General features: G+C 32.4%; 169 protein-coding genes, 5 tRNA genes, 1 rRNA gene, 7 riboswitches and 3 other annotated features. Of the genes, 165 read left to right on the top strand and 10 right to left on the bottom strand.

Features of this window, described 5'->3' with window-relative positions; genetic code table 11:
* From rrf to OREMA_RS0110975, 78 genes are all read left to right on the top strand, one after another.
* Positions 1–108, top strand: a 5S ribosomal RNA gene (gene rrf / locus OREMA_RS0111365); the annotation flags it as partial.
* 8 nt (positions 109–116) lie between these two features.
* Positions 117–192: transfer RNA gene (locus OREMA_RS0111360), tRNA-Asn, on the top strand.
* Between the two features lie 307 nt (positions 193–499).
* A complete protein-coding gene (locus tag OREMA_RS0111355) occupies positions 500–1,006 on the top strand; it encodes a UvrB/UvrC motif-containing protein (protein ID WP_018249390.1) in 507 nt (168 codons plus the stop codon).
* 11 nt (positions 1,007–1,017) lie between these two features.
* On the top strand, positions 1,018–2,073 hold the full coding sequence (locus OREMA_RS0111350; RefSeq protein ID WP_018249389.1) for a protein arginine kinase: 1,056 nt from the start codon (positions 1,018–1,020) through the stop codon (positions 2,071–2,073).
* Positions 2,063–4,501, top strand: coding sequence for an ATP-dependent Clp protease ATP-binding subunit (locus tag OREMA_RS0111345; RefSeq protein WP_018249388.1), 2,439 nt, complete (start codon positions 2,063–2,065; stop codon positions 4,499–4,501). Before OREMA_RS0111350 ends, OREMA_RS0111345 begins: the two co-directional genes overlap by 11 nt.
* 840 nt (positions 4,502–5,341) lie before the next feature.
* Positions 5,342–6,508, top strand: coding sequence for a group II intron reverse transcriptase/maturase (ltrA, locus tag OREMA_RS0111335; RefSeq protein ID WP_018249386.1), 1,167 nt, complete (start codon positions 5,342–5,344; stop codon positions 6,506–6,508).
* 248 nt (positions 6,509–6,756) lie between these two features.
* Positions 6,757–8,112 (top strand): DNA repair protein RadA, encoded by a 1,356-nt coding sequence (gene radA / locus OREMA_RS0111330; protein ID WP_018249385.1) that lies wholly within the window; start codon positions 6,757–6,759, stop codon positions 8,110–8,112.
* A 13-nt stretch (positions 8,113–8,125) separates the two neighbouring features.
* Positions 8,126–9,235, top strand: coding sequence for a DNA integrity scanning diadenylate cyclase DisA (gene disA, locus OREMA_RS0111325; protein WP_018249384.1), 1,110 nt, complete (start codon positions 8,126–8,128; stop codon positions 9,233–9,235).
* Positions 9,236–9,313: 78 nt separating this feature from the next.
* On the top strand, positions 9,314–9,811 hold the full coding sequence (locus OREMA_RS0111320) for a CarD family transcriptional regulator (protein ID WP_018249383.1): 498 nt from the start codon (positions 9,314–9,316) through the stop codon (positions 9,809–9,811).
* A gap of 78 nt (positions 9,812–9,889) precedes the next feature.
* On the top strand, positions 9,890–10,990 hold the full coding sequence (locus tag OREMA_RS0111315) for a PIN/TRAM domain-containing protein (protein WP_018249382.1): 1,101 nt from the start codon (positions 9,890–9,892) through the stop codon (positions 10,988–10,990).
* A gap of 17 nt (positions 10,991–11,007) precedes the next feature.
* Positions 11,008–11,694 (top strand): 2-C-methyl-D-erythritol 4-phosphate cytidylyltransferase, encoded by a 687-nt coding sequence (gene ispD / locus OREMA_RS0111310; protein WP_018249381.1) that lies wholly within the window; start codon positions 11,008–11,010, stop codon positions 11,692–11,694.
* A 2-nt stretch (positions 11,695–11,696) separates the two neighbouring features.
* The gene (ispF, locus tag OREMA_RS0111305) at positions 11,697–12,179 is read left to right on the top strand and encodes a 2-C-methyl-D-erythritol 2,4-cyclodiphosphate synthase (protein WP_018249380.1); all 483 of its coding nucleotides are present in this window, start codon (positions 11,697–11,699) and stop codon (positions 12,177–12,179) included.
* A gap of 3 nt (positions 12,180–12,182) precedes the next feature.
* Positions 12,183–12,953, top strand: coding sequence for a HutP family protein (locus OREMA_RS0111300; protein ID WP_018249379.1), 771 nt, complete (start codon positions 12,183–12,185; stop codon positions 12,951–12,953).
* Positions 12,954–13,076: 123 nt separating this feature from the next.
* Positions 13,077–14,534, top strand: a complete 1,458-nt coding sequence (gene gltX / locus OREMA_RS0111295) for a glutamate--tRNA ligase (RefSeq protein ID WP_018249378.1) — start codon at positions 13,077–13,079, stop codon at positions 14,532–14,534.
* A gap of 9 nt (positions 14,535–14,543) precedes the next feature.
* Positions 14,544–14,761 (top strand) — a binding site (T-box leader).
* 39 nt (positions 14,762–14,800) lie between these two features.
* On the top strand, positions 14,801–15,439 hold the full coding sequence (gene cysE / locus OREMA_RS0111290) for a serine O-acetyltransferase (RefSeq protein WP_018249377.1): 639 nt from the start codon (positions 14,801–14,803) through the stop codon (positions 15,437–15,439).
* A gap of 20 nt (positions 15,440–15,459) precedes the next feature.
* Positions 15,460–16,884: a cysteine--tRNA ligase gene (cysS, locus tag OREMA_RS0111285; protein ID WP_407667767.1), complete on the top strand. Its 1,425-nt coding sequence runs from the start codon at positions 15,460–15,462 to the stop codon at positions 16,882–16,884.
* 57 nt (positions 16,885–16,941) lie between these two features.
* Positions 16,942–17,337, top strand: coding sequence for a Mini-ribonuclease 3 (locus OREMA_RS0111280; RefSeq protein WP_018249375.1), 396 nt, complete (start codon positions 16,942–16,944; stop codon positions 17,335–17,337).
* A 13-nt stretch (positions 17,338–17,350) separates the two neighbouring features.
* Complete coding sequence (gene thyX / locus OREMA_RS0111275; protein ID WP_018249374.1) at positions 17,351–18,064, top strand: FAD-dependent thymidylate synthase; 714 nt, start codon at positions 17,351–17,353, stop codon at positions 18,062–18,064.
* A 2-nt stretch (positions 18,065–18,066) separates the two neighbouring features.
* The gene (gene rlmB, locus OREMA_RS0111270) at positions 18,067–18,804 is read left to right on the top strand and encodes a 23S rRNA (guanosine(2251)-2'-O)-methyltransferase RlmB (RefSeq protein WP_018249373.1); all 738 of its coding nucleotides are present in this window, start codon (positions 18,067–18,069) and stop codon (positions 18,802–18,804) included.
* A 4-nt stretch (positions 18,805–18,808) separates the two neighbouring features.
* Positions 18,809–19,624: a VanW family protein gene (locus OREMA_RS0111265; RefSeq protein WP_018249372.1), complete on the top strand. Its 816-nt coding sequence runs from the start codon at positions 18,809–18,811 to the stop codon at positions 19,622–19,624.
* A 103-nt stretch (positions 19,625–19,727) separates the two neighbouring features.
* A complete protein-coding gene (sigH, locus tag OREMA_RS0111260; protein ID WP_018249371.1) occupies positions 19,728–20,372 on the top strand; it encodes an RNA polymerase sporulation sigma factor SigH in 645 nt (214 codons plus the stop codon).
* Between the two features lie 143 nt (positions 20,373–20,515).
* Positions 20,516–20,600, top strand: a tRNA-Tyr gene (locus OREMA_RS0111255).
* 99 nt (positions 20,601–20,699) lie between these two features.
* A tRNA-Gly gene (locus tag OREMA_RS0111250) sits at positions 20,700–20,776 on the top strand.
* Positions 20,777–20,852, top strand: a tRNA-Thr gene (locus tag OREMA_RS0111245).
* 90 nt (positions 20,853–20,942) lie between these two features.
* Positions 20,943–22,124 carry an elongation factor Tu gene (gene tuf / locus OREMA_RS0111240; RefSeq protein WP_018249358.1) on the top strand — a complete coding sequence of 394 codons (1,182 nt, stop codon included), beginning with the start codon at positions 20,943–20,945 and terminating at the stop codon, positions 22,122–22,124.
* Positions 22,125–22,315: 191 nt separating this feature from the next.
* Positions 22,316–22,465, top strand: a complete 150-nt coding sequence (gene rpmG, locus OREMA_RS0111235) for a 50S ribosomal protein L33 (protein ID WP_018249370.1) — start codon at positions 22,316–22,318, stop codon at positions 22,463–22,465.
* Positions 22,466–22,484: 19 nt separating this feature from the next.
* Positions 22,485–22,561, top strand: a tRNA-Trp gene (locus OREMA_RS0111230).
* A 38-nt stretch (positions 22,562–22,599) separates the two neighbouring features.
* Complete coding sequence (secE, locus tag OREMA_RS0111225) at positions 22,600–22,803, top strand: preprotein translocase subunit SecE (RefSeq protein ID WP_018249369.1); 204 nt, start codon at positions 22,600–22,602, stop codon at positions 22,801–22,803.
* A gap of 40 nt (positions 22,804–22,843) precedes the next feature.
* Positions 22,844–23,374 carry a transcription termination/antitermination protein NusG gene (gene nusG / locus OREMA_RS0111220; RefSeq protein ID WP_018249368.1) on the top strand — a complete coding sequence of 177 codons (531 nt, stop codon included), beginning with the start codon at positions 22,844–22,846 and terminating at the stop codon, positions 23,372–23,374.
* Between the two features lie 13 nt (positions 23,375–23,387).
* Positions 23,388–23,813 (top strand): 50S ribosomal protein L11, encoded by a 426-nt coding sequence (gene rplK / locus OREMA_RS0111215; RefSeq protein ID WP_018249367.1) that lies wholly within the window; start codon positions 23,388–23,390, stop codon positions 23,811–23,813.
* A gap of 59 nt (positions 23,814–23,872) precedes the next feature.
* Positions 23,873–24,568, top strand: a complete 696-nt coding sequence (gene rplA, locus OREMA_RS0111210) for a 50S ribosomal protein L1 (protein WP_018249366.1) — start codon at positions 23,873–23,875, stop codon at positions 24,566–24,568.
* A gap of 56 nt (positions 24,569–24,624) precedes the next feature.
* Positions 24,625–24,792, top strand: a sequence feature (ribosomal protein L10 leader region).
* 17 nt (positions 24,793–24,809) lie between these two features.
* Positions 24,810–25,331 carry a 50S ribosomal protein L10 gene (gene rplJ / locus OREMA_RS0111205; protein WP_018249365.1) on the top strand — a complete coding sequence of 174 codons (522 nt, stop codon included), beginning with the start codon at positions 24,810–24,812 and terminating at the stop codon, positions 25,329–25,331.
* A gap of 33 nt (positions 25,332–25,364) precedes the next feature.
* Entirely contained in the window at positions 25,365–25,730 is a 366-nt protein-coding gene (gene rplL, locus OREMA_RS0111200) for a 50S ribosomal protein L7/L12 (protein WP_018249364.1), read from the top strand.
* A 294-nt stretch (positions 25,731–26,024) separates the two neighbouring features.
* A complete protein-coding gene (rpoB, locus tag OREMA_RS0111195; protein WP_018249363.1) occupies positions 26,025–29,273 on the top strand; it encodes a DNA-directed RNA polymerase subunit beta in 3,249 nt (1,082 codons plus the stop codon).
* 45 nt (positions 29,274–29,318) lie between these two features.
* Positions 29,319–32,753, top strand: a complete 3,435-nt coding sequence (rpoC, locus tag OREMA_RS0111190) for a DNA-directed RNA polymerase subunit beta' (protein WP_018249362.1) — start codon at positions 29,319–29,321, stop codon at positions 32,751–32,753.
* A gap of 197 nt (positions 32,754–32,950) precedes the next feature.
* The gene (rpsL, locus tag OREMA_RS0111185) at positions 32,951–33,325 is read left to right on the top strand and encodes a 30S ribosomal protein S12 (RefSeq protein WP_018249361.1); all 375 of its coding nucleotides are present in this window, start codon (positions 32,951–32,953) and stop codon (positions 33,323–33,325) included.
* Positions 33,326–33,364: 39 nt separating this feature from the next.
* Positions 33,365–33,832, top strand: a complete 468-nt coding sequence (gene rpsG, locus OREMA_RS0111180) for a 30S ribosomal protein S7 (RefSeq protein ID WP_018249360.1) — start codon at positions 33,365–33,367, stop codon at positions 33,830–33,832.
* Between the two features lie 26 nt (positions 33,833–33,858).
* Positions 33,859–35,931 carry an elongation factor G gene (gene fusA / locus OREMA_RS0111175; RefSeq protein ID WP_018249359.1) on the top strand — a complete coding sequence of 691 codons (2,073 nt, stop codon included), beginning with the start codon at positions 33,859–33,861 and terminating at the stop codon, positions 35,929–35,931.
* Positions 35,932–35,952: 21 nt separating this feature from the next.
* A complete protein-coding gene (gene tuf, locus OREMA_RS0111170; protein ID WP_018249358.1) occupies positions 35,953–37,134 on the top strand; it encodes an elongation factor Tu in 1,182 nt (393 codons plus the stop codon).
* Between the two features lie 88 nt (positions 37,135–37,222).
* A complete protein-coding gene (rpsJ, locus tag OREMA_RS0111165) occupies positions 37,223–37,540 on the top strand; it encodes a 30S ribosomal protein S10 (protein ID WP_018249357.1) in 318 nt (105 codons plus the stop codon).
* Between the two features lie 32 nt (positions 37,541–37,572).
* Complete coding sequence (gene rplC / locus OREMA_RS0111160) at positions 37,573–38,196, top strand: 50S ribosomal protein L3 (protein ID WP_018249356.1); 624 nt, start codon at positions 37,573–37,575, stop codon at positions 38,194–38,196.
* A 21-nt stretch (positions 38,197–38,217) separates the two neighbouring features.
* A complete protein-coding gene (gene rplD, locus OREMA_RS0111155; RefSeq protein WP_018249355.1) occupies positions 38,218–38,844 on the top strand; it encodes a 50S ribosomal protein L4 in 627 nt (208 codons plus the stop codon).
* On the top strand, positions 38,844–39,134 hold the full coding sequence (gene rplW, locus OREMA_RS0111150) for a 50S ribosomal protein L23 (protein ID WP_018249354.1): 291 nt from the start codon (positions 38,844–38,846) through the stop codon (positions 39,132–39,134). Before rplD ends, rplW begins: the two co-directional genes overlap by 1 nt.
* A gap of 25 nt (positions 39,135–39,159) precedes the next feature.
* Positions 39,160–39,999 (top strand): 50S ribosomal protein L2, encoded by an 840-nt coding sequence (rplB, locus tag OREMA_RS0111145; protein ID WP_018249353.1) that lies wholly within the window; start codon positions 39,160–39,162, stop codon positions 39,997–39,999.
* A gap of 23 nt (positions 40,000–40,022) precedes the next feature.
* Positions 40,023–40,307 (top strand): 30S ribosomal protein S19, encoded by a 285-nt coding sequence (gene rpsS / locus OREMA_RS0111140; RefSeq protein WP_018249352.1) that lies wholly within the window; start codon positions 40,023–40,025, stop codon positions 40,305–40,307.
* Between the two features lie 25 nt (positions 40,308–40,332).
* On the top strand, positions 40,333–40,674 hold the full coding sequence (gene rplV, locus OREMA_RS0111135; protein WP_018249351.1) for a 50S ribosomal protein L22: 342 nt from the start codon (positions 40,333–40,335) through the stop codon (positions 40,672–40,674).
* Between the two features lie 3 nt (positions 40,675–40,677).
* Entirely contained in the window at positions 40,678–41,325 is a 648-nt protein-coding gene (rpsC, locus tag OREMA_RS0111130; protein ID WP_018249350.1) for a 30S ribosomal protein S3, read from the top strand.
* Between the two features lie 21 nt (positions 41,326–41,346).
* Entirely contained in the window at positions 41,347–41,781 is a 435-nt protein-coding gene (rplP, locus tag OREMA_RS0111125) for a 50S ribosomal protein L16 (RefSeq protein ID WP_018249349.1), read from the top strand.
* Entirely contained in the window at positions 41,771–41,974 is a 204-nt protein-coding gene (gene rpmC, locus OREMA_RS0111120; protein ID WP_026188977.1) for a 50S ribosomal protein L29, read from the top strand. The genes rplP and rpmC overlap by 11 nt, the downstream gene beginning before the upstream one ends.
* Positions 41,975–41,993: 19 nt before the next feature.
* The gene (rpsQ, locus tag OREMA_RS0111115; protein WP_018249347.1) at positions 41,994–42,251 is read left to right on the top strand and encodes a 30S ribosomal protein S17; all 258 of its coding nucleotides are present in this window, start codon (positions 41,994–41,996) and stop codon (positions 42,249–42,251) included.
* Between the two features lie 27 nt (positions 42,252–42,278).
* Positions 42,279–42,647: a 50S ribosomal protein L14 gene (gene rplN / locus OREMA_RS0111110; RefSeq protein WP_018249346.1), complete on the top strand. Its 369-nt coding sequence runs from the start codon at positions 42,279–42,281 to the stop codon at positions 42,645–42,647.
* Between the two features lie 33 nt (positions 42,648–42,680).
* Positions 42,681–43,007, top strand: coding sequence for a 50S ribosomal protein L24 (gene rplX / locus OREMA_RS0111105; protein WP_018249345.1), 327 nt, complete (start codon positions 42,681–42,683; stop codon positions 43,005–43,007).
* A 23-nt stretch (positions 43,008–43,030) separates the two neighbouring features.
* Positions 43,031–43,573: a 50S ribosomal protein L5 gene (gene rplE / locus OREMA_RS0111100; protein WP_026188976.1), complete on the top strand. Its 543-nt coding sequence runs from the start codon at positions 43,031–43,033 to the stop codon at positions 43,571–43,573.
* A gap of 16 nt (positions 43,574–43,589) precedes the next feature.
* The gene (locus OREMA_RS0111095; protein WP_018249343.1) at positions 43,590–43,775 is read left to right on the top strand and encodes a type Z 30S ribosomal protein S14; all 186 of its coding nucleotides are present in this window, start codon (positions 43,590–43,592) and stop codon (positions 43,773–43,775) included.
* 38 nt (positions 43,776–43,813) lie between these two features.
* Positions 43,814–44,212: a 30S ribosomal protein S8 gene (gene rpsH, locus OREMA_RS0111090; protein WP_018249342.1), complete on the top strand. Its 399-nt coding sequence runs from the start codon at positions 43,814–43,816 to the stop codon at positions 44,210–44,212.
* Positions 44,213–44,240: 28 nt separating this feature from the next.
* Positions 44,241–44,771, top strand: a complete 531-nt coding sequence (gene rplF, locus OREMA_RS0111085; protein ID WP_018249341.1) for a 50S ribosomal protein L6 — start codon at positions 44,241–44,243, stop codon at positions 44,769–44,771.
* Positions 44,772–44,800: 29 nt separating this feature from the next.
* On the top strand, positions 44,801–45,166 hold the full coding sequence (gene rplR, locus OREMA_RS0111080; protein ID WP_018249340.1) for a 50S ribosomal protein L18: 366 nt from the start codon (positions 44,801–44,803) through the stop codon (positions 45,164–45,166).
* Between the two features lie 27 nt (positions 45,167–45,193).
* Positions 45,194–45,697: a 30S ribosomal protein S5 gene (gene rpsE / locus OREMA_RS0111075; RefSeq protein WP_018249339.1), complete on the top strand. Its 504-nt coding sequence runs from the start codon at positions 45,194–45,196 to the stop codon at positions 45,695–45,697.
* Positions 45,698–45,737: 40 nt separating this feature from the next.
* Positions 45,738–46,181 carry a 50S ribosomal protein L15 gene (gene rplO / locus OREMA_RS0111070; RefSeq protein WP_018249338.1) on the top strand — a complete coding sequence of 148 codons (444 nt, stop codon included), beginning with the start codon at positions 45,738–45,740 and terminating at the stop codon, positions 46,179–46,181.
* Between the two features lie 4 nt (positions 46,182–46,185).
* A complete protein-coding gene (secY, locus tag OREMA_RS0111065; RefSeq protein ID WP_018249337.1) occupies positions 46,186–47,445 on the top strand; it encodes a preprotein translocase subunit SecY in 1,260 nt (419 codons plus the stop codon).
* Between the two features lie 19 nt (positions 47,446–47,464).
* A complete protein-coding gene (locus tag OREMA_RS0111060) occupies positions 47,465–48,115 on the top strand; it encodes an adenylate kinase (protein WP_018249336.1) in 651 nt (216 codons plus the stop codon).
* 433 nt (positions 48,116–48,548) lie between these two features.
* Complete coding sequence (infA, locus tag OREMA_RS0111055) at positions 48,549–48,770, top strand: translation initiation factor IF-1 (protein ID WP_018249335.1); 222 nt, start codon at positions 48,549–48,551, stop codon at positions 48,768–48,770.
* Between the two features lie 27 nt (positions 48,771–48,797).
* Entirely contained in the window at positions 48,798–48,911 is a 114-nt protein-coding gene (gene rpmJ / locus OREMA_RS0111050) for a 50S ribosomal protein L36 (protein ID WP_013277182.1), read from the top strand.
* Between the two features lie 33 nt (positions 48,912–48,944).
* Positions 48,945–49,307: a 30S ribosomal protein S13 gene (rpsM, locus tag OREMA_RS0111045; RefSeq protein ID WP_018249334.1), complete on the top strand. Its 363-nt coding sequence runs from the start codon at positions 48,945–48,947 to the stop codon at positions 49,305–49,307.
* A 19-nt stretch (positions 49,308–49,326) separates the two neighbouring features.
* The gene (gene rpsK / locus OREMA_RS0111040; protein ID WP_018249333.1) at positions 49,327–49,713 is read left to right on the top strand and encodes a 30S ribosomal protein S11; all 387 of its coding nucleotides are present in this window, start codon (positions 49,327–49,329) and stop codon (positions 49,711–49,713) included.
* A gap of 78 nt (positions 49,714–49,791) precedes the next feature.
* Positions 49,792–50,421, top strand: a complete 630-nt coding sequence (rpsD, locus tag OREMA_RS0111035; RefSeq protein WP_018249332.1) for a 30S ribosomal protein S4 — start codon at positions 49,792–49,794, stop codon at positions 50,419–50,421.
* Positions 50,422–50,535: 114 nt separating this feature from the next.
* Positions 50,536–51,477 (top strand): DNA-directed RNA polymerase subunit alpha, encoded by a 942-nt coding sequence (locus OREMA_RS0111030; protein WP_018249331.1) that lies wholly within the window; start codon positions 50,536–50,538, stop codon positions 51,475–51,477.
* A 34-nt stretch (positions 51,478–51,511) separates the two neighbouring features.
* Positions 51,512–51,853: a 50S ribosomal protein L17 gene (gene rplQ / locus OREMA_RS0111025; protein ID WP_018249330.1), complete on the top strand. Its 342-nt coding sequence runs from the start codon at positions 51,512–51,514 to the stop codon at positions 51,851–51,853.
* A 136-nt stretch (positions 51,854–51,989) separates the two neighbouring features.
* Positions 51,990–52,850, top strand: coding sequence for an energy-coupling factor transporter ATPase (locus OREMA_RS0111020; protein WP_018249329.1), 861 nt, complete (start codon positions 51,990–51,992; stop codon positions 52,848–52,850).
* The gene (locus OREMA_RS0111015) at positions 52,835–53,701 is read left to right on the top strand and encodes an energy-coupling factor transporter ATPase (RefSeq protein ID WP_018249328.1); all 867 of its coding nucleotides are present in this window, start codon (positions 52,835–52,837) and stop codon (positions 53,699–53,701) included. The genes OREMA_RS0111020 and OREMA_RS0111015 overlap by 16 nt, the downstream gene beginning before the upstream one ends.
* Entirely contained in the window at positions 53,691–54,485 is a 795-nt protein-coding gene (locus OREMA_RS0111010; RefSeq protein ID WP_018249327.1) for an energy-coupling factor transporter transmembrane component T family protein, read from the top strand. The genes OREMA_RS0111015 and OREMA_RS0111010 overlap by 11 nt, the downstream gene beginning before the upstream one ends.
* Before the next feature lie 13 nt (positions 54,486–54,498).
* The gene (gene truA / locus OREMA_RS0111005; protein ID WP_018249326.1) at positions 54,499–55,233 is read left to right on the top strand and encodes a tRNA pseudouridine(38-40) synthase TruA; all 735 of its coding nucleotides are present in this window, start codon (positions 54,499–54,501) and stop codon (positions 55,231–55,233) included.
* A gap of 134 nt (positions 55,234–55,367) precedes the next feature.
* The gene (gene rplM, locus OREMA_RS0111000; protein WP_018249325.1) at positions 55,368–55,796 is read left to right on the top strand and encodes a 50S ribosomal protein L13; all 429 of its coding nucleotides are present in this window, start codon (positions 55,368–55,370) and stop codon (positions 55,794–55,796) included.
* 21 nt (positions 55,797–55,817) lie between these two features.
* Complete coding sequence (gene rpsI / locus OREMA_RS0110995) at positions 55,818–56,213, top strand: 30S ribosomal protein S9 (protein ID WP_018249324.1); 396 nt, start codon at positions 55,818–55,820, stop codon at positions 56,211–56,213.
* A gap of 103 nt (positions 56,214–56,316) precedes the next feature.
* Positions 56,317–57,381: an alanine/ornithine racemase family PLP-dependent enzyme gene (locus OREMA_RS0110990; RefSeq protein WP_018249323.1), complete on the top strand. Its 1,065-nt coding sequence runs from the start codon at positions 56,317–56,319 to the stop codon at positions 57,379–57,381.
* 2 nt (positions 57,382–57,383) lie between these two features.
* Positions 57,384–58,277, top strand: a complete 894-nt coding sequence (rocF, locus tag OREMA_RS0110985) for an arginase (protein ID WP_018249322.1) — start codon at positions 57,384–57,386, stop codon at positions 58,275–58,277.
* A 41-nt stretch (positions 58,278–58,318) separates the two neighbouring features.
* The gene (gene amrA / locus OREMA_RS0110980) at positions 58,319–59,728 is read left to right on the top strand and encodes an AmmeMemoRadiSam system protein A (RefSeq protein WP_018249321.1); all 1,410 of its coding nucleotides are present in this window, start codon (positions 58,319–58,321) and stop codon (positions 59,726–59,728) included.
* A 130-nt stretch (positions 59,729–59,858) separates the two neighbouring features.
* The gene (locus OREMA_RS0110975) at positions 59,859–60,056 is read left to right on the top strand and encodes a hypothetical protein (protein ID WP_018249320.1); all 198 of its coding nucleotides are present in this window, start codon (positions 59,859–59,861) and stop codon (positions 60,054–60,056) included.
* 110 nt (positions 60,057–60,166) lie between these two features.
* On the opposite strand, the gene OREMA_RS0110970 is transcribed toward OREMA_RS0110975, so the two are convergent.
* Positions 60,167–60,895: a CPBP family intramembrane glutamic endopeptidase gene (locus tag OREMA_RS0110970; RefSeq protein ID WP_018249319.1), complete on the bottom strand. Its 729-nt coding sequence runs from the start codon at positions 60,893–60,895 to the stop codon at positions 60,167–60,169.
* Positions 60,896–61,333: 438 nt separating this feature from the next.
* Here OREMA_RS0110970 and ilvD point away from each other — a divergent pair, with 438 nt between their 5' ends.
* The 32 genes from ilvD (at position 61,334) to OREMA_RS0110810 (ending at position 99,477) form a co-directional block, all read left to right on the top strand.
* The gene (ilvD, locus tag OREMA_RS0110965) at positions 61,334–62,992 is read left to right on the top strand and encodes a dihydroxy-acid dehydratase (protein ID WP_018249318.1); all 1,659 of its coding nucleotides are present in this window, start codon (positions 61,334–61,336) and stop codon (positions 62,990–62,992) included.
* Positions 62,993–63,241: 249 nt separating this feature from the next.
* Positions 63,242–64,612, top strand: a complete 1,371-nt coding sequence (locus OREMA_RS0110960; RefSeq protein ID WP_018249317.1) for an O-antigen ligase family protein — start codon at positions 63,242–63,244, stop codon at positions 64,610–64,612.
* A gap of 257 nt (positions 64,613–64,869) precedes the next feature.
* Positions 64,870–65,163 (top strand) — a binding site (T-box leader).
* A gap of 373 nt (positions 65,164–65,536) precedes the next feature.
* Complete coding sequence (gene ilvB, locus OREMA_RS0110955; protein ID WP_018249316.1) at positions 65,537–67,273, top strand: biosynthetic-type acetolactate synthase large subunit; 1,737 nt, start codon at positions 65,537–65,539, stop codon at positions 67,271–67,273.
* Complete coding sequence (gene ilvN, locus OREMA_RS0110950) at positions 67,270–67,749, top strand: acetolactate synthase small subunit (protein ID WP_018249315.1); 480 nt, start codon at positions 67,270–67,272, stop codon at positions 67,747–67,749. Before ilvB ends, ilvN begins: the two co-directional genes overlap by 4 nt.
* Before the next feature lie 128 nt (positions 67,750–67,877).
* Positions 67,878–68,876 (top strand): ketol-acid reductoisomerase, encoded by a 999-nt coding sequence (ilvC, locus tag OREMA_RS0110945; protein WP_083900116.1) that lies wholly within the window; start codon positions 67,878–67,880, stop codon positions 68,874–68,876.
* A gap of 99 nt (positions 68,877–68,975) precedes the next feature.
* Positions 68,976–70,481 carry a 2-isopropylmalate synthase gene (locus tag OREMA_RS0110940; protein ID WP_018249313.1) on the top strand — a complete coding sequence of 502 codons (1,506 nt, stop codon included), beginning with the start codon at positions 68,976–68,978 and terminating at the stop codon, positions 70,479–70,481.
* A 157-nt stretch (positions 70,482–70,638) separates the two neighbouring features.
* A complete protein-coding gene (gene leuC / locus OREMA_RS0110935) occupies positions 70,639–71,901 on the top strand; it encodes a 3-isopropylmalate dehydratase large subunit (RefSeq protein WP_018249312.1) in 1,263 nt (420 codons plus the stop codon).
* A gap of 105 nt (positions 71,902–72,006) precedes the next feature.
* Positions 72,007–72,498 carry a 3-isopropylmalate dehydratase small subunit gene (leuD, locus tag OREMA_RS0110930; protein ID WP_018249311.1) on the top strand — a complete coding sequence of 164 codons (492 nt, stop codon included), beginning with the start codon at positions 72,007–72,009 and terminating at the stop codon, positions 72,496–72,498.
* Positions 72,499–72,604: 106 nt separating this feature from the next.
* Positions 72,605–73,660, top strand: a complete 1,056-nt coding sequence (locus OREMA_RS0110925; protein WP_018249310.1) for a 3-isopropylmalate dehydrogenase — start codon at positions 72,605–72,607, stop codon at positions 73,658–73,660.
* A 12-nt stretch (positions 73,661–73,672) separates the two neighbouring features.
* Complete coding sequence (cimA, locus tag OREMA_RS0110920) at positions 73,673–75,235, top strand: citramalate synthase (RefSeq protein ID WP_018249309.1); 1,563 nt, start codon at positions 73,673–73,675, stop codon at positions 75,233–75,235.
* A gap of 770 nt (positions 75,236–76,005) precedes the next feature.
* Complete coding sequence (locus tag OREMA_RS0110915) at positions 76,006–77,259, top strand: YihY/virulence factor BrkB family protein (protein WP_018249308.1); 1,254 nt, start codon at positions 76,006–76,008, stop codon at positions 77,257–77,259.
* 36 nt (positions 77,260–77,295) lie between these two features.
* The gene (locus OREMA_RS0110910) at positions 77,296–78,054 is read left to right on the top strand and encodes a fumarylacetoacetate hydrolase family protein (RefSeq protein WP_018249307.1); all 759 of its coding nucleotides are present in this window, start codon (positions 77,296–77,298) and stop codon (positions 78,052–78,054) included.
* 87 nt (positions 78,055–78,141) lie between these two features.
* Positions 78,142–79,458 (top strand): sodium-dependent transporter, encoded by a 1,317-nt coding sequence (locus tag OREMA_RS0110905; protein WP_018249306.1) that lies wholly within the window; start codon positions 78,142–78,144, stop codon positions 79,456–79,458.
* Between the two features lie 266 nt (positions 79,459–79,724).
* Positions 79,725–80,477 carry a diadenylate cyclase CdaA gene (gene cdaA, locus OREMA_RS0110900; RefSeq protein WP_018249305.1) on the top strand — a complete coding sequence of 251 codons (753 nt, stop codon included), beginning with the start codon at positions 79,725–79,727 and terminating at the stop codon, positions 80,475–80,477.
* 102 nt (positions 80,478–80,579) lie between these two features.
* On the top strand, positions 80,580–81,917 hold the full coding sequence (glmM, locus tag OREMA_RS0110895; RefSeq protein WP_018249304.1) for a phosphoglucosamine mutase: 1,338 nt from the start codon (positions 80,580–80,582) through the stop codon (positions 81,915–81,917).
* 292 nt (positions 81,918–82,209) lie between these two features.
* The gene (glmS, locus tag OREMA_RS0110890) at positions 82,210–84,033 is read left to right on the top strand and encodes a glutamine--fructose-6-phosphate transaminase (isomerizing) (protein WP_018249303.1); all 1,824 of its coding nucleotides are present in this window, start codon (positions 82,210–82,212) and stop codon (positions 84,031–84,033) included.
* Positions 84,034–84,667: 634 nt separating this feature from the next.
* Complete coding sequence (gene acpS, locus OREMA_RS0110885; protein ID WP_018249302.1) at positions 84,668–85,033, top strand: holo-ACP synthase; 366 nt, start codon at positions 84,668–84,670, stop codon at positions 85,031–85,033.
* A gap of 113 nt (positions 85,034–85,146) precedes the next feature.
* Positions 85,147–86,709 (top strand): bifunctional ADP-dependent NAD(P)H-hydrate dehydratase/NAD(P)H-hydrate epimerase, encoded by a 1,563-nt coding sequence (locus OREMA_RS0110880; RefSeq protein WP_018249301.1) that lies wholly within the window; start codon positions 85,147–85,149, stop codon positions 86,707–86,709.
* Between the two features lie 112 nt (positions 86,710–86,821).
* Entirely contained in the window at positions 86,822–87,277 is a 456-nt protein-coding gene (locus tag OREMA_RS0110875; protein WP_018249300.1) for a CBS domain-containing protein, read from the top strand.
* 111 nt (positions 87,278–87,388) lie between these two features.
* Positions 87,389–89,629, top strand: a complete 2,241-nt coding sequence (locus OREMA_RS0110870) for an IGHMBP2 family helicase (protein WP_018249299.1) — start codon at positions 87,389–87,391, stop codon at positions 89,627–89,629.
* 135 nt (positions 89,630–89,764) lie between these two features.
* Positions 89,765–89,926, top strand: a complete 162-nt coding sequence (locus OREMA_RS19055) for a hypothetical protein (protein WP_018249298.1) — start codon at positions 89,765–89,767, stop codon at positions 89,924–89,926.
* 181 nt (positions 89,927–90,107) lie between these two features.
* Complete coding sequence (locus OREMA_RS0110860; RefSeq protein ID WP_018249297.1) at positions 90,108–90,383, top strand: CopG family ribbon-helix-helix protein; 276 nt, start codon at positions 90,108–90,110, stop codon at positions 90,381–90,383.
* A 1-nt stretch (position 90,384) separates the two neighbouring features.
* Positions 90,385–90,735 carry a type II toxin-antitoxin system PemK/MazF family toxin gene (locus OREMA_RS0110855; RefSeq protein WP_026188972.1) on the top strand — a complete coding sequence of 117 codons (351 nt, stop codon included), beginning with the start codon at positions 90,385–90,387 and terminating at the stop codon, positions 90,733–90,735.
* Positions 90,736–90,880: 145 nt separating this feature from the next.
* Positions 90,881–92,050: a M20 metallopeptidase family protein gene (locus OREMA_RS0110850; protein WP_018249295.1), complete on the top strand. Its 1,170-nt coding sequence runs from the start codon at positions 90,881–90,883 to the stop codon at positions 92,048–92,050.
* Between the two features lie 99 nt (positions 92,051–92,149).
* A complete protein-coding gene (locus tag OREMA_RS0110845) occupies positions 92,150–94,477 on the top strand; it encodes a DUF4292 domain-containing protein (RefSeq protein ID WP_018249294.1) in 2,328 nt (775 codons plus the stop codon).
* 298 nt (positions 94,478–94,775) lie between these two features.
* Entirely contained in the window at positions 94,776–95,246 is a 471-nt protein-coding gene (tsaE, locus tag OREMA_RS0110840) for a tRNA (adenosine(37)-N6)-threonylcarbamoyltransferase complex ATPase subunit type 1 TsaE (protein WP_018249293.1), read from the top strand.
* Positions 95,227–95,925, top strand: a complete 699-nt coding sequence (gene tsaB / locus OREMA_RS0110835) for a tRNA (adenosine(37)-N6)-threonylcarbamoyltransferase complex dimerization subunit type 1 TsaB (RefSeq protein WP_018249292.1) — start codon at positions 95,227–95,229, stop codon at positions 95,923–95,925. Before tsaE ends, tsaB begins: the two co-directional genes overlap by 20 nt.
* Before the next feature lie 4 nt (positions 95,926–95,929).
* Positions 95,930–96,388 carry a ribosomal protein S18-alanine N-acetyltransferase gene (rimI, locus tag OREMA_RS0110830; protein WP_157280063.1) on the top strand — a complete coding sequence of 153 codons (459 nt, stop codon included), beginning with the start codon at positions 95,930–95,932 and terminating at the stop codon, positions 96,386–96,388.
* 183 nt (positions 96,389–96,571) lie between these two features.
* On the top strand, positions 96,572–97,594 hold the full coding sequence (gene tsaD / locus OREMA_RS0110825) for a tRNA (adenosine(37)-N6)-threonylcarbamoyltransferase complex transferase subunit TsaD (protein WP_018249290.1): 1,023 nt from the start codon (positions 96,572–96,574) through the stop codon (positions 97,592–97,594).
* 102 nt (positions 97,595–97,696) lie between these two features.
* Positions 97,697–98,101 (top strand): PDZ domain-containing protein, encoded by a 405-nt coding sequence (locus OREMA_RS18410; protein WP_018249289.1) that lies wholly within the window; start codon positions 97,697–97,699, stop codon positions 98,099–98,101.
* A gap of 120 nt (positions 98,102–98,221) precedes the next feature.
* Positions 98,222–98,410, top strand: coding sequence for a hypothetical protein (locus tag OREMA_RS18405; RefSeq protein WP_018249288.1), 189 nt, complete (start codon positions 98,222–98,224; stop codon positions 98,408–98,410).
* A gap of 137 nt (positions 98,411–98,547) precedes the next feature.
* On the top strand, positions 98,548–99,477 hold the full coding sequence (locus OREMA_RS0110810; protein WP_018249287.1) for an L-lactate dehydrogenase: 930 nt from the start codon (positions 98,548–98,550) through the stop codon (positions 99,475–99,477).
* A 28-nt stretch (positions 99,478–99,505) separates the two neighbouring features.
* Here OREMA_RS0110810 and OREMA_RS0110805 read toward each other — a convergent pair whose 3' ends face one another.
* Positions 99,506–100,867 (bottom strand): PFL family protein, encoded by a 1,362-nt coding sequence (locus OREMA_RS0110805; protein WP_018249286.1) that lies wholly within the window; start codon positions 100,865–100,867, stop codon positions 99,506–99,508.
* Between the two features lie 16 nt (positions 100,868–100,883).
* Positions 100,884–101,174 carry an ACT domain-containing protein gene (locus OREMA_RS0110800; RefSeq protein ID WP_018249285.1) on the bottom strand — a complete coding sequence of 97 codons (291 nt, stop codon included), beginning with the start codon at positions 101,172–101,174 and terminating at the stop codon, positions 100,884–100,886.
* Between the two features lie 398 nt (positions 101,175–101,572).
* Here OREMA_RS0110800 and groES point away from each other — a divergent pair, with 398 nt between their 5' ends.
* From groES to OREMA_RS0110645, 31 genes are all read left to right on the top strand, one after another.
* Complete coding sequence (groES, locus tag OREMA_RS0110795) at positions 101,573–101,860, top strand: co-chaperone GroES (RefSeq protein ID WP_018249284.1); 288 nt, start codon at positions 101,573–101,575, stop codon at positions 101,858–101,860.
* A 92-nt stretch (positions 101,861–101,952) separates the two neighbouring features.
* Complete coding sequence (gene groL, locus OREMA_RS0110790; RefSeq protein ID WP_018249283.1) at positions 101,953–103,599, top strand: chaperonin GroEL; 1,647 nt, start codon at positions 101,953–101,955, stop codon at positions 103,597–103,599.
* 148 nt (positions 103,600–103,747) lie between these two features.
* Positions 103,748–103,849: riboswitch (purine riboswitch) on the top strand.
* Positions 103,850–103,982: 133 nt separating this feature from the next.
* The gene (gene guaA, locus OREMA_RS0110785) at positions 103,983–105,530 is read left to right on the top strand and encodes a glutamine-hydrolyzing GMP synthase (protein WP_018249282.1); all 1,548 of its coding nucleotides are present in this window, start codon (positions 103,983–103,985) and stop codon (positions 105,528–105,530) included.
* A gap of 203 nt (positions 105,531–105,733) precedes the next feature.
* Positions 105,734–106,222, top strand: coding sequence for a CBO0543 family protein (locus OREMA_RS17690; protein ID WP_018249281.1), 489 nt, complete (start codon positions 105,734–105,736; stop codon positions 106,220–106,222).
* Positions 106,219–106,761 carry a CBO0543 family protein gene (locus OREMA_RS0110775; protein ID WP_018249280.1) on the top strand — a complete coding sequence of 181 codons (543 nt, stop codon included), beginning with the start codon at positions 106,219–106,221 and terminating at the stop codon, positions 106,759–106,761. The genes OREMA_RS17690 and OREMA_RS0110775 overlap by 4 nt, the downstream gene beginning before the upstream one ends.
* 140 nt (positions 106,762–106,901) lie before the next feature.
* A riboswitch (purine riboswitch) is annotated at positions 106,902–107,003 on the top strand.
* Positions 107,004–107,110: 107 nt separating this feature from the next.
* Positions 107,111–108,427, top strand: a complete 1,317-nt coding sequence (locus tag OREMA_RS0110770; protein ID WP_018249279.1) for an NCS2 family permease — start codon at positions 107,111–107,113, stop codon at positions 108,425–108,427.
* A gap of 242 nt (positions 108,428–108,669) precedes the next feature.
* Positions 108,670–109,260: a cache domain-containing protein gene (locus OREMA_RS0110765; RefSeq protein WP_018249278.1), complete on the top strand. Its 591-nt coding sequence runs from the start codon at positions 108,670–108,672 to the stop codon at positions 109,258–109,260.
* A gap of 81 nt (positions 109,261–109,341) precedes the next feature.
* Positions 109,342–110,319, top strand: coding sequence for a methyl-accepting chemotaxis protein (locus OREMA_RS0110760; RefSeq protein ID WP_083900115.1), 978 nt, complete (start codon positions 109,342–109,344; stop codon positions 110,317–110,319).
* A gap of 86 nt (positions 110,320–110,405) precedes the next feature.
* Positions 110,406–110,506: riboswitch (purine riboswitch) on the top strand.
* 141 nt (positions 110,507–110,647) lie between these two features.
* Positions 110,648–111,964, top strand: coding sequence for an NCS2 family permease (locus OREMA_RS0110755; RefSeq protein ID WP_018249276.1), 1,317 nt, complete (start codon positions 110,648–110,650; stop codon positions 111,962–111,964).
* A gap of 114 nt (positions 111,965–112,078) precedes the next feature.
* Positions 112,079–112,777: a 6-phosphogluconolactonase gene (pgl, locus tag OREMA_RS18400; RefSeq protein ID WP_018249275.1), complete on the top strand. Its 699-nt coding sequence runs from the start codon at positions 112,079–112,081 to the stop codon at positions 112,775–112,777.
* A gap of 242 nt (positions 112,778–113,019) precedes the next feature.
* Positions 113,020–114,327: an NCS2 family permease gene (locus OREMA_RS0110745; protein WP_018249274.1), complete on the top strand. Its 1,308-nt coding sequence runs from the start codon at positions 113,020–113,022 to the stop codon at positions 114,325–114,327.
* A 252-nt stretch (positions 114,328–114,579) separates the two neighbouring features.
* Entirely contained in the window at positions 114,580–114,873 is a 294-nt protein-coding gene (locus tag OREMA_RS0110740) for a YerC/YecD family TrpR-related protein (RefSeq protein ID WP_018249273.1), read from the top strand.
* A 523-nt stretch (positions 114,874–115,396) separates the two neighbouring features.
* Entirely contained in the window at positions 115,397–116,632 is a 1,236-nt protein-coding gene (locus OREMA_RS0110735) for a TIGR00341 family protein (RefSeq protein ID WP_018249272.1), read from the top strand.
* Between the two features lie 83 nt (positions 116,633–116,715).
* Entirely contained in the window at positions 116,716–117,639 is a 924-nt protein-coding gene (gene cysK / locus OREMA_RS0110730; protein ID WP_018249271.1) for a cysteine synthase A, read from the top strand.
* A gap of 60 nt (positions 117,640–117,699) precedes the next feature.
* Positions 117,700–117,804: riboswitch (SAM riboswitch) on the top strand.
* A gap of 164 nt (positions 117,805–117,968) precedes the next feature.
* Positions 117,969–118,181, top strand: coding sequence for a sulfur carrier protein ThiS (thiS, locus tag OREMA_RS0110725; protein ID WP_018249270.1), 213 nt, complete (start codon positions 117,969–117,971; stop codon positions 118,179–118,181).
* Entirely contained in the window at positions 118,174–118,980 is an 807-nt protein-coding gene (locus OREMA_RS0110720) for a HesA/MoeB/ThiF family protein (protein WP_018249269.1), read from the top strand. The genes thiS and OREMA_RS0110720 overlap by 8 nt, the downstream gene beginning before the upstream one ends.
* On the top strand, positions 118,980–119,390 hold the full coding sequence (locus OREMA_RS0110715; protein ID WP_026188970.1) for a M67 family metallopeptidase: 411 nt from the start codon (positions 118,980–118,982) through the stop codon (positions 119,388–119,390). Before OREMA_RS0110720 ends, OREMA_RS0110715 begins: the two co-directional genes overlap by 1 nt.
* A 19-nt stretch (positions 119,391–119,409) precedes the next feature.
* Positions 119,410–121,740: a sulfurtransferase TusA family protein gene (locus OREMA_RS0110710; protein ID WP_018249267.1), complete on the top strand. Its 2,331-nt coding sequence runs from the start codon at positions 119,410–119,412 to the stop codon at positions 121,738–121,740.
* 242 nt (positions 121,741–121,982) lie between these two features.
* Positions 121,983–123,194, top strand: coding sequence for an O-acetylhomoserine aminocarboxypropyltransferase/cysteine synthase family protein (locus OREMA_RS0110705; RefSeq protein WP_018249266.1), 1,212 nt, complete (start codon positions 121,983–121,985; stop codon positions 123,192–123,194).
* A 162-nt stretch (positions 123,195–123,356) separates the two neighbouring features.
* Positions 123,357–123,950 carry an adenylyl-sulfate kinase gene (cysC, locus tag OREMA_RS0110700; RefSeq protein WP_018249265.1) on the top strand — a complete coding sequence of 198 codons (594 nt, stop codon included), beginning with the start codon at positions 123,357–123,359 and terminating at the stop codon, positions 123,948–123,950.
* Positions 123,943–124,179, top strand: a complete 237-nt coding sequence (locus tag OREMA_RS17680; RefSeq protein ID WP_018249264.1) for a DUF2061 domain-containing protein — start codon at positions 123,943–123,945, stop codon at positions 124,177–124,179. The genes cysC and OREMA_RS17680 overlap by 8 nt, the downstream gene beginning before the upstream one ends.
* Positions 124,180–124,316: 137 nt before the next feature.
* Positions 124,317–125,468 (top strand): sulfate adenylyltransferase, encoded by a 1,152-nt coding sequence (sat, locus tag OREMA_RS0110690; RefSeq protein ID WP_018249263.1) that lies wholly within the window; start codon positions 124,317–124,319, stop codon positions 125,466–125,468.
* Between the two features lie 399 nt (positions 125,469–125,867).
* Positions 125,868–127,562 (top strand): adenylyl-sulfate reductase subunit alpha, encoded by a 1,695-nt coding sequence (locus tag OREMA_RS0110685; RefSeq protein ID WP_018249262.1) that lies wholly within the window; start codon positions 125,868–125,870, stop codon positions 127,560–127,562.
* Entirely contained in the window at positions 127,546–127,881 is a 336-nt protein-coding gene (locus OREMA_RS0110680; RefSeq protein WP_018249261.1) for a 4Fe-4S dicluster domain-containing protein, read from the top strand. Before OREMA_RS0110685 ends, OREMA_RS0110680 begins: the two co-directional genes overlap by 17 nt.
* 643 nt (positions 127,882–128,524) lie before the next feature.
* Complete coding sequence (locus OREMA_RS0110675; protein ID WP_018249260.1) at positions 128,525–129,868, top strand: aminotransferase class III-fold pyridoxal phosphate-dependent enzyme; 1,344 nt, start codon at positions 128,525–128,527, stop codon at positions 129,866–129,868.
* 74 nt (positions 129,869–129,942) lie between these two features.
* Positions 129,943–131,259 (top strand): M20/M25/M40 family metallo-hydrolase, encoded by a 1,317-nt coding sequence (locus OREMA_RS0110670; RefSeq protein WP_018249259.1) that lies wholly within the window; start codon positions 129,943–129,945, stop codon positions 131,257–131,259.
* Between the two features lie 127 nt (positions 131,260–131,386).
* Positions 131,387–132,901 (top strand): NCS1 family nucleobase:cation symporter-1, encoded by a 1,515-nt coding sequence (locus tag OREMA_RS0110665; protein WP_018249258.1) that lies wholly within the window; start codon positions 131,387–131,389, stop codon positions 132,899–132,901.
* Between the two features lie 71 nt (positions 132,902–132,972).
* Positions 132,973–134,340 carry a dihydropyrimidinase gene (gene hydA, locus OREMA_RS0110660; RefSeq protein ID WP_018249257.1) on the top strand — a complete coding sequence of 456 codons (1,368 nt, stop codon included), beginning with the start codon at positions 132,973–132,975 and terminating at the stop codon, positions 134,338–134,340.
* 22 nt (positions 134,341–134,362) lie between these two features.
* A complete protein-coding gene (locus OREMA_RS0110655) occupies positions 134,363–134,698 on the top strand; it encodes a hypothetical protein (protein WP_018249256.1) in 336 nt (111 codons plus the stop codon).
* Positions 134,698–135,930, top strand: coding sequence for an NAD-dependent dihydropyrimidine dehydrogenase subunit PreA (gene preA, locus OREMA_RS0110650; protein ID WP_018249255.1), 1,233 nt, complete (start codon positions 134,698–134,700; stop codon positions 135,928–135,930). The genes OREMA_RS0110655 and preA overlap by 1 nt, the downstream gene beginning before the upstream one ends.
* 19 nt (positions 135,931–135,949) lie before the next feature.
* Entirely contained in the window at positions 135,950–137,104 is a 1,155-nt protein-coding gene (locus tag OREMA_RS0110645) for an iron-containing alcohol dehydrogenase (RefSeq protein WP_018249254.1), read from the top strand.
* A 237-nt stretch (positions 137,105–137,341) separates the two neighbouring features.
* Here OREMA_RS0110645 and OREMA_RS0110640 read toward each other — a convergent pair whose 3' ends face one another.
* A complete protein-coding gene (locus OREMA_RS0110640) occupies positions 137,342–138,040 on the bottom strand; it encodes a pirin family protein (RefSeq protein ID WP_018249253.1) in 699 nt (232 codons plus the stop codon).
* A 104-nt stretch (positions 138,041–138,144) separates the two neighbouring features.
* Complete coding sequence (locus tag OREMA_RS17675; RefSeq protein WP_018249252.1) at positions 138,145–139,401, bottom strand: ammonium transporter; 1,257 nt, start codon at positions 139,399–139,401, stop codon at positions 138,145–138,147.
* A 192-nt stretch (positions 139,402–139,593) separates the two neighbouring features.
* Between OREMA_RS17675 and OREMA_RS0110630 the strand changes: the two genes are divergently transcribed.
* The 10 genes from OREMA_RS0110630 (at position 139,594) to OREMA_RS0110585 (ending at position 148,665) form a co-directional block, all read left to right on the top strand.
* On the top strand, positions 139,594–139,932 hold the full coding sequence (locus OREMA_RS0110630) for a P-II family nitrogen regulator (protein ID WP_018249251.1): 339 nt from the start codon (positions 139,594–139,596) through the stop codon (positions 139,930–139,932).
* Positions 139,933–140,122: 190 nt separating this feature from the next.
* Positions 140,123–141,310, top strand: coding sequence for a M20 metallopeptidase family protein (locus OREMA_RS0110625; protein ID WP_018249250.1), 1,188 nt, complete (start codon positions 140,123–140,125; stop codon positions 141,308–141,310).
* Positions 141,311–141,378: 68 nt separating this feature from the next.
* Complete coding sequence (locus OREMA_RS0110620) at positions 141,379–141,618, top strand: TIGR03905 family TSCPD domain-containing protein (RefSeq protein ID WP_018249249.1); 240 nt, start codon at positions 141,379–141,381, stop codon at positions 141,616–141,618.
* Positions 141,619–141,687: 69 nt separating this feature from the next.
* Positions 141,688–141,777, top strand: a riboswitch (SAM riboswitch).
* A 211-nt stretch (positions 141,778–141,988) separates the two neighbouring features.
* Positions 141,989–142,076, top strand: a riboswitch (SAM riboswitch).
* Positions 142,077–142,156: 80 nt separating this feature from the next.
* On the top strand, positions 142,157–143,212 hold the full coding sequence (locus OREMA_RS0110615; protein WP_018249248.1) for a methionine ABC transporter ATP-binding protein: 1,056 nt from the start codon (positions 142,157–142,159) through the stop codon (positions 143,210–143,212).
* The gene (locus OREMA_RS0110610; RefSeq protein WP_018249247.1) at positions 143,184–143,855 is read left to right on the top strand and encodes a methionine ABC transporter permease; all 672 of its coding nucleotides are present in this window, start codon (positions 143,184–143,186) and stop codon (positions 143,853–143,855) included. Before OREMA_RS0110615 ends, OREMA_RS0110610 begins: the two co-directional genes overlap by 29 nt.
* A 121-nt stretch (positions 143,856–143,976) precedes the next feature.
* The gene (locus tag OREMA_RS0110605; RefSeq protein ID WP_018249246.1) at positions 143,977–144,789 is read left to right on the top strand and encodes a MetQ/NlpA family ABC transporter substrate-binding protein; all 813 of its coding nucleotides are present in this window, start codon (positions 143,977–143,979) and stop codon (positions 144,787–144,789) included.
* An 82-nt stretch (positions 144,790–144,871) separates the two neighbouring features.
* On the top strand, positions 144,872–145,678 hold the full coding sequence (locus tag OREMA_RS0110600) for a MetQ/NlpA family ABC transporter substrate-binding protein (RefSeq protein ID WP_018249245.1): 807 nt from the start codon (positions 144,872–144,874) through the stop codon (positions 145,676–145,678).
* Between the two features lie 238 nt (positions 145,679–145,916).
* A riboswitch (FMN riboswitch) is annotated at positions 145,917–146,029 on the top strand.
* Positions 146,030–146,210: 181 nt separating this feature from the next.
* Positions 146,211–146,765, top strand: a complete 555-nt coding sequence (locus tag OREMA_RS0110595; protein ID WP_018249244.1) for an ECF transporter S component — start codon at positions 146,211–146,213, stop codon at positions 146,763–146,765.
* 124 nt (positions 146,766–146,889) lie between these two features.
* Complete coding sequence (locus tag OREMA_RS0110590) at positions 146,890–147,879, top strand: hypothetical protein (RefSeq protein WP_018249243.1); 990 nt, start codon at positions 146,890–146,892, stop codon at positions 147,877–147,879.
* Positions 147,880–147,903: 24 nt separating this feature from the next.
* Positions 147,904–148,665: an MBL fold metallo-hydrolase gene (locus OREMA_RS0110585; protein WP_018249242.1), complete on the top strand. Its 762-nt coding sequence runs from the start codon at positions 147,904–147,906 to the stop codon at positions 148,663–148,665.
* A gap of 27 nt (positions 148,666–148,692) precedes the next feature.
* Here OREMA_RS0110585 and OREMA_RS18395 read toward each other — a convergent pair whose 3' ends face one another.
* Positions 148,693–149,037: a terminase small subunit gene (locus tag OREMA_RS18395; protein ID WP_018249241.1), complete on the bottom strand. Its 345-nt coding sequence runs from the start codon at positions 149,035–149,037 to the stop codon at positions 148,693–148,695.
* 385 nt (positions 149,038–149,422) lie between these two features.
* On the opposite strand from OREMA_RS18395, the gene OREMA_RS0110570 reads away from it, so the two are divergent.
* The 5 genes from OREMA_RS0110570 (at position 149,423) to OREMA_RS0110550 (ending at position 153,675) form a co-directional block, all read left to right on the top strand.
* Entirely contained in the window at positions 149,423–150,460 is a 1,038-nt protein-coding gene (locus tag OREMA_RS0110570; RefSeq protein ID WP_018249239.1) for a YeiH family protein, read from the top strand.
* Positions 150,461–150,535: 75 nt separating this feature from the next.
* Positions 150,536–150,763, top strand: coding sequence for a hypothetical protein (locus OREMA_RS0110565; protein WP_018249238.1), 228 nt, complete (start codon positions 150,536–150,538; stop codon positions 150,761–150,763).
* A 10-nt stretch (positions 150,764–150,773) separates the two neighbouring features.
* Positions 150,774–151,436, top strand: coding sequence for a PrsW family intramembrane metalloprotease (locus OREMA_RS0110560; RefSeq protein WP_018249237.1), 663 nt, complete (start codon positions 150,774–150,776; stop codon positions 151,434–151,436).
* Between the two features lie 129 nt (positions 151,437–151,565).
* Positions 151,566–152,951 (top strand): NAD(P)/FAD-dependent oxidoreductase, encoded by a 1,386-nt coding sequence (locus OREMA_RS0110555; RefSeq protein WP_018249236.1) that lies wholly within the window; start codon positions 151,566–151,568, stop codon positions 152,949–152,951.
* 466 nt (positions 152,952–153,417) lie between these two features.
* Positions 153,418–153,675, top strand: a complete 258-nt coding sequence (locus OREMA_RS0110550; protein WP_018249235.1) for an AbrB/MazE/SpoVT family DNA-binding domain-containing protein — start codon at positions 153,418–153,420, stop codon at positions 153,673–153,675.
* 209 nt (positions 153,676–153,884) lie between these two features.
* Here the strand turns inward: OREMA_RS0110550 and OREMA_RS0110545 are convergent, their stop codons facing one another.
* A complete protein-coding gene (locus tag OREMA_RS0110545) occupies positions 153,885–154,409 on the bottom strand; it encodes a TlpA family protein disulfide reductase (protein WP_018249234.1) in 525 nt (174 codons plus the stop codon).
* Between the two features lie 180 nt (positions 154,410–154,589).
* Between OREMA_RS0110545 and pcrA the strand changes: the two genes are divergently transcribed.
* Together pcrA and OREMA_RS0110535 are read left to right on the top strand one after the other, a co-directional pair.
* Positions 154,590–156,710: a DNA helicase PcrA gene (gene pcrA, locus OREMA_RS0110540; protein WP_018249233.1), complete on the top strand. Its 2,121-nt coding sequence runs from the start codon at positions 154,590–154,592 to the stop codon at positions 156,708–156,710.
* A gap of 110 nt (positions 156,711–156,820) precedes the next feature.
* On the top strand, positions 156,821–157,744 hold the full coding sequence (locus OREMA_RS0110535) for a manganese-dependent inorganic pyrophosphatase (RefSeq protein ID WP_018249232.1): 924 nt from the start codon (positions 156,821–156,823) through the stop codon (positions 157,742–157,744).
* Positions 157,745–157,786: 42 nt separating this feature from the next.
* On the opposite strand, the gene OREMA_RS0110530 is transcribed toward OREMA_RS0110535, so the two are convergent.
* Entirely contained in the window at positions 157,787–158,464 is a 678-nt protein-coding gene (locus OREMA_RS0110530) for a potassium channel family protein (protein WP_018249231.1), read from the bottom strand.
* A gap of 395 nt (positions 158,465–158,859) precedes the next feature.
* Between OREMA_RS0110530 and ligA the strand changes: the two genes are divergently transcribed.
* The 6 genes from ligA to gatB all read left to right on the top strand — a co-directional run bounded on the left by ligA (position 158,860) and on the right by gatB (position 165,679).
* A complete protein-coding gene (gene ligA, locus OREMA_RS0110525; RefSeq protein ID WP_018249230.1) occupies positions 158,860–160,842 on the top strand; it encodes an NAD-dependent DNA ligase LigA in 1,983 nt (660 codons plus the stop codon).
* Positions 160,843–160,934: 92 nt separating this feature from the next.
* Positions 160,935–161,372 (top strand): peptidylprolyl isomerase, encoded by a 438-nt coding sequence (locus tag OREMA_RS0110520; RefSeq protein WP_018249229.1) that lies wholly within the window; start codon positions 160,935–160,937, stop codon positions 161,370–161,372.
* Between the two features lie 252 nt (positions 161,373–161,624).
* Positions 161,625–162,017, top strand: coding sequence for a hypothetical protein (locus OREMA_RS0110515; RefSeq protein WP_018249228.1), 393 nt, complete (start codon positions 161,625–161,627; stop codon positions 162,015–162,017).
* Between the two features lie 263 nt (positions 162,018–162,280).
* The gene (gene gatC / locus OREMA_RS0110510; RefSeq protein ID WP_018249227.1) at positions 162,281–162,568 is read left to right on the top strand and encodes an Asp-tRNA(Asn)/Glu-tRNA(Gln) amidotransferase subunit GatC; all 288 of its coding nucleotides are present in this window, start codon (positions 162,281–162,283) and stop codon (positions 162,566–162,568) included.
* Positions 162,569–162,675: 107 nt separating this feature from the next.
* Positions 162,676–164,136 carry an Asp-tRNA(Asn)/Glu-tRNA(Gln) amidotransferase subunit GatA gene (gene gatA / locus OREMA_RS0110505; protein ID WP_018249226.1) on the top strand — a complete coding sequence of 487 codons (1,461 nt, stop codon included), beginning with the start codon at positions 162,676–162,678 and terminating at the stop codon, positions 164,134–164,136.
* A 91-nt stretch (positions 164,137–164,227) separates the two neighbouring features.
* The gene (gene gatB, locus OREMA_RS0110500) at positions 164,228–165,679 is read left to right on the top strand and encodes an Asp-tRNA(Asn)/Glu-tRNA(Gln) amidotransferase subunit GatB (RefSeq protein ID WP_018249225.1); all 1,452 of its coding nucleotides are present in this window, start codon (positions 164,228–164,230) and stop codon (positions 165,677–165,679) included.
* Between the two features lie 35 nt (positions 165,680–165,714).
* Here gatB and OREMA_RS0110495 read toward each other — a convergent pair whose 3' ends face one another.
* Entirely contained in the window at positions 165,715–166,953 is a 1,239-nt protein-coding gene (locus OREMA_RS0110495) for a citrate/2-methylcitrate synthase (RefSeq protein WP_018249224.1), read from the bottom strand.
* Between the two features lie 401 nt (positions 166,954–167,354).
* On the opposite strand from OREMA_RS0110495, the gene OREMA_RS0110490 reads away from it, so the two are divergent.
* Entirely contained in the window at positions 167,355–168,374 is a 1,020-nt protein-coding gene (locus OREMA_RS0110490) for an isocitrate dehydrogenase (NAD(+)) (RefSeq protein WP_018249223.1), read from the top strand.
* A 34-nt stretch (positions 168,375–168,408) separates the two neighbouring features.
* Here OREMA_RS0110490 and OREMA_RS18875 read toward each other — a convergent pair whose 3' ends face one another.
* Positions 168,409–168,552 (bottom strand): hypothetical protein, encoded by a 144-nt coding sequence (locus OREMA_RS18875; RefSeq protein WP_018249222.1) that lies wholly within the window; start codon positions 168,550–168,552, stop codon positions 168,409–168,411.
* Positions 168,553–168,580 lie beyond the last annotated feature (28 nt).

The raw sequence follows: 168,580 nt of genomic DNA, 5'->3' as shown, positions 1-168,580 counted from the left end.
AATTGCGGAGGGGTCACACCTGTTCCCATTTCGAACACAGCAGTTAAGTCCTCCAGCGCCGATGGTACTGCAGGGGCAGCCCTGTGGGAGCGTAGGTCGCTGCCGGAATTAAGCGTTCCCCGATAGCTCAGTTGGTAGAGCGAGTGGCTGTTAACCACTTTGTCGCAGGTTCGAGTCCTGCTCGGGGAGCCATTTTATTTTTTGAAACACTTTACTATTTAAATAGTAAAGTGTTTTTTTATTTGTATGTTTTTTAATTATTTTTAATAATAATCATCAATATCATACTTAAATCAAACAATTAGTGAGCTAATGTTGGATTGAGACATATAATTCGATGTATTTATTGATAATTCATATTAATAAGGTTTGCATTATTCTAGTAGTTTTATAGTATAATATGATTAAAGTATATTTTTATTATCTATAAATGTTTTAGTCAAATAGATTCTACGGTATAATTAAGAAATAAAAATTTGAAAAACTAAGAGGTGGTAATGTGCTTTGTGAGAATTGTCAAGAACTTGATGCTAAAGTACATGTAAGTAAGATTGTTAATGGAAAAAAAGAAGAAATATATCTTTGTGAAGAATGTGCTCAAATTAACAATAATTTAGATTTAGGGTTAGATTTTTCTTTTAATAATCTACTTACTGGTTTATTAAATAATCAATTTCATCCACATAAAATTAATTTTACTGATAAACAAATATCTTGTGATTTTTGCGGTTTAAGTTATGATAAATTTACTAAAAGGGGTAGATTAGGCTGTAACAAATGTTATAGCTCTTTTGAAGAAAAGATAGATAAAGTATTACAAAGAATCCATGGTACAAATGAACATACAGGAAAAATACCAAAACGTAGTGGGGAAAAGGTTAAAATTATAAGACAGATTGAAAAATTAAAGAAACAAATTGACCAAGCAGTAGAAAAAGAAGAATTTGAAAAAGCAGCTGAAATTAGAGATGAAATAAAAAGATTAAAGGGTAAAATTGGAGAATAAGGGGGGAAAGTATGTTAGAAGAGGACTTTATGAGTAGATGGATGAATAAAATAGGTCCTGAATCAGATGTAGTTATTAGTAGTAGAATTAGGTTAGCTAGAAATTTAGATAATATCTGTTTTACTAATCAAGCTAATAATAATGATTTAGAAGAAATACTAAATATTATTAATAATTTATTGTTAGAGAATAATAAATTTAATTTAAGGTTATTATTATTAGATGACTTTTCAAAAACTAGGAAAAAAATGTTAGTTGAAAGACATTTAATTAGTCCTGATTTAGCTAAAGATGGTCGCCATAAGGCTGTAGCTTTATCAGATGATGAAACTATTAGTTTAATGATTAATGAAGAAGATCATTTGAGGTTACAGGTGCTTTATCCAGGACTTCAATTACAAGAGTCTTGGGATTTATCTGATCAGATAGACGATTATTTAGAAAATTGTATAGATATAGCTTTTGATGAAAAGTATGGATATTTGACATCTTGTCCTACTAATGTAGGAACAGGTTTGAGAGCTTCTGTTATGATTCATCTTCCAGCCTTGACTATGATTAATCGGGTACAAAATATTATGACTGCTATTTCCCAATTGGGATTAGCTGTTAGAGGATTATATGGTGAAGGCACAGATACTGTAGGAAATTTATATCAAATTTCTAATCAAGTGACCTTAGGTAGGTTAGAAGAAGATATAATACAAAATTTATTGGAAGTAACTCATCAAATTATTGATAAAGAAAGAAATGCTAGAAGTATATTATTAAAAGAAAAGGAGTTATTTTTAAAAGATCAAATATATCGTGCTTATGGAACTTTAAAGTATGCATATAAAATTTCTATTCAAGAAGCAATGAAATTGATTTCAAATGTAAGGTTGGGTATTGATTTGGGTATAATAAAAAATGTAGATCCAATTATTTTAAATCAATTGATGGTAATTATTAGACCTTCTACTCTAGAGACTATTAAGGATAAAGATATGACTTTGGAAGAAAGAGATATATATAGAGCAGAATTAATAAGAGAAAGATTTAGTGAGGAGGGTAAAGATGATTTTTAGTAAATTTACAGAAAGAGCTAGAAAGGTAATAGCTCTTTCTCAAGAAGAAGCAAGAGGATTTAATCATAATTATGTAGGAACAGAACATTTATTATTAGGATTGATTAGAGAAGGAGAAGGAATAGCCGCAAAAGCTCTATTACAAAGTGGTTTTAGTTTAGAACAATTAAGAAAGAAAGTTCTACAGATAATTGGTAAAGGGAAAGAAAAGATAACCAGTGATAATTTAGCTTTTACCCCTAGAACTAAGAAAGTTTTAAATCTAGCTCTAGAAGAAGCAAGAAGATTAGGCCATAACTATGTGGGAACAGAACACTTGCTGTTAGGATTATTAAGAGAGGGAGAAGGGATTGCTGCAAGAGTTTTAAAAGAAGAAGGAGCAGAATTTAATAAGGTTAAATCTGAAGTTGTTAAACTATTGGGGGGAGCTAAAACAATTAATGATTCTAAATATAATCCTCAAAATAGAAATACTAGAAATTTAGATCAATTTAGTACTGACTTAACTTTATTAGCTCATGAAGATCAATTAGACCCTGTTATTGGAAGGGATAAGGAGATTGAAAGAGTAATTCAGGTCTTAAGTCGACGTAAAAAAAATAATCCATGTTTAATTGGAGAACCAGGTGTTGGTAAAACCGCTATTGTAGAAGGTTTAGCTCAAAGAATAGTAGATGGTGAAGTTCCAGAACCATTGATGAACAAAAGACTTATATCTTTAGATTTAAGTTCACTATTGGCGGGTTCTAAATATAGAGGAGAATTTGAAAAGAGATTAAAAGCTGTAATGAATGAAATAAAAGAGTCAGGAAATATAATTATTTTTATTGATGAGATACATACACTAGTAGGAGCTGGAGGAGCAGAAGGGGCAATTGATGCTGCAAATATATTGAAACCAGCTCTGGCTAGAGGAGAATTACAGACAGTAGGAGCTACTACCCTGAATGAATATAGAAAACATATAGAAAAAGATACTGCTTTAGAGAGAAGATTCCAATCTGTATTAGTAGAAGAACCAAGTCTAGAAGATACTAAAGAGATTTTAAAAGGTTTACGTGATGTTTATGAAGCGCACCATAGAGTTAAAATTACTGATGAAGCTATTAATGCAGCAGCAGAGTTGTCACATCGTTATATTACGGATCGTTTTCTGCCTGATAAAGCAATTGATCTGATTGATGAAGCAGGATCAAAAGCAAGATTACAGCAGAATACAGCGCCAAATGAGATTAAAGTTCTAAATAAGGAATTAGAGAAAATAGAACAAGAGAAAGAATCTGCTATTAAATCTCAAGATTTTGAAGAAGCAGCTAGGTTAAGAGATGAAGAAAAAGAAATAAAGGAGAAACTTGAGAGTATTAAAACCGAATGGAAGAATGAAAAAGGAATGAATAATACCAACATTATTAGAGAAAGTATAGCAACAATAGTTTCCGATTGGACTGGCATTCCAGTTACAAGATTGGCTCAAAAAGAATCCGAAAAATTACTTGAGTTAGAATCGGTGCTTCATGAAAGAGTTGTAGGTCAAGAAGAGGCAGTGCATGCAGTTGCTCAAGCAATTAGAAGAGCTAGAGCTGGATTGAAAGATCCTAAGCGTCCTATTGGTTCATTTGTTTTTTTAGGTCCAACAGGTGTTGGTAAAACAGAATTAGCTAAGACTTTAGCTGAAGTAATGTTTGATGATGAAGATGCTATGGTTAGAATTGATATGTCTGAGTACATGGAAAAACATGCTGTTTCTAGATTAGTAGGATCTCCTCCCGGTTATGTAGGTCATGAAGAAGGTGGTCAATTAACAGAAAAGGTAAGGCGTAGACCATATTCAGTTATATTATTTGATGAAATTGAAAAAGCTCATCCTGAAGTATTCAATATCTTATTACAAGTTTTAGAAGATGGTCAATTAACAGATTCCCAAGGACGAACTGTTGATTTTAGGAATACAGTTTTAATTATGACATCAAATGTAGGAGCTAATTTAATTCAAAACAAATCAGGAGGACTTGGGTTTAAATCACTTGAGACTAATATAGAAAATCAAGAATATGAAGAGATGAAGAAAAGAGTAAAGTCGAAACTAAAAGAAACTTTTAGACCAGAATTTTTAAACAGATTAGATGAAATTATTGTTTTCCATGCTCTTACTCAAGAAAATATTAAAGAAATTGTAGATTTAATGTTAGCTGAGTTAGAAGGACGATTGGAAAGTCGTAAGATTATTATAGAAGTTAGCGAAGATGCAAAAGAATTCATTGCAAAAGAAGGTTATGACAAGGAGTTTGGAGCTAGACCGTTACGAAGGACAATTAGGAGATTAATAGAAAATCAATTAGCTGAGAAATTTCTAGCTCAAGATTTTGATGATGGAGATAGAATTAAAATTGATTTAAGAGGTAGTGAATTAAACTTTACTAAACTTTAAAATAAGCAGTGGTGGTCTTCCACCCTGCTTTCTTTTGTGTTGTGTGCCTTGTAAATTATAGAGATAGTAAGTGAAAGTCTTACCTATGCTGTTTTAGTCGTATCGGTGTATGAAACCAACAATGACAGGGTGTTTATCGCGAGATGAAATCTGAAGAGTCTGAGGTGAATGACCAGCCCAAAATATTATATGAACCAGAGGAGTTTACACGGAGAGTTTGTTAAAACTCGTAGGGGCATCTAATAATGACGACTCGCCAATACAACGAGGAAGTCCAATGTTGGCTTAGGGGTTCAGGTGGCTCTGGATAAAAAGCGAGATAACGAGAGTGTCTATGCTGAATTATTAGGTGTGATTAGGGTTGGGATGGTTGGAATATTCTATAATTGACCAAGGGAGGTCTAGTTTAATTCTTCATAAGAACTTATGAAGATAAACTGAGATATAACCTTAATGGGAAAGTCGAAGTAATGTTAATCTAGAAGTCAGATGATATCATAGTAGCAACGACAGTTGGGCTGATGATTATTAGGTAACTAATACGAGGGTAAAACCAATTTAGTGAAGGATATCTGCTTTATTGAAATCTAAAGTTAAGTGTGAGTGATATACTAATTTTAGTGGTCTAAACACTAACGAAGTTAGTGGCTCTGCGAAAGATGTGGAAGGGAAATCATAACTGGAAACAGTGATAACAGAGATTACTACAACCTAAGTAACAATAAACCGAAGGGTGCGATTGGCAAACTGCCTAGAGACGTGGTCGGGAATATTGTGAAGTGTAGGGGTTAGTATATTGAAATATTTAATGGAGGATTGGTAAGTTGTGAGGAAAGGTAGGTGAGCAGAATACGTACCTACTATACATTAAAGAACATAATTCTAGATAAGTTTAGAATGCATTATTCAGCTCAACAAGTACTAAGTAATGGAGGATGTGCTGGTATTGATGGAGAGGATATTGAGAATTTTAAAGATAACTATAAGCTCAATATGAGAGAACTTCATCGGCAGATGAAGGAAAACAGATATAAACCATCTCCAGTATTAAGAACTTATATTCCTAAAGGAAATGGCAAAGAAAGACCTCTAGGTATACCAACAGTAAAGGACAGGATAGCTCAAGCAACAGTAAAACAAGTTATGGAAATTATATTTGAACGTGTATTTTGTGACTGCTCTTATGGTTTTAGACCAAACCGTTCAGCCCATGATGCTATTGATAAGATAGAAGAGTATAAAAGTCAGGGTTATAAATGGGTTATTGATGCAGATATCAAATCATATTTTGATAATATAGACCATGACTTACTAATGGATTACGTTGCAGAACATATAAGTGATGGATGGGTATTAAGACTAATACGTTCGTGGTTAACTGCAGGAATCATGAACAAAGGAAAAAGAGAGAGTACTGAGAAAGGAACACCACAAGGTGGTGTTATTTCTCCTCTCTTAGCTAATATCTATTTACATCAATTTGATAAAGAGATGACTGCTAGAGGTTATAAGTTGGTTCGATATGCAGATGACTTTGTAGTTCTTACAAAATCAAAGCTAAAAGCCAATCGAGCATTAGAGGTCATAAAAGAGATAATAGAAGGAAAGTTAAAACTCACTCTTCATCCAGAGAAAACAGTCATAACTAATTTTGGAAAAGGATTTGTTTTCTTAGGTTATGAATTCATTGCTTGGATTTATAAAAGACCCCGTAAGAAAGCAATTGATAAATTTAAAGATAAAATTAGGAATATAACAAGAAGACAGAGACCATTTCCAGCAGAATTTATTATTGCTGAATTAAATCCAGTACTTAGAGGTTGGGCAAATTACTTTAAATTTGGGAATGTAAAGAAGTTATTTAGAAAGTTAGATAAATGGATTAGGATGCGTATTCGGGCTTTTATCGAAAAGAAGAAAGCCACATTGAATCAAAATTATAGAATAACTAATTCTAGGTTAGAAGATAAAGGGTTAATATCATTACTTACCTATTGCTCTAGCTAAGAGTAAAATTTACATCTGTAGTAATACAGAGATGATAACTTACTCTCTGGAATGGAGCAACAATAAAGGAAAGCTGTATACGGGAAAACCGTACGTGCAGTTTGAAGAGAGGTCCCAGCCGTGAGGCTGGTCCTACTCTATTAGTTGGTCTATAAAGGGATATCATTAAATTTTAGCTACTTGTTAAATTTACAAAAAAATGTTATAATGAAGGTTAAGCTAAATATTAAATTCATTAGGTGGGTTTTATGGCTAAAAAGAAAAGAAGATATATTTGTCAAGAATGTGGATATGAAGCACTGAAATGGAGCGGGAAATGTACAGGTTGTAATAGTTGGAACACATTAGTAGAAGAAATTATAAATCCTAAAAAAAAGAAAAAAGAATTAAGTGTTACAGCTGATGTTAAAGCTCAGAAAATTAATGATATAAAAATTGGATTAGAAAATAGAAAAGAGACAGGAATATCTGAATTAGATAGAGTTTTAGGTGGGGGGATTGTACCAGGCTCTTTAATTTTAATAGGTGGAGACCCAGGTATTGGTAAGTCCACTCTTTTATTACAGACCTCTTACAATATAAGTAAGAAATATGATAAGGTATTATATATATCAGGTGAAGAGTCAGAAAGACAGATAAAATTAAGAGCTGACAGACTAGGGACTATAGACTCAAATATTTACATACTAGCTGAAACTAATTTATTATCTATTATTGAAAATGCCAAAGATTTAAAACCTGATTTAGTAATTATTGACTCAATTCAAACTATATATAATCCGAATTTAGAATCATCTCCTGGCAGTGTTAGTCAAGTAAGAGATTCAACAAATCGTTTAATGCAATTGGCTAAGAAGAATAATATTCCTATTTTTATTGTGGGGCATGTTACTAAAAATGGTTCAATTGCTGGCCCTAAAGTTCTAGAGCATATGGTTGATACTGTTTTATATTTTGAAGGAGATAGACATTATAGTTATCGTATATTAAGGGCTGTTAAAAATCGTTTTGGCTCAACAAATGAAATTGGAATTTTTGAAATGAAACAGGGGGGATTAGAGGAAATATTAAATCCTTCGCAGATGTTTGTTTCAGAAAGACCTTCTAATGTTTCTGGTTCTGTAGTGATTCCTTGTGTTGAAGGAAGTAGACCAATCTTAGTTGAATTACAGGCTTTAGTTAGTTCTGCTAATTTTGGAACACCCAGCAGAATGACTACAGGAGTAGATCATAAAAGAGTTTCTTTATTATTAGCTGTACTAGAAAAGAAATTAGGCTTACATATACAAGGCCAAGATGTTTATATTAATGTTGTAGGTGGTTTTCAGGTAGACGAGCCAGCTGTTGATTTAGGTTTAATTGCAGCAATTGCATCTAGTTTTAGAGATATAGCCATTCCTAAAGAATTTGTTGTTATCGGAGAAGTCGGTTTGGCTGGTGAAGTTCGTGCGATTAGTCAAATTGAAAAACGGATTAATGAAGCAAGTAAATTAGGTTTTAGTGAATTTATTATACCTAAAGGTAATCTTGAAGATTTAAATTATCCTGATTTAAAAATACATGGTGTTAAAAATGTTTATCAAGTATTAGATCTTATATCTTAAGGGGGGTGAATCAATGAACTTTAGTGATGAAGAGTTTGCTGATATATTAAAATTAGTTGCCCCAGGAACTCCTTTTAGAGAAGGATTAGAGAATATTTTAAGAGCTAAAACAGGAGCCTTAATCGTAGTTGGAGATAGCGAAGAGGTTTTGGCAGCTGTTGATGGTGGCTTTAATATTAATTCTGAAATGACTGCTACTCGACTATATGAGTTAGCTAAAATGGATGGGGCAATTGTATTAAGTAGTGATGCTCAAAGGATTTTATGTGCTAATACCCAGTTAGTTCCGGATCCGTCTATATCTTCTGTAGAAACTGGAACTAGGCATAGAACTGCTGAAAGAATAGCTAAACAAACTGGAGAGCTTGTTGTTTCAATTTCACAACGAAGAAATATAATAACCTTATATAAAGACGCTAAAAAGTACATATTAGAAGAGATTAGTGTTATTTTAGCAAAAGCTAATCAAGCTATTCAAACATTAGAAAAGTATAGAAGTGTTTTAGATCAGGTTTTGACTAATTTGAGTGCTTTAGAGTTTGAAGACTTAGTTACTATTTCTGATGTAGCAACTGTAATTCAAAGAACAGAGATGGTACTAAGAATTGGTGAAGAGATTGATAAATATATAAATGAACTTGGAAGTGAAGGGCGATTAGTTAAGATGCAGCTAGAAGAACTAGTAGCTAATGTAAAGGATGAAGGTTTGTTAATTATTAAAGATTATCAAGCTGAAATGGAAGTAGAAGAGGATAATCAAGATGAAGAAGAGTTAGAAGAGAAGCAAGAATTAATTGATATATTTGAAAAATTCTCTGCTTATTCTTCTGATGAATTGTTAAGTCTAGCTACAATAAGTAAACATTTAGGTTATGGTGGGAATATGAATGCTCTAGATTTATCGATTTCTCCTAGAGGTTATCGTTTGTTGAGAAAAATTCCACGCTTACCAATGGCCGTTATAGATAATTTAGTTGATGTATTTGGTGATTTTCAAGAGGTTTTAAATGCTTCTATTGATGAACTTGATGATGTTGATGGTATTGGAGAAGTTAGAGCTCAAGCTATAAAGGAAGGTTTAAAAAGATTGAGAGACCAAGTATTATTAGATCGGCATATATAGTGTTATTCATTGACATTAAAGATTAGAAATGTTATAATTGTATAGGATTATTATGCATTGAATGGAGGGTTATATTAAATGTTTGAAATTGGGGATAGAATTGTTTATCCGAATCATGGTGCTGGAACAATTGTAGATATAGAAGAAAAAGAAATTTTAGGGGAAAAAAAGCAATATTATATTATGCAACTACCTATTGGTGAGATGAAAGTTATGATTCCTAAGGATAATGTAGATGATATTGGTTTGCGCAGTGTAATATCTGAAGAAATTGTTCCTAAAGTTTATCAGGTTTTAAAAGGTGAGCAGAGTGAAATGTCGCAAAATTGGAATAGACGCTTTAGAGCTAATACTGAAAAGATTAAAACAGGGGATATATTTGAAGTAGCAGAAGTAGTAAGAAATTTAACTATTCGAGATATTATTAAAGGACTGTCTACTGGTGAGAAGAAAATGTTAAGTAATTCACGTCAAATTTTAATTAGTGAACTAGTTTTAGCTGAAGATAAAACTGAAAAAGATATTGAAGAAAAAATTAATACTATTTTTGATGAGCAGGATTTTGAAGAGGAATAAAAACAACGTCAGGTTAGCCTGGCGTTTTACGTTTATAGATAATAAATTATATAAATATTAATTAAAGGGGGTGAAATAATGATAAATAAATTCTTAAGATTTATTTTTACAGTTCTAGGAGCAGTTCTAGGTTATCAGATAGTTGGCTTTTTTGGCTTATCTGAAAAATTAACATTTAATTTAGATAATATTATTTCAAATAACAATATTCATGGTATAATAGTTGGTGCTTTTATAGGATTCATTTTAATACCGATTATAGTTGACCAAATTGTGAAAATTGTTATAAACTTTGAAAATCTTTTAGAGAGATTACCTGGAAGAGATATTATAGCTGGTGTGATAGGTTTGGTAATTGGATTAGCATTAGGGATATTAATAGTAGTTTCTTTTTCAATACAATCTATTCCTAAATTTGGTTTAGTAATTCAAATCTTAATTAATCTTATTTTAGGTTATTTAGGTGCAAGTGTAGCTATTAATAAAAGTGAGGAATTATTCAATAATTTAATACAAGTTCATAAGGAAGATAAATCACTAGAAGTTAGTCCCTTACAAGGTTTAGAAGCAACTTATAAAATTTTAGACACAAGTGCAATTATTGATGGGAGAATATCTGATATTTGTCAAAGCTCTTTTGTTGAAGGAGTATTAGTAATTCCAAAATTTGTATTAGAAGAATTACAGCATATAGCTGATTCCCCTGATTTATTAAAGAGGAATCGAGGGCGTAGAGGTTTAGATATTTTGAAAAAGATACAAAAAGAACTAGATATTCCTGTGGAAATTTATGATCAAGATTTTCATGATATTGATGAAGTTGACAGCAAATTGGTAAAACTTGCTAAAATATTAAATGGTAAAGTAGTTACAAATGATTATAATCTAAATAAAGTGGCTGAATTGCAAGGGGTATCTGTTTTAAATATCAATCAGTTAGCTAATGCAGTTAAGCCAGTAGTATTACCAGGTGAAGAAATGAAGGTTAAAGTAATTAAAGATGGAAAAGAGCCTGGACAAGGTATTGGTTATCTAGATGATGGAACAATGATTGTGGTAGAAGAAGGTAGAGATTATATAGGTGACAAGATAGATGTCTTAGTTACAAGTATTTTACAGACATCTGCTGGTAGAATGATCTTTGCTAAACCAAAGTTATTAGCTAGAAAGGCTCTTTGATTATGGAGGAGTTATTTATGAAGTTAAGTGTAGTTATCCCAGCAGCTGGACAAGGTAGAAGGATGGGTGCTGATAAGAATAAGCAGTTTTTATTATTGAATGGTGAGCCTATTTTAGCTCATACTATTAGTAAATTTCAAAATTGTAGTTATATTAATGAAATAATAATTGTTGCTAAGAATCAAGAGATTAGTTATTGTCAAAAGGAAATAGTTGATAAATATGATTTTGATAAAGTTAAGAAGTTAATTATTGGTGGAGAAACAAGGCAAAAGTCTGTTTATAATGGTATAAAAGAAGTTTCTGCTGATAGTAATTTTATATTAATTCATGATGGTGCAAGACCTTTATTGACAAATCAAATAATAGAGAATATAATTACAGAGGTTGTAAATTATCAAGCGGTAGCAGTTGGAGTTGCTGTTAAGGATACAATAAAGATTGTAAATCAAGATAAATATATTATGGATACACCTAAAAGGGATAATCTTATTGCTATTCAAACACCACAATGTTTTTCAAAAACTATGATATTAGATGCATATCAAAAAGCGTTTAAAGAAAATTTTATAGGAACGGATAGTTCTAGTTTAGTTGAAAGGTTGGGACAGAGGGTTAAGGTTATAAAAGGGTCTTATGAGAACTTAAAAATAACTACTCCAGAAGACTTACAATTTGCAGAAAGAATTTTATCTAGGAGGTAAATATGAGAGTAGGTATTGGGTTTGATGTTCATAAATTAGTAGAAGATGGTGATTTGATACTCGGCGGAGTGACGATTGATTACTCTTTAGGTTTATTAGGGCATTCAGATGCAGATGTTCTATTGCATGCTATTAAAGATGCTTTATTAGGAGCAATTGGAGAAGGGGATATTGGTCGCCATTTTCCAGATACTGATCCTCAATATAAAGGAATTTCCAGTTTGAAATTATTAAAAGAAGTAGCTAATTTAATCGAGGATAAAGGTTATATCTTAAATAATTTAGATACAACAATAATTGCTCAAAAGCCGAAATTAGCTCCTTATATTGAAAGGATGCAAAGAAATATAGCAGAAGTTTTACGAGTGGATATTAATAAAATTAATTTAAAAGCTACAACAACAGAAGGATTAGGGTTTATAGGTAAAAAAGAAGGAATAGCAGCTCAAGCTATAGTAAGTGTAGTAGAAAGAAAGGGGTTATAAAACATGTTAGTTAAAGAATTAATGAGTCAGAATACTATTACAGTATCTCCAGATGCAACTATTGAAGAAGCAGAAAGACTAATGAGTGTGAATAGCATTGGGACATTAGTAGTTGTTCAAGGGCAAAAAGTGGCCGGGATTGTTACTGATGGTGATTTAGTACAACAGCATAATTTGGATGTACTTATAAAAACTGTAATGAAAGAAGATGTAATAACAATTTATGAAAATAAAAGTATTCAGGAAGCTGCACAAGTATTATCTGATAATCAAATTAGTGGTGTTCCTGTATTAAATGAAGATGATAAATTAGTAGGTATTATCACTTCTTCTGATATTGTTTCTGGTTATGTAAAAGAAGAAAGAACAGCTAAGTTATCTCCGGAAAGCTCAGCGATTTATTTGTCTATGACTAGAAGTAGAGAGTATGAAAATTATTGGTTAGATAAGATTAAAGGTTATGGGTATAGAGTAGCTATTACTCAAACTGGTGCTAATGCTGAGAATTTACCAATTAAATTAAGAGAGAGTACAACAGTAGCAGCAATTGCTAGAGGAGTAGTTAGAGAGAATTTGAGAGAAAAGATGGCTGTATCAAATGCAGTCAAAGATGCTTATACACAACTTAATTTAGTGAATCCTGGTTTAGGTGGAGGGTTTAAAGTTGCTATTGTAAGAGGTGAAGGTAGATTAGCAGTAGCTGTTTTTGGAAAGTTTGGACATGCTTTAGTTGATGGCCCTGAACAGTTATCTGTTGGTATGAGTGTAATATAATAATAGATAAGGGCAGTCAGGAAAACTGGTTGCCCTTTATTTTGATCTTTATCTCGGTACTTGCAAAGGATTATAAGATGTTTTATAATAAAAATAATTATAAGTCATAGAAAGGAGAAAGTTATGAGTGATGTTAGAGTAAGATTTGCACCAAGTCCTACTGGACAAATACATATTGGAAATATAAGAACAGCTTTATTTAATTATTTATTTGCTAAAAAAAATAATGGAACTTTTATTTTAAGAATTGAGGATACAGATAGAGAGAGATCTACTAGTGAGTTTGAAGAAGTAATTCATAAAGAAATGGAATGGTTAGGTTTAGATTGGGATGAAGGTGTTGGGGTTGGAGGAAATTACGGCCCTTATAGGCAGATGGAAAGACTTGATACTTATGATGAATATGTACAAAATTTATTAGATGATGATTTAGCTTATCATTGTTATTGTACTCCAGAAGAGTTGGATGAAATGAGAGAAGAACAACGAAAAAATGGTGAACCACCACGATATACTGGGAAGTGTCGCTGTTTAACTCAAGAGGAAAGAGATGAATTAGAAGCAGAAGGCAGAAATCCTGTAGTTAGGTTTAAAGTTTCTGAAGAAACAAAAGATATTATAGTTGATGATTTGATCCGTGGAAGAGTATCTTTTAGCAGCGATGTTATTGATGATTTTGTAATAGTAAAATCTGATGGTATACCTACATATAACTTTGCGGTAGTTGTTGATGATCATTTAATGGAAATTAGCCATGTTATTCGTGGAGAGGACCATTTATCTAATACTCCAAAACAACAATTATTGTACGATGCATTAGGGTGGGAATCACCAAGGTTTGCTCATTTATCTATGATTTTAGGAACTGACAAGTCTAAATTAAGCAAACGAAGTGGAGAAGCTTATGTTTATGTAAGCGAATATCGGAAAAAAGGATATTTGCCAGAAGCATTAATTAACTTCCTATCATTATTAGGATGGTCTCCAGATGGAGATGAAGAGATATTAGCTAAAAAAGAAATTATTGAACAATTTTCTATAGATAGAGTTAATAAAAGTGCTGCTGTATTTGATGTAGAAAAACTAAATTGGATGAATGGAATGTATATCAGATCTGCTGAGTTAGAGAAAATAGTAGATTTGGCAAAGCCTTATATTAAAGAAGCAGGATATGATTTATCAGATAAATCTGATGAATGGATAGGATTCTTAGTAGATACTGTTAGAGGATCTTTAGATCATGTTTCAGAAATTGCCGATCATCTAGATATCTTTTTTGGAGATTTAACATATACTGATAAAGAGAAGGCTATAGAAGATTTCAAACAGGAAAAAGTAGACTTAGTTTTTGAAACTCTAAAAGATCGGATTAAATCTTTAGATTCATTAGATCCAGAATTGATTAAAAAAATGTTAAAGCAAACCCTTAAAGACTTACCAGTGGGGGGGAGAGTCTTTTATCATCCGACAAGATTTGCTTTAACAGGTAAGGGTTCAGGACCTGAATTATATAATGTAATTGCATTATTAGGAAAAGAAGAATGTATTAATCGTTTAGATCAGGCTTTAGCTTTACGATAAATAAAAATGTTAATAGCTATGATAGGGATTAGTAAATTAGATCATTTCTTATAGAGAGAAGGTATCATAGGCTGGAAATACCTTTAAGAAAGTTTAATTGGATGCCCCCTTGAGCTGAATAACTGAAATTAATTAAGTTATTTCGTTTAGTCGGCGTTATTTGACTAATAAGTGAGTTATCTGATTGGTAACTAAACAGAGTGGAACCGCGGCCTATCGTCTCTGCAATAAGAGATGATTGGCTTTTTTATATTGGAGGTGAAATTATGTTGGGTAAAATTAATAATGATATTAAAGTGGTATTTGAACGAGATCCAGCAGCTACAAGTTTATTAGAGGTTTTATTGACTTATTCAGGTTTTCATGCAATATTGTTTTATCGCTTAGCTCATCCTTTATATAATTTAGGATTAAGATTATTACCTAGAATTATTTCACAATTAGCAAGATTTCTAACTGGAATTGAGATTCATCCAGGGGCTAAAATAGGATCTGGTTTTTTTATTGATCATGGCATGGGAGTTGTGATTGGAGAAACAACTGAGATTGGGGACAATGTAACAATTTACCAAGGTGTCACTTTAGGGGGGACAGGAAAAGAAGATGGTAAAAGGCATCCTACTTTAGGGAATAATGTTATGGTTAGTGCAGGTGCTAAGATACTAGGCTCTATAAAAATAGGGAATAATGTAAGGGTAGGGGCAGGTGCTGTAGTTTTAAAGCCTGTACCTGATAATTGCACTGTTGTTGGTATTCCTGGAAGAATTGTGGTTAAAGATGGTAAGAGGATAAAAGGTAAATGCATTGATTTGGAACATGGTAATTTACCAGATCCAGTGCAGGAGATGTTAAACTGTATGAGTAAGAGAATAAGAAAATTAGAGGAGAAAAATAATACTTGTTAAAAGGATGTGATAGAATGGCATTGAAAATATATAATTCTCTATCTAGAGAAAAAGAAACTTTTCTTCCAATAGAAGATGGAAAAGTAAAGATATATTCCTGTGGTCCTACAGTTTATGATTATTTTCATATAGGTAATGCTAGAGCATTTTTGCTTCCTGATATTATTAAAAGATATTTAGAGTATAAAGGTTATGAAGTTCTTCATGTTATGAATTTTACAGATATTGATGATAAGATGATTAGTAGAGCGAATGAGGAAGGTATTAGTATTGAGAAGTTGGCAGACAGGTTTATTAAAGCCTTCTTTGATGATATAGAAAATCTAAATATTAAGAAAGCAGATATTTATCCTAAGGCTACAGATCATATTTCTGATATGATAAATATGATTAAAGAATTAGTAGATGGTGGTTTTGCTTATGAAAGTGATGGAGATGTTTATTTTAGAGTAGATAAGTTTACAGAATATGGGAAACTATCTAATCGAAAGTTAGAAGACTTAATTGCTGGAGCAAGGGTTGAAGTTAATGACAAAAAAGAAAACCCATTAGACTTTGTTTTGTGGAAAGAGAGTAAAGAAGGTGAACCAAGTTGGGATAGCCCTTGGGGGTTAGGAAGGCCAGGCTGGCATATAGAGTGTTCAGTTATGTCAACTAGATATTTAGGAACGAAATTTGATATTCATACTGGTGGTGTGGATTTAACTTTTCCACATCATGAAAATGAAATTGCTCAAAGTGAAGCTTGTTGTAGCCATCAAGTTGTTAACTACTGGATGCATAATGGGTATATTAATATTGATGGTGAGAAAATGTCCAAATCATTAGGTAACTTTTTTACTACTAGAGAAATCTTAGATAAGTATCAACCTGAAGTAGTAAGGTTTTTCTTAATTTCAAAACATTATCGTAGTCCAATTAATTTTAGTGATAAAGAATTAGATGATGCTGCTAAAAGTTTAATGAAATTACAAAATATATATCAAAAACTTAATTCTCTAGCTGACAAATATATAGTAGATGGTGAGTTAAGAGGAGATCAGTTATTGAAAATTATTAAGGAGAAAGAAACTAAATTAATAGAAGCTATGGATGATGATTTTAATACTGCTTTAGCTATAGGTTCTTTGCATGAGTTAGCAAAAGAGTTGAATCGCTTTATAAATAGTGATAATTTTGAATTAACTCAGGAAGTTAAAGTAGTATTAGAAGAGGGGAGAAAATTACTTGAATTATTTGGTAAGGATATTTTGGGAATCTTAGTTGAGCAGCAAGAAAAAGATAATGAATTAGTAGAACCTTTAATTGAATTATTGTTAGAGTTTAGAAATAAAGTAAGATCTAAAAAAGAGTATGAACTAGCTGATGAAATTAGAGACAAGTTAGATGAATTAGGTATTGAAGTAAAAGATTCTCCCCAGGGGGTAGAGTGGAGTTATAAATAGAGATTTATTGGTGTTGTTCATGTTTATCTTAATAATTTAGTTATAGGAGGAGAATAAATGCTTGATAAGTTGATTAACTTCCCTAAAAGACCTAATTTGTTATCACCAGCTACTATGGCTTATATAGGTGATAGTGTATTTGAACTTTTTATTAGAAATTTACTATTAGAAAGAAAGATTGTTAAGCCAAATGATCTACATAAAGAGGCTATTAAGTATGTTAATGCGACTTCCCAATCTAATTTGTTAAAGCATTTAAAGGGGGATTTAAGCGATGAAGAGTTATCCATCGTAAGAAGGGGTAGAAATATCAAAACAGGAGTTCCTCAAAATGCTGATCCTGTAGACTATCAATATAGTACAGCTTTTGAGGCATTAATTGGATATCTATATTTAGCAGGAAAAGAAGATAGATTGATAGAATTATTTACTAAGATCAAGGAAATGATATAAAGGAGAGATTTTAATGGTTGCAAAGGTTAAGTTGATTAATTATACTCCAAACCCGGATAAAACTGTTGCTGCTTCGGCTAGATTATGTTATTCTTCAGCTGGAGCAGATCAATTACTAGAGAATATGTCTCAAGAAGATGTTGATAGGTTACTGGGTATTATCCTAAGCAATGGGCATTTTTCAACTTTAGAACATATTAATTTTACTTTTGCTATTGAGGGGATTTCTAGAGTTACTTCTCATCAATTAGTACGCCATAGGATTGCCAGTTATAGTCAGCAAAGTCAACGTTATGTTCGTGAAAGAGGTCAATTTGATTATATAATACCTAAAAAACTAGAAGATGATAAAGAATTAGTAGAAATATTTAAAGAAAATATGGAACAACAACAGAAAATGTATGATGAATTAACAGACAAATTGGTTAAAAAAGGATACAATGAAAAAGAGGCAATAGAAGCGGCAAGATATGTACTACCTAATGCTACAGAGACTAAAATTGTAGTTACTATGAATGCTAGGACTTTACTTCACTTTTTTGAATTGAGATGTTGTGATAGAGCTCAACAAGAAATTAGAGATATGGCCAGGGAAATGTTACGGCAAGTAAGAGAAGTAGCTCCTATAATCTTTAAAAAAGCAGGACCTTTATGTGAGATAGAGGGTAGATGTAAAGAAGGAAAAATGAGTTGTGGCCGTTTAGCTAGAAGGAATATGGAGGAATAATTATGATAAATATTGAAGGAAGAAATCCAGTAATTGAGGCTTTGAAAGCAGGGAGAAAGATAGAGAAAATTTTATTGTTGGATTCAGCTCATGGTGAAGCTATAGATACTATTTATCAGCTGTCCAAAAAAGAAAATTTAAAAATTGAAAAAGTATCTAAGAATCAATTAGATAACATATCTAATTCTCATTCTCACCAAGGTGTTATTGCAATAGCTGAAAAACTAAAGTATTGGAATTTAGATGACTTAATTAGTCATTCTAAAGAGCAAGTAGAAGATCCAGTATTAATTTTATTAGATGAGCTAAAAGATCCACATAATTTAGGTTCTATTTTAAGAAGTGCTGATGCTGCTGGTGCTCAAGGGGTTGTTATTCCTAAAAGAAGGTCAGTTGGTTTTACACCTGTGGTAGCTAAATCTTCTGCTGGAGCTATAGAATATGTTCCAGTAGCTCAGGTGACAAATATGGCTAGAACTATAGATAAATTAAAGGATGAAGGATTTTGGATTTGTGGAGCTGATGTAGATACCAATCAGACATGTTATCAAGCTAACTTAAAAGGGTCGTTAGGTTTAGTTATAGGAAGTGAAGGTAGTGGCATGAGACGTTTAGTTAAAGAGAAATGTGACTTTTTAGTTAAGTTGCCTATGAAAGGACATGTAGATTCTTTAAATGCATCAGTAGCAGCTGGAATACTAATTTATGAATCTCTTCGACAAAGAATGAGAGAGGAGTAGGGGAGTGTTCAAGAAAACAAATAGTATATGTTTTATTTTTTTAATATTGTTTCTGTTTGTTTTTTCAAGAAATATTTTTGCTGATTTTAAAGAGGATAGAGTAATAGATAATATTAAGAAATATAAATTGAATAATATTGTAGCGACCTATACAACTTATTTTGATAAAGCTGATATAAATAGATATAATAATATAAAGATAGCTTCTGAACAAATAAGTGGTACGCTTATTATGCCTAATGAAATATTTTCATTTAATAAAATAGTTGGTCCTAGAATAAAAAGCAGAGGATATAAGGAAGCTCTAGAAATTATTAATGGTAAATTTGTTAAAGGGATTGGAGGAGGAGTTTGCCAAGTTTCTTCTACTCTTTATAATTCGATATTATTAGCCAATTTAAAAGTGATTGAACGAAATAAACATTCTCTTCCTGTTGGCTATGTTCCTCTAGGTAGAGGAGCAACTGTTTATTATGGCCAAATTGATTTTAGATTTAAGAATAATACTAAATATCCGATTATGATTATGGCTAATCTAGTTAATAATCAATTAACATTAGCTGTGTTGGGTAAAACTAATGAAAATAATGTTGAAATAATAACTACTAAATCCAAGGTGTTAAGTCCTAAGGTGATAAGAGAGGTTGATAAAAGTTTAGAGTTAGGTTCTAAACAAGTTTTGCAGTCTGGAAAAAATGGTTTTGAAGTGTTGGTTAGAAGATTAGTGAAAAAAGGAGATAAAATAATAAAAAATGAATTTATCTCCAAGGATATTTATTCACCTAGAGATACTATTATTAAAATTAATCCTAAAAATTAAAACAAGGAAAAAGTTACACCTATATCCTTCTTGACTAGCTAAGATTACATAAGTTATAATATTAATTGTAATCTTGAGGATGAGAGGCGGAGGGGGATTATGGGTGAACCTAAACTTAAAGTGTAAACAATATATTAATTATAATAAAATGACAGATGATGAGATTGTAGAATTTGCTCAAGATGGAGATGAAGTAGCTTTAGAATATTTAATTAGAAAATACAGAAATTTCGTTAAGATTAAATCTAGATCCTATTTTTTGATTGGAGCAGACAGGGAAGATATAGTACAAGAAGGGATGATCGGTTTATATAAAGCTATTAGGGATTATAAAGTTGAAGAATTAGCATCCTTTCGTGCTTTTGCAGAGTTATGTGTGACAAGGCAGATTATAACTGCTATCAAGACTGCTACAAGGCTTAAACATCAACCGTTGAATTCATATATATCGTTAAATAAACCTATCTTTAGTGAAGATTCTGATCGGACCTTATTAGATGTATTGAAGGGGAGTAAACTATCTAACCCTGAAGAGTTGTTTATAACTTATGAAGCTTATGAAGTTTTAGAAACTAGTATAAAAGAGATGTTGAGTGAATTGGAGTTGCAAGTATTGATGGAATATCTAAAAGGGAAAAGCTATCAAGATATAGCTGCTTCATTAGATCGCCATGTTAAGTCAGTGGATAATGCTTTGCAAAGAATAAAAAGAAAATTAGAAGAGTTTTTAGAAAAGAATGATATCTAGATAAAACAGGAGTAAATAGCATTTGAATAGATTTAATAAACTCAAATGGATAATAATTCAATAAAACAAATAGATTTAATTCTTGACCTGCTGTAATAAAAGTCATATAATATTAGTGTTGTTTCAGTTTGAGTTTATGAATTGGAGGGATGCCCGAGTGGCCAAAGGGAGCAGACTGTAAATCTGCCGGCGATGCCTTCGAAGGTTCAAATCCTTCTCCCTCCACCATTAAAATCAATTTACAATTAAAAATTGATAATTACAAATCTTAAGGTCTAAAGATTTTAGTTATACATTATAAATTATTAATTGTAAACTAAGTAGTATGCGGGAGTAGCTCAGTTGGCTAGAGCACCAGCCTTCCAAGCTGGGTGTCGCCGGTTCGAGTCCGGTTTCCCGCTCCAGCCCACATAGCTCAGTCGGTAGAGCACATCCATGGTAAGGATGGGGTCACCGGTTCAAATCCGGTTGTGGGCTCCATTTAATCAAATAATTTGTGTATAAATAGGTGATCCCATATCACCTTTAATTTATATAATATTAGCTATACATAAACTAGGAGGGAATAAAATGGCAAAAGAAAAGTTTGAAAGAACGAAACCTCATGTTAATATTGGTACAATCGGTCACGTAGACCATGGGAAGACAACAACAACAGCTGCAATTACAAAGGTATTATCAAAGGGTGTAGGTGGATCTAACTTTGAAGATATCGATAATGCACCAGAAGAAAGAGAAAGAGGAATTACAATTGCAACTTCTCACGTAGAGTATGAGACAGAAAATCGTCACTATGCTCACGTTGATTGTCCAGGACATGCTGATTATGTAAAGAATATGATTACAGGAGCAGCACAAATGGATGGAGGAATCTTGATCGTATCAGCTGCTGATGGTCCAATGCCTCAAACAAGAGAGCATTTATTATTAGGACGTCAGGTAGGAATTCCTAAAATAGTAGTATTCTTAAATAAAGCAGATATGGTTGATGACGAAGAGTTAATCGAATTAGTAGAGATGGAAGTAAGAGAATTAATGAATGAATATGAATTTGATGGAGATGAAGCTCCAGTAGTAGTTGGATCTGCGCTTAAAGCTTTAGAAGATCCAAGTAGTGAATGGGGAGAAAAGATCATCGAATTAATGGATGCAGTAGATGAGTATATCCCAACTCCAGAAAGAGATACAGACAAAGAATTCTTAATGCCTGTAGAGGACGTATTCAGTATTACTGGACGTGGAACAGTAGCTACAGGTCGTGTAGAGCAAGGTGTAATTAAAGTTGGAGATGAAGTAGAAATCGTAGGAATCAAAGATACTGAAACTACAACTGTAACAGGAGTAGAAATGTTCCGTAAGATGATGGATGAAGCGCAAGCTGGAGACAACATTGGAGCATTATTAAGAGGTGTAAAAAGAGAAGACATCGAACGTGGACAGGTATTAGCTAAGCCTGGAAGCATTACTCCACATACTAAGTTTAAAGCAGAGGTTTATGTATTAAGTAAAGAAGAAGGTGGACGTCATACTCCATTCTTTGATGGATATAAGCCACAGTTTTATTTCAGAACAACAGATGTAACTGGTAGTATTAACTTACCAGAAGGTGTAGAAATGGTAATGCCAGGAGACAACATTGAAATGGAAGGAAGCTTAATTTCTCCGATCGCGATGGATGAAGGATTAAGATTCGCTATTCGTGAAGGTGGAAGAACTGTTGGTGCTGGTGTTGTTACTGAAATTATTGAATAATTAACTTTCTACTTGGTTATATTATTAGAAAAGTGGGTGTTTAAATATACCCACTTTTCTACTTTTCTGCTATTGTTTAAGCTATCACCTAATATTAAATTATTATTGACTTTTATTCGAAGATGTGATAGAGTGTATAGGGTGTAAAAGTAATGTGCTTAAATGATCTACTTTGTTAGGGGGTGGCATCTATGAGAGAAATAATTACTCTGGAATGTACAGATTGCAAGAGACGTAATTATTCTACAACTAAAAATAAAAAGAACCAACGAGAAAGATTAGAAATAAAAAAATATTGCAAATTCTGCAAAGAACATACTGTTCATAAAGAGACTAAATAAATTTATATTGATTTTACAGAGGCTTGTGGCTCAATTGGCTAGAGTATCGGACTCCAAATCCGAGGGTTGGGGGTTCAAGTCCCTCCGGGCCTGCCAATGAATTGCTAATAATCATCAATGAGGATGTGGAATAAATGGCTAAGAAAGGTAGTGGAGCAAAAGTAGGTAAATTTTTTCGTGAAGTAAAAGCTGAGCTTAAAAAGGTAAATTGGCCAAAACAAAAAGAAGTAATGTCTTATACTATGGTTGTAATTGTTACTGTTTTGCTTGTTGCTTTGTTTATTGGAGGAATTGATTTTGTTTTCTCTAGTATAATTAGGCCTATTATTCTTAATTAGAGGAGGTGTGGGTCCTGCTTAGAAGTAGGGTCCCTTTATTATGGAGAGTAATATAGAATGGTATGCTATTCATACCTATTCTGGCCATGAAGATAAGGTTAAAGCTAACCTTGAACAGCGTATTAAAACTACAAAAATGGAAGAAAAGATATTTGAAATTTTAATACCGGCAGAAGAAAAAGTTAAGATTAAAAATGGTAAGAAGACAGTTGTTAAAGAGAAAATTTTCCCTGGTTATGCATTGGTTAAAATGGTTATGGATGATGATTCTTGGTATGTTGTTCGTAATACTCCAGGTGTAATCGGGTTTGCTAGTGCTGGGACTAAACCAGTTCCGGTTAAAGACACAGAAATGAGTAAAGTTCTTAAGGATATGGGAATTGAAGAAACTAAAACAGAGATAGATTTAGAAGAAGGACAAAATGTCAGAATTAATGAAGGGCCTTTTGAAGACTTTGCTGGTGAAATTAAAGAAATAGATTATGAGAAAGCTAAATTAATGGTGTTAGTATCTATGTTTGGTAGAGAAACACCAGTTGAATTAGAATTTGATCAAGTAGAAAAGATATAAGGAGGTGTAAGATATGGCAAAAGAAGTTACAGGTAAGATTAGTTTACAAATCCCTGCTGGGAAGGCTAATCCAGCTCCTCCAGTTGGTCCGGCATTAGGTCAACATGGAGTTAATATTATGGATTTCTGTAAGGCATTCAATGCAAAAACTGCTGACCAAGCTGGTAATATTATTCCGGTAGAAATTACAGTTTATGCTGATCGTTCTTTTGATTTTATTACTAAAACTCCTCCAGCTGCTAACTTATTAAAGAAGGCTGCTGGTATAGAAAGAGCTTCTGGTGAGCCTAATCTCAATAAGGTTGCTACTGTTAGTTTAGACGATGTTAAATCTATTGCTGAACTAAAAATGGAAGATTTAAATGCAGCTAGTTTAGAGTCTGCTATGAGCATGATCAAAGGTACTGCTAGAAGTATGGGGATTGTTGTTGAGGAATAATTTGTCTTTTTTAATAAGTGGGAGGAATTTCCGCTAATACCACAAAGGAGGTTAGAAAGATGTCGAAAAGATATAATAAATCACTTGCAAAAGTAGATAGACATAAATTATATGAAATTAAAGAAGCATTAGAATTAGCTAAAGAGACAGCTACTGCTAATTTTGATGAAACTATAGAAGTATCAGTTAAATTAGGTATTGATACTACTAAAAATGATCAACAAGTTCGTGGTGCAGTTGTTCTGCCTAAAGGAACTGGTAAAGAAGTTAAAGTTATTGTTTTTGCTCAAGGAGAAAAGGTGAAGGAAGCTGAATCTGCTGGAGCAGAAGTTGTAGGGGGAGAAGAGTTAGCTGAAAGAATTCAAGAAGGTTGGTTGGATTTTGATGTAGTAGTAGCTACTCCTGACATGATGAGTGTTGTAGGAAAATTAGGACCTATTTTAGGGCCTAAGGGATTAATGCCAAATCCTAAAGTTGGAACAGTAACTTTTGAAGTAGAACAAGCTGTTAAAGATATTAAAGCTGGTAAAGTTGAATATAGAGCGGATAAAGGTTCTAATATTCACCTACCATTAGGTAAAGATAACTTTGATGTTGAGGATCTATATGAAAACTTTAGAACAGCATTAGAGACTATAGTTAAGGTTAGACCTGCAACTGCTAAAGGTAGATATTTACTTAATATTGCTGTTTCCTCAACAATGGGGCCAGGAATTAAGATTGACCCACAAGCTATTATAAATATGATTGGATAATTAAAAAAAGTATTGACTTGTGTTAATTACTGTGTTATAATCTTGCTTGTGAGTAAAAAAGAATACGGGTAAGGCCGTAGACAGTAGGTGCTTTAATAAGCTTAAATTTCCTACCGAGGCTGGAGGATAAATGATAATGCTTAAATTATAGCATGAGCTTCGGTCTGCTATTTTTGATAAAGTAAAAAGTCTCCGGCTTCTACGGAGACTTTTTACTTTTATAAGGAGGTGGATTAACGGAATGGGTCAACGTGGTAAAAAAGAGCTTATTGTTCAAGATCTTGTTGAAAAGTTTTCTAATGCTAAATCAGCTGTATTAACTGACTACCGTGGTTTGAATGTTGAAGAAGTAACTGAACTACGTGCTAAGTTAAGAGAAGCTGGTGTAGAATATAAAGTTGCTAAAAATACTTTAACGTACTTAGCTGCAAAAGAAACTGGATATGAAGATATTAAAGAATATTTAAGTGGTCCTATAGCTATTGCTTTTTCTAGTGAGGATCCAGTTGCACCGGCTAAGATATTATCTGATTTTGCTAAAGATCATGATAATTTAGAAATTAAATCAGGTATATTATCTGGTGATATTTTGGATGCTGATGGAATCAAGGCTTTAGCAGATATTCCACCAAGAGAGGTATTGCTTGCTCAGATTGCACGTGGTATGAAGGCTCCAATTTCTGGTTTAGTATATTCCTTGAAATATCCAATAAACGGTTTAGTTTATGCGCTTAATGCGGTTAAAGAGAAAAAAGCAGAATAATAAAAAATAATTAAAAATTAGGAGGATTTTAAAATGACTAAAGAAGATATCTTAAAGGCAATAGAAGAAATGAGTGTTTTAGAATTAGCTGAATTGGTTGAAGAATTAGAAGAGAAATTTGATGTAAGTGCTGCTCCTGCTGTTGCAGCTGCTCCTGCTGCTGGTGCTGCTGGTGCTGCTGAAGAGCAAACTGAATTTGATGTAGTATTAACTGCTGCTGGAAGTAGCAAAATTAAAGTAATCAAAGCTGTTAGAGGAGTTACTGATTTAGGACTTAAAGAAGCTAAAGCATTAGTTGATGGTGCTCCTAGCCCAGTTAAAGAAGCTGTTTCTAAAGAAGAAGCAGAAGATGTTAAGTCTCAATTAGAAGAGGCTGGAGCTACTGTTGAGATTAAATAAGCTTAATTAAAGCTAAATAATTTTTAAAATAAAAGCACTCTGTTATATATAACAGAGTGCTTTTTTACCTATGATAAAATTACCTTCTGCTTGACAATAATTCGTAATTGTGTTACTATTATTTATTGTTACAACTTATTGTGCGAAGTTAAATTTTAAAAAGTATGTATATTTTAAATGAAAAAACAAATAATAATCTATGTTTTTATATGAGGTAATTTTTAATTTATTAATATAAAATAGTTAATCTAGTTGTTTAGGTTGATAAAATCTGCGGGGGTGAACTTTATATTTATGGCCAATCCAGCAAACTCTTTAAGAAGGCAAAGACGTAGTTTTGCCAAAGTTGGTGAAGGGATGGAAGTTCCTTTCCTTTTAGAAACACAGGTTCAAGCATATGATTGGTTTCTAAATGAAGGACTTTTAGAATTATTTGAAGAAATTTCTCCTATTCAAGATTTTTCTGAGAATTTAGTTTTAGAGTTTATTGATTATTCTCTAGATGAACCAAAATATGATGAACTTGAAAGTAAGAATCGAGATGTTACTTATTCTGCGCCTTTAAATGTTAAGGTAAGATTAATTAATCAAGAAACAGGTGAGATTAAGGAACAAGATGTCTTTATGAGTGATTTCCCATTAATGACAGAAAAAGGTACTTTTATTATTAATGGAGCAGAAAGGGTAATTGTTAACCAATTAATCAGATCTTCAGGTGTTTATTTTGGAGAGGAGATTACCAAAGATGGTCGACAATTATATAATGGTAGTATTATCCCAAATCGTGGTTCATGGATTGAATTTGAATATGATAAGAAGGATATTATTGCAGTAAGAGTAGATAGAGGAAGAAAAATTCCTTCAACTGTTTTATTCAGGTCTTTAGGTTATGGTACTGACGCTGAATTGATTGATGTATTAGGTGACCATGAAATTGTACATAATACAATCGAAAGAGATAATACAGAGACTCAAGAAGAGGCTCTAATTGCTTTGTATAAGAATCAAAGACCTGGAGAGCCTCCAACTGTAGAGAGTGCGCAAAGTTTATTAGAATCATTATTTTTTGATCGAAAAAGATATGATTTAGCTAGAGTTGGTAGGTATAAGATTAATAAAAAGTTAGGGTTAGATATTGATTCAGAAAAAAGAGTTTTAACTAAAGAAGATATTGTTGAAACAGCTAAGTATATGCTAAAGCTTATAGATAACGATGAATCTGCTAAAATAGATGATATTGACCATTTAGGGAATAGAAGGTTGAAGACTGTTGGAGAGTTATTGCAGAATCAATTTAGAATTGGTCTTTCTAGAATGGAAAGAGTTGTTAGAGAGAGGATGACTATTCAAGATATTGATGTAATAACGCCGCAGAATTTGATTAATACTAGGCCTGTAGCAGCTGCTATTAAGGAATTTTTCGGTAGTAGTCAGTTATCTCAATTTATGGATCAGACTAATCCGTTATCAGAGCTAACTCATAAAAGAAGAATGAGTGCGTTAGGGCCAGGTGGTTTAAGTCGTGAACGAGCTGGTTTTGATGTTCGTGATGTTCACCATACTCACTATGGACGGATTTGTCCTATAGAAACTCCTGAGGGGCCTAACATTGGATTGATTGGTTCAATGTGTATTTATGGTAAGACTAATGAATTTGGTTTTATCAAAACTCCATATCGCAAGGTTGTAGATGGTGTTGTTACTGATAAAATTGAATATTTAACTGCTGATGAAGAGGATGAAGTAATAGTAACTCAGGCTAATGAACGAATAGATGAAAATGGAAAGTTACTTAATGATCGGGTATTTGCTCGTTATCATGAAGAAACTATTAAAATTTCTCCTGAAAAAGTAGATTATATGGATGTTTCTCCAAAGCAAATTATTAGTGTATCTGCAGCTCTTATTCCATTTTTGGAAAATGATGATGCTAATCGTGCTTTAATGGGAGCTAACATGCAGCGTCAGGCTGTACCTTTATTGAAAACAGATGCACCATTTGTAGGTACTGGAATTGAATATGAGGCTGCAAAAGATTCTGGTGCTACAGTAGTTGCTAAAAATCCAGGAGAAGTTATGAAGGTTACTGGTAATAAAATTTTAATTAAAACTGATCAGGGTACAGTAGACAAGTATAGGGTAACTAAGTTTTCAAGATCTAACCAAGGTAGTTGTATGAATCAAAGACCTATAGTTAGAAAAGGTGATAGAGTAGAAAAAGGAACTATCATAGCTGATGGACCTGCTACTGACCAAGGAGAATTGGCATTAGGGCGAAACTCAGTTATCGCTTTCATGCCTTGGCAAGGTTATAACTATGAGGATGCTATTTTAATTAGTGAAAGATTAGTAAAGGAAGATGCTCTAACTTCTATACACATTGAAGAATATGAGGCTGAAGCTAGAGATACTAAACTTGGTCCTGAAGAGATTACTAGAGATATTCCAAATGTAGGTGATGATGCTCTAAAAGATCTAGATGATCGAGGTATTATTAGAGTAGGTGCTGAAGTTGAACCTGGCGATATTTTAGTAGGAAAAGTAACTCCTAAAGGGGAGACTGAATTATCAGCTGAAGAAAGATTGTTAAGAGCTATCTTTGGTGAAAAGGCAAGAGAGGTTAGAGATACATCTCTGAAAGTGCCTCATGGAGAAGAAGGTATTGTTGTTGATGTTAAGGTCTTTAATAGAGAAGATGGTGATGAATTAAAAGCTGGTGTTAATAAACTTGTTAGAGTTTATATAGCTAAGAAGCTTAAAATAACTGTTGGAGATAAATTAGCTGGACGCCATGGTAATAAAGGTGTTATATCGAGAATTTTACCTGAGGAAGATATGCCTTATATGCCTAATGGTGAGCCTGTGGAAATTGTACTAAATCCATTGGGAGTTCCTTCCCGTATGAATATTGGTCAGGTATTAGAAACGCACTTAGGAATGGCAGCTAGAGCTTTAGGTATTCATGTTTCTACTCCTGTATTTAATGGTGCTACAGAAGAAGAGGTTGAAGATATATTAGAAGAAGCTGGATTAGATCGAGATGGAAAGACTGTTCTATATGATGGAAGAACTGGAGAAGCTTTTGAAAATAGAGTGACAGTGGGAGTAATGTACATGCTTAAATTACACCATTTAGCTCATGATAAGATGCATGGTCGTTCTACTGGTCCATATTCTCTTGTAACTCAACAGCCATTGGGTGGTAAAGCTCAATTTGGTGGTCAGAGATTTGGAGAGATGGAAGTTTGGGCCTTAGAAGCTTATGGTGCATCACATACATTACAAGAAATGTTAACTGTGAAATCTGATGATGTTGTTGGACGTGTACAGGCATATGAAGCTATTGTAAAAGGAGAGAATGTACCTGAACCGGGTATTCCAGAATCCTTTAAAGTATTGATTAAAGAGATGCAAAGTATAGGGTTGGATGCTAAAGTATATTCTGAAGAAGAAGAAGAGTTATCTATAGAAGAGCAAGAAATTAATGAGACTACTAAAAAATTAGGATTAGATTTAATTGATGATGAGGGGAATGAAGAATAGTTATTAGTTATTTAAAACTAAAACTACAGAAGGGGGAAGATGCCCTTGTTTAACGTAAACAACTTTGATTCGATGAAAATAGGTCTTGCTTCACCAGAAAAGATTCGTTCTTGGTCAAGTGGTGAAGTGAAAAAACCTGAAACAATTAATTATCGTACATTAAAACCAGAAAAAGAAGGTTTATTTTGTGAGAAGATTTTTGGTCCTACTAAAGATTGGGAATGTCACTGTGGTAAATATAAAAGAGTAAGATATAAAGGTGTTGTTTGTGACCGATGTGGGGTAGAAGTGACACGCTCAAAAGTAAGAAGAGAAAGAATGGGTCATATTGAGTTAGCTGCACCAGTTTCTCATATATGGTTTTTTAAAGGCATACCTAGTCGTTTGGGGTTAATTATGGATATGTCTCCTAGATCTTTAGAAAAAGTTCTTTATTTTGTGTCTTATATAGTTATTGATCCAGGAGAGAGTCCATTAAGTGAAAAACAGTTATTAACTGAAAGTGAATATCGTGAAGCAAGAATGAAGCATGATGATACTTTCAAAGCTGGTATGGGAGCAGAAGCAATTAAAGAGATTCTTAGAAATATAGATTTAGATAAAGAGGTTGATGACCTAAGAGAAACTATAAAAGGTGTTTCTGGTCAAAGGCGAAAACGAGCAGTAAGAAGATTAAAGGTTTTAGAAGGGCTAAGGAATTCTGGCAATCGACCAGAATGGATAATTTTAGATGTGATTCCTGTTATTCCACCTGAGCTAAGACCTATGGTGCAATTAGATGGTGGTCGTTTTGCGACCTCAGACTTAAATGATCTATATAGAAGAGTAATAAATAGAAATAATAGATTGAAAAGGTTATTGGACCTTGGTGCTCCTGATATTATTATTAGAAATGAAAAAAGAATGTTACAGGAAGCAGTAGATGCCTTGATTGATAATGGTAGGCGAGGTCGTCCTGTTACAGGTGCTGGTAATAGACCTCTGAAATCTTTAAGTGATATGCTAAAAGGTAAACAGGGGCGTTTTCGTCAAAACTTATTAGGTAAACGTGTTGATTATTCTGGACGTTCTGTTATTGTTGTTGGTCCTAATTTAAGGTTAGATCAATGTGGATTACCTAAGAAGATGGCCTTAGAGTTATTTAAACCATTTGTTATGAAGCGACTTGTTGATAAGGAATTAGCGCATAATATTAAAAGTGCTAAGGGAATGGTAGAAAAGTTAGATGAGAGAGTTTGGGATGTTTTAGAAGAGGTTATTAAAGAACATCCTGTACTATTAAATCGTGCACCAACTTTACATAGGTTAGGGATTCAAGCTTTTGAACCTATTTTAGTTGAAGGTAAAGCAATTAGAGTTCACCCTCTAGTATGTCCTGCCTATAATGCCGATTTTGATGGTGATCAAATGGCGGTTCACGTGCCTTTATCAGCTGAAGCACAAGCAGAATGTAGGTTGTTGATGTTATCAACTTATAATATTCTGGCGCCTTCTGATGGTGGTGCTATTGCTGTTCCATCACAAGATATGGTATTAGGAGCATATTATTTAACTATTTTAAAAGATGGAGCTAAAGGAGAAGGGAAGTTCTTTGGTTCTGCTGATGATGTAATTAAAGCTTATGAGAATGGGAAGATTACTCTACAGACAAAAATCAAATATAGGTTAGATAATGGTGAATGGATTGATACAGGAGCTGGAAGGGTTATATTTAATGATGTTCTTCCAGAAAATTTACCTTTTTATAACGAGGTATTTGATAAAAAGAGGTTAGGTAGATTAGTAGGGGAAAGTCATAGGCAATTAGGTCCTAATAAAACTGCCAATATTTTAGATGCTGTTAAGAATTTAACATTCGAATATGCTACTAGATCTGGTATTAGTATCAGTGTTACTGATGTTGATATTCCTCAAGCTAAATATGATATTGTAGAAGAGTCTGAACAGAAAGTTAATAAGGTTGAGAAACAATACCGTCGTGGTCTAATTACTGAGAGAGAAAGGTATCAGCGTGTAATTGATACTTGGAGTAAAGCTAAAGATAAAATTACAGATGCTCTAATAGATAATTTAGATGAATTCAATTCGATTTATATGATGGCTGACTCTGGAGCTCGTGGTAATAAATCGCAAATTACTCAGCTTGGTGGTATGCGTGGTCTGATGGCTGATCCATCTGGACGAATTATTGATATGCCAATTAAAGCATCTTTCCGTGAAGGATTAACAGTATTAGAATTCTTTATTTCTACACATGGTGCTCGTAAAGGTTTGGCTGATACAGCCTTAAGAACTGCGGACTCTGGTTATTTAACTAGACGTTTAGTTGATGTTTCTCAAGATGTTATAGTTAGAGAGAATGACTGTGGAACAGAAGATGGATTATTACTAAGTGCTATTGCGGAAGATGGAGAGATCATTGAGCCATTAAGTGAAAGATTAATTGGTAGGGTGGCATCTTCAGATTTATTAGATCCTGAAACTGAAGAAGTTATTGTATCAAGAAATGAAATAATTACAGAAAGTATTATGGAAAAAATTGAACTTGCTGGTATTGAAGAAGTTGAAATTAGAAGTGTATTAACTTGTCGTACAGACCATGGTGTTTGTCAAAAATGTTATGGCCGCAATCTTGCTGATGGAAAGATAGTTAATGTAGGTGAAGCTATAGGTATTATGGCTGCTCAATCAATTGGTGAGCCAGGTACTCAGTTAACTATGAGAACTTTCCATACTGGTGGAGTTGCTGGAGATGATATTACTCAGGGTCTGCCTCGTGTAGAAGAGTTATTTGAAGCCCGTAGTCCAAAAGGTCAAGCTGTGGTTACTGAGTTAGATGGACAGGTAAACATAGTTGAGAATGGTAGATCATATAAAGCTGTCATTAAGACTAAAGATGGAAGGCAAAAAACTTATCAATTACCATATGGTTCAGAATTGAGAATAAAAGATGGTGATTTTGTTGAGGCAGGAGATAGATTAACAAAAGGACCATTAGATCCTGAAGATATTTTAAGGATTCGTGGAAAGCGTTCTGTTCAGGAATACTTATTAACAGAGGTTCAAAATGTTTATAGAGCCCAAGGGGTAGAGATTAATGATAAACATATTGAAGTTATTGTAAGACAGATGATGAACAAGGTTAAAATTAAAGAAGCTGGTGATACTGATTTATTACCAGGTAGTTTAGTTGATATTTTTGAGTTTGAAGAAGTTAATGATGAGATAATAGCTGACGGAAAAGAGCCAGCTACTGCTATTCCAGAATTACTAGGGATTACTAAAGCATCTCTGGCAACAGAGAGTTTCTTATCTGCTGCTTCTTTCCAAGAAACAACTAGAGTCTTAACTGAAGCTTCATTAGAAGGTAAGAGTGATAGCTTGCTAGGGTTGAAAGAAAATGTTATTATTGGTCAATTAATTCCTGCAGGAACTGGTATGAAAAAATATCGTGAAACTACTAGTAAAATCGTAGAATAAAAATGAAAAAAAGGTTGACAGCTGACTTGGTAAATGTTAAAATCTATGAGTGTGTTGTGATAAAGATTGAATTTGTTAAATAACTGATTTAATTATTAGTTTTGAAATAATATAATCTAGTTTATTATTGGGATGCAAATTAATTTGCATCCCTATCTTAAAAATTATATTTCTAAAAAATGGGAGGAGGTGTGCTGATGCCAACTATTAACCAATTAATCCGTAAAGGTAGAAAGAAAGTTGAAAAGAAGAAAGGTGCTAGAGCTCTAGAAGGATCTCCTCAAAAGAGAGGTGTTTGTACAAGGGTTTATACAACTACACCTAAAAAACCTAACTCAGCTTTGAGAAAGGTTGCTCGTGTTCGTTTGACTAATGGAAAAGAAGTTACAGCTTATATTCCAGGAATTGGTCACAATTTACAAGAACACTCTGTAGTATTAGTAAGAGGTGGTCGTGTTAAAGATTTACCTGGTGTTAGATATACTATAGTTCGTGGTGCTTTAGATACTGCTGGTGTTGAAGATAGAAGAAAAGGTCGTTCTAAATATGGCGTTAAAAAGCCTAGAGGCTAATAGTTAAATTTGAATCTTTATTAAGGGAGGAGGGAAACTATGCGTAAAAATAGAGCTCAAACAAGAGAAACAACTCCTGATCCAATTTATAATAGTAAGTTAGTGAGTCGTTTTATTAATGCTATTATGTTAGATGGGAAAAAAAGTTTAGCAGAAAATATTTTCTATGACTCAATGGAATTAGTAGCTCAAAAGACTGAAGAAGAGCCAATGGAAGTTCTAAAAGCAGCATTAAACAATGTTATGCCGGTTTTAGAAATTAAAAGTAGACGTGTTGGTGGAGCTAACTATCAGGTACCTGTTGAGGTTAGTAACAGAAGAAGAGTTACATTAGGATTAAGATGGATTGTTAATTCTTCTAGAGACCGTAATGAAAGAACTATGGTTGAAAGATTTGCAAATGAAATTATTGATGCTTATAATGAAGAAGGTGGAGCAGTAAGAAAGAAAGAAGAAGTACATCGTATGGCTGAAGCTAATAAAGCTTTTGCACATTATAGATGGTAATCAAAGTATAAGGGAGGGTGTTATAAGTGCCCAGACAATTTCCGTTAAAAAGAACTAGAAATATTGGAATTATGGCACATATTGATGCTGGTAAAACTACAGCAACTGAACGTATTTTGTTCTATACAGGGCGTGTGCATAAGATTGGGGAAACTCATGATGGTGCTTCTCAAATGGACTGGATGGAACAAGAAAAAGAACGTGGTATTACAATTACTTCTGCTGCAACAACTTGTCAGTGGGATGATCATAGAATTAACATTATAGATACGCCTGGACACGTGGACTTTACTGTTGAGGTAGAAAGATCATTAAGAGTTCTAGATGGGGCTGTTGGTGTATTTTGTTCTGTTGGTGGTGTAGAACCACAATCTGAAACAGTATGGAGACAGGCTGATAAATATAATGTTCCAAGAATTGCTTTTGTAAACAAGATGGATAGAACTGGTGCAGATTTTTACAATGTATTAGAAATGATGGATGATAGAATTGCTGCTAATCCAGTAGCTATTCAAATTCCAATTGGTAAAGAAGACACATATAAAGGTTCTATTGATCTAGTTAAAATGGAAGCTATTGTTTATGATGAAGAATTAGGAATTAATTTCGAAATAGAAGAAATTCCTGCTGAGTTACAAGATAAAGCGGAAGAATATAGAGAGCTTTTAATTGAAAAACTTGCAGATGTTGATGAAGAAATTATGATGAAATACCTAGAAGGGGAAGAAATTACTGAAGAAGAGATAAAGTCAGCTATCCGTAAAGGTACCCTTGGTAATGAATTCACACCTGTTCTTTGTGGTACAGCTTTAAAGAACAAAGGAATTCAACCTTTACTAGATGCGGTTGTTGAATATTTACCGTCTCCTGTAGATATTCCTCCTGTAAAAGGTATTAAACCTCGTACTGAAGAGGAAGTTACTCGACATGCAGATGATGAGGCCCCATTCTCAGCTTTAGCATTTAAGATTATGACTGACCCTTATGTTGGTAAGTTAGCTTTCTTTAGAGTTTACTCAGGGGTGTTGGAAGCAGGTTCTTATGTATACAACTCTACACAAGAACAAAAAGAGAGAGTTGGACGTATATTACAGATGCATGCTAATAAGCGTGAAGAAAGAGATGAGGTTTATGCAGGAGATTTAGCTGCTGCAGTAGGCCTTAAAAATACTGGAACAGGAGATACTTTATGCGATCAAGATGATCAAATCATCTTGGAATCTATGGAATTCCCTGAACCGGTTATTTCTGTAGCTATTGAACCTAAAACTCAAAAAGATAGTGATAAATTAGGTGAATCATTACAAAAATTAGCTGAAGAGGATCCAACTTTTACTGTTAAAACAGACGAAGAAACTGGTCAAACAATTATCTCTGGAATGGGTGAATTACACTTAGATGTAATTGTTGATCGTTTAACTAGAGAATTTGGTGTTGATGCTAATATTGGTGAACCTCAAGTAGCTTATAGAGAAACATTTACTAAGAAAGCTGAAATCGAAGGTAAGTTCATCCGACAATCTGGTGGTCGTGGTCAATATGGACACGTAATTATGGAAATTGAACCATTAGATCCAGGTTCAGGATTTGAGTTTGAAGATAACATCGTTGGTGGAGCTGTTCCTAGAGACTACATTAGCTCAGTTGAAGAAGGAGCAAGAGAGGCTTTAGAAAATGGTGTTTTAGCTGGATATCCAATGGTTGATGTTAAAGTTGCATTAAATGATGGTTCTTATCATGAAGTTGACTCCTCTGAAATGGCATTTAAAATTGCTGCTTCTATGGCGGTTAAAGATGGAGCTAAGAAAGCTAAGCCTGTTATATTAGAACCTATTATGGCGGTTGAAGTTACAACTCCTGAAGAGTATATGGGAGATGTAATTGGAGACTTAAACAGTCGTCGTGGTCAAGTAGAAGGTATGGAACAAAGAGGTAATGCTAAGATTATTAAAGCTGCAGTTCCTTTATCTGAAATGTTTGGTTATGCAACTGTTTTACGTTCTAATACACAAGGCCGTGCTCAATATGTAATGCAAATGGATCATTATGATAAAGTTCCAGCTAGTATAGCTGAAGAAATTGTTTCAAAAACTCAATAAGAAAAACTAGGAGGGAATAAAATGGCAAAAGAAAAGTTTGAAAGAACGAAACCTCATGTTAATATTGGTACAATCGGTCACGTAGACCATGGGAAGACAACAACAACAGCTGCAATTACAAAGGTATTATCAAAGGGTGTAGGTGGATCTAACTTTGAAGATATCGATAATGCACCAGAAGAAAGAGAAAGAGGAATTACAATTGCAACTTCTCACGTAGAGTATGAGACAGAAAATCGTCACTATGCTCACGTTGATTGTCCAGGACATGCTGATTATGTAAAGAATATGATTACAGGAGCAGCACAAATGGATGGAGGAATCTTGATCGTATCAGCTGCTGATGGTCCAATGCCTCAAACAAGAGAGCATTTATTATTAGGACGTCAGGTAGGAATTCCTAAAATAGTAGTATTCTTAAATAAAGCAGATATGGTTGATGACGAAGAGTTAATCGAATTAGTAGAGATGGAAGTAAGAGAATTAATGAATGAATATGAATTTGATGGAGATGAAGCTCCAGTAGTAGTTGGATCTGCGCTTAAAGCTTTAGAAGATCCAAGTAGTGAATGGGGAGAAAAGATCATCGAATTAATGGATGCAGTAGATGAGTATATCCCAACTCCAGAAAGAGATACAGACAAAGAATTCTTAATGCCTGTAGAGGACGTATTCAGTATTACTGGACGTGGAACAGTAGCTACAGGTCGTGTAGAGCAAGGTGTAATTAAAGTTGGAGATGAAGTAGAAATCGTAGGAATCAAAGATACTGAAACTACAACTGTAACAGGAGTAGAAATGTTCCGTAAGATGATGGATGAAGCGCAAGCTGGAGACAACATTGGAGCATTATTAAGAGGTGTAAAAAGAGAAGACATCGAACGTGGACAGGTATTAGCTAAGCCTGGAAGCATTACTCCACATACTAAGTTTAAAGCAGAGGTTTATGTATTAAGTAAAGAAGAAGGTGGACGTCATACTCCATTCTTTGATGGATATAAGCCACAGTTTTATTTCAGAACAACAGATGTAACTGGTAGTATTAACTTACCAGAAGGTGTAGAAATGGTAATGCCAGGAGACAACATTGAAATGGAAGGAAGCTTAATTTCTCCGATCGCGATGGATGAAGGGTTAAGATTCGCTATTCGTGAAGGTGGAAGAACTGTTGGTGCTGGTGTTGTTACTGAAATTATTGAATAATTAACTTTTTAGCACTTGGAAAAAAGAATGAGGAGTTATTCCTCCTCGTCTTTTTTCTGTCTAATTAAATTATTTGGAGGTGAAATTAATGGCTCAACAAGCTGCAGATAAAATTAGAATTAGGTTGAAAGCTTATGAACATCAACTTTTAGATAATTCAGCAAAGAAAATTGTTGAAACAGCTAAAAGAACAGGGGCTGATGTTTCAGGACCAGTTCCATTGCCTACAAAAAAAGAGGTGTTTACAATTTTACGTTCACCTCATGTAAATAGTAAATCAAGAGAGCAATTTGAGATGAGAACTCATAAAAGATTAATAGACATTAAAGATCCAACACCTAAGACGGTTGATTCTTTAATGAGATTGGATTTACCAGCTGGTGTTGATATAGAAATTAAATTATAATATAATATGTTGTTTTGAGGAGGTGTAACGAAATGAAAGGTATATTAGGAAGAAAAGTTGGTATGACTCAAGTGTTTAATGAAGCTGGAGAAGTTGTACCTGTAACGGTTGTTGAAGCAGGACCTTGTCCTGTAGTGCAAAAGAAAACTGAAGAAGTGGACGGATATACTGCTGTTCAATTAGGCTTTGTTGATAAAAAAGCTAATAAAGCTAATAAAGCTCAAAAAGGTCATTTTGAAAAGTATGGTGTTGATAATAAAAAATATATTCGTGAGTTTAGAATTGAAGGAGCAGAAAACTTAGAGCCAGGTGATGAGGTGAAAGTAGATACTTTTGCTACAGGTGATAAGATAGATGTAACTGGAATTTCTAAAGGTAAAGGTTTTGCTGGTACAGTTAAGAGATGGAATTTCAATACTGGACCAAAAAGCCATGGTTCTAGAAACTATAGAAGACCAGGTTCTATCGGTGCTGGTTCTGATCCTGCAAGAGTATTTAAAGGTAAAAAAATGTCTGGACATATGGGACACGAGAAAGTAACAGTTCAAAACTTAGAAGTTGTTAAAGTTGATACCGAAAAGAATTTATTACTAATTAAAGGTGCTGTCCCTGGACCTAAAAAAGGTTTATTAACTATTCGCGAAACAGTAAAATAGTGTTAAGAAAGGAGGATTAAAATGCCTGAGTTAGCTTTATATAATATTGATGGTCAAAAATCAGGAAATGTTGATTTGAAAGATGAAGTTTTTAACGTAGAAGTAAATGAGCATGTAGTTCATGAAGCTGTTGTTGCACAATTAGCAGCTAAACGTACTGGAACTGCTAAGACTAAAACAAGGGGAGAAGTTGCTGGTGGTGGACGTAAACCTTGGAGACAAAAAGGAACAGGTCGTGCACGACATGGAAGTATTAGATCTCCTCTTTGGGTAGGTGGTGGAACTACTTTTGGACCACAACCTCGTAAATATAAGAAGAGACTTCCTAAAAAAGTAAAGAAATTAGCTGTTAAGTCTGCACTAACAGTTAAATTAGAGGAAGAAAACTTAGTTATTATTGATAAGTTTGATTTTTCAGCACCAAAAACAAAAGAAATGGTATCTATTCTAGATAAATTTGGTGTAGCTAATGATAAAGTTTTAGTAGTAATTGAAGAAAAGAATGATAATATTTATAAATCAGCTCGTAATATTCCAGGTGTAAGAGTTGTAACACCTAATAAAGTAACTGTTTATGATGTTCTAAATAGCAAAAAAGTAATCATGACTCAAGATGCAGTTGCTAAAGTTGAGGAGGTGCTAGCATAATGAAAGATCCTCGGGACATTATTATTGCGCCTCATATTTCAGAAAGAAGTATGATGGACATGGAAGAAAAAGGTTGGTATACTTTTAAGGTTGCTTTAAAATCTAACAAAACAGAAATTAAAAGTGCTATTGAAGAAATTTTTGATGTTGCTGTTGAAAAAGTAACTACAAATCGTATGCCTGGAAAGAAAAGAAGAATGGGATATACTCAGGGAAGAACGCCTAAATGGAAGAAAGCTAGAGTTAAGTTAGCTGAAGGCGATCGTATTGAAATATTCGAAGGTGTTTAATTTATAAGAAAAGGAGGGAATAAAGATGGCTATTAAGAAATTTAAGCCAACTACACCGTCAAGAAGATATATGACAGTGGAAAGTTTTGATGAAATTACAACAAATCAGCCAGAAAAATCTCTTCTTAAACCACTTAAGAAGACTGGTGGACGTAATTCTAATGGTCGAATCACTGTGCGTCACCGTGGTGGAGGCCATAAGAGAATGTATAGAGTTATTGATTTCAAAAGAGATAAAGATGGAATCCCAGCTAAAGTAGCTACAATAGAGTACGATCCAAATAGATCTGCTCGAATTGCTTTGTTACATTATGTTGATGGAGAAAAAAGATATATTATTGCACCAAGAGGATTGCAGGTAGGGGATGAAATTATTTCTGGTCCTGAAGCTGATATAAAAACGGGAAATGCATTACCTCTAGAAAGTATTCCGGTAGGTACTATAATTCATAATGTTGAACTTAAGCCAGGAAAAGGAGCGCAGCTAGTCCGTTCTGCTGGATCTGAGGCTCAGTTAATGGCTAAAGAAGGTAAATATGCAAATATTCAATTGCCTTCTGGCGAAATGAGATTAGTAAGTATCAAATGTAGAGCTACTATTGGTCAAGTAGGTAATGTAGAACATGAAAATATTACTATTGGTAAAGCTGGTAGAAATAGATGGTTAGGTCGTAGACCTAGTGTTCGTGGTACTGCAATGAACCCTCATGATCATCCACATGGTGGTGGAGAAGGTAAAAAGGCTGCTGGTAGACATCCAGTTACACCTTGGGGTCAGCCTACTATTGGTAAGAAAACTCGTAAGAAAAAGGCTTCTGACAAGATGATTGTTCGTAGTCGTCATGCTAAGCGTAAGAGAAAATAATTGATTGAAAGGGGGACATTATATTGGGTCGTTCAGTAAAAAAGGGGCCATTTGTAGATAGGAAACTATTAGCAAAGGTCGAAGAAATGAATGAGTCTGGTAAGAAAAAGGTAATAAAAACTTGGTCAAGAAGTTCAACTATTTTTCCACAAATGCTAGGGCATACTATTGCTGTACATGATGGAAGAAAACATGTTCCGGTATATATCACTGAAGATATGGTTGGACATAAATTAGGTGAATTTGCACCAACTAGAATATTTAGAGGACATGGAGATAAGACTGAAAGATCTACAGCACTTAAATAGTTTATAGAGTAAAGGGGGTTAAACCATGGAAGCTAAAGCTATCGCGAAACGTGTTCGGATTTCCCCAAGAAAAGCAAGATTAGTAATTGACTTAGTAAGGGGCAAAGAAATTGGTGAAGCTTTTGGTGTTCTAAGAAATACACCTAATAAAGCAGCTGGAATTATCGAAAAATTATTAAATTCTGCTGTAGCCAATGCTGAAAATAATCATGGCATGATTGCTGATGAGTTATATATATCTGAAGCTTATGTAGATGAGGGACCAACAATGAAAAGATATAAGCCAAGAGCGATGGGGCAAGCAAGTCCTATTAATAAAAGAACAAGCCATTTAACTATTAAAGTGGCAGAAAAAAAGGAGGGATAATGAATGGGTCAAAAGATAAATCCACACGGTCTTAGAGTTGGTGTAGTAAAAGACTGGGATGCAAAATGGTATGCGGACAAAGAAGATTATGCCGATTTATTACATGAAGATTTAGAAATTAGAGATCATATTAAGACTGCTATGTATGATGCTGGTATTTCTCGTATTGTAATTGAGAGAGCTGCTAATAGAATTAAAGTAAATATTCACACTGCTAGACCAGGAATGGTAATCGGAAAAGGTGGATCTGAAGTAAATAAATTAAGATCTGACTTGGAAGGTTTAACAAATAAACAAGTTCAAGTAAATGTTGTTGAAGTTAAGAAACCTGATCAAGATGCGCAATTAGTTGCTGAAAATATTGCTGAGCAAATGGAAAACAGAGTATCTTTCCGAAGAGCTATGAAGCAATCTATTAATCGTGCAATGCGTCAAAGAGGCGTTGAAGGTATTAAGGTTTCATGCGCTGGTCGTTTAGGTGGTGCTGATATGGCGCGTACTGAAGGTTATAGTGAAGGTAGTGTTCCTTTGCATACTTTACGTGCTGATATTGATTATGGATTTGCAGAAGCGAATACAACTTATGGAAAAATTGGAGTTAAAGTTTGGATTTATAAAGGTGAGATCTTACCTGATATTGATGAAGATTAATTTAGAAAGGGGGCAAATCAAATGCTAATACCAAAGCGTGTTAAACACAGAAAGCAGCATCGTGGACGGATGAAAGGTAAAGCTCAAAGGGGTAACAAAGTTACTTTTGGTGATTATGGTTTACAAGCTTTAGAACCTGCTTGGATTAACAATCGTCAGATTGAAGCAGCAAGAATTGCTATTACACGTAAAATAAAACGTGGAGGTAAGGTTTGGATTAATATCTTCCCTGATAAACCTGTAACTGCTAAACCTGCTGAAACAAGAATGGGTAGTGGTAAAGGAGCTCCAGAACATTGGGTTGCTGTTGTAAAACCTGGTCGTGTAATGTTTGAACTTGGTGGTGTTGATGAAGAACTTGCTCGAGATGCTATGAGACTGGCGGCACATAAACTACCTATCAAAACTAAATTTGTAAAACGGGAAGAAATGGATGGTGAAAGCAGTGAAAGCTAAGGAATTAAGAAACTTAACTAACGAAGAGTTAGAGCAAAAGTTAGATGAACTAAAAGAAGAGCTATTTAACTTACGTTTTCAGAATGCTACTGTTCAGTTAGATAACCCAGTACGAATTCGTGAAGTTAAACGATCAATAGCTCGTGTTAAGACTATTTTAAATGAACGTGAACTTGGTATTAATCAAGCGTAATTGAGAGGAGGTATAGTGTATGACTGAGCGTAGTGATCAAAAAGAGAGAGTGGGAATAGTTGTTAGTGACAAAATGGATAAGACTGTTGTTGTTGCTGTAGAAAGAAAAACACAACATCCTCTATATAAACGTGTAATTACTAGAACATCTAAGTTCAAAGCTCATGATGAGAGTAATGAGTGTAGAGAGGGAGATAAGGTAAAAATTATTGAAACTCGTCCAATTAGTAAACATAAGAATTGGGCAGTTAAAGAAATCGTTGAAAGAGCTGAATAGTTTTCTAATTGAAAGGAGGTCCTTAAAGTGATTCAACAAGAATCCAGATTGAAAGTAGCAGATAACACAGGAGCTAGAGAATTACTTTGTATTAAAGTATTAGGTGGTTCTAAGAAAAGATATGCTTCTATTGGTGATATTATTGTTGCTACAGTTAAAGAAGCTATCCCTAATGGTATGGTTAAAAAGGGTGATGTTGTAAAAGCTGTTATTGTACGGACTAAAAATGAAACTAGAAGAAAAGATGGTTCATATATTAGTTTTGATGAAAATGCAGCTGTAATTATTGATAAGAATAATGAACCTAAAGGAACACGTATCTTTGGACCAATTGCTCGTGAATTGAGAGATAACAACTTTACAAGAATTATTTCTTTAGCACCTGAGGTACTTTAATTAAAGCTTTAGATAAGAAAGGAGGCAATTGGGATGTCTAAATCTAAGTTACATGTAAAGAAAGGCGACAAAGTAAAAGTTATAGCTGGAAAAGATAAAGGGAAAGAAGGGGAAATTCTAAAATCTTTTCCTAAAGCAAGTCGTGTAATCGTTAAAGGTGTTAATATTATTAAAAAACATGTAAGACCGACTCAAGATAATCCACAAGGCGGAATTGTAGAAAAAGAGGCACCTATTCATAGTTCTAATGTAATGTTAGTATGCGAAAAGTGCGGAGATGCTTCTAGAGCTGGTAAAAAAGTTTTAGATAGCGGTGAAAAAGTTCGTTTCTGCAAAAGCTGTGGAGAAGATATAGATTAATTGCTGTTAAGAAAGGAGGGAAAATAATGTCACTATTAAAAGAAAAGTATAATAAAGATATTGTACCTGCTATGATGGAAAAGTTTAATTATAGTAATGTTATGGAAGTTCCTAAATTGAAAAAAGTAGTTCTAAACATGGGAATTGGAGAAGCTGCTGAAAATGCTAAGTTATTAGATGAAGCTGTTGAATTTCTTCAAACTATTACAGGTCAATCCCCTGTAATTACTAGAGCTAAAAAATCAGTTGCTAATTTTAAAATTAGAGAGGGAATGCCAGTAGGTTGCAAAGTTACTCTTCGTGGAGAAGAAATGTATGAATTTTTATATAAATTAATCAATGTTGCTTTGCCACGTGTTCGTGACTTTAGAGGTATTTCTGGTAAAGCTTTTGACGGACGAGGTAACTATTCTCTAGGGTTAAATAACCATACTGTTTTTCCAGAAATCAAAATTGATGATGTTGATAAGATTCTTGGAATGGACATTGTTATTGTAACTAGTGCGGAAAATGATGAAGAAGCTAAAGAGTTGTTATCTTTAATGAATATGCCGTTTAAAAAGTAATTAAGGAGGGGAAATAGTGGCTAGAAAGGCTAAAGTAGAAAAGGCAAATCGTACACCTAAATACTCTACTCGCCAAGAGCATAGATGTCGTAAATGTGGACGTCCACATGGTGTGATTAGAAAATTTGAATTATGTAGAGTATGCTTTAGAGAATTAGCTCATGCAGGAAAATTGCCAGGTGTTAAAAAAGCTAGTTGGTAAGATTAAATAACGTTTTAATTTGAAAGGGGGTACGTAAAGTGAATATTACTGATCCTATTGCTGATATGTTAACTAGAGTTAGAAATGCTAATAATATTTCTAGAACAGAAGTAGAAATACCTGCTTCTAATGTTAAGGAAGAAATTGCACGGGTTTTAAGTGAAGAAGGTTTTGTTAAAGGTTATAAAAGAGTTGACAATGGTCCACAAGGTACAATAAAAGTATTCTTAAAGTATGGAGATAATGGTGAAAAGGTTATTACTGGTATTAAAAGAATCAGTAAGCCAGGTTTAAGAGTTTATGCTAATAAAGAAGAAGTTCCTAAGGTATTAGGTGGATTAGGTGTTGCTATTATTTCAACTTCTAACGGAGTAATGACAGATAAAGATGCTCGTAAAGCTGGTATTGGTGGAGAAGTTATCTGTTATGTTTGGTAATTTTTAAGTAAAAGAGGAGGTGTGAACTATGTCTCGAATTGGACATAATCCAGTTGAGATTCCTGAGAAAGTTAATGTTACTGTAGATAATAATGCTGTAAAGGTTAAAGGGCCAAAAGGTGAATTAGAAGAAACTGTTAGTCCAAGAATGGATATTAAAATAGAGGATAATCAAGTTACAGTAAATAGACCTACTGATTCTAAAGCGGATAGATCTATGCATGGGTTAACTCGTAGTTTAATTCTTAATATGATTCAAGGTGTTACTGAAGGATTTAAGAAAGAATTAGAGTTGAATGGTGTAGGTTATCGTGCGCTTAAAAAGGGAAGTAATTTAGAATTGCAAGTTGGATATTCTCACCCTGTTCTTATTGAAGCAATAGAGGGAATCGAATTTGAAGTAGATAAGAATAAGATTATTGTAAAAGGTGTTAATAAACAATTAGTAGGGCAAGTAGCTGCTAATATTAGAGCTGTTAGAAAGCCAGAACCTTATAAAGGTAAAGGGATTAAGTATGTTGATGAACACATTAGACGTAAAGAAGGTAAGACTGGTTAATAGTAGTATCTGATAAAGGAGGGAAGACCATGAGTAAATTAAGCAAAAGAGAAGCTAGATCAAGAAGACATAAAAGAATTCGTAATAAAGTTCAAGGTACTCCAAGTAGGCCTAGACTAAATGTATCCAGAAGTCTTCAACATATCTACGCTCAAGTTATTGATGATTTTGCTGGAGAAACTCTAGTATCTGCTTCTACTGTTGATAAAGAAATTAGCGAAAAAGTAGAAAACAGTGGAAATATAGAAGCTGCTAAAATAGTTGGTGAGTATATCGCTAAAAGAGCTTTAGATAAAGGAATTGAAACAGTTGTATTTGATCGTGGAGGATATGACTATCATGGAAGAATAAAAGCTTTAGCTGAAGCAGCTCGAGATAATGGATTGAAATTTTAATAATTTTTATAAAAAGGAGGGATAATGATGAGCAAAATAATTGACCCTAGTAAATTAGATTTAGAAGAGCGCGTTGTTAATATTAATCGTGTAACTAAGGTAGTTAAGGGTGGACGTAGATTTAGTTTTAGTGCATTAGTGGTAGTTGGTGACGGAAATGGTCATGTTGGTGCTGCAATTGGAAAAGCTAATGAGGTACCAAGTTCTATTCATAAAGCTATTGATGCTGCTAAAAAGAATCTAATTAAGGTTCCTTTGAAAGATACAACTATTCCTCATCAGATTAATGGTATCTTTGGTGCTGGTAATGTTCTTCTAAAACCTGCTTCTGAGGGTACTGGAGTAATTGCTGGAGGTCCTGTTCGTGCAGTTGTAGAATTAGCAGGAATAAAAGATATTTTAACAAAATCTTTAGGATCTAATAACCCAATTAATATGGTTCGAGCTACTATTACAGGTTTAAGTGAACTAAAAAATGCTGAAAATGTTGCTAAATTAAGAGGTAAATCTGTTGAAGAATTATTAGGATAGTATTATAAATTATTTTTAGGTTGCTAAGGAGGTGAAGGTAATGAAGTTACATGATTTAAAACCAGCTGAAGGGTCCAAAAAGAACCGAAAAAGAGTTGGTAGAGGAATTGGTTCTGGAAAAGGGAAAACTTCTGGAAAAGGTCATAAAGGTCAAAATGCTCGTTCAGGTGGTGGTGTAAGACCTCTATTTGAGGGTGGTCAAACTCCTTTGTTCAGAAGATTACCTAAGCGTGGATTCTCTAATGCTAGATTTGCAAAAGAATATTCTATTATTAATGTCAAAGATCTTAATCGTTTTGACAATGATACTGAGGTTTCTGTAGAAGTTTTGAAAGAGTCTGGTTTAATTGATAATGTTAAAGATGGAATTAAAGTATTAGGAGATGGTACTTTAGAAAAATCCTTAACAGTTAAAGCACATAAATTTACTAAATCTGCAGTTGAAAAAATTGAAGCTGCTGGAGGAAAGGTAGAGGTGATATAATAAAATGCTATCAGCTCTAAGTAATGCGCTAAAAGTTAAAGAGTTGAGAAAAAAGATTTTCTTTGTCTTAGCTATGATTGCTGTTTACCGTATTGGTGCTCATATTCCAGTCCCTGGTATTAACCCTGAAGCATTGCAAAAGTTATTTACAGGAGCAGGTGTTTTAGGGTTTTTAGACATGTTTGCAGGTGGGGCTTTAAAGAATTTTACTATATTTGCTATGAGTATTAGTCCTTATATAACTGCGTCTATTATTATGCAGTTATTAACCGTTGCTATCCCCAAATTAGAAGAACTTGCTAAGCAAGGTGGGGAAGGAAGAAAGATAATAACTAAGTACACTCGATATGCAACAGTGGTTTTAGGTATTATCCAAGGTACAGGTATTACTTTAATGATTAGAAATTATGGTGCTATTTCTAATCCATCATTCTTTAATTTAGCCACTATTGTGATTACTTTAACTGCAGGTACAGTTTTTCTAATGTGGTTAGGTGAGCAAATTACAGACAAAGGGATTGGAAATGGAATATCAATAATTATTTTTGCTTCTATTGTTTCACGTTTTCCAACAGGAGTTATTCAAGCGATTAGTAAATTAAGTGCAGGAACAATTAATATTTTTAATCTCCTAATTTTTGTAGTAATTGCAGTAATAGTTATTGCGTTAGTTATTTATATACAAGAAGGTCAAAGAAAGATTCCGGTACGTTATTCTAAAAGAGTGGTAGGGCGTAAAGTGTATGGAGGACAGTCAACTCATATACCGTTGAAGGTAAATCAAGCGGGAGTAATTCCTGTAATTTTTGCTTCATCTGTTCTACTATTTCCAGCTACGATTGCCCAGTTTATACAACAAAGTTGGGCTCAATCTATAGCTAATGCTTTGTCTCCAGGATCTATATTATATATAATTTTATTCTCACTATTAATTATCTTCTTTACTTACTTCTATACAGCAATTCAATTTAATCCAATTGAAATAGCTGATAATATGAAGAAGCATGGTGGTTTTATTCCAGGACGCCGTCCAGGTAGACCAACTGCTGAGTATCTAGATAAGATCTTAACCCGAATTACTTTGGCTGGGGCAATCTTCTTAGCTTTAATTGCTGTTTTGCCTAATTTTGTAATTGAGCTTACAAAAATACAAGTAAGGTTCGGAGGAACAGCTTTATTGATCGTAGTAGGAGTTGCTTTACAAACTATGCAACAAATTGAAACCTACTTATTATCTAGACATTATGAAGGGTTTATGAAGTAGTTTATAGGGAGTGATATCAATGAATTTAATATTACTTGGGCCTCCGGGAGCTGGTAAAGGGACTCAAGCTGTTCGAATAGAGGAAACCTATCAAATTCCTCATATTTCTACTGGTGATATATTCCGTAAGGCTATAAAAGATAAGACTGAATTAGGGAAAAAAGCAAAAGAGTATATTGATCAAGGACAATTAGTCCCAGATACAGTTACTAACGGTATAGTTAGAGAGAGATTAAGCAATGAAGATTGTAAAGAAGGATTCATATTAGATGGTTTTCCTAGAACAGTAAACCAAGCTGATGCTTTAAGTTCTATTTTAGAAGAATTAAATCTTTCTTTAAATGCTGTTATCAATATTAGAGTTAGCGATGAAGAAGTTATCAATAGATTATCTGGAAGAAGAATTTGTAAGTCTTGTGGTGCTTCTTTTCATATTAAATTTAATCCACCAGCTAAACCAGGTGAGTGTGATGAGTGTGGTGGAGATTTATATCAAAGGGAAGATGATAATCCACAGACTATAAAAGAAAGATTAAATGTTTATTCTAAAAAAACATCTCCATTAATTAATTATTATGAAGAACGAAAATTATTAAAAACAATAAATGGAGAACAAGGTTTAGATGAAGTGTTTGAAGAAATCAACAGATTTCTCGATACAATTAAATAGAAATTTGATGATTACTGAATTTTAAAATAAGAGTTTAAAGCTATTAGTACATATAGCTAATAGGGATTAATTTTAAATTTGTCAACATAACTATAAAAATAGGGCTCCTATATTGAGCCCTAGTTGATAAATTTTATATTAATCTAAGTATACTTTTATAAAATGAGATTTAGTTTATCATTTAGAGAAAAATATTTAAAAGATTTATCTTGATATTGAGGACCTAATTTTATTTGATGATGGTTGGGCTGTATTGGACATGAACAGTAAGCTATCACCCCATTTTAAGATGAATTTATTAAAGAAGCTTAGGGTCCTCGTATTTTAAATTGAACTTTAATTGTATAAAATATTATTTTTGTGATATAATTTTATATTGAGATAAGAAAGTGGAATAATGTGTAAATCACTTAGAGGGGGTTAAAGATAATCAATGGCAAAAGAAGAAGCTATTGAAGTTGAAGGTACTGTGATTGAACCATTGCCAAATGCTAAATTTCGTGTTGAATTAGAAAATGGTCATAAAGTATTGGCTCACGTGTCAGGAAAGATGAGAATGAACTTTATTCGAATCTTACCAGGAGATAAGGTAACTGTTGAATTGTCACCTTATGATTTAAGTCGAGGGCGAATTACTTATCGTCATAAATCTTAATTAAAGCAAGATAGAAGGAGGGTTAACATGAAAGTTCGACCATCAGTAAAACCTATTTGCGATAAATGTAAAGTGGTTCGTCGTAAAGGGAGAGTTTATGTTATTTGTGAAAACCCTAAGCATAAACAACGTCAAGGTTAAATTTAATTATATTTAAATAGGAGGTGTAAATTTATGGCACGGATTGAAGGTGTTGATTTACCAAGAAATAAAAGAGTTGTAATTGGATTGACTTATATTTATGGAATCGGACGATCAACTGCTGAAGAAATTATTGAGCAAACTGGAATTGATCCTGATACAAGAGTACGTGATTTAACTGAAGGTGAGGTAGCTAAGTTACGTCAAGTTATTGATGAAAATCATCTTGTTGAAGGTGAATTAAGACGTGAAGTAAGAGGGAATATTAAGAGATTAAAGGATATTGGATCTTACAGAGGATTAAGACACAGAAGAGGATTACCTGTTCGTGGGCAAAACACTAAAAATAATGCTCGAACTAGAAAAGGTAAAAAGAAAGCTGTAGGAAGAAAATAATAAAAAGAGGAGGGATATCATGGCGCGTAGAAAGAGAAAGAAGAAAAAGAAAAAGCTTAATGTGCAAAGAGGTCAAGCACATATTAGATCTACGTTTAATAATACAATAATTACTTTGACAGATGCCAAGGGGAATACACTTTCTTGGTCAAGTGCAGGTAATTTAGGTTTTGAAGGTTCTCGTAAGAGTACTCCTTATGCTGCTCAAATGGCTGCTGATAATGCAGCTAAAGAAGCAATGGAGTATGGGTTGAAAGAGGTTGAAGTATTTGTTAAGGGACCGGGAGCAGGAAGAGAAGCAGCTATTCGTGCATTACAAGCAGCTGGGTTAGAGGTAACTTTAATTAAAGATGTAACGCCTATTCCTCATAATGGCTGTCGTCCACCAAAACGTCGTAGAGTATAATTTATTGAATTTTGAGTGAAATGGATAATGGATAATAGATAATAAGATAATGATATAAACTTGGAGGTGTCGGAAAATATGGCAAGATACACTGGACCTGTTTGTCGTCAATGTAGGCAAGAAGGGGAAAAGTTATTCTTGAAAGGTGAGAGATGTTATACAGATAAGTGTGCTATTGAACGTCGCTCTTATGGTCCTGGTGATCAAGGAAGAGGTAGACGTAGAAAGCTATCTGAGTATGGTTTGCAGTTAAGAGAGAAGCAGAAAGTTAGAAAGATTTATGGTGTTTTAGAAAATCAATTTAGAAGTTATTTTGAGCAAGCTGAAAAGAAACCAGGAATTACTGGTGAAAACTTCTTAAAAGTATTAGAAAGAAGATTAGATAATGTTGTATATAGATTAGGTTTTGCTACTTCTAGAAATGAATCAAGACAATTTGTAAGACATGGTCATATTTTAGTTAATGGTAAAAGGGTTAATATTCCTTCTTATCTAGTAGACGAAAATGATGTGATTACTGTAAAAGAAAGTAGTAAAGATCTTAAAAGATTAAAAGAAGTTATTGAATTAAATGCTGATAAAGCAACTCCTTCTTGGTTACAAGTTAGTTTAGAGAAGAAAGAAGGAAAAGTATTATCAGATCCTATCAGAGAAGAAATAGATATTCCAATTAACGAACAGTTAATTGTAGAGTTCTACTCTAGATAATAGTGGTTTAATTGTGGTTCTTTTGAACCACTTTGCTACTTTTAAATTAATCAAGTTATCACCCTCAGTTAAACTTATTGAAACCTTGTGCTAACAAAAGGAGGGTTTAAGTTAATGATCGAAATTGAAAAACCGACTATTGAGCGTGTTGAATCTACAGATACTTATGGGAAGTTTATAATTACTCCTTTGGAAAGAGGATATGGTATTACTTTAGGTAATTCCTTAAGAAGGATCATGCTTTCATCTTTACCAGGAGCAGCAATAACTTCGGTAAAAATTGAAGGAGTGCGCCATGAGTTTTCTACTGTCACAGGAGTGGTAGAAGATGTGGCAGATATTATCTTGAATTTAAAAGATGTAATTATTAAGATGAATGAAGAAGAAGCACAAACTTTAAGAATTGAAGCAAGTGGTGAAGGTCAAGTAACTGCTGGTGATTTTACTGTTAGTGGTGATATAGAAATCCTTAACCCTGACCATCATATTGCTACATTATCAGATGAGGGAGATCTTATTTTAGAAGCTGTTATAGAACGCGGAAGAGGTTATAAAACGGCAGAAGAGAATAAGGATGAGGAACATGTTATAGGTGTAATTCCTATTGATTCTGATTTTTCTCCTATTAAAAGAGTTAATTTTAATGTAGAAGATACTCGTGTAGGAAAAAGAACTGATTTAGATAAGCTAACTTTAGAGGTTACTACTGATGGTAGTACTGATCCTGAAGAAGCTATCAGTTTAGCTGGAAAGGTATTAGCAGAACACTTAGATTTATTCATTAATCTTAGTGAAGAAATCAATAATGTAGATATTATGGTTGAAAAAGAGGAAGAAAAGAAGGATAAAATTCTAGAAACAACTATTGAAGAATTAGATTTATCTGTTCGATCCTCTAATTGCCTAAAGAGAGCAGGAATTAATACAGTAGAAGAATTAACTAGCACATCAGAAGAAGAATTGATGAAAGTTAGAAATTTAGGTAAGAAGTCCTTACTAGAAATCAAAGCTAAAATAGCTGAACTTGACTTATCTTTAGGAAAACCTGAATTATAAGAACTATTAAATACAAAATGAGGAGGGGATGGTTATGGCTCAGCGTAAATTAGGTCGTAAGAGTGCACCAAGAAAAGCTTTATTGATTAGTTTAACTAATGCTTTAATTAAGAGCGAAAGAATTGAAACTACAGAGCCAAAAGCTAAAGAAGTAAGAAGCTTTGCTGAAAAGTTAATAACTAAAGCTAAAAAAGGTACTCAACATGCGCGTAGACAAGTAATGGGTACTCTTCAAGATAGAGATTCTGTAGAAATTTTATTTGATGAGATTGCTCCTCGATTCGCTGAACGTCAAGGAGGATATACTAGAATTATTAAAGTAGGTCCAAGACGCGGTGATGCAGCAGCAATGGCTATATTAGAATTGGTAGAATAATAAAATTGTAATAGATCTTATTATTTTACATTACTCTATTAGTCTTTAAAATAAGACTTTACTAAAAAAATATAATTAACTAAACAGCCATAATTAACTTAGAGATACTGGACGTGAATTTATTCGTCCGGTATAAATGGCTGTTTTTTTATATCAGGCTGGTGAAAAAATGCAATTGATCAAGGTTGAAGATCTTTACTATAGATATAATAATAGTAATGACTGGGTTCTTAATGGTGTTGATTTAGAAGTTGAAGAAGGAGAATTTTTAGTTATTGTAGGGCATAATGGTTCAGGTAAATCAACTTTAGCTAAAATGTTAAATGGTCTGTTAGTACCAGATAAAGGTATAGTAAAAGTTATGGATAATCAGACTGCTAACCATGATGAGATTTGGGATATTAGACAGCAAGTGGGGATGGTATTTCAAAATCCTGATAATCAACTAGTAGCCAATATAGTAGAAGAAGATGTAGCTTTTGGGCCAGAAAATTTAGGTTTAGAATCTCAAAAAATAAGAGAGCGAGTTGCTGAAGCATTAAAAGCTGTTGGTATGGAAGATTTTAGACGGTATGCCCCTCATAATTTATCGGGAGGGCAGAAACAAAGGGTTGCTATTGCTGGGATACTGGCTATGCACCCTAAGTGTCTAGTGTTAGATGAACCTACAGCTATGTTAGATCCAGTTGGAAGAAATAGTGTTATGTCAGCTGTACAGAGATTAAATAAAGAGTTAGGAATGACAGTGATTCATATAACACATTTTATGACTGAAGCTATTAAGGCTGATAGAATTATTGTAATGGATCAAGGAAAGATAGCGTTAGAGGGAACTCCTGAAGAATTATTTAGTCAAGTAGATAGAATAAAAAGATATCATTTAGATGTACCGCAAGTTACAGAACTAGCTTTTCAATTACAAAAAGAAGGTCTAGATATACCATCTGATATTTTTAATGTAGATAGGTTGGTGGAAGAATTATGTTGCTTCAAGTAAAGAACTTGAGTCATACTTATGATCCAGATATTAAATCTAATAATTACACCTTAAAAGATATTAATTTTGAAGTTCAAAAGGGTGAGTTTATTGGATTGATAGGCCACACTGGGTCAGGAAAATCTACTTTAGTCCAGACATTAAATGCTTTGATTCATCCGACTAAAGGGGAGATCATAATTGATGGTCAAGATATTACTAAAATTAAAAACCTTAAAGAAATCAGAAAAAAGGTTGGCCTTGTCTTTCAATATCCAGAGCATCAATTATTTGAGGAAAATATTGCTGCAGATGTGTCCTTTGGTCCTAAAAATTTGGGTTTAAATGAGGATGAGGTTGATAGAAGAGTGAAACAAGCTTTAGAATGGGTTAATTTAGATTATGAAGAATTTAAAGATAGATCTCCTTTTAGGCTTTCAGGGGGGCAACAAAGAAGAGTTGCTATAGCTGGGGTGTTGGCTATGGAGCCGGAAATTTTGATTTTAGATGAACCTACAGCAGGTTTAGATCCTAAAGCTAGAGTTGAATTAATTAATGAAATTGTTAATCTAAAGGAGAAGTTTGGCTTAACAATTATATTAATTTCTCATCGGATGGAAGAGATAGCGCAGTTAGCTGATAGAATATTAGTTTTAGAAAGTGGGAGGTTAGTTTTAGAGGGATCACCTAGCTATGTTTTTGATCATGACAGTTTTCTTGAGGAAATTGGTTTAGGTATTCCCCAAATTACTAGTGTTATGAAAAGATTAAAGAAAAAATTAAAATTATCAGATATGAGAACTGATATATTTACTATTGAAGATGCTAAGCAAGAAATACTAAAAGTAAAGAGGGTAAAAGATGTTAGATGATATTATGATAGGTCAATATATTGAGAAGGATTCACTAGTTCATAATCTTGATCCTAGAGTGAAGATATTAATTATACTTTTTTTTATATTTGCTATATTTTTGATTAATAGTTTTTATGGATATCTTGTTTTAGCTGCGTTTATTTTGATGACAGTTTTTCTTTCTAAAATTAATTTAAAATATATTTTAAAAAGTATTAGGCCATTGCTCTTTATTATATTATTTACATTAGTTATTCATATATTTATGACAAAGGGTGGTAGAATACTTTGGCAATGGAAGTTTTTATCCATTGAAGAAGAAGGGCTACGATTGGGGCTTTTTATGTCTTTAAGATTAATCTTCTTAATTACTTTTACTTCTTTATTAACACTAACAACATCACCTCTGGAATTAACCGATGGATTAGAAAGAATGTTAAATCCTTTTAAAAAGATTGGTCTTCCTGCTCATGAATTGGCAATGATGATGACTATAGCTTTACGATTTATTCCAACCTTATTAGAAGAGGCTAAGAAGATAATGAAAGCTCAAAAAGCTAGAGGAGCTGATTTTGAGGGTGGAAATTTAGTACAGAAAGCTAAGAGTTTAATCCCTTTATTAGTCCCGCTTTTTGTAAATGCTTTTCGTAGAGCCGATGACTTAGCTTTAGCAATGGAAGCAAGATGTTATCGAGGTGGAGAAAATCGTAGTAGAATGAATGTCTTGTTTTTAACTAGAAAAGATTATATAGTAACATTTATTAGTATTGTTTATTTGCTTTTAATAGCTATCCTTCTATGATGGAGTGAATTAAATGAGGAATTTAAAATGTATTGTTGCTTATGATGGAAGTAATTATCATGGTTTTCAACGTCAAGATAATGCTATAACAGTCCAAGAAGTTATTGAAAATGCAATAAAAAGATTAATTAAGCAGGATGTTAAGATTATAGGAGCTAGTAGAACAGATTCGAAAGTACATGCACGAGGACAAGTATTTAATTTTAACTTAGACTCTTCGATTCCTACTGAAAGATTTTCTTTAGCGTTAAATACTAAATTGCCTGATGATGTTGTAATACTAGATGCTTGTGAAATGAATAATAATTTTCATGCTCGTTATAATACTAAAGATAAATTATATAAATATCAAATATATAACAACAAATATCCGTCTCCATTTTACCGAAATTATGCATATCATATTTATAATGAATTAGATTTATTAAAGATGGAAGAAGGATTAAAATATTTAATTGGAGAGCATGATTTTACATCTTTTCGATCGTCTGGCTGCAATGCTCAAAGTCCAATTCGTAAAATTTTTGATATAAATATGGAATATAAGGAAGATCTTATAGTTTTAAATATCCATGGTAATGGATTTTTGTATAATATGGTACGTATTATTGTAGGTACTTTGGTTCGAGTAGGCTTGGGTAAGATAAGGCCTAAAGAGGTTAGAGATATATTACTATCTAAAGATAGAAAGAAGGCTGGACCTACAGCACCTGCTCATGGATTGATTTTAGAGAAAATTAACTATTAAATAAAATATTAAAAAACCTTGACACTATATATTAGTTATAATAAAATAGACCTATGATTGTGTTTGTCACTTAATACTGGCGCCCCGGTCAGTGTGAGTTAATAATATAAATAAAGTTACAAGGAGGGAAGAAAATGAGCACTTATATGGCTAGACCAAAAGATATCAATCGTGAATGGTTTGTGGTTGATATGGATGGAAAAACATTAGGACGTGTAGCTACAGAGATTGCTAAAGTACTACAAGGAAAACATAAACCTATGTATACTCCACATATAGATACAGGAGATTATGTAATTGTAGTTAATGCAGAAAAGCTTCATTTAACAGGAAAGAAATTAGAACAAAAGATGTATCATAAACATTCTAGATACCCAGGAGGATTAAAGTCAACTCCTTATGGTGAGTTATTAGAAAAAGAACCTGAAAAGGTTGTAGAACTTGCAGTGAAAAGAATGTTACCTAAAAATAAATTAGGACGTCAAATGTTTAAAAAACTAAAAGTTTATGCTGGTGCTGAGCATCCACATACAGCTCAACAGCCTAAAGAATTAGAATTATAATAACGGAAGGAGGAGATTTTGGTGGCAGCAGAAGTTGAATACTTAGGTACTGGACGGAGAAAAAATTCAGTTGCTAGAGTTAGATTATTACCAGGTGATGGTAAGATTGTTGTTAATAATAAGCCTTTATCTGAATACTTTGGTAGAGATGTTTTAGAGCAAATCGTAAAACAACCTTTAGAAGTAACAGAAACTTTAGGAGAATTTGATATAGTTGTTAATGTTAATGGTGGAGGAACTTCAGGACAAGCTGGAGCTATTCGCCATGGTATTGCACGTGCATTACTAGAAACAGAAGGTGACTATAGAGATGTACTTAAAAAGGCTGGTTTCTTAACTAGAGATCCAAGAATGAAAGAGCGTAAAAAATATGGACGTAAGAAAGCTCGTAAGAAGCCACAATTCTCTAAAAGATAAATTATATTTACCACAAAAGGAAGGGTTTTCTACTCTTCCTTTTTTTATTTTGAACTAGAATATTTATTTTCAAAAGTTATATTTAGAATCATTGGAGGTAATTATGGCACTAAATCCTAGAATTGAAATCAATCTAAGTAAAATAAACTATAATGCTAGCCAAATCGTTAAATTTTCACATGAAAAAGGAATTCAAATTTGGGGAGTAACAAAAGGAGTTAGGGCTAACCTAGAGGTAGCTAAGTCTATGTTATCAGGTGGAGTGGTAGGTTTAGCTGATTCAAGGTTAAGTAATCTAGAGAGATTAAAGAAATTAGGTTGTCCATTAATGTTAATAAGAATTCCAATGTTAAGTGAAATTCAAAAGGTAGTAGAATTAGTTGATATTAGTCTAAATTCTGAGTTAAAGGTAATTGAAGAATTAAATAAAGTAGCTAAGAGTATGAATAAGGTTCATAATGTAATCCTAATGATTGATTTAGGTGATAGAAGGGAAGGGGTATTACCTAAAGATACACTGAAAATAGCTGATAAGATTAATAAGCTTTCTAATATTAAGTTAGTGGGAGTAGGAAGTAATTTAGCTTGTTTTAGGGGGATACTACCTAATGAATATAATATGATGAAATTAATGAATTTAGTTAAAAATATAAGAAAAGAAATTAAAATAGAGTTACCTATTATTTCAGCTGGGAATAGTAGTTCATTACCTTTATTAATTAATGAGGACTATATTCCAATTGCTAATCAACTGAGAGTTGGAGAGACTATTTTACTAGGTCGGGAAGTAGGAAGTGGAGATAAATTTCCCTTAACAAGAATAGATACAGTTAAACTAGTGGCAGAAGTAATAGAACTAAAAGATAAACCAACTTTGCTAAGAGATGAAGAATCAAAAGAGGAGCTTATTAAAAATAATGATAAAGAGATTATAAAAAGAGGAATATTAGGAATTGGTAAGCAGGATATAGTTCCAGAAGGACTATTTCCTATGAATCAGAAAATAACTATTGAAGGGGCAAGTAGCGATCATTTAATTGTGGACCTTAGCTGTGTAGAAAATATTAATTTAGGAGATGAAATAGAGTTTAGATTAAGTTATGAAGCTTTATTACAAGCAATGACATCACCATATGTTAATAAGATTTGTTATAAAGAGGAGGAATAGTATTGAAAGTAAAGGTATTAGGTGTTCCTTCAGATTTTGGCGCTAATCGTCGTGGTGTTGATATGGGACCTAGTGCAATTCGTTATGCGGGTTTAATTGATAAATTAAAAGAATTAAAGATAAAAGTTGAAGATATTAGTAATATTAATATTCCTATTACAAGGTCAGATACATCAAAGTGTCAAAAATTGAAGTGTTTAGATGAGATAGTAGTTAGCTGTGAAGTTTTATCAAATACTGTTAGTGAGGTAGTAAGTGATGGCTATTTCCCGATCGTTTTAGGTGGAGACCACAGTATTGCTATTGGAAGTGTGGCGGGAGTTTCTAGAGTAAAAGAGAGTATAGGGTTGATTTGGATAGATGCTCATGGTGATTTTAATACTCATAAGACAAGCAATAGTGGAAATATTCATGGGATGCCACTGTCGGCAATAGTTGGTAAGGGGGTTGATGAATTAGTTAATTGTGGTGGTTTTTCTCCTAAAGTCAAAGAAGAGAATACAGTATTAGTAGGTGTAAGAGATTTAGATGAGGGAGAAAAGAGGTTGTTAAAAGAATCCAAGTTAACAATTTTCACAATGGATGATATAGATAGAAAAGGAATGTATCAAATTATGAAAGAAGCAATAAGAATAAGTAGTAAAGATGTAGAGGGTGTACATCTTAGTTTTGATATTGATGTATTAGATCCATTGGAAGCTCCAGGTGTAGGGACTCCTGTTAAAGGAGGAATTAGTTATCGTGAAGCTCATTTAGCTTTAGAGATGCTATCTGAGAATGAAATTTTAACTTCTTTAGATTTAGTTGAAGTAAATCCGATTTTAGATCAGTATAATAAAACTGCAGAGTTAGCAGTAGAACTTATTTTATCTGCTTTAGGGAAAAGAATATTGTAAATTGAAATAATAATTATTAATTAAGTTAGGGAGTGATAAATATGAATGGAGTCGTTTTTGCAGCTTTATCGCCACATCCTCCAGTTTTGATTCCTGAGATAGGTACAGAGGAGTTAGCGTATATTAATAAAACTAAATCTAGCATGCAAAAGGTGGCTAATCAGATTAAAAAAATTGATCCAGATATGATTGTAACTATTAGTCCTCATGGGCCAGTTTTTTCTGATGCAATTAGTATATTAAGTAGTAAAGAATTAATAGGTGATTTTGCGAATTTTGGAAGAAGTGATATTAAGTTAAAGTATGAATTAGAGGAGAAATTCACAAGTAAATTAGCTGTAGCTGCTAACAGTCAGGATATTGTGACTGCCAGAATTGATAAAGCAACTGCTCGGAAATTAGAAGTTAAAATGGAATTAGATCATGGTGTTTTAGTTCCAATGTATTATTTAGAAAAAGCTGGAATACATAAACCGCTAGTTCCAATTACAATAGGAATGCTATCTTACGAAGAGTTATATACTTTTGGTAAAATAATTCAGCTAGTAGCAGAGAATTTAGACTATAAAGTTGCTATAATAGCTAGTGGTGATCTTTCCCATAGATTAACCTCAGATGCACCTGGAGGCTTTAATCCTAAAGGGGAAGTCTTTGATAATAAATTAGTTAAGAATCTAGATAATATGGAATTTGAAAAGATATTTGATTTAGATAAATCTTTAATCACTCAAGCAGGTGAGTGTGGATTAAGACCTATTATGATTATGTTAGGGGCTTTAGATAGGTTAGATGTAGATGGAGGAGTATTATCTTATGAAGGTCCTTTTGGAGTCGGATATGCTGTAGCTAACTATCAGATTACTGGTAAAACAGATGAAGAAGGTTTATTAGATAAAATAAATAAAAAAAGAAAAGAGAAGTTACTAGAGGTTAGAGAAAATGAAAGTGAAGTTGTGAAATTAGCTCGTCAAGCTGTTGAGGAATATATTAAGAATAGAAATATCATAGATCCTCCTTCTAAGATAGATCCTGAGTTGGCCGATAGAGCAGGAGTATTTGTTTCTATCTATAAGAATGGTAATTTGAGAGGGTGCATTGGAACTACTAATCCTACTCAAGCTAACATATCTCGAGAGATCATTAAAAATTCCCTTAGTGCTGCTTTTGAGGACCCGAGATTTGAACCCGTTAATCTGAATGAGATAGATGAGTTAACTTATTCTGTAGATATTTTGGGAGAAGCAGAGATTATAGAGAATATTGAATCATTGAACCCTAATAAATATGGAGTTATTGTTAGAAAGGGTGAAAGAGCTGGATTATTATTACCAAATTTAGAAGGTGTAGATAATGTTAAAAAGCAAGTGGAAATAGCTAAGAGAAAAGCTGGAATTTCAAAAGAGGATAATGATATAGAGTTAATGAGATTTACAGTTACTAGATATAACTAAGTTCAATTGACAATGTAGAATTGATAATTTACAATTAATCAAAAATTAAAGGAATAAAATAAGCTAAGTTTTTTCAAAAGCAACTTTTATTACATAAGAAGAGATTGTTTTTAGTAATCAAGAATGAGGGTTGATAAATTTTTACTCTGAATTTAATTATCACTTTTCAACTATATTAGAGGTTACTACCTTATTGATTCCTGGATTAAATAATAGTGAAGAGGAGATTGAAGAGCTAGTAGATTGGATTGCTACTTTGGATACTAGTATTCCTCTTCATTTTTCCAAATATTTTCCCAAGTATCAATTAGATATCCTCAACTCCTAACCCCTAGAGCCTAACACCGACAAACTGTGGCAATATTCCTATTAACCGCTATTATTGAAATCAAACTAATACAGTGTATTTAATATAATAAATCTAAAGAAAAAAAGGATCTAAAATGGCCATTTCTCAAAAGAGAATAAATATAAACTTAAACTTGCTTGATAAGTAGCTTGAAATATTACTGAGGTTATTAAAGAATCTGTTTTTTCATATAAATATGTAGTAATAAATCCTATAAGAAAATGAAGTAGAATAGAAGTTAATCTGATATCTAAATAACTAAAAGTATAATATAGGATACTAATTATAGAACCAATAATTACCCCATATTCTTCTTTGAAGTAATACTGTATAAAACCTCTATAGAATAATTCTTTACTGAAAGCAGGTATTAGATAGCAGATGAATAGAAGTATGAAATAAATTAAACTTTGGTTGAAACTATTAACATCTTTAATATAAATTAAGGGTGTTATTTTACTATTAGTTATAGTTAAATTAATTATAATAGCACCTGATAGAAGAAATAAACTTATATTTATTGCTAAAGAGGTATTAGCGATAAAGTTCTTGAAGTTAATTCCTAATTCATGAAAAGAAAGATTATAAATCATAGTAGTCCAATATAGCAAAAAAGATATAAATAGACTATGGCCAATAATCTTAAAAATTAATATATAGATATTGTTAAGTAAGGGGATATCAAAAGCAACATAAAGCTGAAAGAATATAATTAAAAAATTAATTAGGTACCAGATTAATTGGGCTTTTAATATCTCTTTTAAATAAGAAGGAATATATGCTTCTTTTTCTTTGCTTGCTTGTTCTTCTGTACACATTATTGTATCCTCCTGCTTAGTAAGTATATATACTTACATTCTCTTTATGTAAATTTTTTCCTGCTAAGTTTTTATTTTGATTTTGGATTTTACATATAAGTTTTAGTGATACTTATAATTTATTTAGGGTAGTTTATATCTTTTAATATTTATTGCTTGCTGATTAGATTTTTGTTAGAATAGAATTAAAATATTAAATTTAGCTTCTGGCTACTTGCTTCTAGTTTCTGGTTATAAGATAATAAGCTAGCGTAAAGGTAACGAAAGAAACTCTATTTATGAGCCGCAGATTCACGCCGATAAAATGCGGATTAAGAAACAAACACATTAGTGATTATTAATGGGTTAGAGTTAGTTATAGTTGTTTTATACTTTCTTGAGCATTTAGCCAGTAGCTAGCAGTTAAAAGCTAGTAGCTAATGATAAGGAGGAGAGAAGATGAGAAGTAAGAATGTAACTACGAAAGTTGATAAAGCACCTCAAAGATCTTTATTTAAAGCAATGGGATTAACAGATGAAGAATTGGATAATCCGTTAGTAGGAGTTTGTAATTCAGTAAATGAGTTAATTCCAGGTCATACTGACTTAGATAAGATAGCTGATGCCGCTAAAGCTGGGATTAGAATGGCTGGAGGAACTCCACTGGAATTTGGAGCAATCGGTGTCTGTGATGGGATAGCAATGGGACATGAAGGGATGCATTATTCCTTGGCAAGTAGAGAGATAATAGCTGATTCAGTAGAGACTATGGCAAGAGCTCATGCTTTAGATGCCCTAGTTTTAATTCCTAACTGTGATAAAATCGTACCTGGAATGTTGATGGCAGCTGCTAGGTTAAATATCCCAACAGTTGTAGTCAGTGGGGGAGCAATGTTAGCAGGAAGACATAAGGGGAAGGATATAGACTTAAATACTGTATTTGAAAGTGTAGCATCATATAAAGTAGATAAGATATCCGAAGCTGAGTTATTAGAAGTAGAGAATAGTGCTTGTCAGACTTGTGGTTCTTGTTCTGGAATGTTTACAGCCAATTCAATGAATTGTTTAACAGAAGTTCTAGGATTAGGTCTGCCTGGTAATGGTACAATCCCTGCAGTTTATGCTGATAGAATTAGATTAGCCAAATATGCTGGAATTCAAGTAATGGAGATGTTTGAAAAGGATATCAAGCCTTTAGATATATTAACAGAAGAGTCTTTTGATAATGCTTTGAAGGTAGATATGGCTTTAGGTTGTTCGACAAATACAGCTTTACATTTACCAGCAATTGCTTATGAAGCAGGTATAGATTTTAATTTAGAATCAATTAATAAAGTTAAGAAAGAAGTTCCTCATATCTGTAGTTTGGCTCCAGCAGGTAGTCATCATATTCAAGACTTACATGAGGCAGGAGGAATTCCAGCAGTGATGAAGGTCTTAAGTGAAGAAGGAATACTTAATGAAGATTTAATTACTGTTACAGGAAAGACTATTAAAGATAATTTAGTAAATGCTAAGGTATTAGATACAAATGTAATCAGGGATTTTTCCACTGCATATCATGCGGAAGGTGGATTATCATTTTTAAAAGGTAATCTAGCTCCTGATGGTTCTGTGGTTAAACAAGCTGCAGTAGCTGATGAGATGTTAGTTCATGAAGGACCAGCTAGGGTATTTGACTCAGGGCCAGAAGCTGTAGAGTCTATTCATGCAGGTGAAATTAAATCAGGTGATGTAGTTGTAATTAGGTACGAGGGCCCTAAGGGAGGTCCAGGGATGAGAGAAATGTTAACTCCTACCTCAGCAATTGCAGGAGTTGGTTTAGATAAAGAGGTAGCTTTGATTACCGATGGACGTTTTTCAGGAGCTACTAGAGGGGCTGCCATTGGTCATGTATCCCCAGAAGCAATGGAAGGTGGTCCAATGGCTATTGTTGAAGAAGGAGATATCATTCAAATCGATATTCCAAATGGTAAATTGAATCTCAAGTTAAGTGATGATGAGATTCAAGCACGATTAGAAAAATGGAAGGCTCCAGAACCTAAGATTAAGACGGGATATTTATCTCGTTATGCTAGATTAGTTACTTCAGCTAGTACAGGGGCAGTATTTAAATAGATATATAATAAAGTTGGAGACTAAAAGTCTCCAACTTTATTATATATGCTAGTGTATAATTGATTGATAGTCGTATAAAATTTATGCATATTTTCATTTTATTCCCTTTAATCTGTGACTAGAGGAAAGATGTTATATAAAAGTATTCTCTGATCCAAAATAATACTATATATTTATTTTTATCAATTAGAAGGATAATTAAATTAATTATAGAAATAATTAGTATTGTAATAATAAGGAGGAAGATTAATGCTTTTAAATAATTTCGAGGAAAAATTAGATTTAGTTAATTTAGGATTATTTATTTTAGCGATTGCAGCAGTACCATTAATTTATTTATCTTATACTCTCATACCCTTTGATTTTGCGTTTTATGAGCTAGATGGTGAAACTGTTATACATATTTTTAAAGATACAGTAAGCGAACCTAAAATATATACTTTGTTAATAATAGAGCTAATAATGCTATTAAACATATATCTCAAAATCAAATTTAGTCAATTTAAAGTTAAATGGAAAAAGGTTTACTTATCTTTAATTACTTTTTTATCTTTAATATTTATATCAGTTTTATTATCTCCTTATAAGATTACAGCAATTTATGGTAAGAGTTTGCGTAGTGAAGGCTTATTAGCTTGGCTTGCTTATGTAATTATCTTTTTTTTGGCAATTAATGTGGTTGATAGTAAGAAAAAAATAAAGAAGGTAACACAATATTTATTAGCTTCTGCTACTATAATATCAATTTATGGGATTTTACAGTATTATGGTATAGATCCTTTAACTGACCCTCACAAAATAAAGCATGGGTTTAGGGCATTTTCTACTTTAGGTAATCCTGATTTTGCAGGAAGTTATATTGCTATGTTGTTTCCCTTTTCTTTTATTCTTTATTTTTATGCTAAGAATAAAAATGAGGTGTTAATTTTAGGGGCAATGACAACTCTATTTTATGGGATGTTAATTGCTACTGGAACAAGAAGTGCTTATTTAGGAGTTATAGTTGTTGCTATCTTAATATTGTATTTAATTTTTGGGGAAATAGCTATTAAAAAGAAACGTCTGCTTTATTTATTAATTCTTTTAATTTGTGTAACATTTATTTTTAATGTAACTCATGATAGTTATTTTTCAAAAAGGTTATTAAGTATATTTTCAGATGGAGTTACATTATTAAAGGGTAATGAAAGTGAAATTGATAAAGTTGGTTCATTGAGAATGTTTATATACAAGACTTCTATGCCATTATTATCTAAGAATCCACTGTTTGGTAGTGGTCCAGACACGTATCATTTAGTTTTTCCTTTAGAAAAGTATTCTGAATATGTTGGTAAAAATCAAGTTTTGGATAAAGCGCATTGTGAATATTTGCAAATGGCTATTACTATGGGAATTCCGGCTCTATTAGCTTATTTATGGTTTTTATCTAAAGTTCTTATAATAAATTTTAGGGTTGTGATAAAAAGAGACAAATATCAATTAGCATTTCTGGTTGCAATAGTTAGTTATTTAATCCAAGCAACGTTTAATATTAGTGTTGTTTCTGTAGCTCCTGTCTTCTGGGCTATAATGGGATTGAGTATATCACGAAGTAGATATTTAAGGAAAATAGATAATTAAGTTAGAATAAAGTTCTTGACAAATCTAAAAATCTTACATATACTATTTATTAAATAAAATATAAATTAAAAGTAGTGATAGGGAATAAAATAATTTCTTTAATTACAGAGAATCGGGGTAGCTGAGAACCGAGAATTAAAGTGTTATTTTTCTCACCCTTGAACTGTAAAGCTGAAAAGAATAAATTATTTTTGATCAATTTCTTGACAAAGTATAAGTTATAAATTATAATTTATAACAACAAATAAAGAAATGAACAAAAGGCTATGAAAGGGAAAGTAAATAGTTTAGATTCTGTCTTTAGCGAACTGGGTTGGTGAAAGCCAGTATAGAATACACTATTGAAAATCACCCTAGAGCTGCAAACTGAAAGAATATTCTAAGTAAGTTTTGCCGGGACTCTAAGATTATTTAGAGGACAGTACCCGTTACCATGTACTGGAGTATAGATCATACTTTATTTTAGTATGAGAGTACTTATTGAGATTACTATTGTAAGATAGTAATGAATTTTGGGTGGTACCACGTGAGAAAGAACTCTCGTCCCAATTAATAGAACTAGTCTATTGGTTGAGACGAGAGTTCTTTGTATTTAAATTGAGTAGAGTATATTTTTAATTTTGAAAATTAGTGAGAAGTTAATAAGTAGAATTGAGTAGTTATAAAAATTTCATTATTAAGAATAGTTATTAGAAGATATCTAGATAAAATTAGATAGTAGTCATAGTAGTAGATATTTAGTAATAGATTATTTAAAAAGTAGTTAGTAGTGAGGAGTATAATAGCTTGATTATATAGGGATAAGTATATCTAATTTCCTGAAATAATCTTAAAAAACTCTGAGCTATCTAGCTCAGAGTTTTTGTTATATTGTTAACTCTAAGGTAAAGAAGTAGAGGAGTAATTAGAAAGGAGTGATTTAGAGTGACATTAAAGACAGGAGCAGAGATTTTTTTAGAATCTCTTTATTGTGAAAATGTAGAAACAATTTTTGGTTATCCTGGTGGAGCGGTATTACCAATTTATAATGTGTTGTATGATTCTAAATTGGAACATATTATGCCTCATCATGAACAAGGAGGTATTCATGCAGCTGATGGTTATGCTCGTTCTACTGGAAAAGTAGGGGTTTGTATTGCCACTTCTGGTCCAGGAGCAACCAATTTGGTAACTGGATTAGCTACAGCCTATATGGATTCGGTACCGATTGTGGCTTTTACTGGGCAGGTACCTAGTTCAATGTTAGGGACTGATGCCTTTCAGGAGGCTGATATTACAGGGATTACGACTCCAATTACTAAACATAATTACTTAGTTCAAGATGTAAAAGATTTAGCACGAATTATTAAGGAGGCTTTTCATATTGCCAGTACAGGAAGACCTGGTCCAGTATTAATTGATATACCTAAAGATATTTTAAAGGATAAAGCAGAATTTTCATATCCTAAAAAGATTAATTTACCAGGTTATAAACCTAATTATGATGGTCATGAGCTACAAATTAAAGAAGCAGCCAAGGCTATTAATGAGGCAAATAAGCCTGTAATCTATTCCGGTGGAGGAGTTATTATTTCAGGTGCTAGCAGCGAATTGCGTGAATTAGCTAAAAAGGCTAATATCCCTGTAACTACTACTCTTACAGGCTTGGGAGCTTTTGATGAACGAGATGAATTGAGCCTAGGGATGTTAGGAATGCATGGTACTACTGAAGCTAACTTGGCTGTATCAAATGCTGATCTATTGGTGGCTATTGGAGCTAGATTCGATGATAGGGTTACAGGTAAATTAGAGACATTTGCTAAAGATGCTAAGATTATTCATATAGACATTGATCCAGCTGAGGTAGGAAAGAGAAAACTTGTCGACATCCCAATAGTTGGAGATGTTAGAAGAATCTTAACTACTATGAATAAGTTAATTGAATCTAAAGAAAGAAATAATTGGTTGGACCAAGTTGATAACTGGCGTAAGTTAGACGAACTCAATGAAGAGGGTGAAAAGAAGAAGTTATCACCTAAAGAAATTATAGAAGAGATAGATGATTTAACTGAAGGGCAGGCTTTGATTACCACTGAAGTAGGGCAACATCAGATGTGGGCAGCACAATTCTATAAATATAGTAAACCAAGAAGTTTCATGACTTCTGGAGGCTTAGGAACAATGGGTTATGGTTTCCCAGCTGCTGTGGGAGTACAGGTTGGTAATAAAGATAGTGTAGTATTGGCTTTAGCTGGTGATGGTAGCTTTCAGATGAATTTACAGGAGCTAGCTACTGTAGCTAAAAATAAATTGCCATTAAATATTGTTATTTTTAATAATGGTTATTTAGGAATGGTAAGGCAGTGGCAAGAAATGTTCTATGATAGAAGATATTCTTCTGTATGTCTAAAGCAACAGGAAAGCTGTCCGCCAGGGTGTTCAGCTCCTGGTGATCAGTGTCCAGTTACAACACCTGATTTTGTAAAATTAGCTGAATCTTTTGGAATCAAAGCTAAGAGGGTGAGTAGAGCTGAAGAAATAAGGCCAGCATTAGAAGAAGCAATTAATAGTCCAGAACCTTACTTGCTAGATTTTATTATAGAAGAAGAAGAGAATGTATTCCCTATGGTACCACCAGGTGGTAGTTTAGACAGTATGGTCTTAAAGGGGGAGGTAGAATGAAGCATACAGTTTCAGTATTAGTTGCTAATGAATCTGGTGTTTTAGCTAGAGTAGCTAGCTTATTCAGTAGGCGAGGCTTTAATATAGAGAGTCTATCTGTTGGTAAGACAGATAATGAAGAAATATCTAGGATTACTTTAGTTGTTGAAGGTGATGATAGGGTTTTAGAGCAGTTAACTAAGCAATTAAACAAATTAATTGTTGTTCATAAAATTAGTGACTTAACCCAAGAATCTGTTGTAAGTAGAGGATTAGCTTTAATCAAAGTCAAAGCTACTGCTACTACTCGGTCTGAGATTATGCAGATAGTTGATATATTTAGGGGTAAAATTGTAGATGTAGCCTCAGGTTCAATAATGGTCGAAATAACTGGCAATGAAGATAAGGTTAATGCTATAGAAGAACTTTTAAGGCCTTTTGGAATTAAAGAGCTAGTTAGAACTGGTAAGATCGCAATGGCAAGAGGGAAGAAATAATTGATAATGTAGAATTAATAATTAATAATTATTAAAATAAAAATAATTGACAATTTAGCAATTAGAATCAAGTGGTCTTAAACCATATGTTTTAAATTGTTAATTATAAACTAAAAAAAGTCGAGGAGATGAGAAGAATGGTAAAAATGTATTATAATGAAGATGCTAATTTAAAGGTTTTAGAAGGTAAGAAGATTGCAGTTGTTGGTTATGGTAGTCAGGGTCATGCACAAGCTCAAAATATGAGAGATGCAGGATTAGATGTTATTGTATCTGAATTAGAAGGAACTCCAAACTATGAGCAAGCAGTTAAAGATGGTTTTGAACCTAAGACAGCTGCTGAAGCTGCTAAAGAAGCAGATGTAATTCAAATCTTACTTCCAGATGAAGTACAGAAGAAGGTGTATTATAGTGAAGTTGAAGCAAATTTAGAGGCTGGGAATGCTTTAGTATTCTCTCATGGATTCAATATTCATTATGGTCAAATAGTTCCACCTGCTGATGTAGATGTATATATGGTAGCACCTAAAGGACCAGGACACTTGGTAAGAAGAGTTTACACTGAAGGATTTGGTGTTCCAGCATTGATTGCTATCTATCAAGATGCTACTGGTAATGCTAAAGATTTCGCATTGGCTCATGCTAAAGGTGTAGGTGGTACTAGAGCAGGTGTAATCGAAACTACTTTTGAAGAAGAGACAGAAACAGATTTATTTGGTGAGCAAGCAGTATTATGTGGAGGAACTACTGAGTTAGTTAGAGCAGGTTTTGAAACTCTAGTAGATGCTGGTTATCAACCAGAGATTGCTTATTTTGAATGTTTACATGAACTTAAGCTAATTGTTGATTTGATGTATGAAGGTGGTATTGCTACAATGAGAGATTCTATTTCCGATACTGCTGAATATGGAGACTTAATTGCTGGAAAGCAGGTTATTAATGATAAATCTCGTGAGGCTATGAAGAAATTACTTACTGATATTCAAGAAGGAGAATTTGCTAAGCAATGGTTACTTGAAAATCAAGTTGGACGTCCAGGATATAATAGAAAGAAAGCTATTGATGAGGATCATTTAATTGAGAAGGTTGGAGCAGAGTTAAGATCTAAAATGAATTATCTTGACTAAGAGCAAATAATAGCTTATAGCTGCTAGCTATTAGCTATTGGCTAGAAATTAAACAGCCAGAAGCTAGTAGCTATAAGCTAAAATAGTGAGGTGAGTTTTATGGCTATTAAGATCTTTGATACTACTTTGCGTGATGGTGAACAATCACCAGGAGTAAGCTTAAGTGCTAAAGAAAAAATTGAGATTGCTAAACAGTTGGCTAAGTTGCAAGTTGATGTAATTGAAGCAGGATTTCCTATTGCTTCGGATGGTGATTTTAAAGCAGTACAGAAGATAGCTCAAGAAGTTAAAGGACCAGTTATTGCAGCTTTAGCTAGAGCTACAAAGCAGGATATTGATAGAGCTGGAGAAGCTATTAAAGATGCTCAAAGACCAAGAATTCATACTTTTATTGCTACATCACCAGTTCATATGAAATATAAATTGAAACAATCCCCCCAAGAAGTTTTAGAGAGTGCTGTTAAAGCTGTAAAGTATGCCAAGACATATACTGATGATGTAGAGTTTTCAGCAGAGGATGCTTTTAGAAGTGATAAGGATTTCTTGTGTGAGGTCTTTGAAGCAGTAATTTCAGCTGGAGCAACAACAATTAACATTCCTGATACAGTTGGTTATGCTACTCCATTAGAATTTGGTGGCTTAATAAAATATATTAAAGATAATGTAGCAAATATTGATAATGCGGTAATTAGTGTACACTGTCATAATGACTTAGGTTTGGCAGTAGCAAATTCTTTGGCTGCAATTGAGAATGGAGCAGAACAGATTGAATGTGCTGTTAATGGGATTGGTGAAAGAGCGGGTAATACTGCATTAGAAGAGATTGCTTTATCATTGAATACGCGTTATGATTATTTTGATGATCAAACAAATTTAAATCTAAAAGAGATTTCTCGTACCAGTAGGTTGGTTAGCCATTTAACCGGTATGGAGATTCAGCCTAACAAAGCTATAGTTGGAAAGAATGCTTTTGCTCATGAATCTGGTATTCACCAAGATGGTGTGATTAAAGAAAGAACCACCTATGAAATTATGGATGCTACGACTATTGGTTTAGAAGAGAATAAAATTGTTCTTGGAAAACATTCAGGGCGACATGCTTTTAGGCAGAAGTTAGAGGAATTAGGTTATGAATTAAGCCAAGAAGAATTGAATTCTGCTTTTAAAAGGTTTAAAAACTTAGCAGATAAGAAGAAAGAGATTACTGGATTTGATTTAGAAGCTATTATGGAAGATGAAATTAGTCAAGTAGAGCAAATTTATCAGATAAATCTATTACAAGTAACAAGTAGTCCAGGTCTAGCAACAGCGACTGTGCAATTAGAAAAGGATGGTCAAAAGGTTAATGAGAGTGCTTGTTCTGAAGGTGGACCGATTGATGCTATTTATGAGGCTATGAATCGGATAACAGGTTTAGATTGTAAGTTAAATGATTATCAAATTGATTCAGTAACTAGTGGTAAAGATGCTTTAGGCGAGGTAATAGTTAAGTTAGAGCATGAAAACAAGCTTTATGTTGGTAGAGGTATTAGTACAGATATTATTGAGGCTAGTGCTAAAGCTTATAATAATGCAATCAATAGAATATTTACAGCTACTAATTAAATTTAAAGTTGATAATTTACAATTATAAATTAAAGAATCAATAATTTGAATTGATAATTATTTTTGTGATTAATAGTATTAATTTAAAGCAATATTATTTAGATTATAATTATACATTGTACATTATTAATTAAAGAAATCGAGGAGGCGAGTAATTATGGGAATGACAATGGTAGAGAAGATATTAGCAGCTCATGCTGGCAAGGATAAAGTAAAAGCAGGAGAATTGGTTAATGCTAAGTTAGATTTAGTTTTAGGAAATGATGTAACTACTCCAGTAGCAGTAAAGGAGTTTCAGAAGATTGGTATAGAGAATGTTTTTGATAAAGATAGAATAGCAATTGTACCAGATCACTTTGTACCTAATAAGGATATTAATTCAGCCGAACAGGTGAAAATGATTAGAGAATTTGCTAATGACAAAGAGATTACAAACTTTTTTGAATTAGGGGAAATGGGTATTGAACATTGTTTATTACCTGAGCAAGGTTTAGTTGGTCCAGGAGATATTGTTATCGGTGCAGATTCTCATACATGTACCTATGGTGCTTTAGGTGCTTTAGCAACTGGAATTGGAAGTACGGATATGGCAGCTGGTATGGCAACTGGTGAAGCATGGTTTAAGGTTCCAGAAACTATCAAATTTGTTTACAAAGGTGAGCTACAAAAGTGGGTTAGTGGTAAGGACTTAATCTTATATACGATCGGTGATATTGGTGTAGATGGTGCTTTATATAAAGCTATGGAATTTACAGGGCCAGTAATTGAGAATTTATCTATGGATAGTAGATTTACTATGTCTAATATGGCTATTGAAGCTGGTGGAAAGTGTGGATTGATCGAAGCAGATGAGACTACTTTAGAGTACGTTAAAGACAGAGCGCAACGTGATTGGACAGTATATAAGAGTGATGAAGATGCAGAGTATGCAGAGGTTATAGAGTATGATGTAAGTAATATTGAACCTCAAGTAGCATTCCCTCATTTACCTGAAAATACAAAAGGAATTAGTCAAGTAGGAGATATTAAGATTGATCAATCTGTAATTGGTTCTTGTACTAATGGTAGAATAGAAGATTTAAGAGTTGCTGCTGAAATCTTAAAGGATAAGAAGAAGGCTGATCATGTAAGATTAATTATCTTCCCAGGGACTCAAGAGATTTATAAGCAAGCAATGAAGGAAGGATTAATTGAGATCTTTATTGATGCTGGAGCAGCAGTAAGTACTCCAACTTGTGGACCTTGTTTAGGTGGACATATGGGTATCTTAGCTAAAGGTGAAAGATCTATTGCTACAACTAACCGTAACTTTGTTGGGCGTATGGGGCATCCAGAAAGTGAAGTTTATTTATCAAATCCAGCAGTAGCAGCGGCTTCTGCAATTGCAGGTAAGATTGTTAGTCCAGATGAAGTTCTGTAATTAGTGAGCAGTGAGAAGTAAAAATAATGTTAAAAATTTAAAAGAGTATTAGATGCAGGTATAAACTGTGAAAATTAGTTAAGTATTAGAGGAGGAAAGAGAATTATGGAGATCAAAGGTAAAGTATGGAAGTATGGTAATGACGTAGATACAGATGTAATTATTCCAGCTAGATATTTAAATACATCAGATCCTGATAAATTGGCTGAACATTGTATGGAGGATATTGATGAAACTTTTGCTGGCAATGTAGAACAAGGTGATATTATTGTAGCAGAGGATAATTTCGGTTGTGGAAGTTCTCGTGAGCATGCTCCAATTGCTATTAAAGCAGCAGGAGTATCAGCAGTAATTGCTAATTCTTTTGCGCGTATCTTCTTTAGAAATGCAATTAATATTGGTCTTCCTATCTTAGAATGTCCAGAAGCAGTAGCTGGAATTGAAAAGGGAGATGAAGTAGAGATAGATGTAGATTCTGGAGTAATCAAGAATTTAAGCAAAGATACTGAGTTCCAGGCAGAACCATTCCCAGCATTTATGCAGAGAATTATTGATGCAGGCGGATTAGTAAATTATGTAAAAGAGAAAACGAATTAATAAATTTTGAATAACAATTTTCAGGGGTTAGTCACGACCAACCTGTACATTTGCATTTAGATAAAAGACTTTAAAAAATAATAATTATAGAGAAGGTGAGCAGACAATGAGTAAAAAGAGAATAGCAGTAATCGGTGGAGATGGAATCGGTCCAGAGGTAACTAAACAAGGTGTAAAAGTATTAGAGAAGTTAGGACAGATTACAGATTTAAATTTTGAATTTGAAAATTTCAACATAGGTGCTGACCATTATTTAGAAACTGGTGAATTAGTAACTGACGAGGTTAAGGCTGATTTAACAAATTTTGATGCTATTTATTTAGGAGCAGTAGGAGATCCTCGTGTTAAACCAGGTGTTTTAGAGCATGGAATTCTATTAGATTTACGTTTTTCTTTAGACCAATATATTAATCTTCGTCCAATTAAATTATTAGATTCTAAATTCACTCCATTAAAAGATAAAGAGCCAAAAGATATCGATATGATGATTGTTCGAGAAAATACAGAAGGTCTTTATGCTGGGGTAGGTGGCTTCTTCAAGAAAGGAACTAAGGATGAGGTAGCTACTCAAGAGATGATTAATACTTATAAAGGTGTAGAAAGAGTTATCCGTTATGCTTATGAGTATGCTCAAAAGCGTAATAAAGAGAACAAGTTAACTTTATGTGATAAGAGTAACGTATTAACTTATTCTCATGATTTATGGCAGAGAGTATTTGAAGAGGTTGGAAACAATTATTCAGATGTAGAAAAACATCATATGTTAGTTGATGCTATGACTATGAAGATGGTTAGAAACCCAGAGGTCTTTGATGTAGTAGTAACTTGTAATATGTTCGGTGATATCATTACAGATTTAGGTGCAGAAATTCAAGGTGGAATGGGTATGGCTGTATCAGGAAATATTAATCCAGAAGGTGTATCTATGTTTGAACCAGTACATGGTTCTGCTCCAGATATTGCAGGTCAAAATAAAGCTAATCCATTAGCAGCATTATTAGCAGCAGCAATGATGGTTGAGATTTTAGGTAATCCGGAGGAAGCTCAAATGATTCAAAAAGCAATCAATTTATCATTAGCAGAGAATCAAACTACTGTTGATATGGGTGGAAAATTAACTACTGATGGAGTAGGAGATTATATCTGTAGTGTCTTAGGCTAGGAGGGGATTGTAGTGCTAAAAATTTATGATACTACTTTACGTGACGGAAGTCAAAGAGAGGGTATCTCCTATTCTACAGAGGATAAATTGAATATTACTAAAAGGTTAGATGAGCTAGGCATTAGTTATATTGAAGGTGGCTGGCCTGGTTCAAATCCTAAAGATATAGAGTATTTTAATAAAGTACAAAACTTAGATCTTAGTAATTCCAAGATAGCTGCTTTTGGTAGCACTCGTAGGGCCAATATTAAAGCAGAAGATGATAAGAATCTAAATGCTATATTAGATTCTGGCGTTAAGGTGGCTACAATATTTGGTAAGGCTTGGGATTTGCATGTTACTCAAGCATTAAAGACTACTTTAGAAGAGAATTTAAAGATGATTGAAAGTTCTATAGATTATTTGCAGAATAAAGGTTTAGAGGTTAATTTTGATGCTGAACACTTCTTTGATGGTTATGAAGCTAACTCTGAATATGCAATTAAGGTATTACAGGCTGCTCAACGAGGGGGAGCAGATACATTAGTTTTATGTGATACTAACGGTGGAACAATGCCTTTTAGAGTTAAAGAGATTATTGCAAGTATTAAAGAAGAGATCAACATACCTTTAGGAATTCATGCTCATAATGATGCAGAATTGGCAGTAGCTAATTCATTAGCAGCTTATGAGGCTGGAGCGATACAGATTCAAGGAACTATTAATGGTTATGGGGAGAGATGCGGCAATGCCAATCTTTCTTCTATTATTCCTAATCTTAAATTAAAGTACAATGAAGAACTTATAACTGATGAACAATTAGTTAAGATTACAGAAGTCTCTCGTTATGTTAGTGAAGTTGCTAATTTAAATCCTCCTAGTCATAAGCCTTATGTTGGAGATAGTGCTTTTGCTCATAAAGGTGGAATTCATGTTAGTGCTATTTTGAGAGATTCTAAAACTTATGAACATATTAAACCAGAGTTAGTTGGGAATAAGCAACGAGTTTTAGTTTCTGAACTATCTGGTAAGAGTAATTTAGTTTATAAAGCTCAAGAACTTGGTATTAATATTGAAGAAGAAAGTACAGATTTAAGAGCTGTTTTAGATGAAATTAAAGATTTAGAACATCAAGGCTATCACTTTGAAGGAGCTGAAGCTTCTTTTGAATTATTAGTAGAGAAGGCAACCGGTAGGTATGAGAAACTCTTTGAATTAGAGGGAGTTAGAATCATTACCGAAAAATCTGAGGATTACAATCCTTTATCAGAGGCTACTATTAAGGTGAAAGTTAACGGGGAAAGGGTTCATACAGCAGCAGAGGGTGATGGACCAGTTAATGCTCTTGATGGTGCTTTACGAAAGGCTCTTATTAGCTTTTATCCTGAGCTAAAGAATATTCATTTGATAGACTACAAAGTTAGAGTTTTAGAAGGTAATCAAGGAACTTCAGCTAAGGTTAGAGTTTTAATTGAATCTACTGATGGACATCATACTTGGGGTACAGTTGGAGCTTCGACTAATATAATTGAAGCAAGTTGGCAGGCTTTAGTGGACAGTATCGAATATGGGATTAAACTTAAAAAGAATGATTAAAGTTCAAAAATTTGATTTAGCATAAAAATATCATTCACGGAGAGCTTTGTTTTTTAAAGCTCGTAGGGACAGTATAGAGTATGGGATAAAGTTGAAACAAGGTAGTAAGTAAATATCTATAGAAAAGTAAATATGAGCACCTCACGGAAGGTTTATTGTTTTTATAAACCTGTAGGGACAGTATAGAATATGGGATTAAACTCAAGAAGGACAAATAGAGCTCAATATTGATATTTAGTCTCGATGTAACATATACGAAGAGTTTTTGTTCTGTAAAACTCGAAGGGATAGCATAGAGTATGGAATTAAGTATATACTGGGTAATAATTATATATATTAAAGTTTAAACCAAGTGCTAAATTAGTACTTGGTTTTTAGCTATTTGATCTTTAGGTCGAATTAAAAGAATATTATATTTAGAAATATTTGCATAAATAAAAAGGTTTTTTGATAATAGAATACAATTATATAATATAGAAAATCTGGCTACATATAATATAGAGATAGATATGATTTCAAATTAAACATATAATTTGTTAAGTTTTAGAAATTAAGAAATGATCTGTTTATTATTGGGGATGAATTTAATAATTTATAAATATTATAAGGATAAATTTATTTTCTATATGAGAGCAAGAATTTATAATAAGAATATTATATATTTAATTTAGGTAAATACTGAATTGATCAATGCGTTAAAATAATAAAAAGTATTTGAAAAAAGATGATCATAAAGAAAAGGTTAGTAGTAAGAATTTGGGGAGGCTATTATGGAAAAAAGCTTATTTGATGTTAATTGGAAACTTTTTATTAATAGAGTTAATCAAAAAGCAAAACAGATAGATATTTTTATCAATGCTATGAGTTTGGTTTATACCACTTTATTGTCAATTATTCCATTATTAATCTTCTCATTTTACATTATGACCTTATTTAATATTTTTGGTGGCATGAAGAGTATAATTAATGGTCTAAAAGAACTTATTCTAGAGAATTTAACAACTGGAACTGGAGAAACTTTAATTAATTATTTAGAACAATATGTTAATAATGTTGATGTTACACAGTTAGGTGTAATAAGTTTTTTATCATTAGTTGTGGTTATTGTATTTATGTTAGCAAGAATTGAGATAACTTTCAATAAAATCTGGGGTGTTGAGGAGCATCGTGATATTTTCAAAAGGTTTGTTGCTTTTTGGACTTTTATTACTTTAGGTACTTTTTTAATTGCTATTTCTTTAAGTTTGACAATATCGGTAATTAGTTCTTATCTAAGCCCTAGATTTGTAAATATTTCAGCAGATAAAACTTATTTTTTTCGTTTCTTGTCTATGCTTTCATATTTTCTGATTTTTATTGTAGGTTATTATTTAATTCCTAATACTGATGTGGAGCCTTTAGCAGCTATTGTTGGCGGTACTGTAAGTGGCTTTCTTTTTAACCTGGCTAAATTTGGATATAAAATTTATACTAAATATGCTGTTGGATATAGTCAAATTTATGGTTCCTTATCGGTTATTCCTTTATTTTTAGTTTGGATTTATTTAATTTGGTTAATTGCTCTATGGGGAGCGGTAATTTCTTATGTTTATCAAAACAGAAGTAATTTGCATCATTTCAATACATTGGAAGATATTAGTGTAGGAGTACAAAATTTAATTCCTATTGCGATTTTAGTTGTTATCTGCAAAGAATTTGTTAACCGTAAATCTAAAGGGATTAGCTTTGAAGGTTTAACCGACAGAATTAATATTCCAGTAGAGATAATAGAAGATAATCTAGGTGGCTTAATAAAGGAAAATTTAATAGCTATTACGAAAGATAATAGATATATTCCAGTTACCACTTTAGAGCAGATTTCTTTATGGGAGATATGTAAACTATTAATTTTCAAACAAAAAATAGGAATTAATAAGATTTTTGCAGATCAAGAGATATGTAGTGTATATGATTCTTTAATAGAAGGCTTAAGAGAAGAGTTAGAAGAATTAACTATTGTTGATTTATTAAATGATGCTTGTTAATGATTGGTCTATAATTTAGTAGAGTAGGTGAGTAGAATGAAATTTCTAAGATTTAAAAAAGAAGAAAAGATTAGTTATGGTATCTTAGAGGAAGGTATTATTAGAGAAATCAAAGGTGATATTTATAATAATTATCAAATTTCTGATAGAAATTACTTATTAAGTGAGGTAGATTTATTGGCTCCTTGTGAGCCTAGTAAGATAATTTGTGTAGGGCTTAATTATCGTGATCATGCGAAAGAATTAGATATGGATCTACCTAAAGAACCTGTTATCTTTTTAAAACCTGCTACTTCCATCATAGGTCCTAATACAAAGGTTAAATATCCTAAGATCAGCCAACAAGTAGATTATGAGGCGGAGTTAGCGGTTGTTGTAAAGAATCAAATTAGAGAGATAGAGACAGCAGAGGCTGGCGATCATATTTTGGGCTATACTTGTTTTAATGATATTACAGCTAGAGACTTACAAAATCGTGACGGACAATGGACCAGGGCAAAATCTTTTGATACCTTTGCTCCAGTTGGTCCTATAATTGAAACAGAGGTAAATCCAAATGATTTACAGGTTCAATTATTTCATAATGGAAAAGTAAAGCAAAATTCCAATACGAAACAGATGATATTTGAAGTTGAGTATCTAGTAAGTTTTATTTCTCAAGTTATGACTTTAAATCCTGGTGATATTATTGCAACAGGTACTCCTCCAGGTGTAGGCAGTGTAGAAGTTGGAGATGATTTAGAAGTTAAGATAGAGGGGATAGGGAGCTTAAAGAATCAAATTGATCAAGCTTAGATTTAATTATGAATTCTACTATAAGAATACTTATATTTATAATTTTATAAGCAGTAATAAACTAAATATTTATGGAGGTATTAAGATATGCAAGAGAGAGAAACATGGTCTAGTAAGTTAGGATTTATTTTAGCTTGTATTGGAGCTGCTATTGGTTTGGGTAACATATGGATGTTCCCCTGGAGGTTAGGGGCTTATGGTGGGGCTGCTTTTTTGATTCCTTATCTATTTTTTGTTTTAGTTTTAGGTACAACAGGATTGATGGAGGAATTTGCTTTTGGAAGAAGTAAGAAGAAAGGTGCTATTGGTGCTTTTGAAGATGTATATAAAGATAAAGGTCTTAACTTTGGAGATAAATTGGGGATTATACCCGTATTAGGAGTAACAGGTGTTTTTATATTTTATTCTATAGTCGTTGGTTGGATATTAAAATACTTTACTTTAACTCTAACTAATTCTTTTGAGAGCATAGAAAGTATTCCGGCGTATTTTGGGACTTTTGTTGGTACTCCAAATACAATTTTATGGCATTTTATTGGGATATTATTGACTGTAATTATTGTTAGCTTTGGTATCAAAGAAGGAATTGAGAAGGTAAATAAAGTTATGATGCCAATACTTTTTGGAATATTAGTTATTTTGTTATTTAGGTCACTAACTTTGCCTGGTGCTAAAGCGGGGATCAAGTTCTTGTTGTTGCCAGATTGGAGTAAATTATTTGATCCTATAACTTGGATTATGGCTTTAGGACAATCCTTTTTTACGGTTTCTTTGGGAGGAGCAGCTATGTTGGTTTATGGTAGTTACTTAAAAGAGGATGTAGATATTCCATCTTCTGCTTTTAATACGGTTATATTCAATACTATTTCATCATTTTTGGCTGCTTTTGTAATAATACCGGCTACATTTGCTTTTGGTTTAGATCCACAAGCAGGTCCACCTCTATTATTTATCACAGTACCTACTATTTTTAAGAGTATGCCAGGTGGTTATTTCTTTGGAGCTTTATTCTTTTTAAGTGTAGTGTTTGCTGCACTTTCTTCGGCAATCAATTTAATAGAAGTTCCTGTTGAAGCACTAATTGAACGTTTTTCTTTGAGTAGAAAGAAGAGTGTATTGATTGTAGGAATTTTGGCTTTTTTAATTGGTTTACCATTAGATTTAAATATGAATATCTTTGGTTTATTTGCTGATACTGTTACAGTTTATCTGATACCAATAGGTGCTGTATTAGCTGCTATTACCTTCTTTTGGATTTATGGTGTTGACAATGCAAGAAATGAGATAAATAAAGGAGCAGAAAAACCATTGGGAATATGGTGGGAGCCTTTTGCAAAATATATATTTACAGGAGTAGCAATTGTAGTCTTGGTTCTAGGCATTATTTATGGAGGGATAGGATAAAATAAATTTAAACTATATAATTTAATATTATCATCTAACTAGAATCAAATTTATATTAGGAATATAGTTGGATGACAGTGATTAGTAATTAAATTAAATTTTAGACTTGAATATCTATAATAAGTTAATACAGGTAGAGAATATTAAAATTTTCTGCCTGATTTTATTTTATAATATTATAATATCTTAATAGTATTTATAATATCTATCATTATTGGAAATCCTAAAATTAATATTCCCTCTTTTTATTGAAAGGGGAACACACAATGGAAATCAGTATTTTAATGTTAATTGATATTTTGGTAACTTTAGTAGTCTCTTATAAATTTTTCACCTTAGTTAAGGAAACGAGAGCTATTCAACTTCTAAATGGTGTATTAATTTTATTATTAATTAGATTTTTTAGTGGAATATTAGGTTTGAAAATATTTAATTCTTTATTAGATCAGGTAAAGACAGTAATATTAATTGCTTTGCCGATAGTTTTTCAACCAGAGTTAAGAAGGGCTTTAGAACACATAGGAAGAGGAAATTTAATTAATCAATTAAGAAGACGAGATAAATTTCAGACTCATATTGATAAATTAGTAGCGGCTATTATTAGATTAAGCAAAGATAAAATTGGGGCATTGATTGTAGTGAAAAGAGCAACGGGACTTAAAGATATAATTGATACGGGAATAGAATTAGATGCAATTTTATCAGTGGAATTACTAATAAATATATTTACGCCTAATAGCCCATTGCATGATGGGGCTATAATTATAGATAAGAATAGATTGGTTGCAGCTAATTGTTTATTGCCTATAACTAAAAATAGTAATTTAAAGCAAAGTTTTGGGACAAGGCATAGGGCTGCATTAGGTATTAGCGAAGAAAGTGATGCCTTAGTAATAGTTGTTTCAGAAGAGACAGGTGTGGTGTCTATAACATATGATGGGAGAATTGAATCTAATTTAGATGAATTTAGCTTAAAAGAAAGGCTGTTTAGTAAATTTGATGAATTAGGTGTTAATTAGTTGAAAACTATAATCCTTTACAATATAATTAGTATTGTATCTTATTTATTATTTACTCACATTAGTAGATTATAAAAATATAATATTAAAGGAGGTGAAAAGATGGGTGATCTATTTGGAACTGATGGAGTACGAGGTGAAGCAAATCAATATTTAACTGCTGAATTAGCCTTCAAAATAGGTAAGGCTGGATCATACTATTTGTCTCAAGAGGAAGAAAGTCCTAAAATATTAATTGGAAAAGATACTAGACAATCAGGTGATATGTTAGAAGCTGCTTTAATAGCAGGAATTACTTCTTTAGGTATAGATGTAGTGAAAATAGGTGTAGTACCTACACCTGCTGTTGCTTATTTAACTAAAACTAAGGATGTTAATGCAGGAATTATGATTTCAGCCTCTCATAATCCAGTAGAAGATAATGGTATCAAATTCTTTAATAAAGATGGATTTAAGTTATCTGATGATCAAGAGGAAGAGATTGAAGGTATTATTTTTGATTCTTTAGATAAGATTTCATTACCCTCAGGAGATAAAGTAGGTAAGGTTAAATTTATTCATGATGGCTTAGCAGATTATATAAATTATATTAAATCTACTGTAGATAATAATTTTAGTGGTTTAAAGGTTGTTATAGATTGTGCTAATGGGGCTGCATTTAAAGCTGCACCTCAAGTCTTAGAAGAATTAGGTGCTGAGGTTATTGCTATACATAATAATCCAACTGGCTTAAATATTAATGTTAATTGTGGTTCTACTAATCCTGAGGTTATTAAGGAAGCAGTATTAAATTATGAAGCAGATTTAGGAATTGCTCATGATGGAGATGCAGATAGGTTAATTGCTGTTGATGATAAAGGTAATTTAGTAGATGGAGATTATATTTTAGCGATTTGTGGACGAGAGTTAATAAGAGAAAGACGCCTGACAGATAATACAATAGTAGCTACTAAATATAGTAACCTTGGATTACATCAAGCAATGAATGAATTAAATGGCCAAGTTTCTGTTGTGAAGAATGGAGATCGTTATGTTTTGGCAGAAATGAAAGAAAAAAATTATATTTTAGGTGGAGAGAAATCAGGTCATATTATTTTCTTAGATTATAATACTACTGGAGATGGTATCTTAACGGCATTACAATTAATTGATATTATTAAAAAGACAGGCAAGAATTTATCTGAATTACGTCAAGAGATGATTGCTTTTCCACAATTATTAGTCAATATAGAAGTAGAAGATAAAGATTGGGAGAATAATAAAAATATTGATAGTATACTAAAAGAGTCTGAGAAAATATTAGGAGATAATGGACGGATTTTTGTAAGAGCTTCAGGAACAGAGCCTTTAATCAGGGTTATGGTTGAAGGGGAAGGTGAAGAAGAAATAGAAAAACTAGCAAATAATGTAGCTAAAGTAATAAGAACAGAGCTTAATTAGTTTATGACTTAGAGTTAACAGTTTACAGTTTTCATTGTTTAAGTTTATTTATTATCAACTGTAAACTGTACTATATAATTATAGCGCCCGGACTCATTATTAATTATCAATTTTAAATTGTGTTTAATTCTGAGTTGACGAGGAGAGGGCTGATCGATATTCGGCGGATACCCTCAGGTTATAGCTATTAGCCTTAAACTAAATTCTTAAAACTTAGAAGTAATTCTAAGTACAAAGGAATTTAGGAATAGCACTTATTTCAACTTTAAGAGTAAATAGGGGGTTAATATATATGTGTGGAATTGTGGGTTATATTGGAAATCGCCAGGCTAGTCCAATATTGGTAGAAGGCTTGCAAAAATTAGAATATCGAGGTTATGATTCTGCAGGTGTTGCTTTATATAATGATGGAGAGATTAATATTTTTAAGACGGTAGGTAAATTGTTTGAGTTAGAAGCACTTACTGATAAAGAAGATCCTAAAGGCAGTATTGGGATTGGTCATACTCGTTGGGCTACCCATGGAAAACCATCTACACCTAATTCTCATCCTCATACAAGTGCTAATGGAAAGTTTGCAGTTGTTCATAATGGGATTATTGAAAACTATATGGAGTTAAGGGAAGAGCTAAAAGCTAAAGGCTATGAATTTGAATCGGAAACTGATACAGAAGTGATCCCTCATTTAATTCAAGAGTATTATGATGGAAATTTAGAAGAGACAGTTAGAAAAGTAGTAGGCAAATTAGAAGGAGCTTACGCTCTAGTAATTTTATCAACAGAAGAACCAGATAAATTAATTACAGTTAGAGAAGATAGCCCACTAATAATTGGTATAGGGCAAGAAGAATACTTTATAGCTTCTGATATTCCTGCTATCTTAAAACATACAGATAAAGTATTTATCTTAGATGATGGTGAGATGGGGGTTATTACTTGTGATGGAGTAGATTTATCTACTGTTAGTGGAGAAAGGATAGAGAAAGAGGTCTTTGAAGTTGACTGGGATCCAGGAATGGCTGAAAAGAGTGGTTTTGATCACTTTATGCTTAAAGAGATACATGAACAGCCAGAAGCATTAAGAAGGTCTATTGCTGGTCGTTTAAATGAAGATACTATTCATTTTAATGAAGTTAGTTTAACAGCTAAGGAATTAGAAAGTTACAATAAAATTTATATTGTTGCTTGTGGAACTGCTTATTATTCTGGAATAGTAGGAAAATATGCAATTGAGAATTTAGCTCGAATTCCAGTAGAAGTAGATGTTGCATCAGAATTTAGATATAGAGATCCACTAATTGATGAAAATACATTAGTGATTGTAGTAAGTCAGTCTGGAGAGACTGCAGATACTTTGGCAGCTTTACGAGAAGCACAGGATAAAGGGGCAAGGGTAATAGCTATTTGTAATACAGTAGGAAGCACTATTCCACGTGAAGCAGATGATGTAATCTATCTTCATGCTGGACCTGAGATTGCAGTTGCTTCTACTAAAGCTTATATTACAATGTTAATGGCATTTTATATGTTAGCTATCTATTTATCCCAAGTGAAAGGTATACTAGACTTAAGTAGAAGTCAAGAATTAATTTCTGAGTTAAAGAGACTACCAGAGAAAGTAGAACAGATAATTGATAATAGTGTAGACGCTATTAAGGAATTAGCCAAAGATTATGTAGATCAAAATGATGCTTTCTTTATTGGTAGAAGTATTGATTATGCTGTATCTTTAGAAGGTGCTTTAAAGTTGAAAGAGATATCTTATATTCATGCTGAAGCTTATCCGGCTGGAGAATTAAAGCATGGTCCATTAGCTTTGATTGTAGATGGAGTACCAGTAGTTGCTGTGGCAACTCAACAATCTGTAATTGATAAGACTTTAAGTAATGTAAAAGAAGTTAAAGCTCGTGGTGGAGTTGTAACAGGAATTGTATTTGAAGGTGAAGAAGTAATTGAAGATTTAGATTATAAGATTGAAATTCCTAAAACTGATGAATTATTAACTGCTATACCATCTGTTGTACCATTACAATTATTATCATATTATGTAGCGATAGAAAGAGGATCTGATGTAGATCAACCAAGAAACTTAGCTAAGAGTGTAACAGTAGAGTAGAGAAGATAAGTGCCGTGTTCTTTGGGCACTTATCGATCACGAAAAGTCCGAAGGACTTGTAGGGAGAAGATAGTAGGAATTAGAGAAGAGAAGATAAGATAAGTGCCATGTTCTTTGGGCACTTATCGATCACGAAAAGTCGTAAGAACCCGAAGGGCAATAATCAATTTACCCCTGAGAATTTTCTCAGGGGTTTTTGATATTTAGGCAATTAAATTTTATCTCTTAATTCTCTTTAGGGTTTATCAACTCATCATACAAAGCCAGTCTTTTCTGTCTTAGGAGAGAGGAAATAAAAAAGATTAAAGCTATATTCAATAATATTTAAAAACAAAGTTTAAAAGAATAAATTATAAGGAGTATTATAAATTGAGAATAACACTGATATCTTAATATATCAGACGGAAGATGGAAAAACTAAGGTGGATCTAAGAAGGGAAAATGAAACGGTGTAGATGGCACAAAAAGTAATAGAGGACTTGTGTCAAAGAACTTCTCAAAATATTATCTTACATATTAAAGAAGATCTACAGTGAAGGAAAATTATATATATAATCCAATAGTATGAAGGATAAAAAAGGTAAATTGTAGAATTAATATATTATAATTGCTGAATAAGGAGTCTGAAGATGAGATGAAAGGATTAGGAGTAGACATTATAGAAATTGAACGAATAAAAGATGCTATTTTAAAGCATCAGAGGTTTAAGAAAAGGTTCTTTACAGAGAATGAGATAAATTATTGTGAAGATCATCAAAGCCCATGGCCTTACTATGCTGCTCGTTTTGCTGCTAAAGAGGCAGTTGTTAAAGCTTTAGGAACAGGGTTTAGAGGGTTTAAATGGACTGATATAGAGATTACTAAAGATGAGTTAGGAAAGCCAGAAGTATTATTACATAATAAAGCTCAATCTTTGCTAGAAGAATTTCAAATTAAAAAGATTATGATTAGTATCTCACATAGTAGAGATTATGCTGTAGCTCAAGCGATAGCGATATAATTTACAATTTATAATAAATAATTTCTAATTGAAACCTATTAGAAATTTAATAGATTTCAAGGGGTTTATTGTTTTTGATTATAATTTATCAATGCTTTGTGCTTTTGGAGGTGATGAAGATTAGAGTAGTAACTGCTGATCAAATGAAAGAGATTGATCGTTATAGTATTGAAGAGGTAGGCATTCCTGGCATAGTATTAATGGAAAGAGCAGCGTTGGAGGTTAAAAAGGTAGCTAAGGATTATTTATCTGACCTCAAAAAGAATAAGGTTATAGTCTTAGCAGGCACAGGTAATAACGGTGGTGATGGTTTTGCAGTTGCTCGTATGTTTCAGGAGGCTGGATATAATGTTGAAGTCTTTATTGTAGGAGAGAAGGTTAAGGTTACAGGTGATGCTAAAGTTAATTTAAATATATTAGAGAAGTTAAAAATCGAAGTAAAAGAAATAGTAATGGTAGAAGAGCTATTAGATCTAAAAACTAGATTAGATAGTAGTGACTTAATAATTGATGCATTATTAGGAATAGGTATTAAGGGTAAGTTAAGGGGAATATATCATAAGGTTATTTCTATAGTAAATAAATCAAATCTACCTGTGATTTCCATTGATATTCCCTCGGGAGTAGAGGCAGATACAGGAAGAGTTGAAGATATAGCTATTCAAGCTAAAGAGACTATTACTTTTGCTCTTCCCAAGTTGGGTACTATACTATATCCAGGAGCAGAATATGTTGGGAAATTAAATATAGTAGATATAGGTATTCCACATCAAGTGATTAAGCAACAAAATATAGACATTCATTTGATAACTGATAAACTAATTAATGATTTATTGCCAACTAGGGAGAAGGATAGTCATAAAGGTACTTATGGTAGATTGCTTTTAGTAGCAGGTTCAACAGGAATGACTGGTGCAGCTACCTTAGCTGCTCAAGCTAGCTTGAAGATAGGGGCAGGATTAGTAACAGTTGCTATTCCAAAAAGCTTAAATTCTATCTTAGAGAATAAATTAACTGAAGCTATGACTTATCCTTTATCTGAAACAGAGTTTGGTACATTAGCTATAGCTGCTCTAGAAGAGATAGAGAAGTTGATTAATAATAGAGATGTATTAGCAATTGGTCCAGGTTTGACTGCTAGAGATGAGATAGAGTATATTGTAAATAGTCTTCTTAAGCAGACAGATAAAACATTAGTTATAGATGCAGATGGGTTAAATGTTATAAATAATTTAGAGATATTAAAAGAAAGAGAAGGATCAACTATTTTAACTCCTCACCCTGGTGAAATGTCTAGATTAGTAAATAAGAGTATCAAGTATATTAAAAAAAATAGTATAAAGATCGCTAAAGAATTTTCTCAAGAATATGGAGTGGTTTTATTATTGAAAGGAGCTAGAACAATAATAGCTACACCTAAAGGGGATATTTATATCAATCCTACTGGAAATTCTGGAATGGCTACTGGTGGTAGTGGAGACGTCTTAACTGGATTAATTGCTGGATTATTGGCACAAAAGAATATAGATGTCAGAGCTGCCACTATTATAGCAACTTATTTACATGGATTAGCTGGTGACTTGGCAGTAGAAGATTTAACAGAATATAGTTTATTGCCAAGTAATTTAATAGATTATTTGCCACAAGCGTTAAAGGTAGTGACAAGTGACAAGTGACAAGTGACAAGTGACAAGTGACAAGTGACAAGTGACAAGTGACAAGTGACAAGTGACAAGTAGGTAATTACCAATTAATAGTTAATAACAACTAATTTAAGGAGGGGATAGTATGATAGCAAAAGAGATTATGACTAAAGAAGTAATTACTGTTACACCTGAACAGACTGTAAAGGAAGTAGCTAAGGTATTAACTGATAATAAAATCAGTGGTGTGCCAGTTTTAGAGGATGGAGAAGTAGTAGGAATAGTTAGTGAAGGTGATTTAATCGTTAGAGATAAAAAGTTGAATTTTCCTAATTATGTTTACTTTTTAGATAGTGTCTTCTATTTAGAGAGCTTTGAGAAATTTGAAAAGGATTTCAAAAAGATGGTAGGGGTCAAGGTTAAAGATATTATGACTACTGATTTGATAACAGTTAGTCCTGATACAAGTGTAGAAGATATTGCTACAATATTGACTGAAGATGAAGTAAATCGTGTACCAGTTATACAAGATGCTAAGTTAATAGGAATAGTTAGTAGAGGGGATATAGTAAGGTATATAAGCGAAGGTATATTAGATTAAATTTGAATAGTATTTAGGTGAATTAGATTTTTGACTACCCTAAATTTTTTTGCTATACTCATTAATGTGATCACACCTGTAAGGGTGTGATCTTTATATAGGGGGGATATAATGAGTATAGTAGTAATTGAAGACATAACAGATAATATTGGCCCTGGTGATATTGTAGGGGCTTTTACTAATGAAGCTGAAATTAATGCTAAAAAAATAGGTAAAATCAATCTTAAAGATGATTTTGCCTTTGTAGAAATAGATGATAGTGTTGCAAAAAAGGTAGTTAAAACTATGAATAATAGTCAGATAGCAGGAGAAAAGGTAAAGATCTATTTAGATGATGGATTTAAAGATAAATTACAGCAGGTGGAAAAGTATATCAAGAAATTCCGCTACTTAGTTCAATTAGAAAGAGAAGAAGAGATGAAAAGGCATGAATTAGAGATTAAGAATCTCACTGGTTATGAACGGCAAAAAAGGGGAAGGGCTATAATCAAGTTGAAGGGTCGAGATCAAGGGGAAGCTTTTGGTGGGAAAACTTCAATTAAGTTTATGTGTCAAAGGCAAGGACAAGCTTTACCAGATCATCAAATTAGTGTTGGTGATTTAGTGATGATTTCTAGAAATAATCCCTTAGCTAAAAATAACCCAACAGGTACAGTAGTAGAATTAAGTAATTATTCAATAACTGTAGTTTTTGATAATAGACCAAATAAATTTGTCTATGGGAAAAATCTTAGGCTAGACCTTTATGTTAATGATATTACTTATCAAAGAATGTTAGATTCATTGTCTAAGCTAAAAAATGCTAAAGGCAGATTAAAAGAATTAAGAGATAAACTATTAGGATTAGAAGAAATTAAATTTAATGATAGATTCTCCTTAGAGCTTGAAGATAGTTGCTTAAACAAATCTCAAAAAAGAGCGGTGGAATCTGCTTTGGCTGCTAAGGATTTATTTCTAATACATGGTCCACCAGGAACAGGTAAGACGATGACGGCAATTGAGATATTGGAACAATCTATCAGTAGATATAATAATATATTAGCTACTGCTGCTTCTAATATTGCAGTAGATAATTTGGTAGAAAGATTAATTAACAAGGGGATAAAAGTTGTTAGAGTAGGCCATCCAGCAAGGGTAACTACTGATCTTAGAGAACATAGTCTTGATTATTTAGTTCAAGAACATCCTAAATATAAAGAAGCTGTTGAATTTAGAGAAGAAGTTTATGAATTAATAGGAGAACAAAAGAATTTTACTCATCCTAGTGGTAGATGGAGAAGGGGAATGAGTAATCAACAGATTAAAAAGTTTGCTAAACAGGGTAGAAGCAATAGAGGGATAGCAGCTGAAAAGATTAAAGAGATGGCAAAGTGGATAAATCTACAAGAAAAAATTGATAATTTATTTAGAGAAATAAATAAATTGGAAACAGAGGCTATCGATGATTTAATTAATAATGCTGATATAGTTTGTAGTACAAATTCTACGGCTGGTTCAGAAGTGTTGGCAGATAATAATTTTGATTTATTATTGGTAGATGAGGCTACACAAGCTACAGAACCTTCAGCTTTAATTCCTTTGGTTAAAGCTAATAAAGTTATACTATTAGGAGATCATAAACAATTACCTCCAACTATATTAAATCAACGGGCTAAAGAAAAGGGACTAGATAAGTCTTTATTTGAAAGATTAGTAGAGATTCATGGATCTAATGCTAAAGAAGTATTAGAGCTTCAATATCGGATGAATAAAGATATAATGAATTTTGCAAGTCAGGAGTTTTATAATCAGAAATTAGTTGCTGCAAGAGATATTAAAGATATTAATATCCATCAGCTAGAGCTTAATTTTTCCGAAGGCAATTCACCTACAGAAAGATCTTTGAGCTGTAAAGAAGCTGTTGTTTTTTTGGATACTAAGGGTATGGAGGCTCCTGAAAATTATAAAAAAGGTTCTAGTTCAATTTATAATCGAATGGAAGCTGAACTAAGTGTAGAAACTATTAATCACATTATTAGTGCAGGCTTAGATAAGAGTGAGTTAGCTGTTATTTCTCCTTATAAGGATCAAGTTGATTTAATTAAAGGATTATCAAAAAGAGAAGGTATAGAGATAAGTACGATAGATGCTTTTCAAGGCCGTGAGAAAGAAATAATAATATTATCATTAGTTAGAAGTAATAATAAAGCTAAGATTGGTTTTTTAAGAGACATTAGAAGACTTAATGTATCCTTAACTAGGGCAAAAAGAAAGTTAATAATTATTGGAGATTCTTCTACTGTTACTGTTCATCCAACTTATGATAATTTAATTGAATATATTAAATCTAATGGATATTATTATGATTTATAAAAAGCAATTGGGATAAATTACTTGTCCGAAATGAATAATAAATTCTTAACTCTATTGACATATAAGTTATAGATAATATATAATGTTTTTAGTGGCTTTTATGTAGTTATAACTTAATATGAGGTGATAAAAACTATGGGTCAAAGCCAATTGTTAAGGAAAAGGTCTATTAGAACAGAAGACAAGGAAAAATTACGTGAAAGATTAAAGAGAGGCTACTGCCAAATGGCAGACTTGAATTTGAAATTGGCCCAGGAGGGATTACCAGCAGATAGAGAAGCTTATCAATATTTTTAGAATATATAGAGACGTTTATAGCGTCTCTTTTTATTCTATCTAATATGTATATTTTGTAGAATAATGTAAAAACTAGGGTATAGATTATTTTTATTTACTAAATTAAAACTTAATGTACACACTATAAATTTATTACACATATATTAATGTAAGTTTCAGCTACAATCTGGGGGTGTTCTTTTTGACTAATTTGAAAAAGGTTATGATTAGCTTGCCGAATAATTTATTAAAGGAAATTGACGGGTTTATTAAAGAGGATAATCAAGATCGGAGTCAATTTATTAGTGAAGCTATGGAGGTTTATGTAAAAGAGCTGAGGGTTAATAAATTTAAAGATGAAATGAGACAAGGCTATTTAGAAATGTCTAAATTAAACCTAGGTATAGCAACTGAATCTTTCATGGTTGAGAATAACACCTTTTTTAATTATGAGGCTAGATTAGCGGAGTGTGATTAAATTGACAATTAAACGAGGTGATGTTTACTATGCAGATTTGAACCCAGTTGTTGGATCAGAACAAGGTGGGGTGAGACCTGTATTAGTAATCCAAAATGATATCGGTAATAAATATAGTCCTACAGTTATTATAGCAGCTATTACTTCTAAGATTGATAAGGCAAAATTACCTACACATGTAGAAATAGATTCTGAGAGTTGTAGTTTAGATAGAGACTCAGTAATTTTACTAGAACAGATTAGGACTATAGATAAGAAACGCTTAAAAAGACATGTAACTCATCTCGGTGATAACATAGTAGGAGAAGTTAATAAGGCATTGGAGATAAGTATAGGTTTAGTTGATTTATAGTTGTTAATAATTTTAGCTAAGTAATTTACAAATTACTTAGCTAAAATTATTTTTTGTTATCTTTAACTTTCTTAATTAATATATATGTATTAGCTAACAGCTATTCAATAGTTGTTAGCTAATTTAAATTAAGGAAGTGGTAATTATGGATCAAATAATTAAATATATTGAAGAAATAGAGGATGAGTTAATCTCAATTAGAAGGGATCTACATCAATATCCTGAATTGGGTTTCCAAGAATATCGGACATCTCAAAAAATAATAGATTTTTTGGATGATTTGGGTATAGAAGTAAGAAAGATTGCTAAAACTGGTGTTATAGGATTACTAGATTGTGGTGAAGGTACAACAATTGCTTTGCGGGCTGATATAGATGCATTACCAATTGAAGAGAAGACAGATGTTAGCTATAAATCTAAAATTAAGGAAGTAATGCATGCTTGTGGTCATGATGGTCATACTGCCATTCTCTTAGCAACAGCTAAAGTATTAAGTAAATTTAAAGATAAATTAAGCGGCAAGATCAAATTTATCTTTCAGCCCGCAGAAGAAGGGCCAGGAGGAGCAGAACCTTTAGTTAAAGCTGGAGTATTAGATAATCCAAAAGTAGATCATATATTTGGTTTACATATAGAAGAATCTTTGCCTACAGGGGTAATTGGAATTCAACCTAAAACAGGTTCAGCAGCTGCAGATGAAATTGATATTATTATTAAAGGTAAAGGTGGGCATGCAGCAGCACCCCATCAAGGGGTTGATGCTATTTTGGTAGCTTCACAAGTTATTAATGCCTTGCAGACTATTATTAGTAGGCAAATTAATCCTCACCAATCGGTTGTAATAAGTTTAGGTACTATTAAAGGTGGGTATAAGAGAAATGTGATAGCTGATCAGGTTGAAATAACAGGAACTATTAGAACAACATCTCCTAACTTGAGAAATATGATTCCTGAAATGATAGAACAGATAATTAAAGGAATTACTTTAAGCCAAAGGGCAGGTTATGAATTAGATTATAGATTTGGCTATCCAGTTTTAATCAATTCTTCTGAGCTAGTAAAAGAGGTTAAGGAGGTTATTTTAGATATACCTTATGTTAGCAATATAAGATATATCTCTCAACCATCTATGGGGGCTGAAGATTTTGCTTATTATTTACAGCAAATCTCTGGTATCTTCTTTAGATTGGGCGCAGCTGATTCTAGTGAAGAATATTATCCTGGGCATCATCCTAAATTTAATTTTGATGAAAAGGCATTAAAGGTTGGAGTAGCACTTTTTGTCTATATTACTTTAAATATAATAAAGGACTAGGGTGATTCAATATAGAAATATATTTAAAAGTTAAGGTGTTATATTTATATATTTAACTATAAATGTTTTCAAAGCATCTGGGAGGGGGAAGTTATAAAATTGAAAAGATATTTACTAATAAGCATTCTAATTATTACACTGTTTTTTTCTGGTCAAGTAAAAGCTGAAGAGTTAACAGCTACTAGTTTATTGGATGAAGTTGCATCAGCTCTAAAACAGGTGAAAGATTTTAAGGGGACAGTTGTATCTAAGATATATTTAGATGATCAAGTAATAGATTATTATGCCCAAATTATGAAATCAAAAACTAGGTCAATGAGCCAAAATAATTTTGAAGAGAATAAAAACTTTAATATAGAAGAGGTAAAATTACTTAATGCCATTCCTTTGATCTATTTGCCACCTGATTATAATATGATAAAGAATTCTTTACCAATAGGTGGACAATCTAATTATCAAGATCCTTTTTATAATTTAGATAATTTTTACGATATGGAGCTGTTAGGTGAGTCAGTTTATAAAGAGCGAGAAGTTTATATTATTCAATTAGAGAATATGTTTGTAACTCAAAGATTATTTTTTGATAAAGAAAGAAGGGTAATTTCAAAGATAGAAATTTTTAATGGAGCTAATATAAAATTAGTAAGTATTAATTATAGTAATTTTGTATTATTTGATCCTAATATTTACTTACCTATGCAAATTGAAGTGAAGAATTCTAGAGATAGAATTTTAATGGAAATTATTTATCAAAATTGGGATGTTAATATAGGATTAACTGATTTTGATTTTGCAAAAGGTTTTGATGATACCTTTAAACAACAGATTGAACAGTTAAAAAATAAGATAAAATACTCACCCCGAAATGATAAATTATATTGGTTACTAAGTGACCTCTACAAAAAAGATGGCAACTTAGATGCTGCAGTTGCTAGCTTAAAAGATGCTATAAGAATAAAAGATGCACTAAAATATAGAAAAAGGTTAGTAGAACTTTATCAATTACAAGGCAAGTATCGTGAGGCTTTAGCTGAGGTTAGATTATCATTACAATCAAATTACAATAATTCAGAGATGCATTATTTATCAGGTGAGATACAATTGCAATTAGGGAAGATTGATCGGGCTCGAAATTCTATAGAAAAAGCAGTTGAATTAGATCCTGATAATAGTTTGTATTTAGAAAAATTATACTTAATCTATAGTAGTTTAGCAGATGGTTCTAATAGATATATGTTTGATAGGGCTAGAAGAGTTGCTAATAAGTTAGTTGATTTAGAACCTAAAAATAAAAAATATAGAATCTATTTGGGAGACATTTATTTAGAGCAGGGGGAAAAATTAAAGGCTATTAACTCTTATAATAAGGCTATAGAGTTGTCACCACAGGATACATGGGGATATATAAAATTGGCTCAATTTTATAAAAAGACTAATCAAGAAGATAAAGCAGAAGAGTTATATAGATATGTATTATATTTAGATGATTCTTTAGAGAATCAAAAACGTTTAGCTAACTTTTATTTTGAACAAGGAAAGTATAAATTGGCTTTAAAGGAGTATAAGTCTTTAAATAATAGGAGTACAGGAGATTTAGAGCTTAGACTTAGATTAGCAGAAAGTCATTTGGCTATGGAAGAGAATCAAAAAGGTCTAGAGATATTTGATAAAATATTAAAAGAGTATAACAATGGTGACTTATATTTAAAAGTAGGTTCTTTAGTAAGTAAGTATAACCTTGATGCGGCTATTGATATTTACCACTTGGCCTTAAATACTGAAGGTTTATTAACTTCTAATCAGATAGAGGAAGTCTATAAAAGGTTAGGATATATTTATTTTGAGGAAAAAAGTCAAGATAAGACTAAGGAATTAGATCAGATATTAAAGATTAATTCTCAAGCAAAGATTTATCAGTTATTAGGAGAATATAACTTTGCTGCTGGAGATCTAGAAAAGGCTATATCTTATTTTAAACTAGCTGTTGATAGAGAAGAGAGTTTTGAGAATCATTATAATTTAGCTGTATCTTATTTATTAGTAGATCACTTTGCTTTAGCTAAAAATGAGACAAACAAGTTAATTAAAGAAGGTTATTTGAAGGAATCTAAGAATTTATTACAAGTTATTGATGATATGATAAAAATACAAGAAGATTATTCAAATATTTATCAACCTGGTAGAATTAACCGCATAAAAGGTGACAAATTTAGAAAGCAAGGAAAGTTTAATCAGGCTTTATTGAAGTATAAGGAATCTATCTCTGAAAACTATGATTATGAGTTGTCTTATATTTATATAGGAGTTATTAGTGGCTTAAAAGGTGACCATTTACAATTACAGTTAGCTAAAAATGGATTAAAAGATAAAGAACTTGAGTTATTAGAAGAAATATTACTTTGTATAGAAAAGGTAAAAGAGTTTTAAATCTAAATATCTTTTAATAAATTTAAGTGGGAAGAGATAAATCTTCCCACTTAAATAACTTTATCTTTATTGGGATAAAATACATATTGAATATAATTTTTATACTCTTTACTTAATTAAGTTTATCTTTAAAGGTAAACTTAATTTCATTTTATAAAATTTGATAAATAAAAAGGAGATAATTATTTAAGATATAATTCTATTAACAGGAATAAAATAAATTTGACAATAATAGTAAACTTAATTTTAATTATTTATTAAAAATAATAAAAAAATGAATAAAGAGGTGTAAACTATAATGATAAAGATTAACACAAGCAGTCCTGAAGAAACATTTAAGGTTGGTAGAGAATTAGGTGAAAAGCTAAATCCTGGAGATATTGTTTGCTTACAAGGAGATTTAGGAGCTGGAAAGACTAATTTAGCAAAAGGTATTTGTGCTGGTTTAGGTGTGAAAGGTGAAATTACAAGTCCTACCTATACAATTGTTAATGAGTATCGTGGAAGAATGAAAGTAAATCATATGGACCTGTATCGAATTCGTAAAGAAGATGAATTATATGATTTAGGTTTTGAAGAATATTTATATGGAGATGGGGTTACTATTATTGAATGGCCTGATAAATCAAGAACATTAATGCCAGACAATTATTTAGATATTAACCTAAAAGGACAAGGAACTGAAAGAGAGATTAGAATTATACCACAAGCAAATAAATATATTGAATTAATTACGGAGTTGAAACAAGATGTTGGTATTAGCAATTGATAGCTCTACAAATTCAGGAAGTGTAGCTCTAATTTCTGAAGAAGGTATAATAGGAGAAACTTTATTAAATCTACAAGAGACTCATTCCCAGAGGTTGATGCCACAGGTAGTGAACTTATTGGAAGCTTGTGGATATAAGCCTAAGGATTTAGGTGGAATAGGAGTTGCTTTAGGTCCTGGCTCTTTTACTGGAATTAGGATTGGATTAACTACAGCAAAGACTTTAGCACAATCTCTTGATATTCCTATTGCAGGAATTTCTACCTTAGAGGCTATGGCTTATAATTTAGAGTATAGTAGGGGTTATTTATGTCCAATGATTGATGGGCGTAGAAACCGAGTCTTCACTTCGTTATATAGAGCTAATAATAATATTGAAGTAGAGAGCAAGGAATCTTTAATTAATATTGATGATTTATTAAGTCAATTATCAGAGATAGAGGATGATATATATTTTATTGGTGAAGTTGCTGGAGTTTATAAAGATAAAATTATTAAGATGATTAAAAACCCTAATTTTCTTAATTCTAATTTTAATCTCCCAAAAGCTGCTAAAATAGGAGAGTTAGCTCTCAATAAACTAATCTCAGGTGAAGGTGATAATTTATTTGCATTGACACCCAATTATTTAAAACGATCTCAAGCAGAGATTCAGTGGGAGAAGAAGCATAATCAGTGAGAGGATGTTAAAAGACTTGGAAAATTTATTGATTAGGCCAATGAAAAAAAGAGATCTTGATCAGGTATTAAAGATTGAAGAAGAAGTCTTTAGTGGTAGTAGTTGGTCTAAAAAAGCTTTTATTAATGAGTTAAAAAATAAATATTCATACTACTTAGTAGTTACTATTGCTGATAATATAATTGGCTATATTGGTGGCTGGTTAATCTTTGATGAAGCCCATATTACTACTTTAGCTGTTTCTAAAGAATTTAGAAGGCAGGGAATAGCTACAAGAATATTAGAAGAGTTCTTTGAGGATATAAGAAATGATAACATTCTCAAAGCAACTTTAGAAGTAAGAGTTTCTAATCAAGGAGCCCGTAAATTATACCTTAAAGAAGGTTTTGTAGAGTTAGGAATTCGTAAAAACTATTATAGTGATAATCAGGAAGATGCAATAATTATGTGGAAAGAACTTTAAAACAATGAACAGTTAACCGTTTACAGATTACAGTTAAGACTATTTAAAGTATAAAACATAATTGAAGATAAAAAGAAGTTTTGAGTTTTTAAGGGTAGATATAGTTAAACTACAAGAAATTATTTTTTTACTGTCAACTGTACATTGTCGACTGTGAATTAATATATTCGTGGAGGTTTAAAGATGATAAAGGAAGGATTTTTAACTTTAGGAATCGAGAGTTCCTGTGATGAGACATCGGCAGCAGTAATTAAGGACGGAAAAGAGGTCTTATCAAATGTAGTTGCTTCACAGATTGATTGGCATCGTAAATTTGGTGGAGTAGTACCAGAGATAGCTTCTAGAAAGCATGTAGAGTTGATTAATCCAGTTATTCAGGAGGCTCTAGAAGAAGCAGGGGTTAGTTATAGTGATCTAAATTTAGTGGCAGTTACTTATGGTCCAGGATTAGTAGGAGGATTACTAGTTGGTATTGCTGCGGCTAAAGCTATAGCTTATGCTCATGAACTACCTTTAGTTGCTGTTAACCATATTGAAGGTCATATTTATTCAAATTTCATATCACACCCTGAACTAAAGCCACCTTTAGTCTGTTTAACAGTTTCAGGAGGTCATACTGATTTATTATATTTTGAAGAGTTAGGTGAGTATGAGATTTTGGGGAGAACTAAAGATGATGCTGCAGGTGAAGCCTTTGATAAGGTAGCAAGAGTTATGGAGGTCGGTTATCCTGGAGGTCCAGCCATTGATAAGCTGGCTAAAACAGGAAATTTAGAAGCTATTGAGTTACCTCGTCCTTTGATTTATGATGATAATTATGATTTTAGTTTTAGTGGTTTAAAGACTGCAGTCTTAAATTATATAAATCAGAAGCAGCAAAAAGGAGAAGATATTCCTAAAGCTGATTTGGCAGCAAGTTTTCAACAGGCTGTTGTTGATGTATTAACTTCAAAAGTGATTAAAGCTGTTAAAGCTAAAGAGATAGGACAAGTCTTGCTATCTGGTGGGGTTTCAGCTAATAGTCACTTAAGGAGTGTTTTAGCAGCAGAATTAAAGCAATTAGGAGTAAAATTGTATTATCCTCAGCCTAAACTTTGTACCGATAACGCAGCTATGATTGCTACAGCAGGTTATTTCAAATGGAAATTAAAACAACAGACTGCGCCCTATTCGCTAAATGCAGATCCTGGATTAAGACTAGGATAAAATAATAGAGCCCTCCTATATAGGAGGGCTCTATTATTTTAAAATTGATCTTTACTTTCTTAGAAGGGTATACGGAAGTTATATCATGGTAGTATAGTGGAAATGCCACATTTAACTGGTTGGGATGATTTGGATAAGACTATTGCTTATCTAGATAGATATGGAGCTGAAACAATAAGAGTTTTCTTACCTGGTTATACTAAATATAGCCCAGAATCGATAAAATTTAATCTCAGTTTATGGAATGACTTAAGAGTATTTATAGATAAGTGTAGAACTAAGTATGAAGTACCTATTACTTTAGAACCTTCTAGGATAGTTAATTTAGACGCAATTATTAGTGGAATTATTAAAGATTCGCCAGCTGCTAAAAGCAAATTAGAGATTGGCGATAAGATAATAAAGGTTAATGATAAAGAATTATTTTCTAGAGTAGATGCATTCAATCAAATTTTAAAAGCAGCTAATCCTAAGCTATCTTTAGAGCGAACTGGAAGAGTAGAATAGATAATAATTAAGAAAGATAGAGGAGAACGATCCGGATTAGTATTTGATTATGATTTATCACTAGACTTAGTAGCAGATATAGAGCGTATTATAAAAAGTTGTTTTTTTGGAGGTTCAATTATGTCAGCTGGGTTATTGGTGGTAGATGATTTTAGAAAAGTATTATATCAATATCAAGAGGAATTGCTAGATATAGATTTAGTATTATTACCAGCTGTAGCTTTTAATTATTGGGGCGTGGATTTAGTTGGAGAGAGATATAGTAAATTAGAAGATGAGTTTGATATTCAGGTTGAAATAGTTGGGTAGGAGTAATAAAATTAATTTTTTATTTAGAACAGTTTGATTTAAGTAAGCACAAAGATTATAATTGACATATAACTAACATAGAAACTATTATGAAGTAAATAATCATATATCATAATTTCTTATTAGGAGGGATATGAATGAAAGTAGTTGTGATTGGTGCAGGTATGGTAGGAAGTGCAGTAATTGGTGAATTATTGGTTCATGGTGGCATTTCAGAGATTTATCTATTGGATCTTGATCGTGACAAAGCAGAAGGGGAAATTTTAGACTATTCCCATACAACATCTTATAATTACAATCCAAGTGCAAACTTAAAGATTGGTGATTATCATCATTGTAAAGATGCTGATTTAATAATCATGACAGCAGGACCTAGTATTAAAAAAGGTGAAACTAGAATCGATTTAGCAGGGAAGAATGCTAAAGTTATGAAAGATATAATGAAAAATATTACTAGATATACTAAAGATGCTATTATTATTACTGTTACTAATCCAGTAGATATTGTCACTTATGTGGCAACAGAAGAGTTTGATTATCCTCGGAATAAGGTTATTGGTACAGGAACTATAGTAGATAGTGCTCGTCTAATGAGGATTATTGGAAACAAATATAATTTAGATCCTAAGAATGTCTTCGCCTATATGTTAGGAGAGCATGGTGCAACTTCTTTTGCTCCTTGGAGTATCTCTAATATTTGTGGGTATACTTTAGAAGATTTTATTAAGATAAGAGGCTTTAATATTAATTTAGATAAAGCTCTTATAGAAGAGGATACTAAAAAGATTGGTATGGAGGTTTGGAGGAAGAAAGGATATACAAATCATGGTATAGCTGCTGGAGTTGGTAGAATAGTTAAAGCTATCTCTTTAGATGAAAAGTCTATCTTACCTGTATCAGTACTTCTTAAAGGAGAGTATGGATTAGAAGATGTAGCTTTAAGTGTTCCTTGTGTTGTTGGTGAAAATGGTATTGAGAAGATATTAGAATTTTCTTTAACAGAAGAGGAATTGAATAAACTGAGATTATCAGCTAAGTCATTAAAAGATACAATTGCAGAGATATAAAAATAAGAGGGCATATGCCCTCTTATTTTTAATTTGTTAAAGATTGAATTGGAGCAGGAATTCGACCACCACGGTGTACGAACTTATCTGCTTTAAATTTACTTACTTTCATAATTGGAGCTTCTCCAAGTAAGCCTCCAAATTTAACTTCATCTCCCACTTTCTTTCCAGGAGCAGGTATAATTCTAACAGCAGTAGTTTTCTTGTTGATCATACCGATTGCCATCTCATCAGCAGCAATAGCTGCAATTGTTTCGGCTGAAGTATCACCAGGAACTGCAATCATGTCCAGTCCAACAGAGCAGACACAGGTCATAGCTTCTAATTTTTCCAGAGATAGGGCTCCTATTCTTGTTGCCTCAATCATTCCTTGGTCTTCGCTGACAGGAATAAAAGCACCACTTAATCCTCCGACTGAGGATGATGCCATAGAGCCACCTTTTTTAACTGCATCATTTAAAAGTGCTAAGGCTGCAGTTGTTCCATGAGTACCACAATATTCAAGCCCCATACCTTCTAAGATATTTGCGACACTATCACCTATAGCAGGTGTTGGAGCTAAAGATAGGTCAACAATCCCAAAAGGAACATCTAACATTTCTGATGCTGTTTGTCCTACTAATTCTCCCATTCTTGTGATTTTAAAAGCTGTTCTTTTAATTGCATCAGCTAAGTGATTAAAGTCAGCATCAGGAAGTTTTTCTACTACATTCTTAACAACACCAGGTCCACTAACTCCGATATTAATTACAGTTTCTGGTTCTCCAGTGCCATGAAATGCCCCGGCCATAAATGGATTATCTTCTGGAACATTACAGAAGACAACAAGTTTTGCTGCACCTAGACCATCTTGATTAGCTGTTAATTCAGCAGCTTTTTTAATTGTTTGTCCCATTTCTAAAACTGCATCCATATTAATTCCAGCTTTAGTAGTGGCAACATTAACAGAAGAACAAACTCGATCAGTAGTAGCAAGAGCTTGGGGAATAGATTTGATTAGATTTCTTTCTCCAGCAGTATATCCTTTGTGTACTAGTGCTGAAAAACCACCGATAAAATCTACGCCAACCTTTTTCGCGGCTTTATCTAATGTTTGCGCAATACTAGTATAGTCAGTCTCTTCACAGGCATTAGCAATAATTGAAATAGGAGTTACAGATATTCTCTTATTGATAATAGGAACACCAAATTTTGCTTCAATACTGTTAGCTACTTTAACTAAATCTTTAGCTTTAGTAGTTATTTTATTGTAAATTTTTTCATTTAATATATTAATATCAGGATGTGCACAATCTCTTAAATTAATTCCCATTGTAATAGTTCTGATATCGAAATTTTCTGATTCTATCATCTTTACTGTTTCTAGAATTTCTCCAGTATTAAATAACAATTATTTCACCTCCTTGTTAAATGCGATGCATATAACGGAATACTTCTTCATGTTGTAGTTTTACTTTAACTTCTAATTCATCACTTAATTCTGTTAGTGCTTGATTAAATGATTCAAAATCTGTACTTAAATCACTTACTTCAACTAACATAATCATGGTAAAAAGATCATCTAATAAGGTTTGACTAATATCAATTATATTTGCGTTATGTTCTGCAAGTGTATTAGCTACTTTTGCAACAATTCCGACTTTGTCACTACCTAACACTGTTACAACAGCTCTTTCTTCTCCTTGTTTAGTAGGCATTTTTATCCCTCCTTATGTATAATTATAAGATTATTAATCTATATATTATAGTATTTGCTTTATAATGTCAATTAATGATTTCTTCCAAGAATATTCTTTTTGATAAGATTAATCTATTTAATTTGTAGTATAAGTTAATCTTCATTGGATATAATAGGCTAATGTGTTAATAAGGCAGAGTCAAGTGGTAGAAAAATAATCTTTTGATGAGAAAGAAGAAGATAAATGGATTTAATAGACTCTAACTAATAATAATTATTTAAGAAAGTTTAAATTTGGACTTGATTTTGTGGTAAAACTTAGTTATTATTATTTATGTAATGATTAGCACTCGGTAATGGTGAGTGCTAATAATATAAAGTTTAAAATTTCACATAAAATAAAAGGAGGGTTTTTTAATGAATATTAAACCTTTAGCTGACAGAGTAGTAATTAAGTCTGTTGAGAAAGAAGAGAAGACTAAGAGTGGTATTGTATTACCTGATACTGCTAAGGAAAAGCCTCAAGAAGGTGAAGTTGTAGCAGTAGGAGAAGGGAAAAAGTTAGATAATGGTGAAGTTATCGCTCCAGAAGTTAGTGTAGGAGATGTTGTTATCTATGGTAAATTTGCTGGAACTGAGATAAAACATGAAGGTGAAGAATACTTGATTTTAAGTGAAAAGGATATCTTAGCTCTACTTAAGTAACTAGTAATTAGTGACTGGTGACTAGTTATTAGAAGAAAAACCAAAAATTATTGATAATTTTTGATAAATATTTTGAGGAGGGTGACTACATAATGGCAAAGGAATTAAAGTTTGGTGAAGATGCACGTCGTGCTTTAGAAACAGGTGTTAATAAATTAGCTGATGCTGTAAAAGTAACTTTAGGACCTAAAGGTCGTAATGTTGTATTAGAACAAGGTTTTGGTGCTCCATTAATTACAAATGATGGAGTAACAATTGCTAAAGAGATTGAATTAGAAAATTCATATGAGGACATGGGTGCTCAAACAGTTAAAGAAGTTGCTACAAATACAAATGATGTAGCAGGAGATGGAACAACTACTGCTACTGTATTAGCTCAAGCAATTGTAAATGAAGGAATGAAGAATGTAGCTGCTGGTGCTAATCCAATGATCCTAAGAAAAGGAATTCAAAAAGCTGTTAAAGCTGCTGTAAATAAAATCAAAGAAATTAGTAAGCCAATTGAAGATAGAGATTCTATTGCTCAAGTAGCTGCTATTTCTGCTGCTGATGAAGAAATTGGAGAATTAATTGCTAAAGCTATGGAAGAGGTAGGAAAAGATGGAGTTATCTCTGTTGAAGAATCTAAAACTATGGGAACTGATTTAGAAGTTGTAGAAGGTATGCAATTTGATAGAGGTTATTTATCTCCATATATGGCAACTGATCAAGATCAGATGGTTGCAGATCTTGAAGATCCATATATCTTATTAACTGATCAAAAGATCGCTTCTATTAAAGATATGTTACCTTTATTAGAGCAAATTGCTCAACAAAACAAACCATTATTAATTGTTGCTGAAGATGTTGAAGGTGAAGCTTTAGCTACATTAGTAGTTAATAGTTTAAGAGGAACTTTCCAATGTGTAGCTGTTAAAGCTCCAGGATTTGGTGATAGAAGAAAAGCAATGTTAGAAGATCTTGCTACTTTAACTGGTGCTCAAGTAGTTACTGAAGATTTAGGATTATCTTTAGAAAATGTTGATGTATCTATGTTAGGTAGTGCTAATAAAGTAAAGGTTACAAAAGATGATACTACAATTGTTGATGGAGCTGGAGATGAAGCTAATATTGAGCAAAGAGTATCTCAAATTCGTCAACAAATTGAAAATACAACTTCTGATTTTGATCGTGAGAAATTAGAAGAGAGGTTAGCTAAGTTAGCTGGTGGTGTAGCTGTAATTAAAGTTGGTGCTGCTACTGAGACAGAATTAAAAGAAAGAAAATTAAGAATTGAGGATGCATTAAATGCTACTCGTGCTGCTGTAGAAGAAGGTATAGTAGCAGGTGGTGGAACTGCATTAATTGATGTCTTAACTGCTCTAGACGAATTAGACTTAGCTGGTGATGAAGAGACTGGTGTAGATATTATTAGAAGAGCATTAGAAGCTCCGGTAAGATTAATTGCTGATAATGCTGGATTTGAAGGTGCGGTAATCGCAGAAAAAGTTAAAGAAAAAGAAGTAGGAATTGGATTTAATGCATATACTGGTGAATTTGTAGATATGGTTAAGAGTGGAATTGTTGATCCTGCAAAAGTAACTCGCTCTGCTCTACAAAATGCTGCTAGTGCTGCTGCTACATTATTAACAACTGAAACTGTAGTTGTTGAGAAGAAAGATGAAGATAATGATGGTGGTGGAATGCCAGCAATGGGCGGAATGCCAGGTGGAATGGGCGGAATGCCAGGTATGATGTAATTAAATAATTGATTTTAAAGACCCCTAATTTTTAGGGGTCTTTTATTTTAGGATAAGCAAATTCTTTGCTTTAATTCTAAAATTCTTTTAAACTTGACAATGATAAAAATCTAATTTATACTACAAGATATAGAAGATAACAACTAAATAATAAATTTTGACATTGTTTCGTATAATTTCGAGAATAGGGCTCGTTAGTTTCTACCGGCTAGCCATAAACTAGCTGACTACGAGATATAGTGTCATTGGTATATTTATAGCTATATATCAATAACAGTATATCTCTATCTCCCAACTTATAATCCCTACTCTAGGTTTATTTTTTGGGAGATTTATTTTTATATTGAGTTAAGGAAATAATTATTTTGAGGGGGAAGCTAATAATGGATAATAATAACCATGAACTAATTTTGGTATTAGATTTTGGAGCACAGTATAGTAAACTAATTGCAAGAAGAGTAAGGGAGTCTAATGTTTATTCTGAAGTATTACCTTATGATGTTTCAGTAGATAGAATTAAAGAATTAAATCCAAAGGGGATTATCTTTTCAGGGGGGCCTGCCAGTGTATATGTAGAAGATGCACCTTATGTAGATGAGGAGATCTTTGAATTAGGAGTACCGATTTTTGGTATCTGTTATGGGATGCAAATAATGTGCCATACACTATCAGGTGGAAAGGTAGAGCGTGCAGACAGCCGTGAATATGGAAGAGCAATGATGAATGTCAAAAATGAGATGGATATCTTCACTGATTTAGGTGATAATCTTGAGTGTTGGATGAGCCATGGAGATAGAGTAACACAAGTACCTGAAGGTTTTGAAATCATTGGTTATACGGAAAACTCTCCAGCTGCTGCTGTAGGAAATCAAGAGAAAGGATTTTATGGTGTTCAATTTCACCCAGAAGTAGTGCATACACCAAGAGGAACGGAAATCATAAATAACTTTTTGTACAATGTATGTCAGTGCCAAGGTGATTGGACAACTAGTAATTATATTGAGGAAACAGTGGCAGAGATCAAGGAAAGAGTAGGAGATGCTCAGGTTATCTGTGGATTATCTGGTGGAGTAGACTCTTCAGTAGCTGCTGCTTTAGTTCATAGAGCAATTGGAGATCAATTGACTTGTATTTTTGTAGATCATGGTTTATTAAGGAAGAATGAAGGTCAAGAGGTAGAGGATACCTTTACTAAAGAATTTGATATGAATCTAGTCTATGTAAATGCTCAAGAGAGATTCTTATCTAAGCTAGCAGGGATAGCAGATCCAGAAGAGAAGCGTAAGATTATTGGTAATCAATTTATTAGAGTATTTGAAGAGGAAGCTGCTAAAGTCGGTAATGCTAAATATTTAGTACAAGGAACTATCTATTCTGATGTGATTGAGAGTGGAGGTAGTGAAGGTTCTTCTACTATTAAGAGTCATCACAATGTAGGTGGATTACCAGAAGATATGGAATTTAAGTTAATTGAACCATTAAGAGAGCTATTTAAAGACGAAGTACGTGAAGTAGGTTCAGAGTTAGGTTTACCTGATGAGATTGTTTGGAGACAACCTTTCCCAGGACCAGGGCTAGGAATTAGAGTTTTAAGAGAGGTTACTCAAGAAAAATTAGAGATTTTAAAAGAAGCAGATGCTATTTATAGAGAAGAGATTAAAAATGCCGGTTTAGGTAGAGAGATATGGCAGTACTTTGCTGTCTTACCTCCAATGCGTAGTGTAGGTGTTATGGGAGATGGACGGACATACTGTTATACAATCGGTTTAAGAGCTGTTAAGAGTAAGGATGCAATGACTGCTGACTGGGCTAGAATCCCTTATGAGGTATTAGAAAAGATATCTACTAGAATTACCAATGAAGTACCACAGGTAAATAGGGTAGTTTATGATATTACATCTAAACCACCAGCAACTATTGAGTGGGAGTAAAAGAAAGAATGCATTATGCATTCTTTCTTTAGTTTGAATTGTGAGTGAATCTATTACAAAAAGTCTATGAAGGTTTGAAGGTGGGTTAGAGGGAAAAAATATAATCAAAAGAAGCTTATACATTACTTAATGAATCACTAATACCTCTCATATTATTTGGATAGGCTATAAAGGAAAATTCCTAGCTGAGAGGACGATTCTATATGGCTTTTTCTATTACATTATTTATTATATCTTGGCTCGTTTTTTTAAAATTTGCTGACCGAAGTAAATTTTTTGAATACTCTCCAACCTGTTATATAGCTATGATCTTAGGATTGATGACCGATATATTAGTTCATCATTATCCTTTCTGGAAATATACTGCCGCTAAGAAACCTCAAATAATCATTAGACATTATTTGGATGATTTAGGAGTTTATTTTGTAGTAACTTATCTATTTATTCAGTGTTTACCTAAAACACAGAAGACTTTTAATATGTTAATCTATATCTTTGGGTGGACAGTAATTGCTGTATTAATTGAAGCGATTGCCTTAAAATTAACTGGTATAGAGCATGGACTAGGATGGAATCTAATATATTCTTATTTGTCTGATTGGCTACTATTTTTGATCTTTTATGCTCATTATAGATTAAGGACTAAATATTCTAATAAAGTTGAAAGTTTATTAAAGAGTGATAAACAATGAATCAAAAAGCATTTGAGGAGATAATTCGGTTGAATAAAATGATAGATAATGTAGCTCAAGAGTATTGGTTAAAAAGTGTCTTATATACACCACAATGGTGGCTATTAATATTTATGCTACTTATTCCATTCTTTATTTTATGGAAATTAATTGATAGAAATAGGTTACAGGAGGTATTATTATATGTATCACTTATGTCCTTGATTTCTATAATTTTGGATTGGATAGGGTTACAGATGATCTTGTGGGCTTATCCTTATCAACTTTTTCCAGCAACTCATCCTCTTTTGAATCCATTTAATCTCAGTTTTTTACCAATTACTTATGCTTTAGTTTATCAGTATTTCTATAAGTGGAAACAATTTTTAATTGCATTAATAATCTCATCATTTATCGCTAGCTTTGTTTTAGAGCCTTTATTTACTAAGGTAGGTATATACGTGTTGATTAATTGGAAATATTATTACTCCTTTCCGATATATGTAGGGATGGGAATAGGAATGAAATACTTTGTTGATAGAGTTGGTTTAGTTGAATAGGTCATGTAGAAAGAGACAATACGAACAATAAAATTATAAATTAAAAAAATATTAGTTTATTCTTGAACATTAATCATCTTTATGTTAATATTATATTGTAAACAAGAGATGAAACTGAATTTTTTAAACTGATTTTAATAAAATAAAAGTATAAGTAATTCCGTATAATATCAGGGATATGGCCTGAAAGTTTCTACCGATTAGCCGTAAACTAATCGACTACGGGATGTTGATGTTAGTTTTAAAACTACATCTTGATCCCAAGTTATTAATTCTAAATGGAATTATATCTTGGGAATTTTTTATTTTAATTCTAATAAAAATATCTTAATAGTAGGAGGGAACTTTAATGGCTACTTTTTTGGAAAGAATTTTTAAACTATCAGAAAACAACACAAATATTAAGACTGAGGTTGTTGCTGGAATTACTACTTTTATGACTATGGCTTATATTATTTTTGTGAATCCAAGTATTGTTAAAGCGACGGGGATGCCTTTTCAAGCAGTAATGATTGCTACTGCTATTTCAGCTGCTTTTGCGACTTTATGTATGGCTTTCTTAGCTAATTATCCTTTTGCGTTAGCACCAGGTATGGGGCTTAATGCTTACTTTACCTATACTGTTGTATTAGGAATGGGACTTAGCTGGCAAGAAGCTTTAGGGGCAGTATTTATTTCTGGAGTTGTTTTTTTATTGTTAACTCTAACTAAAGTTAGAGAGACTATTATTAATGCTATGCCAAATACTTTAAAATCAGCGGTAAGTGCTGGTATTGGATTGTTTATTGCATTTATAGGAATGCAAAATGCGGGAGTTGTTGTAGATCACGGAGCAACTTTAGTTACTTTAGGTGATTTAACAGATCCTAGCGCAATTTTGGCTATAGTAGGGATTATTATAACTGGCCTATTAATGGCTAAAGAAGTAAAAGGAAGTATTTTATGGGGGATTATTATTATTACTATTTTGGCTATTCCTTTAGGTGTAGCAGAAATGCCTCAAAAGATTTTTGAAGTGCCGACATTATCTAGTTGGTCTCCAGTATTGTTTAAGGCTGATATCGCTGGGGCATGGGGCAAAGGAATTTTGACAATAATATTTGCATTTTTATTTGTAGATTTATTTGATACAGCAGGAACTTTGGTAGGTGTAAGTCAACAAGCAGGATTCTTAGATGAAGATGGTAACTTGCCTAAGGTAGAAAGAGCATTATTGGCTGACTCAGTAGGAACAATTGCTGGATCTATGATGGGAACACCAACGGTTACCACTTATGTTGAATCAGCTTCTGGTGTTGCTCAAGGAGGAAGAACAGGTTTAACAGGTGTGGTTATTTCACTTTGTTTCTTATTATCAATCTTCTTTACTCCAGTAATTGCAATTGTGCCAGCTGCTGCTACTGCACCTGCTTTGATCATTGTAGGTTCATTAATGTTAAGGAATGCAGTTCATATTGAATGGGAGAATATAGCTGAAAGTTTGCCAGCCTTTGTAACAATAATTGCAATGCCTTTCACTTACTCAATTGCTACTGGTATTTCTTTAGGATTTATTTTATATCCTATCGTGAAGTTATTTCATGGTGAAGGAAAAGATGTGCATTGGGTTGTGTATCTACTAGGAGCCTTATTTATTCTGAAATATATCTTTTTAGGAGGAGCTTAATCTTCTGATGAATAAATATAGTCAAAAAGATAATTCACACTATGTGAATTATCTTTTTTTGTATTTTATAGATTAATTTTAAACTTTTTAAAATGTTGACATAAATGAATAAAAAATGTTAAACTACTAACATGTATTGAAAATCATTTTCAATACATGTTAGTAGTTTTGTTTTTAGATAGAAAATAAATATGAGAATCTATTTAATATACTTATAATTTAGAAAAGGAGATGTAGTAAAGATGCAAAAGTTAAGGGATTTGAGATTAAGATATAAAATCTTATTAGGAATAGGAACTACTTTTTTAATAGCTATGTTAATATTAGGAGCATCAACTCAGTACCAATTAAAACGGCTAAAAATCATTAATCAAGAGAATTTAAAACAGGTACTATTAGAAGAAGAGGTAAGTAATATGAAAAGTAAGGTTGATATTATGGCTAATAGTTTATCGCAAATTTATAAACGTAAATCTTCTGAATTAAGTGAATTAGAACTAAAAAATTTACTTAGGCAACATAATAAGCAAATTCAGTTTGGAGAAAATAATTTTTTTATAATTTATAATTATAAAGGAGAAGTTATATCTTATCCAACTAATACTACATTACAAGGAGAAAATCAGTGGGAATTACAGGATTCTGTTGGAAAATACATAGTACAAGAATTTGTTAATGTTGCCAAATCTGGTGGTGGTATTGTTGACTATTTCCATAAAAATTCTAAGACTGGTGAAGAAGAATTCAGGTTGAGTTATGTTAAGACAATACCAGGAACGAAACTTCTAATTATTTCTAGTAGCTACCATGGAAAGATTAATAATATTGTTTAAAATGCTAGTCAAACCATATCTAGATATAGAGAAAAGATTTCGACTATATTACTAATTACTTTTGTAATAACTATTTTACTAATGGCTGTAGTTATAATTATTTTCTCAAATTATATTACGATAAATCTAAATAAAATATTATTAGCAATTAGTAAGATTGCTAGAGGTGACTTACGAGAGAAATTGGAGGTTAGGAGTAAGGATGAGTTAGGTCAGTTAGCAGATGGATTAAATAAAGCTATAGAATCACAAAGTAATTTGTTAGATAGGATATTAGGGATTATAGATGAAATATCAGAACATAGTCATGATTTATCTGTATTTTCAGAATCGGCTGATTCAGTTGTGGCAACAGCTAACTTAAAGATTAAAAATATTATTAAATCAATTAAACAAGTGGCTAGTAGTAGTCAGCAGATAGAAGGATTTGCTGAAAATTCTCATTCTAAGGTTAAAATAGGAAGATATAAGATTAGAGATTTAGCTATCAAAATGGAAGAAATCAATCAAGCAGTTGAAGATAGTAAATCCACTATCAGTAGTTTAGATTCTACCTCAAAAGAAATAAGTAGTATAGTGACTATGATTACAAAGATTGCAGAGCAAACAGATTTATTAGCATTAAATGCAACTATAGAAGCAGCTAGGGCTGGTGATTATGGTAGAGGTTTTGCAGTAGTAGCTTCTGAAATTAAAGATTTAGCTAGTGATACTACTAAAGCAACTGAAGAGATAATAAATTTAATAGATCAAGTTAAAGAAAAATCAGATTTAGGATTAAAGGCTGTAGATAAAGTAAAAAAAGAGACTGCTGAAGGAAAAAGGTTGATTGAGGATACAGGTATATCATTTCAAGAGATGTCTAACTTAGTTGAAGAAACATTTTCTCATACCAAGGAATCTAATTCATCAGCAAAAGGGCTAGTTATAGATAGCAAGGATGTAATAAATATAATTTCTGAGGTGAAGAATATGTCTGAAGAATCAACTGAATCTGCTGAGGAATTGGCTGAAATGTCTCAAAGTTTACATAATTTAATTGAAAATTATCAATTGTAATTTTTTAAAAATCTATTGCTTAAATTTTTATAAAACTTGACAAGTTTAGCCCTCTGTCATATAATTAATAAAAATTAGTGAATTTAAAGCACAATTAATAATAATTCCGTATAATTTCAAGAATTGGCTTGAAAGTTTCTACCGATTAGCCGGAAACTAATCAACTACGGGGTAGCAAGATAAACATATTGATTATTATATCTTATTGTCTTGTATATCCCAAACTATAGCTTAATTAAGCTATAGTTTGGGATTTTTTATTTTTTATTTAACATACTTATATAAGTAATTTATACAAAGGTTATTAATTACTAGAGAGGGGATATTGATGATAAAAGTACTAGAAGATTTTTTTGAACTATCAGAACATAATACTACTTTAAAAAAAGAGGTAATTGCTGGCTTAACTACATTTATGACTATGGCTTATATAATTTTTGTTAACCCAAATATTTTAAATCAAGCAGGAATGCCTTTTGATTCAGTAATGATTGCTACAGCTATGGCAGCTGCTTTTGCAACATTATGTATGGCTTTATTAACTAATTATCCTTTTGCATTGACTCCAGGGCTTGGGTTAAGTGCTTATTTTACATATTCAGTAGTTTTAGGCATGGGATTTAGTTGGCAAGAAGCTTTAGGAGCAGTTTTTATTTCTGGGATCATATTTATTTTATTGACTTTTACAAAAGTAAGACAGGTAATAATCAATTCTATGCCAGAAACTTTAAAACTATCAGTAAGTGCCGGAATTGGGCTTTTTATTGCATTTATTGGGATGCAGAATTCTGGAATTGTAGTTAACCATGGAGCAACTTTAGTAACTTTAGGTGATCTTACAGAGCCAGCTACTATTTTAGCAATAGTAGGATTAATTATTACTGGAATTTTGATGGCTAAAGATATAAAAGGAAGTATATTAATAGGTATCATAGCAGTAACTATTTTAGCTATTCCTTTAGGGGTAACAGATATGCCAACAAGTATTATGAAAGTACCAGATTTTAGTGTATGGTCTAAGATAGCTTTTGAGGCAGATATAATAGGGGTTTTGGAAAAAGGAATTTTAACAGTTATCTTTGCTTTTTTATTTGTAGATTTATTTGATACTGCTGCAACACTGGTAGGATTAAGCCAACAGGCAGGATTTTTAGATGATGATGGTAATTTGCCTAAGGTAGATAAGGCATTATTATCAGATTCATTAGGAACAATTGCAGGTTCAATGATGGGAACTCCAACAGTTACTACATGTATAGAGTCTGCAGCTGGTATAGCTCAAGGCGGGAAGACAGGTTTAACAGGGGTTGTAGTAGCTTTTTGTTTTGTATTATCAATCTTCTTTAGTCCTATTATCTCAATTGTTCCATCAGTTGCTACAGCGCCAGCTCTAATTATTGTTGGACTTATGATGATGAAGAATGTAGTAAATTTAGAATGGACTAATATTGCTGAAAGTCTACCTGCTTTTGTAACGATTATAGCAATGCCTTTTACTTATTCAATTGCTAATGGTATTTCTTTAGGATTTATTTTGTATCCAATAGTTAAGTTATTTCATGGCGAAGGTAAAGATGTGCATTGGATTGTTTATTTATTAGGTATTTTATTTATAATAAAGTTTATATTTATGAGTGGTATATAATTTTTTAAGAGGTATAGAATAAATTTTATATCTTTTTTAATTTATTATATTTTTGAATAATTTATCTTCCCTTTATATACTCTAATTAGAGACTTATAATATGAGGAGGATTTTATGAAAACTATAGTAGATAGAAGAGCAGATTTAGAAAAAAGAGCGTCTAAAGAGATTATTAATAATATTGAAAAATTATTAGAAGATCAAGATTATATCAATTTAGGTATTGTTGGTGGGAGTTCAGTTTCTGGTATTTTTAATCATCTAAAGGATTCTAAGCTTGCTTGGGATAAGGTTCATATCTTTATGGTAGATGAACGACTAGTTCCATTAGATAGTGATGAAAGTAATTTTAAGCTTGCTAAAGAATCATTTTTAGATAAATTAATTGAAAGCGGAAAATTAACTGAGGAGAACTTGCATCCATTTATATATGATTCTAGTCAAAAGAATTATGGCTTAAATAAGTACAGGAAAGAGTTAGATAAATATGGTGGCAAAATGGATATCGTAATATTGAGTGCAGGAGAAGATGGACATACTGCTTCACTTTTTCCAAAGCATCAATCGATTAAAGAGGATTTTGATTCATATATTTTAGTAGATAATTCTCCTAAACCTCCTGTAAGAAGAATAAGCGCCTCCAAAAATTTAATTTTAAAATCTAGAATTTCTTTTCTTCTCTTTTTTGGTCAGAAGAAGGCTGATGCTTATAAAAGTTTCTTAGACAAAGACATTTCTATTGAAGAATGTCCAGTAAAACTTGTAAAAGATATAGATGAATCGTATATTTTTACAGATATATTGTTAGATTGACTTCAATAAAGTTGAATAACTACAATAGCTAAAATTGAAAAGGATGGTAGCTACCATCCTTTTATTATTTTTTAGAATTTAATTAATAAATATCTTTTTTTAAGAAAAGCGAACATAAAATAAAAATATTTATATAAAATTAGCCTTAATCGTTGACCTTTACTGATTTTTATGTTAGTATTAATATCGGTTTGAAAAAAACACTATAAAATACGAACAATAATAAACGGAGGCGAATTTTAATGACTGCTTTATTAGAAAAAGTATTCTTACTAAAAGAAAATAATACTAATGTAAAAACTGAAATTTTTGCAGGGATTACCACTTTTATGACTATGGCTTATATTATTTTCGTTAACCCAAATATAGTCTCAGCAACAGGGATGCCAGTTGAAGCCTTAATGATTGCCACAGCTATGTCAGCAGCTTTTGGTACTTTATGTATGGCCTTCTTTTCCAATTATCCTTTTGCTTTAGCTCCAGGAATGGGGATTAATGCTTATTTCACTTATACAGTAGTATTAAAGATGGGGCTTAGTTGGCAGCAAGCCTTAGGGACTGTTTTTGTATCAGGGATTATCTTTGTTATATTAAGTGTAACTAAGGTAAGGGAGACAATTATTAATTCTATGCCTAAGAATCTAAAGTTAGCGATTAGTGCAGGAATGGGGTTATTTATTGCATTATTAGGCATGGAAAATGCCGGTATTGTAGTTAATAGTCAGGCTATCTTAGTTGATTTAGGAGATTTAACTGCTCCAGCTACATTATTAGCTTTAGTTGGAATTATAATTACAATTGTATTAATGGCTCGTAAGATTCATGGAGCTATTTTACTTGGAATTTTAGCTACTACAGTAATTGGAATTCCCTTTGGAATTGTAGAAATGCCAGAAACTATTATTAAAGTTCCTTCTTTTTCAACATGGGAACCGATCTTTTTTAAAGCAGATATTATGGGAGTATTAAATCTAGGAATTTTACCAGTTATATTCTCCTTCTTATTCGTAGATATATTTGATACAGCAGGTGCATTGATTGGAGTAAGTCAACAAGCAGGATTCTTAGATAAAGATGGAAATTTGCCTAAGGTTAATCGTGCTTTGCTATCAGACTCGATGGGAACAATTGCAGGAGCTTTAATGGGTACACCAACGGTTACTACTTATGTGGAGTCTGCTACTGGGGTAGCTGAGGGAGGAAGAACTGGCTTAACAGGAGTAACAGTTGCTCTTTGTTTTGTACTATCAATTTTCTTTGCACCAGTAGTGGCCATTGTACCAGCAGCAGCAACGGCACCAGCATTAATTATTGTTGGTTCCTTGATGATGAAGAATGCTATGCATATAGACTGGGATAAGGTAACAGAAGCTATTCCAGCCTTTATTACTCTTATTGCAATACCTTTCACTTATTCAATTACTAATGGTATTTCTTTAGGGTTTATTATTTATCCGATTGTAAAATATCTACATGGTGAAGGTGAAGATGTACATTGGATTATTAGTTTATTTGGTTTCTTATTTGTCCTAAAGTATATTTATATGTAAGTTTTATAGCGTGGGATTCCCGCGCTTTTTTCTTTTTTAAGAAGAATTATAAATATTCAACCATAAATTATTAATAGCATTTAAAATTTTTATTTAATTATGCTAATGGCTATATTATAGAAGAGTTAATCAAATATTTTAGCAATATTCTGTACTTTTCTACTTTAATAAGTTAAATAGCTGGTAAAAAAAGAAAAAGTTTATTATAATAGATATGAATATAGTTATAAATATATTTTGGAGGTGTATATTTTGAATTCTAAATTAAAAGATAAATTTACAGATCAATTATTTGATGCTATTTTATTATTAAAGGATAAAGGTGAATGTTATAAATTTTTTGAGGATATATGCACAGTAAGTGAATTAAAAGCTTTAGCTCAAAGATTAGAGGTTGCTAAAATGTTAAATGATGGATATACTTATGATGAAATTGCTGAACATACTGGTGCTAGTACAGCTACAATTAGTAGAGTAAAACGATGTTTGAATTATGGAGCAGATGGATATGAAGTAATCTTGGAGCGGATGAAAGATAATAACTAACTAACAAATAGTTGCTGTAGTAAATATTGAAGCTTAGAATAAATTTTCTAGAGAGATTAAAAATTGTTAAAAACTTAAGTTATAGTTAATTTAGTACTAGCTATTAAAATTGATAATCTTAAATAAGACAGAGTAAGGCTTAAATATATTGCTTTAGGTGGCTATAAAACTTGATGATATTCTTTAGAAAATTGTGTTTAGTCTCTTTATCTTGATTTAGAGTCAAATATAAAGGTTAGACAGGGATGTATTTATGAAATTTTGTTTATATCTAACCTTAAATCTTTTAAGATAGAGGTATAATGTTTATCTAAGCTATTTTCTAGAAAGGGTCTAATTTCTTTGATTAGCGAAGGTTATATGGTTGAATAATATAATGTATGAATCCATCTATTAGTAATAAACCCCTTTATGGGGGTTGTTTTTGTATGGGTTTATAAATATTAAAATATTTATTCTTAGAAGAGAAAATAATAATTTTTTCTATAATACTAGGATAGAATATTGATAGAGGAGGTTTAAGATGCAAGTTGTTCATGCTACCTTTGCATCAGGCGAAGGAAAAGATGCTGTTGATTTATTGAAAAATTTAGGAGTGGAGATTGAAGATTATAAATTGATTGAGTCTGAGACAGGAGATTTACTTATTATAAATCTTTTGTATCACAATGTTGATATCTTAATAGACAAGTTAAAGGATCGTTTTGATTTTACTAATAATGTACATAGAAGCTTAATAATTTTTACTCCTGACACTATAATCCCAAGCAATAAGGAGAAGACCAAAAAAGAAGATTATCGAGCTACAAGAGAAACTATTGTTACATATGCTAAAGAAAACAGTGAAATGAGTAGTCAATTAGTATTTTTAGCTGTAGTGGCTGCTATAATTGCTACTTTGGGTTTAATACTTGATAATACTCCTGTAATAGTTGGGGCAATGATTATTGCACCTGTATTTGGGCCGATAGCTACTATGGCGATAGGTATTGTATTAGGGGATTTAAAGTTATTGGTAAAAGGAATTATAGTAGAATTAGCGATTATGGGGATTGCTATTAGTATTGGAGGCATATTTGCACTTATAATTCCTAATGTTTCAATGACCCATGCTTTACAAGTTAGAATGTTACCTACTCTACCAGATTTATTAGTAGCGTTAGCAGCTGGGGGAGCGGGAGCTTATGCATTAATTACCCATGTAAAATCCCAACAATTAGTTGGGGTAGTAATAGCTGCTGCCTTAATTCCTGTTATGGCTACTATTGGGGTTGGAATATCTCTGGCTAATGCTGACATGATTATTGGAGCTTTATTGTTGTTATTTGGAAACTTATTTGCATTATTATTAGCTATTATTATAGTCTTTTATGTTAAAGGTTTAAAACCACAATGGTGGTATGAATCTACAGCTAATAAACTGATTAAGAAGAGTTTAATCATTTTGACTCTTTCTGTTATTATATTGACTTTGCCTCTATCAGTGATAACTTATAATCAGATGATTAAAGAAGAGCCAGAAGATGTTGTTCGTAAGATATATCGTGAACATTTTGGTGATGAACTAGAAAGTAGACTTTTTTCTATTGATGTAAAAGATAAGGAAGTAGATTTAATTATTTATACTCCTGTTGATACTGATAAACATTATTTTCAGTTACTAGCTAATAAGATTAAAGAAAAGTTAGGAGAAGATTACAAGGTTATCTTCGAAATTATTCCTACACAAAGGTTAGAGACCCCCTTACAATCTTCTTGACAATAAAGTAATATTTTGTTATGATATTAATAACCTGATAAACAGGGTTGTTTACTAGGGATTAATTTTAAGGAGGCGGAAATATGAAAGTTGTAAATAATATTACTGAATTGATTGGTCAAACACCGCTTGTTAAATTAAATAGATTAGTGCCTGAAGGTGCTGCAGATGTTTATGCTAAATTGGAATCTTTCAATCCAGGTGGTAGTGTTAAAGATAGAATTGCTCTTAATATGATTGAAAGTGCTGAAAAAGAAGGTTTGTTGAAGCCAGGTGGTACAATTATTGAACCTACTAGTGGGAATACTGGAATTGGCTTAGCAATGGTTGGTGCTGCTAAAGGCTATAAAGTAATTTTAACAATGCCTGATACAATGAGTATTGAAAGAAGAAAGATATTGAAAGCATTTGGAGCAGAAATTTTATTAACTCCTGGAGAAAAAGGGATGCCTGGTGCTATAGATAAGGCTAAGGAATTAACAGATGCTAATGATGATTATTTTATGCCACAGCAGTTTATGAATGCAGCTAACCCAGAGGTACATAGAAACACAACTGCTAAAGAGATTATAGAAGCTACTGATGGTAACTTGGATGCTTTTGTAGCAGGTGTTGGAACTGGTGGAACTGTTACTGGAACTGGAGAAGTCTTAAAAGAAGAAATTTCAGATATTAAGATTGTAGCAGTAGAACCAACTGGATCTCCTGTACTTAGTGGAGGTAATCCTGGACCACATATGATTCAAGGAATTGGAGCAGGTTTTATTCCTGATGTTCTAAATACAGATATCTTAGATGAGGTTAAACAGATTGACAATGAAGAAGCTATGGAGATGGCACGTAAATTAGCTGTAGAAGAAGGAATTCTTGTTGGTATTTCTTGTGGAGCAGCTATAGCAGCAGCTATCAAAGTTGCTCAAGAATTAGGTGCTGGAAAACGGGTTGTAGTTATAGCTCCAGATACTGGAGAGAGATATTTAAGTACTACATTGTTTAAAGCAGAATAGCTGTTGGCTATCAGCTAGTAGCTATTAGCTAAAAACTAAAAGCTAACAATTAAATACAAACTCTTATCAAGAGAGGTGGAGGGACTGGCCCAATGAAGCCCAGCAACCATCCCTATTTGGGAAAGGTGCTAATTCCAGCAATACTTATGTATTGAAAGATGAGATTATATGCCGTTGTATATAATGAAAATCCTCTTCTTTCAAGAAGAGGATTTTTTTAGATTAAAACCAAGTATTTGTATTGACATACTCAGAATAATATGATAGTCTTTGTAATAATATAAATACATAAAAACAAAGTGGAATACCAGGGAATGGAGTGATAACAAATGAAGATCAAAGTTAATGGTAAAGAAGTAGAGTTAAAAAAAGGATTAACAGTAAGTGAATTATTGCTAAAAGAAGATGTAGATATGCCAGATATGGTATCAGTAGAGTTGAATGGCGAAATTTTAGAGCGAGATAATTTCTCTGATAAAGCTCTAAAGTCTGGCGATAAGGTAGAGTTTCTATACTTCATGGGTGGTGGAGCAAATGTATGATTTTAGTGAAGAACAGTTACAGAGATATTCAAGGCATATTATTTTACAGGATGTTGGTGTAGAAGGGCAAGATAAGTTATTAAATGCTTCAGTCTTGATTATAGGAACTGGAGGGCTTGGAACGCCAGCAGCACAGTTTTTGGCAGCGGCTGGTATTGGTAAGATTGGCTTGGTAGATGCAGATAGAGTAGAGTTATCAAATCTACAGCGTCAAGTTTTACATCATACACCTGATGTAGGTAAGTTAAAGGTAGAATCGGCTAAAGAGAAGATCAATGCGATGAATCCTGATGTAGAGGTTAAAACCTATGATTACTATCTAACCTCCCAAAATATCAAAGAGGTTATTAGAGAATATGATTTTGTAATAGATGGGACAGACAACTTCCCGGCTAAATTTTTAATCAATGATGCTTGTGTAATGGAAGATAAGCCTTTCTCACATGCAGGAATTATTAAGTTTGGAGGTCAGACCACAACTGTAGTTCCAGGAGGCGAGACACCATGTTATAGATGTATCTTTCCTCAACCACCTAAGCCTGGTTCAGTCCCTTCTTGTAAGGAAGCAGGAGTTATAGGAGTTATGGGTGGAGTGATTGGAACTATCCAAGCAACAGAGGCTATTAAGTATATTCTAAAAAAAGGTGAATTATTAACTGGCAAGTTACTGACCTATGATGCATTGAAGATGAAGTTTAGAAAGATTAACTTAAATAAGAGAGAAAACTGTGGGATTTGTAGTGATGACCCAGAAATAACAGAATTAATCGATTATGAGCAAGGGGTTTGTGAATTATGATAATTAAATTGCCAGAAAAGTTATATCAGCAATTATTGGAGCATGTTCGGGATGAATTCCCAAATGAGGGTTGTGGTTTAGTGGCTGGAGTGATAGCTGATGAAGAGATTGAGGTTAAGAAAGTATATACTATGACCAATCTAGATTCTTCAGCAGAACACTTTACAATGGATCCAAAAGAGCAGTTTGCAGTAGTCAAAGAAGTTAGAAATAAGGGCTATGATTTAATTGGAAATTATCATTCCCATCCTTTTACCCCTTCTCGTCCATCGGAAGAGGATAAGAGATTGGCTTATGATGAAGAAGCAATTTATTTTATCTTATCATTAAAGGATGAAGAGCCAGTATTAAAGGCTTTTAGTATTAAAGAACAGAAGAAAGTTACTCAAATAGAGATTGAATTAATTTAATGAAAGGAAGGTGACAAGTATGAGTAATCGACCTATTTTTAATATTTCAGCTACGGTGAAAGAAGATACGAATAATTATCCGAATTTAGTTGAACGATTTGTAGATGGTGATTTAGATGAAGCTAGGTTTAAAGGGCGTAGAGTTCCAATGGGAATTTATAGCCAAAGAGGTTATAAATCAGGTAAAGAGAGGTATATGGTAAGAGTTAGAATTCCTGGTGGAGTAGTGACTAAGGAGCAGTTAAAGGTATTAAATCAATTGAGTAAAGAGTATGGGAATGCTTATCTTCATATTACCACTAGACAGGATATACAGCTTCATCAGCTTAAGATTGAGGATACCCCAGAAGTACTATTCAAGCTATTAGAGGCAGGCTTAAGCCCACGAGGTGGTGGAGGTAATACCGTTAGAAATATCTTGAACTCTGCTAGAGCAGGTGTTAACCCTGAGGAAGCTTTTGATACAACACCTCATAACTTAGCGTTAACAGAATATTTAATTAAGACACGTTCTTCTTTTAATTTACCAAGAAAGTATAAGATAGCCTTCTCCTCTGACCCTAAAGATGATTCTTTAGCTACATTAAATGACCTAGGTTTTATAGCTACTAAGAAAGATGGTCAACGAGGCTTTAAAGTATATGGTGGAGGGGGAATGGGAGGCTCCTCAGAATTGGGGATAGTCTTAGAAGACTTCGTAGAAGAGGATAAGATCTTCCATATAGCAGAGGCTATTAAGAGGTTCTTTGATGAATATGGTGATCGTAGTAATAAGCATAGGGCTAGATTACGCTTTGTAAGAAAGAGGCTTGGTGATAAAGAGTTTGTCAATAAATACAAAGAGTACTTAGCTGAAGTATTAGCCGAAGATTTAGAGGTTGAAGAGTTAAATAGTTATGAAGAATTAAGAACAGGTAAGGGAGAAAAAAATGATTTGAATGTAGATTATCTTTATACAGAGAAGGTAGAAGGCTACTATTCTTTAGAGCTGAGAATGGAGAATGGAGATATTAGTTATGATGAGTTGAATTCATTATTAGGTTTATTAGATAATAGTGAGTTATCTATTAGAACTACTATCAAACAAGGATTATTGATTAGAGGTATTAAAGGAGAAGATTTACAAGGGCTAATCGAGAAAATTAATCAAATCAATCCTAATCTAGTAGTGGCTAATATGGGAACAATGCCTGTTTCTTGTAAAGGTGCATCGACTTGTAAATTAGGATTATGTATTTCGCCTAATTTATCAGAGGCTATCAGAGAAAGATTAATGACTTTAGATGACAAGTTACAATCAGTATTACCTCAAATCTATATTAGTGGTTGCCCAAATGTTTGTGGACAGCATATCATTGCTAATCTTGGTTTTGAAGGTAAGGCTAAGCGGCATAATGATAGATTGCTTCCCTACTATGCATTATTCTTAGGAGGAAACGTAGAAGAAGGTAATAGTAAGTATGGAGACGCAGCTGTAGATATTCCTGCTAAGCGTATACCAGATTTTCTAGCAGAATTGGCTAGATTATTGGCTGAAGATGGAGATTATAACCGAGTTAATTTTAATACTTACCTAGAAAAGGGTGGAAAGACTAAGATAGTTGAATTAGCTGAGGAATTTATTGCAATTCCTACTTATGAAGAAGATTCAGATATTTATAAGGATTGGGGTAAAACAGAAGACTTTTCCTTAGCAGGTAGAGGGCCTGGAGAATGTGGAGCAGGTGTAATGGATATTATTAAATTGGATATCGATACTGCTAAATCTAATTATAAGAAAGCGATTAAAGAAGAAGATGATGATGAACTTTATAAAGCTATCATTAATTCATCTAGAGCATTATTGGCTGTAAGAGGTATAGATACAGATAAGGATAGAGTTATTTTAGCAGAATTTAAAACCGAGTTTATTGATAAGAATTTAGTAGATAATCATTATAATGAAACTTTAAATGCTGCATTAGATTATAAATTGGGAGATATTGATAATCTATTCTCTTATCAAAATAAAATAAATAATTTAATTGAAAGAGTAGAGTATTTATTTAATTCCTTAAATGCTAAGTTAGAGTTTGAGCTAGAAGAAGTTTCTAGTGATAATAATAACGAAGATAAGAATATCTTAGATAGCGAGGTGGCAGATTTAAGAGGGGTAAAATGTCCAATGAATTTTGTAAAAGCTAAAGTGGCCCTAGCACCTCTAAATTCAGGAGATATATTAGATATTTATTTAGACGAAGGGGAGCCAATAGCTAATGTTCCCCAGAGTTTAATCTCTGAAGGGCATGAGGTTTTATCTAAAGAGAAGCGAGAAGATGGATCTTATAGTTTAAAGGTAAAGAAGGTATAGTAATAATTTGTTATGTTAAGTTGGCAGGTGATAGTTAAATTTTGATATAGCTATATAACTGTAGTAAGCAGTGGCAAGTAGCAGGTGACCATTTCAAATTTGTTGGAGCTAGTAACTTGCCACTAGTTATTAAAACATCACATCATCTATTTAGAGTAACAATTTTTCTATTAGAACATATATTAATAACTGTAAATTATATGCTATCAAGCAACTAATTTGAGAAGTAGGAGGAGAAGAGTATGAACTTTGAAACGAAGTTAGTAAATTTAAAAATAAAAGATCAATATGGAGCTACTAATACGCCAGTTTATTTAAGTAACTCCTTTGCTTATGAAGATGCAGAAGAACTGGAGAAAGTATTTAAGAATCGTGCTTTAGGATATGCCTATTCCAGGGTTAGTAATCCAACAATTAAAGCTCTAGAAGATAAATTAGCTAGTTTGGAAGGAGGAAAACAGTCTATACTTGCTGCTTCAGGGATGGCAGCTATTTCTACAGCTACATTAACATTATTAGAGGCAGGTGATGAGTTTGTAGCAACTAGTTCTTTATTTGGAGGAACTTATAATCTATTTAAAAATTATCAAAAGTATGGTATTACTCCTCGATTTAGTCAAGGGGTTGAACGAGATGATATTGCTAAGTTAATAACTAATAAAACTAAGTTTGTCTTTCTAGAGACATTAGGTAACCCTAAATTAGATATCCCAGATATTAAAGGTATAGCTGAAGTATGTGAGAAGAATAATATCCCACTAATTGTTGATAGTACAATGACAACTCCAGCTTTAATTAAGCCATTAGAATTGGGTGCAAATATTGTAATTCATTCTACTTCCAAGTATATCAATGGTACTGCTAATTCTATCGGAGGGGTAATTATAGATGGTGGAAATTTTGACTGGACTATTTTTGCTAACTTCTCTGAATATAAAAGATTTGGAAAGTTAGCTTTTACTGTTAAAGCAAGAGGAGAGACATTTAAAGATTTCGGACCTTCTTCATCTCCGCTAACTTCTTTGTTAAATGAGTTAGGGATTCCTACTTTGGCTTTAAGGATGGAAAAGCATTCTAATAATGCTTTGGAGTTGGCAAATTTTTTGTTAGAACATCCTAAGGTAAAAGAGGTTAATTATCCAGGTTTAGAGAGTAATAAATATAATGAGCGGGCTAAAAATCTATTAAAAAATGACTTTGGTGGAATGTTGACCTTAAGAGTGGCTAGTAAAGATAAGGCTTTTAAAGTCATAAATAAATTAAAATATTTCTATAATTTAGCTAATATTGGTGATGTTAAGTCACTGGTTATCCATCCCGCCTCTACAATCTATGCTAAAAATACAGTAAAAGAGAGAGAGGCATTAGGTGCTTATGATGATTTAATTAGAGTAAGCGTTGGAATTGAGGATATAGAAGATCTTAAAGCAGATTTTGCACAAGCACTTAAATAATAATGTACAATGTATAATTTACAATTGTCAAGTAAAATCGTTGAAATACAAATATTTAATGAGTGATTAAAAGAAATCTAGTACTAAATCTTTTAATAATTGCTTTTTAATTATGCATTGTACATTGTCAATTGTAAATTAATAAACGGGAGGAGTTTGAGTATGGAGGAATCGAACAAAAATATAGTTTGGCATGAAGGAAAGGTAAGTTATGAAGATAGATGTGATAATTTAGATCAAGAGGGATTGGTTGTTTGGTTTACTGGACTTTCAGGAGCTGGCAAATCTACTGTTGCTGTAGAGGTTGAGAAAGAGTTAATTAAATTAGGTAAGGCTGTCTACCGTCTAGATGGCGATAATGTACGCCATGGCTTAAATTCCGATTTGGGATTTACTGCTGAGGATAGAAATGAGAATATTCGTCGAATTGCTGAAGTGGCAGCATTATTTAAGGATGCAGGATTGATTACATTGGCTTCTTTTATCTCTCCTTATCAAGAGATAAGAAATTTTGCTCGACAAAGAGCAGGAGAAGATAACTTTATTGAAGTTTATGTTAAGGCAGATGTAGATACTTGTGCTGAACGTGATCCTAAAGGATTATATGAGAAGGCTAAAAGTGGGGAAATTAAGAATTTCACTGGAATATCTGCTCCTTATGAAGTTCCAGAAAATTCAGAGTTGATTATAGATACTACTAAATTATCAGTGGCTGATTCAGTAAAGAAGGTATTGGGGGTAATTATAAATGATTAAAAAATTACGATTGTTGAAGGCGGTTACTTGGAGAATAACTGCTACAACAACTACCATGCTAATTGTCTATTTCTTAACTGGAGAATTGAAGTTGGCTGGTTCTGCAGCTTTGGTCGAGATAATTTCTAAAATTGCTATCTACTATCTTCATGAAGGCATTTGGGAAAGAATAACTTTAAGAGAAGGTAATGATATTGAGCATGAAATGGAAGAATTAGCTGCTAACTAATTTAAAGTAGATATAAAATCTCAATAGTTAGCGAGTGGAGTCGCTTGATTTTTAGTTAACAGCTTCTAAGAATTTAAATTACGTCTTATATTTTAACTTATCTAATTCTAATTGTAAATATATTAGGAGGAATTATTATGTCAATTGAAGCTCATGGTGGAAAGTTAGTAAATAGAGTATTAGAAGGAAAAGAACGTGAAGATTTATTGAAGAAAGCTATTGAGATGCCACAGTTAAAGTTAAGTGTACGTGATCTAACAGAGGCAGAGAATATAGCTATTGGACTTTATAGTCCACTAGAAGGATTTATGAATCAGGATGATTATATTAAAGTTGTTGAAGAGATGCATTTAATTAATGGTTTAGCTTGGACTATTCCTATTGTATTAGGAGTTAGTAAAGAAGAGTCAGAGAGTTTGAAGACAGGTCAAGATGTTGCTTTAACTGATAGTGAAGGAACTGTATATGCAGTTTTACATTTGGAAGATAAATATGAATATAATCAAGAGAAGGAAGCTGAGTGGGTATATAAAACTACAGATACTGAACATCCAGGAGTAGCTAAAATTTATGAACGTGGAAAAGTTCTATTAGGTGGTAAGATCTCATTATTAAGAAGAATTAAGCATAAGCTATTTAATGAGTATAGATTAGATCCAAAGGATGTTAGAGAATTAATTGAAGAGCAAGGATGGAAGCGAGTTGTAGGATTTCAAACTAGAAATCCAATTCATAGGGCTCATGAATATATTCAGAAGTGTGCTTTAGAGATTTGTGATGCCTTACTATTAACACCATTAGTAGGCGAGACTAAGGGTACTGATGTTCCAGTAGAATATCGAATTGAAAGCTATGAAGTAGTAATGAATAAAATTTACCCTCAAAACAGGACGGATTTAGCTGTGTTTCCGGCAGCAATGAGATATGCAGGACCAAGAGAGGCGGTATTTCATGCCTTGTGTCGCAAAAATTATGGCTGTACCCATTTTATTGTAGGGCGTGACCATGCTGGAGTTGGTGATTATTATGGTACATATGAAGCGCAAGAGATCTTTGATAACTTTAAGGCTGAAGAGATAGGTATTGAACCATTATGCTTTGAACATGCGTTTTATTGTAAAGATTGTGAAAGTATGGCTACTGCGAAGACATGTCCTCATAGTCAAGAAACTCATATCTTCTTAAGTGGTACTAAAGTACGTGGCTTATTAAGGGAAGGAAAGAAGCCGCCTAAAGAGATGACTAGACCAGAGGTGGCAGATGTGTTGATAAGAGGGATGGCGAGATAATCGCTAAAGTTCTATAAGCGATTATCGTCTACGAGTTTCTTTAGAAACTCTTCGTGATTATAAAGTTTCTAAAAAGAGGGAAACTTTATTTCTCTGCACGAAGAGTCCGGAGGACTCGTAGGGACGTTGACCTAAAGGGAGCTAAAGTTCTATAAGCGATTATCGTCTACAAGTTTCTAAAGGCTTGGAGAGTTTAATAATTTATAATGTAAAATCTAGAGTGTATAATTAAAGATTAAGTTTTTCAAAACTTAATTCAAAAAAATATGATGTGATTTAGTCATTTAGGATTTTATAGTGATCGGTGAAATTTGTGTTTTGATTATCAATTATCAATTATCAATTATCAATTTTACATTATACATTCGAAAATGTGTACATTTTCAAAGGGTGATGAATATGAAAAATATCGAAATCGTTAAATTGAATACTGATATCTTAATCATCGGTGGTGGAGCTGCTGGATGTTATGCTGGAGCTAGGATAAAGGAAGAAGACCCTAAAAGCGATGTTCTAATAGTTGACAAAGCCCATATTAAGCGGAGTGGTTGTTTGGCAGCAGGAATTAGTGCAATTAATGCCTATTTAAATCCTGGAGTAACTCCAAGGGATTTTTTGGATTATGTTAAGAATGATTCAGAAGGATTAGTCAGAGATGATCTAGTTTATACTCTAGCACAGGGATTAAATAAAGCAAGCAATTGGCTGGAAAAATGGGGATTACCCTTCTTGAAGGATGAAGTTGGTAATTATGTAGCTAAGGGTAAGCGGAGTGTTAAGATTAATGGTGAGCATATTAAGCCGATTATGGCTAAAGCTGTTAAAGAGAGTGGAGTAGAGGTTCTAAATAGGGTTAATATTACTAATTATATACTAATAGATAACAAAGTTAGCGGAGCCTTTGGTTTTTCAGTAAGAGAGAATAAGTTTTATGTTATTCAAGCTAAGGCTGTTATCTGTGCTACAGGAGGAGCTTCTGGAATTTATAAACCTAATAATCCAGGGGCAGCGAGACATAAGATGTGGTATTCTCCTTTTAATACTGGAGCAGGATATGCTATGGGTATTAGGGCTGGAGCAGAGATGACTACCTTTGAAATGAGGTTTATTGCGTTAAGAACGAAGGATACTATTTCTCCTACAGGTGTTCTGGCTCAAAGTTTTAAGGCGAAACAAATTAATAGAGATGGATTAGAGTATCAAGAGCAGTATAAGAAGAATTCTACCCCGTATAGATTACATGCCACCCTATATGAGAATCAGCGGGGGAAGGGGCCTTGCTATTTAGATGTTACTCATTTAAATGATGATAGTAATAATCGTTTAAAGCGATCATTTTTAAATATGTCTCCAGGGATTGTCTTGAAATGGGCTGATAGTGAGGTGGAACCTAATCAAAATCCAGTTGAGATTTATGGAACAGAACCCTATATTGTAGGGGGACATTCTCAATCAGGCTATTGGGTTGATAGTAAAAGAAGGAGTACCTTAGAAGGTTTATATGCAGCTGGAGATGTAGCTGGAGGAGCACCTAAAAAGTATGTTACTGGTGCTATGGTTGAAGGTGAGATAGCAGGGCTTGATGCTTTGAATTATATTGGCAATCTAGAATATGTAGAAGTTAGTGATAAAATTATAGATAAGGAGCTGGATAGAGTATTCTCTCCTTTAGAGAAATCGGAAGGTTTTCTTCCTGAAGATCTCGAAGAAAGATTACAAAAGATTATGGATGAATATGCTGGTGGCTTAAGCAGTAATTATCGTTTGGATGAAGGAAAGCTTATTAGAGCTAGAAAAGAGCTTAAAATATTAAAAGAAGATTTAACTAGAGCAAGAGCCAAAGATATTCATCAGTTGATGAATCTACATGAAGTTATTGATCGGGTGGATGTAGCTAGAGTGCTAGTGGAACATCTACTATATAGAAAAGAGACTCGTTGGAGATGTTATCAAGAGAGAGTTGATTATCCAAATAAAGATGATAAAAATTGGTTTAAATTTGTCAATTCTATTTATGATCCAGAGCTTGACAAGATTAAAATTATTGAAAGAGATCATATAAAGTTAGGTGATTTAGATGTCAGTAAAAATTAATAAAAGTTTATGTAATGGGTGTGGAAATAGTAAAGAATCCCGTTGTATGAGAGTTTGTCCTGGTAATTTAATATATAAGAATAAAGATAATCAAGCTGAAATAAGGGACAAACGGGAATGCTGGGACTGTGCTGCTTGTGTTAAAGAATGCCCAAGGCAAGCTATCGAAATGTATTTACCAGTGGAAATTGGTGGGAGAGGTTCTACTTTACAGGCACAAGACTTGGGCGATAAGATAGTCTGGAAGTTAAATAAATTAGATGGTTCTGTAGAGGAGTTTAATATTCAAAATAAGTTATGGTTTAATTCAAATTTATAAGCATATCATCTTTGATGATATGCTTATTTTTTTATTGAGGTAGCTATAAAATCTAACTGTAAAAAATTTCAGTTAGGAAAGTGAGAAAGATTTTAAGATTAAGTTAGGAAATTATATTAGTCTAGCAATTATCTTTTTATATATGTAGCTATTGAAATAAAAAATATAAATAAAGTTAGAGTTTTAGTGAATTTAAAAACTAAAGTCTAGGATTAGAATTTGGGCTTTAGTTTTTTGATTTAGAGTTATTGATCGAAGATTTAATTACTAATTTATTAAAATAAAATTTTAGCTTTATAATTAGACTAATTCTCTAGGTGCAATCTTTTCTGATTATACATTATTAGAAAGTAAATTATCCATTAATAAGAATTCATTTGGATAAGTCTTTAAATCTTTATCATGAATTATAATATATGAAGAAACTTAACGCAAATATAACATATAACTAACATAATTTTAACTTCGACACTCTATTTTTGTCAAAAAAACGAAAATAACTTGACATAATCAGTTATTATGATTATAATATAACATATAGTTTACATAGACCTAACACAAAATTATGTTAGGTTTTGTTTAAAGTTTTTAAAAATAATATTATTTTTAAATTTATTCATCAATATTAGAAGAGGTGAAGTTAATGGTTAAAGATAAGTTTAATGACGCAGAAAGTATAAAAGTGAAAGATAAGAAGAGTAATCTTCATTCGTGGAGTGCTCAAAACAATGTAGACCCTAAGGTGATAACTAAGGCAGAAGGAATCTATTATTGGGATCATACTGGCCAAAAGTATTTTGATATGTCATCCCAATTAGTTAATGTTAATATTGGTCATGGAAATAAAAAAGTAATCGATGCAATTAAAGAACAGGCAGAAAAATTACCTTATATAGGTCCGGCTCATGCAGTTGATGTTAGAGCAGAGTTAGCTACTAAACTATTAGAAGTTGCACCGGATAATATGGGTAAAGTATTCTTTACCATTGGTGGGGCAGAAGCAAATGAAAATGCATTAAAGATCGCCAAGATGTTTACTGGTCGAAATAAGGTGATGTCTAGATATCGTTCTTATCATGGGGCGACTTATGGAGCAGCCAATTTAACAGGAGAGCCAAGAAGATTCACCTGTGAACCTGGAATTCCTGGGTTTATTAAATTCTTTGATCCTTATTTATATCGTAGTCCAATTGAATTTAATAATGAAGAGGAGGCTAGTCAATATTATTTAGATCAACTAAGGGAACAGATAATTTATGAAGGTCGAGAGAGTATAGCTGCTATCTTTTTAGAAACTGTAACTGGTAGTAATGGAGTGATTATTCCTCCAAAAGGATATTTGCAAGGGATTAGAAAGATATGTGATGAGTTTGGTATTTTAATGGTTTGTGATGAAGTAATGGCTGGTTTTGGTAGGACAGGTAAATGGTTTGCTTGTAATAACTGGGATGTAGAGCCAGATTTGATTACATTTGCTAAAGGAGTGACTTGTGGTTATGTGCCTTTAGGAGGAGTACTAGTTAGAAGAGATATCGCTCAATACTTTAATGATAATACTTTAATGTGTGGACTAACTTATAGTGCTCATCCAATGGGTTGTGCAGCTGGATTAGCTACCTTGGAAGTTTATGAAGAAGAGAAGTTAATAGAAAATTCCAGGGCAATGGAAGTAGTTTTAGGATCAGAATTAGAAAATTTAAAAGCCAAACATCCATCTGTAGGTGATGTTAGATATATTGGTCTTTTCTCAGCAATAGAGCTGGTTAAGGATAAAGTAAGTAAAGAACCACTAGTAAGTTATGGTCAAGATCCCGATGGAATAATGCCTCAAATTTTAACTAGTCTGAAAGAAAAAGGCTTTTCGACTTATTCCCATGAGAATATTATTATCATAGCACCACCTTTGACTATTAAAGAAAGGGAGATTAGAGAAGCGATGTCAATTATGGATGAGGTCTTAACTGAAGTTGATGATATGGTTGTTTAATAAAAGATATGATTTAAAAAGATTAATGTAAGAATTTGTTTTATATTATTCAAAATAACAAGGAGTTGATAATGATGACAGAGTTATTAACAGAATTGAAAAAGATTAGTTTAGAGTTAAATGATAATGCAATTAATTTTGCTCAAAAATTAATTCAAACCCCAAGTATTAGTGGGACTGAAAAGGATGTAGCAGATTTATTATTGGCAGAGATGAAGAGGTTAGGTTATGATGAAGTCTTTAGAGATGATATGGGAAATGTAGTAGGAATAGTTGAAGGGACTAAAGAAGGACCAGTAATTATGTATAACTCACATATGGACCATGTTAGCCCGGGAGATCCAAATAACTGGGAAGGATATGATCCTTATGGTGGTGAGATTGATATTTGTAAGGTAGATAACCAAGATGGTGAAGAAGAAGAAGCAGAATGTATTCATGGTAGAGCAGCTTCTGATGTTAAAGGTGGAGAAGCAGCTCAGGTTTATGCAGGGGGAGTTTTAGCTAAATTAAAAGAACAAGGCTATGATTTTAAAGGTAAATTCATCTTTACAGGAGTAGTTCAAGAGGAACCGGCAGAGATGGTAGGAATGAATCATTTAATTGACAAGACCTTTAAAGAAGAAGGGATTGACTATGATGCTATGGTATCTTCTGAAGCAACTTCATTGAAGCTTTATTGTGGTCATCGTGGTCGAGTAGAGATGTTGGCTACTGTTTATGGACGTACTTCTCATGGGAGTGCACCGTGGTTAGGTATCAATGCTATCTATAAGTCCATGCCTTTGATTTCTAAAATTAAAGATGAATTATATCTATCATTGCCTCAAGATGAAGAGTTGGGTCAGGCTTCTTTATCACTAAATATTATTGAATGTTCTCCAGGGGCACTATCTATTGTACCAGATAAATGTATGCTATCAATTGATAGAAGAACTATTCCAGGAGAGAGTGCTGAAACTGCTCTTGATGAGATTCAAAATTTAATAGATCAAATAGTTAGTGAAGATGAAGATTTTAAAGCAGATGTTAAGGTTAAAACTGCTTTAGAAAAGTCATATACTGGCGTGGAATATGAAGTACCTAAAGTAATGGCACCTTGGAAGATTAGTACAGAACATCCTTTTGTAAAGGCAGCAGTTAGTGCTTTAGAAGAATTAGACGAGCCGGTAAAATATGGATATTGGGACTTTGGAACTGATGCTAGTAAGACAGCTGGGATTGATAGAAAACCAACTATTGGTTACTCTCCAATGCAAGAACAATATGCTCACACTCCTTATGATAAAGTGAGAATAGATTATATAAGTAGAGCAATAGTAGGAAATTCAGCGATTTATCTTAAGGCTGTTGAAGCTGGGAAAGAAGCATTTGAAGAATTATCATGGTAAATAAAAAAGAGTATTTTCTTGTTAGAGCAAGAAAATACTCTGCAATAAAATAATTAACCACTATTATGATATATGATTATTTAGTTAAAATCAAGTTGATTTAATTATAAAATAGGAGGGGATTGATATGAGTATTAAAACTCAAAGAGAGATAAATGGTTTATATGAATTGACTAGTTCTGCAACTAAAAGAATTGCAGATAGCAAATATTATAATAAAGATTTGGCTCCTACTCAATTGAAGGAGAGAAGTTGGAAAACTCATAATATTGCAGCTTTGTGGGTAGGAATGTCTGTTTGTATTCCGACTTATATGATGGCTTCGGGTTTGATGGCTGCTGGATTATCGTGGTGGCAAGCTATATTAAATATTTTAATAGGGAATTTAATTGTATTGATTCCAATGCAGTTAAACTCTCATGCTGGAACTAAATATGGAATTCCTTATCCTGTATTTGCTCGCTTAAGTTTTGGGATTAAAGGAGCTAATATTGCGGCAATGGCCAGAGGTTTAATTGGAGCTGGTTGGTTTGGGATTCAGACTTGGATTGGTGGAGGAGCTTTAAATAGTGTTTTAGCAGCTTTAAGTCCAAGTTGGGCAAGTTGGTCAGGTGGAATTTGGGTTTCCTTTCTAATCTTTTGGGCTTTAAACGTTTGGATTGCCTATAAAGGTCCTGAAACTATTAAGTTTATGGAATCTTGGGGTGCACCAATTTTAGGCTTCTTATCATTAAGTTTAATGGCTTGGGCTTATTTTAGTGTAAAATCTCATGGGCATGGAGTAATGGAAATTTTAAATATGCCAGCAAGTTATGGCCAAGGAGAATTTTGGAAGATATTCTTAGGTGGGCTAACTGCTAATATAGCTTTCTGGTCAACTTTAGCATTAAATATTCCTGATTTCAGTCGTTATGCTAAAAGTCAAAAAGATCAATTTATGGGTCAATTATTGGGATTACCAATGACTATGGCAGCATTTGCTTTTGTAGGAGTATTTGTAACAGGAGCTACTGGAATTATTTTTAATGAATTTATTTGGGATCCAGTAGCAGTTATTGCTAAAATAGGGAGTCCTGCTGCTGCTATTTTTGGAGCAGTTGGGGTTGTAGTAGCTACTTTAACTACTAATATAGCTGCTAATGTAGTAGCAACCGCTAATGATATCTCTAACTTAAAACCTGATAAGATTTCTTTTAGTACTGGTGCTTTAATTACAGGGGTTTTAGGAATGGTTATTATGCCATGGAAGTTATTATCTAGTGCAGGAGCTTATATATTTGGTTGGTTAGGAACTTATGGTATTTTATTAGCTCCATTAGCTGGGATTTATATTGCTGATTATTATATCTACCGCAATAAACAGATTCATGTAGAAGATTTATTTAAAGGTGAAAGTAGCCGATATTGGTATCAAAATGGTTATAATAAAAAGGCGCTTCAGGTTTGGGTCTTGTGTGCTGCTCCAGCGATAGTAGGTAAATTTATCAGTAGTTTAGGATTTTTAGCTGAGAATGGTTGGATTATAGGGTTTATATTGTCTATTGTTGTATATCCGCTGATGATGAGAGAAGAAGAGAATTCAGTCTTATCAGAGGATGAGAATATGATGATTACTGAATTTTCAGCAGAGGAAGCAATTTAGATTTTAATGCTGGTCAAAATATTTTGACCAGCATTAAATAATTGATAATACTTCTAAAAGGAGTGGTATAGATGAGTTTATTAATTAAGAATGGAACTATTATTACTGCTACTGATACATTTAAAGCAGATTTATTAATAGAAGGGGAAAAGATTATAAGTATTGGAAAAGATCTAACAATAGAACAAGGAGAAATTATTGATGCTACAGATCAATATATTTTGCCAGGAGCTATAGATGTTCATACCCATTTAGAGATGCCCTTTGGAGGAACAGTCTCTGCTGATAGTTATGAAGCAGGAACTAGAGCAGCTGCTTGTGGTGGTGTGACTACAGTCTTTGATTTTGCTATCCAAAATGAAGGACAAGGTTTGATAGAAACGATTAATAAGCGAGATAAGTTATGTGCTCCTCAGGCTTGTGTAGATTATGCTTTTCATGTTGCAATAACTGATTTAAGAGCAGAAGTTTTAGGGGAATTAGAGGATGCTGTAGCTTATGGAGTCCCTAGTTTTAAAGCTTTTATGGCTTATAAGAAGGCAGGATTAATGATAGATGATGCTGTTTTGGCAGATTTATTAGAAAAATCAAAAGAGGTCAGAGCTTTAATTGGGGTTCATGCTGAAAATGCTGACTTAGTTGAAAGTAGAACTGAAAAATTTTTAGCAGAAGGAAAGACTTCGGCGTGGTATCATTATTTAAGTCGGCCAGAATTTGTAGAAGCAGAGGCCAATAAGCGAGCAATCCATTTAGCTAAATCCTTAGATGCTCCTATATATATTGTTCATCTGGCTAATGCAGAAGGGATGGATGAAGTCACCAAAGCTAGAGATGAAGGTTATGAAATTTATGCTGAAACCTGTCCTCAATATTTACATTTTACTAAAGAGGTCTATAAACGAGAAGATGGAAGAAATTTTGTCTGTTCACCACCTATGAAAAGCCAAGAGAGCCAAGCTGCTCTTTGGGAAGGGATTAAAAGAGGCGATATCTCTGTAGTGGCTACAGATCATTGCCCATTCCAGAGTGAAGAGAAGGATTGGGGTGAGGATGATTTTTCTAAGATTCCAAATGGATGTATGGGTGTAGAAAATTTATATCCTTATATGCTAAGTGAGGCTAATAAAGGCAGAATCTCTTTTAATAAGGTTGTTGAATTATGTTCAAGCAATCCAGCTAGAATTTTTGGTTGTGCGCCTGATAAAGGAACTATTGCCCCAGGAGCAGATGCAGATTTAGTTATTTATGATCCTAAGCAAGAATTTACTATTACTCAAGATAAGATGCATTCTGATGTTGACCATACTATCTGGGAAGGTCTACAATTAAAAGGTTATCCAAGGATGACTTTTTCTAGAGGTAGATTGGTATTTAAAGAAGGAAAATTTTTAGGAGAAGCTGGATGGGGTAACTTTATTAAGCGGAGTTTGGATAAATAGTCTATTAAGGGAGGGAAGTGCAATGGCAAAGAATCGAGAATTAACTCTAGATTTAGCTATTCAAGAGGCTGCTAGATGTCTATTATGTTATGATGCTCCTTGTTCTAAGGCTTGCCCTGGCAATCTTGACCCTGCCAGAAATATTCGTTCCTTACGTTTTAACAATTTGGCTGGTGCAGAAGATAGGTTAGAGGAAGCTAAATTATTGGGCAAAACTTGTTCTAGCAGTTGCAATAATAATAAATATTGTGAAAAGGCTTGTGTTAGAGGGAAATTGGATAGTGCAATTAAGATTAAAAATTTACAGCAATTTATCTTGGCTTCAAGCTTAACAGATTTGAAAGTAGGTGTGGGATAATGATTAATAAAGATTTATCAATAGAGTTTTGTGGTGTTAAAACAGAAAACCCCTTCTTTTTGGCCTCTGCACCTATTGCGAGTAATTATCAGATGATTGCTAAAGCTTTAGAAACTGGTTGGGGTGGTGTTGTATTTAAGACGGTGGGGCTATTTGTAGCAGATGAGGTTTCCCCTCGCTTTGATCATGTAAAAAAAGAAGGAACTCCCTTTTTGGGTTTTAAGAATTTAGAACAGATCTCAGAATATCCTTTAGAGAAGAATTTAGAGGAGATGAATAGGATTAAAAAGTCTTTTCCAGATAAAGTCTTGATTGCTTCTATCATGGCTGAAGAAGATCGGGATTGGACTAAATTGGCTAAATTAGTTACACAAGCTGGGGCAGATATTATAGAATGTAATTTTTCTTGCCCGCAAATGACCTCTGATAAGATGGGAGCTGATGTTGGACAGAATCCAGATTTGGTCAAATCCTATACTGCGGCTGTTAAACAGGGGAGTGATTTGCCGATTTTAGCCAAGATGACCCCTAATTTAGGGAGTATGATTCCTCCAGCCTTAGCGGCTATGGGTGGCGGAGCAACAGGTTTAGCGGCTATTAATACAATTAAAAGTATTACTAGAATTGATTTTGATAATCATATACCTTTACCAATAGTTAATGGTAAATCAGCAGTTTCTGGTTATTCGGGCAAGGCAGTTAAACCTATAGCCTTGAGATTTATCCATGAATTGGCCAGTTATCCTGATTTAAAGAAAGTACCAATCAGTGGGATTGGTGGAATTGAAAACTGGCAAGATGCCTTGGAATTTATTTTATTGGGTTCTAGTAATCTTCAGGTCTGTACAGCGGTAATGCAGTATGGATATCGGATTATAGAAGATATGATTAGTGGCTTGAGCCATTACATGGAGAAAAAGGGCTTTTCTAAATTAGATCAATTGGTCGGATTAGCTTTAGATAATGTAGTTTCAGCTGATAAGTTAGACCGTGATTTTATTATTTATCCTCAGATATCCAAAGAGAAATGTATTGGTTGTGGTCGTTGCTATATCTCTTGTGAAGATGGGGGGCATCAGGCGATTATTTGGTCTAAAACTAGAAGACCAACTGTTATTGAAGATAAATGTGTAGGTTGTCATCTATGCTCTCAAGTCTGCCCTGCGGAAGCTATTGGATATGGAGAAGTTGAATTTAAAGAAGGAAGAGAAAGAAAGTCCATAATTATATAATTTAAAAAGGATGATGATAATGAGTGCAAATATATTTTTAGCTCCACCAAGTATCTTTTATGGCACAGGAGCTATAATGGAAGCAAGTGATAAATTAGCAAGTTTAGGTAAAAAAGCTTTAATAGTCAGTGGTAAGTCTGCTGTTAGATTAGACTATGTTAAGCAGGTTACTGATATATTAGAACAGAGCAATATAGAATCTGTGGTTTATGATAATATAGATGCAGAACCAGATGATGGTCATGTTAGCAAGGGGGTTGAATTTTATCAGAGCAATTCCTGTGACTTTTTAATTGCGATCGGTGGAGGAAGCCCACTTGATGCTGCCAAAGCAATTGGGCTAATGTTGACTAACTCTGGTCAAATTAGTGATTATATGGGCCTTGGCAAGGTAAAAGAAGCGATTCCTCCATTAGTAGCTATCCCAACAACGGCTGGTACTGGTTCTGAAGTAACTCAATATACAATTATTAATGATATAAGTAATGATGTTAAGATGTTAATTGGAAGTCCATATTTGATTCCTAAAGTAGCTATTGTTGATCCTTTATTAACTGTCTCAGTACCAAGTGGGGTTACTGCTGCTACAGGAATAGATGCTTTAACCCATGCAATTGAAGGTTATACCTCTATTAAGAATCAACCTTTAACTGACAATTTAGCTTTATCAGCGATTAGTAGAATTGCCAATAATTTAAGGGTAGCTTGTAGTGAAGGTGATAATCAAGAGGCTCGTACAGAAATGATTTTAGCAGCAATGGAAGCTGGGATGGTTATTAATAACTCTTCTGTAACTTTAGTTCATGGGATGTCAAGACCTATTGGAGCTTTATTCCATGTTCCTCATGGGGTATCAAATGCTCTTTTATTAGGTGAATGTTTAGATTATGCTAAAGAAGGTCATCTAGAGAGGTTTTCTCAAGTAGCTAAAGCGATGGGAGTTAGTGATAAAGGTTCTGATTTAGAATTGGCTACAGCAGGTATAGAGGAGATTAAAAATCTTTGTGCTGATATTGGAATTCCTGATATTTTAGATTTAGGAATAGATAAAGAAGAATTTTTAGCTCAATTAGATAAGATGGCTAATGATGCCTTAGCCAGTGGTAGTCCGGCCAATACTTATTGCCAGCCTACTAAATCTGATATAATTGAAATTTATAAACAATTACTTTAGTTTATAAATCGTTAAACTTTTTAGCTGTAAAAGCAAATTGAGTAATGTAGGAGTAAATTACTTAGTTGTAACAAAATTAGAATTTCTTTTCATGGTATATACCATGAAAAGAAATTTGGTAGAAGTATAGAGGAGTAGCTTGAAAGTTTTTTTAGTCGCAGAGGTGGTCTTATTTTTAAAATAGATAGGAAATAAGTCTTTGGCCATTTAGCTAAAAACTTATTTCAACTATAATTATTAAATCATATCTATTAAAATAATCTCTGCGCTATACTTTGTAGTTAAATTTATTTGAGAAGAATCTTTTATTTGTACAGAATCCCCTTTTGCTAAATCATAGTTATCATTTAAATCTAAAGAGCCCTTAATAACAAATAGGTAAACTTTATGATTATCTTTTAAGGTATAGGATAACTCTTTGTTGCTTTCTAAGTTGGCTAGATAGATATCTACATCCTGATTTATACTTAAAGTACCTTCTCGGTTATTTCCGGAGATGATTGGGAGTAGGTTATTTAGTTGAGCATCTTTGCCAAAGTCTTTCTCTTCCCAGTTAGGCTTTATATTCTTGTCTTTAGATTCAAACCAAAGTTGAAGAAAATGAACTTCTTCATCTTCAGAGTAGTTATACTCTGTATGCTCAACCCCGCTACCAGCTGTTATTCTCTGAACCCCACCAGTATTTACTACTCCGACATTTCCAAGGCTATCTTCATGCCCTAATCTTCCTTGGATTACATAGCTTACAATCTCCATATTGCTATGAGGATGCATATCAAATCCTTCACCTGCTTTAATAATATCATCATTAAAAGCTTTTAATGCACCGAAACCTTGATCATTATCTTTGTCTTTTGGAAATGGAAAGCCTAATTTACATTCGATCCAATCTCTTTTAATTGTATAGCGCTTATTAGATGGAATTACTTTTATCATAATATTCTCCTCCATATAATTATACTAAAGTCGTCCTTTCTGAACTATGGAGAACTAGGTGTCAGAAAAAGACGACTTTGCTTGTTTTTTTATAGTTTAATCTATTAAACTGCGTTTAAATTATTTTCTTTATAACTATCTAATGAATTTACTACCCCTAAGCTCTCTTCGGGATAAGCTTCTAAAGAGTGGGTTGATAAATCTGAACCAAGTTCTTCTTGGGAAGCAGACATTCTAAAGCCAATAGTCTTGTCAATAGCATAATATACTATAAATCCTCCTGCTAAAGCTACAATTGCTGCAGATATAGTTCCTATTAGTTGAGAGGTGAAACTTAATCCTCCCATACCTCCAAAGATCTTATGAGTGAAGATTCCAGAAGCAATTCCACCCCAACTTCCTACTAAGCCATGTAATACAAAAACGCCTAAAACATCATCTATTTTAAATACTTCTGTTTCTATAGTAAAGCCTTTTACAAAGATAATTGAAGCTATTCCTCCAACGACAAAAGCAGCTAATGGATGATATAAGTTAGAACCTGCACAGACAGCAACTAAACCAGCTAAGGCACCATTGTGAATAAAGACAGGGTCATTTTTGGAGATGATTAGGGCGGTTATTATTCCACCAACCATGGCAAATAAAGAGTTAATTGCTACTAAGCCTGATATATCACCTAAATTTTGAGCACTCATTACATTAAATCCAAACCAACCTACAGCTAAAATCCAGCTTCCTAAAGCTAAAAAAGGTACATTGCTAATTGGAATAGGATGACTTTTTTCTTTACTATATCTTCCTTTTCTTGGTCCTAAGATTAAGATAGCTGGTAATGCAAGCCAACCTCCAAAGGAATGGACAACAACAGACCCAGCATAATCACTAAACTCAGTACCACCGATAGATTTGATGAAACTTTGAAACATTGTAGAATTTTGTCCCCAAATCAATGATTCAAAGAAAGGGTATAAGACTCCAGCAAAGACAGCTCCTGCGATAACTTGAGGCCAGAATTTTGCTCTTTCTGCAATCCCTCCTGAGATGATTGCAGGAATACAAGCTGCAAAAGTTAACAAAAAGAAGAATCTTACTAAATTAAATCCCATATCAACACTCATTAATTCACCAGCGGGTTTAATAAAATTTATACCATAAGCTATTGGAAAACCGATTAAGAAGTATACAACTGTTGAAACTGCCCAATCAGTTAATATTTTTACTAAGGCGTTTATTTGGTTTTTTCTTCTGACAGAGCCTACTTCTAAAAAGGCAAAACCAGCATGCATTGCAAATATCATTATTGCTCCTAATAATAAAAATAACACATTACTACTTTTGATCAAACTATTTAAGTTCATTTGAATTACTCCTTTGTTTATTTTATTTTAACTATAAATAATTATAAGCAACCTTACAATTAATGTCAAGTATTTTTACATAAACTTTACGCAAACTTCACGTTGGTTATTTTCTTTCTATCCTAGAGGTGATTATTTTCTGTTGTAGAAATATTATTCTAATGAGAGTATAGATTAAAGGAGGAATTATTAATGAGAAAGATAGAAGCAATAATCAAACCATCAAAATTAAATCTAGTCAAAGATGCATTAAATAAGATAGGAATAAAAGGGATGACTGTAACACAAGCTAAAGGTTTTGGAAGACAAAAAGGTAAAAAAGAGATTATCAGAGGTGCTGAGTATGAGGTTGATTTTTTATCTAAGGTCAAATTAGAGGTTGTCTGTAAAGAGGAAGATGTAGAGAAGATATTAGATGTTATTATTAGCAATGCTAAAACTGGTGAAATTGGGGATGGGAAGATATTTATTTATCCAGTTGAAGAGGTTGTTAGAATTAGAACTGGTGAAAGAGGAGAAACTGCGATATAAATATTATAATATTTATACCCAGACATATTTACAATGATATTATCAATACTTTGACTAAACAGCTAATTGTGTTAATTAACACAATTAGCTGTTTTTTTAGCATAAATACTTTATTTTAACCCTAAACTAAAAACTTAGAAACACAATTTAGACATCACTAAATATAATGAGAAAAAGAGGTGATATCTTTATGCTAAAGATGAAAGAGGAAGCTTTAAAGATAAAGGAGGAAATTATTAAAATTAGGCGACAGATTCATTCTAATCCAGAACTGGGATTTGAAGAATGGCAGACTTCAAAGTTAGTATCAGCTTATTTAAATTCTTTAGGATTGGAAGTTCAAGAAGGAATAGCTAAAACTGGGGTTGTAGGCTTCCTAGAAGGTAATAATAGGAATAAAGTTTTAGCAATTAGAGCCGATATGGATGCTTTGCCAATTCAGGAACAGAATGAATTTAAATATAAATCTCGGAATAAAGGAAAGATGCATGCTTGTGGTCATGATGCTCATACGGCAATGGTGTTAGGAGTGGCTAAATTATTAAGCAAGTTTAAAGCTGAACTAGAAGGGAGTGTTAAATTCATCTTCCAACCCAATGAAGAGCAATCTAAAATCCCTGGTGGAGCAGATACAATGATTGAAGAAGGAGTCTTAGAAAATCCCAGAGTTGAAGCTATATTGGGTATTCATGTTAATCCTCAAATTGAAGTAGGTTCTGTTGGCATTAAAGAAGGTTCAATTATGGCAGCTACAGATAAATTTAAAATAATAGTTAAGGGAGAAGGTGGGCATGGAGCAGCTCCCCATGAAACCATAGATGCTATAATTATAGCTGCTGATATAGTACAGAATCTACAAGCTATAGTAAGTAGGAGGATTAGCCCAGTAGAACCAGTAGTTTTAACTATAGGCAAGGTTTGCGGTGGTGAAAGCTATAATGTTATTGCTGATGAGATTGAGATAGAAGGAACAGTACGAACCGTTAATCCTGAAATTAGAGAGCAAATTCCTATGTTAATGGAGCAAACTATTGATGGGGTTACAGATATCTTTGGTGGTGATTATAGATTTGATTATCAATTTGGTCATTCTGTTTTGAATAATGATAGAGAACTGACTAATTTAGTAACTGAAGTGAGCAAAATAATAATTGGAGAAGAGAAGTCGATCATATTAAAAAACCCTTTAATGGCTGGAGAAGACTTTGCTAGTTATACTAAGGAGGTTCCTGGTTTTTTCTTGCATCTTGGAGTTAAGAATTCAGAGAGAAAGATATATCCTTGGCATCATTCGAAATTTAACCTTGATGAGGAGGCATTACCTCTAGGGATAGCTATTTTAACTCAGTCAGCAATTCAATATTTTAAGAATGTTTGATATTAGTTGATTTATATTTCGAATTTTTGATATAATTTAATAAGTTAATAATTAGGGAGGTTATAAATATGAAAGTTTTTAAAACTAGTGGAGTTTGTGCTAGAGAGATTAGATTTAAAATTAATGATAAAAATATTATTGAAAAAGTAAGCTTTATAGGTGGATGTAATGGAAATCAATCTGCTATTTCAGCTTTGGTAGAAGGACAGACAGTTAAGGAGGTAGCTAATAAGTTAGCAGGAATTGAATGTCGCAATGGAACGTCTTGTCCTGATCAGCTAAGTAAGGCATTAAAAAAATTGGCATAAATAAATTCGACTAAATCGGTTGACAAATAGATGTTTAGCTGATATTATACTAATAACTTAAATAAGTAACTCTTATCGAGAGAGGTGGAGGGACCGGCCCGATGAAACCCAGCAACCCCCCTGTTACAGGGAAAGGTGCTAATTCCTGATAGATAAGAGAAGACGGTAAAACTTCTTCTCTTATAAGAGAAGAAGTTTTTTATATTTAAGTAGCTTATCTTTGAATATATTTTTAAGTCTGAAAAAATAAAATTTAATTAAAAAAGTATTAGTAACGAAAAAGAAATAGTAGATAAGAAATTTTATCTTCTAAATTGCTTACTCATCACTCGTTACTGTTATCCAATCTTAAATTGAATGACTATATAGGTTCTTATCAAGAGAGGTGGAGGGACTGGCCCGATGAAACCCGGCAACCGCCCATTAAGGGAAAGGTGCTAATTCCTGATAGATAAGGAAGGAGATTAAAAATAAAACCCCCTCTTTTCTATCAGCTGAGAAGAGGGGAATTATTTTAATAAGGAGAGTAGGAAGTATTATGATTAAGATTAATAATTTAACAAAGATTTATCATAGCAAAGATAAGGAAGTAGTTGCTTTTGATAATATTAATCTAGAGATAGGTAAAGGGGAAATCTTTGGAGTAATTGGACCAAGTGGTGCGGGAAAAAGTACTTTAATTCGTTGTCTTAACTTACTAGAGAAGCCAACATCAGGAGAGGTTATTGTAGATGGTCAAGATATAACTAAATTAAGCACTTTAAAATTAAGAGAGGCAAGAAAAGAGATGGGAATGATCTTCCAAAGATTTAATCTGCTTAAATCAAGAACAGTAGCAGATAATGTTGCTTTCCCCCTAGAGATTACAGGGAAGAATAAAGGTGAAATTTCTACTAAAGTAAAAGAATTATTAGAGCTAGTTGGTCTTGCTGATAAAGCGGATAATTATCCTAGTCAATTAAGTGGGGGGCAACAGCAGAGGGTAGGAATTGCTAGAGCTTTAGCAAATGATCCTAAGGTGCTGCTTTGTGATGAGGCTACTTCAGCCTTAGATCCAGAAACAACCCACTCTATATTAGAGTTATTAGAAGAAATTAATGAAAAGTTAGGTATTACTATAGTTATAATCACTCATGAGATGGAAGTTATTAAGGAAATATGTACTAAGGTAGCTGTCTTAGATAAAGGTAAGCTAGCTGAGCAAGGTGATGTAATTGATATCTTTACTAAACCACAAGCAGAAGTTACTAAGAGGTTTATTCAAAGGATTATTAATGCTAATATACCTGAAGAACTATTATCGAGGGTAACTGTTGCCAATCCAGATAAGGGTAGATTGGTTAAGGTATCCTTTATTGGCGAATCAGCAGGAAAGCCCATGGTTTCAGAGTTGGTTCATAACTTTGCAATTGATGCTAATATACTCTATGGTAATATAGATAAAATTCAAGGAACACCTTTTGGGACTTTGATTATTGAGTTAACCTGTGAAGATTCATCATTAATAGAAAAAGGTATTAAATATTTGATTGAAGAGCTAGGAGTTAGGGTGGAGGTGATTGAGGATGAAAGAAGTGTTGTCTCTGCTGATTAAAGACAGTGGACTATTATGGGAAGGAATTTTACAGACATCATATATGGTTTCAATCTCAATGCTATTAGGTGCTTTATTTGGAATTCCTTTAGGTGTAGGAGTAGTTGTTACAGAAGAAGGTAATATTCTAGAAAATAAATCTATAAACTTTATATTAAGTACCTTTATAAATATTACCCGTTCTATTCCATTTATTATCCTGATGGTAGCTCTAATTCCCTTTACTAGAATTATAGTAGGGACTTCAATAGGAACTTCAGCAGCAGTAGTTTCATTGACTATTGGAGCTGTACCTTTTATCGGAAGAATTGTAGAAGGAGCATTAAAAGAAGTTGATGGTGGAGTGATAGAAGCTGCTCAAGCAATGGGGGCAAATCCTTGGGAGATTATAACTAAGGTACTATTACCAGAAGCTTTACCATCTTTAGTTTTAGGATTGACGATTACTGCTATCAGTTTGATCGGTTATTCGGCTATAGCAGGTGCTATTGGAGCAGGAGGTTTAGGAGATATAGCAATCCGTTATGGATACCATCGTTTCCAAACTGATATTATGCTTAAAACTGTTGTTTTATTAGTTATTATAGTTCAAATTATTCAAAATTTAGGAACTTATCTGGCCAGAAAATTAGATCATAGTTAAGACAAATTGACAATGTACAATTGATAATCTACAATTAATCTCTAGAAAATTAGTAGTTAATGTTTTTAATTGTACATTGTACATTATAAATTGTAAATTAATATTCTGAGGAGGAGAGAAGATGAAAAGAAATTTACTTGTTTTAGTATCTGTATTATTGGTAGGATTATTAGTAGTTGGATGTGGAGGAAGCAAAAAAGCTAGTGTTGAAGCAGATAAGATTGTAGTGGGTGCTACACCAGTACCCCATTCTGAAATATTAAATGATGTTGTGAAAGGATTATTAGAGAAGGAAGGAATTACTTTAGAGGTTAAAGAGTTTACTGATTATGTTACTCCTAACTTAGCATTAAGTGATGGAAGTATTGATGCGAACTTCTTCCAACATGTTCCTTATCTAAATAACTTTGCTGAAGAGAGAGGATTAGACTTAGTCTCTATTGCCAAGGTTCATGTTGAGCCGATTGGACTTTATTCAAAGAAAATTTCTAAGGTTGAAGAGTTAGAAGAAGGTTCAGTAATTGCAATTCCGAGTGATGCAACCAATGAAGGAAGAGCACTATTATTACTACAATCAAAAGGTTTGATTAAGTTAAGTGATAAAGCAGCTTTGACAGCTACTCCAGTAGATATTGTAGAGAATCCAAAGAATTTAGAGTTTAAAGAATTAGAGGCAGCTCAATTACCAAGAGTATTAAAGGATGTTACTGCTGCAATTATCAATACTAACTATGCTTTAGAGGCTGATTTAGTGCCAACCAAAGATGCATTAATTATTGAAGGTAGTGAATCGCCTTATGCTAATATCTTAGCTGTAAGAGCAGAAGATAAGAATAATGAAGTTCTACAAAAGTTAGTTAAAGCATTAAATTCTCCAGAGGTTAAAAAGTATCTCAAAGATAAATATAAAGGTGCGATTGTACCTGCATTTTAATTAAACAGACTAACCTGGCTACTGGCTTTTAGCTGGTAGCCGCCAAAATATTATAAGACTATAAGTATAGGAGGAGATATATATGAGAAAAAGTCTGAATATTCTAACTATTTTGTTGATTGCTGTAATTGTGTTGACTGCTTGTGGTAAAAAGGAAGCTAGTATGGAGAAGAAGATAGTGATTGGAGTAACACCTGTTCCTCATACTGCTATTTTAAATAATGTAGTAAAGCCAATCTTAGCTAAAGAGGGAATTACTATAGAGATAAAAGAGTTCACTGACTATGTCACTCCAAACTTATCCTTAGCTGATGGGAGTATAGATGCTAATTACTTCCAACACATACCTTATTTGAATAACTTTAAAGAGAAGAGAGGATTAGATTTAACTGAGGTTACTAAGGTACATATTCCACCAACAGCACTATACTCTGATAAGATAGATAGTTTAGATGAATTATCAAAAGGGGATCTAGTAGCAATTCCCAGTGATGCTACAAATGAAGGAAGAGCATTATTATTATTGGAAAGAGCAGGATTAATTAAATTAGCTGAGGATGTAGAATTGGTAGCTACTCCTGCTGATATTGTAGATAATCCAAAAAAATTAGAGTTTAAAGAATTAGAAGCAGCTCAATTACCAAGAATTTTACAGGATGTCGATGCAGCAGTAATTACAGCCAATTATGCTATTGAAGCAGGACTAAAACCAGCTGAGGATGCAATCATTAAAGAGGACGCTACTTCACCTTATGCCAATGTCTTAGCAGTAAGGACAGAAGATAAAGATAACCCTACAATTAAGAAGTTAGCAGAAGCTTTAAATTCTCAAGAAGTAAAAGACTTTATTATTGAAAAATATCAAGGGAACATTATTCCAGCGTTTTAGTAAATGGATTAGTGTCAGATAAATATAGATAGTAGCGGTTAATGGGGATAAAGAGACACTTTTAGGTGCTAGGTGATAGGTCATAGGAGTTAGTAAGATCTTTCTATGTCCTAGCTCCTAACGCCTAACTCCGAAACTGTCGCTTTATCCATCTATTATATTACTTAAAATTAAATAAATTTCTTGTGATTGCTTGATAATTTAAGTATAATAATAGTGTAGGAAAATAAAATATTAAATTTGTCTTCAGGGCAGGGTGTAATTCCTGACCGGTGGTGATAGTCCACTAGCTTAAGCTGAACTGGTGAAATTCCAGTACCGACGGTATAGTCCGGATGAAAGAAGATACTATGAAATTATAGATTAGAACATTTAAGACCCTGAGGATTCTTCCTTAGGGTCTTTTCTTTTTATTATACTTAAACAGTAATAAGTGATTTCACTTATTACTGAAGTATCATAATATTTATTCTATTAATTTTTACTTGCATAAGATAAGGATTAACAATCTTGGTTAGGAGAGGTGAAGAATATGGATTTGAAAAAAATTATTAATATTGGTGTGTTATCAGCATTATCTTTAATTTTTATGGTTGCTATTAAGTTTCCTATTATCCCAACAGTACCTTATTTACTTTATGAAGCAGGGGATATACCTATTTTGATCATAGCTTTTTTGTATGGTTCGAGTGCTGGACTAGGTGCTACTATAGTATTGTCTCTATTGATGGCTATATTTACTGGTTTAGGAGGACCTTTTGGTGCTTTTATGCATTTTCTTGCGACAGGAAGCTTAGTTGTAGTAGCAGGCTATATTTATCAAAAACATCATACAGTAAAAGGTGCTATTTATGCTTTGGTGATGGGTTCTATAGCTATGACTATCGTTATGTCGATTGCTAATCCATTATTAACCCCTGTTTTTTATGGTATTCCACGAGAAGAAGTATTAAAGATATTATTGCCAGGAATAGTTCCCTTCAATATTATAAAATCTTTTATTAATTCAGGATTAACTTTATTAATTTATAAAAAATTGGCTAATTTTTTAAGAGAGAAAGGGTTATTATATTCATTCAACAATTGAAAAATTATCTTTTACCTCAAGTAAAAACTTGAGGTTTTTTGATGATTGGATTGTTTTTAAAGGGGGAATTTAATTGTTTTTATAGAATATAAAAGTTAATAAAGTATAAAAAGGTTGGTGCGATATGACAACAGAAGAGATGAAATCTACTTTAGAAGGCAGAGAAGAGGAGCAATTAGAAGTTGATTTACAGTCTTCAAATAATTCTAAGGATAATTACTTAATTATTTTGGCTAAATTCAGTTATGGTAGTCGGATAAAAAATTATGGTTTTTTGAATATTGTTGTAGATTTTGAAGTGCAAGCATTAACTAAAGTGATCTTATTATTAGGATCGAATAAAGATATTTGGGATATTAATCTTAATCATAATTTATTTAGAGGAGAAATTGATGAATTAAATGATGATTCTAATTATCGAGCAGATGATTTTAAATCTAAGCTAAAAGAGAGCTTAGATATTCAAAACTTGATAGAGCTAGCTACTTTAGAGCAAACTGAAGAACTCAATGGTTTAGTAAAAGAGAATATTGAAGATATAATACAGGAACAGATAAATTTAAAGATGACTACTACTTATATTAATCAAGAAGAACTTAATAATATCTATCCTGAATTAAAAGTAGTAGAAGAGGTTGATTTAAATGATGTTGAGCTAGATGAAGAAAGCTCTAATACATCTAAGGAAAAATTAAATTTAGATATTGAATTAAAGTGTACTCCAGTTATTTCAGCAGTAAAAGGCAAGAAGATCGATGACTTGGATTTAGGTGATGAGATATTTGTTAAAATTACTGATCAAAGAGAGGTTTCTAATAGTATTGCTGATTTATTAGGAGATAATCAAAAAGAGTTAACAGGTAAAATTGTGGAAGTTAACTTTAATCAAGAGTTGGATCGATATAATGTATTAGTACAATTTAAGCCAAATATATATGGTAATTTAGTTGTTGAGCCTGAATTAAAAATAAAAGCTAATAAGGTTATAGAAAATGGTCTGAACACAAAAGATAATAATCAAGAAATCAAATTTGATAAAGATTTAATAATAATATCTGCTATAGTATTAACGATAATTATCTTATTATCGGTTATTATAGGTGTCTCATTTTAGTTTTATTCTAATGGAGGTGCTTTTTTGGAAATTACTTTTTTAGGAACAGGAACTTCTCATGGTGTACCAATTATAGGATGTAGTTGCTCTACTTGTTTATCTAATAATCCTAAGAATAAAAGGTATAGATCATCTATTTATATAGAGTTAGATACTAGCTCTTTATTGATTGATACTGCACCAGAATTACGCTTACAACTAATAAGAAATAATATAACAACTATTGATGCAGTACTATTTACACATACTCATGCTGATCATTTGATGGGGTTTGATGATTTAACAGGGATTAATAGGCTACAAAAGAAAGCGATACCTTGTTATGGTAATCAAAGGGCCATTAAAGAAATTAAAAGAGTTTTTTCTTATATTTTTAATCCTTTTCAAATAGGTGGTGGGATTCCAGAGGTTACTTTACACCAAGTAAGTGGAAATTTTGAAATAAAAAATAGCACCATAGTTCCTATACCTATTAAGCATGGTAAGTTAGATATATTAGGTTATAGGATTGCCAATATGGCATATCTAACTGATTGCAGTTTTATCTCTGCAGAAAGTTATAGGTTATTAGAAGGAATAGACCTACTGATTATAGATGCTTTACGCTATGAACCCCATTCAACTCACATGAATATTGATCAAGCCTTAGAAGTGGTAAATAAACTTGAAGTACCTCAAACTTATTTTACTCATTTATCCCATCGTCTTGAGCATGAAAGTGTCAATAAAGATTTGCCTAATAATGTTCAGCTTGCTTATGATGGATTAAAAATAAGTATAATATAGTAAAATAAAAGGAGCCTTGTTTAAGGCTCACTTGTTAATTGATCTGTTTCTTTCCTTTTTAATAGCATTATTAATTTTGGCTAATGATAATAAAATTGTTCCATTTGCATTGGCTGTTCTTTTGGAATATCCTGCCCGAATGGCAGCTTTTTCTACATGGTGATCTTTTAAATATTCTACTACAAATTTTTTCTGTCTTTCATTTAATGGATCAGATTTTCTTCCCTTTAACTTCTCCCATTTGTTTTTAAAGAATATATCTTCAGGAAATTCTTTGTTTTCCGAATCTGATTGGGAAATTGAAGAATTGTTTTTTTCTTGCTTATTATTGTTAAAGCCCTTTAGTAATTTCCTCCAAATCTTTTCTAACATGTTATCTCCCCCTCATAAATAATTATATTCTAGTTATATTGTTAATTATTACTATATTTACTATAGAAGCAACTATAGATTTTAGGGATTAGGTATTAGTAAACCCTAAAAGTTAATCTCTAGTAGCTAAAAGATAATGACCAATTTAATATTTCTTTTAAGTTTAAAATTTTAAACTTTACCTATATTCAAATGACTGTGGGTAAAGTTTTTTTCATATTTTATTGCTGAGATTAATAATTTTATAAAGGAGGTGAAAATAAATGGAACTGGAGAAGATAGGGGTTTCTACCGATTGGATAGCTGTAATTATAGGGATTGTTTTAGGATTGTTAATTAAGTTAGGATTAATTGATAATATTTCTTGGTAAAAAGGAGGATTCATATGTCTGTTGTAGAATTAGCAAAGAGTTATAAATTAAATTTGATAACTTCTAGACTAATAAAGAAGATCCCTGGTATAATATTGTTATTTGTAGTGGGGTATATTTCGAAAATCATAGCAGGGTATATTCCTCATATGGAGTATGTGTTAATTGCAATTTTATTAGGAATACTAATTAGTAATACAATTAAATTGCCCCAAATATTTGTAGCAGGAATAGAAAGCTATGAATTATGGTTAAAATTAGGGATTGTTTTATTAGGAGCTAGATTGGTATTACAGAATATATTAGAAATAGGGACAATTGGATTAATACTAGTTGTGTTGGAAATTATAGTATCTATAGTAACTGTAAAATTTCTGGCTAAAAAATTTGGGCTGAGTGATAAATTAGGAAGTTTATTGGGGATAGGAATTGGAATTTGTGGTGTATCAGCAATTATTGGTGCTTCTGGTGCTATAGATGCCGATGAAGAAGAAGCTAGTTTGGCTATAGCTACAATACTGATTTTTGGAGCAATTATGGTATTTTTATATCCGCTTTTAGGCCAAATTATGGATTTGTCAGATCAAGCTTTTGGGTTTTGGTCAGGGTTAGCTATTGATAATACTGCAGAATCTTTGGCAACAGGTTTTGCATTTTCTGAAGCAGCAGGTCAAGTTGCTACTATAACTAAGTTATCTAGAAATGCATTAATGGGAATTATAATCTTATTTTTTGCTCTTTATTATGCTAAACAAGGAGTGACAGAAGAAGTTGAGAATAAAGCTAAATTTATTTGGGATAGATTTCCTAAGTTTTTATTAGGCTTTTTATTGATGTCACTATTATCAACTCTAGGTTTTTTTAGTAAAGAAAATATTGCTAATATTAAGCACCTTTACAAATGGGCATTTATGTTGTCTTTTGTTGGTGTTGGTTTTAGAACGGAAATTTCAAAGATGAAAGAAAGTGGTCTCAAACCATTTTTTGTTGGTTTAGGGGCTGAAGTTGTAGTTAGTATAGTGACTTTAATAACAATTTTACTTATTTATTAATATTATGTATTAAGTAAGCTTAGGTTTGTGAATATAATTCAGTCTTTAAGATATAATAATTGATGAGGTGAGAAAATGGTAATAGGAGTAGAGATAATCAGCTCAAAAAGATATGATTGTTTTAATATGATAATAAAGGACTACATCAGTTTATTAAAATTACAAGAAGTATTAGATGTACCATCAGAATATAGTATATTAGTTAATGGGTTTTATGAAGTTGAGGATTATCAGATAAAGCCTTATGACCAGATTGCATTTATAATTAATCCAGTAATTACTGAAGTTAAAAAGATAAACTAGGAGGAAGATGATGAACATATTTTGGTTGTTATTTGTATCACTGTTACCTGGTCTATTATGGGTCTACTTTTTTTACCGCAAAGATAGATATGAACCAGAACCAGCTGCTTTAGTTTTAAAGGCTTTTATTTATGGAGCTTTGGCTGTGGTTCCTGTTGGATTTATAGAAACTCCTTTTGCTAGATCGATATCCAACCCATCAAATCTTTTTATCTTATTGCTTTTGACAATTGGAGTAATTGGTATAGTAGAAGAATTTGCAAAGTTTGCAGTAATTAGATATACGATTTATAATTCTGAAGAATTTGATGAACCAGTTGATGGAATTATTTATTCTGTATCAGCCGGTTTGGGTTTTGCTGCTTTGGAGAACTTATTATATACCTATGTATTTGGATTTCAGGTTGGGCTAATTAGAGCCGTAATTACGAGTTTAGTTCATGCATCTTTTTCTGGAATTATGGGCTATTATTTGGGTAAAGCAAAGATCGAAAAGCAATCTTCCTTAATTTATAAAGGGTTGATATCGGTTATTATTTTGCATGGAGTTTATGATTTTTTAATTATGAGTGGATTAGTGTCTAATTATATTGTTTATTCTATGGTAGGGCTTTTTTATGTTTATCTAATAATACTAATTAATCGAGCTGTTGAGGCATCTCCTTTCAAATAAAAACGAATGTTAGTTGATAGAATACCTTAAATATTAGCTTAAATGTTGAAATAAAGTATAATTTATGGTAATATAATTAAGGTGGCTTTAAAATAAACGAACATTCACTTTGAATGAAAGGGTGATTTGATGTCCAAAAATTATGATTTAGTAATTGTAGGTGCAGGTCCAGCCGGTATTTTTACTGCATTAGAATTAGTTAAAAAAAGTGATTTAGATATTTTGATCTTAGAAAAAGGTATAGATATAGCAAAAAGAGATTGTCCAATGAAATCTAAAGATATAGATTGTATAAAATGTAAGAATTGTTCTATTGTTTGTGGTTGGGGTGGAGCTGGAGCTTTTAGTGATGGTAAGTTGACTCTCTCCAATGAAATTGGTGGGCATTTAGACGAATATATAGGAAAAGAACGATTGGCTGAGTTAATAGATTATGCAGATGAAGTTTACAAAAAATTTGGGGCTCCTGATAAAGTATATGGACCTTCAAAAGAAATTATAGAAGAAATTAACGATCAAGCTATTAAAGCAGAATTGAAATTTATACCTTCAAAAATTAGACACTTAGGAACTGGTCATAGTAAAAGTGTTCTAAGTAAGATGAAAGATCATTTAATAGAGAATGGAGTGGATGTTAGAACCGGAGTTAAGGTAGAAGAACTTATAGTAGATGGCGATAAAATCATAGGGGTAAAGACTAGTAAAGGAGAAGAGATTAATAGTCAGATGGTTGTAGTTGCTCCAGGTAGGGAAAATGCTGAGTGGCTTACATCAGAAGCACAGAGATTAGGTATTAGAACAACTATTAACCCTGTAGATATAGGTGTTAGAGTGGAATTGCCAGCAGCTGTTATGAAAGAGCTGACTGACGTTGTTTATGAATCTAAGTTTATTTACCATTCTCCCACTTTCGATGATAAAGTTAGAACTTTCTGTATGTGCCCTAATGGTGAGGTGGTAAATGAAAATAACAATGGTTTAATTACAGTTAATGGTCATAGCCATGCTACAAGGAAAAGTCAGAATACTAACTTTGCTTTATTGGTTAGTAAAACATTTACAGAACCTTTCAAAGAACCAATTACTTATGGTAAGGATATTGCTAAATTAGCTAACCTATTAGGTGGAGGAGTAATTGTTCAACGTTTAGGAGATTTCCTCAATGGAAGAAGGTCTACTGCTGAAAGAATTAAGCGTGGATTAGTAACTCCAACATTAAAGGATGCTACTCCTGGTGATTTGAGCCTAGTATTACCATATCGTCACTTAAAGGCTATAGATGAAATGTTACAAGCTTTGGATAAGGTATGCCCTGGGGTTTATTCTCGTCATACACTTATATATGGGGTAGAAGTTAAATTTTACTCTTCTAGACTAGAAGTTAATAATACTTTAGAAACAAAAATTAAGAATTTATATACTGCTGGCGATGGTGCTGGTATTACTCGTGGTTTAATGCAGGCTTCTTCATCAGGAATTGTGATTGCAGAAAATATTTTAAAAAAAATAAAATAGATAAAAAGCTCCTAACTGATTTTTCAGTTAGGAGCTTTTTATTTTAAAGTGTTTAATTATTACTATATATTTATATAAAAAGATATAATATCACAGAGAATTTAATTAATTTGTATAAGATTAATTTTTTAATTAATTTAAAAATATCTGGAAAAAGATTGACAAGGTGTGGGAGGTCTGATATAATTCATTTGCGTAAGATGTCGAAAAATGTCTTGTAAAAAAATATAAGTAATACAATTATTTTTATTTTATAAGAATAATTGTTTTCCTTTACTTGGTAAAACTAATTTTGAACATACATAATTTAATCCGGAAACCATTAATTTCAAAACTAATTATATTTTAACAGCAAAAAAAAGTATTTTTTAGTAAAAACTTATTGACATAAGTTGGATAAATTGCTATAATGTAATTAAATCAAAATAAATGTCGAAACTTATCTTATTTAAGGAGGAATATATTTATGAAATCAACTGGTATTGTAAGAAAAGTAGATAATTTGGGTAGAATGGTGATTCCAATTGAATTAAGAAGAACTTTAGGAATTGATACAAAGGATCCACTAGAAATTTATGTGGATGACGATAAGATTATCTTCAAAAAGTATGAACCAGCATGTACTTTCTGTGGAAATGCAGGAGATACAGTAGACTTTAAAGGTAAAGTTATTTGTACAGAATGTTTAGGAGAAATGACTGATAAAGCAGAAGAAACTGCTTAATTTAGGGATTATCAATTACTTAAAAAAGTAAGCTGGAGTTTAAACTCCAGCTTACTTTTTTTTTGCTAAGATAAATTAATATTTTTGTCCAAAATATTAATTTTGTCGAAAAATAATATTTGAAGTGATTTAATATATAGTAAATACTATATATTAAATTGTTATTGAATTTTGGTAGCTATAATTTGGAATATTATAGCTGCTAAGATTTAGAGAGATAGAGATGTGAGATGTTCTTTTAAAAGTTTTTCTAACTCAGTTTCTTCTTTTAGTCCAACAGTAATAAATGGTTTATCATAGGGATTATAAAATACTAGGGTAGGAATTGCAGTAACGGATAATTTTTCTGTTAATTTTACTTTTTTATCAATTATAATCGGATAATTAATTTCGCTTTGATTAATTAGCTCTTGGATCTTCTTTGGATCAATATTACCTATAGCAATTGCTAAAATATTCAACTTAGGATATTGGTTTTTGAACTTTTTTAATATATCTAATTCTTCTTGGCAGCTTTTAGATTGTGGAAGAAAGAATAATAAGATAGTAGGTTGAGCAAGTTTATTAAAGCTGATTTTATTATTTTCTAAATCGGTTAAAGTGATTTTAGGAAGGTGAACTTTTTCTTTTGAATGAGCTTCTTCTTTAAATTTAAAAATAATACTGATAATTCCACCAATAAAAAAGCTAATTATTAAAATAAAGGTTATCATTATTATAATTAGTTTTTTCATTATTATCACTCCTTTATAAAAGGTATTATATATATAGCCATAATATAACTATTGTTCACTGGCCAAAATATTAGACAATGTATGCTTTTTAAGATATAATGTTAGAGTGAATTTGTTGCTATAATTATAACTTTGATATAATAAGTTTTGTAAACTCCGAAACTAATGAGGAGGAGTAAAATGGATATTTTAAAAGGATTAAACAAAGAACAAAAAATGGCTGTAGAACATAATCAAGGACCATTATTAATTTTAGCTGGAGCTGGAAGTGGAAAAACAAGGGTTTTGACCCATAGAATTGCTTATTTGATCTATAAATATGATGTATCAGCAGCAAATATTCTTGCTGTAACTTTCACTAATAAAGCAGCTGGAGAAATGAAAGCTAGAATTGAGAATTTAATTTCAAAAAATAGTAATCAAATTTGGATGAGTACTTTTCATTCTATTTGTGTTCGGATTTTAAGACGAGAAATTAAAAAGTTGGGATATGAGTCCAATTTTGTTATCTTTGATACATCAGATCAAAGAACTTTAATTAAAAATATTTTAAAAGAATTAAATATAGATACTAAGAAATTTAATCCTAGAGCTGTTTTAGGTAGAATTAGTAATGCTAAAAATGAACTAGTGTCAGAACAAGAATTTGAAGTTAATGATTACTTTGAAGAAATTGTAGGACAAGTTTATTCTGTTTATCAAACAAGATTGAAGGATAATAATGCACTAGATTTTGATGACTTAATTATGAAGACGGTAGAGTTATTTGAAGAATATCCGGCAGTTTTAGATTATTACCAAGAGAAATTTAAATACATATTAGTTGATGAGTATCAAGATGTGAATCATGCTCAGTATAAATTAATTAATTTATTAGCTGAACGTTATAGAAATATTTGTGTTGTGGGTGATGATGATCAAGGTATTTATGGTTTTAGAGGTGCCGATATTAGTAATATCTTAAGTTTTGAAAAGGATTACCCTGATACAGAAATAATAAAGTTAGAGCAAAATTATCGCTCCACCAAGAAAATATTAGATGCTGCCTTTGCAGTTGTTCGTAATAATGTTAACAGGAAAGAAAAAAAGTTGTGGACAGAAAATTCTGAAGGTGAAGCTTTAAAATTATATAAAGCACAAAGTGGAAAGGAAGAAGCTCGATATATAAGTAAAGAGATTCTCAAATTAAAAAAGAAAGAGGATTATAGTTTTGAAGACTTTACTATCTTATATCGAACCAATGCTCAGTCTAGAATTTTGGAGCAGACACTAATAAGAATGGATATCCCCTATCGAATGATTGGTGGATTGAAGTTTTATGATCGTAAAGAGATTAAAGATATTTTAGCTTATTTAAGGTTAATCTATAACCCTGATGATGATATAAGTTTAGAAAGAATTATTAATGTTCCCAAAAGAGGTATTGGAGCTACTACTTTTGGTCGCTTAAATGATTATGCTAGACAAGAAAGTATTAGCTTACTAGATGCTGTTTATCAAGTTGATAAGATTGATAGTATTAGTAGTCGTGCCAGTAATAAAGTTAGAAAATTTGGTGAGATTATAAAAGGACTTAGAGAAGAAGCAGGTAAATTATCGGTATTAGCTTTGGCTGAGGATTTATTAAAGACAACTGGATATTTAGAAAACTTAAAATCACAAGGAACAGATGATGCTAAAAATAGAATCGATAATATCAATGAATTATTAGCTGGAATGGAAGAATTTAATCAAGAAGATCCAGAAGGGAAATTAGGAGATTTCTTAGAAGAGGTTGCCTTGGTTGCAGATATTGATAATTTAGACCAAGATGCAGAAGCAGTAGTCTTAATGACCTTACATAGTGCCAAAGGATTGGAGTTTCCAGTAGTCTTTTTAGCTGGTATGGAAGAAGGCCTTTTTCCGCATAGTAGGTCTATGGAAAGTGAAGATGAAATTGCTGAGGAAAGAAGATTGTGTTATGTAGGTATTACTAGGGCTGAAGAGAGATTATATTTAACCTATGCAGGTTATCGTAATGTTTATGGAAGAACTCAATATAATTCACCTTCTCGTTTTATTGGAGAGATTCCAGATGATCTTTTTAGAGCAGATGAAGAAGATGATAATTCAGAACAGAAAGTTGAAACTTCACAAGAAAGTAAGTTTAATGCTGGAGATAGAATCTTTCATATTAAATGGGGACAGGGAACTGTTATTGCAGTGGGTTATGAGAATAATTTAGAAAAGATAACAGTTGCTTTTCCTAATGAAGGTATCAAAGAATTAGCTACTAAATATGCTAAGCTTACAAAAATTTAATAGATCTAAAATGTATAATTGATAATGTATAATTAAAAATTAACTTTTTAGATTTTTTATTATGCATTCTAAATTATAAATTATTAACTATTAACCAAGGGGGAAATAAAATGAGTATTTATGTTGTAGGACATCAAAATCCTGACACAGATTCTATCTGTGCGGCAGTTACTTTAGCAAATTTAAAGCAAGAGCTAGGAGAAGATGTGGAAGCAATTAGGTGTGGAAAGGTTAATGCAGAAACAGAATTCATTTTAGATAAGTTTAATATAGAAGCACCTAAATTAGTTGAAAAGCTAAACAAAGGTGATAAAGTATTCTTAGTAGATCATAATGAAGCTAGTCAAGCTATTGCAGGATTAGAAGAAGCAGAGCTAACAGGTGTAGTTGATCACCATAGAATTGGTGGATTAGAGACTAGTGGACCAATCTACTTTAGAAATGAAACAGTAGGCTGTACTAGTACAATTGTTACAAAAATGTATAAAGAAAACAATGTAGAAATTACAGATGAAATGGCTGGTTTATTATTATCTGCAATTTTATCTGATACTGTAATCTTTAGATCTCCAACTTGTACTGAAGAGGATAAAGAGATTGCCAATGAATTAGCTTCACAATTAGGCTTAGATGTTGAAGAGTATGGAAAAGAGTTATTTAAAGCTGGTTCTGTTGTAAATGTATTATCGGCTAAAGAGTTAGTAACTAATGATTATAAAGAGTATGAGTTTGCTGGAGATACTATTGGTGTAGGGCAAATTGAAATAATGAGTTTAGATGAAGTTAATGATAATAAGAAAGGCGAGATTTTAAATGCTATTGATGAAATAGTAGAGGAAAAAGGATATAAATTCTTATTATTAATGGTAACAGATATTATAGAAGAAGGAAGTTTATTACTATATAATCCAGAAGCTAAAGATATTATTGCTGAAGCTTTTGATGTAGAAGTAGAAGAAACAGAAGTTTATTTAGATGGAGTATTATCTAGAAAGAAACAGATTATTCCAGTTTTATCTGATTACTTAGCATAATATAAAAAAAGAAGCTACTTTAAAGTAGCTTCTTTTTTTATATTAACTTACTTTCTCAGTTGTTTTTCCCTTTATTATTTCTAATAATTTATCTTTTATTTCAGGATCAGCTAGGGCAATAATTGTATCTTTGGCTTTGATAATAGTATTCCCTCTAGGAACTATTGCTTCATCTCCTCTTAAGATGGTAATTAATATAGCTTCATCTGGTATATTAATTTCTTTGACCATCTTAGTATTAACGGGAGAGAATTCGTCTATTTGTATATAGTGCATCTTTAAATCTTTGATGCTATCTGCCCAAAGTTTCGATGTTTCTTTGATATCAATCTCTTCTTGAATTAATCCTAACATTAATGAAGTGGAACTTATGACTTGATTAACACCTAACCATTCAAATAGCTTCTCATTTCCTGGGTTATTAACCAAGGTTAATGTTTTTGGAACATTAAATTGTCTTTCAGCTAATTGGCATATTACCAAGTTATCTTGGTCATTGCTTGTTACTGCAACCACAATATTTGATTCATCTGCTTTTGCTTTTTCTAAAAATTTTCTTTGTGTTCCATCGCCTAATATAACATTAACATCTAATTCATTTTTTAGTCTATTAACTTTTTTTTCATCTGATTCAATTACTGTTACTTGATGAGCAAATTTGTGGCAGTATTTAGCTAATTGATATCCTTTTTTACCACCACCAACAATAATTATTTTCATCTTGCTACCTCCTTCGCCAATTATAGGCTTGGGTAAGAAATTTTTTTAGTAAAAAGACCATCATATATTATACTATAGATTAGAAGGAGATGCAAAGAAATCCTATAGTTTTATAGAATAAAAAGTAATTTATTGCTATAAATTTCATGATCTCTTTCTTGATTAAGAGGCTAATATTTTAAATTTATCTAATTATATTATTTTATGAAGGAATTTAAACTATAATCACTAAGTAAATAGAGTGTAATAGATGTATTATTCTCAGCTGATTAAGAGATAATAAAGTGAAACTAAAGATCGATATTTGTTAATTCTTTTCTTTGGCTTATTTCTAAGGGTGTAAGTTGTAGCTTAAAGGCAAGTCTATATAAATTAATATCGGTGAGGGGAGAGTTATGAAAGAGATAGAGAATAGGGTTGATGAGTTAAGAAAGAAGATTCGTAAGCATAACCATTACTATTTTGTTCTAGATGGACCACAGATTAGTGATAGAGAATACGATAAATTAATGCAAGAATTGATCCAATTAGAGGAAGAGCACCCAGAATTAATTACTCAAGATTCGCCAACACAACGAGTGGGTGGAGAAGCTATTGATGAATTTAATAAGGTAGAACATGAAATTCCTTTATTAAGTTTGGCTAAATCATTTTCAGAAGAAGAATTAAGAGAATTTGATAAACGAATCAAAAAAGAAGTTGATGCTAGTTTTAATTATGTAGTAGAATTAAAGATTGATGGACTATCAGCATCATTAATTTATAGAGATGGGTTATTAGTTCAAGGGGCTACTAGAGGAAATGGCCGAGTTGGTGAAGATGTAACCCATAATATTAAAACTATTAAAAGTATTCCTCTTAGATTAGATCAAGAGCTTAATTTAGAGGTTAGGGGAGAAGTTTATTTTCCTAAAGATAGATTTGTAGAATTAAATCAAAGGCGAGAAGAGTCAGGAGAAGAGAAGTTTGCTAATCCTCGTAATGCAGCAGCTGGAACTTTGCGACAGCTTGATCCTAAAATAGCAGCTAATCGTCCCTTAGATATTTTTATCTATGATAGTGCTTATATTGAAAGAGAAAGTTTTAACTTACATAATAAAAGATTAGAGTATCTTCAAAAGTTAGGATTTAAGTTAAATCAAGAATATAAGCTTTGTGATAATATTGACGAGGTTATTAGTTATTGTCAAGAATGGACTGAAAAGAGAAATGAACTGAATTATGAAATTGATGGTATTGTAATTAAGGTAAATAATCTGGCTTTACGTGATCAATTAGGAAGTACAGCAAAGCATCCGCGTTGGGCTATGGCTTATAAATTTCCTGCACAACAGAAAGAGACTCAGATTAAAGATGTAGAGATTACAGTAGGGAGAACCGGTTCTTTAAATCCAACAGCAATCTTAGAACCTATTTTGTTGGATGGTTCTGTGGTTAGTAGAGCTACTTTGCATAATCAAGATGAGATAGACCGTAAGGATATTAGAATTGGGGATAAGGTGATTGTACAAAAAGCTGGTGATATTATTCCACAGGTAGTTCGTGTACTAAAAGAGAAGAGAACTGGTCAAGAGGAGAAATTTGAGATTCCAAAGCATTGTCCAGTTTGTGGTGCAGAAGCAGTAAGATTAGAAGGTGAAGTTGTGATTAGCTGTACTGGTGGAGCTTGTCCTGCCCAATTGCGTGAGGAAATCATACATTTTGTACAAAGAAATGCAATGAATATAGAAGGTGTAGGTCCATCTTTGATCCAACAATTACTAGATAATGATTTAATTCAAGATGTGGCTGATCTTTATTATCTAAAAAAAGAAGAATTAATGAATTTAGATAGAATGGGTGAGAAATCTAGTCAAAATGTGATAGCTGCTTTGGAAAAGAGTAAAGATAACTCTTTAGCACAATTGATCTTTGGATTGGGGATTAGACATGTAGGAAGTAGAGTTGGGCAAGTCTTAGCTCAAAATTATAAAGATATAGATGCTATAGCCCAAGCAGATGAAGAAGAGTTATCTGCTATTAATGAAATTGGACCTAAAATTGCTCAAAGTATTGTTAGCTATTTTGATCAAGAGCAAAACCTTAATATAATAAAAAAATTGAAAGAAGCAGGTGTCAATTTAGAGTCACAAACTTCTAATATTGAAAAAACATTAGAAGCTAAGAAGATTGTAGTTACTGGTAAGTTAGAGGATTTCACTCGTAAAGAAGCCAAAACTGCAATTACTAACTTAGGTGGCAGGGTAACTAGTTCTGTAAGTAAGAACACAGACTATCTAGTTGTAGGAGAAAATCCAGGTTCTAAGTATGATAAGGCCCAAGAGATAGGTGTAAGTATTTTAAATGAAGCAGAGTTTAAAGATTTGATTGGGTCATAGGTCATAGGTCATAGGTCATAGGTCATAGGTTATAGGTGTTAGGAAATTCATAAAACCTAGAACCTAATAAGTAAAAATAAGGAGGAATATTGATGAGAAAAGCAATAATGGAAACAGAAAAGGGAACAATGGAGATTGAATTTTATGAGAAGGATGCACCAAATACTGTAGATAACTTCTGTAAATTAGCGAAAGATGGTTTTTATGATGGGTTAACTTTCCATAGAGTTATTCCTAACTTTGTAATTCAAGGTGGTTGTCCTAAAGGTGATGGAACAGGAGGGCCTGGTTATACTATTGACTGTGAATTAGATGGAGATAATCAATATCATGATCGTGGTGTATTATCTATGGCTCATGCTGGAAGAAATACTGGAGGATCACAATTTTTTATCTGTCATAGTAGAGATAGAACTTCACATTTAGATAGAAATCATACTTGTTTTGGAAAGGTTGTAGAAGGTCTTGAGGTAATTGATGATATTAGACAAGGTGATGTAATTAATAAAGTAACGATTAAGAATAAGTAGTATGGTGTAAAAAGAGAGCAAATGAGATTTAAATCTCATTTGCTCTCTTTTTTATTTTTTAAATAAAAATTGACTGATTAAAATCAAAACCTACAATCTTCCAGTAAAATTATTGAATTATATAATATAAAGTGGTATATTGGAAACAGATAAGTTTTTCTTAATTTTAATAATTATAAACTTTTATACTAAGATAATATTAAATATAGTAATTAGGTGTATGAAATAAAATTAATGTTTGGAGGTGATTTAATGAGTAAGTATGAAGCATTACGTTCAATTACAGCTGGATGGATAGTTGGGGTTTTGTTGGCAATTCAGACATTTATCTTTCCATTATTCTTTATGAAGGAATTTCAGGTTACTAATTTCACTATTAGCTCAATAGTTATACTTATATTAAGTGTTGGAATTTATTTGAAGAGTAGAGTTTGTGCTATTTTATTATTTGCCATGTACATTATTTCTAATATATTAGATCTTGTTAATGATCCATTATCTATGATTTCAGTATTTATAATGATTAGAATTATCTTTTTGAAGGGACTATATCAAGGAGTAAAAGGTACTTTTGCTTATCAAGAGATTATGGAAGTTGAAGGAAATAAAATTGATAGTAAAGACTTTAAACAGAAGATTTTATAAATTCTTATTAAGATATTATCTATTTTAAATTAGATATATTGAGTAAAATAATTGGTGTAATTTTATAATAAAGTTGTTAATTATTTAAAATGCATATAATAATTTCTGATTCTGGAGAAACTATATATCGATATATAGTTTCTTTTTGCGGTCTTAGAGAGCTTATGATATAATAATTAATTAGTTAAATAACTTGGAATTATATTTTATAGTTGATTTTATTTGCTAAATTGCTAATATATTAATAAAAGGGTGGTGAAAATATGAAAATCGATAAAGAAACTGTAGAGAAGGTTGCACATTTAGCTAGGTTAGAAGTGAGTGAAGAAGAAAAAGATTTATTTGCTCATCAATTAAGCGATATTTTGGAGCATGCAGAAAAATTAAATGAGCTTGATACAGAAGATGTAGATCCAATGGCTCATGTTCTAGAAGTTAACAATGTGTTTAGAGAAGATAAAGTTAGAGATTCTCTTGATAGAGAATCAGTTTTAGCAAATGCTCCTGAAAAGGATCAAGGAATGTTTAAGGTGCCACAAATTGTAGAATAATTAGGAGTTTGGTTATAGGGGTTAGGTGTTAGGAAGATCTAAGGCCTAAAACCTAGAGCCTAGAGCCTAGAGCCTAAAGCCTAAGAATAAACAAGGAGGGAAAGGATATGGAACTTTATCAATTAACTGCCCATAAACTACATGAGAAATTGGTTAATGGGGAAGTTAGTGCTAGAGAGATTACTGAGTCTATTTATAATAGAATTAATCAGGTTGAAGAAGATGTACAAGCTTATATAACATTAACTAAGGAAGAGGCATTAAAACAGGCAGATAAAGTAGATGAAAAGATTTGCAATGGTGAAAAGATTGGTCCATTAGCAGGAATTCCAATTGCTATTAAAGATAATATGTCTACTGAAGGAGTTAAGACTACTTGTGCTTCTCAGATATTACATAATTATAAACCACCTTATGATGCTACAGTAATTAAAAAGTTAGCAGCAGAGGACTTTGTAATGGTAGGTAAGGCTAATATGGATGAATTTGCAATGGGATCTTCTACTGAAAATTCTGGAATGCATCCAACATCAAACCCTTGGGATTTAGAAAGAGTTCCAGGAGGTTCAAGTGGTGGATCTGCAGCAGCAGTTGCAGCAGATGAAGCTATTATTTCTTTAGGATCAGATACAGGTGGTTCTATTCGCCAACCTGCAGCTTTATGTGGAATAGTAGGAATGAAGCCTACTTATGGCCTTGTTTCTCGTTATGGTTTAGTTGCTTTTGCATCATCTTTAGATCAGATTGGACCTTTTGCTAAGGATATAACAGATTGTGCTTTAGCTTTAAATTACATAGCAGGTCATGATGAATTTGATTCCACTTCTGTTGATAGAGAAGTACCAGATTATACAGAAAGTTTAAATAAGGATATTAAAGGGATGAAAATTGGTGTTCCTACAGAGTATTTTGGTGATGGAATTGATCAAGAGGTTAAAGATGCTGTTTGGAATGCTATTAAAAAGTTAGAAGAATTAGGTGCAGAATATGAAGAGGTATCTTTACCACATACTGACTATGCTTTATCTGCATATTACTTAATTGCACCTGCAGAAGCAAGTTCTAACTTAGCTCGTTATGATGGAGTGCGTTATGGTTTAAGAAATAAAGAAGCTAAAGGTTTAGTGGAAATGTATAAGAAGACTCGTCAAGATGGTTTTGGTGATGAGGTTAAACGTAGAATTATGTTAGGAACTTATGCTTTGAGTTCTGGGTATTATGATGCTTATTACAAAAAAGCACAGAAAATCAGAACTTTAGTTAAGCAAGATTTTGACAAAGCCTTTGAAAAATATGATGTTTTAATTTCACCAACAACTCCAACTACAGCATTTAAAATTGGAGACAAATCTAATGATCCATTAGAAATGTACTTATCTGATATCTGTACTATTCCAATTAACTTAGCTGGTATTCCTGCTTTATCTATGCCATGTGGATTAGATAGTAAAGGGTTACCAATTGGTTTACAGATAATAGGTACTCACTTTGGAGAGGAAAAGATTTTACAAGTTGCTCATGCTTTTGAGCAAGCTACAGAATTTCATAAAAATAAACCTAATTTGTAGATTAGCTACTACTTTTAGCTTTTAGTAAAGTCAAAAATTATAATTAATTTAATAGCTAAAGGCTAATAGCTAAAATAACGGAGGTGTAATTATGTTAGACGGTTATGAAATGACAGTTGGGTTAGAAGTTCATGCCCAACTTGATACAAATACTAAGATTTTTTGTGGGTGTAAGAATGAGTTTGGTGCTGAGCCAAATAATCATACATGCCCAATTTGTTTAGGATTACCGGGAACATTACCAGTTTTAAATGAGAAAGCAGTAGAGTATATTATTAAAGCAGGTCTTGCTTTAAATTGTGAAATAGCTACTTTTAGTAAATTTGATCGTAAGAACTATTTCTATGCTGATTTGCCTAAGGCTTATCAAATCTCTCAATTTGATCTACCTTTCTGTGAAAATGGAGAGATAACAATTCAGCCTGAAGGTGAAGATGAAATGAAAGTAGGAATTACTAGAATTCACTTAGAAGAGGATGCTGGTAAGTTAAATCATGCTGGTTCTGATATATCTAGTGCTAATTCTAGTTTAGTAGATTATAATCGAGTAGGTACTCCTTTGATTGAGATAGTAAGTGAACCAGATATTCACTCACCAGAACAAGCTATTGCTTATTTGAAGAAATTAAAGAGTATTATAGAGTATATTGGAGTTTCTGATTGTGATATGTCCCAAGGATCAATGAGAGCAGATGTTAATATTTCTGTAGCTCCAGTTGGGTCTGATAAGTTAGGAACTAGAACTGAACTTAAGAATATGAACTCTTTTAAAGCTATTGAAAAGGCTTTAAGATATGAGCCAAGAAGACAGATTAAAGTTTTAGAATCTGGTGGTGAAATTATACAAGGTACTTTAACTTGGGATGATGAAGCTTCTAAGACAAGAGCTATGCGTAGTAAAGAAGAAGCTCATGATTATCGATATTTCCCAGAGCCTGATTTAGTACCAGTAATTGTTGATAAAAGTTGGGTAGAAGAGATAAAATCTACTCTTCCAGAATTGCCTGATGTTCGCCAAGAAAGATATGTAACAGAGTTTGGCATTCCAGAATATGATGCGGGAGTTATTACTGCTGATAGAGAGATGGCAGATTTCTTTGAAACTGTTGTTAGTGAATATGATGATGCCAAAACTGCTAGTAATTGGATGATGGGTGATGTATCTAAACTTCTTAATGAAGAAGGGATCTCCATAGCTGAAGCTAAATTTACTCCTGAAGATTTAGCTAAGATGTTAAATCTAATGGATGAAGGAACTATCTCTAGTAAGATTGCTAAAACAGTTTTTGAAGAGATGTTTGCTACAGGTAAAGATCCAGATACAATTGTAGAAGAAAAAGGATTAAAGCAGATTAGTGATACTAGTGAATTAGAGGATATTATTGATCAAGTTCTAGAAGAAAACCAGAGTGCATTAGAGGATTATCGTGGTGGTAACAAGAATGTATTTGGTTTCTTTATTGGTCAAACTATGAAGGCTACACGTGGTAAAGCAAACCCAGGGGTAGTTAATAAAATTTTAAGAGAGAAATTAGAAGGATAAAATAAAAAATTCCCACTAAAATTAGTGGGAATTTTTTATTTTTTGATAGATCTTATTTCAGAGCCTTTATATAATTGCTTAGGTCTAAAGATACTATTTTTAGATTCTATATTTTCCAACCAATGAGCAGACCAGCCCATTATTCTTCCTAAAGCAAAGATAGTTGTAAAGTAATTTGATTCTATATTCATAGCTTTTAGTATTAATCCAGACCAAAAGTCAACATTTGGATATATTCCTTTACTTCCTAACTGTTGTAAAGCTATTTTTTCTACCTCTTCAGCTACCTTATATAAGTCTTCAAGAGAACTATCAATTTCAAAAGGGTTATTAGTATTAAAAATCTGAGGTAATAACTCCTTTTTAAAGTAAACACCCCGCGGATCATAGGTTTTATAGACTCTATGGCCCAAACCCATTATTTTTTCACCCTGAGATTTTTTATTATTTATATATTCTTCTGCTTTTTCAGGGACTTCAATTTCTTCTAACATTTTAATTACTTTTTCATTAGCGCCACCATGAAGTGGTCCTGATAATGAATTAATAGCAGAAGCTATTGATGCAAAAATACTTGCATGGGATGATCCAACAGCTCTTACGGAGAATGTACTATTATTAATAGTGTGGTCAGCATGCAAGATTAGAAGTTTTTCGAATATATCTACTAATTTTTGATTTTTCGATGATTCTTCATCGAGACAATATAAAGCATATTGAGCAAAGGAATTAAATTCTTTTCCTTCAGCAAAATTAGGATTATTTGTTCTATATACTCCTATTAATGTAGGTAGTTTTGCTATTAGCCTAATAACTCTTTCTATATTTTCCTTTTGGTTTTGAATATTAAATGATGTATTGTCACTACCTTGTAATAAAAGTACCCCAGTGCTTAACATATACATAGGATGAAGATTTCTATCCATATTTGTAATTAGATCTGTTACTTTAGAATCCACTTTTTTATGTGTGAGGAGCTTACTCCTCAATTCTTCTTGCTCTTCTTTGTTAGGTAGCTCTCCTGTAAGTAAAAGAAAGCAAACCTCCTCATAAGAACAGTTATTTGCTAATTCTTCTACAGGATATCCTCTAAAAGTCAATATTCCTTTTTCTCCATCGATATTACTTATTGTTGATTCAACTATTGGTATGCCTTTGAGCCCAGGAAAGTAACCTTTGTCAAATAAGGTACTTATTATTTCTGAATACTCTTTTTGTGTTCTCTCTTCTGTAATATTACAGACACAAAGACATTCTTTTATTTTCTCTAACATAGTATAACAACTCCTTTATTACTCTACTACTTTTGCTATAATATAGTTATATCTTTATAGCAATTTTCATAATAAATATACCTAAACAAGAATATTTATACTTAAAACAATAAAAAACAGGCTAGCTATTGGTGATATTATACTATCATATATTTAATATTTTGGCAACTATATGTTAACTGTATACTTAGCATACCTTATTATTATCTGCAAACGGGGTGATATTTTTTAATATAGATAAGTATTACTTTATTTACCATGCTATTAAGAATTGATTGACAAATAGTTAGATAAAAGTTATAATAATGATAAAGTTATTGACATAACATGATAAATAATTGACATTTAAATTAATGTATATTTATACAATAAGCTAATAAGTAGTGAGGAGTGAGCATAAAATGTATGATGTAACTTTAATTCCTGGTGATGGAATTGGGCCAGAGATTACTAAATCGATTAGAGAGATTATTGAAGTAACTGGAGTAAAGATTAATTGGGAGATAGTAAATGCAGGAGCTGGAGTGATGGATGAATATGGTACTCCTTTACCTGAAGAAGTATTGGATTCTGTTAGAAAGAATAAGGTTGCGCTTAAAGGGCCGATTACTACTCCTGTAGGTAGTGGATTTAGAAGTGTGAATGTAGCTATCAGACAAAAGTTAGATTTATATACTAACTTACGACCAGCCAAAATTATGAAAGGTTCTCCAACTAAATTTGAAAATTTAGATGTTGTTATTTTTAGAGAGAATACAGAAGGTCTATATGCAGGAATAGAACATATGGTTGGTGATGATGCTGCAGAAAGCATCAAAATTATTACTCGCAAGGCTTCTGAAAGAATTGTTAAGGCTGCTTTTGAATATGCTAAGAAGAATGGTCGTCAAAAGGTAACTGCGGTACATAAGGCTAATATTTTAAAGTTGAGTGATGGCTTATTTAAGTCAGTTGCTGAAGAAGTTGCTAAAGATTATCCAGAAATTGAATTTGATAATAAGATTGTAGACAATATGTGCATGCAGTTAGTGCAATATCCAGAAAATTATGATGTATTAGTATTACCTAATCTTTATGGAGATATAGTTTCTGATCTTTGTGCAGGCTTAATTGGAGGTTTAGGTTTAACTCCAGGTGCAAATTTAAATGATGAACTTGCTGTATTTGAGGCAGTTCATGGTTCTGCTCCTGATATAGCAGGGCAGAATAAGGCTAATCCAATTGCCTTATTATTATCTTCTTGTATGATGCTTAGGCATTTAAATGAAGAAGATGCTGCAAATGCTATTGAAACTTCAGTTGAAGAAATTTTAGAAGAAGGAAAAGTATTAACTGGAGATTTAGGAGGTAGTGCTACTACTACGGAAATAACAGCAGAGATCATTAATAAAGTAAAAGATAAAATAAAAAAGATAGCTTAATTTAAAATAACTAAGTGCTTCTTTCAAGAAGCACTTAGTTATTTTTTGTTAGTAATTTTAATTGTTTTATTCTAGCAGTTAATTTGAATTTTTCTTTATGATTTTTTGAGTTTTTCTTCTGCCAAGTTAATTTCTCAATTAAAGTTTCAATATTATGTAATGTTTCTTTTCTTAACATTTTATCCTCCTTTAAGCAGGTAAGTTTA

The sequence above is a fragment of the Orenia marismortui DSM 5156 genome (assembly GCF_000379025.1).
Lineage (GTDB): Bacteria > Bacillota > Halanaerobiia > Halobacteroidales > Halobacteroidaceae > Orenia > Orenia marismortui.
This window is presented reverse-complemented; position numbering and strand designations above follow the sequence as displayed.

Excerpts from the sequence above, each read along its gene's own strand:
- OREMA_RS0111350 (WP_018249389.1), top strand. The coding sequence starts at position 1,018 with ATGTTAGAAGAGGACTTTATGAGTAGATGGATGAATAAAATAGGTCCT.
- OREMA_RS0111345 (WP_018249388.1), top strand. The coding sequence starts at position 2,063 with ATGATTTTTAGTAAATTTACAGAAAGAGCTAGAAAGGTAATAGCTCTT.
- radA (WP_018249385.1), top strand. The coding sequence starts at position 6,757 with ATGGCTAAAAAGAAAAGAAGATATATTTGTCAAGAATGTGGATATGAA.
- disA (WP_018249384.1), top strand. The coding sequence starts at position 8,126 with ATGAACTTTAGTGATGAAGAGTTTGCTGATATATTAAAATTAGTTGCC.
- OREMA_RS0111320 (WP_018249383.1), top strand. The coding sequence starts at position 9,314 with ATGTTTGAAATTGGGGATAGAATTGTTTATCCGAATCATGGTGCTGGA.
- OREMA_RS0111315 (WP_018249382.1), top strand. The coding sequence starts at position 9,890 with ATGATAAATAAATTCTTAAGATTTATTTTTACAGTTCTAGGAGCAGTT.
- ispD (WP_018249381.1), top strand. The coding sequence starts at position 11,008 with ATGAAGTTAAGTGTAGTTATCCCAGCAGCTGGACAAGGTAGAAGGATG.
- ispF (WP_018249380.1), top strand. The coding sequence starts at position 11,697 with ATGAGAGTAGGTATTGGGTTTGATGTTCATAAATTAGTAGAAGATGGT.
- OREMA_RS0111300 (WP_018249379.1), top strand. The coding sequence starts at position 12,183 with ATGTTAGTTAAAGAATTAATGAGTCAGAATACTATTACAGTATCTCCA.
- gltX (WP_018249378.1), top strand. The coding sequence starts at position 13,077 with ATGAGTGATGTTAGAGTAAGATTTGCACCAAGTCCTACTGGACAAATA.
- cysE (WP_018249377.1), top strand. The coding sequence starts at position 14,801 with ATGTTGGGTAAAATTAATAATGATATTAAAGTGGTATTTGAACGAGAT.
- OREMA_RS0111280 (WP_018249375.1), top strand. The coding sequence starts at position 16,942 with ATGCTTGATAAGTTGATTAACTTCCCTAAAAGACCTAATTTGTTATCA.
- thyX (WP_018249374.1), top strand. The coding sequence starts at position 17,351 with ATGGTTGCAAAGGTTAAGTTGATTAATTATACTCCAAACCCGGATAAA.
- rlmB (WP_018249373.1), top strand. The coding sequence starts at position 18,067 with ATGATAAATATTGAAGGAAGAAATCCAGTAATTGAGGCTTTGAAAGCA.
- tuf (WP_018249358.1), top strand. The coding sequence starts at position 20,943 with ATGGCAAAAGAAAAGTTTGAAAGAACGAAACCTCATGTTAATATTGGT.
- rpmG (WP_018249370.1), top strand. The coding sequence starts at position 22,316 with ATGAGAGAAATAATTACTCTGGAATGTACAGATTGCAAGAGACGTAAT.
- secE (WP_018249369.1), top strand. The coding sequence starts at position 22,600 with ATGGCTAAGAAAGGTAGTGGAGCAAAAGTAGGTAAATTTTTTCGTGAA.
- nusG (WP_018249368.1), top strand. The coding sequence starts at position 22,844 with ATGGAGAGTAATATAGAATGGTATGCTATTCATACCTATTCTGGCCAT.
- rplK (WP_018249367.1), top strand. The coding sequence starts at position 23,388 with ATGGCAAAAGAAGTTACAGGTAAGATTAGTTTACAAATCCCTGCTGGG.
- rplA (WP_018249366.1), top strand. The coding sequence starts at position 23,873 with ATGTCGAAAAGATATAATAAATCACTTGCAAAAGTAGATAGACATAAA.
- rplJ (WP_018249365.1), top strand. The coding sequence starts at position 24,810 with ATGGGTCAACGTGGTAAAAAAGAGCTTATTGTTCAAGATCTTGTTGAA.
- rplL (WP_018249364.1), top strand. The coding sequence starts at position 25,365 with ATGACTAAAGAAGATATCTTAAAGGCAATAGAAGAAATGAGTGTTTTA.
- rpoB (WP_018249363.1), top strand. The coding sequence starts at position 26,025 with ATGGCCAATCCAGCAAACTCTTTAAGAAGGCAAAGACGTAGTTTTGCC.
- rpsL (WP_018249361.1), top strand. The coding sequence starts at position 32,951 with ATGCCAACTATTAACCAATTAATCCGTAAAGGTAGAAAGAAAGTTGAA.
- rpsG (WP_018249360.1), top strand. The coding sequence starts at position 33,365 with ATGCGTAAAAATAGAGCTCAAACAAGAGAAACAACTCCTGATCCAATT.
- tuf (WP_018249358.1), top strand. The coding sequence starts at position 35,953 with ATGGCAAAAGAAAAGTTTGAAAGAACGAAACCTCATGTTAATATTGGT.
- rpsJ (WP_018249357.1), top strand. The coding sequence starts at position 37,223 with ATGGCTCAACAAGCTGCAGATAAAATTAGAATTAGGTTGAAAGCTTAT.
- rplC (WP_018249356.1), top strand. The coding sequence starts at position 37,573 with ATGAAAGGTATATTAGGAAGAAAAGTTGGTATGACTCAAGTGTTTAAT.
- rplD (WP_018249355.1), top strand. The coding sequence starts at position 38,218 with ATGCCTGAGTTAGCTTTATATAATATTGATGGTCAAAAATCAGGAAAT.
- rplW (WP_018249354.1), top strand. The coding sequence starts at position 38,844 with ATGAAAGATCCTCGGGACATTATTATTGCGCCTCATATTTCAGAAAGA.
- rplB (WP_018249353.1), top strand. The coding sequence starts at position 39,160 with ATGGCTATTAAGAAATTTAAGCCAACTACACCGTCAAGAAGATATATG.
- rplV (WP_018249351.1), top strand. The coding sequence starts at position 40,333 with ATGGAAGCTAAAGCTATCGCGAAACGTGTTCGGATTTCCCCAAGAAAA.
- rpsC (WP_018249350.1), top strand. The coding sequence starts at position 40,678 with ATGGGTCAAAAGATAAATCCACACGGTCTTAGAGTTGGTGTAGTAAAA.
- rplP (WP_018249349.1), top strand. The coding sequence starts at position 41,347 with ATGCTAATACCAAAGCGTGTTAAACACAGAAAGCAGCATCGTGGACGG.
- rpsQ (WP_018249347.1), top strand. The coding sequence starts at position 41,994 with ATGACTGAGCGTAGTGATCAAAAAGAGAGAGTGGGAATAGTTGTTAGT.
- rplX (WP_018249345.1), top strand. The coding sequence starts at position 42,681 with ATGTCTAAATCTAAGTTACATGTAAAGAAAGGCGACAAAGTAAAAGTT.
- rplF (WP_018249341.1), top strand. The coding sequence starts at position 44,241 with ATGTCTCGAATTGGACATAATCCAGTTGAGATTCCTGAGAAAGTTAAT.
- rplR (WP_018249340.1), top strand. The coding sequence starts at position 44,801 with ATGAGTAAATTAAGCAAAAGAGAAGCTAGATCAAGAAGACATAAAAGA.
- rpsE (WP_018249339.1), top strand. The coding sequence starts at position 45,194 with ATGAGCAAAATAATTGACCCTAGTAAATTAGATTTAGAAGAGCGCGTT.
- rplO (WP_018249338.1), top strand. The coding sequence starts at position 45,738 with ATGAAGTTACATGATTTAAAACCAGCTGAAGGGTCCAAAAAGAACCGA.
- secY (WP_018249337.1), top strand. The coding sequence starts at position 46,186 with ATGCTATCAGCTCTAAGTAATGCGCTAAAAGTTAAAGAGTTGAGAAAA.
- OREMA_RS0111060 (WP_018249336.1), top strand. The coding sequence starts at position 47,465 with ATGAATTTAATATTACTTGGGCCTCCGGGAGCTGGTAAAGGGACTCAA.
- infA (WP_018249335.1), top strand. The coding sequence starts at position 48,549 with ATGGCAAAAGAAGAAGCTATTGAAGTTGAAGGTACTGTGATTGAACCA.
- rpmJ (WP_013277182.1), top strand. The coding sequence starts at position 48,798 with ATGAAAGTTCGACCATCAGTAAAACCTATTTGCGATAAATGTAAAGTG.
- rpsM (WP_018249334.1), top strand. The coding sequence starts at position 48,945 with ATGGCACGGATTGAAGGTGTTGATTTACCAAGAAATAAAAGAGTTGTA.
- rpsK (WP_018249333.1), top strand. The coding sequence starts at position 49,327 with ATGGCGCGTAGAAAGAGAAAGAAGAAAAAGAAAAAGCTTAATGTGCAA.
- rpsD (WP_018249332.1), top strand. The coding sequence starts at position 49,792 with ATGGCAAGATACACTGGACCTGTTTGTCGTCAATGTAGGCAAGAAGGG.
- OREMA_RS0111030 (WP_018249331.1), top strand. The coding sequence starts at position 50,536 with ATGATCGAAATTGAAAAACCGACTATTGAGCGTGTTGAATCTACAGAT.
- rplQ (WP_018249330.1), top strand. The coding sequence starts at position 51,512 with ATGGCTCAGCGTAAATTAGGTCGTAAGAGTGCACCAAGAAAAGCTTTA.
- OREMA_RS0111020 (WP_018249329.1), top strand. The coding sequence starts at position 51,990 with ATGGCTGTTTTTTTATATCAGGCTGGTGAAAAAATGCAATTGATCAAG.
- OREMA_RS0111015 (WP_018249328.1), top strand. The coding sequence starts at position 52,835 with ATGTTGCTTCAAGTAAAGAACTTGAGTCATACTTATGATCCAGATATT.
- OREMA_RS0111010 (WP_018249327.1), top strand. The coding sequence starts at position 53,691 with ATGTTAGATGATATTATGATAGGTCAATATATTGAGAAGGATTCACTA.
- truA (WP_018249326.1), top strand. The coding sequence starts at position 54,499 with ATGAGGAATTTAAAATGTATTGTTGCTTATGATGGAAGTAATTATCAT.
- rplM (WP_018249325.1), top strand. The coding sequence starts at position 55,368 with ATGAGCACTTATATGGCTAGACCAAAAGATATCAATCGTGAATGGTTT.
- OREMA_RS0110990 (WP_018249323.1), top strand. The coding sequence starts at position 56,317 with ATGGCACTAAATCCTAGAATTGAAATCAATCTAAGTAAAATAAACTAT.
- amrA (WP_018249321.1), top strand. The coding sequence starts at position 58,319 with ATGAATGGAGTCGTTTTTGCAGCTTTATCGCCACATCCTCCAGTTTTG.
- OREMA_RS0110970 (WP_018249319.1), bottom strand. The coding sequence starts at position 60,895 with ATGTGTACAGAAGAACAAGCAAGCAAAGAAAAAGAAGCATATATTCCT.
- ilvD (WP_018249318.1), top strand. The coding sequence starts at position 61,334 with ATGAGAAGTAAGAATGTAACTACGAAAGTTGATAAAGCACCTCAAAGA.
- OREMA_RS0110960 (WP_018249317.1), top strand. The coding sequence starts at position 63,242 with ATGCTTTTAAATAATTTCGAGGAAAAATTAGATTTAGTTAATTTAGGA.
- ilvN (WP_018249315.1), top strand. The coding sequence starts at position 67,270 with ATGAAGCATACAGTTTCAGTATTAGTTGCTAATGAATCTGGTGTTTTA.
- ilvC (WP_083900116.1), top strand. The coding sequence starts at position 67,878 with ATGAGAAGAATGGTAAAAATGTATTATAATGAAGATGCTAATTTAAAG.
- OREMA_RS0110940 (WP_018249313.1), top strand. The coding sequence starts at position 68,976 with ATGGCTATTAAGATCTTTGATACTACTTTGCGTGATGGTGAACAATCA.
- leuC (WP_018249312.1), top strand. The coding sequence starts at position 70,639 with ATGGGAATGACAATGGTAGAGAAGATATTAGCAGCTCATGCTGGCAAG.
- leuD (WP_018249311.1), top strand. The coding sequence starts at position 72,007 with ATGGAGATCAAAGGTAAAGTATGGAAGTATGGTAATGACGTAGATACA.
- OREMA_RS0110925 (WP_018249310.1), top strand. The coding sequence starts at position 72,605 with ATGAGTAAAAAGAGAATAGCAGTAATCGGTGGAGATGGAATCGGTCCA.
- OREMA_RS0110915 (WP_018249308.1), top strand. The coding sequence starts at position 76,006 with ATGGAAAAAAGCTTATTTGATGTTAATTGGAAACTTTTTATTAATAGA.
- OREMA_RS0110910 (WP_018249307.1), top strand. The coding sequence starts at position 77,296 with ATGAAATTTCTAAGATTTAAAAAAGAAGAAAAGATTAGTTATGGTATC.
- OREMA_RS0110905 (WP_018249306.1), top strand. The coding sequence starts at position 78,142 with ATGCAAGAGAGAGAAACATGGTCTAGTAAGTTAGGATTTATTTTAGCT.
- cdaA (WP_018249305.1), top strand. The coding sequence starts at position 79,725 with ATGGAAATCAGTATTTTAATGTTAATTGATATTTTGGTAACTTTAGTA.
- glmM (WP_018249304.1), top strand. The coding sequence starts at position 80,580 with ATGGGTGATCTATTTGGAACTGATGGAGTACGAGGTGAAGCAAATCAA.
- glmS (WP_018249303.1), top strand. The coding sequence starts at position 82,210 with ATGTGTGGAATTGTGGGTTATATTGGAAATCGCCAGGCTAGTCCAATA.
- acpS (WP_018249302.1), top strand. The coding sequence starts at position 84,668 with ATGAAAGGATTAGGAGTAGACATTATAGAAATTGAACGAATAAAAGAT.
- OREMA_RS0110880 (WP_018249301.1), top strand. The coding sequence starts at position 85,147 with ATGAAGATTAGAGTAGTAACTGCTGATCAAATGAAAGAGATTGATCGT.
- OREMA_RS0110875 (WP_018249300.1), top strand. The coding sequence starts at position 86,822 with ATGATAGCAAAAGAGATTATGACTAAAGAAGTAATTACTGTTACACCT.
- OREMA_RS0110870 (WP_018249299.1), top strand. The coding sequence starts at position 87,389 with ATGAGTATAGTAGTAATTGAAGACATAACAGATAATATTGGCCCTGGT.
- OREMA_RS19055 (WP_018249298.1), top strand. The coding sequence starts at position 89,765 with ATGGGTCAAAGCCAATTGTTAAGGAAAAGGTCTATTAGAACAGAAGAC.
- OREMA_RS0110850 (WP_018249295.1), top strand. The coding sequence starts at position 90,881 with ATGGATCAAATAATTAAATATATTGAAGAAATAGAGGATGAGTTAATC.
- tsaE (WP_018249293.1), top strand. The coding sequence starts at position 94,776 with ATGATAAAGATTAACACAAGCAGTCCTGAAGAAACATTTAAGGTTGGT.
- tsaB (WP_018249292.1), top strand. The coding sequence starts at position 95,227 with ATGTTGGTATTAGCAATTGATAGCTCTACAAATTCAGGAAGTGTAGCT.
- rimI (WP_157280063.1), top strand. The coding sequence starts at position 95,930 with ATGTTAAAAGACTTGGAAAATTTATTGATTAGGCCAATGAAAAAAAGA.
- tsaD (WP_018249290.1), top strand. The coding sequence starts at position 96,572 with ATGATAAAGGAAGGATTTTTAACTTTAGGAATCGAGAGTTCCTGTGAT.
- OREMA_RS18410 (WP_018249289.1), top strand. The coding sequence starts at position 97,697 with ATGCCACATTTAACTGGTTGGGATGATTTGGATAAGACTATTGCTTAT.
- OREMA_RS18405 (WP_018249288.1), top strand. The coding sequence starts at position 98,222 with ATGTCAGCTGGGTTATTGGTGGTAGATGATTTTAGAAAAGTATTATAT.
- OREMA_RS0110810 (WP_018249287.1), top strand. The coding sequence starts at position 98,548 with ATGAAAGTAGTTGTGATTGGTGCAGGTATGGTAGGAAGTGCAGTAATT.
- OREMA_RS0110800 (WP_018249285.1), bottom strand. The coding sequence starts at position 101,174 with ATGCCTACTAAACAAGGAGAAGAAAGAGCTGTTGTAACAGTGTTAGGT.
- groES (WP_018249284.1), top strand. The coding sequence starts at position 101,573 with ATGAATATTAAACCTTTAGCTGACAGAGTAGTAATTAAGTCTGTTGAG.
- groL (WP_018249283.1), top strand. The coding sequence starts at position 101,953 with ATGGCAAAGGAATTAAAGTTTGGTGAAGATGCACGTCGTGCTTTAGAA.
- guaA (WP_018249282.1), top strand. The coding sequence starts at position 103,983 with ATGGATAATAATAACCATGAACTAATTTTGGTATTAGATTTTGGAGCA.
- OREMA_RS17690 (WP_018249281.1), top strand. The coding sequence starts at position 105,734 with ATGGCTTTTTCTATTACATTATTTATTATATCTTGGCTCGTTTTTTTA.
- OREMA_RS0110775 (WP_018249280.1), top strand. The coding sequence starts at position 106,219 with ATGAATCAAAAAGCATTTGAGGAGATAATTCGGTTGAATAAAATGATA.
- OREMA_RS0110770 (WP_018249279.1), top strand. The coding sequence starts at position 107,111 with ATGGCTACTTTTTTGGAAAGAATTTTTAAACTATCAGAAAACAACACA.
- OREMA_RS0110765 (WP_018249278.1), top strand. The coding sequence starts at position 108,670 with ATGCAAAAGTTAAGGGATTTGAGATTAAGATATAAAATCTTATTAGGA.
- OREMA_RS0110760 (WP_083900115.1), top strand. The coding sequence starts at position 109,342 with ATGGCTGTAGTTATAATTATTTTCTCAAATTATATTACGATAAATCTA.
- OREMA_RS0110755 (WP_018249276.1), top strand. The coding sequence starts at position 110,648 with ATGATAAAAGTACTAGAAGATTTTTTTGAACTATCAGAACATAATACT.
- pgl (WP_018249275.1), top strand. The coding sequence starts at position 112,079 with ATGAAAACTATAGTAGATAGAAGAGCAGATTTAGAAAAAAGAGCGTCT.
- OREMA_RS0110745 (WP_018249274.1), top strand. The coding sequence starts at position 113,020 with ATGACTGCTTTATTAGAAAAAGTATTCTTACTAAAAGAAAATAATACT.
- OREMA_RS0110735 (WP_018249272.1), top strand. The coding sequence starts at position 115,397 with ATGCAAGTTGTTCATGCTACCTTTGCATCAGGCGAAGGAAAAGATGCT.
- cysK (WP_018249271.1), top strand. The coding sequence starts at position 116,716 with ATGAAAGTTGTAAATAATATTACTGAATTGATTGGTCAAACACCGCTT.
- thiS (WP_018249270.1), top strand. The coding sequence starts at position 117,969 with ATGAAGATCAAAGTTAATGGTAAAGAAGTAGAGTTAAAAAAAGGATTA.
- OREMA_RS0110720 (WP_018249269.1), top strand. The coding sequence starts at position 118,174 with ATGTATGATTTTAGTGAAGAACAGTTACAGAGATATTCAAGGCATATT.
- OREMA_RS0110710 (WP_018249267.1), top strand. The coding sequence starts at position 119,410 with ATGAGTAATCGACCTATTTTTAATATTTCAGCTACGGTGAAAGAAGAT.
- OREMA_RS0110705 (WP_018249266.1), top strand. The coding sequence starts at position 121,983 with ATGAACTTTGAAACGAAGTTAGTAAATTTAAAAATAAAAGATCAATAT.
- cysC (WP_018249265.1), top strand. The coding sequence starts at position 123,357 with ATGGAGGAATCGAACAAAAATATAGTTTGGCATGAAGGAAAGGTAAGT.
- OREMA_RS17680 (WP_018249264.1), top strand. The coding sequence starts at position 123,943 with ATGATTAAAAAATTACGATTGTTGAAGGCGGTTACTTGGAGAATAACT.
- sat (WP_018249263.1), top strand. The coding sequence starts at position 124,317 with ATGTCAATTGAAGCTCATGGTGGAAAGTTAGTAAATAGAGTATTAGAA.
- OREMA_RS0110685 (WP_018249262.1), top strand. The coding sequence starts at position 125,868 with ATGAAAAATATCGAAATCGTTAAATTGAATACTGATATCTTAATCATC.
- OREMA_RS0110680 (WP_018249261.1), top strand. The coding sequence starts at position 127,546 with ATGTCAGTAAAAATTAATAAAAGTTTATGTAATGGGTGTGGAAATAGT.
- OREMA_RS0110675 (WP_018249260.1), top strand. The coding sequence starts at position 128,525 with ATGGTTAAAGATAAGTTTAATGACGCAGAAAGTATAAAAGTGAAAGAT.
- OREMA_RS0110670 (WP_018249259.1), top strand. The coding sequence starts at position 129,943 with ATGACAGAGTTATTAACAGAATTGAAAAAGATTAGTTTAGAGTTAAAT.
- OREMA_RS0110665 (WP_018249258.1), top strand. The coding sequence starts at position 131,387 with ATGAGTATTAAAACTCAAAGAGAGATAAATGGTTTATATGAATTGACT.
- hydA (WP_018249257.1), top strand. The coding sequence starts at position 132,973 with ATGAGTTTATTAATTAAGAATGGAACTATTATTACTGCTACTGATACA.
- OREMA_RS0110655 (WP_018249256.1), top strand. The coding sequence starts at position 134,363 with ATGGCAAAGAATCGAGAATTAACTCTAGATTTAGCTATTCAAGAGGCT.
- preA (WP_018249255.1), top strand. The coding sequence starts at position 134,698 with ATGATTAATAAAGATTTATCAATAGAGTTTTGTGGTGTTAAAACAGAA.
- OREMA_RS0110645 (WP_018249254.1), top strand. The coding sequence starts at position 135,950 with ATGAGTGCAAATATATTTTTAGCTCCACCAAGTATCTTTTATGGCACA.
- OREMA_RS0110640 (WP_018249253.1), bottom strand. The coding sequence starts at position 138,040 with ATGATAAAAGTAATTCCATCTAATAAGCGCTATACAATTAAAAGAGAT.
- OREMA_RS17675 (WP_018249252.1), bottom strand. The coding sequence starts at position 139,401 with ATGAACTTAAATAGTTTGATCAAAAGTAGTAATGTGTTATTTTTATTA.
- OREMA_RS0110630 (WP_018249251.1), top strand. The coding sequence starts at position 139,594 with ATGAGAAAGATAGAAGCAATAATCAAACCATCAAAATTAAATCTAGTC.
- OREMA_RS0110625 (WP_018249250.1), top strand. The coding sequence starts at position 140,123 with ATGCTAAAGATGAAAGAGGAAGCTTTAAAGATAAAGGAGGAAATTATT.
- OREMA_RS0110620 (WP_018249249.1), top strand. The coding sequence starts at position 141,379 with ATGAAAGTTTTTAAAACTAGTGGAGTTTGTGCTAGAGAGATTAGATTT.
- OREMA_RS0110615 (WP_018249248.1), top strand. The coding sequence starts at position 142,157 with ATGATTAAGATTAATAATTTAACAAAGATTTATCATAGCAAAGATAAG.
- OREMA_RS0110610 (WP_018249247.1), top strand. The coding sequence starts at position 143,184 with ATGAAAGAAGTGTTGTCTCTGCTGATTAAAGACAGTGGACTATTATGG.
- OREMA_RS0110605 (WP_018249246.1), top strand. The coding sequence starts at position 143,977 with ATGAAAAGAAATTTACTTGTTTTAGTATCTGTATTATTGGTAGGATTA.
- OREMA_RS0110600 (WP_018249245.1), top strand. The coding sequence starts at position 144,872 with ATGAGAAAAAGTCTGAATATTCTAACTATTTTGTTGATTGCTGTAATT.
- OREMA_RS0110595 (WP_018249244.1), top strand. The coding sequence starts at position 146,211 with ATGGATTTGAAAAAAATTATTAATATTGGTGTGTTATCAGCATTATCT.
- OREMA_RS0110590 (WP_018249243.1), top strand. The coding sequence starts at position 146,890 with ATGACAACAGAAGAGATGAAATCTACTTTAGAAGGCAGAGAAGAGGAG.
- OREMA_RS18395 (WP_018249241.1), bottom strand. The coding sequence starts at position 149,037 with ATGTTAGAAAAGATTTGGAGGAAATTACTAAAGGGCTTTAACAATAAT.
- OREMA_RS0110570 (WP_018249239.1), top strand. The coding sequence starts at position 149,423 with ATGTCTGTTGTAGAATTAGCAAAGAGTTATAAATTAAATTTGATAACT.
- OREMA_RS0110565 (WP_018249238.1), top strand. The coding sequence starts at position 150,536 with ATGGTAATAGGAGTAGAGATAATCAGCTCAAAAAGATATGATTGTTTT.
- OREMA_RS0110560 (WP_018249237.1), top strand. The coding sequence starts at position 150,774 with ATGAACATATTTTGGTTGTTATTTGTATCACTGTTACCTGGTCTATTA.
- OREMA_RS0110555 (WP_018249236.1), top strand. The coding sequence starts at position 151,566 with ATGTCCAAAAATTATGATTTAGTAATTGTAGGTGCAGGTCCAGCCGGT.
- OREMA_RS0110550 (WP_018249235.1), top strand. The coding sequence starts at position 153,418 with ATGAAATCAACTGGTATTGTAAGAAAAGTAGATAATTTGGGTAGAATG.
- OREMA_RS0110545 (WP_018249234.1), bottom strand. The coding sequence starts at position 154,409 with ATGAAAAAACTAATTATAATAATGATAACCTTTATTTTAATAATTAGC.
- pcrA (WP_018249233.1), top strand. The coding sequence starts at position 154,590 with ATGGATATTTTAAAAGGATTAAACAAAGAACAAAAAATGGCTGTAGAA.
- OREMA_RS0110535 (WP_018249232.1), top strand. The coding sequence starts at position 156,821 with ATGAGTATTTATGTTGTAGGACATCAAAATCCTGACACAGATTCTATC.
- OREMA_RS0110530 (WP_018249231.1), bottom strand. The coding sequence starts at position 158,464 with ATGAAAATAATTATTGTTGGTGGTGGTAAAAAAGGATATCAATTAGCT.
- ligA (WP_018249230.1), top strand. The coding sequence starts at position 158,860 with ATGAAAGAGATAGAGAATAGGGTTGATGAGTTAAGAAAGAAGATTCGT.
- OREMA_RS0110520 (WP_018249229.1), top strand. The coding sequence starts at position 160,935 with ATGAGAAAAGCAATAATGGAAACAGAAAAGGGAACAATGGAGATTGAA.
- OREMA_RS0110515 (WP_018249228.1), top strand. The coding sequence starts at position 161,625 with ATGAGTAAGTATGAAGCATTACGTTCAATTACAGCTGGATGGATAGTT.
- gatC (WP_018249227.1), top strand. The coding sequence starts at position 162,281 with ATGAAAATCGATAAAGAAACTGTAGAGAAGGTTGCACATTTAGCTAGG.
- gatA (WP_018249226.1), top strand. The coding sequence starts at position 162,676 with ATGGAACTTTATCAATTAACTGCCCATAAACTACATGAGAAATTGGTT.
- gatB (WP_018249225.1), top strand. The coding sequence starts at position 164,228 with ATGTTAGACGGTTATGAAATGACAGTTGGGTTAGAAGTTCATGCCCAA.
- OREMA_RS0110495 (WP_018249224.1), bottom strand. The coding sequence starts at position 166,953 with ATGTTAGAGAAAATAAAAGAATGTCTTTGTGTCTGTAATATTACAGAA.
- OREMA_RS0110490 (WP_018249223.1), top strand. The coding sequence starts at position 167,355 with ATGTATGATGTAACTTTAATTCCTGGTGATGGAATTGGGCCAGAGATT.
- OREMA_RS18875 (WP_018249222.1), bottom strand. The coding sequence starts at position 168,552 with ATGTTAAGAAAAGAAACATTACATAATATTGAAACTTTAATTGAGAAA.